The organism is Pleionea mediterranea (assembly GCF_003148745.1).
In the GTDB taxonomy this organism is placed as follows: domain Bacteria; phylum Pseudomonadota; class Gammaproteobacteria; order Enterobacterales; family Kangiellaceae; genus Pleionea; species Pleionea mediterranea.
The window spans coordinates 57,672-288,357 of the sequence record NZ_QGGU01000006.1 but is presented as its reverse complement, the minus strand read 5'-3'; the positions used below and the strand labels follow the sequence as shown (position 1 = coordinate 288,357).

Annotated in this window: 200 protein-coding genes, 3 tRNA genes, 1 pseudogene and 1 riboswitch (2 of these 205 only partly in view); of the genes and pseudogenes, 64 read left to right on the top strand and 140 right to left on the bottom strand. The window is 42.9% G+C overall.

Going from position 1 to position 230,686, the window contains the following annotated elements:
* Both C8D97_RS09885 and C8D97_RS09880 read left to right on the top strand, forming a co-directional pair.
* Nucleotides 1-338, top strand: the 3' portion of a protein-coding gene (locus C8D97_RS09885; RefSeq protein ID WP_109763612.1) for a cytochrome c3 family protein. Its footprint begins 1,069 nt before the window's first position; the window shows 338 of its 1,407 coding nt (coding positions 1,070-1,407); its start codon lies beyond the left edge, outside the window; the stop codon is at nucleotides 336-338.
* 52 nt (nucleotides 339-390) lie between these two features.
* Nucleotides 391-960, top strand: coding sequence for a Tll0287-like domain-containing protein (locus C8D97_RS09880; RefSeq protein ID WP_109763611.1), 570 nt, complete (start codon nucleotides 391-393; stop codon nucleotides 958-960).
* A gap of 196 nt (nucleotides 961-1,156) precedes the next feature.
* On the opposite strand, the gene C8D97_RS09875 is transcribed toward C8D97_RS09880, so the two are convergent.
* Genes C8D97_RS09875 through C8D97_RS09840 form a run of 8 tightly spaced genes read right to left on the bottom strand, consistent with a single transcriptional unit; the run spans nucleotide 1,157 to nucleotide 8,897 of the window.
* On the bottom strand, nucleotides 1,157-1,639 hold the full coding sequence (locus C8D97_RS09875) for a low molecular weight protein-tyrosine-phosphatase (RefSeq protein WP_109763610.1): 483 nt from the start codon (nucleotides 1,637-1,639) through the stop codon (nucleotides 1,157-1,159).
* 34 nt (nucleotides 1,640-1,673) lie between these two features.
* Nucleotides 1,674-2,423 (bottom strand): 3-deoxy-manno-octulosonate cytidylyltransferase, encoded by a 750-nt coding sequence (kdsB, locus tag C8D97_RS09870; RefSeq protein WP_109763609.1) that lies wholly within the window; start codon nucleotides 2,421-2,423, stop codon nucleotides 1,674-1,676.
* Nucleotides 2,423-2,617, bottom strand: coding sequence for a Trm112 family protein (locus C8D97_RS09865; RefSeq protein WP_109763608.1), 195 nt, complete (start codon nucleotides 2,615-2,617; stop codon nucleotides 2,423-2,425). Before C8D97_RS09865 ends, kdsB begins: the two co-directional genes overlap by 1 nt.
* Nucleotides 2,598-3,629, bottom strand: a complete 1,032-nt coding sequence (gene lpxK, locus C8D97_RS09860) for a tetraacyldisaccharide 4'-kinase (protein WP_109763607.1) — start codon at nucleotides 3,627-3,629, stop codon at nucleotides 2,598-2,600. Before lpxK ends, C8D97_RS09865 begins: the two co-directional genes overlap by 20 nt.
* Nucleotides 3,630-3,645: 16 nt before the next feature.
* Entirely contained in the window at nucleotides 3,646-5,382 is a 1,737-nt protein-coding gene (gene msbA, locus C8D97_RS09855) for a lipid A export permease/ATP-binding protein MsbA (RefSeq protein WP_109763606.1), read from the bottom strand.
* 3 nt (nucleotides 5,383-5,385) lie between these two features.
* Nucleotides 5,386-5,802, bottom strand: a complete 417-nt coding sequence (locus C8D97_RS09850; protein ID WP_109763605.1) for an ExbD/TolR family protein — start codon at nucleotides 5,800-5,802, stop codon at nucleotides 5,386-5,388.
* Nucleotides 5,803-5,812: 10 nt separating this feature from the next.
* The gene (locus C8D97_RS09845; protein ID WP_109763604.1) at nucleotides 5,813-6,436 is read right to left on the bottom strand and encodes a MotA/TolQ/ExbB proton channel family protein; all 624 of its coding nucleotides are present in this window, start codon (nucleotides 6,434-6,436) and stop codon (nucleotides 5,813-5,815) included.
* A 49-nt stretch (nucleotides 6,437-6,485) separates the two neighbouring features.
* Complete coding sequence (locus C8D97_RS09840; RefSeq protein ID WP_109763603.1) at nucleotides 6,486-8,897, bottom strand: DNA internalization-related competence protein ComEC/Rec2; 2,412 nt, start codon at nucleotides 8,895-8,897, stop codon at nucleotides 6,486-6,488.
* Nucleotides 8,898-9,107: 210 nt separating this feature from the next.
* Here C8D97_RS09840 and C8D97_RS09835 point away from each other — a divergent pair, with 210 nt between their 5' ends.
* Nucleotides 9,108-9,635 carry a DUF2062 domain-containing protein gene (locus tag C8D97_RS09835; RefSeq protein WP_109763602.1) on the top strand — a complete coding sequence of 176 codons (528 nt, stop codon included), beginning with the start codon at nucleotides 9,108-9,110 and terminating at the stop codon, nucleotides 9,633-9,635.
* Between the two features lie 16 nt (nucleotides 9,636-9,651).
* Here the strand turns inward: C8D97_RS09835 and lolD are convergent, their stop codons facing one another.
* Nucleotides 9,652-10,353: a lipoprotein-releasing ABC transporter ATP-binding protein LolD gene (lolD, locus tag C8D97_RS09830; protein ID WP_109763601.1), complete on the bottom strand. Its 702-nt coding sequence runs from the start codon at nucleotides 10,351-10,353 to the stop codon at nucleotides 9,652-9,654.
* A complete protein-coding gene (locus tag C8D97_RS09825; protein ID WP_109763600.1) occupies nucleotides 10,346-11,596 on the bottom strand; it encodes a lipoprotein-releasing ABC transporter permease subunit in 1,251 nt (416 codons plus the stop codon). The genes lolD and C8D97_RS09825 overlap by 8 nt, the downstream gene beginning before the upstream one ends.
* Nucleotides 11,597-11,821: 225 nt before the next feature.
* Between C8D97_RS09825 and C8D97_RS09820 the strand changes: the two genes are divergently transcribed.
* Entirely contained in the window at nucleotides 11,822-12,394 is a 573-nt protein-coding gene (locus tag C8D97_RS09820) for a PilZ domain-containing protein (RefSeq protein WP_109763599.1), read from the top strand.
* Between the two features lie 10 nt (nucleotides 12,395-12,404).
* Nucleotides 12,405-12,674: a phosphodiesterase gene (locus C8D97_RS09815; RefSeq protein ID WP_109763598.1), complete on the top strand. Its 270-nt coding sequence runs from the start codon at nucleotides 12,405-12,407 to the stop codon at nucleotides 12,672-12,674.
* 128 nt (nucleotides 12,675-12,802) lie between these two features.
* On the opposite strand, the gene C8D97_RS09810 is transcribed toward C8D97_RS09815, so the two are convergent.
* A complete protein-coding gene (locus C8D97_RS09810) occupies nucleotides 12,803-13,972 on the bottom strand; it encodes a mechanosensitive ion channel family protein (protein ID WP_109763597.1) in 1,170 nt (389 codons plus the stop codon).
* 47 nt (nucleotides 13,973-14,019) lie between these two features.
* Nucleotides 14,020-15,078 (bottom strand): beta-N-acetylhexosaminidase, encoded by a 1,059-nt coding sequence (nagZ, locus tag C8D97_RS09805; RefSeq protein ID WP_109763596.1) that lies wholly within the window; start codon nucleotides 15,076-15,078, stop codon nucleotides 14,020-14,022.
* Nucleotides 15,079-15,220: 142 nt separating this feature from the next.
* Between nagZ and C8D97_RS09800 the strand changes: the two genes are divergently transcribed.
* Nucleotides 15,221-17,077 (top strand): M2 family metallopeptidase, encoded by a 1,857-nt coding sequence (locus tag C8D97_RS09800; RefSeq protein ID WP_245411424.1) that lies wholly within the window; start codon nucleotides 15,221-15,223, stop codon nucleotides 17,075-17,077.
* Between the two features lie 512 nt (nucleotides 17,078-17,589).
* On the opposite strand, the gene C8D97_RS09795 is transcribed toward C8D97_RS09800, so the two are convergent.
* The 7 genes and pseudogenes from C8D97_RS09795 to C8D97_RS09765 form a co-directional block, all read right to left on the bottom strand.
* A complete protein-coding gene (locus C8D97_RS09795; RefSeq protein ID WP_109763595.1) occupies nucleotides 17,590-17,805 on the bottom strand; it encodes a hypothetical protein in 216 nt (71 codons plus the stop codon).
* A gap of 11 nt (nucleotides 17,806-17,816) precedes the next feature.
* Nucleotides 17,817-18,272, bottom strand: a pseudogene (locus C8D97_RS09790) (transposase); the annotation flags it as partial.
* Between the two features lie 147 nt (nucleotides 18,273-18,419).
* A complete protein-coding gene (locus C8D97_RS09785; RefSeq protein ID WP_109763593.1) occupies nucleotides 18,420-18,701 on the bottom strand; it encodes a transposase in 282 nt (93 codons plus the stop codon).
* Nucleotides 18,702-18,945: 244 nt separating this feature from the next.
* Nucleotides 18,946-19,257, bottom strand: a complete 312-nt coding sequence (locus C8D97_RS09780; protein ID WP_109763592.1) for an SIR2 family protein — start codon at nucleotides 19,255-19,257, stop codon at nucleotides 18,946-18,948.
* 415 nt (nucleotides 19,258-19,672) lie between these two features.
* Entirely contained in the window at nucleotides 19,673-21,214 is a 1,542-nt protein-coding gene (locus tag C8D97_RS09775; protein WP_109763591.1) for an amidohydrolase family protein, read from the bottom strand.
* A 126-nt stretch (nucleotides 21,215-21,340) separates the two neighbouring features.
* Nucleotides 21,341-22,456: a helix-turn-helix domain-containing protein gene (locus tag C8D97_RS09770; RefSeq protein ID WP_109763590.1), complete on the bottom strand. Its 1,116-nt coding sequence runs from the start codon at nucleotides 22,454-22,456 to the stop codon at nucleotides 21,341-21,343.
* A 140-nt stretch (nucleotides 22,457-22,596) separates the two neighbouring features.
* Nucleotides 22,597-23,217 carry an FMN-binding negative transcriptional regulator gene (locus tag C8D97_RS09765; protein ID WP_109763589.1) on the bottom strand — a complete coding sequence of 207 codons (621 nt, stop codon included), beginning with the start codon at nucleotides 23,215-23,217 and terminating at the stop codon, nucleotides 22,597-22,599.
* Nucleotides 23,218-23,420: 203 nt separating this feature from the next.
* Between C8D97_RS09765 and C8D97_RS09760 the strand changes: the two genes are divergently transcribed.
* Together C8D97_RS09760 and C8D97_RS09755 are read left to right on the top strand one after the other, a co-directional pair.
* Nucleotides 23,421-25,721: an efflux RND transporter permease subunit gene (locus C8D97_RS09760; RefSeq protein ID WP_109763588.1), complete on the top strand. Its 2,301-nt coding sequence runs from the start codon at nucleotides 23,421-23,423 to the stop codon at nucleotides 25,719-25,721.
* Between the two features lie 328 nt (nucleotides 25,722-26,049).
* Nucleotides 26,050-26,826: a ferredoxin--NADP reductase gene (locus C8D97_RS09755; RefSeq protein ID WP_109763587.1), complete on the top strand. Its 777-nt coding sequence runs from the start codon at nucleotides 26,050-26,052 to the stop codon at nucleotides 26,824-26,826.
* Between the two features lie 224 nt (nucleotides 26,827-27,050).
* On the opposite strand, the gene C8D97_RS09750 is transcribed toward C8D97_RS09755, so the two are convergent.
* The 6 genes from C8D97_RS09750 to ppsA all read right to left on the bottom strand — a co-directional run bounded on the left by C8D97_RS09750 (nucleotide 27,051) and on the right by ppsA (nucleotide 36,742).
* A complete protein-coding gene (locus C8D97_RS09750; protein WP_109763586.1) occupies nucleotides 27,051-28,007 on the bottom strand; it encodes an OmpA family protein in 957 nt (318 codons plus the stop codon).
* Nucleotides 28,008-28,112: 105 nt separating this feature from the next.
* Nucleotides 28,113-28,613, bottom strand: coding sequence for a GNAT family N-acetyltransferase (locus C8D97_RS09745; protein ID WP_109763585.1), 501 nt, complete (start codon nucleotides 28,611-28,613; stop codon nucleotides 28,113-28,115).
* 42 nt (nucleotides 28,614-28,655) lie between these two features.
* Nucleotides 28,656-30,077, bottom strand: coding sequence for a M28 family peptidase (locus C8D97_RS09740; RefSeq protein ID WP_109763584.1), 1,422 nt, complete (start codon nucleotides 30,075-30,077; stop codon nucleotides 28,656-28,658).
* A 61-nt stretch (nucleotides 30,078-30,138) separates the two neighbouring features.
* Nucleotides 30,139-32,187, bottom strand: a complete 2,049-nt coding sequence (locus C8D97_RS09735; protein WP_210204904.1) for a S9 family peptidase — start codon at nucleotides 32,185-32,187, stop codon at nucleotides 30,139-30,141.
* Nucleotides 32,188-32,477: 290 nt separating this feature from the next.
* Entirely contained in the window at nucleotides 32,478-34,202 is a 1,725-nt protein-coding gene (locus C8D97_RS09730; RefSeq protein WP_109763583.1) for an AMP-binding protein, read from the bottom strand.
* Nucleotides 34,203-34,366: 164 nt separating this feature from the next.
* Nucleotides 34,367-36,742 carry a phosphoenolpyruvate synthase gene (gene ppsA, locus C8D97_RS09725; protein ID WP_109763582.1) on the bottom strand — a complete coding sequence of 792 codons (2,376 nt, stop codon included), beginning with the start codon at nucleotides 36,740-36,742 and terminating at the stop codon, nucleotides 34,367-34,369.
* Between the two features lie 97 nt (nucleotides 36,743-36,839).
* On the opposite strand from ppsA, the gene ppsR reads away from it, so the two are divergent.
* Nucleotides 36,840-37,658, top strand: coding sequence for a posphoenolpyruvate synthetase regulatory kinase/phosphorylase PpsR (gene ppsR / locus C8D97_RS09720; protein WP_109763581.1), 819 nt, complete (start codon nucleotides 36,840-36,842; stop codon nucleotides 37,656-37,658).
* A 78-nt stretch (nucleotides 37,659-37,736) separates the two neighbouring features.
* On the opposite strand, the gene secF is transcribed toward ppsR, so the two are convergent.
* From secF to C8D97_RS09630, 18 genes are all read right to left on the bottom strand, one after another.
* Complete coding sequence (gene secF, locus C8D97_RS09715; RefSeq protein WP_109763580.1) at nucleotides 37,737-38,663, bottom strand: protein translocase subunit SecF; 927 nt, start codon at nucleotides 38,661-38,663, stop codon at nucleotides 37,737-37,739.
* A gap of 15 nt (nucleotides 38,664-38,678) precedes the next feature.
* A complete protein-coding gene (gene secD, locus C8D97_RS09710) occupies nucleotides 38,679-40,616 on the bottom strand; it encodes a protein translocase subunit SecD (protein WP_109763579.1) in 1,938 nt (645 codons plus the stop codon).
* Nucleotides 40,617-40,661: 45 nt separating this feature from the next.
* The gene (gene yajC, locus C8D97_RS09705) at nucleotides 40,662-40,970 is read right to left on the bottom strand and encodes a preprotein translocase subunit YajC (protein ID WP_109763578.1); all 309 of its coding nucleotides are present in this window, start codon (nucleotides 40,968-40,970) and stop codon (nucleotides 40,662-40,664) included.
* A 48-nt stretch (nucleotides 40,971-41,018) separates the two neighbouring features.
* On the bottom strand, nucleotides 41,019-42,125 hold the full coding sequence (tgt, locus tag C8D97_RS09700) for a tRNA guanosine(34) transglycosylase Tgt (RefSeq protein WP_425348732.1): 1,107 nt from the start codon (nucleotides 42,123-42,125) through the stop codon (nucleotides 41,019-41,021).
* Nucleotides 42,126-42,151: 26 nt separating this feature from the next.
* Nucleotides 42,152-43,216: a tRNA preQ1(34) S-adenosylmethionine ribosyltransferase-isomerase QueA gene (gene queA, locus C8D97_RS09695; protein ID WP_109763576.1), complete on the bottom strand. Its 1,065-nt coding sequence runs from the start codon at nucleotides 43,214-43,216 to the stop codon at nucleotides 42,152-42,154.
* Between the two features lie 121 nt (nucleotides 43,217-43,337).
* The gene (locus C8D97_RS09690) at nucleotides 43,338-43,763 is read right to left on the bottom strand and encodes a type IV pilin protein (RefSeq protein ID WP_245411423.1); all 426 of its coding nucleotides are present in this window, start codon (nucleotides 43,761-43,763) and stop codon (nucleotides 43,338-43,340) included.
* Nucleotides 43,764-43,781: 18 nt separating this feature from the next.
* The gene (locus C8D97_RS09685; protein ID WP_109763574.1) at nucleotides 43,782-47,885 is read right to left on the bottom strand and encodes a PilC/PilY family type IV pilus protein; all 4,104 of its coding nucleotides are present in this window, start codon (nucleotides 47,883-47,885) and stop codon (nucleotides 43,782-43,784) included.
* 38 nt (nucleotides 47,886-47,923) lie between these two features.
* Nucleotides 47,924-48,442, bottom strand: a complete 519-nt coding sequence (locus tag C8D97_RS09680) for a pilus assembly PilX family protein (RefSeq protein ID WP_109763573.1) — start codon at nucleotides 48,440-48,442, stop codon at nucleotides 47,924-47,926.
* Between the two features lie 14 nt (nucleotides 48,443-48,456).
* Nucleotides 48,457-49,182: a PilW family protein gene (locus tag C8D97_RS09675; protein ID WP_109763630.1), complete on the bottom strand. Its 726-nt coding sequence runs from the start codon at nucleotides 49,180-49,182 to the stop codon at nucleotides 48,457-48,459.
* Nucleotides 49,179-49,718, bottom strand: coding sequence for a type IV pilus modification protein PilV (gene pilV / locus C8D97_RS09670; RefSeq protein ID WP_109763572.1), 540 nt, complete (start codon nucleotides 49,716-49,718; stop codon nucleotides 49,179-49,181). The genes C8D97_RS09675 and pilV overlap by 4 nt, the downstream gene beginning before the upstream one ends.
* Nucleotides 49,718-50,203, bottom strand: a complete 486-nt coding sequence (locus tag C8D97_RS09665; protein ID WP_170115206.1) for a GspH/FimT family pseudopilin — start codon at nucleotides 50,201-50,203, stop codon at nucleotides 49,718-49,720. The genes pilV and C8D97_RS09665 overlap by 1 nt, the downstream gene beginning before the upstream one ends.
* 155 nt (nucleotides 50,204-50,358) lie before the next feature.
* A complete protein-coding gene (gene ispH, locus C8D97_RS09660; protein ID WP_109763571.1) occupies nucleotides 50,359-51,288 on the bottom strand; it encodes a 4-hydroxy-3-methylbut-2-enyl diphosphate reductase in 930 nt (309 codons plus the stop codon).
* A 9-nt stretch (nucleotides 51,289-51,297) separates the two neighbouring features.
* Nucleotides 51,298-51,762, bottom strand: coding sequence for an FKBP-type peptidyl-prolyl cis-trans isomerase (fkpB, locus tag C8D97_RS09655; RefSeq protein WP_109763570.1), 465 nt, complete (start codon nucleotides 51,760-51,762; stop codon nucleotides 51,298-51,300).
* Entirely contained in the window at nucleotides 51,759-52,343 is a 585-nt protein-coding gene (gene lspA / locus C8D97_RS09650; RefSeq protein ID WP_109763569.1) for a signal peptidase II, read from the bottom strand. Before lspA ends, fkpB begins: the two co-directional genes overlap by 4 nt.
* 2 nt (nucleotides 52,344-52,345) lie before the next feature.
* On the bottom strand, nucleotides 52,346-55,147 hold the full coding sequence (ileS, locus tag C8D97_RS09645) for an isoleucine--tRNA ligase (protein ID WP_109763568.1): 2,802 nt from the start codon (nucleotides 55,145-55,147) through the stop codon (nucleotides 52,346-52,348).
* A gap of 35 nt (nucleotides 55,148-55,182) precedes the next feature.
* Nucleotides 55,183-56,106, bottom strand: coding sequence for a bifunctional riboflavin kinase/FAD synthetase (ribF, locus tag C8D97_RS09640; RefSeq protein WP_109763567.1), 924 nt, complete (start codon nucleotides 56,104-56,106; stop codon nucleotides 55,183-55,185).
* A 36-nt stretch (nucleotides 56,107-56,142) separates the two neighbouring features.
* Entirely contained in the window at nucleotides 56,143-57,711 is a 1,569-nt protein-coding gene (gene murJ, locus C8D97_RS09635) for a murein biosynthesis integral membrane protein MurJ (protein WP_109763566.1), read from the bottom strand.
* Between the two features lie 312 nt (nucleotides 57,712-58,023).
* On the bottom strand, nucleotides 58,024-59,187 hold the full coding sequence (locus C8D97_RS09630; RefSeq protein WP_170115205.1) for an OmpA family protein: 1,164 nt from the start codon (nucleotides 59,185-59,187) through the stop codon (nucleotides 58,024-58,026).
* Between the two features lie 191 nt (nucleotides 59,188-59,378).
* Between C8D97_RS09630 and rpsT the strand changes: the two genes are divergently transcribed.
* The gene (gene rpsT / locus C8D97_RS09625) at nucleotides 59,379-59,642 is read left to right on the top strand and encodes a 30S ribosomal protein S20 (protein ID WP_109763564.1); all 264 of its coding nucleotides are present in this window, start codon (nucleotides 59,379-59,381) and stop codon (nucleotides 59,640-59,642) included.
* A 142-nt stretch (nucleotides 59,643-59,784) separates the two neighbouring features.
* Here the strand turns inward: rpsT and cgtA are convergent, their stop codons facing one another.
* From cgtA to rplU, 3 genes are all read right to left on the bottom strand, one after another.
* The gene (gene cgtA, locus C8D97_RS09620) at nucleotides 59,785-60,897 is read right to left on the bottom strand and encodes an Obg family GTPase CgtA (RefSeq protein WP_109763563.1); all 1,113 of its coding nucleotides are present in this window, start codon (nucleotides 60,895-60,897) and stop codon (nucleotides 59,785-59,787) included.
* Nucleotides 60,898-61,034: 137 nt separating this feature from the next.
* Nucleotides 61,035-61,292: a 50S ribosomal protein L27 gene (rpmA, locus tag C8D97_RS09615; protein ID WP_109763562.1), complete on the bottom strand. Its 258-nt coding sequence runs from the start codon at nucleotides 61,290-61,292 to the stop codon at nucleotides 61,035-61,037.
* Nucleotides 61,293-61,311: 19 nt separating this feature from the next.
* Nucleotides 61,312-61,623 carry a 50S ribosomal protein L21 gene (rplU, locus tag C8D97_RS09610; protein WP_109763561.1) on the bottom strand — a complete coding sequence of 104 codons (312 nt, stop codon included), beginning with the start codon at nucleotides 61,621-61,623 and terminating at the stop codon, nucleotides 61,312-61,314.
* Nucleotides 61,624-61,906: 283 nt separating this feature from the next.
* On the opposite strand from rplU, the gene C8D97_RS09605 reads away from it, so the two are divergent.
* Nucleotides 61,907-62,887 carry a polyprenyl synthetase family protein gene (locus C8D97_RS09605; RefSeq protein WP_109763560.1) on the top strand — a complete coding sequence of 327 codons (981 nt, stop codon included), beginning with the start codon at nucleotides 61,907-61,909 and terminating at the stop codon, nucleotides 62,885-62,887.
* Nucleotides 62,888-62,936: 49 nt separating this feature from the next.
* Here the strand turns inward: C8D97_RS09605 and C8D97_RS09600 are convergent, their stop codons facing one another.
* Nucleotides 62,937-63,692 carry a 3-hydroxybutyrate dehydrogenase gene (locus C8D97_RS09600; protein ID WP_109763559.1) on the bottom strand — a complete coding sequence of 252 codons (756 nt, stop codon included), beginning with the start codon at nucleotides 63,690-63,692 and terminating at the stop codon, nucleotides 62,937-62,939.
* A gap of 401 nt (nucleotides 63,693-64,093) precedes the next feature.
* Here C8D97_RS09600 and C8D97_RS09595 point away from each other — a divergent pair, with 401 nt between their 5' ends.
* The 4 genes from C8D97_RS09595 (at nucleotide 64,094) to C8D97_RS09580 (ending at nucleotide 71,019) form a co-directional block, all read left to right on the top strand.
* Nucleotides 64,094-66,043, top strand: a complete 1,950-nt coding sequence (locus tag C8D97_RS09595; RefSeq protein WP_170115204.1) for a 3-hydroxybutyrate oligomer hydrolase family protein — start codon at nucleotides 64,094-64,096, stop codon at nucleotides 66,041-66,043.
* A 285-nt stretch (nucleotides 66,044-66,328) separates the two neighbouring features.
* Nucleotides 66,329-68,131, top strand: coding sequence for an FAD-dependent oxidoreductase (locus tag C8D97_RS09590; RefSeq protein WP_109763557.1), 1,803 nt, complete (start codon nucleotides 66,329-66,331; stop codon nucleotides 68,129-68,131).
* Nucleotides 68,119-69,960, top strand: a complete 1,842-nt coding sequence (locus C8D97_RS09585) for a 2-oxoacid:acceptor oxidoreductase subunit alpha (RefSeq protein WP_109763556.1) — start codon at nucleotides 68,119-68,121, stop codon at nucleotides 69,958-69,960. Before C8D97_RS09590 ends, C8D97_RS09585 begins: the two co-directional genes overlap by 13 nt.
* A gap of 6 nt (nucleotides 69,961-69,966) precedes the next feature.
* Nucleotides 69,967-71,019 (top strand): 2-oxoacid:ferredoxin oxidoreductase subunit beta, encoded by a 1,053-nt coding sequence (locus C8D97_RS09580; RefSeq protein ID WP_109763555.1) that lies wholly within the window; start codon nucleotides 69,967-69,969, stop codon nucleotides 71,017-71,019.
* Nucleotides 71,020-71,114: 95 nt separating this feature from the next.
* Here the strand turns inward: C8D97_RS09580 and C8D97_RS09575 are convergent, their stop codons facing one another.
* From C8D97_RS09575 to C8D97_RS09510, 14 genes are all read right to left on the bottom strand, one after another.
* Nucleotides 71,115-71,609, bottom strand: a complete 495-nt coding sequence (locus C8D97_RS09575; protein ID WP_210204903.1) for a hypothetical protein — start codon at nucleotides 71,607-71,609, stop codon at nucleotides 71,115-71,117.
* A 210-nt stretch (nucleotides 71,610-71,819) separates the two neighbouring features.
* A tRNA-Pro gene (locus C8D97_RS09570) sits at nucleotides 71,820-71,896 on the bottom strand.
* Between the two features lie 183 nt (nucleotides 71,897-72,079).
* Nucleotides 72,080-72,442: a MerR family transcriptional regulator gene (locus C8D97_RS09565; protein ID WP_109763554.1), complete on the bottom strand. Its 363-nt coding sequence runs from the start codon at nucleotides 72,440-72,442 to the stop codon at nucleotides 72,080-72,082.
* Nucleotides 72,420-72,722, bottom strand: coding sequence for an integration host factor subunit alpha (gene ihfA, locus C8D97_RS09560; RefSeq protein ID WP_109763553.1), 303 nt, complete (start codon nucleotides 72,720-72,722; stop codon nucleotides 72,420-72,422). Before ihfA ends, C8D97_RS09565 begins: the two co-directional genes overlap by 23 nt.
* A 17-nt stretch (nucleotides 72,723-72,739) precedes the next feature.
* On the bottom strand, nucleotides 72,740-75,118 hold the full coding sequence (pheT, locus tag C8D97_RS09555; RefSeq protein ID WP_109763552.1) for a phenylalanine--tRNA ligase subunit beta: 2,379 nt from the start codon (nucleotides 75,116-75,118) through the stop codon (nucleotides 72,740-72,742).
* Between the two features lie 155 nt (nucleotides 75,119-75,273).
* Nucleotides 75,274-76,290 (bottom strand): phenylalanine--tRNA ligase subunit alpha, encoded by a 1,017-nt coding sequence (gene pheS, locus C8D97_RS09550; protein WP_109763551.1) that lies wholly within the window; start codon nucleotides 76,288-76,290, stop codon nucleotides 75,274-75,276.
* 301 nt (nucleotides 76,291-76,591) lie between these two features.
* Nucleotides 76,592-76,951 carry a 50S ribosomal protein L20 gene (gene rplT, locus C8D97_RS09545; RefSeq protein ID WP_109763550.1) on the bottom strand — a complete coding sequence of 120 codons (360 nt, stop codon included), beginning with the start codon at nucleotides 76,949-76,951 and terminating at the stop codon, nucleotides 76,592-76,594.
* A gap of 15 nt (nucleotides 76,952-76,966) precedes the next feature.
* Nucleotides 76,967-77,164: a 50S ribosomal protein L35 gene (gene rpmI / locus C8D97_RS09540; protein ID WP_109763549.1), complete on the bottom strand. Its 198-nt coding sequence runs from the start codon at nucleotides 77,162-77,164 to the stop codon at nucleotides 76,967-76,969.
* A gap of 288 nt (nucleotides 77,165-77,452) precedes the next feature.
* Nucleotides 77,453-77,998 carry a translation initiation factor IF-3 gene (gene infC / locus C8D97_RS09535; protein ID WP_109763548.1) on the bottom strand — a complete coding sequence of 182 codons (546 nt, stop codon included), beginning with the start codon at nucleotides 77,996-77,998 and terminating at the stop codon, nucleotides 77,453-77,455.
* A 4-nt stretch (nucleotides 77,999-78,002) separates the two neighbouring features.
* Complete coding sequence (thrS, locus tag C8D97_RS09530; protein ID WP_109763547.1) at nucleotides 78,003-79,928, bottom strand: threonine--tRNA ligase; 1,926 nt, start codon at nucleotides 79,926-79,928, stop codon at nucleotides 78,003-78,005.
* Between the two features lie 194 nt (nucleotides 79,929-80,122).
* The gene (locus C8D97_RS09525) at nucleotides 80,123-81,463 is read right to left on the bottom strand and encodes a UDP-glucose dehydrogenase family protein (protein WP_109763546.1); all 1,341 of its coding nucleotides are present in this window, start codon (nucleotides 81,461-81,463) and stop codon (nucleotides 80,123-80,125) included.
* Between the two features lie 50 nt (nucleotides 81,464-81,513).
* Nucleotides 81,514-82,413: a UTP--glucose-1-phosphate uridylyltransferase GalU gene (galU, locus tag C8D97_RS09520; protein WP_109763545.1), complete on the bottom strand. Its 900-nt coding sequence runs from the start codon at nucleotides 82,411-82,413 to the stop codon at nucleotides 81,514-81,516.
* Nucleotides 82,414-82,535: 122 nt separating this feature from the next.
* Nucleotides 82,536-84,302, bottom strand: coding sequence for an SLC13 family permease (locus tag C8D97_RS09515; protein WP_170115203.1), 1,767 nt, complete (start codon nucleotides 84,300-84,302; stop codon nucleotides 82,536-82,538).
* A gap of 145 nt (nucleotides 84,303-84,447) precedes the next feature.
* Nucleotides 84,448-86,157: a bifunctional sulfate adenylyltransferase/adenylylsulfate kinase gene (locus C8D97_RS09510; RefSeq protein ID WP_109763543.1), complete on the bottom strand. Its 1,710-nt coding sequence runs from the start codon at nucleotides 86,155-86,157 to the stop codon at nucleotides 84,448-84,450.
* A gap of 265 nt (nucleotides 86,158-86,422) precedes the next feature.
* On the opposite strand from C8D97_RS09510, the gene C8D97_RS09505 reads away from it, so the two are divergent.
* Nucleotides 86,423-87,532, top strand: coding sequence for an MraY family glycosyltransferase (locus tag C8D97_RS09505; protein WP_109763542.1), 1,110 nt, complete (start codon nucleotides 86,423-86,425; stop codon nucleotides 87,530-87,532).
* A gap of 6 nt (nucleotides 87,533-87,538) precedes the next feature.
* Here the strand turns inward: C8D97_RS09505 and C8D97_RS09500 are convergent, their stop codons facing one another.
* The 16 genes from C8D97_RS09500 to C8D97_RS09425 form a co-directional block, all read right to left on the bottom strand.
* Nucleotides 87,539-88,765 (bottom strand): glycosyltransferase family 4 protein, encoded by a 1,227-nt coding sequence (locus tag C8D97_RS09500; RefSeq protein WP_109763541.1) that lies wholly within the window; start codon nucleotides 88,763-88,765, stop codon nucleotides 87,539-87,541.
* 1 nt (nucleotide 88,766) lies between these two features.
* Entirely contained in the window at nucleotides 88,767-90,398 is a 1,632-nt protein-coding gene (locus C8D97_RS09495; protein WP_109763540.1) for a heparinase II/III family protein, read from the bottom strand.
* A gap of 53 nt (nucleotides 90,399-90,451) precedes the next feature.
* Nucleotides 90,452-92,563, bottom strand: coding sequence for a bi-domain-containing oxidoreductase (locus tag C8D97_RS09490; RefSeq protein ID WP_109763539.1), 2,112 nt, complete (start codon nucleotides 92,561-92,563; stop codon nucleotides 90,452-90,454).
* The gene (locus C8D97_RS09485; RefSeq protein WP_109763538.1) at nucleotides 92,563-93,699 is read right to left on the bottom strand and encodes a Gfo/Idh/MocA family protein; all 1,137 of its coding nucleotides are present in this window, start codon (nucleotides 93,697-93,699) and stop codon (nucleotides 92,563-92,565) included. Before C8D97_RS09485 ends, C8D97_RS09490 begins: the two co-directional genes overlap by 1 nt.
* A gap of 1 nt (nucleotide 93,700) precedes the next feature.
* Complete coding sequence (locus C8D97_RS09480) at nucleotides 93,701-94,810, bottom strand: glycosyltransferase (protein ID WP_109763537.1); 1,110 nt, start codon at nucleotides 94,808-94,810, stop codon at nucleotides 93,701-93,703.
* Nucleotides 94,788-95,930 carry a hypothetical protein gene (locus C8D97_RS09475; RefSeq protein WP_109763536.1) on the bottom strand — a complete coding sequence of 381 codons (1,143 nt, stop codon included), beginning with the start codon at nucleotides 95,928-95,930 and terminating at the stop codon, nucleotides 94,788-94,790. Before C8D97_RS09475 ends, C8D97_RS09480 begins: the two co-directional genes overlap by 23 nt.
* Nucleotides 95,923-97,197: a hypothetical protein gene (locus tag C8D97_RS09470; RefSeq protein WP_109763535.1), complete on the bottom strand. Its 1,275-nt coding sequence runs from the start codon at nucleotides 97,195-97,197 to the stop codon at nucleotides 95,923-95,925. The genes C8D97_RS09475 and C8D97_RS09470 overlap by 8 nt, the downstream gene beginning before the upstream one ends.
* On the bottom strand, nucleotides 97,184-98,935 hold the full coding sequence (locus C8D97_RS09465) for a heparinase II/III domain-containing protein (protein WP_109763534.1): 1,752 nt from the start codon (nucleotides 98,933-98,935) through the stop codon (nucleotides 97,184-97,186). Before C8D97_RS09465 ends, C8D97_RS09470 begins: the two co-directional genes overlap by 14 nt.
* A gap of 12 nt (nucleotides 98,936-98,947) precedes the next feature.
* The gene (gene wecC / locus C8D97_RS09460) at nucleotides 98,948-100,207 is read right to left on the bottom strand and encodes a UDP-N-acetyl-D-mannosamine dehydrogenase (RefSeq protein ID WP_109763533.1); all 1,260 of its coding nucleotides are present in this window, start codon (nucleotides 100,205-100,207) and stop codon (nucleotides 98,948-98,950) included.
* Between the two features lie 34 nt (nucleotides 100,208-100,241).
* Complete coding sequence (wecB, locus tag C8D97_RS09455) at nucleotides 100,242-101,360, bottom strand: non-hydrolyzing UDP-N-acetylglucosamine 2-epimerase (protein ID WP_210204902.1); 1,119 nt, start codon at nucleotides 101,358-101,360, stop codon at nucleotides 100,242-100,244.
* Between the two features lie 3 nt (nucleotides 101,361-101,363).
* Nucleotides 101,364-102,374 carry a Wzz/FepE/Etk N-terminal domain-containing protein gene (locus tag C8D97_RS09450; protein ID WP_109763532.1) on the bottom strand — a complete coding sequence of 337 codons (1,011 nt, stop codon included), beginning with the start codon at nucleotides 102,372-102,374 and terminating at the stop codon, nucleotides 101,364-101,366.
* 181 nt (nucleotides 102,375-102,555) lie between these two features.
* Nucleotides 102,556-104,061, bottom strand: a complete 1,506-nt coding sequence (locus C8D97_RS09445) for a capsule assembly Wzi family protein (RefSeq protein ID WP_109763531.1) — start codon at nucleotides 104,059-104,061, stop codon at nucleotides 102,556-102,558.
* 64 nt (nucleotides 104,062-104,125) lie between these two features.
* Entirely contained in the window at nucleotides 104,126-104,473 is a 348-nt protein-coding gene (locus tag C8D97_RS09440) for a four helix bundle protein (RefSeq protein WP_109763530.1), read from the bottom strand.
* A 96-nt stretch (nucleotides 104,474-104,569) separates the two neighbouring features.
* Nucleotides 104,570-107,182, bottom strand: a complete 2,613-nt coding sequence (locus C8D97_RS09435; RefSeq protein WP_109763529.1) for an SLBB domain-containing protein — start codon at nucleotides 107,180-107,182, stop codon at nucleotides 104,570-104,572.
* Between the two features lie 334 nt (nucleotides 107,183-107,516).
* Nucleotides 107,517-108,023, bottom strand: coding sequence for a transcription/translation regulatory transformer protein RfaH (rfaH, locus tag C8D97_RS09430; RefSeq protein WP_109763528.1), 507 nt, complete (start codon nucleotides 108,021-108,023; stop codon nucleotides 107,517-107,519).
* A 3-nt stretch (nucleotides 108,024-108,026) separates the two neighbouring features.
* Nucleotides 108,027-108,785 (bottom strand): ABC transporter substrate-binding protein, encoded by a 759-nt coding sequence (locus tag C8D97_RS09425; protein ID WP_109763527.1) that lies wholly within the window; start codon nucleotides 108,783-108,785, stop codon nucleotides 108,027-108,029.
* 156 nt (nucleotides 108,786-108,941) lie between these two features.
* On the opposite strand from C8D97_RS09425, the gene C8D97_RS09420 reads away from it, so the two are divergent.
* A tRNA-Val gene (locus C8D97_RS09420) sits at nucleotides 108,942-109,018 on the top strand.
* 254 nt (nucleotides 109,019-109,272) lie between these two features.
* Here the strand turns inward: C8D97_RS09420 and galE are convergent.
* Nucleotides 109,273-110,283 carry a UDP-glucose 4-epimerase GalE gene (gene galE / locus C8D97_RS09415; RefSeq protein WP_109763526.1) on the bottom strand — a complete coding sequence of 337 codons (1,011 nt, stop codon included), beginning with the start codon at nucleotides 110,281-110,283 and terminating at the stop codon, nucleotides 109,273-109,275.
* 144 nt (nucleotides 110,284-110,427) lie between these two features.
* Nucleotides 110,428-112,431, bottom strand: a complete 2,004-nt coding sequence (gene uvrB / locus C8D97_RS09410) for an excinuclease ABC subunit UvrB (RefSeq protein WP_109763525.1) — start codon at nucleotides 112,429-112,431, stop codon at nucleotides 110,428-110,430.
* 390 nt (nucleotides 112,432-112,821) lie between these two features.
* Here uvrB and C8D97_RS09405 point away from each other — a divergent pair.
* A tRNA-Asn gene (locus tag C8D97_RS09405) sits at nucleotides 112,822-112,898 on the top strand.
* Nucleotides 112,899-113,036: 138 nt separating this feature from the next.
* Nucleotides 113,037-113,636 (top strand): rhombosortase, encoded by a 600-nt coding sequence (rrtA, locus tag C8D97_RS09400; RefSeq protein ID WP_109763524.1) that lies wholly within the window; start codon nucleotides 113,037-113,039, stop codon nucleotides 113,634-113,636.
* A gap of 21 nt (nucleotides 113,637-113,657) precedes the next feature.
* On the opposite strand, the gene pgi is transcribed toward rrtA, so the two are convergent.
* From pgi to serC, 11 genes are all read right to left on the bottom strand, one after another.
* On the bottom strand, nucleotides 113,658-115,184 hold the full coding sequence (pgi, locus tag C8D97_RS09395) for a glucose-6-phosphate isomerase (RefSeq protein ID WP_109763523.1): 1,527 nt from the start codon (nucleotides 115,182-115,184) through the stop codon (nucleotides 113,658-113,660).
* 275 nt (nucleotides 115,185-115,459) lie between these two features.
* Nucleotides 115,460-116,578, bottom strand: coding sequence for a non-hydrolyzing UDP-N-acetylglucosamine 2-epimerase (gene wecB / locus C8D97_RS09390; RefSeq protein ID WP_109763522.1), 1,119 nt, complete (start codon nucleotides 116,576-116,578; stop codon nucleotides 115,460-115,462).
* Between the two features lie 90 nt (nucleotides 116,579-116,668).
* Nucleotides 116,669-118,123 (bottom strand): mannose-1-phosphate guanylyltransferase/mannose-6-phosphate isomerase, encoded by a 1,455-nt coding sequence (locus tag C8D97_RS09385; RefSeq protein WP_342587788.1) that lies wholly within the window; start codon nucleotides 118,121-118,123, stop codon nucleotides 116,669-116,671.
* A gap of 140 nt (nucleotides 118,124-118,263) precedes the next feature.
* Nucleotides 118,264-118,566, bottom strand: coding sequence for a ComEA family DNA-binding protein (locus tag C8D97_RS09380; protein ID WP_109763520.1), 303 nt, complete (start codon nucleotides 118,564-118,566; stop codon nucleotides 118,264-118,266).
* A 104-nt stretch (nucleotides 118,567-118,670) separates the two neighbouring features.
* Nucleotides 118,671-119,411, bottom strand: coding sequence for an orotidine-5'-phosphate decarboxylase (pyrF, locus tag C8D97_RS09375; RefSeq protein WP_425348731.1), 741 nt, complete (start codon nucleotides 119,409-119,411; stop codon nucleotides 118,671-118,673).
* A gap of 1 nt (nucleotide 119,412) precedes the next feature.
* On the bottom strand, nucleotides 119,413-120,591 hold the full coding sequence (gene lapB, locus C8D97_RS09370; RefSeq protein ID WP_109763519.1) for a lipopolysaccharide assembly protein LapB: 1,179 nt from the start codon (nucleotides 120,589-120,591) through the stop codon (nucleotides 119,413-119,415).
* Nucleotides 120,592-120,885 (bottom strand): LapA family protein, encoded by a 294-nt coding sequence (locus tag C8D97_RS09365; RefSeq protein ID WP_170115202.1) that lies wholly within the window; start codon nucleotides 120,883-120,885, stop codon nucleotides 120,592-120,594.
* A gap of 94 nt (nucleotides 120,886-120,979) precedes the next feature.
* Nucleotides 120,980-121,273: an integration host factor subunit beta gene (gene ihfB, locus C8D97_RS09360; RefSeq protein ID WP_109763517.1), complete on the bottom strand. Its 294-nt coding sequence runs from the start codon at nucleotides 121,271-121,273 to the stop codon at nucleotides 120,980-120,982.
* Between the two features lie 132 nt (nucleotides 121,274-121,405).
* Nucleotides 121,406-123,088: a 30S ribosomal protein S1 gene (rpsA, locus tag C8D97_RS09355; protein WP_109763516.1), complete on the bottom strand. Its 1,683-nt coding sequence runs from the start codon at nucleotides 123,086-123,088 to the stop codon at nucleotides 121,406-121,408.
* 139 nt (nucleotides 123,089-123,227) lie between these two features.
* Complete coding sequence (gene cmk / locus C8D97_RS09350) at nucleotides 123,228-123,932, bottom strand: (d)CMP kinase (protein WP_109763515.1); 705 nt, start codon at nucleotides 123,930-123,932, stop codon at nucleotides 123,228-123,230.
* A gap of 176 nt (nucleotides 123,933-124,108) precedes the next feature.
* A complete protein-coding gene (gene serC, locus C8D97_RS09345) occupies nucleotides 124,109-125,200 on the bottom strand; it encodes a 3-phosphoserine/phosphohydroxythreonine transaminase (RefSeq protein WP_109763514.1) in 1,092 nt (363 codons plus the stop codon).
* Between the two features lie 54 nt (nucleotides 125,201-125,254).
* Between serC and C8D97_RS18515 the strand changes: the two genes are divergently transcribed.
* On the top strand, nucleotides 125,255-125,386 hold the full coding sequence (locus C8D97_RS18515) for a hypothetical protein (RefSeq protein WP_280951673.1): 132 nt from the start codon (nucleotides 125,255-125,257) through the stop codon (nucleotides 125,384-125,386).
* 114 nt (nucleotides 125,387-125,500) lie between these two features.
* On the opposite strand, the gene gyrA is transcribed toward C8D97_RS18515, so the two are convergent.
* Nucleotides 125,501-128,161 carry a DNA gyrase subunit A gene (gene gyrA, locus C8D97_RS09340; RefSeq protein WP_109763513.1) on the bottom strand — a complete coding sequence of 887 codons (2,661 nt, stop codon included), beginning with the start codon at nucleotides 128,159-128,161 and terminating at the stop codon, nucleotides 125,501-125,503.
* A 266-nt stretch (nucleotides 128,162-128,427) separates the two neighbouring features.
* Here gyrA and C8D97_RS09335 point away from each other — a divergent pair, with 266 nt between their 5' ends.
* From C8D97_RS09335 to C8D97_RS09325, 3 genes are read left to right on the top strand one after another with little or no spacing between them, the layout of a single operon-like run.
* Complete coding sequence (locus C8D97_RS09335) at nucleotides 128,428-129,756, top strand: TRZ/ATZ family hydrolase (RefSeq protein ID WP_109763512.1); 1,329 nt, start codon at nucleotides 128,428-128,430, stop codon at nucleotides 129,754-129,756.
* A 1-nt stretch (nucleotide 129,757) separates the two neighbouring features.
* Nucleotides 129,758-130,468 carry a bifunctional 2-polyprenyl-6-hydroxyphenol methylase/3-demethylubiquinol 3-O-methyltransferase UbiG gene (gene ubiG, locus C8D97_RS09330; protein ID WP_109763511.1) on the top strand — a complete coding sequence of 237 codons (711 nt, stop codon included), beginning with the start codon at nucleotides 129,758-129,760 and terminating at the stop codon, nucleotides 130,466-130,468.
* A 26-nt stretch (nucleotides 130,469-130,494) separates the two neighbouring features.
* A complete protein-coding gene (locus tag C8D97_RS09325; RefSeq protein ID WP_109763510.1) occupies nucleotides 130,495-131,187 on the top strand; it encodes an HAD-IA family hydrolase in 693 nt (230 codons plus the stop codon).
* Between the two features lie 183 nt (nucleotides 131,188-131,370).
* Here the strand turns inward: C8D97_RS09325 and C8D97_RS09320 are convergent, their stop codons facing one another.
* The 3 genes from C8D97_RS09320 to pdsR all read right to left on the bottom strand — a co-directional run bounded on the left by C8D97_RS09320 (nucleotide 131,371) and on the right by pdsR (nucleotide 135,711).
* Nucleotides 131,371-132,564, bottom strand: a complete 1,194-nt coding sequence (locus C8D97_RS09320) for an amino acid aminotransferase (protein ID WP_109763509.1) — start codon at nucleotides 132,562-132,564, stop codon at nucleotides 131,371-131,373.
* Between the two features lie 186 nt (nucleotides 132,565-132,750).
* Nucleotides 132,751-134,904: an ATP-binding protein gene (locus C8D97_RS09315; protein ID WP_109763508.1), complete on the bottom strand. Its 2,154-nt coding sequence runs from the start codon at nucleotides 134,902-134,904 to the stop codon at nucleotides 132,751-132,753.
* 114 nt (nucleotides 134,905-135,018) lie between these two features.
* Nucleotides 135,019-135,711: a proteobacterial dedicated sortase system response regulator gene (gene pdsR, locus C8D97_RS09310; RefSeq protein ID WP_109763507.1), complete on the bottom strand. Its 693-nt coding sequence runs from the start codon at nucleotides 135,709-135,711 to the stop codon at nucleotides 135,019-135,021.
* 305 nt (nucleotides 135,712-136,016) lie between these two features.
* Between pdsR and C8D97_RS09305 the strand changes: the two genes are divergently transcribed.
* From C8D97_RS09305 to C8D97_RS09285, 5 genes are all read left to right on the top strand, one after another.
* Nucleotides 136,017-136,712: an OmpA family protein gene (locus C8D97_RS09305; protein ID WP_109763506.1), complete on the top strand. Its 696-nt coding sequence runs from the start codon at nucleotides 136,017-136,019 to the stop codon at nucleotides 136,710-136,712.
* Between the two features lie 608 nt (nucleotides 136,713-137,320).
* Complete coding sequence (locus tag C8D97_RS09300; RefSeq protein WP_109763505.1) at nucleotides 137,321-138,184, top strand: hypothetical protein; 864 nt, start codon at nucleotides 137,321-137,323, stop codon at nucleotides 138,182-138,184.
* A 215-nt stretch (nucleotides 138,185-138,399) separates the two neighbouring features.
* The gene (locus tag C8D97_RS09295) at nucleotides 138,400-139,137 is read left to right on the top strand and encodes a YciK family oxidoreductase (RefSeq protein ID WP_109763504.1); all 738 of its coding nucleotides are present in this window, start codon (nucleotides 138,400-138,402) and stop codon (nucleotides 139,135-139,137) included.
* Between the two features lie 250 nt (nucleotides 139,138-139,387).
* A complete protein-coding gene (locus tag C8D97_RS09290) occupies nucleotides 139,388-140,296 on the top strand; it encodes a GGDEF domain-containing protein (protein WP_109763503.1) in 909 nt (302 codons plus the stop codon).
* Nucleotides 140,297-140,904: 608 nt separating this feature from the next.
* Nucleotides 140,905-143,397: an efflux RND transporter permease subunit gene (locus C8D97_RS09285; RefSeq protein WP_109763502.1), complete on the top strand. Its 2,493-nt coding sequence runs from the start codon at nucleotides 140,905-140,907 to the stop codon at nucleotides 143,395-143,397.
* Between the two features lie 116 nt (nucleotides 143,398-143,513).
* Here the strand turns inward: C8D97_RS09285 and C8D97_RS09280 are convergent, their stop codons facing one another.
* Nucleotides 143,514-144,083: a hypothetical protein gene (locus C8D97_RS09280; protein ID WP_109763501.1), complete on the bottom strand. Its 570-nt coding sequence runs from the start codon at nucleotides 144,081-144,083 to the stop codon at nucleotides 143,514-143,516.
* A 315-nt stretch (nucleotides 144,084-144,398) separates the two neighbouring features.
* A riboswitch (TPP riboswitch) is annotated at nucleotides 144,399-144,522 on the top strand.
* 113 nt (nucleotides 144,523-144,635) lie between these two features.
* Between C8D97_RS09280 and thiC the strand changes: the two genes are divergently transcribed.
* The 8 genes from thiC (at nucleotide 144,636) to C8D97_RS09240 (ending at nucleotide 154,288) form a co-directional block, all read left to right on the top strand.
* A complete protein-coding gene (gene thiC / locus C8D97_RS09275; protein WP_109763500.1) occupies nucleotides 144,636-146,519 on the top strand; it encodes a phosphomethylpyrimidine synthase ThiC in 1,884 nt (627 codons plus the stop codon).
* 133 nt (nucleotides 146,520-146,652) lie between these two features.
* A complete protein-coding gene (thiO, locus tag C8D97_RS09270) occupies nucleotides 146,653-147,759 on the top strand; it encodes a glycine oxidase ThiO (RefSeq protein ID WP_109763499.1) in 1,107 nt (368 codons plus the stop codon).
* Between the two features lie 125 nt (nucleotides 147,760-147,884).
* Nucleotides 147,885-148,088, top strand: a complete 204-nt coding sequence (gene thiS, locus C8D97_RS09265) for a sulfur carrier protein ThiS (protein WP_109763498.1) — start codon at nucleotides 147,885-147,887, stop codon at nucleotides 148,086-148,088.
* Between the two features lie 35 nt (nucleotides 148,089-148,123).
* Entirely contained in the window at nucleotides 148,124-148,906 is a 783-nt protein-coding gene (locus C8D97_RS09260) for a thiazole synthase (protein ID WP_109763497.1), read from the top strand.
* A 127-nt stretch (nucleotides 148,907-149,033) separates the two neighbouring features.
* On the top strand, nucleotides 149,034-150,599 hold the full coding sequence (thiE, locus tag C8D97_RS09255) for a thiamine phosphate synthase (RefSeq protein ID WP_146196128.1): 1,566 nt from the start codon (nucleotides 149,034-149,036) through the stop codon (nucleotides 150,597-150,599).
* 23 nt (nucleotides 150,600-150,622) lie between these two features.
* Complete coding sequence (moeB, locus tag C8D97_RS09250) at nucleotides 150,623-151,756, top strand: HesA/MoeB/ThiF family protein (RefSeq protein ID WP_109763496.1); 1,134 nt, start codon at nucleotides 150,623-150,625, stop codon at nucleotides 151,754-151,756.
* Between the two features lie 255 nt (nucleotides 151,757-152,011).
* Nucleotides 152,012-153,301 (top strand): hypothetical protein, encoded by a 1,290-nt coding sequence (locus tag C8D97_RS09245; protein ID WP_109763495.1) that lies wholly within the window; start codon nucleotides 152,012-152,014, stop codon nucleotides 153,299-153,301.
* Nucleotides 153,302-153,772: 471 nt separating this feature from the next.
* Nucleotides 153,773-154,288: a hypothetical protein gene (locus tag C8D97_RS09240; protein WP_109763494.1), complete on the top strand. Its 516-nt coding sequence runs from the start codon at nucleotides 153,773-153,775 to the stop codon at nucleotides 154,286-154,288.
* 70 nt (nucleotides 154,289-154,358) lie between these two features.
* Here the strand turns inward: C8D97_RS09240 and C8D97_RS09235 are convergent, their stop codons facing one another.
* Nucleotides 154,359-157,241: a M14 family metallopeptidase gene (locus tag C8D97_RS09235; protein WP_109763493.1), complete on the bottom strand. Its 2,883-nt coding sequence runs from the start codon at nucleotides 157,239-157,241 to the stop codon at nucleotides 154,359-154,361.
* Nucleotides 157,242-157,489: 248 nt separating this feature from the next.
* Between C8D97_RS09235 and C8D97_RS09230 the strand changes: the two genes are divergently transcribed.
* The 4 genes from C8D97_RS09230 (at nucleotide 157,490) to C8D97_RS09215 (ending at nucleotide 160,965) form a co-directional block, all read left to right on the top strand.
* Nucleotides 157,490-158,320, top strand: a complete 831-nt coding sequence (locus C8D97_RS09230) for a mechanosensitive ion channel family protein (RefSeq protein ID WP_109763492.1) — start codon at nucleotides 157,490-157,492, stop codon at nucleotides 158,318-158,320.
* Nucleotides 158,321-158,545: 225 nt separating this feature from the next.
* A complete protein-coding gene (locus C8D97_RS09225; RefSeq protein WP_109763491.1) occupies nucleotides 158,546-159,316 on the top strand; it encodes a 3-deoxy-D-manno-octulosonic acid kinase in 771 nt (256 codons plus the stop codon).
* Nucleotides 159,313-160,215 (top strand): type II secretion system F family protein, encoded by a 903-nt coding sequence (locus tag C8D97_RS09220; protein ID WP_109763490.1) that lies wholly within the window; start codon nucleotides 159,313-159,315, stop codon nucleotides 160,213-160,215. The genes C8D97_RS09225 and C8D97_RS09220 overlap by 4 nt, the downstream gene beginning before the upstream one ends.
* A 180-nt stretch (nucleotides 160,216-160,395) precedes the next feature.
* Nucleotides 160,396-160,965: a class I SAM-dependent methyltransferase gene (locus tag C8D97_RS09215; RefSeq protein WP_109763489.1), complete on the top strand. Its 570-nt coding sequence runs from the start codon at nucleotides 160,396-160,398 to the stop codon at nucleotides 160,963-160,965.
* A 57-nt stretch (nucleotides 160,966-161,022) separates the two neighbouring features.
* On the opposite strand, the gene recQ is transcribed toward C8D97_RS09215, so the two are convergent.
* On the bottom strand, nucleotides 161,023-163,206 hold the full coding sequence (gene recQ, locus C8D97_RS09210; RefSeq protein WP_109763488.1) for a DNA helicase RecQ: 2,184 nt from the start codon (nucleotides 163,204-163,206) through the stop codon (nucleotides 161,023-161,025).
* A 144-nt stretch (nucleotides 163,207-163,350) separates the two neighbouring features.
* Between recQ and C8D97_RS09205 the strand changes: the two genes are divergently transcribed.
* Both C8D97_RS09205 and C8D97_RS09200 read left to right on the top strand, forming a co-directional pair.
* Entirely contained in the window at nucleotides 163,351-164,535 is a 1,185-nt protein-coding gene (locus tag C8D97_RS09205) for a hypothetical protein (protein ID WP_109763487.1), read from the top strand.
* Between the two features lie 430 nt (nucleotides 164,536-164,965).
* Nucleotides 164,966-165,895, top strand: coding sequence for a phage integrase N-terminal SAM-like domain-containing protein (locus C8D97_RS09200; RefSeq protein WP_109763486.1), 930 nt, complete (start codon nucleotides 164,966-164,968; stop codon nucleotides 165,893-165,895).
* 106 nt (nucleotides 165,896-166,001) lie between these two features.
* On the opposite strand, the gene rluB is transcribed toward C8D97_RS09200, so the two are convergent.
* The 6 genes from rluB to C8D97_RS09170 all read right to left on the bottom strand — a co-directional run bounded on the left by rluB (nucleotide 166,002) and on the right by C8D97_RS09170 (nucleotide 172,479).
* Nucleotides 166,002-166,853: a 23S rRNA pseudouridine(2605) synthase RluB gene (gene rluB / locus C8D97_RS09195; protein WP_210204901.1), complete on the bottom strand. Its 852-nt coding sequence runs from the start codon at nucleotides 166,851-166,853 to the stop codon at nucleotides 166,002-166,004.
* A 16-nt stretch (nucleotides 166,854-166,869) separates the two neighbouring features.
* Nucleotides 166,870-168,213, bottom strand: coding sequence for an SMC-Scp complex subunit ScpB (scpB, locus tag C8D97_RS09190; protein ID WP_245411422.1), 1,344 nt, complete (start codon nucleotides 168,211-168,213; stop codon nucleotides 166,870-166,872).
* On the bottom strand, nucleotides 168,210-169,355 hold the full coding sequence (locus C8D97_RS09185) for a segregation and condensation protein A (RefSeq protein WP_170115201.1): 1,146 nt from the start codon (nucleotides 169,353-169,355) through the stop codon (nucleotides 168,210-168,212). The genes scpB and C8D97_RS09185 overlap by 4 nt, the downstream gene beginning before the upstream one ends.
* 132 nt (nucleotides 169,356-169,487) lie before the next feature.
* Complete coding sequence (locus C8D97_RS09180) at nucleotides 169,488-170,705, bottom strand: tryptophan--tRNA ligase (RefSeq protein ID WP_109763484.1); 1,218 nt, start codon at nucleotides 170,703-170,705, stop codon at nucleotides 169,488-169,490.
* A 215-nt stretch (nucleotides 170,706-170,920) separates the two neighbouring features.
* Complete coding sequence (locus C8D97_RS09175) at nucleotides 170,921-171,544, bottom strand: L-threonylcarbamoyladenylate synthase (protein WP_109763483.1); 624 nt, start codon at nucleotides 171,542-171,544, stop codon at nucleotides 170,921-170,923.
* An 89-nt stretch (nucleotides 171,545-171,633) separates the two neighbouring features.
* Nucleotides 171,634-172,479, bottom strand: coding sequence for a PHP domain-containing protein (locus C8D97_RS09170; protein ID WP_109763482.1), 846 nt, complete (start codon nucleotides 172,477-172,479; stop codon nucleotides 171,634-171,636).
* 309 nt (nucleotides 172,480-172,788) lie between these two features.
* Here C8D97_RS09170 and C8D97_RS09165 point away from each other — a divergent pair, with 309 nt between their 5' ends.
* From C8D97_RS09165 to C8D97_RS09140, 6 genes are all read left to right on the top strand, one after another.
* The gene (locus C8D97_RS09165; protein ID WP_146196127.1) at nucleotides 172,789-173,373 is read left to right on the top strand and encodes an inner membrane-spanning protein YciB; all 585 of its coding nucleotides are present in this window, start codon (nucleotides 172,789-172,791) and stop codon (nucleotides 173,371-173,373) included.
* A gap of 2 nt (nucleotides 173,374-173,375) precedes the next feature.
* A complete protein-coding gene (locus tag C8D97_RS09160; protein WP_109763480.1) occupies nucleotides 173,376-173,675 on the top strand; it encodes a YciI family protein in 300 nt (99 codons plus the stop codon).
* Nucleotides 173,675-173,950, top strand: coding sequence for a BolA family protein (locus C8D97_RS09155; protein ID WP_109763479.1), 276 nt, complete (start codon nucleotides 173,675-173,677; stop codon nucleotides 173,948-173,950). The genes C8D97_RS09160 and C8D97_RS09155 overlap by 1 nt, the downstream gene beginning before the upstream one ends.
* 396 nt (nucleotides 173,951-174,346) lie before the next feature.
* Complete coding sequence (locus tag C8D97_RS09150) at nucleotides 174,347-175,324, top strand: lipase family protein (protein WP_109763478.1); 978 nt, start codon at nucleotides 174,347-174,349, stop codon at nucleotides 175,322-175,324.
* A gap of 69 nt (nucleotides 175,325-175,393) precedes the next feature.
* Nucleotides 175,394-176,131 (top strand): hypothetical protein, encoded by a 738-nt coding sequence (locus C8D97_RS09145; RefSeq protein WP_109763477.1) that lies wholly within the window; start codon nucleotides 175,394-175,396, stop codon nucleotides 176,129-176,131.
* Between the two features lie 236 nt (nucleotides 176,132-176,367).
* The gene (locus C8D97_RS09140) at nucleotides 176,368-176,934 is read left to right on the top strand and encodes an opioid growth factor receptor-related protein (protein WP_109763476.1); all 567 of its coding nucleotides are present in this window, start codon (nucleotides 176,368-176,370) and stop codon (nucleotides 176,932-176,934) included.
* Nucleotides 176,935-177,041: 107 nt separating this feature from the next.
* Here C8D97_RS09140 and C8D97_RS09135 read toward each other — a convergent pair whose 3' ends face one another.
* From C8D97_RS09135 to zwf, 5 genes are all read right to left on the bottom strand, one after another.
* Entirely contained in the window at nucleotides 177,042-177,677 is a 636-nt protein-coding gene (locus tag C8D97_RS09135) for a bifunctional 4-hydroxy-2-oxoglutarate aldolase/2-dehydro-3-deoxy-phosphogluconate aldolase (RefSeq protein WP_280951672.1), read from the bottom strand.
* 54 nt (nucleotides 177,678-177,731) lie between these two features.
* Nucleotides 177,732-178,685 (bottom strand): glucokinase, encoded by a 954-nt coding sequence (glk, locus tag C8D97_RS09130; protein WP_109763475.1) that lies wholly within the window; start codon nucleotides 178,683-178,685, stop codon nucleotides 177,732-177,734.
* The gene (gene edd, locus C8D97_RS09125; RefSeq protein ID WP_109763474.1) at nucleotides 178,682-180,580 is read right to left on the bottom strand and encodes a phosphogluconate dehydratase; all 1,899 of its coding nucleotides are present in this window, start codon (nucleotides 180,578-180,580) and stop codon (nucleotides 178,682-178,684) included. Before edd ends, glk begins: the two co-directional genes overlap by 4 nt.
* Nucleotides 180,581-180,644: 64 nt before the next feature.
* Complete coding sequence (gene pgl, locus C8D97_RS09120; protein ID WP_109763473.1) at nucleotides 180,645-181,358, bottom strand: 6-phosphogluconolactonase; 714 nt, start codon at nucleotides 181,356-181,358, stop codon at nucleotides 180,645-180,647.
* Nucleotides 181,359-181,416: 58 nt separating this feature from the next.
* A complete protein-coding gene (gene zwf, locus C8D97_RS09115) occupies nucleotides 181,417-182,910 on the bottom strand; it encodes a glucose-6-phosphate dehydrogenase (RefSeq protein ID WP_109763472.1) in 1,494 nt (497 codons plus the stop codon).
* Nucleotides 182,911-183,160: 250 nt separating this feature from the next.
* On the opposite strand from zwf, the gene hexR reads away from it, so the two are divergent.
* Complete coding sequence (gene hexR, locus C8D97_RS09110) at nucleotides 183,161-184,009, top strand: transcriptional regulator HexR (protein WP_109763471.1); 849 nt, start codon at nucleotides 183,161-183,163, stop codon at nucleotides 184,007-184,009.
* A 49-nt stretch (nucleotides 184,010-184,058) separates the two neighbouring features.
* On the opposite strand, the gene C8D97_RS09105 is transcribed toward hexR, so the two are convergent.
* Nucleotides 184,059-184,862 (bottom strand): SDR family NAD(P)-dependent oxidoreductase, encoded by an 804-nt coding sequence (locus C8D97_RS09105; RefSeq protein WP_109763470.1) that lies wholly within the window; start codon nucleotides 184,860-184,862, stop codon nucleotides 184,059-184,061.
* Between the two features lie 94 nt (nucleotides 184,863-184,956).
* The gene (locus C8D97_RS09100; RefSeq protein ID WP_280951674.1) at nucleotides 184,957-185,934 is read right to left on the bottom strand and encodes a zinc-dependent alcohol dehydrogenase family protein; all 978 of its coding nucleotides are present in this window, start codon (nucleotides 185,932-185,934) and stop codon (nucleotides 184,957-184,959) included.
* A gap of 145 nt (nucleotides 185,935-186,079) precedes the next feature.
* Between C8D97_RS09100 and C8D97_RS09095 the strand changes: the two genes are divergently transcribed.
* From C8D97_RS09095 to gap, 4 genes are all read left to right on the top strand, one after another.
* Complete coding sequence (locus C8D97_RS09095; RefSeq protein WP_109763468.1) at nucleotides 186,080-186,421, top strand: winged helix-turn-helix transcriptional regulator; 342 nt, start codon at nucleotides 186,080-186,082, stop codon at nucleotides 186,419-186,421.
* Between the two features lie 480 nt (nucleotides 186,422-186,901).
* Entirely contained in the window at nucleotides 186,902-187,123 is a 222-nt protein-coding gene (locus C8D97_RS09090) for a helix-turn-helix domain-containing protein (RefSeq protein WP_109763467.1), read from the top strand.
* Nucleotides 187,124-187,154: 31 nt separating this feature from the next.
* Complete coding sequence (locus C8D97_RS09085) at nucleotides 187,155-187,763, top strand: hypothetical protein (RefSeq protein ID WP_146196126.1); 609 nt, start codon at nucleotides 187,155-187,157, stop codon at nucleotides 187,761-187,763.
* 372 nt (nucleotides 187,764-188,135) lie between these two features.
* Complete coding sequence (gap, locus tag C8D97_RS09080) at nucleotides 188,136-189,182, top strand: type I glyceraldehyde-3-phosphate dehydrogenase (RefSeq protein ID WP_109763465.1); 1,047 nt, start codon at nucleotides 188,136-188,138, stop codon at nucleotides 189,180-189,182.
* A gap of 12 nt (nucleotides 189,183-189,194) precedes the next feature.
* Here the strand turns inward: gap and C8D97_RS09075 are convergent, their stop codons facing one another.
* The 6 genes from C8D97_RS09075 to C8D97_RS09050 all read right to left on the bottom strand — a co-directional run bounded on the left by C8D97_RS09075 (nucleotide 189,195) and on the right by C8D97_RS09050 (nucleotide 194,513).
* Nucleotides 189,195-189,824: a gamma-glutamylcyclotransferase family protein gene (locus C8D97_RS09075; RefSeq protein ID WP_280951671.1), complete on the bottom strand. Its 630-nt coding sequence runs from the start codon at nucleotides 189,822-189,824 to the stop codon at nucleotides 189,195-189,197.
* Between the two features lie 22 nt (nucleotides 189,825-189,846).
* A complete protein-coding gene (locus C8D97_RS09070) occupies nucleotides 189,847-191,679 on the bottom strand; it encodes an erythromycin esterase family protein (protein WP_109763463.1) in 1,833 nt (610 codons plus the stop codon).
* A gap of 82 nt (nucleotides 191,680-191,761) precedes the next feature.
* A complete protein-coding gene (locus C8D97_RS09065) occupies nucleotides 191,762-192,568 on the bottom strand; it encodes a helix-turn-helix domain-containing protein (RefSeq protein WP_109763462.1) in 807 nt (268 codons plus the stop codon).
* A gap of 75 nt (nucleotides 192,569-192,643) precedes the next feature.
* Nucleotides 192,644-193,225: a hypothetical protein gene (locus tag C8D97_RS09060; protein WP_109763461.1), complete on the bottom strand. Its 582-nt coding sequence runs from the start codon at nucleotides 193,223-193,225 to the stop codon at nucleotides 192,644-192,646.
* Nucleotides 193,218-193,748, bottom strand: coding sequence for a peptide-methionine (S)-S-oxide reductase MsrA (msrA, locus tag C8D97_RS09055; RefSeq protein ID WP_109763460.1), 531 nt, complete (start codon nucleotides 193,746-193,748; stop codon nucleotides 193,218-193,220). Before msrA ends, C8D97_RS09060 begins: the two co-directional genes overlap by 8 nt.
* 357 nt (nucleotides 193,749-194,105) lie before the next feature.
* Nucleotides 194,106-194,513: a DUF6326 family protein gene (locus C8D97_RS09050; protein WP_109763459.1), complete on the bottom strand. Its 408-nt coding sequence runs from the start codon at nucleotides 194,511-194,513 to the stop codon at nucleotides 194,106-194,108.
* Nucleotides 194,514-194,628: 115 nt separating this feature from the next.
* Here C8D97_RS09050 and C8D97_RS09045 point away from each other — a divergent pair, with 115 nt between their 5' ends.
* Entirely contained in the window at nucleotides 194,629-195,519 is an 891-nt protein-coding gene (locus C8D97_RS09045; RefSeq protein WP_109763458.1) for a LysR family transcriptional regulator, read from the top strand.
* A gap of 50 nt (nucleotides 195,520-195,569) precedes the next feature.
* On the opposite strand, the gene C8D97_RS09040 is transcribed toward C8D97_RS09045, so the two are convergent.
* The 12 genes from C8D97_RS09040 to C8D97_RS08985 form a co-directional block, all read right to left on the bottom strand.
* A complete protein-coding gene (locus C8D97_RS09040; protein ID WP_109763457.1) occupies nucleotides 195,570-196,148 on the bottom strand; it encodes a hypothetical protein in 579 nt (192 codons plus the stop codon).
* 82 nt (nucleotides 196,149-196,230) lie between these two features.
* Entirely contained in the window at nucleotides 196,231-196,557 is a 327-nt protein-coding gene (locus C8D97_RS09035; RefSeq protein ID WP_109763456.1) for a hypothetical protein, read from the bottom strand.
* 62 nt (nucleotides 196,558-196,619) lie between these two features.
* Nucleotides 196,620-197,156 (bottom strand): PH domain-containing protein, encoded by a 537-nt coding sequence (locus C8D97_RS09030; RefSeq protein WP_109763455.1) that lies wholly within the window; start codon nucleotides 197,154-197,156, stop codon nucleotides 196,620-196,622.
* A 56-nt stretch (nucleotides 197,157-197,212) separates the two neighbouring features.
* The gene (locus tag C8D97_RS09025; protein ID WP_109763454.1) at nucleotides 197,213-197,872 is read right to left on the bottom strand and encodes a hypothetical protein; all 660 of its coding nucleotides are present in this window, start codon (nucleotides 197,870-197,872) and stop codon (nucleotides 197,213-197,215) included.
* A 75-nt stretch (nucleotides 197,873-197,947) separates the two neighbouring features.
* The gene (locus tag C8D97_RS09020; protein ID WP_109763453.1) at nucleotides 197,948-198,745 is read right to left on the bottom strand and encodes a trypsin-like serine protease; all 798 of its coding nucleotides are present in this window, start codon (nucleotides 198,743-198,745) and stop codon (nucleotides 197,948-197,950) included.
* 58 nt (nucleotides 198,746-198,803) lie between these two features.
* Nucleotides 198,804-199,313 carry a GNAT family N-acetyltransferase gene (locus C8D97_RS09015; protein WP_109763452.1) on the bottom strand — a complete coding sequence of 170 codons (510 nt, stop codon included), beginning with the start codon at nucleotides 199,311-199,313 and terminating at the stop codon, nucleotides 198,804-198,806.
* 213 nt (nucleotides 199,314-199,526) lie between these two features.
* Nucleotides 199,527-202,049 (bottom strand): Lon protease family protein, encoded by a 2,523-nt coding sequence (locus C8D97_RS09010; protein ID WP_170115200.1) that lies wholly within the window; start codon nucleotides 202,047-202,049, stop codon nucleotides 199,527-199,529.
* Nucleotides 202,050-202,177: 128 nt separating this feature from the next.
* Nucleotides 202,178-203,359 carry a bifunctional chorismate mutase/prephenate dehydrogenase gene (tyrA, locus tag C8D97_RS09005; RefSeq protein WP_109763450.1) on the bottom strand — a complete coding sequence of 394 codons (1,182 nt, stop codon included), beginning with the start codon at nucleotides 203,357-203,359 and terminating at the stop codon, nucleotides 202,178-202,180.
* An 8-nt stretch (nucleotides 203,360-203,367) separates the two neighbouring features.
* Entirely contained in the window at nucleotides 203,368-204,411 is a 1,044-nt protein-coding gene (locus C8D97_RS09000) for a 3-deoxy-7-phosphoheptulonate synthase (RefSeq protein WP_109763449.1), read from the bottom strand.
* A 314-nt stretch (nucleotides 204,412-204,725) separates the two neighbouring features.
* Entirely contained in the window at nucleotides 204,726-205,322 is a 597-nt protein-coding gene (locus C8D97_RS08995; RefSeq protein WP_109763448.1) for an LON peptidase substrate-binding domain-containing protein, read from the bottom strand.
* 80 nt (nucleotides 205,323-205,402) lie between these two features.
* Nucleotides 205,403-206,170, bottom strand: a complete 768-nt coding sequence (locus tag C8D97_RS08990) for an ABC transporter permease (RefSeq protein WP_109763447.1) — start codon at nucleotides 206,168-206,170, stop codon at nucleotides 205,403-205,405.
* A 56-nt stretch (nucleotides 206,171-206,226) separates the two neighbouring features.
* On the bottom strand, nucleotides 206,227-207,156 hold the full coding sequence (locus C8D97_RS08985; RefSeq protein WP_109763446.1) for an ABC transporter ATP-binding protein: 930 nt from the start codon (nucleotides 207,154-207,156) through the stop codon (nucleotides 206,227-206,229).
* A 337-nt stretch (nucleotides 207,157-207,493) separates the two neighbouring features.
* Here C8D97_RS08985 and C8D97_RS08980 point away from each other — a divergent pair, with 337 nt between their 5' ends.
* A complete protein-coding gene (locus tag C8D97_RS08980; RefSeq protein WP_109763445.1) occupies nucleotides 207,494-209,773 on the top strand; it encodes a bifunctional diguanylate cyclase/phosphodiesterase in 2,280 nt (759 codons plus the stop codon).
* Between the two features lie 82 nt (nucleotides 209,774-209,855).
* On the opposite strand, the gene C8D97_RS08975 is transcribed toward C8D97_RS08980, so the two are convergent.
* The 3 genes from C8D97_RS08975 to C8D97_RS08965 all read right to left on the bottom strand — a co-directional run bounded on the left by C8D97_RS08975 (nucleotide 209,856) and on the right by C8D97_RS08965 (nucleotide 213,490).
* Nucleotides 209,856-210,842, bottom strand: coding sequence for a YhdH/YhfP family quinone oxidoreductase (locus tag C8D97_RS08975; RefSeq protein ID WP_109763444.1), 987 nt, complete (start codon nucleotides 210,840-210,842; stop codon nucleotides 209,856-209,858).
* 286 nt (nucleotides 210,843-211,128) lie between these two features.
* Nucleotides 211,129-211,695 carry an alpha-ketoglutarate-dependent dioxygenase AlkB family protein gene (locus tag C8D97_RS08970; protein WP_170115199.1) on the bottom strand — a complete coding sequence of 189 codons (567 nt, stop codon included), beginning with the start codon at nucleotides 211,693-211,695 and terminating at the stop codon, nucleotides 211,129-211,131.
* A 280-nt stretch (nucleotides 211,696-211,975) separates the two neighbouring features.
* Nucleotides 211,976-213,490, bottom strand: coding sequence for a peptide MFS transporter (locus C8D97_RS08965; protein WP_109763442.1), 1,515 nt, complete (start codon nucleotides 213,488-213,490; stop codon nucleotides 211,976-211,978).
* A 575-nt stretch (nucleotides 213,491-214,065) separates the two neighbouring features.
* On the opposite strand from C8D97_RS08965, the gene C8D97_RS08960 reads away from it, so the two are divergent.
* Complete coding sequence (locus C8D97_RS08960) at nucleotides 214,066-214,485, top strand: CBS domain-containing protein (RefSeq protein ID WP_109763441.1); 420 nt, start codon at nucleotides 214,066-214,068, stop codon at nucleotides 214,483-214,485.
* Nucleotides 214,486-214,583: 98 nt separating this feature from the next.
* Here C8D97_RS08960 and C8D97_RS08955 read toward each other — a convergent pair whose 3' ends face one another.
* The 4 genes from C8D97_RS08955 to C8D97_RS08940 form a co-directional block, all read right to left on the bottom strand.
* Nucleotides 214,584-214,958 (bottom strand): hypothetical protein, encoded by a 375-nt coding sequence (locus C8D97_RS08955; RefSeq protein ID WP_109763440.1) that lies wholly within the window; start codon nucleotides 214,956-214,958, stop codon nucleotides 214,584-214,586.
* Nucleotides 214,959-215,021: 63 nt separating this feature from the next.
* A complete protein-coding gene (locus C8D97_RS08950; protein ID WP_109763439.1) occupies nucleotides 215,022-215,369 on the bottom strand; it encodes a PilZ domain-containing protein in 348 nt (115 codons plus the stop codon).
* A gap of 142 nt (nucleotides 215,370-215,511) precedes the next feature.
* A complete protein-coding gene (locus C8D97_RS08945; protein WP_109763438.1) occupies nucleotides 215,512-215,862 on the bottom strand; it encodes a PilZ domain-containing protein in 351 nt (116 codons plus the stop codon).
* 278 nt (nucleotides 215,863-216,140) lie between these two features.
* A complete protein-coding gene (locus tag C8D97_RS08940) occupies nucleotides 216,141-216,887 on the bottom strand; it encodes a type 1 glutamine amidotransferase (protein ID WP_109763437.1) in 747 nt (248 codons plus the stop codon).
* 664 nt (nucleotides 216,888-217,551) lie between these two features.
* Here C8D97_RS08940 and C8D97_RS08935 point away from each other — a divergent pair.
* Together C8D97_RS08935 and slyD are read left to right on the top strand one after the other, a co-directional pair.
* On the top strand, nucleotides 217,552-220,467 hold the full coding sequence (locus C8D97_RS08935) for a DUF748 domain-containing protein (protein ID WP_109763436.1): 2,916 nt from the start codon (nucleotides 217,552-217,554) through the stop codon (nucleotides 220,465-220,467).
* A 207-nt stretch (nucleotides 220,468-220,674) separates the two neighbouring features.
* Nucleotides 220,675-221,157, top strand: a complete 483-nt coding sequence (gene slyD / locus C8D97_RS08930; RefSeq protein WP_109763435.1) for a peptidylprolyl isomerase — start codon at nucleotides 220,675-220,677, stop codon at nucleotides 221,155-221,157.
* A 289-nt stretch (nucleotides 221,158-221,446) separates the two neighbouring features.
* On the opposite strand, the gene C8D97_RS08925 is transcribed toward slyD, so the two are convergent.
* Nucleotides 221,447-222,526 carry a ketoacyl-ACP synthase III gene (locus C8D97_RS08925; RefSeq protein WP_109763434.1) on the bottom strand — a complete coding sequence of 360 codons (1,080 nt, stop codon included), beginning with the start codon at nucleotides 222,524-222,526 and terminating at the stop codon, nucleotides 221,447-221,449.
* Nucleotides 222,527-222,693: 167 nt separating this feature from the next.
* On the opposite strand from C8D97_RS08925, the gene C8D97_RS08920 reads away from it, so the two are divergent.
* Together C8D97_RS08920 and C8D97_RS08915 are read left to right on the top strand one after the other, a co-directional pair.
* Nucleotides 222,694-223,065: a hypothetical protein gene (locus C8D97_RS08920; protein WP_109763433.1), complete on the top strand. Its 372-nt coding sequence runs from the start codon at nucleotides 222,694-222,696 to the stop codon at nucleotides 223,063-223,065.
* 248 nt (nucleotides 223,066-223,313) lie between these two features.
* The gene (locus C8D97_RS08915; RefSeq protein WP_109763432.1) at nucleotides 223,314-223,784 is read left to right on the top strand and encodes a hypothetical protein; all 471 of its coding nucleotides are present in this window, start codon (nucleotides 223,314-223,316) and stop codon (nucleotides 223,782-223,784) included.
* A 25-nt stretch (nucleotides 223,785-223,809) separates the two neighbouring features.
* Here C8D97_RS08915 and trhA read toward each other — a convergent pair whose 3' ends face one another.
* Entirely contained in the window at nucleotides 223,810-224,484 is a 675-nt protein-coding gene (trhA, locus tag C8D97_RS08910) for a PAQR family membrane homeostasis protein TrhA (protein WP_109763431.1), read from the bottom strand.
* A gap of 71 nt (nucleotides 224,485-224,555) precedes the next feature.
* Nucleotides 224,556-224,987 carry a VOC family protein gene (locus C8D97_RS08905; RefSeq protein ID WP_109763430.1) on the bottom strand — a complete coding sequence of 144 codons (432 nt, stop codon included), beginning with the start codon at nucleotides 224,985-224,987 and terminating at the stop codon, nucleotides 224,556-224,558.
* Nucleotides 224,988-225,188: 201 nt separating this feature from the next.
* Here C8D97_RS08905 and C8D97_RS08900 point away from each other — a divergent pair, with 201 nt between their 5' ends.
* The 3 genes from C8D97_RS08900 to C8D97_RS08890 all read left to right on the top strand — a co-directional run bounded on the left by C8D97_RS08900 (nucleotide 225,189) and on the right by C8D97_RS08890 (nucleotide 226,871).
* Entirely contained in the window at nucleotides 225,189-225,638 is a 450-nt protein-coding gene (locus C8D97_RS08900) for a MarR family winged helix-turn-helix transcriptional regulator (protein WP_109763429.1), read from the top strand.
* Nucleotides 225,639-225,676: 38 nt separating this feature from the next.
* Nucleotides 225,677-226,267: a carboxymuconolactone decarboxylase family protein gene (locus C8D97_RS08895; protein ID WP_109763428.1), complete on the top strand. Its 591-nt coding sequence runs from the start codon at nucleotides 225,677-225,679 to the stop codon at nucleotides 226,265-226,267.
* Nucleotides 226,268-226,391: 124 nt separating this feature from the next.
* Entirely contained in the window at nucleotides 226,392-226,871 is a 480-nt protein-coding gene (locus tag C8D97_RS08890; RefSeq protein ID WP_109763427.1) for a PaaI family thioesterase, read from the top strand.
* A gap of 69 nt (nucleotides 226,872-226,940) precedes the next feature.
* On the opposite strand, the gene C8D97_RS08885 is transcribed toward C8D97_RS08890, so the two are convergent.
* The gene (locus C8D97_RS08885; protein WP_109763426.1) at nucleotides 226,941-229,556 is read right to left on the bottom strand and encodes a polyprenyl synthetase family protein; all 2,616 of its coding nucleotides are present in this window, start codon (nucleotides 229,554-229,556) and stop codon (nucleotides 226,941-226,943) included.
* A 418-nt stretch (nucleotides 229,557-229,974) separates the two neighbouring features.
* On the opposite strand from C8D97_RS08885, the gene C8D97_RS08880 reads away from it, so the two are divergent.
* Complete coding sequence (locus tag C8D97_RS08880; protein WP_109763425.1) at nucleotides 229,975-230,394, top strand: DUF3617 domain-containing protein; 420 nt, start codon at nucleotides 229,975-229,977, stop codon at nucleotides 230,392-230,394.
* Nucleotides 230,395-230,495: 101 nt separating this feature from the next.
* Here the strand turns inward: C8D97_RS08880 and C8D97_RS08875 are convergent, their stop codons facing one another.
* Nucleotides 230,496-230,686, bottom strand: the 3' end of a protein-coding gene (locus C8D97_RS08875) for a VOC family protein (protein WP_109763424.1). It continues 598 nt past the right edge of the window; 191 of the gene's 789 nt are visible here — the last part of the coding sequence; its start codon lies beyond the right edge, outside the window; its stop codon occupies nucleotides 230,496-230,498.

Here is a 230,686-nt window from a genome sequence, read left to right as displayed (position 1 = left end):
ACTATAAATCATCGATACATTTTACTCTTTGGCAACAAGAACAAAATGAAGAGCTGGAAGAAGGCTCTGGCGTTACCTGCGCAAGCTGTCATTTGCCACGCATTAAAAAAGGCAAACGGGTACGGGTAATGCACAATCAAAATCACAACTTAAGACCCAATAGCAAAATGCTTAAAACCGTTTGTATGAACTGTCACGGCGTTGAGTTTTCATTAGATGCACTCGCCGACGAAGCCCTGATAGAAAAAAACTTTAGTGGGCAACCAGACAGTGATCTACAAACCTTCAAGCTGATAGAACAAAGAATTAAAAAACGCCAGCAAAGGCGAAATCAATAACCGTGTTTATTCACACTATAATACTAAAAGTGCTATCGCACAGGAGACAGATATGACCATTGGAAAACTTATCAAACCCACGTTAGTTTTAGCAGCATCTTCACTTATTTCTGGTGCCGCTATTGCTTCCGGTATTACGCCACAAAAAATGGCTGACGCTATTTTTTCTGTCATTGAATCGGATCGAACGGTTTATACACGTAATGTTGTTGACCGTTTGCAAAACAAAGAAGAAGTACTTGACGCAAGTGAACACTGGAAAGAAGAATCAGCTCTCCCTCTTCCGGCACAAATGCTCAGAATGGGATCGGAACGTGTTAATGAAAAAGACTCTGGATTTACCTATTCCCTGCTGTCGTTATGGGCTATCAATAAACAAAATAAACCCAAAACCCCACTGGAAGAAAAAGCACTTAAAATAATTGGCAAGGATCCTTCAAAAAACTTCTACGGTGAAGAAACATTAGCCGGAAAAAAATATTTCACAGCGGTATACCCCGATGTGGCCGTTTCTGAAGCTTGTGTTAAGTGTCATAACAAACATATTGATAGTCCAAGAACAGACTTTAAACTGAATGATGTGATGGGTGGTATTGCTATTAGAATCCCTCTTGAAGATTAATTTAGAGGATTAATTCGCCAGAACTAGCAACAGAAAATAATAATGGACAGTAACAGTTGAGTCATAGTGTTTAATTAAGTATTTAATTAACTCTTTAGTTAAGCCTTTGACTCAACTGTTTGCTCTATAACACCCTATAAAACTCTTACAGAACGGGATGAAAAATCACACCTCTTGTTCGATAGCCTATAAATTTTTATTTGGCTTGAGCTTTATTAATGATATCGGCGATGAGACCTTTACTTGCTTGCTCAATTAAATCTATGACATGTCCAAAACCATCATCCCCACCATAATAGGGATCAGGTACTTCTTTTTCAGCGCAACCTTCAGCATAATCCAGAAACAGTTTTATCTTATGATGATACTGTCTATCACTCATGGCTATTAGATTGGAATAGTTTTGTTTATCCATTGCCAAAATAAAATCAAACTTTTCAAAATCACTCATGGCAACTTTACGCGCTTTAATTGAAGATAAATCATAACCTTGCAACTTACCGGCTTGTTGTGCACGAGGATCCGGAGACTCACCAGAGTGATAACCTCCCGTTCCACAGGAATCAATCAATAACTGATCAATAATGCCTGCTGCGGTTGCTTTTGAACGAAAGACAGCTTCAGCAGTGGGCGATCGACATATATTACCCAGGCAAACAAATAATACGTTCGTTTTCATTTTCTACTCTATCGACTCACTTAATAAGAAGTAATTACTTGATGGTTAACCCACGTGCATATTCACAGGCCGCTTGTAAATCATCGGCAGTATCAACGCCTGCGGGTGGAGTTTTAATGGCAACATCAATTTCTATTGAATGACCACTTTCCAAAACTCTCAACTGTTCGAGTTTTTCAATGTTCTCAAGATTGGAAGGCGGTAGCTGAGAAAAAGCCGCAAGAAAATGATATTTAAAGCCATAAATGCCAATATGGCGATAGTAATTAATCTTAGAAAACGCAGCAGAATCCCGATTAAAAGGTATTGGTGAACGGGAAAAATAAATCGCTTTATTATTATGGCTGATAACCACTTTAACCGTATTAGGATCATGCACCTGTTCTTCCGTAACAATAGGAACACACAAAGTGGCCATTTTACTGTCAGGAGACTCTAAAAGCTCAGCCGTTTGCCGAATAACTTCTGGCGGGATAAAGGGTTCATCACCCTGTACATTAACGATAACATCGTTATCGGCAAGCTTCATTTTAGAGCAGGCTTCATAGATGCGGTCGGTGCCAGACTCATGGCTGCTGGATGTCATCACAACCTGTCCGCCAAACAAGTTTACATGGTCAACGATGCGTTGGTCATCAGTGGCAATAGTAACCGATGCAGCACCCGATAACTCGGCTTGTCGATATACCCGCTCGATCATTGAGTGACCGGCAATATCTTTTAATGGCTTACCCGGCAAACGACTCGATTGATATCGTGCTGGAATAACCACATGAAACGCCATCAGCTCAACTCCATATTATCGATATCGTCACTGCTGACTTTTTCCGCAGCATCAATTAGCAAATTAGGAATGCCATCGTTAACACTATAAGCCAACTTATCAAACGTGCAGATGAGTTGCTTTGAATCTTTTGTTAACTTTAGCTTACCGTTACAGGCTGGACAGACTAATATATCAATCAAGGCTTTGTTCATGTTTAATCTCCAATAAACGTGCGCTCAGCTTATTTATGGCTTGAATTAACGCAGCGTTTGGTACGGTATCAATTTTCAAAAACCACCAATTCTCTTTCGCAAAAGACTTACATTTAATTGCATCTTTTTCGGTCATTAAAACGGCTTGCTCAGCAAAGTCTGAGAAGTCCGACTGTTTAAAATGATAATGATCGGGAAAACTGAAAAAGTCAAAGTCGAAATCATTTTGTATCAATGTCTGACGAAACTTATCTGGATTGCCAATACCGCATACCGCATTACAGCTTTTAAATGGCCTAGCAGCTCGATCTAAAGAAACTTGTACTGCTTCATTAGATTTAATATTAACCAGCGAAATCGCTTGAGTAGAAAACTGTGGTTGAGATTCTTTTTCCGGTATATCTTTTGCGGAAGTATTCGTGATAATCAGATCACATTGTTTCAAGCGTGACAATGGTTCTCTTAATGGCCCTGCCGGCATCATAAATTGATTACCAAACTGTCGTAATCCATCAACAATACAGATTTCAAAATTACGAGCCATTTTATAATGTTGCAAACCATCATCACTGACGATTACATCGGGTTGAAACTGTGTGATAGCAAAATCTACCGCACGTGAACGCTCGGGATCAACAATCACAGGAATGTTTAGACTTTGTTGCAGCATCTTTGGTTCATCACCGCATATATTCACATCGACAGAATCAGTAACAGTGAGAGGGAAGTTTTGAGCAGTACCACCGTAACCTCGACTGATGACGACAACCGATAATGATTTATCCTGAAGCGCTCTCACCAGCCAGTTAATAAAAGGTGTTTTACCGGTTCCACCAAGTGTAATGTTACCCACAACAACAACAGGTGTCTTACTGGCTTTTTGTTGAAACAGTTTTGCCCGATATAAAAGCCGGCGCAATCCATACAGTAGGCACATGAATAGATGAACTGGCCAAAGCAACCACTTTAGCAAAGAGTCGCGGTACCAGAATCCTTCGATAATTTTTTGCATACTATTGAACTAGCACTTACTCTGAAAACTGCATCTGATAAAGCTTATGGTACTCACCCTGCTTTTCGAGTAACTCACTGTGAGTACCCTGCTCAGCAATCTGCCCTTCTTTCATCACAATAATTTTATCGGCACTTTCAATGGTCGATAAGCGATGTGCGATTACTATGGTGGTACGGCCCTGCATTAAATAATCCAGTGCTTGCTGAATTTTTTTCTCTGATTCATTATCCAATGCTGATGTAGCTTCATCCATTATTAAAATGGGTGCATTCTTTAATAAGGCTCTGGCAATAGCGATACGTTGACGCTGGCCACCGGATAATCGCGCACCCGCATTACCTACATTGGTGGAAAGACCGTCTTCTAATGAATCAACCACTTCAGATAAATACGCATGTTCAATAGCGTCCGCCAAGTCATCCGTTGGTTTAAACTTTAACTCACCATAGGCAATGTTTGCTTTGACCGAGTCGTTAAATAAAACGATTTGCTGAGACACGTATGCAAATTGTTGTCGCAAAGAATGAACCGTAATGGACTCAATATCTTTACCATCGAGTGAAATACGGCCTGAATCAGGGTGATAAAACTTTAACAGTAGGTTGGTAACAGTAGATTTACCACTGCCAGATGGGCCAACTAGTGCAACTGTTTCACCCGGATTAATCTGCAATGAAAAATCTTTCAGTATGGTTTTGCTTTGATCATAAGAAAAAGTTACAGAATCAAAAGTAATTGCGCCTTTGGCTTTATCCAGAGTAATGGTTCCCTTATCGACTTCTTCCTGTTCATCCAAAATCTGGAATAAACTGTCAGCACCCGCAATACCTCTTTGCAACACACTGTTTACATTCGATAAATCTTTTAACGGCTTCATGATGTACATAATCAACATGAAAAAAGCTACGAATTGCCCAGCTGAAAACTCACCGTTGAGGTATTGCTTAATAGCAATCCAAAATACAAACGCAAGCCCTGCTGCGGCAATAAATTGAACCAGTGCCGAACTAAAGGCTTTGGTTGCTGTCAGCTTAAGCGATTGACGAAAGTTATTTGAAGCGGCATCTGAAAACTGTTCATTTTCGTAATCATGGCCACCGTAGGTCTTTATAACCTTAACACCTTCAACGGCTTCTTGAGACAGTTGAGTAACCTGCCCCATACTGTCCTGAATACGATGGGATATTTTGCGGAACCGTTTGGCTGCGGCATTAACCACCAGAGCAATTACTGGTGCGGCAATCAAATAGAACAGCGTTAAGCTCCAGCTGATCATCATCATTTTTACCAGCGCATAAATAATAATTCCGCCACTGCGTAAAATATTTGAAATAGCTTGTGTTGCTGCCTGAGTAACGGTTTCAGCATTAAAGGTAATTTTTGATACCAGATCACCCGAGTATTCTTTATCAAAATAGGCAATGGGTAACTTTAAATATTTTCTAAATACTTCAACCCGCAACACCTGCACAATTTTTCGACCGATCCATTCAAAACAATACACCGAAAGAAAACTGGCAATGCCTAAAAACAGCACGGCGATAACAATAATAAACGGCAATTGATTTAAAAACTCGATGTCTTTTTCTATAAGAGCATCATCAATAACGTATTGAAAACCGGCAACGAGTTCTGTCTCAATTATGGCGTATAAAATAGTGCTGATCAGTGCAGCCAGATACATCGGCCAAAAACGAGCCGCATAGGACAGCAATCGTTTATAAATTTGCCAACCGGATTGCTGAGCCATAGTTTATTGATTCCCCGGCTTACGAGTGGCCATTGTAAAATTGTAATAGCCGGTTTTTCTCGACGCATCCATAGCAGTTACCACTGCTTGATAAGGCGCTTTAGAATCGGCACTGATCACCACAGGTAAATCTTTATTGCCTTTACTGACAATATTGATGGCCTTCATAAGGGTTTCGAGTTGAGTATTAACGATGGGTTTTGCATTTACAAAATAACGCCCTTCACTGTCGACACTGATTTCGATAAGTTCCGGAGTGGTTTCTAAAGGATCGCCACTTGCTTCTGGCAATTCCAGTTTTATTTGCGTTTCTCGATTAAAACTTGTCGACACCATAAAAAAGATCAACAACAAAAACACCACATCAATCAATGGCGTCAGGTTAACCGAGACTTCTTGTTTACGACGATTATGAAACACTGTTCAGCCCTTATTTATCCAAAGTGTCGCGTTCACCATGCAACACCTCGACCATTTTTAAAGCTTCTTCTTCCATAATGACCACTAACTCATCCACTTTGCGCTCAAAGTAGCGATGAAAAATTAACGCCGGAATAGCTACCGTTAAACCGGCCGCGGTGGTCAATAACGCCTCTGAAATACCGCCGGCTAATGCACTGGCATCACCAACCCCTTGCATGGTGATGACTGTAAAGACTTTGATCATACCGATAACCGTACCCAGCAAACCTAACAGTGGCGTAATAACGGCAATAGTACCGAGTGTATTTAAAAAACGATCAAGGTTAACCACAACCTGGCGGCCAGAATCGCGTATCGCTTCTTTCATGGTTTCACGGCCATGAGAATGGTTAACAATACCAGCGGCCAAAATTTCCCCCAGAGGAGAAGACTCTTTCAGGGATTTTAATTTCTTCTTATCCAGCTGATTATTTTTTATCCAGCCCCAAACCTGAGCAACCAGATGTTTTGGGGTAATGCGAGACTTTCGAAGTGTCCAAAAGCGCTCTATGCAAATAATCAGTGCGATCACCGAGCAAATAACTATCGGCCAAATAACAAAGCCACCATTTTTAATGACATCAAATAACACGGTTTAAACTCCAAATTCTTGAATGCGGCTAATTTATCACATAATCAGGCTAAATTCTGCTGATAGATGAATGGTTCCAGAAGCGTTTGTGAAGCGGTCGATACTGTTTTAAAGTTAATGCGCCTGAGTTATCAATGATCAGGGTTATTAAGCCACTGCGCCAGGTGGTGTAGGTTTTAATCTGTAACGTCTGATAACGCTGCTCGACCTCGTCTGAGGGATGATTAAAGCGATTTAAATAAGCGGCACTGGCGATGGCGTATTCTGCACCGGTTTGCGCAACAAACGACCAGCTGGAAGATGTTTTACTGCCATGATGCGGCATTAATACCACATTCGCTTTAAGCCGCTCTGGACTCTGATCCAACAGTCGCATTTCTGCCACTCGCTCAATATCACCGGTTAATAATATTGAACGATCTTTAACCGTTATTTTAACCAGACAGGAAGCATTGTTTCTAGAAAATATTTTGGACAAATTTTCAGATGTATTAGCAGAAAACCATTCCAATAATACTCCCTTATCCTTAAAAGCAGTTGTATGACAATTACCCACTTGATCCGCTGAATCTTCACCAAGAATTAATTGATTAACCGGCATATGTTGCAACAGATAAGGCAACCCACCTATATGATCGGCATCGTTATGACTCACAATCAACCAGTCGAGTTGCTTAACACCAAGATAGTTTAAAAAAGGTAATAAGCTCGATTTAGCAGCATTCACCGCTTCATTGGCGAATCCGGTATCATACACCAGCCAGCGATCTTGCCAGTTTGCCACCACACTCAATCCTTGGCCTATGTCTAAAAAATACACTTTCAATACAGGCATTTTTATGTTGATAGGATTTAATGCAGACGTGTTTGTATCTAATGTATTGATCAATGACGGTTCGCGACTCACTATCAGAAAACTGACAATAACAAAGCCATTGACCACCAACAGTAAAGCTAAAAATCCTTGACGAAAATAAAACCAGAAAAAACTCATCAACACCAAGATGCCAATTATCATAATCATTAACTGACTCACGGCAACGGCTTTAACTTGTTCGTTTAGAAATGACAACCAATGGGTTAAGCCCGCTATAAAATAATCGTTCAGATGAATAATTAAGCTCGCAAGCGTTGGCGATACAAAAATCGCAACATAAGCGAGTAAGTCCAGCGGCAAAATAATAAAACTCACCAATGGGATCGCAATCAAGTTTGCCAGTACAGCATTAAGACTAAAACTGCCAAATAATACAGCCGATAAAGTAGCCATACCTAAAGATAAAAACAGCTGTAGCTTCACCCAGAACAATAATCCTCGGCTTGATTGCCCTCCCGCAACCCAGTAAATAATACTGATGGCGCTTAATGACAGCCAGAATCCTTCCTGCAATACGCTTAGCGGTTGCCACACTAAAAGCGCCATAATGGTTAAACTTAATAAACTAAGGCTGGACCACTTGACTAAAAATATCCGGCTTAAGACTAAAATTAATAAAGCAATTAACGCACGTTGTGTAGGCAACTCAAAACCGGCAAATAATGAAAAAAACGTGGTGATAACAAGCGCCATAACCATGGCAAAGCTATGGGCAGGTAACCATAAACAAAGCCTGCGACTGCGACGCCAAAGCCAGCTTAGTATCCAAAAGCTCCATAAAAAGACCAACCCAACATGCAACCCCGAAATCGCAATCAAATGCGCGGTGCCGGATTGCTTTAACATATCAAACTGCTGCTCACTCAATAAGGAGCGGTAGCCCACCATCAGTGACAAATGCCACCCGGAATAATCACTGCTCGAAACCACTTGTTGCAGTTGCTCGATCAAGGATACTCTTAAACGATCATAGGAAAACCTGCTATCTATTGACGTTAGTAAACTGGCTTCACCCACATAACCGGTCCCATCAATACCCGAGGTTAACGCCCAGCGTTCAAAATCAAAGGTTCCAGGAACCATATTCGAGTACGGTGACTTTACTTTTAGCGACAGTAACCAGCGCTGTCCTTGTGCAACAGTCTGTTCAGGGTAGTACCAACTTAGCAACAGCTTGCGTGGCATTAACGGTTTAGAATGTAAGCGATCAGATGATTGTTTTTCAGTGAACTCTGGTAATCTGGACGAGGCCGATTCATCCACACAGAATAAAAAGCTGGCGTGGTGTTCGGATATTTCAGGAATAGAACAAACACTGCCGGTCAATTCAACCGAAAGCCGTTCTTTGCTTAATGGTAACCGGTACTGCAGCTGATTACTCGCATGCCAGTTGGCCCATAGCACGCCCGCTAAACAACCTGCCAATCCAATAATACCCATTCGAACACGGCAACAGTATGATGCAGAAAAAAATAATATAATTAAAGCAGTCGCTAATAACAGCTGAACAGTGTTACTAATAAGCTGGGTTTGCAGCCAGAGGCCACAACATCCTGCTAAAAAACTTAAAGCAAAAATTCGCATCACGATTCCATGTTTACGCAAATAATCAATTAAGAGAGTGTTAATCCTTTATGCATTGTCATTGTAATGACAAAAATTCCGTTAAGGATTGCCCGCTCAGCAATTAAAGTCCACAAAGATTAAAATAATTTTCCGCTGATAAGGTAGATATGTCCATTGTGAGCAGGCTACAATGGCTCAATTATTACCTCTTTGTAATTAAGACTTCTTATGGCTCGAAAGCTGATCAAAAAATTTCTGCCCGATCCCGCTTCAGTTAAAAATAATCGCTTTTTAAAAATTTTTGGCAAAGCACTGCACGATCCGCAATTGTGGCATCTGACACGTTATTCGGTCGCACACGCATTTTCACTTGGGCTATTTTGTGCGTTTATCCCGGTTCCTTTTCAAATGGTGATTGCAGCTGGCGGAGCCATTCTGTTTAGAGCCAACCTGTTGCTTTCAGTCGCCCTGGTCTGGATAACAAACCCAATCACCATGCCCGTTATCTTTGGTTTTGCCTATTACGTTGGTAGCCTGTTCTTTCCTCGACCCAAAGAAGAATTCGCCTTTGAACTGAGTTGGCACTGGCTTGAAACAAGCCTGCACGAAATCTGGCAACCGTTTTTACTTGGCTGTCTGGTGTGCGGTTTGATCGCAGCCATATTCGGCCATGCCGCCATTCGAATCTATTGGCGTATACACGTGGCTAACCTGTGGAAACAACGTGCGTTAGATCGCAGTAAATCGAACCATTAATTACTGCTGTACCGCTTTAAGCAATTTCCCGTTGAGGAATGGACTCTATTTGACCATTAACAATAGTTAACTGGCGCGATGCCCGACTCGCCAAAGTACGATCGTGCGTCACCACGATTAAGCTGGTGTTTAACTCCCGATTTAAATCCAACATTAGCTGATAAACTTTTTCAGCGTTTTCTTCATCCAGATTACCGGTTGGCTCATCGGCTAATATACAGGCAGGCCTCGTTACCAAAGCCCGGGCAATAGCAATCCGTTGTCGTTCTCCACCCGAAAGCTCCGAAGGCTTGTGACTGACCCGCTCGCTTAAACCAACCTTGCCTATCATTTCTTTGGCTGCCGTAAGCGCATCAGACTTGCTGATGCCCCGAATCAATAGCGGCATGGCAACATTTTCCAGCGCACTAAACTCTGCCAGCAAATGATGGAACTGATAAATAAAACCGAGATGATGATTACGCCACTTGCCTTGCTCCACTGCGTTCATCTGGTGAATATTCTTTCCCATAATCACTACATCGCCCGAGCTGGCCTGATCCAGACCACCCAGTAAATGCAGTAAGGTACTTTTACCTGAGCCAGAGGCACCAATAATCGACAGACTCTCGCCGGCATCCACTTGCAAATCGATGCCCCGTAAAACCTCAACCTTTCGACCCGCATCCAGGTAATGTTTGGTGAGTTTATGGCATTCCAATACAGTTTGATTATTCATATTTAAGAGCCTCCGCTGGTCGAGTTCTAGATGCCCGCCATGCCGGGTATAGCGTAGCCAGCACACTCATACCTAATGCGGCCAGAGTGATATTAACCACATCAGAAGATTGCAGCTCGCTGGGTAAAAATCCAATAAAGTAAACATCACCGGGCACCATGGCTATGCCAAACTGAGTTTCAACCCAGGCGACGATATCCGGAAGATTGGTTGCCAGTGCAACACCAGAAATTACTCCTAAAATGGTGCCAAATACGCCATTGACACTGCCTTGAACCATAAACACTTTCATTACTGTGGCGGGCGATGCGCCCAACGTTCTCATAATGGCGATATCCGACTGTTTATCGGTCACCACCATCACCATGGTGGAAACAATATTAAATGCAGCGACGGCTATAATCAGAGTTAGCAGAATAAACATCATGTTCTTTTCCATCTGGATCGCTCTGAATAACGGGCCCTGTGTACGATTCCAGTCGCTGACCCAGTAATCGAGCCCCAACATGGCACGTATTCGGGTTGAGGTAACATGCGCCCGCAGTACATCGTCCACTTTAATTCGTAGGGCGCTTACAGTGTCTTGTTTACGTAACAGCTTGGCGGCATCCCCTATATGGATCAGCGCCACTCGTGAATCCAGCTCAGATTTGGTTTCAAATAACCCCTGAATGGTAAAGCGGCGATACCGGGGCGATATTCCCGCTGGGGAAACCGTTGACCCCTCAACCACCAGCACAGTAATTTTATCGCCCTGCCACAAACCAAGATTTTTCGCCATGGCGGTGCCTATGACAACGCCATATTCACCAGCAGCAAGGCTGTCGATGGAACCTGTAACCATATAATCTTCAATCACCGACACCTGTTTTTCCCGATCCGGCATAATCCCTTGTAAAATACCGTATTCGGTGCCGCCATAAGCGCTTTTAAACATGGCTGTGGAGTCAATATAGGGAGAGACAGCAACTACTGTCGGCTCTTCTGTAATGCGTTGTTCAAGGGCTTGCCAGTCTTTAACACCATCACCACGCTCACCCACAATAATATGCGGCACAGTCCCCAAAATGCGTTCTTTCAATTCTCGCTCAAACCCATTCATCACCGACATTACGGTAATCAACACCATGACGCCCAGCGCAATACCCAACATGGATGCCAGAGCAATAAAAGAGATAAAGTGGTTTTTTCGTTTGGCGCGGGTGTATCTAAGACCAATAAACCAGGAAAAGGGAAACTTCATAAGAAATATTTAAAAACTCGCTAATTTTTAGTAAGTTATCACAGTTTTTTAAGCTATTATATTAAATAATTGCTTTCGTGAGCGTTTGATAGAACTGTTTAGTGGGTGTACAACAGTTTCTATGGCCGTCCTGTTTAGTGTGACTGCTTAGTCTGTATCCGCTCAGTGACTAAAGCGCACTATGCTACCGTCCACCCTGACACAGCGCAAAGGTTTTGTTTAAAAATGAGTATTGATCAAGAAAGACGTGACTTCTTTCGCATTGAAGATGAAGTCACCATGCAGTTAACACCGCAGTCAGCGCCAGTGGGCAATGATACGTCGCCGGTTGATCAGCTCGACTCAAGCCTGCCGGAAGAATTTATTATTCTTAATCAGTTGCGAAAACTGGACAATGATAGTGTTCAACTGATGCGCAGCATTCAGGATAAACACCGCGATATTGCACAATACTTTAAAACTCAAAATGATAAATTTGAATTACTGTCACGCTATATTGCGAATCAATTAAAAGATAATTTTAAACTGCATCAAGTTAATATCAGTGGCAGTGGTTTAAAGTTTCATGACAGTAAAGACTACCCGGTGAACTCGAACTGGCACTTAAAACTATTACTCTACCCTGACTGTTATGGTTTTTACTGTCAGACTAAAGTTATTCAGTGCGAACCCAAAGATAAAGGGTTTGATGTAACCCTTGAGTTCACCAATATTAATACTCACGATCAGGATGAACTGGTCAAACACATTACCCGATTACAATCGCAAAAGCTGCGCAAAGAGCGGCTGGGACACTAAGGAGCGTATAATGAAAACCTGGTTAGTTGCAGGCCTGTTATCAGCCTCACTCAATACATTGGCGGCTACCACACCAATGACCATTGGCTCGCAAGGTGCCGAGACAAACAAAACGCCTCGAACCGGTCAAAGTATGATGACAGTGCGTGAAAGCTTTGGCACGCCAATGCAGGAAGCACCAGCAGTTGGTGAGCCACCCATTACGCGTTGGGTGTATAAAAACTTTACCGTGTACTTTGAGCATGACAAAGTTATTCATGCGGTAAAACACAAAAGCTAAGCTTTTAATAAACGCTTAATTGACACAAAAAATTGCACGTCTTTCAATTACCCGGTTAATCACAGTAAGCAACTGTAATTAACCGGCATTGCTGTTATTTATTGCATGCGGTAAAACACATCTGTCGATCAATCTTTACTGCCGCCAGACGACTCGTTATTGTCACTCGTTGAGCTTTCCAAACCTGCAAGTTGAGGATTTTTCATATTCACATGCAGTGTCGATGTTGGGAACGCAATTTCAGCCCCCTCCTGCTCAATAATCTCAGCAACCTTTAACAAAATTTCCTGCTTTAACTCATGAAATTTAATCCAGTCGGTTATATGAGTGTAAGCGTAAACGAAGAAGTCTACGGAAGACGAAGAAAAAGCATTAAAGTTAGTGATCAAAGCCTGATTCTGATCAATTTTGTCATGCTCCTGCAGCATACTTTTAACTTTTTCAGTAATTGGTTTCATCACGCCAACATCGTCATAACGAATGCCCACGGTTTCAAATATACGTCTGTGTGTCATACGCGATGGATTTTGTACTGCAATATTATTAAACACCGCATTGGGTACATACAAAGGCCGTTTATCAAAAGTTCGAATTCTTGTTTGTCGCCAACCTATTTTTTCGACCACACCTTCTATATCTCTATCGGGACTTCTTACCCAGTCACCAACCGCAAAAGGTCTGTCCATATAAATCATCAAACCGCCAAAAAAGTTTGATAATAAATCTTTTGCGGCAAAACCAATGGCGATACCGCCAATTCCACCAAAGGCTAATACCGCACTGATACTGACACCAATGGTTTGTAAAATCACCAGAACTACGGTGATCATAACCGACACGCGTAATAACTTGCTGATGGCCTCTATGGTAGTTTGATCAATCTGATCATTGCGTTCTTTTGAGGGTTGTTTGTCAATAATCTGACGTTCGGACTCATTGATGAATCGATTTAAAAACCAACCAAATAAACCGATTAAGATCACATTGCTAACCTGAACCGATTTTGCTTCACCTTTTAAGTCAATGGTTAACAGCTCAATTAAATAATCTGATTGTGAGGTTTCAATGGCAAATCCAATACCCAGTACCCAAATGGCCCAAGTAACGGGACTCGACAGTGCCTTAAATAACGCATCATCCCAAAAGGTGTTTGACTGTTCCACTTTTTTTGACAATCGAATATGAACTCGACGCCATATAAAATTGATGATTAACGTTACCAATACAATTAAAAAGATCTCCGTCATCCACGCACTTTCGCCCTGAATGGCGTATAACTTTTCTTTTAAAAATTCCATCAGATTCTGTCACTCACTTGTCATAAGTTGTTCGAGTTTGTAATTTATTAGTCAGTAGATTTCCGTGAGTCGCCAAACAAAACAGAATGACTGGTTTGCCATCGGGTATCCTGTTTTAAATCACGATATATACAAAGATTTTTATCCGACGCCTTCATCGACTGTATGCGCGCCGCTGATGTTTTTATTTGAGACTTGCTTGGCGAACTTTGATGATGCTGCATAACATGTTCAAGGGCATCGCCAGCTTCGGTTGGATGATTACACACCAGTACCATGTCGCAACCTGCATCCAGTGCAGCGCTAACCCGGTCATCAAAATCGCCAACCGTTTCGGCACCTTTCATACTGATGTCATCACTGAATACGACGCCATTAAAACTCATTTGTTCGCGCAACACCTTGGCAACCCAAAAAGGTGAAAAGCCCGCTGGTAACTTATCCAACTGCGAATAAATAACATGGGCAGGCATTATACCGCCCAGTTCAGATGATAACTGTGAAAAACTTTTCAAATCTGTATCTTTAATGGTTTGCCAGTCTCGCTCATCCACCGGCAATTCAATATGAGAGTCGGCATCGACACTGCCATGACCAGGAAAATGCTTACCCGTTGCTGCCATGCCACACTCTTTCATACCTTTTATGTAAGCCGACGCCAAAGCAACAATTGAATCCGGCTGCTCATGGAATGCCCGGTCTCCAATCACACGGCTTGATGTTGTAGCAATATCCAGCACCGGACTGAAACTGATATCAAAACCAACGGACAAGGTTTCTAACGCCATCACTCTGGCATGATGATAAGCACGGTGTTCTGCCTGCTCAAAATGACTGGCTTTTGACTCCAGCTCACGTAACGCGGGCAATTCACTAAAGCCCTGTTTCAATCGCTGCACACGACCACCTTCCTGATCCACCGCCCGCAAAAGAGACGGGTTAATGGCAGCAATTTGTTGGTTCAGTGAGGTCACTTGCTCTGGTGTTTCTATGTTTCTGGCAAATAAAATCACACCGCCACAGGCGGGGTGTCGTAGCATTTCCTTCTCTTCGGAGCTGATGGAAGTGCCTTTAAGATCGAGCATGATTGGGCCGGCAGACGACATGGTTAAGCCTATACAGTTTTAAATTGCGCCTATGCTAACCACTGGATGGGCAAACCGCAATAATAACCCGCAGAGCGCTTGATGTTTTGCGTCTGCATCGTTTAATCTTCCACACTGGAACCACAGTCATAACAGGTGCATGATGATCACAAAAACAAAAAAACTGGGTCATTTATTGATTGCAGGAGCAATTTCTGCAGCAATAATGGGATGCCAGCAACCCGAACGACAAACCCTTGAACAACAAGCCAATGAACAGGAAGCTGCCAAGCCACAAAAACCAACCGCAGCGGAAGCCAAACAATTTGTTGAAGACGCTGAAAAACGCATTGCCGATATCTCCGAATACGCCGGTAAAGCGGCATGGATAGCTCAAACCTACATTAACGTCGACAGCCAGTACATCGAGTCCATGGCGAATAAAGACTACAAGTTACTCGGTATTGAACTGGCCAATGGCGCCGCTAAATTTAATGATCTAGAGCTGCCCTATGATGTTGAGCGTAAACTGAAAATGTTGCGACTGGGCTTAACTCTACCTGCGCCAGCAGGCCAGCCAGAAAAAGCCTCGGAACTGGCCAAAATAGAAAGTAAGCTGAGCGCCATGTACGGCTCTGGTAATACTCCGGATGGCGAGCAATACGACTTGATTGCGCTATCTAACGTACTGGTTGACTCCGACGATCCGGAAGCTATGTTAAAAGCTTGGACAGACTGGCGCAAAGTATCGCCACAAATGAAGCAGCCGTATCAACGTCTGGTTGAAATTGCCAACGAAGGGGCAAAAGACCTGGGTTTTGCTGACTTAGGGGCCATGTGGCGCTCCAAATACGACATGGATCCAGACGCGTTTGCGGCAGAAATGGATCGGGTATGGGGTCAGGTTAAACCCTTGTACGAAGCATTGCACTGTCATGTCCGCGCCAGGCTGAATGAAAAATACGGTGATCAGATTGTCGAGAATAAAGGTGAAATTCCTGCGCATTTGCTCGGCAATATGTGGGCCCAGCAATGGGGCAACATCTACGAGCTGGTCGCGCCTGAAGGCGGCAGCGGAATTGATGTGACCAAGCGACTAAAAGCCAAATCTTACGATGCCAAAGGCATGGTTCGACAGGCTGAAGGCTTCTTTTCTTCACTCGGCTTTAAACCTCTGCCAGATACCTTCTGGGAGCGCTCTCAATTTACCAAACCACGCGATCGTGATGTTGTTTGCCACGCCAGTGCCTGGGATATTACGCCAGAAGACTACCGCATCAAAATGTGTATCCAGATCACCGAAGATGAATTCAACACCATTCATCACGAACTTGGGCACAACTTCTACCAGCGCGCTTATAACCTGACACAACCAGTTCTATACCGCGGCAGTGCAAACGACGGTTTCCACGAAGCCATCGGTGATACGGTTGCTCTTTCTATTACGCCAAAATATTTAAAAGAAATTGGTTTAATTGATGAGATCCCGGACGCAACCGGCGATTTGCCCTTTCTGATGCGCATGGCGATGGATAAAGTGGCCTTCCTGCCGTTTGGTTTGATGGTTGATCAGTGGCGCTGGAAAGTCTTCAGCGGTGAACTAACGCCAGACAATTACAATCAGGGCTGGTGGCAGTTGCGTCAAGAATACCAGGGCGTAAAAGCACCGGTAACGCGCAGCGAAAATGACTTTGATCCGGGTGCCAAATACCATATTCCTGGTAACACACCTTATTCTCGTTACTTCCTGGCGCATATTTTACAATTCCAGTTCCATCGTGAATTGTGCAAAATTGCTGGCCACGAAGGCCCATTACATCGTTGTTCTATTTACAACAACAAAGAAGCGGGTGCCAAGTTAAAAGCAATGCTGGAAATGGGACAAAGTCGCCCATGGCAAGAAGCGCTTGAAACCATGACCGGCTCGAAACAAATGGATGCCACAGCGGTTATTGATTACTTTGCGCCATTAAAACAATGGTTGGATAAACAAAATGAAGGTCGTCAGTGCGGCTGGTAATAACTATTTATATTCTTCCATAAGAAAAGGCGGCATCCTGCCGCCTTTACCTCATACCAAATGCTCATCAATCCTTTTTCCCTGAAGCAACGTGCTGTCCCTATATCCAGATATCCTTCTTACTCTTCCATGATATGTTCTCCCTGAACACAATTTCATGTTAAGCGAATGAGTCCAGCAAACAAGGCTCTAAAATTAAGCGTTATAATTGAAGCTTTTAAAGGTGATTGTTTTTTTCTTATTATATCAAGTAGTTATAAAACAGCTGAGTTTAAATAGTCATTATCACTGTACAACTTCGACCGCGATTGCCTAATGGCTTTTGAGATATTGCTTACACGGTTGTCGGGTATGCGCTGACGACTGTCCATACAATGTGTACTAGCTGATACTTAATCTGAGACCTTAGAAAGTAGAACTTGACCTAATAGGGCAATTTACGTTTCTGGATTTGCCAGAAGCGGACATAACCACCGGCTCAAATCATTAGTTCAAATTTCATTACTTAAAACTCACTCGTCTACGCCAAACTTGTGCTTCTCTAATGCTACTCGCTCGTTCACTCGCTTAACCTCAGACTCAATCATATCTTCCAGAAGCTTTGTGTATTGGTGGGCAAATTTAACAACATTAGCATTGTTGTCATTCATCCAAGGACTGATGTCTAAGAGTTTATTTTTGTAAGCATCAGCTATTCCATACTCTCCTCGAACAACTCCAGTGCTCAATAAAGAGCTGTTTGAATCGCCCCGGTAAATTCGGTACTGGTAAATTGAGCGCCTTGATCGGAATTAAAAATGTCCGGTTTGCCATAATGCATTAAGGCTTCTTCCAACGCCTCAACACAAAAATCCGGGTTCATCGTATTGGATAAACACCAGCTCAACACTTTGCGTGAATACCAGTCCATGATAGCCACTAGATACACAAATCCTTTGCGCATGGGAATGTAGGTGATGTCGGTACACCACACCCGGTTCGGTCGCTCGATGGTTAAGTTTCTCAACAAATACGGATACACCTTATGCTCTTTGTTGGGTGTGGATGTTTTCTTTTGTGGCGCAATGGAGCGTATGCCCATCACTCGCATCAAACGCTGTATCGCTTTGCGATTGATGTGAATACTGTGATCGTCCCACAACACATCGCGTAGCGTTCGTGAGCCTTTATGGGGGTATTTCAAATACAAATTCATCCGGCAGGCGCATGACTTTCAGATCGTGCTCAGAGACGCCCTTTGGCTGAAAATAGGCTGTGGAACGTGGGATATTCAATATCTCACAACGACGTGCCTTGCTCAGTTCATGAGGCATATGTATCGATTCTCGTTGCTGTGCCCGGCCTAACGGCCGAGCACCTTCGATAAAAAATCGATTTCTAACGCCTGCTGTCCGATTTTTGCTTCCATATCTTTGGCCCGCTCATCGGTGAAGCGTTTTTCATCCTGAGTACTGCCAAACACACTATCGGCATTTTCCAATAATTGTTTTTTCCATTCACTGATTTGGTTGGGATGCAGCTCGTATTTCTCGGCAAGCTCTGCCAGTGTTTTCTCTTCTTTCAGCGCTTCTATCGCTACTTTGGCTTTGAAGTTCGGTTGAAAATTTCTTCTTTTTCGTCGCATGGCTCTTCTCCTGTTTACTGATAATTTAGTACAGTGAAATCAATTATGCGACTGTCCAAGATCGTGGGTCCACTTCTATGATATTTGTATAAATACTCCTTGATCCTATTTCTCTTTATATTATTTAATGACTCGCCCTCCTCTCTATAGATGACTTTGATATTACCGTTTGCAGCATCATATGTTTTTTCCAGTAAAAGATCGTAGTTAGGAGTAATTACAGAGGAAGTAGGTAGTTACGCAATTAAGCGATGTATTTCCTGTGGTTCAGCGGTACGAAAGATTGAGCATTTTTCATGTTCATTAAAAAGTCAGCTAATGATTTTCCAAGTACCACAAGCTCAGATGTTAAAGCACTAGCGGCTTTTATTAGATCATTTTCTTCTAGAAAAACATTCGCAGCTTCAACATTCCCTTTTAAGTTCTGTGTATAGTCTCTTAACCGCGACACTAATTTCTTCCATGAAGGAAGACCGGCAGGAACAGAAACTCCAGAGCCGATAAATATAATAGTGTCTTGATTAAACTCTTCGGCTAACGAATCGAGGAAACTCATTAACCTACCTCGCTAACATTTAATCTAAAAATACATATACTCTTCATTTTAAACTACTTATTGAAATAACTATACAAGATGCTCTATTTTAATCAATACGTGTTATTGGTAGATTAATTAGCAATGATAGCTAAAAGGTGAATAAAAGCTATCATAGCTCTACTCTAATGACCGCTTTGACATACTACCAGAAGCTTTACTGTCTGATTATCTCAAGCCCTCTCGTTCAAGAATGCAAGATTGTGTTCAGATCAATCCACTTGGGTTTCACATCTTACTAATAAGATACAAATCCAATCATGTCTTTAAAATTAAACTCACAAACAATTGCGGCCTCTTCAACCTTCTTTCTTCAACGACAAGTAGACTTCTATCCGAAACTCTGTATAAACCTTGTGCTATTACGCAAAGCTAATTACAAATACCTATCAATATTCAATTTTCGGCTCTTCTCATTGGCTTGTTTGACTGCGGCCAACATTGCGTCAAGTTTATCACGATCAAGCACACGGCCATTTAGAATAACTGTATCGATTTCTTGAGTATGTTTAATATTTATAAGAGGATTTTTATTCAATAATAATAAATCTGCTCGTTTACCGGTATCGATGGCACCAGCATTACTGCCCATTAATTTAGCAGGATTTATAGTTGCCGCCGCAAGTGCCTGCGCATTACTTAAACCGGCCGATTGAAGCGAGCTCAGTTCGTCATGCATTGAAAAGCCAGGAACGACTAAGTTTCCACCAGAGTCAGTACCTGCGAGAAGTGTTACCCCACGACGAGCCATCGCTTTTAATAAAATATGATGCGCTTTTCCGCGTGCTTGCCAAAAAATTAAAGACTTTTTACGCTCTTCTTCCGAAGCGCCATGCTCAGGTTCAAATTGATTGTAACCTGGCAACCAGCCCACTTTAAATTCATCGGAGTCTTGTGTGCCTTCAACGATACCGGGATTAGCATACTCAATAGGGATAACTTTGAGCGCCGTTTCAAGATCGTTATATTGCTCGGTGACGCTTTCCATAAACCACAATACTGTGTTTACGCTAATTTCGTTTGCTAATAGGTCATCGATAATGGCATCGCTGCGTGCTTCAACATGAGCAAAAAATTCAGCGCTGCCCCGCTCATTAATCGAGCCAAACTCTCGAATTAGCACCCTAATAATTTCTTCGATATGCGCCACTTCTTTTTGCTGAGTTATCGCGAGCTCAGACAACTCCATTGTTAATGGAAAGTGTCCCGTTGTTGGCAAACCCAGCTCAGCAGCCACCTCGTTCACTGCACGATAACTTGGCATATCCAGGTGATATATTTTGATCGCGTCATAACCTTGCTCAGCAAATTCTCTGACCCTGCTCTTGGCATGCTCTACGCTAATCGTGTTTTTATGAAAGGTAATTATCTCCCAAAATGCCCCCTCTAAACGGCCCATTGAATCTATAGGTGGTGATGCGACAAACATCTTCGGACCAATACGGCCCTGCTCTATTTCTTCGCGCAATTCCAAACGTTCCGGGGGACCGCCCAAATCACGAATATGGGTTACACCATTCGCTACATAGAGCAACAAATCATTCGGACTTTTTAACAGATGAGCGTGAGAGTCCACTAAACCCGGAATCATGTACTTTCCGCGACCATTGATAACGGTGGCGCTCGATGGAATGCTTCGGCCAATTGTCTCTCCCTCAGCAGTGACAGAAAGAATTTTTTGTTCGTCTAATACAACCGTGCGATTCGGCAGCATAGACTGGCCATCTGGCGACAGTATATTAACATCCTTAATCACAGTATATTTGACCGAAGTGGCAAATATACTGTGATCTACAACTTTGGTGTGTGCGCCATATATAAAATTAACGCCGTGTTTGAACCAAAGAAAATAACCGATAATTGCAACGATTAAGCAAATTAACAGGCCAGAAAACCATTTCGTAAATGTTTTTAACATGATTAAATTCCATCAGTGATTGATGGCTCAATTTCAACACGCGTCCATGAACAGTGCGTCCAAACTTATAATCTTAGACGTCCAGAATGGCTAACTTAGTGGGTTTCAGCCGATTTTTGGACGGTTTTAAGACTCAGCAAGCTCCTGTCGATAGGCGCTTGGGGTTTTTCCGGTAAGCTTTTTGAATATGGCATTAAAACTGCTTTTTGAAGAAAAGCCGGCATCCAGCGCTAAATCAATTAATTTACGATCGCTATTTTGCTTGAGTTGCTGACAGACCTCTGTGACACGATATTCATTTATAAACCGATTAAAGTTTTTGCCACCATATTGATTGAGTGTTTCTGACAAATGGTGCACGCTCACCCCAACTTGCTCAGCGAGCGCAGCCAATGTCAACTCACTGTCACGATACAAGGCCTGCTTTTCGATTTTATCTTGCACCAAGTTTAAGACACTCGAGCGCATGCTATGATCTAATACCCCATCTGGCGAAAATTCACTTTTTGGCTTCGCCGATTGCGCTAACTGCTCATCCAGTTGTTGGACATGAAATAGAGCAGGATTGCGCCATTGTGTAATGGCAAAAACATAAACCAAAATCACCAATAAACAATCGGCAATAAAATTAACCATAGGACCAGCGAAACTTGTTACGCTCGACAAAGCCTTTAGACTCCATATCAAAACCATGAAAGTCGCCAGCCCCCAATGCCAGCGGAAAGTGCTTCGGTTGTATGATGACAATGTCTGCTTTGCTTTGGTTTGATAACGATAAATCATTCTGATCAAGAGTGCCCCGTAGACAATCGCTTGACCATATAAAACAACAAGCGTCAATTGAATTGACAGCAAGTTGTCGTTGGGTGTGCGCATAAACTGCAACGCCTTTTGTCCAGAAAAAAGAATGTCATAATTTAGCAAGTAACAAATCAGCAGTGGGATTAGATGAATCAAGTCAAAATATTTTAATGCTGAGCCTGTCATCGCCACTCGACAATATAAATAGCTCATAGCGCCAAAGCTCGCAGGTAGAAATACCAACCAGCCAATCAACCAGGACAATGAATTAGCTTCCCCTGATACTAATAACGGAACCATTAGGGTGAGCGCGAGTAGCAGACAATAAATGCCGAGTAATTTGCTGGCGTAGTTAACCCTTTTATCAGTTACAAGAAGAATAAATAATAAAAATCCTTGTAATCCGCCAATGGCTAATATAGTCATCTGAATGTGTGACATTTATAGTTGCAATATATGTCTGAATTAAAGTGGCGTCAGTCTATCGAATAAGTAATTTAATGTCGAACTGTAAAATAGAGTGTATATAATCTTACCTACCCATATGCTTATTAACTTGAACATTTGGCATAGATTTAAAATCAACACTCACCTAAGCCAACATTAATATCCTTCATATATTGATATAAAATTTGATCTTGCAGTCGTGACGACTGCTTTAACTGACTTGCTACCCCTCGTTGATCATCAGGGCTGCGATGCTGTCCTAACTTCTGTTTCCCTACTATTCGCTCAATGATAATTTCAAAGCCAACAATAGCTGTGGCTAATTTATCGCGATACTCATCGGGTATAATGGACTTGTTATGAGTAAGTTCTGGCTCAAAGGTTAATAACATTTGTTCGAGACACGCCAATGTTGCGTCAGAACTTAATAAGTTAAGCCTACCTTCAACATGAACCACAGCGTAATTCCAGGTGGGTACTGCCGGTTTGTTTGCATACCAGGTTGGAGAAATGTAGGCATGAGGCTCGTTAAAAATGGCCAGTACCGGCGATTTATCGGCCTCTTTCCAATGATGATTTGAGCGAGCAAAATGCCCATACAACACCCCTTTTTCACCTTTATCGCTATCAAGTACTAATGGTAAGTGAGAAGCATCAAAGTTTTGACTTACCAAGGTTGCAAAGGGAAACTGCTTGATAAAGTCATAGGGTTGTTCTGGCTGTTTCATTTGCCATTTTTTGGGTACATCAATCATTATGGGTCCATTAGTTCTATTATAAAATATGTGTATATTAAGTGATCAATCACTTTTTAAGACTCTTTGCTATAGTTCTAGTCGGTAGTGTTTTAACCTGTCACTATACTAAACTGTTTAAAAACAATTTGCTGAATGATTTTAAAGTGGTTCAGGGATCCAAAATAAAAAAGCCTTATTTGCATAACATAGAGAATTAAAACTTGACTGAAAAACGGACCAACAATATCAATACCGACAGTGTCGTTGACTTTTGCAGTATCTCAAGACTGCAAAAAATAGCTCTGATTTTGTTTGTTCTGTGCTGTCTGTCATTATCCGGTTTGGCATCGGTGTATTTAAGCAATGATTTCCGTGTTTATTTTAGCGAACAAAACCCGCAGCTCGATGCCTTTGATCAATTTGAAGAGCAGTTTGGATCACACGACAGTATTGCCTTATTGGCAGAGCTTAAACACGGCAGTTGGTTAACCCGAAACAACCTCGATAAGCTTGAACACTATACCCAGGAACTGTGGCAATTAAACACGGTAACCCGTGTTAACTCGCTGACCAATTATCAATACACATACGCCGAACAAGATACATTATATACCCGCGCTTTGAGTGAGTTAGACGCTCAGCCAGAAGCTTTACGTGATGCCATTGCCAGTGATCCACAATTAAATGACAGTTATCTTTCGCCCGATGAAACACTGGCCGTGGTCCACGCCAGTCTTGATTTAGACGGGCAGTCCGGCAAAGACATTAAACAACTGCATCAACAAGCATTAGACTTAATGCAGAGTTTTACAGAACAATCTCCGGACATTAACTTTCATCTTGTGGGCTCCATAGTTTCAAATGTCACTCTTGAAAACGCCGTAAAGAATGATTTGTTAACGCTTGTACCCATCAGTTACCTGGTGATCACCCTTGGATTGCTACTGTTTTTTAGAAGCGTAAAAGCCACAGTGTTTACACTGGTGATCACAACCTTAAGCATTTTGTTTACATTCAGTCTGTTTTCCTTATTTAAACAGGAATTCACGCCTGTGGCGGGTTTTGTTCCATCGGTGGTGCTTACACTGGCAGTAGCCGACTGTGTCCATTACCTCACCAGTTACCGATACTTGATGCGGGTTGATGGCTTATCAGCAGCCAAAGCCAACAGAGAAGCGTTTCGGATTAACTTGGCACCTATTTCTATTACCAGCATCACCACTGCAGTGGGGGTGTTGTTTTTAAACGTCAGTGATTCGCCGCCCTATCAGGATCTCGGCAATATGGTGGCCATTGGCGTCACCCTTGCCTGGGTATTCACCATCTGTTTGCTGCCCGTGGCTTTACATTACTGGCCCATACAATTTAAACAGCAGAAATCCTCATCATCATTGTTAACCTTGTTTTCACATAAGGTCATTCAGCATAGAAAGCTCATCACCCTGACATTAATTTCGGTTATTTTAGTCGCTGGTTGGGGCATAAGCCGCTTAACGATTAGCGAAAACTGGAGCAAATACTTTTCTGACCGTTTTGAGTTAGCCAGAGCGGTAAATTTATTAAAAAACAAATTTGATCGCTTGCACCGCTACGAGTTGGTGATGGACAGCGAACAAGTTTCCGTTAACTCTCCCGATTATTTATCGGTGCTGGATCAATTGCTGAACCACCTCGAAAATCAGCAAACGATTAAGCATATTCAAAGCTATGGCTATACCCTTAAACGACTTAACCAGAACATGCACGCCGATCAAGCGGATTACTTTAAGATGCCAGACTCGCAACCTCTGGCTGCGCAATATTTATTGTTATACGAATTGTCGCTGCCCGAAGGGCTGGGTGTGGATCAATGGGTCATCGATGATCGCTCAGCTTCAAGAACCAGTATTTTATTACAGCCAATGGACTCGGAGCAGTTGATCGAATTTGAACAGTCGTTGATGCAGTTTTTTAATTCAATAACGAAGGATGGCATCACATTAAAATTGTCCGGCATGGATCATATTTTTGCACACATTGCCCACCGTAATATTGTTCAAATGATCCTCGGCAGTGTTATTGCGCTATTAGTGATCAGTGCCTTAATCGGCGTTGTATTAAAGTCCTTCAAATACGGCGCCATAAGCCTGTTGCCAAATTTAATTCCCGGTTTTATCGCTTATGGCCTTTGGGGACTAACCGCAGGCTATATCGATCTGGCGCTGTCTGTGGTGATTTGTATGAGCCTTGGTATTATTGTCGATGATAGCGTACACTTTTTAACCAAATACGCCAGAGCCAGACATCAGCTGAACAAATCCACGCAACAATCCATCGATTATGCATTTCATATTGTTGGTAAAGCCTTAATCACCACCACTGTGATACTGGTCGCCGGCTTTGCGACCCTTATGGCATCTCCTCTTACGCCCACCAGCAGTACTGGCGCCCTGTTGTGTCTGACATTACTGGTGGCCCTGATTATCGACTTTACCTTGCTGCCGATAGCTCTGAAAAAGCTGGATGAACGCTCAAAGTCTTGATCTATGCAGACAAACATATAGATAGCAGTCTCTATCAATAAATTCTGATCAGACTAATTAACTCAATTAAGTCTCGATTATTGAAAATCACGAGCTATTATTGACAAATCAACCCCTTTTAATGATAATGATTATCGTTCGCACAATAAATCCTGCAGTAAATCAATACTTTTACTTTAAAAATTCACGGTTCACTGTGTCTGTACAGCTTTTAGACAGGTATAATGCGGCGCGAATCAATAATGCCCTGCTGTACAGAGTATTAACCGATCGCCCAGGCAATGGGCAGTCGTAATTTTAGAATGATGGCGAGTTACCGATACTTTATATGAAAAACCTGAACGTAGAAAAAGTACTAGATGTCCACCATTGGAGCGATAACTTATTCAGCTTTAAAACCACGCGCAGCCAAAGTTTAAAGTTCCGTAACGGTGAGTTTTTAATGATTGGATTGCCAGAAGAGCAAACCCGCCCCATCATTAGAGCCTACAGTATTGCCAGCCCAAATTATGAAGAGCATCTGGAATTTTTCAGTATTAAAGTGCCCGATGGCGCCCTTACTTCTAAATTACAGCATCTGGTTAAAGGCAGCGAAATTGTTGTCAGTAAAAAGCCAACGGGCACATTGGTTATTGACGATCTAAAACCTGGCAAACGACTGTTTTTATTTGCAACCGGCACCGGTTTAGCCCCCTTTATCAGTATTATTCAAGATCCGGAAACCTACGAAAAGTTTGATCAGATAATTCTATGTCACGGTGTTCGATTTATTCAGGAACTAGCCTACCGAGACTTTATAGAAAACCAACTGCCTCAGCATGAATACATCGGCGAGCTAATCGAGAATCAGCTAGTCTATTACCCAAGCGTCACCCGCGAACCCTTTAAACACCAGGGCCGTATTACCAAGCTGATCAACAGTAAGCAGATGTTTAAAGACTTGGACATTGATGGGCTTAATCCTGAACATGATCGCGCCATGATTTGCGGCAACTCGGAAATGCTGCAAGATATATCAGAGCTACTGGATAACGCTGGCTTCGAAATCAGCCCCAAAATTGGCGTTCAAGGTGATTATGTTATTGAGCGAGCGTTTGTTGATTAAAGCTCGTTTTCGAACTTAAATTCCAAGTACACTGACACATTACCTCTTTAAGCTATTTTTGCTTAACCTTGCACTTCGTTGTTGAATCTGCGAAATCACATAAAAAGGTTATGTCAGAAATGCAAAAACTGAAAATAGATTCAAGTTATGGATAAATGTTTTGAAATATTTAGGCAGCAGAAACAATGTTCTTTATATTGCAACCATAACCTGAATCAATAGTCTTACTGGGCAACCAGCTCCACACGTCGGTTTTCGCTACGGCCTTGCTCAGATTTATTGCTCGCCACTGGAGCAGTATAACCAACGCCCCACGATTTCAATCGGGAAGCCTTTATACCATAATCGTTAACCAAAACATTTTTTACTGATGCCGCACGTTGCTGTGATAGTTTAATATTATAATCAAACCCACCTTGATTATCAGTGTGACCTACAACCAGTAACTTCAAGTCAGAGTTTTTCTTTAATAACTTTCCTATCTCATCTAGCGTCGGCTTTGAGTCATTTTTAATGGTTGCTTTATTGGTATTAAAATACAATCCGTACAAAGCAACTTTCCCATCTTGATCAATTTTCTCTGACATTTCATTGGCTTTAATTAAAACCACCTTGCTTTTCTGGGCTTTTACTTCAATAACATCAACTTGCGCGTAAACACCACGCTCTTCAGCAACATGCAAGGAAACATAAACATCACCCTGCGGACTGGACTTTTTAAGTGCCTGATATCGAGTACTATCACCCTTAGTATTTATGAAGCGTTGCGATAACGTTCGTCCGGGAGAGCGGCGATTAAAGTTATACCCGTTGCCATTACCACACGCACTCTCTCCATTACACTCAAACAAACTTTCAAAACCATTAGCGAACAGTGCATCCTGATAGGCTCTAAAAACAGCAAGTGAGCTTGCCCCTTCAGGTGCTTTATAGGTAATACGATAAAGCTCTCCTTCCAGTCGTTTTGTATTTTGTGCATTTTTTGTTTCTAAGCTGCCATTAGACGTTAAAGGCTTAACAATCAGTCGGTATTCATCGAAATTACTGTGGCTGTATATAATAATTTCAGAGCCTTCGAACCGGCCTGCTAAAGGATGGTCTTTCGAACCTTTGATATCTGCAGCAAATACCATAAGGGTGTTACAGGTTAAGAGGGATATTAATAAAATAAAACGTCTCATATCATTACTCCTTTATTTAAAATACTCACTAATTAATCTTTATGAATTTGCAATCTTCGAACCTTTTAAACCTTGCACAAACGAACGCTGTTACTTGATATTTTCTTAACTGCAACGTTTATAAATATGTTCTTTCACATCTAAATCACGACCACAGGCGTAATTGGTTTCGGATGATTGATAAACAAAGTGATTGGCTTCCAGAATTTTTATCGAGGCAGAATTATCAAACGCAGATCGCGCGTAGAGTGTTGGTTCCTTTAACTCATTTAGAAACAATGAAACAGCCTGCTGACCTACGCCGCAACGCCAAAATTGTTTAATAATCCAGAAGCCGACTTCTCTACCCAGTTCGGAAGGAAATACAACAACATTACCGGCAACTGATTGCTCACCTGTTTCGTTGCTGACCAAAATAGTCCTTAACTTAATATCCGCATCGGTCAAAATGCGGTGCCATTTGTCTTCGAAGGCTGCTTTATCCTCGGGATTTTGTGCGGTAAATGCTGCCATGTGTATGGCATCTTTGTCTTGTTGCATGTCAAAAAATACAGCAAGATCAGCGGGTAATAAACGCCGTAAAGAAACCTTAGCAACAGGCAGCATAAGCTTTATTTCCTTTATTTTTTCAAAGCCTTCTTGGCTCTATCAATCACCAAATGAACCCGCAGGACCAGGGAACACAACCGGGCTTTCAAAGCCGTCTTTACTGACACTGGCGACCCCAAAGTAATAATTATCAATGACCACATTTTTTAACGTGTACTCATTAACATTACCCACAAACCGGCTGAATTGCCACTGGGGCTGATCGGTATAACGCCAATAGATTTTATAACCCGCCAAGTTTGCCTGTTCATTTTTTGCGGCAGGCTGCCATTTTAAGGTTGTGCTGGGTTGAACAGCACCAGATATTTCCACACCCGAGGGCGGTGCCGGCGCCCACGCCATACCCGCCAAAGAAACCGCATTTAACGCCGTCAACTTAGCGGCATAGTCAAAATTAACGCCATCAATAGTGTCTCCATAAGTGACGCCATTTTCAGTGCGTAAATCTTGATGCTGTCGATCATAATGTTCATTGGTTTCCATAATGCGCACACCGGGTATGCCCACGGCATTAAACGGACGATGATGACCACCACGGCCAAACCGATCAAGCCGATAAACCAGCATGGTATCCAGGTTGGGAATATACTCATCGGCCATGCGATCAATGTATCGGGCAAGGTTTCGGCTGGGCGAGTCTACCTCGCCGCCGGTAAACCGTCGTATGCGGGCTTCTTTTTCAGTTTCAACCACGCGCGTCCCTTCGGAAAAAATTCGTGCGGTCGTATTATTGATTACACCATTGATGCCTTCGATATTACCGATCATATCGTTGTTTAATACCGCTTTGATTTTCCAGCCTTGTTTTAATGCGTAATCGGCAACAATTTTACCGCCAAACAAACCCTGCTCTTCGCCCGCTAATGCGGCATAAATGATCGAGCCGTTAAATTTACGTTGCGATAAAACACGAGCGGCTTCAATAGTACCCGCTACACCTGACGCATTATCGTTTGCCCCCGGTGAATCGGAAGTTTCATTTAACGGATCCGTCACTCGGGAATCGATATCCCCAGACATAAGCACAAAGCGATTCGGATCGGTTTCACCTCGTTGAATCGCAAGTACACTGACCACTTCGGTAGGTTCCGGAATTCGTCTCTCGCCCGATATAGTGTCACTCACCATAATGACTTCCAGACAACCGCCACATTGCCTGGAAATTTTTTCAAATTCGGCTTTTATCCATCGACGTGCCGCACCTATACCACGAGTTTCTGACTGGGTTTCCGATAACGTATGGCGAGTGCCAAAGCTCACTAGCTTTTGAATATCCTGTTCAATGCGATTTGCTGAAACTTGTTCAACAATCGAATGCATTTTAGCGGTATCGTTTTCAAAGCCTGCAACTTTACTTTGGTTTGCTGCATTAGTTTGATCGTTATTGGCGCAAGCGGTTGCCCCCCATGCCAGTAACGCAATAGCGGAAGCCTGCTTAATAGAGAATTGTTTAACAAACATTGTTTTACCCCTCGTAAAACAAACATTGCCCGATAAATGTTATTTACCGGGCAATGTATTTTTATTTATCTTCTTTATCGTCTTCTAATTGCTTGGCGTGGTCTAGCTCAAACGGAGGAATTTTATTACCTTTCTTTTTCCCTTTCAGATAAAAATTCATCCAACGCATTAGCCGCTGTGCATAATCAAGCTGCGCGGCGGCGCGACGATTACCATGACCTTCGCCGGGATAGTAAACCAGACGAACCGGAGTTTCTGTACGGGTTTTGATATAACGATACAGTTCCATCGACTGTGCCGGATGTACTCGCGTATCGTTTTTACCGTGCATGATCAGAATTGGCGTTTTCGCTTTACCCGTATGATAAATAGGGCTGCGCTCTAACATCCACTGCCATTTATCCCACGGATAATTTCGCGCGTGTACGTTGTACATTTCAACAGGAATATCGGTGGTACCAAACTTGGACAATTGATTTGATATACCCACAAACATAACACTTGCGGCAAAATGTTCACTTAATGCAGTTGCTGCCCACGCCGAAGCGTAACCACCATAAGAACCACCAGTAATGCCTACTCGCTCTTTATCTATCAGACCTTCATTGGATAAATGCGTGATGGCATCCACCAGGTCATTAAACTCAGCACCGGCATAATCGGCCTGACCTTTTTTACTGAACTCAACACCTTTACCTGTACTGCCACGGTAGTTTGGTAAAAACACGGCAAAACCATTACCGGTTGCGTGTTTAATTGGATAAGAATATCGATCTAACCACTCATTACTGATGTGGCTTTCCGGACCGCCATGAACCATCATAATCAATGGGTAGCGTTTGCCTTTCTTATAGTTCACCGGATAAACAAAAATGCCGTCCAGTGACAAACCATCTCTAGCCTGATAAGTCATGGAAACCTGCTTTGGCATTTTTATATCTTCAAGCCAGGAATTGGAATTTGTTAAACGCTTAAGTTTACCGTCGGATACCGAGTACACCTCTCTTGGGTGTTGTGGCGTTCCCATGGTTGCAACCATATTGTTGCCATTACTGTCCACATCAAAACTGCTAAGCGCAGCTTGTCCGAGCGGTAATAAGTTTTCAACCTTTCCAGAATCCAGATTGATTGTTGCCACTTCACTGGATGTGCCAATATGCCCAAGATAGGTCAGTTGATAATCCGAAGTCCAGGCAATATCTTTTACATGCCCCTGGTAATTCTTTAACACTTCATCTAATTTACCCGTTCGACTGTTGGCAACAAATAAACGCCCCGCTGCCGGATCATTTTTATTTTCAGCACCAATGATAGCAACGTATTGACCATCAGGAGACCAGTGCGCAGCACCAAGCTTTCCTTCCGTCTTGAATGATTGCGTAGCCACACCATTGGTTTTAAACACTTTATATTGAGAGCGAGTGTAATTGTCATCAATATGAGGCGTTGGCGTTACTCGTGCTAAAAATAAATCACGACTGGGATGATGCTCAATAGAAAGCACATTTTCATCAATATTTTTAAGGACTTCTGAGGTTTTCTTGTCTTTGGTTAAGTCCACCCGGTAGACACGCGAGAACTCGGCATCTTCCTCGTATACTTCTGCTTTAAAACCTTTTTTCTTTAATTTTTTTTCGTGCTTATCTTTTTTAGGCTTAGCGATATAAAGCAGTGATTCACCCGTATGATTTAAACTGAATGATGCAATATTATTGGTGTGCTCAAATACTTTTTGAGACTCACCACCATCAACAGGTATACGATAAAGTGATTTAAACTTGTCGTCATTTCGTTTGGCCAAATAGTATACATACTGATTGTTGTGACTCCAAGCAATGCTCGAAACATTCACTTCACCAGTAATGTAAGGGCGTGACTTGCCGTTATTGTCAGTGATATGCAGCTCAACATAATGTCCACCATCATCCGACTGATAAGGTTCTCTTGGGATGACTAAAGTGTAGGCTGTTTTACTGCCATCGGGCGATACTTTCGACGTGCCAACATATTGCGTTGTTACGGTTTCTTTTAATGTCATGACATGCTTTTTTGCGGCAAACGCCGGAGCTAAAAGCAGCAGGCATAACCCCCCTGTTATTAATCGATTCACGTTAACTATCCTCTCTTCGATTTTTAAATGTAAATGGTCTTATTAAGTAAATTTTATTTTTCTGATTAAACGTTATTCAATTGAAACATTATTTTTTCAATCAATACTTTTCAATCAATAACGGCAAGCTTGTATAGTTACTAACCAGTAATTTCATGTAATCTTAGCTAATACTAACGACTATTTTTAACCGAATAAAGACTCTGTAGCTTAATGAATGACTAGTCAACTTGTATATTCAAGTTTAATTTGGTATTCACTACAAATTTGACTGAATTTTATCGCGGCTACTATGTCACATTTAAATGTGAAATATCACGCCAGACAACCGTGTTTTTTGTATCAAAAATTGACGCCAGCTCCTGTTCATAACGCTGCTCTACCTTTTGCCGTCTTAATTTTAATGTCGGCGTGATCAATTCATTCTCAACGGTCCAGTCTTCATTTACGATTAGCATGCCTTTGATTTGCTCATGCTTTTCCAGGGTTTTGTTAAGCGCTTCCAGGCACTGTTTAACGTGTTTTGTGTAAGACTTCTTAAAAGAGTCGCTCCAGGCGGACAAAACCACAGCAACCACAACAGGGTAAGGTAAGTTAGCGCCCAGTACACAAAGATGATCCGCCTCTAACTCACCAGTTAGCTGTTTTTCTAATGGCACAGGTGAGACATATTTACCTTTCGATGTTTTAAAAATATCTTTGACCCGTCCGGTAATGGTTAAATAACCATCTTCATCGATTTCACCCAGATCGCCGGTGCGAAACCAGTCATCCTGAACCGCCTGCGCCGATAATTCTTCTTGCTTGTGGTAGCCGTCCATTAGACTTGGATTACTTAATAGCACTTCACCATTGCTAGCAATGGTGCACAGCGCATCAGGAAACGGTTGGCCTACTGTACCGGCACGCCGCTTTCCCGGTAAATTGATGTGAGAAAAACCGCAGGTCTCGCTTAACCCGTAAGCTTCACAAATTTCTATGCCTATTTTATCAAACCAGTTTAAAGTTGAACGGGGCAAGCTGGCGGCAGCTGACAACGCCAAACGTGTTTCCGACAAGCCCAGTTTTTTTAAAACCGTTTGTTTCAAAAAATTACCGATGTAAGGCATACGAAACAAACAATTAGCGATATAACGACCGCCTAACCTTGCTTCAACTTTTTGTTTTAATTTTAGCCATATGCGTGGCACAGCAAAAAAGATGGTCGGTTTAACCGATTGCAAATTGCTGGCAAACTGATCGAGCGACTGAACAAAACTGACCTGAGCACCAAAATAGACGGCGCACATTTCAACCGCCATTCGCTCAGCCACATGGGCAAGTGGCAAATAAGAAAAAAATCGATCGCTTTGCCTAATTTCAAAGACTTTCTCAACTGAGTTGAGCGCCGAACTGATTGCACGATAAGAGAGACGAACACCTTTGGGATCACCGGTTGTGCCACTGGTATAAACTATGGTTGCCAGCTCTTCAGCATTGGCTTCATACACATGTTCTAAAGGCGAATGTTGTGCAATAAGATCATCGATATAAGGTATTGCCGTTTTTGGCTCCGCCATTTTTCGATCAAACATAGAGATCAATTTGATATTGCTAAAACAATGAGACCTGGCTTGCCAGTCAAATAACTTACCGACAAAAGCGAGTTCAATATCCGCGTGGTTAAGAATATAGGAGATGGTTTTTTCACCCGCCGTCGGATAAATAGGCACACTAATGTGTCCTGCCATCAAGATAGCCAGATCGGCAATAAACCAGTGAGCACAATTTAAAGAATAGATTGCAATATGGCTGCGGGGTGGTAAATCGGATAATGAGTGGGCTATACAAGATGCCTGATGCCATACCGTCTGAAATGAATATTCCTGCCATTGTTTGCCATCCGGCTGGCGTAAAAAGATGGCTTCAGGTGTGTGGTGTTGCCAGTGTTTCAGGCGCTCAACCGGTGAGTGGAACCCGGTAAGTGATTGCGTATTTTGTTGATTATTTTTATCGATAGAATCGCTTGCGCTCATTACGTTTAAAACTCTGTTTTAAATGATTGCAGCAATCTAGCATATTAACCCGACACACACTATTTGCAGCGCAATATTTTGCCTTAAGAATTACTGAAAAAGTAGAGCCCAAAGCATAAAAAAGCCGCTTAAAAGCGGCTTTTTTATCGTTCAATACCCAGTCGTTATTGAGACTGCTCCGCAAGGAACAACCAGGTTTCAATCACGGTATCGGGGTTAAGCGAAACACTGTCGATGCCCTGCTCCATCAGCCACTGGGCTAAATCCGGGTGATCCGAAGGCCCCTGCCCGCATATACCTATGTATTTATCGGCATCATTACAGGCCTTGATAGCTTTACCCAATAAAGCTTTAACGGCTTCATTACGCTCATCAAACAGATGCGAAATAATACCTGAGTCGCGATCCAGCCCTAGTGTTAACTGGGTTAAATCGTTTGAGCCAATTGAAAAACCATCAAAGTGTTGCAAGAATTCTTCGGCCAGAATCGCGTTCGAAGGCAACTCACACATCATAATCACGCGTAAACCGTCTTCACCGCGTTTTAAACCGTTTTCAGCCAGCAGCTCGATCACTTGCCGTGCTTCATCAGTGGTGCGGACAAAGGGGATCATAATTTCTACATTGGTGAATCCCATGGTATTGCGCACCCGCTTAATAGCTTCGCACTCTAACTGGAAGCAGTCGCGAAACTCTTCCGAGATATACCGCGAAGCACCACGAAACCCTAACATGGGGTTTTCTTCTTCAGGTTCAAATAAATGGCCACCCACCAGATTCGCGTATTCGTTTGACTTAAAGTCAGACATACGAACTATCACTTTTTCGGGCGCAAACGCACATGCCAGAGTAGATATACCTTCTACCAACTTGCCTATGTAAAACTCTTTTGGTGACGAGTAACCCGCCATATGCTCTTCGATCTGTTCTTTTAAATCATCATCGTCAAGGTCATCAAAACCGAGCAGTGCTTTTGGATGAACCCCAATCATACGATTGATGATAAACTCCAGTCGAGCCAGTCCAATACCAGCGTGAGGCAGTCGTGCAAAGTCAAAGGCGCGATCAGGATTACCCACATTCATCATAATTTTGAAGGCTAGATCGGGCATGTTATCCACTGCATTTTGACTGATTTCAAAATCAAGCAAGCCCTGATAGATATTGCCGGTATCGCCTTCTGCGCAAGAGACAGTAACTTCCTGCCCTTTGCTGATGTGCTGGGTGGCATCGCCACAACCAACAACCGCAGGAATACCCAGCTCACGGGCAATAATTGCTGCGTGGCAGGTTCGACCGCCTCGATTGGTCACAATCGCTGAGGCACGCTTCATAATCGGCTCCCAGTCCGGATCGGTCATATCCGTTACCAATACATCACCGGGCTTTACACTCGCCATTTCACTGATATCACTGATAACCGCCGCAGGGCCTTTGCCAATTCGTTGACCAATGGCGCGACCTGTCGTTAGCACATCACTGGTTTCTTTTAATAGATAACGTTCAATAACATTGCGGTTATCCCGGCTTTTTACCGTTTCTGGCCGAGCCTGAACAATATAGAGCTTGCCATCGGCACCGTCTTTAGCCCACTCAATATCCATGGGCCGTTGATAATGTTGCTCAATAATTAGAGCCTGACGCGCCAATTCTTCGGTTTCAGCATCGGTAATACAAAATGCCTGTCGTTGTTCCATTGGGACAGCAACCGTATCAACGGACTTACCATGCTCGTCCGAGTCACCGTAAATCATTTTAATCGCTTTACCGCCTAAATTACGACGTACTACGGCGGGTCTGTCTGCTTTTAAGGTGGGTTTATGCACATAGAATTCATCCGGATTCACAGCGCCCTGAACCACGGTCTCACCCAATCCGTAAGCACCGGTGATAAACACAACGTCATCAAAGCCTGACTCGGTATCCATTGTGAACATAACCCCACTGGCGGCTATATCACTGCGGATCATTTTTTGTACACCGGCGGATAAAGCCACCAGCTTATGATCGAAGCCCTGATGAACACGATAGGCAATTGCCCGATCGTTAAATAATGAGGCAAATACTTCTTTTAGCGCCAGCTTTACATTGTCAAAGCCACGAACATTCAGGAAGGTTTCCTGTTGACCAGCAAAAGAGGCATCGGGCAAGTCTTCCGCTGTGGCTGAAGAGCGCACAGCAACCGCAAACTCTTCGTTTGCATCGCCTTTTAGCGTTTTATAGGCTTGCTCAATGGCTTGCTCAAGCTCAGGAAGCAGTGGTGTGTCAATGATCCACTGTCTAATTTTGGCGCCGGTTTCCGCCAATTTATCGACGTCGTCAACGTCTAATGTTTCCAGTTCCTTGTGGATTTTATCGTCAAGGCCACTTTGGCTGAGAAAGGTTCTGAACGCTGAAGCAGTCGTCGCAAAGCCATTGGGTACACTCACACCAACATTTGCCAGATTACTGATCATTTCACCGAGTGATGCATTTTTACCGCCAACCACTTCGACATCGTCCATTCCTAAGCCGTCATACCAGAGGACATAGTCTTGCACTGTTTCTCTCCTGAATTTCTCCTGAGCCAGATGTTGTTTTATGTTGCGAATCTGGCGATACTTTGTGAGGCATTATTGTACTTGATGGACATAAAATATGAAACGTACCGTATTCTTTATTTCAGATCGCACCGGCATAACCGCCGAAATGTTAGGTCAATCGCTGCTCAGTCAGTTTGAAGAGGCAGATTTTGAAAAAATTTCGCTGCCTTTTATTGATAATGAGAAAAAAGCTCTTGAGGCAAAACAAAAAATTGATCGCGCTGCAGAGCAAGGTGAAGCGCAACCCATAGTCTTTGACACCATAGTGACGCCGGAAATTCGCAAGGTCATTATGGAAAGTAAAGGTCTGGTTTTCGATTTTTTCCATACCTTTATCGGTCCACTGGAAGATGCATTAGGTTTAAAGTCGGGCTTTCGTGTGGGAAAAACCCACTCTTACGATGAAAAGGGTCAATACGATTCACGTATTGATGCCGTAAACTTCGCACTGAATAACGATGATGGTGCTACCACGCGCTATTACGATAAAGCCGAATTAATTTTGGTGGGCGTCTCACGCTGCGGCAAAACGCCAACGTCACTTTACATGGCGATGCAGTTTGGTATTCAGGTTGCCAATTACCCGTTTACCGAAGAAGACATGGAAGATTTAAAGTTACCGCCGATGCTGAAAAAATACAAACACAAACTGTTTGGATTAACCATAAAGCCGCACAGGCTACATGAAATACGAACCGAACGCCGCGCAAACAGCCAGTACGCCTCATTAAAACAATGCCAGATTGAAGTGCGTGAAGTTGAAGCCTTAATGCGTAAAGAGAAAATTCCTTATATCAGTACAACCAGTAAATCAATAGAAGAAATTGCCACAAAAATAATGATCAAGTCAGGTTTAAAACGTATTTCATTTTAATTGAATTGAAAGCTGCTTTATCAAAAGATAAAAAAAGGCGGTATTAACCGCCTTTTTAATCACATTACTTAAAATGCTTTACATTAATGGATCTTGATCAGCGCCTTCTTTATCAATTTCCGGTGGCATCAGGTCTTCTTTCTTCACGCCTAAAGCAAGCGCCGCTGCACTGGCAACATAAATCGATGAGTAGGTACCAATAAGTACACCAACGATTAATGCGGTAGCAAATCCGTGGATCAGCTCTCCACCAAATACAAATAACGCGGTTAATACCAACAAAGTTGTTATCGAGGTAATTAATGTTCGAGTTAATGTCTGATTCAGTGAACGGTTCATAATTTCAAGCGAACTGCCGTTACGCATTTTCAGAAAGTTTTCCCTAATTCTGTCGTAAACAACAATAGTATCGTTCAATGAGTAACCGATAACAGCCAGTATTGCTGCTAATACGGTCAAATCAAACTCAACCTGAGTAAAAGAAAAGAAACCAGCAACAATAATTACATCGTGCGCTAATGCCGCAACCGATCCGAGAGCAAACTTCCACTCAAATCGAATAGCAACGTACACCATGATACAAAATAGAGCAGTCATTAAAGCGAGACTGCCGTCTTCTTTAAGCTCGTCACCAACGGCAGCGCTTAAAAAAGCACGTCGGACTTTTTTAACATCCGACCGTTCTGCTTCCAGTGCCGATAAAACAACAAAGTCGAGTTTATCGTTATCAATATCAATGTTATTTGGCAGCTTAATGGTAACGTCCGAAGAAGAGCCAAAGTATTGAACAACAGCGCCTTGAATATTTTTTGCATCCAGGGCTTTATGAATTTCCTGAATTTCAACAGGCTCATCGTACTTTACCTGGATCATGGTTCCGCCAGAAAAATCCAACCCAACGTTTAATCCTTTGGTGGCTAACGATGTGATAGAGCCGATCAATAATAACGCTGAAAATATAACGGCGATATTTTTAAATTTTAAAAAAGGAATATTAAAGTTCATAATTTTTCTCCTCCGTTACACAGCTAACTTTCTTACGGTTTTGCCACCGTAAATCAAGTTGATAAGTGCACGACTTCCGACAATTGCTGTGAACATTGAAGTTAAAATACCGAATAAAAGAGTTATTGCAAATCCGGCAACAGGACCCGTACCAATGGCAAATAAAATCAGTGCGGCAATCGCCGTTGTAATATTTGCATCGGCAATGGTTGAGAATGCTGCATCGTAACCGTTATGGATCGCTTGTGCTGGAGATACGCCATCTTTTAACTCTTCTCGAATACGCTCAAATATAAGCACATTCGCATCAACCGCCATACCAACGGTTAATACAATACCTGCCATGCCCGGCAGAGTTAAGACAGCGCCTATAAGACTCATTACACCAACAATAAGTACCAGATTACACAGCAGTGCCAAATTAGCGACCACACCAAATACTTTATAACGCACCAACATAAACGCCAGCACCATTACAAAACCAATGACAATTGAGAATAAACCTTTCTCAACATTTTCTTGGCCAAGACTTGCACCAATGGTGCCATCTTCAACAATATAGATTGGGGCTTTTAACGAACCTGACTTTAGAATTAGAGCAAGGTCACTAGCGTACTGTTGCGTAAATGAACCGGTAATTCTAAAGCGATCTGGCAGTGTCGATTGTATGGTTGCTACACTGACCGCTTCTTTATTTATTTCTTCATCTATTTTAATTAACTCACCTTGTTCATTTTTAACAAAATCACCGTATTCATTTTTCTTGAAAATAGGAGCGACTTCAGTAAGTACAATTGCCATTCGTTTACCAATATTTTTACTGGATTCTTTAGTCATAATCGAACCACCAACCGAATCCAAACTTATATTGATTTGAGGCAATCCTCTCTCGTCCAAACTGGTTCCCGCACCGGTAACATGCTCACCATCGAGCATCACTTTTTTATAAACCAGTACTGGTCGCCCGTCAGTTTCATACAGTAACTCGGAGTCATACGGTACTCGACCATTTATTGCATCAGCCACACTTCGCCGATCATTCGCCATACGAAACTCTAGTGTTCGGGTGTCACCGATAATGCTACGCGCGCTGGCGGTATCTTGAATACCCGGTAATTGAACCACAATTCGGTCACTGCCCTGTCGCTGTACTAATGGTTCAGCAACACCAATGGCGTTAATACGATTATTTAAAGTGGTGATGTTTTGTTTAATGGCAAAATCTTTGATTTCTCTAACTTTGGCATCGGTTATATGAAACACCAACTGGAACTCACCATTTACTTCACGATCATTGATTGTAAACCCTTGCAATTGATTATTTAATTTAGAGAAGGCTTCTTGCTGCAGTTCTTCCGTTTTAAACTTTGCAATAATGGTTGTTTGATCGGTAGCGGAAACACCTTCGTGATAGATTTTTTCGTCGTACAACTCCGACTTAATCGTGGTGACGGCTTTTTCCTGCTCTTTTTCAAACAAGTTATCCATATCCACTTCTAACAGAAAGTGAACCCCACCCCGAAGATCAAGCCCCAGTTTCATTGGACTTAATCCAATATCAGCCATCCAATCGGGTGTTGCAGCGGCCAAATTTGCGGCAACAATAAGATTATTTTTTATGGACTCTTCGTCGTGCCCTTCAATATATTGAAACGCAATACGTTTGGCTTCATTTTGATCGTCAGAGTTTACTAATCGGATTAAACCACGACTGCCTTCTAGCTCATGGCTTTTAATCTTGATGCCTTCATCTTTAATGGCTTTTTCGATATTTACAATTAACTCTTTAGGAATTTCACTGCCATTTTTATCGGAAATTTGTACCGCGTGATCTTCACCAAATAAATTTGGCAAAGCCAAAAACGCGCCTAAAGCAATAACTATAACAACCATAAAATACTTCCACGCGGGGAAAGTATTTAAAGGCAATTGTCGTGGTTGACCCAAAATCATACTGATTCCTTATTATTTTTTATCGATAGTACTCTTAATTTGAGTTTATTCTTTAATCGACTTTAAAGTGCCTTTCGGTAAAACCGCGTTTACTGCGTGTTTTTGCACACTTATATTAACGTCATCGGCGATGGTAATGATGATGTAGTTGTCAGTTACTTTGTTTACTTTGCCTAGCACTCCACCGGCCGTCGATACTTCATCACCCTTATCGATGGCTTCAATCATTTTTTTATGTTCTTTTTGACGTTTTGATTGAGGACGAATAATCAAAAAGTAAAAAATAACAACAAATAAACCCATCATGATCCAGAAACTGACTGGGCTGCCACCTGGTTGCGCTGCTAATAACATAGTAATCCCCTAAAATTTAAATGTTAAAAAATAAAATATTAATACTGGTTAACTTTCATTCAGCGCAGGGACATCTAGCCCTCTGCGTTGATAAAAGTCGGCCACAAAGTCGGCCAATGTACCTGTTTCAATGGCGTCTCGCAAACTTGCCATTAACCGCTGATAATAACGTAAGTTATGGATAGTGGTTAACCGGGCGCCTAAAATTTCACCACACTTATCGAGATGATGCAGGTACGACCGGCTGTAATTTTTGCAGGTGTAACAATCGCAAGCCTCTTCGATTGGGCCGGTATCCCTTTTATGGGGACTGTTACGCAATCTTACAACGCCATCGGCAGTAAATAAGTGACCATTTCGAGCATTTCGTGTGGGCATAACACAGTCAAACATATCAATACCACGACGAACCGCTTCGACAATATCCTCTGGTTTGCCAACCCCCATTAAATAACGGGGCTTTTGTTCAGGCAATAATGGCACCGTGTAATTCAGTACCTGTTTCATCTCTTCTTTGGTTTCGCCCACAGACAAACCGCCTAGCGCGTAACCATCGAACCCAATTTGCTTTAAACCTTCTGCGGATACTTGCCGTAAATCTTCATACATGCCGCCCTGAACAATGCCAAATAACGCATTAGGATTATCGCCATGGGCTGTTTTAGAGCGCTCGGCCCAACGCAGGGACATCTCCATGGAGCTTTTGGCCTCTTCCCAGGTGGCCGGATAAGGCGTGCACTCATCAAAAATCATAACAATATCAGAGCCCAGATCACGCTGAACCTGCATCGATTCTTCAGGTCCTAAAAATACTTTTGAGCCATTAATCGGTGAACGAAATTCAACCCCTTTCTCGGTTATTTTGCGCAATTCGCCCAGACTAAACACCTGAAAACCACCGGAATCCGTTAATATGGGCCCTTGCCAATGCATAAAATCATGCAAGTCACCGTGTTGTTTTATAATTTCAGTACCCGGACGCAGCATTAAATGGAATGTATTTCCCAAAACGATTTCCGCACCAATGGCTTTAACGTCATCGGGTGACATGGCTTTTACCGTACCGTAAGTACCAACTGGCATAAAAGCAGGTGTTTGCACCTTGCCACGCGAAAAACTCAATTCACCACGGCGAGCAACACCATCGGTTGCCATCAATTTAAATTCCACTGTTTGACCTCTTAAAGTGAATCATCGGCAGTTGACTCCGGTTGCGAGTCTAAAAACTGGGGTTCTAAAAACATTGCGTCGCCATAGCTGAAAAAACGATAGCGATTATCCACCGCGTGTTGGTAGGCTTTCAAGATATTATCTTTACCGCATAAAGCGCTAACCAACATAATCAAGGTCGACTCTGGCAAGTGAAAGTTGGTTATTAATGCATCAATTGTTTTAAACCGATAACCGGGATAAATAAATATATCGGTATCACCCGATGTTGCCTGTAACTCACCATTCAGCGAAGCACTTTCAAGACATCGAACACTGGTAGTCCCTACAGCTATCACTCGGCCGCCTCGCTGGCGGGTAGCTTTCACCAACTCGACTACCGATTCTGGCACCGAAAATCGTTCCGAATGCATCTGATGCTCATCGATTTTATCAACTCTAACCGGAGCAAATGTGCCTGATCCCACGTGTAACGTCACAAAGTCCCAGGCCACACCTTTACGTTTGAGCTGCTCAAATACCTGCCCGGTAAAATGTAATCCGGCGGTTGGCGCAGCCACTGCGCCTGATTCTTTGGCGTAGACCGTCTGATATCGCTCTGCATCAAATGCTGTATCACCCCGATCAATGTAGGGTGGAAGCGGCATGTGACCATGCTGCTCTAATACAGTCATCACCGGCACTGAACGATCTAAAGTGCTCAGCTTAAAAAACTGACCTTCTCGCCCGGTTACTTCAAATTGATAATCAGCAACATTTATCAAAGAGCCTGGCTTAGGCGAATTGCTGGCTTTGACCATTGCAATAAACTCGCACTCATCAAGCACTCGCTCAATCAATATTTCTACTTTGCCGCCGGACTCACGAGAGCCTAATAAACGAGCCGGTATCACTTTTGTATTATTAAAAATTAAACAATCATCAGAACCAACTAAATCCACGATATCCGAAAACTGACGATCACATATTTCCGCAGCCGCATTTAAATGCAGCAGACGGCTGGCATCACGCTGCTCAGCGGGATAACGCGCAATTAGCTCATCAGGCAATTCAAATTTAAAGTCAGATAGTCGCATGGCACTTTGACAGTGTTTAAATGAGGCGCAATTCTACCTGAAATAGTGGTCAATAACGAGAGTCTAATAAACAAGAAAAAGGCCGCAATAGCGGCCTTGGAATGATTGTTAAAGTAAAAAGTTAACAGCTATTACCACTTTCTGGCCAGCAGTTGCTTGTGTTGCCATTTTTATCGGTCCAAGTTTTAACCCCGGCTTGATTGATAGACAATGCACCATCTTTACCGGTCATGGAGTTTTGAGGCGTTGCCCTAATAATGTAAGTCGATGCCGTCACTGTACCCAATGACAGCTCATAATAAGGATTCGCTTCACCAACAGGAATGTCTTTTTCAAATGTAGTATCTGCAGCCGCTCCGGTATAGCGCATATTAACCGCTCGATGCCTTTCCATTGCACTTACTGCGTTTAACATTGCAGCCATACCGTCCGCTCTTTTTGAGCGAACGATATAAGCCTCGTAACTAGGATAAGCAATTGCAGCTACCAAACCAATAATGGCGACAACTATCATCAACTCAACAAGAGTAAAACCTGACTTTTTCATATAAAACATTCTCTTAATTTAATCCTGAATATGACGCCACTTAACCGGAGTCAGCCGTAATGGAGGCTCTTTTAAAACTCCGTCCAATACATTTCGTCCAACTATGACTATTGGCTTTGAATTAGTAGGCAATAGAATTTGCGGTTCGGGTGAAATACCATCGCCAGGCAAATTTAAAAACAAATCATTTTCGTCAATGATATTGTTATTATCAGTGTCGATATAAGGTTGTCCATCAAGTGCAGAAATGGCATAAAATCTTGAGCTTCCAGCAGCAGCTTCACATGCCGATGTTAATGAAGGAGGTAAATAAGTTGTAAATAAAATCTTATTGTTAAATGTAACCGCTTCCCCCATAACCTTTTCGCCGATAGTTGAAAAATCATAGTACCAGCCATACTTTTGATTAACGTCATCATTTATAGCCTCGAGAACCTTACTTTCACCACTTTCAGCATCACCGAAGTTACCATTTAGCTGAACCAAGTCAGAGATGTTAATATCTTTAGTGAATGTGCCACTGAATGCGCCATAATCCCTCAATGAAAATATCATCTCGTTAACTGTTTTATTAAGTGGGTTTGCACGATAACCGGAGCCAATGGTGACGTTCACAAATGTTTTACCGGTTATAGGATCTCGTAAAATAGCCACGTCCGGAGAAACGTAAAAGCGTCGGTTATTGACCAAGCCACCAGCCCCTTGAAGATTTGCAATTCGACCACCAGTGATGTTGCCAGTAGAATTATCAACATCAAATCTGAAAACCTGAGCTTTTAAATCTGATACATAAATATTGTCAATTAAGCCATCATTATCAAAATCTACTGCTTTAATATTCGATGGTACTGCATCCATTGAATTAACAGCAGATACTGAGCCGGAATCCCAGATATGCTCACCTGTTAATGCATCAGCAATATAGACTCTGTCACCTAAAGTGGCATCTACAGAAGCTTGTTCGGTGCTATCATGAGCATCATCATAACCACCACCAAAAATCATCACTAGACGATTCTTTTCTGACTCATTTGTTCCAATATTCATTCGGGTAATGACAGGTCGTGACCAAGTTTCCCCTAACCGGGTAAACTTGGATCCTGCATTTTCTCTATTTAAATGAAACATTAAAGAAGGCGCATCAGGATCTGTAATATCAAAAGCATAGTAGGAGTTTCCACCACGTCGCATACCAGCATACAAATATACAGACTCTCCTTCATCCGCGGCTGAATTGCCATTTGCATCGTCCACATAAACAGCAATTTCGCCATCCATGCCATATTTATGGCTAGTGGTACTGTCATTTTCTTTTGCATGTTTTAATAAGTGCAGCAATTCAGAGGGAATAAATGACCAAACCTCTTTACCGGTTTCTGCTTCAAAGGCATGTAAATAGCCATTGTTAGTGCCAACATAAAAGACCGATCTCTCAATGAAGTCATCTGGATCTGTTGTTGTATTATTGGGTGTATTATAGGCAACCAAAGTAGGTCTTGAATGAAGCGGGTCACCAATAACTCTATGTGGCGTTGAGTCTGAGCTATCTGCTAGATCATAACCAAGTCCCCACTTTATAACCGCTTCCTTATCTTCGTCATCTACTGCATTAAGCATACCTAGTGTTATATTTGCATTGTCAGTAGTTATTGTATTAGCGGCAGAGGTTAATTCAGATGAATTATTTAAGTTTGAGTATAATGTTCTTCCAACTTCTTGTTGTTCTGCAACACCACCTTCCGGCACAACATTTCCATCTTGTTTAGAACTCCACCAACTTTTAGCATAATCTTCAAATTGACCAGTAGTGTCATCCACTGCTAGCTTTGGTTCACCATTTGCATCAAGCGTTCTACTGACCACTTTCCCGCCATCTAATTGATATCGCTTAACGTTGCCTTCCCAAACTGGTTTATCGGTTGGTCTAAATAATGAAAAATAAAGTTGATCATTATGGGTTAAGCGATTGTACTGATTTACAGACAGGCCGGGTGCAATAAAAGTAGAGTTAACTTTACGAATATCACCAACAATTGCTTTAAAAGCTTCCAATAGATCCGCTTGATCATTTGCGGAATAATAACCATCAATCTCTATATCTTTACCATCTTCTTTTAGGCTCATAGTAAGCGCATTAGATTTGTTGTTACCCGCAAGAGCCATTCTTTTAAGAACTTCGGAGTCGATACCAAAACCAATAGTATGAGTACGAACAGTTTGCTTTTTGCTGAGGACGTCATTTAAATCAGTTGAAGCGAGGTGACCAGCAATTTGAATAGCACAATTTCCGCCTCTACCATTAGTAGTATCACTGAAACCATCGTCACAAGATTCTCCTTCCCAGCGATTGTAAAGCGCTGGTGTGTCACTATCCATCCAGGTAGGTTCACCATCGGATAAAAATACAATATGGTTGGTTGCACAGGCTTCCTTAATGGGAGAATCGTACATAGCACCCTGAGTTATATACTCAGACTTACAATCTGCAGATGAAGGGTTAGTATCGGTACAGCCCGACGGCCTGTTTAAAGTACCGAAATATGAGTTTGGATGACTAACTCGAGCATTAGCTCTATGATTATCAAAACTCCCTCTATTCAAACCATACCGGACTTCTTCACCTTTAAAGTATAATCCAGCTTCAGCCATAACATCAGCAATAGGTGTCCAGTTTTGGTGGGTTAACCCTCTAACCGCATTTTTAAGATCTTCACGTGCAGTAATTGTATTAGGCTGATAGCGGCCTTCGTATTCAATGTATAACTTTGGCGCTCTATTGACATTATTGTCACGGGTGGTACCACAACGTTCGTTACCAGTCGATTCAATATAGAAGCCTAAGTCATTACCAGGCAGCCAACCGGTTCGATTTATAACGTGCTGGACACTAGTACTTAGATCAACTGTATTGTAGTTACGACCACTTTGCCATCCACCAGGAGCCCAGGATACCCCGGGTGCTTTGGCCGCATCAGGAAAATCTTTGTTTCTTGACGTAGCAGTATCCATATCCAATGCATAAATAGTGTTAGAAGAACTGGATGTATGAGTGTCACAGGCATAAAACGTAATAAACGCTCTTCGGATGGTTGCTCCTTGAGGAACAAGAATATTTTTAAACCTTAAACCTACATCATTATTGTTTTTCATATTAAGGTAACTGCCATCTCTGGTATGAGTAGGAGTAAACTCAAAGTCATCTTTTGAAGCCGAAACCTGAGAATTGATACTTCCTTTTATACAGCCCGTTGCACCGGTCGGTAATACAGAAGAATACTTTACCCTTAGAACAGGTGCTGTTCCGCCCGGCGTTTCGTAAGTATAGGCGTGTCTTTCATCACCGGACAGATGCTGAACCTTAAAACTCATGGCATTTCTGCCACACCAGCCAGTTCGATCCACAACTTCCTGAACCATTGTTTTCAATTCAGGTGTAGAATAAGAAACATCTTCTTCCCAGTCAGTAGGCTGCCAGTCAACAGAAGCCGTAGTTGATGTTCTTGAACTGACAGAGGTTGGATTTGTTGTAAACTGAGCTGCATCATCAACATTCTCGGCAAAAATTCTATAAGCAGCATCGCCACTGGAAGCTTGTTTGCTTGTAAATGAAATAGAGGCGGAAACTATCAGTGCACCTTGAGGAATTAAAAGATCTTCAAACCGTAATCCAATTGTATTATGAGTATTCAAATCCATGGACGTACCACCAACTAAAGTCTCACTACCATCGGTGTATTCTTCAACATCATTAATCCCCCTATCGATTGGCGCAACAACACTTGGGTCAATCGGTCTGTTAATATTGGTAACAGGGTATAAAATAGGGCCACCGGGCACCGTAAATCGTGACAGCCCTACATTTGATTCTGGCAAAGTCTCAATCAATTGAAGCAAGGTGTTCTGAACGACTTCAAGCCTGTCAGGACCGTCTTCGTCTGAAGTCGCATCTGAACTCATACTTCCAGAGGTGTCAACAATGAATAAAATATTAGGTATTTGTGGATTCCGGTTACTTTCACTGTAAAAAATTTCTGTATCGTCTGCATAGGCCGACGACACGCAAAATGCAGTGTAAATGCTAAAAAAAACTGCCACTTTTAAATACTTTGTCAATTTACCCATTACTTACCTCCCGCAATATGCATTGCGTAATCTTAAACTTAAGAATCTTGTCCACTGCAAAAAGCAGTTAACTGAAAAGCCCATAATTCAACAGAATCTGTCAACTCATAACCAGAGCTGGTTGAGTCAACCTCATAAAGCTGACAGTTCAAGCCACCTTTTCCTTCTCCAGTACTAAATCCGGTACATAGAGTTGGCTTGCAACCTCGTGCCTCAATAGTAAGCTTTGCTTCAATTTCTGAACCATCAAACTTATCAGTTCCACAAGTTCCTTCTTTACCCTGCTCATTGACACAAAACTCAACCGGGCCTCCAGCCACTCGAACCCTATGCAAGATGTGAGTATCTAGTTCATCATCACCATCATTCGCCATTTCAGTAAAAGCATTTACGCCAGACTCAGCAACACTAAATGTCATATTTCCCTGATGCATGTTAGTGGCCATTCGTTCTTGCAAGACACTGTTTCTTACGGCTGTAATCCCTAACACCATTAGAACAGCCAACAAAATTAATGCTACAAACAATGCAGCGCCGTTCTGTTTAGAATTGAACATCAATAAATTCCTCTTTACTCACTTCTTAAAGCTAAAAATGCTTGATTTGGAATCATAATAGTTTTCTGAAAAACCCGTCTTAATCGTAAATCGTTTGTGTCTAGTGACATATCCAATACATCAAATGTTTCTTCTTCTGCTTGGTTTCTAACATTATCGGTTGATCTAAGAAGAAGCCCCACTTGTACAGAAATTACTTCTTTTGCATCCGATAAACCTGCTGCATTAACATACTGATTAACAACACCATCAGTGTCAGAATCGAGACCGTACAGCACCTGGAATGACTGTACATTTTCAACAATAGGTTGTGCGACAGCGCCACCATTACCAAGGCACATTAAACTATCTCCAGAAAGAGAAAATATATTTTTAACGACCGTTCCTGTAACACTGCTTCCGTTACAATCTATACCTGTACCTGCAGGCACTTCTGTTTGAACGGCCAAAGTATCATTACCAGTAGCGCCACCATCTGCTATATCACTAAACGATACTGCTGAATCAATGCTTGGAGCAACATCCTCAAACCAGCCCGCATTCTCTACAAATCGCTCAATAAAAAGCAAAGCGAACCGGCCATCAGTCTGCAAACCACCTAGCTGGTCTTGAGTCCTGTAACTTTGTTTTGTCCCTAACATTAAGGAAATCACACCAGCAAGCAAAATAAGCCCAAGGATCCCAGCAATCATCAACTCGACTAAGCTAAAACCACTGTTTTTATTGAAGGCTACTCTCATGGGATAATCTCCAATACAACACAATCTTTCCCCTGATTATCAGGTACACCTACACTCGAACATTGGTTATTCAAGATAGTTCTCTGCCCAGTATCTTGCCGCGCTTGTGCTACATCCCATGAAACAGCAACTCTACTGCGCAGTCCACTAACGTTTCTCACGTAAATTTCACCGCCAGGCAAATCACGGCTTGCCACCTGGCATAACTGCCATTTATCAAAGTTAACTAGCTCCTCATCGTTACAGTCGCTTCCAATACAAGACTTCACAGCAGAGCAGTCATAGGGTTCACCAGCATAATCCTCAATCACATCTGCAAATGTTGTTATTCCGTCATAAATGGACATTCTTGTTGTTCGCATTCTCGACGCGACTGACTCAGCTATCTCAGTTGCCTGACTTCGGTAATAGCCTTCCTGAGAACTGTTAACGCTGGTTACTTGCATGGCAGCGACACCTAAAAGGCCAATTCCTAGAATCAGCGTTGTTACAAGAACTTCTATTAGGGAAACACCATCTGTCTTAACAAATTTCATTAGCAACTCCCTGAGGCAGCATCGTGATTGCTGACACTACCACCGTTTGAAACGGTAAAAACCTTTCCCGCTCCAACTTCATTACAGGTCAAAAAATTTATAATTCCCTGGCCATCACTGCGAAATCCTGTTGGACCAAAAGCAATATGAGTAACACTATCAGTAACATTGAGTGATATACCTTCACCACTGCACTCGAGTGCTTGTAGTAGATCGTCATTTTCTACTGCATCATTTTCATCAGCATCAGTGCCGACTCTATATTGAAGATTGTCCCCACTTAAAATCTGTACAACAATCGTCTGTTTCGATGAAATAGCTTCTGACTTGGCAAACTGAACCGCAGAAGCCACTTTGTTAGAACAAGATGTAAGCTGATTTCTTTGAATAGTGCTTTGATATGCTGGAATTGCAAATGCAGCTAATATAGCTACCATTGACACAGTCACCAAAAGCTCAATGAGGGTAAAACCTTGATTTCGCATTAACATTCATCTAATTAAAAAACCTTAATCTAATATTAACGCGTTACTTTGAACATACAACTGAGGGGCGACAAGCGCATTTGGCTTGCCGATAAGCGGTTAAGTGACTGATTTCAAATGCGAACTCAATCACATTTAAGGTGAAATATCGCTTGTTAGCGAAGTTCCGTAGGTAATACAAATACGATATCTTCAGGCTTGCCTTCGATTTCTTCGGCTTCAATTCCACCCATAGACTTTAGTTGCTCTATTACTTGTTTGACGAGAATTTCGGGCGCAGATGCACCGGCAGTAACCCCTACTTTAGAAACATCTTTTAGCCACTCACCTTGAATTTCCTCAGCATTATCAATCAGGTAAGCGGTGATCCCTTCTTTTTCGGCAAGTTCACGCAGGCGGTTTGAATTTGAACTGTTTTGAGAGCCTACTACAAGCAAAAGATCAGCTCGAGATGCAAGCTCCCGTACGGCATCCTGACGATTTTGTGTAGCGTAGCAAATGTCGTCTTTCCTGGGTCCCTGGATATTGGGGAATCGTGTTTGTAACGCATCGATAATCTGCTTGGTGTCATCCACGGATAACGTGGTCTGAGTGACAAAATGCAAGTTGTTCTCATCTTTAACTGCCAACTGCTTTACATCTTCAACCGTTTCAACCAGATAAATTCCTGACTCACTGTTGTCGTATTGCCCCATGGTTCCTTCAACTTCCGGATGACCTTTGTGACCAATAAGAATGCATTCCTGCGCTTTTTTACTGGCGCGTGCGACTTCCATATGGACCTTGGTAACTAATGGGCAGGTGGCATCGAATACTTTGAGGTTACGCTCTTTTGCCGCTTGCTTGACCCGTTGTGATACCCCATGCGCACTAAAAATACAGATGCTGTCTGAAGGAATTTCTGAAATATGCTCAACAAACACAGCGCCTTTATCGCGCAACCCATCGACTACAAACTTATTGTGGACCACTTCATGACGCACATAGATGGGAGCGCCAAACACTTCCAACGCACGGTTAACAATTTCAATGGCACGATCGACACCGGCGCAAAAGCCGCGAGGATTGGCTAACAAAATTTCCATAGTGTCACCTTAATGGGTGGTAGGCGGTGTGTTCACCGACAAAATTTCAACGTCGAATGTTATCCGTTGACCGGCCAGAGGATGATTAAAGTCAACTTTTACCGAATGCCCCTGTATCTCACTGATTATACCGGGAACGGAACTGCCGTTAGGCTGCTCAAATGCAACCACCGAACCTTCTTTAAGCTCGATATCCGATGGAAACTGATGCAAATCCATAAATTGAATTAAATTTGGATCCGACTCGCCAAAAGCATCTTCGGCGGATAACGTGAAAGACTTTGACTCTCCTGCCCTCAAGCCTAGCAGCTCACTTTCCATTGCCGGACTGATCGCATCGCCACCCATTTCAATCACCGATGGCTTACCGTTTGCCCGGCTGGAATCGGCAACACTGCCATCGCCAAGCTTAAGCGTCATATGGGTATAAACTAAACTGTCTTGTTCAACAATTTGATCAATCACTTCTGTCATTTGGACTTGCTTTCACTCTTTTTGTTAGGACTGGGCTTTTTATCAGAGCCAGTTCTTTTAACCATTTCACTATCTTTGTCATCATGATTAAAAAACAGGCTTTCGATAATCAACATAACAGCCCCAATGGAAATTGCGGCATCGGCAATATTAAACGCCGGCCAATGGTAGCCAGACTTGGACACATACCAGTCAATAAAATCAATCACATAACCGTAACTGAGACGATCATAAACATTGCCAATGGCGCCACTCAACACCAACGCCAATGCAATACTAAGCCAGCGTTCGGTGTGTTTTAACCGGCTTAACCAGACCAGTAATACGATACTGATAACAATGGCAAAAATGGATAGCGCCCAGGTTTGCCAACCACCGGCATCCGCCAGAAAACTGAATGCCGCTCCATAATTATAAGCCAAGCGGAAATCAAAGTGAGGCATCACCTCAATTATCTGACCACCAGCCAAGGCCTCGTTGGCCCAAAGCTTGGTCCATTGATCAATAATCAAAACCAATACTGTTAGCCAAATCCAGCGCAGCCCACTATTAAACAACTTATTCAAGGATAACTGACTCATGATTAGGCAAACTCTCTCTGCTCACCCTCGCCGTCAACATTATCAACGCACCGGGTACAAAGGGACTCGTGAGCTTTATTACTGCCAACGTCTTCTCGTCTGTGCCAGCAGCGTTCGCACTTGGCATACTTTGAACTAACTATAGATAAACCTATGCCCTCATACTCGGTTGCTTCACCACCCTGCTCATTAACCACTTCGGCACGCGAGGTAATAAGCACAAAACGCATTTCATCTTTGAGTTTTTGTAAGCTTTCAAAATATGGGGATTGCGCATGCACCACCACTTCGGCTTCCAGAGAACCACCGATCACTTTATCACTGCGCATGGCTTCTATGGCTTTATTGACCGCCGCTTTCACCGTGCGAATATTTTCCCAATCGGCTTTGGTCATTGTATTGTCCGTGTACTCGAACAAACCATCAAACCAGGTTTCCGTGAAAATAGTATCGCTGTTGTCACCGGGTAAATGCTGCCAGGCTTCTTCACTGGTAAACGCCATAATAGGCGCCATCCAGCGCACCATTGCCTGAGAAATTAAATACAACGCCGTCTGACAGGAGCGATGGGCTAGCCCGCCACGTTTTGCGGTGTACTGACGATCTTTAATGATATCCAGATAAAAACCGCCCATATCCATGGCGCAGAAGTGATGGATTTGCTGAACGACTTGCCAGAAGGTATAACTCTCATAGGACGCCTTAATCGAAGTTTGCGCCTGCAATGCTGCGTCGACTGCCCAGCGATCAAGGGGCAACATATCGTCTTTTACCACCATGTCAGTGGCTGGATCAAATCCATGCAAATTCGCCAATAAGAAACGATTGGTGTTACGAATGCGTCGATAAGTGTCTGCAGTACGTTTTAAAATTTCATTTGAAACGGCAATTTCACCACGATAATCGGTGGAAGCAACCCAGAGTCGTAACACATCAGCACCCAGCTGATTAATCACTTCTTGGGGTGATACAACATTACCCTTTGATTTCGACATTTTTTCGCCTTTCTCATCCACGGTAAACCCGTGAGTAAGAACGGCTTTATAAGGTGCACGATTATTAATCGCTACACCGGTTAACAGTGAAGACTGGAACCAGCCTCTGTGTTGATCGCTGCCTTCCAGATAAATATCAGCCGGCTCCTGAAGCTCTTCCCGAACTGCAAGTACACAGGCATGGGTCACACCTGAATCAAACCAGACATCCAGAGTATCGTCGATCTTCATATAGCGGTCGTGATCATGAGCGATTAGATCCGTAATATCCAGATCAAACCAGGCCTGAATTCCTTTCTCTTCAATGTGCTTTGCAGCCTGCTCCATAATAGCGACGGATTCAGGATGCGGCTCACCGGTTTCTTTATCAACCAGCAAACATAAAGGCACTCCCCAGGTACGCTGTCGCGAAATACACCAGTCAGGACGGCCATCCACCATGCCTTCAATTCTTGCCTGTCCCCAATCGGGCACCCACTGAACATTTTTAATTTCCTTCATCGCCTGATCGCGAAGGCCATTTTTTTCCATACTGATAAACCATTGCGGTGTGGTACGAAAAATAAGCGGTGTTTTGGTTCGCCAGCAATGAGGATAGCTGTGTGTCAGTTTTGTTTTTCTAACCAGAGCATTCTTCTCAGCTAGAACATCACAAATTTTATCTTCAACTTTATATACATGCTCACCAGCAAACAATGGTGTCGAACCAGAATACACGCCATCGGGTCCAACATAATTTAACAGTTCAAGATTGTAACGTTTGCCTACATTAAAATCGTCAGCGCCATGATCGGGTGCTGTATGCACAAGTCCGGTACCGGCTTCCGTGGTCACATGGTCGCCTAAAATTAACGGCACCTGCTTATCGTAAAAAGGATGTTGAACCTGACACAACTCTAAAGACTCACCCATAGCCGTCGCAACAACTTCGTATTGAGAGATTTCATAGCGTTCCATAATGGCGGCAACCATATCTTTCGCCAGCACCAGCAGTTCATCACCCGATCCCGAATCAAGTTTAACCAGAGCGTATTCGAGTTCCGGGTGAATAGAGATGGCCTGATTAGAAGGTAAAGTCCATGGGGTGGTTGTCCAAATAACAGCGGATGCGTTGAGGTTTTCATCATTGCTGTATTGAAACTTCTGCAAACACTCATCAGACATTTTAAAGCGAACATCAATCGAAGGAGAGGTTTTGTCGTGATATTCAACCTCGGCTTCCGCCAACGCAGAACCACCTACCACACTCCAATAAACCGGTTTTACTCCTTTGTGCAGGTGGCCATTTTTAATCACCTTAGACAGAGCGCGAACTATGTTTGCCTCAAACTGGTAGTTCATGGACAAATAGGGGTTATCCCATTCACCAAACACACCCAACCGAATAAAATCTTTCTTCTGCCCTTCCACCTGTTTTGCCGCATAGTCGCGACATTTTTCACGAAACTTATCAAACGGCACTTTAACGCCAGCCTTACCGATCTTTTTTTCAACCACATGTTCGATTGGCAATCCATGACAATCCCAACCCGGTACATAAGGTGCATCGAAACCACTTAAGCTGCGAGATTTAACCACCACATCTTTTAATATTTTGTTGACCGCATGACCAATATGAATGTTTCCGTTTGCGTAGGGAGGGCCATCATGCAAGACAAACTTAGGGCGGCCTGCACTGGCATCACGAATGGTTTTATAAATATCGTTTTGCTGCCATTTCTTCAGCATTTCAGGTTCACGCTGCGCCAAACTGGCCTTCATCGGAAAGTCTGTTTTCGGTAAGTTCAAAGTGTGCTTATAATCAGCCATAAGTTTTTTCCAAGTGTGACGTCTTATCGAATCTGTTAATTAGAAATCAAATGTTTTGCTTGTTGTATATCTTGAGTAATTTGCTGCTTTAATTCATCGAGCGAAGCAAATTTTTGTTCTTCTCGTAATTTATGTAAAAACGCTACGGTTACATGTGCGCCATAACATTGTTGCTCAAAGTCCAATACATGCACTTCAAGCCGTGAAACCAGCTTATCCAATGTAGGCCTGACACCGACATTAGCAACACCATAACGAGGCGTATCCGATACCCCACTGACCCGAACCAGATACACACCTTTTACCGGCGACACTTTACGTTTCAATGGAATATTTAAAGTGGGAAAACCTAAGGTTCGCCCTACTTTGTCACCGTGGGTCACACGCCCACTGATGGTGAAATTGCGCCCTAATAATAAACGAACATCATCGAGTTGATTGTCCGCTAGCTTTTGTCGAATCAAGGTACTGCTGATGCGCTCACTTCCCTGCATAATGGATGCGGTGCTTTGCACGCTAAAATATTGCTCACCCATTTGCTGCAACAGTGTAAAGTCACCTTGTCTCGATGCGCCAAATCGAAAATCGTCGCCAACAATAAGATGACGCACTTTAAGTCGCCGAATCAGAATATCGTTAATAAAATCTTCTGCCGGCATCTGGGCAAGCTTAAGGTTAAAGCGCAAGCAAAGTACTTTATCAATACCCAACTGCTCCAGTTCCGACCACTTTTCACGAAACCGGGTTAATCGAGCCGGTGCCTTATCGCCTAAAAAATACTCCTGCGGATCGGGTTCGAACAAAATCACCACAGATGGGACATTCATGGCTGTTGCTTTGGCAATTACAGCATCAAGAATTTGCTGGTGACCACAGTGGATCCCATCAAACTTACCAATGGTTGCCACGCACCCATGTGCCTGCTCAGTTAAACTTTGAAGTCCCCGGATCAATTGCATACAGCAAAGACTACTCGATAGGTTAAAAGCGCCGGATTATAACGCATTGCCCTGTGTGGTGACAGAGCTGGCGTAGGATTTCAGTTCTCGAATACGAAACCCCAGCACAAACATACAAACCACATAGGTCAGGCCACCACAGACAATCAACCATGCTAACTCGAACACACGGTCAATAACACTGGCATCACGCCAGCTTGCCATATCCGATTGTAATAACAGAATAACGGCTGTCATGGCGATAACACTCAAAAGAGCCCGTGTAACCCACCATAACCATTGTTTATCCATCACCAGAGATTTATTTTTAATTAAGCCAATCCACAACAAACTGGCATTAATAGTGGCTGAAATGGCGGTTGCTATCGCCAGACCAACATGACCGTATGGTTGAAATAACAATAAGTTAAACGCCATATTAACCACCATGGCAATAATGCCAACTTTTACCGGTGTTTTTGTGTTTTGTTGAGAGAAGTATCCGGTGGCCAACACCTTAATAAACATAAAGCCTAATAAACCCAGAACGTAGGCCTGCAAACTCAAGGATGATTGATAGGCATGTTCAAGGGTGTATTCGCCGTGCTGAAAAACCGCCAACATAACTGGCTCGGCCAGCACAAACAGCCCAACAGCCGCTGGCAGACCAATAAGAAAAACAGAATGCAGCGCCCAGTTAAGTAACTTGCTCATTCCCGCCCGGCTATTGGAAGCATGTTCGCGCGATAAGCTGGGTAAAATAACCGTTGCGATGGCGATACCAAAAATGCCCAGCGGAAACTCCAGCATGCGATCAGACAGATACAACCAGGTAATACTGCCAGTCACCAGAAATGAAGCAATGATGGTGTCCAGCAGCAAATTAATTTGAGACACCGACACCCCAAACATGGCGGGTGCCATCAGTTTTAATATCCGGCGAACACCGCTGTCTCGCCAACCCCAGCTGGGACGCACAAGATACCCTTGCTGCCACAAAAAAGGTAAGTGGATCAGCAGCTGTAACACACCAGCAACAAAAATAGCCCAGGCCAGAGCTTCAACTGGCTCACTTAATAACGGTGAAATCCAGATAGCAGCAAAAATAATACAAACATTAAGTAATACAGGGGCAAATGCTGGTACAGCAAAGCGGCCAAGACTGTTAAGAATACTGCCGGCAAAGGCGGTTAAACTGATAAAGAAGATGTACGGAAAGGTAATTTTAATTAAATCGGAAACCAGATAATACTTATGCAACTGCCCTTCTCTTAAAAAGCCTGCGCCAAACATGGCACCAAGCCCCGAAGAACCTAATACACCAACCAGAGTTACAACTAATAAAATCACACCCAGTGTGCCAGACACCTTGCTCACCAGATGCAGCGCGGCCTGTTTGTCACGTTGTTGTTGATATTCGCTTAGTACTGGGACAAAGGCCTGTGAAAAAGCGCCCTCGGCAAACAGCCGGCGCAAAAAATTAGGTATTTTTTGCGCGACAAGAAACACATCGGTCGCTGCCTGTGCGCCAAGAATATTAGCAATAACAATATCTCTGACCAGGCCCAATACGCGCGACAAAAGAGTCATTACACTGACAACAGCGCCCGACTTAAGTAGGCTCATTTTTCAGTCCAGCCATGATTATTTATCGTTAAACTCAATAGCGTTGTCTCATAATGGATTGACCTGTGATAAATGATCGATGTTTTTAATTAGCTTTTTAACTAAATGAAATTCTAAATATCGAATTTTGATCAATATAATTTTGTTTTACAGCCCAGTTTTACAACAAAAAGCCCCTGAGTGATCAGAGGCCTTTTGATTTTAATGGCAATATATATCGCAGTGACAAATAGCCGCGATGACAAAAGCAAGGGTTGCTTCAATCATCCGCTGCTTTTAATGAACACCGCTTACATTGCAGAATGTCGATAATTATTGCGCTTTTCTCACTGTTGCTTCAATAACCGCTTCTACACGTCTGTTTTTCGCACGACCCGCAGCAACATTGTTATCAGCGATAGGTTTTGACTCACCTAAACCTTTTGAATCAACCCGGTTACCAGCAATGCCATAGGTATTCACCAGCTCGTTAGCAACACTTCTAGCACGTTTTTCTGACAACCATTGGTTGTAACTGTCTTTACCAGTGCTGTCTGTATGGCCTTCGACAACAACCGTGGTATCCGGATACTCGGTCATAAACTTTGCCAGAGAAGCAATATCGGACTTAAACTCCGACTGTAATTTACTGCTATTGGTTTCAAATTTGACATTGAGAGTTCGACGAACGGTTTCTTCAAGCACCAGTCGACATCCCGTGGCATCAACTTTTGCACCGGTTGGCGTAGCAGCACAGGCATCTTTCGAGTTCACAATACCATCGCCGTCACTGTCCAGTTCGCAGCCTCTGGGATCAACCACCACACCCGCGGCGGTTCGAGGGCATTGGTCCAGTTCATCAAACACACCATCGTTATCAGAATCTTGACGGGTATTTTTTTGCACGACAGGCGCAACCACTTCTTGTACTGGCTCTGGCTGAGGATCGGATCCGCCACCAAAATTAGCAGTAAAACCTAATAACAGTTGAGTGTCGTAACGTTTGGTCGTGTCATCACGAATGATGCCAATTTCACCACGGAAACTGAACGCACTGGAAAGCTCGCTTTCAAAACCCAGCCCCATGCGCCCGACATCAGACTCATCCCATCCGCCACCGGCTGTCATATCTTCAAACTCATACTTACCGATACCTAAACGTAAGTAAGGGCCGCCATTGGATTCGGTTTTAAAGTAGTACATATAATCCAGAGTCTTCATCACCAAATCTTCGTTGCCAAAACCAATGGCATCATCCGGATTTAACTTGGTATAACTTAGCTGAAAAGCCGCATGATCCGTTAACATCACACCAAATTCGGCGGCAATGGCATCACTTTCATCCAGTGAATTGCTCATGATTGTACCGTTATTCTCATTGCTGGAATGAAAATCCTGAACACCACCCAGTACAGTAAAATATGCGCTGCGCTCAATATCGGCGGATACGCCCAGACACGCCGCCAGCGATAATGCACCGACTAATTTATTACTCATGATTAAGCTCCTGATTTTGTTTGTTATTCGCAGACTGTTTATGCGACTCATCATACCACCAGTGCCTATATTGTCACCACGGATAAAAACAGTAATTTTTTGATGCTTGCTCTTGACAATAATTATCAAAAGAGGCATGATTCGCGGCCTTAAATTTCTGGATCGCAAACCATTTTTGCAGGAGTATAACCTTGGCTAATATCAAATCCGCCAAAAAAAGAGCACGCCAGGCAGAAGTTCGTCGACAGCACAATGCCAGCCGTCGTTCAATGATGCGCACTCAATTGAAAAATGCAATTGCTGCCATTAGTGGCGGTGATAAAGAAGCAGCTCAGGCTGCGCTAGCGAATGTTTCTGGTGTTTTAGACCGCATGGCAAACAAAGGTCTTATTCACAAGAACAAAGCTTCGCGCCATAAAAGCCGCTTGACTGCCAAAGTTAAAGCAATGGCTTAATTCGATCTCGCTTTAGCGAAAACGAATCCAAAAAAACCGGCATCAGCCGGTTTTTTTATGTCTGCAAAAAATGTATCAATCTCCTGTAATACATCCTTCTTGCAAAATTCTCTTCTGCAATAATCTGTATCGACGAATTAACTCAATCGTCAGAATCTGTTTCTGGCAGCTCCATAAAGGGTGGCGGAGCTATCGGTGCCGACTCGTCCACATTATTTTTAATATCAATTTGCTTTTGCCGCTCCTGATCAACATGCTCCATAATCGACCAGACCAGATTTTCAGTACCATCGCCGGTTACCGCTGAAATACAAAATACCGGCCCCTGCCAGTTCACCGACTCAACAAACGCTTTGCTTAAAGCATCCGCTTCATCCCCCAACAAGTCCATTTTATTTAACACCAACCATCGCGGCTTTGTTGCCAAAGCGGGTTCATTTGACTCGGCAAACTTGGCTACCTCGGCTTCAATGGCGTTAAAGTTTTCAACCGGGTTAGACTCATCAAACGGCATCAGATCAACAATGTGCAATAACAACTCGGTACGAGCCAGATGCTTCAAAAAGCGCACACCCAGACCGGCACCTTCCGACGCACCTTCAATCACTCCGGGGATATCAGCAATTACAAAGCTTCGATGGGCTTCGGGCCTTACCACACCTAGGTTTGGAATTAAGGTTGTAAATGGGTAGTCAGCAACTTTTGGCTTGGCCGCCGACACCTGACGAATAAAGGTGGATTTACCCGCATTGGGTAATCCAAGTAAGCCAACATCCGCCAGTACTTTTAATTCCATTTTCAATTCACGACGCTCGCCATCAGAACCAGGCGAAGTCTGTCTTGGTGCCCGGTTTACACTGCTTTTGTATCGCGTATTGCCCAGTCCATGCCAACCTCCTTTTGCCACTAATAGCTTCTGGCCATCGGTTTTCAGATCACCTATCACTTCATCAGTATTGGCATCAATCACCTGAGTGCCTACAGGAACCCGTAAAATACGATCCGCACCCTTGGCTCCGGTGCAATTACCGCCCCGGCCATTCTCACCTCGTTCGGCCTGATAAAAGCGTTCATAACGATAATCAACCAAGGTATTGAGTTCGTTGTCGGCCAGCAGGTACACGCTGCCGCCGTCACCACCGTCACCGCCATCAGGACCACCCTTAGGTATGTACTTCTCACGGCGAAAGCTCATACAGCCGTTTCCGCCATCGCCAGCGGCTACTTTTATAGTGACTTCATCGACAAATTTCATGGTGCTGTATTCTCGTGATTAATGATTGACTAATAGAATAGCAAGGAACGGTCATAAAATCGTTTTTCAAAACCCTTCAACTTCAACAAAAAAGCCCCGCATATGCGAGGCTTTTTCAAATCGAACAAATCGTTCAGTTACGCAGTAACAATGCTCACTGTACGACGGTTGTTTCGACCTGCCACGGCAAATTTGATTTGGCCGTCGGCTTTGGCAAATAAGGTATGATCTCGGCCAATACCAACATTTTCACCAGGATGGAACTGAGTACCACGTTGACGAACAATGATGCTGCCTGCAGAAACAGTTTCGCCACCAAAGCGTTTCACACCTAATCGTTTCGACTCGGAATCGCGACCGTTACGAGTACTACCACCAGCTTTTTTATGAGCCATTAGATTTCTCCTGCTTTAATTAACCGTTAATTCCAGTGATTTTCACTTCGGTGAACCACTGACGATGCCCCATTTGCTTCATATGGTGCTTACGGCGTTTGAATTTGATAATTTTTATTTTCTTGTGACGACCTTGAGTCACCACTTCGGCAGTAACTTTGGCACCATCAACATAAGGTGCGCCAACTTTTACGTCAGCTCCGCTACCAACCATTAAAACTTTGTCGAAATCAATAGAAGAACCGGTTTCAGCTTCGATTTTCTCAAGCTTGAGCGTTTGGCCTTCTTTTACTCGATGCTGCTTACCACCGCTTTGAAATACCGCGTACATCGCATACGTCTCCAATGTTACCCCAGATATGATTAAAACTTCTAAAACCAGCCTGCGGGAGTGAATTAAAAATCGAATCTCAAATGTGAGACTCGACAGAGGGCGCGAATTTTACGGCATCAGCCCATGTTTAGCAAGCCTAAAACAGGTTTTCGAATGACTTAAAAAGGCTTATTTTCAAGATTCGACAACGACCCGAACCAATTTATCCTTGACCAAACTGAATCATAGCCCTAGCATGCAGAGCCATTCGACAGCACAACCATAGTAACCCACTGATTAAATGCCCACTAATACGCTCACGTTTGATGCCATAAAACAAGTCATAGAACCGGACATTACAGCGACTAACCAGTTGATTTTTAATGAATTAAAATCAGATGTTGCTTTAATTAACCAGCTTGGTTTTTACATAGTAAATAGCGGTGGTAAACGGTTACGTCCCAATCTTGTTTTGCTGTCGGCAAACGCTTTAAATTACACCGGACACCATCACCACACTCTGGCCGCGGTTATCGAGTTCATTCATACCGCCACCCTGTTGCATGATGATGTGGTGGATGATTCGAGCCTTCGCCGTGGCAAAGAAACGGCCAATGCCCTGTTTGGCAATGAAGCCAGCGTGCTTACCGGTGACTTCCTCTACTCTCGCGCATTTCAGATGATGAATCGTGTCCATTCTATGGCCGTGATGGACTTACTGGCTGACACCACCAATTTAATCGCAGAAGGCGAAGTATTGCAGTTAATGAACTGTAACGAGCCGGATATTTCGGAATCCGATTATTACGAGGTTATTCGACGTAAGACCGCCATTTTATTCGCCGCAGCCTGTGAGTTAGGGGCGATTCTTGCTGGCCGAGATGATTTACGAGAACCCATGCATCAATACGGACTTAATCTGGGTATGGCGTTTCAGGTTGTCGACGATCTGCTTGATTATATTTCCAGCGCAGATGCCATGGGCAAAAACGTTGGCGATGATCTGGCAGAAGGCAAACCAACCCTGCCCGTTATGTACGCCATGCAACACGGCAATAGTGAACAATCCGACATAATTAGAAACGCCATAAAACAAGGCGATAACAGCCAGCTTTCTGATGTGTTACTCACCATACAACAAACCGGCGCTTTGGACTATTGTCGAAAACAGGCTGAACGTTTTTCAAATCAGGCTAATCAGGCTCTTGAAGTGCTGCCGGACTCCCATTACAAACAGGCACTGTTGCAACTGACCGAACTCGCTTTGGCTCGCACTCAATAATCAGTAACCGCAACGTCAATCAGCGGTAAATATCCTCAAATCGAAAGCACTATTGAGCCGTCCAGCCACCATCGAGTACTAACGCCTGGGCGGTCATATTAATGGCCGCCGGAGACAATAAAAACTCGCAAGTTCCGGCTATTTCACTGGTTTCAATAAAAGCTTTTTTCGGCATCGGTTTTAGCATAATGGTATCGATGACCTGCTGCTCAGAAATCTGATGTTCTTTCGCCTGCTGCGCAATTTGTTGTTCCACCAGAGGGGTTTTGACATATCCGGGGCAGACCGTATTGATGGTGATATCATGCTGCCCAAGCTCAAGCGCCAGAGACTTGGCAAAGCCGATCAAGCCGTGTTTTGCAGCAATGTAGGCGGTTTTATAAGGTGACGCAACAATCGAATGCAACGAACCTATGTTGATAATACGGCCGTAATTTTGCTGCTTCATATGGGGCAAAAATGCCTGAGTAACACGGGCCACACCGACTAACATGACCTGAATTAAAAAGTCCCACTTTTCCATCGGAAATTCTTCCAGATGCGCGACATATTGAATGCCGGCATTGTTGATCACAACATCCGGTTGCCTCTGTATTTTTTCTACCAGAGTCGTGACCGAACTTGCCTGAGTCACATCCAGCGGCAAAAACTGACAACGATCATTTGGCAAACGATTACGGGCTTGTTGCAATTGCGCTTCGTTAATATCGGTAACAGTGACAAAGTAATCTTTTTTTATGAAGTGCTCCGCGATTGCCAAACCAATACCGCTGCCAGCCCCAGTGATCAAAACCGATGACGTCATAACCTTTTACTCATTTCAATTAACGCTTTAAATAGCTTTCGCTTGCTAGGTCATAACAGTGCTGAATATTTTGTCAAAACGAAACAGTACTATAGTATTAAAGTGGTTTGCCGCATCTGCTTTTAAACTATCACTCTATTAGAACGAAACATTTTTGCGTCAGTGAGACGTTTAGACGGACACCATCAGGAAGCTTATCAGTGGAATATTCAATGTTGTCAATTTCAAAAAAATCATTTAAACACCACAACAGCACCGATTTTTTTAAATCGAAATTTAAAATCCTACTATTGAAACAACCGCTTTTGGCAAGTTTGTTAATGGTTATGTGCTCGCCGCAACTGTCTTTTTCTCAATCTAAACTATCCTTTTCACAACCCAAAAAGATGGCCTCTGCACCTTTGAAATCTTATTTATACGCTGAGCAACCAACCAAACAGAATCAACAAGCACTGGCTACAGAAACGCCACTGCCCATTGAATGGCAAAAGTTTTCCCGTAAGGCAGATAATGACTTATTAACGGCAGGCTTAACACTGGAAGGCTTACAAAGTCACGCCGCCCCCGGTCCAAAACAGTCCCGGCAACTGGCTTACTACACTAATATTCGAGCATTGCTGGATACCACAACAGAGGGTGGCTTTGGCAGACTTTACGGTCCAAAACCAAAACAGATCATCACCGGCGTGGAATACCTTGCCGAAACCACCAAAGACTACCCACTGTCACCGGCAAACTTTTCGGTGCAAATTCCCGACTCTTTCAATGTCAAACAACCTTGTTTGATAGTCGCTCCGTCTTCAGGTTCACGGGGTATCTATGGTGCTGTCGGTGTCAGCGGTTTTTGGGCACTCAATAAAGGCTGTGCCATTGCTTACACGGACAAAGGCACCGGAACCGGCTTTTACTTTGTCGGCCTCGATAAAACCTTTGATCTCACAGGAAAATTGCACACACCCAATACTCCAATTGACTGGGTTAATGCGGATAATAATCCTGACAAAGACCGGCTCTGGGTCGCCACCCGTCATGCGCATTCCGGTAACAATCCAGAAAAAGACTGGGGACAACACACGCTACTGGCGGCAAAAACAGGTCTCTTCGCTTTAACGGATCACTTTAAACAGCCATTCAATGGCGATAATACCCTGGTGATTGCGGCTTCCATTTCAAACGGTGGCTCCGCAGTATTACGCGCAGTGGAGCAGGATACTCATGGCTTGATTGACGCCGTAGTTGCCGGTGAGCCTAATGTATCGGTTGACCTTGATGTCTTTGAGGTGCAGCAATCTAATATTAACCAAACCATTAAGCCGCTTCATGCCCTTGAATCCTTCTTATTGCAAAGTGTCTTTGCCCCTTGCGCCAATCTGGCCGCATTACCGGACACATCTGAAGTTGCCGTTTATCGATTGCAAGCGGAGTTATCCTGCAAACAGCTTTTAAACAGTCATTTACTTGAAACGGAAAACCTTGATGAAGCCGCGCGTCAAGCACAAACCAATCTGCTTAAAGCCGGTCTTTCTGCAGAGTCACTCTGGCTTGGCCCTATTTACACTTCAATGGGATTATGGCCAGCACTAGAAGCCACCTACCCTTCTTCTTACGCCCGGTTAAAACTATTTGATGATCCTTGTGGTGCTGCGTTTGAAGTACCGGCCAGCTCTCCCATTACAACGAATGGCTTAACTCAACTGGCAAAGATCTGGCCACTGAGCAGCGGCATTCCGCCAACAGCCGGCGTGGTTATCAGCCCTTATACTCCGCTGCACCAAACCATTAAACCACTGCAATCGTTTAATCAAAAAATGGCAACATCACTGTGTTACCTTGCCTGGTTAAAGGCCGACCATCAAAAGGTTTTAGGACTGGAAAAGCAGTTAACATCGACGCTTCACAACCAACTGAAACAGGGCATGACTGAAACCTATGCCACGGCTAACTTGCAAGGCAAACCCGCAATCATTGTTCATGGCCGCAGTGATCGCCTGATACAGGTTAATCACAGTTCACGTCCCTACTTCTGGCTGAACAAAACATCGGCGGATAAAAACAGTCAATTACGATATATAGAAATAACCAACGCGCAACATTTTGACGCGTTACTGCCCTACCCACCTTTTAATAGTCAACTGATCCCATTGCATGTCTACTTCGAAAAAGCATTGGAAGCAATCTACCAAAACCAAACAAGCAATACCCCTCTGCCAGATTCAGTTGTAGTAAAAACACAAAAAAGACAGTTTGTTGATGGTACATTAGAGCATCTTACAGAAACTCATTTACCCTCGTTCAGCAACAGCTCAGAAGCAATAAACTGGACCGAAAAAGGCTTAAAACTCGCCCATTGATGGGTTTTAAGCCTGGGCCGTACGCTTTTTAATCAAATATTCACATACTCTTTGCGGTTATTACTGTTTAACCCGATCTAAGCACTGGTCGGAATATTCTTTCCTGTCAAAATATGATACAACGTGCTCAAAGCTGATGATTGCGTCAGCTAGCGTTTATTGAAGTTCTTAGCAAATTAATACCATGGTTGAAAAATCTCGGAATATTCCTACATTTATGGCATTCCGATTCAACACAATTCACCATAGAACAATAGAAATTTCGACGAAAGGAAGAAGGTACGAGTGAAACCAACAGATATCGAAAATCCAGAATATTTTCATAAAGTGGTTGACTGCCAATATGCCTGTCCAGCGCATACTCCAGTGCCCGAATACATACGATTAATAGCTCGTGGTCGTTATTCAGACGCCTATATGCTGAACTGGGAATCCAATGTATTTCCTGGCGTACTGGGCCGAACTTGCGATCGCCCTTGCGAACCTGCTTGCCGTCGCGGTCGTGTTGATGAAGAACCGGTCGCCATTTGCCGCTTAAAACGTGTCGCCGCCGACTTTAAAGAAGACATTAAAGATCGCCTGCCCAGTATCCCGGAAAAGAAAAACGGTAAACGCATCGCGCTTATTGGAGCAGGACCAGCCTCCTTGACGGTTGCCAGAGATCTTGCACCTCTCGGTTATGAAATTGAACTATACGATGCACAAATCAAAGGCGGCGGTTTTATGCGCAGCCAAATCCCTTCATTCCGTTTGCCTGAAACTGTGCTTGATGAAGAAGTAAATTACATACTTGATATGGGTATCTCAACCCACTTCGATCATTATGTTTCCAGCTTAAAAGAGATTCTAGATAAAGACTACGACGCTGTTTTTATTGGCACAGGCGCGCCACAAGGACGCGATCTGAAAAAGCTACCCGGTCGTGAAGCCGGCGACGCCAACATACATGTTGGTATCGAATGGTTAGCCAACGTTGCCTTCGAACACACCAAGTCGATTGGTGAAAAAGTACTGGTATTAGGCGGTGGTAATACCGCTATGGATTGCTGTCGAACCTCGAAGCGTATTGGTGGCAAAGATGTTCGTGTTGTTGTGCGCAGTCCAAAGTCTGAAATGAAAGCGTCTCCCTGGGAAATTGAAGACACCGAACACGAAGACATTCCCATTTATGAAAATCATTCACCGAAAGAATTTGTCACAGAGAACGGCAAACTGGTTGGAATGAATTTCGAAAAAGTCGAAGCGGAATACGACGAAAATGGTAAGCGTAGCTTAAAGCCCACTGGCGAAATCGTTTTTATGGAATGTGACGATGTGTTAATGGCCATTGGCCAGGAAAATGCCTTCCCCTGGATCGAACGAGACATTGGCATCGAGTTTGGTGAATGGGACATGCCGGTTGTTGACGAAACAACATTTCAATCAACCAACGCCAAAGTATTCTTTGGTGGCGATGCAGCCTTTGGTCCGGAGAATGTCATCACGGCGGTGGCCCATGGTCATCAAGCTGCCGTTTCAATCGATTTAATGTGTAACGGTATCGACGTTAAAGAACGCCTTGAGCCAGGAACTAATTTGGTCACTCAAAAAATGGGATTCCATGAGTGGACCTACGACAGTCCTGTGACCGATGACGACCGCTTTGTTGTTCCTTTAGCTGACAAAATCAAATCGCTCAGCGACCGCAAAATGGAAGTGGAACTGGGTTTTGATCTGGAACAAGCTTACAACGAAGCCCAACGCTGCTTAAACTGCGACGTTCAAACCGTATTCACCACCGACAAATGCATTGAGTGTGACGCCTGTATCGATATTTGCCCAACCGATTGCATTAACTTTATTCAAAATGGCGATGAAGACGACCTTCGTAGTCGATTAAAAGCACCGGCGGATAATAAAGAACAAGATCTCTATGTTTCTTCCGATCTAAAAACCGGTCGAGTAATGGTAAAAGATGAAAACGTTTGTTTGCACTGTGGACTTTGCGCAGAGCGCTGCCCCACAACTGCATGGGATATGCAGAAATATTTATACAATGTAACGAAAGCAGGAAAAGGTAAAGAGGCAGGAAAAGCATGCGCAAAATAGAAGCTGTAAACGACTTTGTTATAAAGTTTGCAAACATCAATGGTACTGGATCAGCCAGTGCCAACAATATGTTTGCCAAGTCGATTTTTCGATCCGGTGTGCCTGTTTCACCAAAAAATATTTTTCCGTCAAATATTCAAGGGCTACCCACCTGGTTTGAAGTTCGTATCAACGATAAAGGTTATATGGGGCGTCGTGGTGGTGTTGATTTTATGGTGGCAACCAATGGCCAAACCATGAAACAAGATTATGATGAAGTATTACCCGGCGGGTATTTTCTTTACGACAACACCAAACCATTGCCACCTATTTATCAACGCACCGATATCAACCTTATTGGCATCCCTTTGACGGATATCTGCATCAAAGAATACCGAGATCCCCGTCAGCGCCAGTTATTCAAAAACATAATATATGTGGGCGCTCTGTCTTACTTACTGGATATTGAATTCAATGTTTTTCAGGAACTGGTGCAAGATCAATTTAAAGGTAAAGAAAAACTGATTACGCCAAACATTCATGCATTGGAACTGGGTTATCGCTACGCAAAAGAAAACTACACAGAAACCTGCGCAATAAAAGTTGAAAAACGCGATTTAACCAAAGGGAAAATTTTGGTGGATGGCAATACAGGTTCGGCATTGGGGGCTATTTACGCCGGTGCCACTGTAGCAGGTTGGTACCCTATTACACCATCTACCTCCGTGGTCGATGCATTTGAAAAATATTGCAAACGCTTAAGAATCGATCCCTCAAGCGGTATGAATAATTTTGCCATTATCCAGGCTGAAGATGAACTTGCCGCCATGGGTATGGTACTGGGTGCAAGCTGGAATGGTGCCCGTGCATTTACTGCCACATCGGGTCCGGGTGTCTCTTTAATGGCTGAGTTTCTTGGGCTCGCCTACTTTGCAGAAATACCAGGTGTATTAATTGATGTGCAACGAACTGGCCCATCCACAGGCATGCCAACCCGTACACAACAATCCGATGTGTTACCGGCAGCCTACGCCTCTCACGGCGACACCAAACATATTTGTTTGTATCCGGCCAACCCAAAAGATTGTTTTGAAATGTCACATCAGGCATTTGAACTTACCGAATACTTACAAACACCGATTATTATTTTAAGTGATCTTGATCTGGGCATGAACGATAACATCAGCGATGAGTTTGAGTGGCATGATGATACCTTGATGAATCGCGGCAAAGTGTTGTCCGAAGACGAACTGGAAAACATGAGCGAACGTTGGGGACGCTACCTTGATCTGGATGATGAAGGCATTGGTTACCGAACCATACCCGGCACTCACCCAACCAAAGGCAGCTACTTTACCCGGGGTTCATCACACGACGAATACGCAGCTTATACCGAAAGTTCCGAAGCCTATGTTCGTTCAATGAAACGCCTGGAAAAGAAATGGGAAACAGCAAAGAGCATGGTGCCTGCACCTGTTGGTCATAAAGCAAAAAAGAAAGCCAATATAGGCGCCATTTTTTACGGCACCTCAACCGATGCATCTTTAGAAGCACTGGATCAAGCTGCCAACGATGATGTGCATATTAATGGCTTACAAATAAAAGCCTTTCCTTTTAACAACGACGTTAAACAATTCATCGATGATCATGATTATGTGTTCATGATCGAACAAAATCGTGATGGTCAAATGAAGTCGTTGCTGGTTAATGAATTGCAAATCGATCCAAACAAAATTGTATCCATACTGAATTACGACGGTATGCCCATTACAGCAAGCTTTATTGTGGATCAACTCAATAACGTTTTGGATCAAGCCAAAGTTACACCGCTGCAAGCGGAACAGGGGTAATAGAAAATGAGTTTTATTCGTCCTAACATCCGACACCCTCAGTTACCGGTCAATGACATTGGCTTTACCCGTGCCGATTACGAAGGTGCTTTATCAACCCTTTGTGCAGGTTGCGGTCACGACTCCATCAGCGCTTCAATATTACAGTCTTGTTTTGAGCTGTCGATTGAACCACACAAAATCGCTAAAATGTCCGGAATCGGTTGTTCATCAAAAACTCCGGCCTACTTTTTAGGCAATTCTCACGGTTTTAATTCGGTTCACGGTCGCATGCCTTCGGTTGCCACCGGAGCCAATATGGCCAATCGTGATCTGGTTTATATTGGCGTATCGGGCGATGGCGATACCGCTTCTATCGGCATGGGCCAATTTGCTCACGTTGTGCGTCGTAACCTGAACATGGTTTATATAGTCATGAACAACGGTTGCTACGGCCTTACCAAGGGGCAGGATTCCGCCACAGCAGACAAAGGCTCCGCCAGCAAAAAAGGCGTGCCTAATCCTTATTCGAGCATCGACCTGTGTGAAACCGCCATTCAGCTCGGCGCCGGTTTTGTGGCTCGGTCATTTTCTGGCGACAAAGAACAATTAATTCCATTGATCAAAGCCGCAGTTTCTCACCGAGGCTTTGCACTTATCGATGTGGTCTCGCCCTGTGTTACTTTCAATAACACCCCCAAGTCGACCAAAAGTTACGATCACGTTCGTGAGCATATGAACGCAACAGGAACCTTTGATTTTGTCCCATTAAAAGATGAAATCACCACGCAATACGAACCGGGTAAAACAGAAGAAATTACACTGCACGATGGTTCCGCCATTCGTTTGCACAAAGCTTCAGAAAACCTGGACTTTTCAAGCCCTCGTTCGGCCATGAATGAAATTGAAAAGTACAAAGAAAAAGGTGAAGTGTTAACAGGATTACTCTACCTTAATCCTCAAACACCCGATACTCATGAACTCTTGGGTACCACCAGTAAACCTTTAAACAGTTTGTCGGATAAAGAACTTTGCCCGGGCAGTGATGTGTTGAAGTCGATTAACAGCAGTTTTCAATAAATAAGACTCAACACTCTTTTACATAAAAAACGCGCTTTACAGCGCGTTTTTTTATGTTTAAATTTTGAATATTTTTTATCGCTTTGATGATTGATTTAATCGTCTTTCAAACTCTGCAAGTTTTGCTTCAGTTTATTTAACGCATCGACTGAAAATCCATCATCGTAAAAATAATTTACGGTTCCCGAATCATCCAACAGAATAACTCTGGCATTATTGGGATTTATATTACCGGTAAACTTCTGCAACATTTCGCCATCATCATAAACAGTAATGACTCCCTTCCATAATGATTTTGGGATCCCTTTGCGCATGCCTTCATTAATTTGAGTTTTAAAGAATTTAGGAAACATCCCCTGCATGGTAGGTACTTCATACACGTCGACTTTCGTCTTAGTCATATCCAGACCAATAAGCCAGCGATCGATATCAAACTGAGCGTTTTGTACAAAACCTAATAAAAGAACCGATGGCTCATTCGCCAAATCGGCAGGTAGATTGATATACCTTTTCTCCAGATTCTCACCTTTAACGGAAGGAAACGTTTCACCGACAGGATTTTTATTCGAATAACTTGTGGTACAGCCCATTAAAAGCGCACACAGTATAAGGGAAACGAAATACGGAAGTTTAAACACAAACCTATCAATTGGCATGCTGTTAATCCTTACTGTTTATTTAGTTCATATTTTTACGAAGAATTTAAACGAGTGGATCGACAAATTGTCATTCGTTAAGCAAGGCACTAATTTTTTACAGTAGCTATAAAAAAGCCGACAGAGCGTCGGCTTAAGAGAAATTGGTCGGAGCGAGAGGATTTGAACCTCCGACCACTTGCACCCCATGCAAGTGCGCTACCAGGCTGCGCCACGCTCCGAATGTATATTTATAACAAAGTATTTAGCATCAACGCCATTCTGACTTTGTTAAAGGGAGGCGCAATAATAACGATTTACACAAAAAAAGCAATCCTTTTTCGAGGATTGCTTTTTGCTTTAAATATCTGTGAGTTTGAATAATATCAACTGGTTACAAGGTATACACAATTGGTTGAAGAATGTTACGAACGTAAAATTCTGACCACATCTTCCAGTTCATTAATCAGCAGTTTAACGGTTTCTCCGGATAATCCAGATGAAGCATTACTGCCTTCTTCTTCTGACTCAAGTTGCTGACGAGCGCCGCCAATAGTAAAGCCTTTGTCGTATAGAAGTTCGCGGATCTGACGGATCACCATCACATCTTCGCGTTGGTAATATCGCCGATTACCTCGTCGTTTGACTGGACGCAGCTGAGGAAACTCTTGCTCCCAGTAGCGCAGTACATGAGGCTTAACCTGGCACAGATCACTGACTTCACCAATGGTGAAGTAGCGCTTGGCCGGTATCGGCTTTAATTCGTTATTGTTGCTCGCTTCCAGCATACGCCTCTACCCGGGCCTTAAGTTTTTGTCCTGGTCGGAATGTCACCACACGACGCGCAGAAATTGGAATTTCTTCACCGGTTTTTGGGTTACGACCCGGGCGTTGATTTTTATCCCTGAGATCGAAATTACCAAATCCGGAGAGCTTAACCTGCTCTCCTTTTTCCAGTGCGCCTCGCACCTCTTCAAAAAACGTTTCTACCATTTCTTTGGCTTCACGCTTATTGAGTCCTAACTCCTCGAATAATCGCTCTGCCATGTCCGCTTTGGTCAATGCCATAAACAACCCCTTAAGGTTTAATCTCTCAACACGGCTCCAAGTTGTGTTTCGAGCTGTTTTACGGTTCGATCAATTATCGCGCTGACTTCAGCATCTTTTAGCGTTCGCGTAGCATGCTGCAAAATCATAGCTAGCGCAACACTTTTCCTACCAGAGCCAACACTCTCGCCACGATAGATATCGAATATATTTATATGTTTTAGTAGATTTCCAGCTGTTTGTCTAATTAAATCAATAAGTTGCGCAACATTAACTTGCTCATCAACCACAATAGCCAAATCACGTCTAATCGAAGGATATCGCGACAGTTCGACGAACTTAGGCAATTTTTTCTTGATAATTGCGTTTAAATCTAGTTCAAACAGGTATAAATCTTGCTCTAACCCTAATGATTTTTTCTTATTAGGGTGCAGTTTGCCAATCCAGCCAACTGCTTTTTCACCCTTGTATATGCGCGCCGACTGTCCCGGGTGCAAACTTGGATGAGATTCTAATTTAAACAGATAACTGTCTGAATTTACAGTTAATTTTAATAATGACTCTAAATCGCCCTTTAAATCGTAAAAATCCACCGGTCGATCGGTACCTTCCCAGTTCTCACCTTTATGGGCACCACCAATTACTCCAGAAATTGTCGGGATCTGCTGTAAGCCACTCTCGTGGTTTTCGAAGCGTAATCCAGTCTCAAAAAACTTTACCTGCTCCTGCTGGCGATTAAAGTTGTATTCGGCCGCTTTAATCAGCGCAGGCCATTGCGAGGTTCGCATCACCGATAACTCGGAGGATATCGGGTTTAACAGCTCAATGGCGGGTACATCGGGATTAATCAGCTGTTGCAGCTCTGGCTCCCCAAAACTGTAGGTAATGGCTTCCTGATAACCGCGAGCCACCAGTAACTGACGAATTTGTGATTTGCGAATGCGATGCTCAGGTTGCTTGACCATGGTCATTTCGCTTTTAGGCGCGCGCGATGGCACACGATTGTAACCATAGACTCGAACCAGTTCTTCGATCAGATCTTCTTCAATACTGATATCAAAGCGGTAGCTGGGCACCGTGACTTGCCAGCCAGTATCCGCAGGTTCAAGCTGCATACCCAGTCGCGTCAAAATGTCTTCGACTTGTTGATCAGTCAGTTCAATACCCAATAAGCGACTGATTCGTTGACGGCGCAACTGCACAGGTTGTTTCACCGGCATATGTTGTTTGCTGCACTGATCAATCACAGGCCCGGCTTCACCGCCACAGATGTCCAGTAATAGCTGGGTTGCCCGTTCCATAGCGGCCACTTGCAACTGGTAATCGACACCCCGCTCAAAGCGGTGCGAAGCATCGGTGTGCAGCCCATAACTGCGGGCTTTACCGGCCAGCGCAATGGGCTGGAAGAAAGCCGCTTCCAACAGCACGTCTTTCGTGTCACGGTTAATGCCCGAATGCTCGCCGCCCATAACTCCGGCAATCGCCAATGGTTTCTCATGATCAGCAATCAGCAAGGTGTCGCTGGTTAATTTAACGTCTTTTCCATCAAGCAATGTCAGGGTTTCATTTTCATTGGCGTAACGGACGTTGATGCCGCCTTTAAGCTGATTCAAATCAAACGCATGCATCGGGTGGCCAAGCTCCAGCAGCACATAATTGGTAATATCAACGGAAGGCTCAATGGCCCGGATCCCGGCGTATTCCAGTCGCTGCTTCATCCAATTTGGCGTTTTGGCGTTCAAGTTAATGTTGCGAATCACTCGTCCCACATATCGGGGGCAGGCTTCTGGTGCTTCTAGAGTGATTTCGAAGGTATCATCAATAGATGATTTAACCGCTGTGCAAGCCACTTCTTCAACGTCTACTGCGTTTAATACGCCAACGTCTCTGGCAATCCCGCGCATGCCCAGACAGTCGCCTCGATTAGGTGTTAAGTCCACTTCAATAACGGTGTCCGAAAGCTGAAGATGCTTTACCAGCGATTCACCAATTTTTGCCGAGGCATCCAGCTCCATAATGCCGTCACTCTCTTCAGAGATCTGCAATTCCTTTTCCGAACAAAGCATGCCAAAGGATGCAACGCCACGCAGTTTGGCTTTTTTAATTTTAAAGTCACCGGGTAATACAGCACCAATGGTAGCTACAGCCACTTTAATACCGGCTCTTGCATTGGGTGCGCCACAAATGATCGAGAGATTTTCATCTGCATTCACATTCACTTCACAGACTTGTAACTTATCGGCGTTAGGGTGTTGCTCTACCTTGACGATTTCACCAACCACAACACCGTTCAACTCATCACCAAAGGTTTCAATGGCATCGACTTCTAATCCAGCCATGGTTAGCTGTGCTGCTAATTCATCGGTTGAAATATCCGGGTTTACCCATTCGCGCAACCATTTTTCACTGATTCTCATTACTCTGTTCCGTATTTTTTCGAGGGTAACGTCGCACCCTTTGTTTAATTCTTGATTCAGTTATCGAACACTGACTAAATGCGTTTTATTAACTTTAATGATTGTTATTAACTTTAACGAATTTTATTTTTCTTTAACGATTGTTATATAGCGCTTTAATTAAACTGCTTTAAAAAGCTCAGGTCATTTTCAAAAAATAACCGTAAATCATTAACGCCATATCGCAGCATGGTGAGTCGCTCAACCCCCATACCAAACGCATAACCGGAATATTTTTCGCTGTCGATACCGACCGATTTCAGCACATTAGGATGCACCATACCGCAGCCTAAAATTTCCAACCAACCGGTGTGACTGCAGACACGACAGCCATCGCCATTACACATAACGCATTGAATATCGACTTCGGCCGAAGGCTCTGTGAAAGGGAAATAGGAAGGCCGGAAACGAACATCCAAATCTTTCTCAAAAAAGTTCTTTAAAAACTCATCCAACACACCTTTTAAATCGGCAAAACTGGTGTGTTCATCCACCAGCAAACCTTCGACCTGATGAAACATGGGTGTGTGGGTTAAATCGGAATCGCAGCGGTAAACACGACCCGGGGCAATGATCCGAACAGGCGGTTGTTGTTGTTCCATGGTACGGATTTGTACTGGCGAAGTATGGGTACGCAACAACAGTGATTCACTAAAGTAGAAAGTATCGTGCATGGCTCTTGCCGGATGATGTCCGGGAATATTCAACGCCTCAAAGTTATGATAGTCGTCTTCAATTTCCGGCCCCTCTTCCACACGAAAACCAATTTGCGAGAAATACTCTTCAATACGTTCCAGGGTGCGATTAACCGGATGAATACCACCCAAAGCTGTGTCTCGCCCCGGTAAGGTGACGTCGATGGTTTCTTTTTCAAGCTGTTCGGCAATACGGGCTTGGTCGAGCTGTTCTTTGCGAGCATCCAGTGCCTGTTGCACACTTTGTTTCGCCACATTAATTTTTTGACCAAACTCAGGGCGCTGCTCTTTTGGCAACGAGCCCAACTGTTTCATCTGTGACGTGATCAGGCCTTTTTTGCCCAGATACTCAACCTTAACCTGCTCCAGTGCCTGCAGATCCGTTGCCTGCAACACTGCTTTTTTGCCGTCTTCAACAAGACTTTCTAACGATGACATACCATCTATACCTTTACATCAAACCTAATTTGGATAGAGCCTCACGCCATTCACTGAGTTTGATTTAACACGCAGCAGTTAATCGCTCGACTCTTGATAAAATATTTACCATTAAAACTTTATTAATAAAATACTAAGGGTAAATCTCTTATACCTATTGTATCTATACGTTGTTGTATCTATACGTTGCCGTACCTATTTACTTTTCTATTTATCCGCTTTCTATTGATCAATAAAAAAGGGGAAGGACAAAAGCCCTTCCCCTCGTAAGGATCCCAAAAATTCTGGAATTATGTCTTACTTACGCAGACAGGGCAGCTTTAGCTTTTTCAGCCAGTGCTGCAAAAGCGGCTTTGTCATAAACCGCAATATCCGCAAGGATTTTACGATCCACTTCTACTGACGCTTTTTTCAGGCCGTTAATGAAACGGCTGTAAGACAAACCGCACTCACGGCTGGCAGCGTTAATACGCTGGATCCATAAGGCACGGAATTGACGCTTGCGTTGACGACGGTCGCGGTAAGCGTATTGGCCTGCTTTGATTACGGCTTGCTTTGCAACGCGAAATACACGACTGCGAGCACCGTAATAACCTTTAGCAGATTTTAAAACTTTTTTATGACGTCTGTGTGCGGTGACACCACGTTTTACTCTTGGCATGGTTCAACCCTCCACTTATAAGTACGGTAACTGACGGTTAAGCTGAGCAACATCAGCTGGCGCAATCATTTTCAAATGTCGAAGATGACGCTTACGCTTAGAGCTCTTCTTAGTCAGTATGTGACGTAAGTGAGATTGGCCATGTTTGTAGCCACCTTTGCCGGTTTTTTTAAAGCGCTTGGCTGCGCCGCGATCGGTTTTGATCTTTGGCATGGTAATACTCCGCATTTGTTACCATTGTTTAGTCCGTTTTAAAGGCACTAAACGAATCTGTTGGCCGCAAAACGTAATAAAACGTCTTACTGTTCTACTGCGCGCAACAGCGTTATTGTTTGGAAAACTCTATAAGTTGAGCCTTCCCCATGTTATCCCAGGTCGGTTGCGAATAGACCGCAAGGGATGAAACCAGCTACGAGTTTCGAGTGACGAGGTTTGAACTTTACGCTCGTAACTCGCTGCTCGCGACTCGTAACTGAAAGTAAACCTTCGTAAAACGAAAGTTTACTTTTTCTTTTTGGTAGGCGCGATAACCATAGTCATCTGACGCCCCATCATGGTTGGTCGAGATTCAACCTCACCATATTCTTCCAAATCTTTTTCAACACGTTTTAGCAACTCAATACCCAGTTCTTTATGAGCCATTTCTCGCCCACGAAAACGTACGGTAATCTTTGCTTTATCGCCGTGCTCCAGAAATTTGATGAGATTACGCAATTTAACGTTGTAATCACCAATATCGGTGCCCGGACGAAACTTAATTTCTTTAATCTGTACCTGCACCTGCTTTTTCTTTGCAGCCGCTGCGGCCTTTTTCTTTTCAAATAAAAACTTACCGTAATCCATGATACGGCAAACAGGAGGATTGGCATCAGGAGAAATTTCAACCAGATCAAGTTCGGCCTCTTCCGCCACTTGCAATGCATCTCGACTGCTCATTACGCCAGCTTGTTCGCCATCGGCGTCAATGAGTCGTACTTCTTTTGCTGTAATTTCTTCGTTTAAACGCTGCGACCGTTGTGGACCGCTTTTGCCTTTTGGACCTTTAATAATCCTACTCCTCCAGATTGTTTCTACCTAATAGCGCAATGCTCTTTTCCAGTTCAGTTTCGAACTCTTCAATGGTCAAGCTACCAAGGTCAACCCCGGCTCGTGTACGGACAGCAACTTTTCCTTGCTCCATCTCACGATCACCCACCACTAACAGATAAGGGACACGCGCTAAAGTATGCTCGCGAATTTTAAAGCCGATCTTCTCGTTTCTCAAGTCTACTTTCGCTCTAAATCCTTTATTTTTCAAAGAATTCACTACTTTTTGTGCAAAATCACTCTGATTGTCGGTAATATTCATAACAACCGCCTGAGTTGGCGCCAGCCAAGGCGGGAATTTTCCGGCGTATTCTTCAATCAAAATACCGATAAATCGCTCCAAAGAACCCAAAACGGCACGGTGGATCATCACCGGCGTTTGCTTTGTACCGTCTTCGGCAACAAATTCGGCGCCTAGTCGACCCGGCATGGAGAAATCAAGCTGAACCGTACCGCATTGCCAGACCCGATCCAGACAATCGCGTAATGAAAACTCGATTTTAGGCCCGTAAAAAGCCCCTTCACCGGGTTGCAGTTCATACTGGATTTCTTTCGACTTTAAGGCTTCCGCCAATGCCAGTTCCGCTTTATCCCAGATATCATCGCTGCCAACACGCTTTTCGGGGCGAGTCGAAAGCTTAATTTCGATGTTATCGAACCCAAAATCGGCGTACACCTGATAAATCATATCGATCAATACTGAAACTTCGCTCTGTATTTGATCTTCAGTACAAAAAACATGGGCGTCGTCCTGCGTAAAACCACGGACGCGCATTAAGCCATGCAATGCACCCGATGGCTCGTTGCGGTGGCAAGAACCAAACTCGGCAATTCGCAATGGCAAGTCACGATAGGACTTAAGTCCTTGATTATAGATAAGAATATGACCCGGACAGTTCATTGGCTTTACCGCATATGTGCGGTTTTCCGACTCAGTGGTAAACATATCATCCTGGAATTTTTCCCAATGACCGGATTTTTCCCAAAGACTGCGATCCAGTACTTGCGGTGCTTTCACTTCCTGATAATCGTATTTGTGTAAAACGTCACGAATATAGGCTTCCAGTGTTTTGAAAATCGACCAGCCGTCATTGTGCCAGAACACCATGCCGGGGGATTCTTCCTGAAAGTGAAACAAATGTTGTTGTTTTCCCAGTTTACGATGATCGCGTTTTTCCGCTTCTTCCAGGCGGTGCAAGTATTTCTTTAAATCTTTTTTATTGGCCCAGCAGGTACCGTATATTCGTTGCAACATCTCGTTGTTGGAGTCGCCGCGCCAGTAGGCACCCGATACCCGCATCAGTTTAAATGCCTTTAATTTGCCAGTACTCGGTACATGGGGGCCGCGGCACAAGTCGATAAAATCGCCCTGACGATACAATGAAATATCTTCGTTGGTTGGAATGCTGGCAATAATTTCGGCTTTATATTCTTCGCCCATATCGCGAAAAAACTTCACCGCTTCATCTCGCGGCATTACCGAACGCTCTACCTGAATATCCTGTTTCGACAGCTCGCTCATTTTCTTTTCGATGGCTGCCAAGTCTTCCGGTGTAAACGGACGCTCGTAAGCAAAGTCGTAATAAAAACCGTTATCGATCACCGGCCCAATGGTGACCTGAGCTTCGGGAAACAACTGCTTAACAGCCTGAGCCAATAAATGAGCGCAGGAATGACGTAACACTTCCAGGCCATCATCGTCTCTGTCGGTAATTATGCCCAAATCAACATCATCGGTGATGGTGTAAGAGGTATCCACTTCTTTACCATTCACTTTTCCGGCAAGCGCGGCTTTCGCCAGACCCGGTCCAATGTCATTGGCCACATCAAAAACGCTTACAGGGTGATCAAAACTTCGTTGACTGCCGTCAGGCAATGTAATTACTGGCATAAATAACCTATTAAAAACAATCTCAGATGTAATTTGTAACGGTTGAATGTTCCAGAAACACGCTCTAAGTAGCCTGTAACAAGCGGCAACAGAGGCATTTTGTTCCCAAAACGAAAAATAGCAGGCAATTTTATATCAGAGAGCATCCCTTGGCTAGCAAGGGATTAGAATAAAGACAAACAAAGCGCAGAGTATTAACCGGCATTCACCGAACGTCCACGGCCAATGCCGTAATAAGCAATGCCCTTTTCTTCGACTAATGCCGGATCATATAGATTACGACCATCAATAATGACCGGATTATTGATTAACTGCTTAATCAACTCAAAATCAGGCGCTCTAAACTGTGTCCATTCGGTGCAAATCACCAGCGCATCGGCATTACGCAACGCGGCTTCTTTAGTACCCACCAGTTGCAAGTCGTCTCGATGGCCGTAAATCCGCTGGGCTTCATTCATGGCTTCAGGATCAAACGCCTGTATTTGAGCCCCCGCTTCCCAGGCAAGCTCCATAAAGCGGCGACTTGACGCTTCTCGCATATCATCGGTGTTAGGCTTAAAGCTTAATCCCCATAGGGCTATGGTTTTGCCCGTTAAATCATTATTAAAATGGGAAGTTATGTATTTAAACAGTTTATCTTTTTGCGCCACGTTTGTTGATTCAACAGCTTCCAGAATCGCTGGTTTATGGCCATGATCATTGGCGGTGCGAATAAGGGCCTGAATATCTTTAGGGAAACAAGAGCCACCATAACCACAACCGGCATAAATAAATTGATAACCGATACGTTGATCAGAACCAATTCCATGTCGGACAGCTTCAATATCAGCGCCTAGTTTTTCCGCTAAATTGGACATTTCATTCATAAATGAAATTTTCGTTGCCAACATACAGTTAGCCGCGTATTTGGTCAGCTCTGCAGAGCGAATATCCATAACAATAATTTTCTGGTGATTGCGGTTATATGGCGCGTACAACTCTCGCATTAACTTTTCGGCTTCAGCATTATCGGTTCCAATAATAATGCGATCCGGGCGTGTACAATCGGCAACAGCAGCGCCTTCTTTTAAGAACTCAGGATTCGATACCACCGAAAACTCAATCAGCTGTTTACGTTTAACCAGCCTCGACTGAATGGCGGCCTTTACTTTATCAGCGGTACCAACCGGAACGGTTGACTTATTAATCACAACTTTTTTACTTTGCATATGCAAAGCAATCGTATCCGCTACCTGTAAAACGTACTTTAAGTCCGCCGAGCCATCTTCATCGGGCGGGGTACCAACGGCAATAAAAATCAAATCACCATGTTCAACAGCTGCTTTGGCATCAGTAGTAAAGTCTAACAATTTGGCGTCGTAGTTTTCCTTAACCATGGGTGTTAAACCCGGCTCATAAATTGGAATAATGCCTTTTTTTAAATTATCGACTTTTTGCTGATCGATATCGACACAGACAACATTATGACCAGAGGATGCTAAGACTGCGCCTTGCACCAAACCAACATACCCTGTTCCAAATACGGTCACTTTCATTGTTCAAAATCCCTGCAAACAGTTATTAAAGTTAAGCTTTGTATTAATAATCACTTATTTAAATTTGAAATGATGGATTTAAATCCATCAGCAATTTCTTCATGCTGTAAACCATATTCCACAAAAGCCTGCATATAACCGAGCTTAGAGCCGCAGTCATGGGATTTTCCGGTAATATGAAAAGCTTCAACTTTTTCCAGTGATAATAAACTGGCAATAGCATCGGTTAGCTGAATTTCGTCGCCGGCTCCGGGCTGCGTTTTTTCTAGTAGAGGCCAAATATTTTTCGATAATATATACCGCCCAACAACCGCCAAGTTTGAAGGGGCTTGTTCTTTCTTTGGCTTTTCTACGATTTCTTCGATAACCGAAGATTGTCCTTTTGTAAGATCATAACCATTGCAATTGACAATACCATATTTATCGACACTGTCATCCGGTACAGGCTCTACCATTATTTGGCTGATGCCTTCTTTTTCAAAGCGCTTAACCATCATTGCTAAATTATCTTCAGCCAGATTTGACTGATACTCATCGATAAGCACATCAGGAAGCACAACCGCAAAAGGCTCACTGCCTACTAGCGGCTTAGCCTTCAAGATTGCATGGCCTAACCCTTTAGCATGGCCTTGTCTGATATGCATAATGGTGACATCTCTTGGACAAATCGACTGAATTTCTTCAAGCAGCTGGCGCTTAACACGTTTTTCCAAGGTTGATTCTAATTCGAACGAAGTATCAAAGTGATTCTCAATAGCATTTTTTGATGAATGAGTAACCAGAATAATTTCCGTTATACCTGCGGCGGCACACTCATTCACGATATATTGAATAAGCGGTTTATCCACAATGGGTAACATTTCTTTAGGAATAGCTTTGGTCGCGGGCAACATGCGTGTACCGAGACCTGCAACAGGTATTACCGCCTTGGTAACTTTATTTCCATCCATAGATATTAGCCTTTGTCTTAAATTACAGAATTTAAACGATTATCGCATAAATAATGAAAAAAATAAGTACCCTCATACAAATCGAAAAGAATTATTCACTTTTTGTCAAATCGGCTTTTTGACTATATCGTCAAATCCCAAAACTGAGGAATTAACAAAAGCGCTACACAGCCAACCAGTATACTTAATGGGATGCCTAGTCTTAGATAATCACTAAACCGGTAGCCCCCCGCACTGAACACCATCAAGTTGGTTTGATACCCCATAGGTGAAATAAAGCTGGCTGAAGCGGCTATCATAATAGCGATGGCGTATGGGATTAAATTGTAACCCAAAGCCCCCACTATTCCTGACACAAGAGAGTATGAGATTACCGCAGCTGCATTATTGGTAACCATCTCTGTCAAAATAACCGTTATGATGTAAACAGCCACCAGCAATGCCAAGGGATGATCGCCAAAAGCGTCGAGTATTGAGCCAGCCATTAACTCTGCACCTCCCGACTCATTTAAAACTTTACCGAGTCCAAACGCCATAGCTATGGTGAGTAACACCTGAAGATCGAGGCTTTGTTTTGCACGGCCAAAACTTATACAGCCGAATAAAATCATGGCAGCAGCCGAGCAGATTGCACTAACGACTATGGGAACAACGCCGGTGACCGCCAACCCAATCAATATGGCTATGCTCAGCCAGGCTCTTTTAGCCTTACCTTTTTTAGAAAATGCCAAGTCATCCAAACCACTGACAAGCAAAAAGTCACGAGAATAATAAAACTGTTCAACAAAACTTCTTCTTGCCAGCATCAATAAAGTATCGCCAGGTCGTAAAATGATATCACCTGTTTTCATTTTTACCCGTTGGCCGTTACGAACGACGGCAATAATAACGGCGTTATAACGCTTTCTAAATTGTCCTTGCTTTACTGATTGCCCAGATAATGGGTTGTGTTGTCCGACAACAGCTTCAACTATACGGGCCCGGCCAGTGTTACCGGTTAATTTAAACACCTGTTTTTCTGCTAGCTCGAGCCCATTAATGTCCAGTAAATCGCTGATTGAATCAGCTAAACCGGTAAATATCAACCGATCATTCTCTACGAGTTTAGTTGCAGGCCCAACAGCAGCCATGACTAAATCGCCGCGAATAATTTCAATTAAATAAAGGCCGTGTAAGTTTCTTAACTCTGCTTGTTCGAGTGTTTTGCCAATTAAAGGGCTATCAGGCTTTACAATCATTTCAACACTGTACTCTCTAAGCCTACCAAGTGCTTGTCGAGGCGTGTTTCTGGGTTTGATATATTTATGAAAAACAATCAAGTAACCGATGCCTAAAATTGTAATCGGCAGTCCGATCACACTTATATCAAAAAAGCCCAGCTGATCTTTAAAGCTGGACTGTTGTATAAAGCCATAAATTAATAAATTGGTACTGGTGCCAATTAGCGTGCAAGTACCACCCAGAATGGCAGCATAACTGAGCGGCAATAAAAAGCTGCTATTGCTCCAGCCTTTCTGTTTACACCAACGAGAAACTTCGGGTATTAATGCAGCAACAATGGGCGTGTTATTTAATACAGAACTTAATAATGCGACAGGTGCCGTTAACTTTAACACCCCTTGAGGTTTACTTTTTACACCACTGGTAATTATCGATAGCAGAGGCTTAAGAGCACCACTTTCTCTTACGCCTGCGCCAATAACATACAAACATCCCACTGTGATTAATCCAGGGTTTGAAAAGCCCGATAGGGCTGACTCAACGGACGTGACTTGAGCGAGTAATAATATCAGCAGAGCACCGCCAAAAATCAACTCTGGCTCTAAACGGGTCCACAACAGTAATAAAAAACAAACAGCAATGGCGAACAATACAATATAGGCATCCATACAATGTAACTCACAAATCATTTCAATAGGCTGGCACTGGTTAACTTAAACTATGATCACTGTCTTTAAATTATGCTCATTGCCATAAATCAAAAAAGCCGGACAAGCCGACTTTTTTGTAAACAACCACAGGTGTAAAAACGGACTATTTGATATAACCCAGCCCTTCTAACTTTAATAATATTCGCTGCGCCGCTTCATCGGGAGTGCACGCTATTGTATCGATCACAAGTTCTGGTGCTTCTGGCTCTTCATAAGGATCACTTATACCGGTAAATTCTTTTATAATGCCTTTACGAGCTTTTGCGTATAACCCTTTACGGTCTCTACGTTCACACTCTTCTAGCGACGTGGCGACATGAATTTCAATGAAACCACCTTCTTGTTCGATCATCTGACGTACTTCACGACGAGTTTCTCGATAAGGCGCAATCGGTGCGCATATGGCAAAACCGCCATTTTTAGTAATTTCACTCGCCACATAGCCAATCCGCTGAATATTGATGTTGCGGTGCTCTTTACTAAAACCAAGTTCACTGGATAAATGCTTTCTGACCAAATCACCATCAAGTAGCGTCACTGGCCGATTACCTATTTCCAGTAGTTTAATCATCAATGCATTAGCAATGGTTGATTTGCCAGCGCCAGATAGGCCAGTAAAAAAGATAGTAACCCCTTGTTTATGACGAGGCGGCTTCGTTTTGCGCAGTTCTTCAACCACGTCAGGATAAGAAAACCAGTCGGGGATCTCCAAACCTTCGGCAAGACGACGTCTTACCTCTGTGCCTGATATATTTAAAATGGTTAGGCCTTCATCCACATCGTCTACAGGCATATATTCAGCTTTTTCCTTCACATACACCATCATCTGGAATGGCACCATTTTAATGCCAAGCTCATTTTCATGCTCTTTTAGTAATTCCTGCGCATCATAGGGTCCATAAAAATCGTTACCCTGAGAATCTTTACCGGGCCCGGCATGATCTCGCCCCACGATTAAGTGCGTACAACCATAATTTTTACGAATAATGGCGTGCCAGAGTGCCTCTTTCGGCCCCCCCATACGCATTGCCAATGGCAATAAGCTCAGCATTGTGGTTTGCTCTGGGTATTCCTTTAAAATGTGTTCATAACAACGCACTCGGCTAAAATGATCAATATCACCCGGTTTTGTCATACCAACCACTGGATGTATTAACAGGTTAGCTTCTTCCTGTTTAGCGGCTCGAAAGGTTAGTTCCTGATGAGCTCTATGCATTGGATTGCGTGTTTGAAAAGCAACCACTTTATTCCATCCCCACTTTTCAAACTTCGCTCGCAGTTCAGCAGGCGAATCGCGTAAATGCTTATAATCGTAATGTCGCGGTAATTCCAAGCCCGTAATACGACCTCCCAAATAAACCTCACCGGACTGATTAAATAAATAATCAACCGCTGGGTGTAATCTATCTTCGGTACCATAGACACGATTCGCTTCCAGTGCTTTATCTGGCGTCCATTTATCAGATACTTGCAAAAGCGCCAAAGCGACCCCTTCCTGATCACGCAGCACTACCGAATCATCAATGTCTATGCTTTCAGCAAATTCTTTCGTCACATCCAATGTGATGGGTATAGGCCACAAAGTACCATCCCTTAAACGCATCATTTCCAGTACAGACTCATAGTCTTTTTGAGTCAAAAAACCCGTTAAAGGTGAAAAGCCTCCATTTAATAGCAGTTCCAGATCACAGGTTTGTCGCTGGGTTAAATCCCATGAACGAAGCTCTGAAAGTTTAATTTTTGAGCTTTCATTTATAGCTGGCTCGATTAATTCGACCAGCACTCCACCGTGAGGGCGTAATAAATTTGTCATGTTATTCCTGTAGCTTTTGCTCTTAATTACAAAATGTAGATATCAAGGTGTTTGATATACTAACGAGCTCTAGGTGGAAAATAGAATGATTAAAAATTATATGTCTATAACAGAATCTGCACATGTCAACTTTAACGGCTAAAAGTCGTTAAAGTTGAATCGAATCATAACTATTAATTTAGAATTTATAGATATTTTTTAGACTCTTTACTATAATCTGCACCTTAAAAAGGATAACAGAGTCACAAAATAATTTAGGATTTTCATGGAATCGGCGTCTTTGCTTCAATCAATACAACATTTTGAAACCTTTATGGCATTTTTTATGGTGCTGGCTTTAGTGCCTGTTTTCCGTCGTTTTGCTCCAATGGTGGGACTTGTTGATCATCCTGGTGGACGTAAAAAACACGCAGCCCCTGTGCCTCTAGTGGGTGGTGTAGCCATCTACACAGCATTTATGGCAACGGTGTTATTTAATGGGCTCTACACCGGTTTTGAAGGTCTGATTTTTGGCTCTAGTACGCTATTTTTACTTGGTTTAATTGATGATCGTTTCGATATTAGTGCTGCGTTACGATTTGTTCTTCAAGCTATCATTATATCCATTGCGCTATCTTTAGACAGTATTTGGCTAACAAGCTTAGGTAACTTCTGGGGAGTGGAGTTTTCGTTAGGTATTTTAAGTTATCCTATAACGGTATTAGCTATCTTAGGTGTTATTAATGCTATCAACATGTTAGACGGCTTAGATGGTCTAGTGTCTGGCGTGGTAATGTTGATACTATTTTTCACTCTGGGTACAGCTTCCATTAATAACAATGCTATAGCTCCTTACACTACTACTCTACTAGGAGCCGTCGTTGGCTTCTGGCTTTATAATTATCGCTTCCCCTGGCGAGAAAAGGCCAGTGTTTTTATGGGCGACTCAGGTACTAATTTACTAGGTTTTATACTCCCTTACCTAGCCATTCATCTTACTATTGCTTCAGCTACCAACAATCCAATAAAACCAGCCTATATATTATGGTTATTCGCTTTACCACTTTGGGATATATCAGCCGTTGTTCTTAAGCGAATAAAAGAAGGAAAGTCACCATTAAAGGCCGGAAGAGATCATATCCATCATATTTTACTTAATCACGGTTTAAATGTGAGACAGGCGGTATTATTTATCTATGGGATCACAGCACTATCACTTTCGCTAGGTACTTCTCTTGTTTACTTTCAGTTTGGTGCCGTAGGACTTTATTTAAGCTTTGCTTTTGCGCTGTATATTTATGTAGAGAGATTGTTTAAGTACGATAGGAAAGAATCCATGGCTAAGATCGTCGAAATGAAACCAAATACTGAGAAAAAGTTCAATACAAATGCATAGCTAAAGTTATTCCTTAATTAATTTATTTAAAACCCCCTCCATTTTGACAGCAGAATATTCTCTAGAGAACTCCTGAGAAGCCTTAGCACTTGCAATGGAGTATGATCTCAACGTTTGCTTATTTTCATAAAGATCAAATACTACATTCGTTAGTTCTTCTGGGGTCTCTGGCCTAACAATAACTCCAGCACCTGCTCTCTCAATTATTTCAGTTGCCTCTCCGACTGGAGCAGTAATTATAATAGGAATTCCCATTCCCATAGACTCAAATATTTTTGATGGGATCACCGTTTTAAACAACGGTGTATCTTTCAAGCTAATAAGGGAAATATCACACAAACTCCAAAGTCGTGGCATCATATGTTTTGATTGCCTTGGTATTGAAACCACATTGGTCAAGCCACGAACTTTAATTTCATTGTCCAAGGATTCCTTTGCAGCCCCACCACCTGCAAAAATAAAATGTATTTCCGAATGTTCCATCAATGACTCTGCAGCATCAAGTACTTTGTCTAAAGCATGTGCCAAACCATGAGTACCAACGTAACCGACAACGAACTTATTCTCTAAATTAAATTCTCTACTAAGCTCAGCATCCTTTGCGCTTACTGGACTGTATAGAGATAAGTCCACCCCATTAAGAACTACATCTATTTTACTTATATCGATACCACGTCTTACCAACTCATCTTTAAATGAATGAGTGACCGAGATGATTCGGGTTGCGCGACGATACAAAAACATCTCGAGCTTTTCAAGCAATCGAATAACAATGGTTTTATCCATCGCACCAACAGCTGTAATCGATGCTGGCCATATATCTCGCAATTCAAAAACAAAGGGCTTTCGTCTTATTGCCGATAAAGCCCAGGCACTACAAGCAGTAAAAAACTGAGGTGAAGTACCGACTATCACATCAGGCTTTTTTACAAAAAGACCTGCAAAAAAACTAGTTACCATAAATGATAAAAAATCAAGAGTGCGTTTAACAAAACCTTCGTTTGCAGTAATATAGGTTTTCACTCGGCGAACTTCTATTCCATCAATATTTTCTTTTTGATACCACTCATTTTGGTAACCTTCAAAGACCTTTCCCTCTGGAAAATTTGGTACTCCAGTAATAATAGTTACCTTATGACCATTTTTAACCCACTCTCTCGCATGCTCATAAGTTCGCGTAGCTGGAGCATTACCCTCAGGCGGAAAGTTATCTGTTAAAAAAAGAATATGCATATTACTTAGTAATCCACGAAAACTGTATGATATTTTTGCTGCCTAAAAACTCAAGTTCTATGCATTGATTTTCTTGCATAAGACCAAAGCCAGGGTGCCATGTGCTACGCACAAGATTAGATTTATGAGCCTCTATGTTAGCGCGCATCTCAAAGTGCTGACCAGTAATAATAAGCTCATCGTTCTGCATAAACACATCAAGTCTCGGATGCAAATAAAAGCGAGCTACTGCTATTTTAAACTTACCCGCAAGCGTATCTTCAATTCTCAGAGCATTAGCCTGTAACTTTAAAACACGCTTGTGAATTGGGCCATTAAAGATCTTTTTATACCCATTGTGTTTAGCACTTAAAACTGCAGAAGATCCTAGAATTTCTGCATTTCGTTCGATCACACGAGCTCTCTTTCCGACACGAAACCCGCTCCAAACTTGTGATGAATCAGTACAATCTACTTCGACCGTATTATGCGAAAATGTTTTGCGTTCATTGATACGCTTTTCACCCAAACCATATTGCGATGTACCAGAGTTAACAAAAACACGTTCCTCTCCGATAGAAAACTCAAAAGACAGGGTATCAGCATGAGCATGTCCCGGAATGTAATCGGGCCCGACATTCGCAGCGTCAAAAATTAATTTATTTCCACTGTGGCTTGCAATCATATAACCAGAAGCCTGTGAATCAATAGCCTGAAGCTTATTAGGATCAAATGAAGGAATACTGAAACCAAGCTTATGTGCATAGCGCTCAATTCGCACTTTTTCTGGCGCAATACCATCTACTGAATCATTAAAAAAGGACACCCCACTGTCAGTGTGAGCCATAAGGTTCATAAAGAGCAGCATTTTTTTAATCTTGGCTTTCAGCATATCGATAAGTGCCGTTGGCACTTGTTCAGTGTACGCACTTGCCAAGTTATATATGTCAAGCATATCTACCAGTATCAGAGAGTGATACATTGGCGACAGCTCAAAGTTAGCACCATCGTTTAATGTTTGCTCAGGAATTTCTTTGAATAAGCCATTTACAGCAATATTAAACCAACGCAAGTTGCTAAATACCACACCGGCGAACAACAGTGCTTTCAGATTGACAAAATAATGGTTTCCTAAAAGGTGTTTTTCTAAATCATTGGAAAGATAACTTGCTTGAGCATACAAACTTTCAAAATGACTCTGCTCAAGTGGCAAGCCTGCTTGAAAGGCTTTTAAAATATTAGAAATACGTAAAGAAATTGGATATGGCTCCCAACCATTACCGTGTCCCTCAGCGTTTTGTGATTGCCATTTATCTAAAAGTTCAAGGTGAAATGAATATTTCTCATCTGCCGATGACGCAAGCAAATCTTCAAAGTAATGTAAATTGTATACCCAAAGTTTACTATAAGACTCATCATTCCAGTCACGTGGCAAGTCGAGATATTTACTATAGTTTAAAAACGTAGCTCTAAAGTCAGTCGTTATTTTTTCATCATAAAGTGATACGTTTACAAACCGCTCGTTCCGCCTAGGCAATTTACCTATAAGACGTTCAGTTACCTTAGGCTTGACTAATTTACGATAAATACGAAAGTAAAGCTGAGTCCACTTTAAGTATTTAAGCGTATTAAAAACTAATAAGAGCTTTTTCATTGATAAAACAAAGGGAAGGAACCTCCCTTCCCTTACCTTTGATTAATAATATATTATTTTCGTAACTGCTCAGCAATATCTACTGAAATACGAGCAACTTCGAAAATCTCATCTTGTGGAATTGGACTTTGTGTTCCATGCCTAACAGCTTCCATAAATGCCTCTGAGCAATTAGCCTGTCCTTTATCTTGCGACCATAAGTTCAACTTGTTAAAACCCTTCCAACCAAAGCCAGTTAATTTACGAAAATTATCCAGCTGAAGAACACCGTTGTCACAAAATACTTCTATACGCTCTTTAGGAAAAGACTTACCACCGTTAGAAAAGTAATGAATTGAACCTACAGAGCCATCTTCAAATGCCAATGTAATAATAGCTTTATCTTCAGTGACTTTGACATAATCGTTATTACCCATGCTCACAGCATTGAATGAAGTTATTTTATAGCCTACAAAAAAACGCATTAAGTCTATGTAGTGACAAGCCTCGCCAATGATACGACCACCACCTACAGCAGGATCCTGGGTCCAATGGTCACTAGGTATGTCACCAGCATTCATTGTCATAATAAAGGTTTTCGGTGCAGCCTTTTTATCAAGCAACTGCTTCATTTTTTGTACTTGTGGAGCAAAGCGACGATTGTAACCTACCATAACCATGGTATTGGCTTTTTTCTGTGCCGCTTCAATTGCATCGATTTCTTCGTGATTTAACGCTAAAGGCTTTTCAACAAATACATGTTTACTTTTCTCAAGTGCTGCAATAGCTTGTGATGCATGCAAATTATGTTGGGTCGCTATTACAACTGTATCAGTTCTAGCATCGAGCGCATGCTCTATTTCAGTGGTTGCATTGGAAAAACCATTCTTCTTACCGTGATGTACAGCACTGATACCACCACTGGTTACAATGGTAGTTAAATTTGCTCCTGCCTTTTTAAAGGCCGGAATAAGCACACGAGAGGCATAGTTACCACCTCCAATAAAAGCTACATTCCCCTTCCTTTCTGTAAAGTCCGTAGATTCATTTAGAGAAACGGTAGAGCTCGTTATTTCTACTTTGTTTGATTTGCTATAGTCTAAAAGAATCCCTAGAGATGCTCGGTCATCCAACTTTTCGTAAGCAGCTTTTGCTTCGTCGATTTCAAAACGATGGCTTATCAGAGGCTGAACATCAATCGCGCCTGTTGCCATTAAGTCTAATACAGCCTCAAAATTGCGTTGCTCTGTCCAACGCACAAAAGCAAAAGGATAATCTTTACCTTTATTTTCATATTCTTCATCATAACGACCTGGTCCATATGAACAAGATACTTGAAAAGTTAGCTCCTTCTCGTAAAAGTCAGCTCGACTAAGCTCTAAGCCAACGACACCCACAAGAACAATGCGACCTCGTTTACGACACATTGTTGCAGCCTGATGCATGATATCGTTACTCTTGGAGCTCGCAGTAATCAACACAGCATCCACACCGTGCCCTCTCGAAAAAGCTTCGGCGATAGCGAGAGCATCTTCACCTTTAGATAAATCAACGACTTCTGCTCCAAACTGCTTTGCTAGGTCACATTTCGTAGTATCAAAATCAATCCCAAGGACTCGACATCCATTGGCTTTTAAAATTTGTACCGCAAGCAAACCAATCAAACCAAGTCCAGTCACAACAACTGTTTCACCCAGGGTAGGTTTAACTAACCGAATTCCTTGCATAGCTATTGCACCAAGCACAGTAAAAGAAGCTGATTCGTCATCAACACCTTCTGGAATTGCAGCTACCAAATTCTTAGGTACTCGTACGACCTCTGCATGATTTCCATTTGAAACAACTCTCGTTCCTTTTTCGAAGCCAGTATCACTTCCATCTAGCACAGTGCCGACATTACAATAACCTAGTGGTAAGGGCTGGTCGAGTTTTGACTTAACCGCATCGTAAGTTGCCGCAATACCATCGGTTTTTGCTTTTTCTAGCACCATTTTTACTTTATCTGGCTGTGAGCGGGCTTTTTCTATCCATCCTGCCTTCCCAAAATCTACGAGCATTCGCTCGGTACCAATTGAGACCAGTGTTTTCGTTGTTTTTATATTCACATTACCACATTTTACCTGAGGGTATGGGATCTCTTTAAGCTGCATTTCGCCGTTTTTAAGGTCTTGAAATATCTGTCTCATTACAATTTATTCTCACAAATAATTACTGAATTGGTATCTAAAGCTTCTTTAATTTTCAAAACAAAAAGTGCGCTACCTCTAACATAGTCTAAGGACTCTCCCGATGTATTATTCTTATGGGCATTGTAAGAGTGAGTAATATTCACACAGTGGCCATGATCTCGGTGACGTAACCTTTTTAAATGTTGTTTATCAATTATATCTAGACTAAGGTCTTGGAAGTCTCTTAATGAAGCGAGTAAATCCCCTTTGTGTATATTCAAATACTCACGAACCCCCTCAAAAGTATGTCCTTTTGCAGAGAATGTAAGTGCTGCTTGAGAGCCATCAGCAAACGTGACGGTTACAGCAAAATTTGACTTTGCCTCCGTTGCAATAGCAGGACTAATAGTGCAAGGGAAAGCATTTTCAATACCAACTAGGTGAAGACATAAATCTGACCAATGACATAGGTTTCCCATAACTCGACCGCCTTCAGCCTCAGAGAAGTACCAATGGTCATCGTCTATCTCATGACCAGCAATAAACCAGTTCATCATTATATTGCCCGGCTGCTTTTCTACCTCACCCATCAATATCTTAAACAATTTGCTTTTAGGTCTATTAAAACCGAGAAATACTCTAGAATTTGGGTAAGTAAGCATTGCCTGTTCTAGGCGTACAAGTTGCTCATAATTAACAACATGCGGCTTTTCTATATGCACATCCTTACCACACTCAAGAGCTAAAATGGCATACTCAGCATGGCTAGCGTGGTTTGAAGCTATATAAATCACCTTAACACCAGGATCATTTAATATTTCTTCATAATTCTCTGTTGCTTTATATGCTTTGTACTCTTTCGCTAAAGATAAAGATTTAGAACTATCAGTATCTAATGTATATTTTATTTTGCCTTGCGTTTTTTTCGAAACATAATGGGCAATTGTAGAAAATGCAAAGTTACCACAACCAATAATTGCAACATCACCATCGGTATTACCCTGTTCATTTACCCATTCATTGACAAACGACGTTTTTGATTGCATGTGATACTGAGAGCGAACCTTTTTTAAAGTTCGTTCTAAACCATACATACCTACATATCGGGTGACTTTCTTTATCTTAAATATTAAAGGTTCTTTAGTGTAATCCATTTTAATTCTCAATTTTCTTAAAAACAGCGACTGTACTTTCTTTGACGGATTCCCAACTGTACTCTTCTTCAAAAAGCTCTCGAGCCTTTTTACAAGCACTTATGTACGCATCATAATTAGCAACTAGAGCTAAAATATTCTTGTGTAACTCTCGAACATCCCCATAATCTGTGACTATACCACACGACTTACATTGAACAGGCTTAGATACTAACGCTTCACTATTGATAATTACTGGTCTTGAAACAGCCAATGACTCCGCTAATTTATTTGGCGCAGCATAAATATTGATAGTGCGATGTGGGCTATAGTGAGCGAAAACAAAATCACATTCTCTCGTAAGAGAGAGTACCTGCTCGTGATCTAAGAAGCCATAATATTTACAGTTTCTCTTTGACTCTAATCTTTCTATCAACTCTTTACTGCCTTCGCCGGCAACGTGTAACTCTACTCGCGGTTCCATTTCTGCTAGCTCTAGTAGAGTATCTATACCTCGACCTTCATCGAGCCAACCTGCAAAAACAAGCTTTATCTTATCATCCTCAAAACCCGCGTGCGGAGACGCCCCAGGATCAACAGGTGTGTTTCTAACTACTTGAATTTTCGACCTACAAAACTTAGGTAAGGCATCAGCCCTAAACTGCTCAGGAACCATAGTTGCAGTCGTAAACCTTACAATCAGCCCCTCGAATATATTTAGCAACTGATTCACTAACTTAGGGAGCGGGTATCTTTGACCAAAATTATCATGGATATTATATAGAGTTGATACTTTACTAAAGATTCGATAGAAAAAAACCGCAAAAAATGACTCTACGTCAGAAAAGTGTATAACATCAGGCTTTTTATCTTTGAGTAGCTTAAATGCACCTCGATTATATGAGACCACCCCCTTAAGATAGGTCATCAACCCAACTCCATTGAGCATCGGGTAAAACTTTCCGACTCGTTCAACTTCGAGACCATCCCATACGTCTTTACGTTTTAAATTTCCATCCCTGTAAGCACCAACAAAAAGAGTTTCGTAGCCTAATTCGTTAGCAACGTGAGCGACTCGCTTTACCCGAGGTATCGGCTTACTAGAAGTTCTAAGAAATATGATACGTTTCATTTCTTACCTTTAATGACAGGGTTGAAAACAACAGAATCGATAGCGATGAGACAACAATTGCCATTATGTTTCCTCCCCCTAGAAAAGTAATTAAGTACAACATCGAGATACCTAACAAATAACAATACGCCTCATAAATCGGCTGTTTAAATTTAAAAAAATTAGCGAACAATACCGCTGAAAAAAATAGACAACCGACATTGACCGCGCGAGCAAATGTATTCGCCTCAACTTCATTTAACCCATATACAATACTGTATATGTAAGCTTGGATAGGCGTAGAAAGAAACAGTAAGAGGCAAAGTATCGAAGCTGTTATCAATAGCTTCAGGTATGCTTTCTTAACATCTATTCTAGCAAGGCCAATATACGAAGCAAACAATGTATTTAAAGCTACGCCAAACACTGGCACTAACGAAAAAGCGACAAGGAACTCCTCGCCACCTGGAGTATCAGGTGATACTAGCCACCTAGGAGATAGCAGTAAAAATGCGCAAACACTTGCAGAAATTGAGTATGGGAGTAATGTAACTACTGTCTTCTTGTAGTCAAAACTCCATGGCTGTTTAGAAAGCTGTTTAAGCGAAACAAAAAAGTAAACTATCGAGTAAGCTAGTATTATCGGTGCAGATAAGGAAACCGAACTCTGTAAATCAAAGTCATATATAGCCAAACCCATTATCAAAAAAAGTAAAATTATAGACACTCTAAGTATTGAGCTTTTAAAAAACAAAAAACTACCTTTCGCAAAACCATACTTATAATTTAAAAAGCCAAACAAATAATCAACTATTGCTTCTGACACCTTAAAGCCAATGATCAAAATAGCCAACTCTACCCCTGCACCGACAACTTCAAAGGCCAAGATACAGATTATCGAAGACAGCAACACATTAACACCACGGAACAAAAAGTCATCTTGCTCAGATACAACATGTCCATGAATGTTTATAAATTGCCGCTGGCCCAAATACAAAAAGGAAAAAATTATCGTTGCAATGGCGAAAAAGCGAGACAATCCTGCGGCCAGAGCAAAATCACTAATTGCTGTAAACTGAATAACACCAATAGTTAGAAATGAAGTTAATATCAGCCCCAAGAAAGAATATATTTTAGCCACTTCTCTTCCTTGGAACGAGAACATTGTAGATACCATATAAACACAGTAATAACCCACCATTTAATAAAAACAGATAGAGAGAGTAGCAAAATGGTAAATAACAAAAAACCACGATAAACAATGCTATAGAAAAAGGGTTACTCTTATAAAGTAAAATATCATTTAAATACTTGAGCACCACAAAAACCAAGGCAGGTACGGCGACTAGACCTATATAACCAGCATTTACAAATACATCAACAGGCGCACCCAAAACAGCATTCCCTTGTTTTGACCCCCCTAAATACGAATGGAGCTCATTTGAGAATGCCGCTTGAGTACCAGGTAGCAATATAGATAAGTCAGAGAGCCACAATGAAAAAGCTGGGATATCGAGACTAGATAAGTATGGCAGAACATGCAGGTTTTCTTGTGGTACTGTTGCAAAAACTCTTGTTAAAAGGTTTAGAACCAGATTGAAAAAAGATTCAAAAATCCCTTCACCTTCGCCAGCTCTTCCCAAAAGTACATTAAGACAGAATATGAGAACTAATGGAATGAGAGAAAAGAAAAATATCTTGACTTTAGATATGTAGGCTCCCTCAGCCTTTTTCTTAATGAAAATAGATATAAGAACGGCCAAAAATAAAACTAAAACAGGCATGCGCTGCCCACCAAAGATCATTGCAATCAGAATAAGTCCTGCGACTAATACAAGAGTTAAAGCTCGATATTTTCCATAGTAATAAAGATAGAGCCATACGATTAAAGCAGGGGCAAATATATCTCTGACCTGCTTGATTATTCCGGGATAAAAATAGCCTGCCTCTCCGGATGAAATTGTTTTCCTTATATCCAATAGCGCAAAAGCTCCAGAAAAATGTCCTTTGATGATACGTTCATATACGAAGTAAATAAAAATTAAATTAATAACAATCACAAAAGAAACAGATAAAACAAGAAAAAATTTATTTTTGGTTTGGATATTACGTACCTGTTCTATACTCAGCCCGACCCGCATAGAAAGTCGATTTATTATCCAAAAAAAATAAGACGACAAAAACAAAAATACTGATAAGGAGAGCAAAAAAATCTCATCATCATTGAAGCCATCAATCAAAAGAAAAATGCACCCAACAGTATATATGACTAGACCGGATATATATGCATCATATAAGTGAAGCCCATTACTTTTCGTCTTGTTAAAAATTGCAATGCCGATTGTAAGCGCTGAAAAGAATAGTAGTAGTAGCAAAGCAACTAAAAAATACTCGCTATGAGAACTCAATTTGGTACTCACCTTTAGAATCAAGCTCGAAATATAGTCTCTTAATTTCAGTATATAGAGCACCATACTCTGTAAAAAACTTATCCTTCTTACAACTATCAGAAAGCAAGCCTTTTTGAAACTTTATATCAAATTCAGCAGAGTCTACTGGATAAAATACCGATGCACACTTTTCATCTGAGAACCAAATATCCGTTATTAAAAGACCATTATCAGTTAACATTAACTTTCGTCTATGGACTCCATTTTTTAATTCTACCTTCAAGCCATTCGCAGTTATTTCAGACTCCCCGACCGGTGCTATTGGAAAAACAGAGCCATGTGTCAAGCGGGCTTTTTCTGTTTTTCTTCTAAGTTGATTATGAGAATCATAAGATATTAATTGCTCGCGATAATTAAAATCTGAAGTATAGGGAGCGCAACCGCGCTCAACAATCAAGTCAGCTCCGTTTTTAAAAGTCCAAAAAGACATTACATCATCATGGTCATGAGGTGCTCTGCCAGCTAAACCTGCTCCCCCATACCTGACTATCACTTTGTAAGTATTATTTTCCATAACATAATATGGATATAACGAAAATGAGGTTTCGCTTTTTGTTTGATGAGACTCCACTAGTTGCCAAACGTCAGGGTTTAGACTCCGGACAAGCTCACTCAAAATACTAATAGCTTTGGAACTAGGCACATTTGATGTGTATAAGGTTGCCTCTCTTGATGACTGACCGAAGTTAAACACTTGACCACTATCCGAGTCGCCGAAGATGGGTAATAACGCCTTTGAGCTCGATAACATATTCACGCTATCTATCATGCTCAATAGTTTATCCGAGAGTGGCTTATTTGATGTAACATCTGGAAGCAGTGCACAGGCTATTAATGCAATATCAACACAGAGTCGGTTATAAATAGTGCTGAACTCTAGGTGCATGCCACCATCTGGAAACTGCTGTTCAAATAACGCTAGCAGTCTCTGAGGTTCATAACTTTCCCCAGCCGCATACATTATTGCAGCAACTCCAGCCTCTGTTGCGAGGTAATGATTTCCAGGCACGTCACTAATTTCAGGGTAAAGCTCTAAATAAGCCTTATGGCTTGCTATTAGCTTTAACAAAAGGTCGTTAAGCTGTTTGTGTTGCTCTTTTTCTAATAACAGGAGTATCACTACTAAATTCATAACTCGAATAGCGACCTCCATTGAGCTAATCCAGTTCACACCATAAAGGAATGGATTTTCATTCGACCAATTTGTCAAACGGGTATACACATCCTCTATAGGGAGCCTGTCATGAGCAACTAAGATCGCTATTTCAGTTAACCATTGTAAACGACTCTTTTCCCATGGGACTTTAATATCGCAACAAGTGTCGGCCTTAATGAAATCTATGGCGAAAGAGAGTTCCTTGGTATACCAGTCAAAATTATGCACGCAGTCTTTTGAATACGTTCCTTTTGAATAAATATCGACTAAGCCATAGCCCAAGCAAGGATATCCATGGTCATAGCTTTCAACTCTTTGAGCTAAGTAATCAAGCTTTTCGTTCGACAGGCGCATTACTAAAGGGGCTCTATTATGCTCCTGTAGCCGGTCGTAATATTTACTCACTTTATGCCTAAGTAGCGGACTACTCTGTGAATAGATAAGCTTTTTATTAAGCTCTACCTTTGCTTTGTTTATCAAAAAAGAAGGCGGTGATTCACACAGCCTCTTTAGTATATATTTGACTTTATTAATATTCACAAGGGCGTTCTACTACCAAATTCCTTTTGTGTCTACTACATGTGCAATCGCTGGCTTACCTGACGATTTAAATTCTTTGTGGTCTACCAGCAACACAGCAATATCAGCTTCCTGCTGGGCTTGTTCAAAGGTCGCCAGTTCAAAATTCTGATTAGATACTTTATGAATATTAGGCTCAACCGCCAGCACTTTTCCCTTGTGTAACGAAGCGATTTGCTGAGTGATGTCCATTGCTGGACTCTCTCGAAGATCATCGATATCGGGTTTAAATGCTAAACCAAAACATGCGACCGTCACATCTTCGACTCGCTTTTTGGGATTAGCCTGAAGAAAGTCTGAAATTGCTATTTTTACTTTATCAATAACCCACCTAGGTTTACCATCATTAACCTGGCGAGCAGTATGTATAATTTTAGCTTGCTCTGGTGTGTTACTTACTATGAACCAAGGATCAACGGCAATGCAGTGGCCACCAACACCCGGACCAGGTTGCAAAATATTAATACGAGGGTGACGATTAGCTAGAGAAATTAGCTCCCACACATTAATATCTAATTTGTCGCATATAATTGAAAGTTCATTAGCAAAGGCAATTTGTACATCGCGGCAAGAGTTTTCGGTTAGCTTTGCCATTTCTGCAGTACGCGCATTAGTGACAACACACTCCCCTTCAACAAAAACTTTATATAACTCAATCGCTCGCTTAGAGCACTTTTCTGTCATTCCACCAATAACGCGGTCGTTCTCTACCAGTTCTCGTACCACATGACCAGGCAATACACGTTCTGGGCAGTGCGCCACATTAATGTCGGCCTCAATACCGACTTGTTGTGGAAAACTTAAATCCCTCCGCGCCACGGCCATCCACTTCGCCATTTGCTCAGTTGCCCCTACAGGCGAGGTTGATTCAAGAATGACTAAATCGCCTTTCTTTAACACCGGCGCAATCGCCTTCGCTGCAGCTTCAATATAGCTCAGGTCTGGCTCAGGAATATCGCTGTTACTATCTTTAAAAGGTGTGGGTACCGCAATTAAAAAAGCATCGGCGGGCTCTGGTTGAGTGACCGCTTTTAAATAGCCCTCATTCACTGCAGCGTGCACAATCATATCAAGTTCGGGCTCAACAATATGAATTTCGCCACGATTGATTGTGTCTACCGCATGCTGATTTACATCAACACCAATCACGTTTTTCTTCCGCGAGGCAAACATCGCTGCAGTCGGCAACCCGATGTAACCAAGCCCGACAACTGAAACTGTATTAAATGACATCAAAATTCCCTAAACCCTATACTTTGGTTAAAACTTATTGAGCTAAAATATCACAAATGCGTTTGCACGCTTTACCGTCTCCATAAGGATTGTGTGCAAAGCTCATTTCATCATACGCAACCTGATCAGTGAGTAAGGTATTGAGTGATTCACTGATCACCTTTTTATCTGTACCCACTAACTTTACGGTTCCGGCGCTAACCGCTTCGGGGCGCTCTGTGGTATCTCGCATCACTAGCACGGGTTTACCTAAGCTAGGCGCCTCCTCTTGAATACCGCCTGAGTCAGTTAAAATAATATGCGCTCGGTTCATTAAATATACAAAGGGCAAATATTGTTGTGGCTCAATCAGGCGAATATTCTCAACCCCAGCCAATATGCGATTTACAGGCTCTTGAACATTGGGGTTTAAATGCACCGGGTAAACTATTTGCACATTGGGGTGAGCATTTGCAATCTCAACCAAGGCCTCACAAATACGTTCAAATCCGCCTCCAAAGCTTTCCCGACGGTGTCCTGTAACCAAAATAAGCTTTTTATCCGCATTTAAAAATGGAAACTGAGCATTGAGCGTGGACCGTAAATCAGTATCTGATTCAAGCTTATCTTTTATCATCAACAAGGCATCGATCACTGTATTCCCAGTAATATGAATGTCCTCGGAATGATAATTTTCCGCCAGTAAATTATCTTTACTAGTTTGCGTTGGCGCAAAGTGGTACTTTGTTAATGAACCTGTGAGTTTCCGATTTCCCTCTTCCGGCCACGGGCTATAAATATTACCTGTACGTAAGCCTGCTTCCACATGCCCTACCGCTATTTGTTCATAGTAAGCAGCAAGACTTGCCGCTAAGGTGGTCGCGGTATCACCGTGCACCAGCACCACATCTGGCTTAAATTCTTTCAACACGGGGGTAAGCTCTAATAAAATCCGGCTGGTTACTTCTGGTAGAGTTTGTCCGGCTTTCATCAAATTTAGGTCGTAGTCGGGTTTTATTTCAAATAGCGCTAAGACTTGATCCAACATCTCGCGGTGCTGAGCGGTTACGCAAACTTTTGACTCAAAATGCTCACTGCCAGCCAACGTATGTACCAAAGGCGCCATTTTGATAGCTTCTGGACGAGTGCCAAATACGCTTAATATCTTTTTCAACTTTTATTCCTTTTTGTCAATTCGAAAGTAAGAAATTAGAACAAAAGTCATGGCAAACAAACCACCCAATATTGTACCAAGCACAGAAATCAGTGCTCGTTTAGGCTTCGACTCTTCTTCTGCTACTTTAGCTGGGCTTATTGTTTTAAAAACATACTCATCACTTACTTCGGCTAACATTAATGTTTTTGTTTGCTCCTCAATAAGTTGATAGAAGACCGCTTGCATGCCAGCAATATTAGTTTCGTTGATTTTTTTATTTAAGTACTCAATGCTTTTTTTTGCTTCTGCTTTATCTTGTGTTTGTATATGACCATTAATTGCTAACACTAACTTATCAACCCACTCTTTCGCCATGTAAGGAGAATAGTACTCTACGGATAATTTAACCAAACCTGAATTCTTATCTTGGCTTATTCTTACTCGATCTTTAAATTTCTCGTATAATTCCCAACTGTTTGGCATCGCAGTTTCGCCTTTAGACGAGGCAACCTCCCTTACCCATTTTTTGCTTTCAGTATCATAGATACCTTCATCAAAAATAATTTTATTGGTTTTTCGGTCCCATCCCTTTGCAGCAAAAACTTCTGCTTCAATATTGTTCTCGCGAATATAATCCTCTAAAAACCCCCAGGTTTTTATAATTTCCATAGCAATAACAGACTTATCTTCGCCCCCCGCCCCACTGAGGTTTATTCCGGCCAATGAAGCTAACCCACCAAACTGCCCAGCTAACTTTGCCAATCCACCAGCACTGCTGTTCTGTGATGCAGGGGCTAAAATTGCTGTGGATTTATACTCATTAGGTAAAGTAAAAGCATAAACTACGGAAGCAGCAGTAAATAGAAAAGTCACACCAATTATAATCCACTTACCTTGCCAAATTGCTCGCCACAGCTCACGCAAGTCGATTTCATCACTGTCACCTGTGGACGATGAAGTGGCGAGTTTCGAGTAGCGAGTTTCGAGATCTTTCAACTTTCGTTCTAGGCTTTCATTATTATGTTCAGGCATTAGTTTTAAGTTTTAAGTTTTAAGTTTTAAGTTTTAAGTTTTAAGTTTTAAGTTTTAAGTTTTAAGTTTTAAGTTTTAAGTTTTAAGTTGCGAGTTGCGAGTTGCGAGTTGCGAGTTGCGAGTTGCGAGTTGCGAGTTGCGAGTTGCGAGTTGCGAGTTGCGAGTTGCGAGTTGCTCGACATTAAAACCTAATCGACCAATCAATTCCAAAAGAAGTGGTATCAAACTCACCTAATTTTGTTGTTAACGCTTCATCTCTTGATGTAACACTAAAAATAAAACTACCAAAGTTTTGAGTTAAGTAATTCCACTTAAAAATAACTTCACCAAACTTCACTTGGCTGTCGCTAATACTGTGACCACCGGGTTGGGCATTATTTTCACCGTCAACATTTAACTCTATTTGTGAGCTTAATAAACTAAAACTTCCCCAGTCGGGTATTTGGTAAGTTAATAAAAGAGACGTCATTATTGAGTCATTATCGATTGTTGAACCTATACTGCGACCACGATATCGATAACCATGCTGATATATCCCATGTTCATATAAAACATTATACCCACTAAACTCTTCACCGGGTGTATTGCCGTCACCATCCACTTTGGTATCGGTGTATTCCAACGAAACCATTAGCGGATTATCAAACACTGCTGCATTTAGTGATGCACCATAAAGAAAGGATTTTTTGGACGGGGCATAACCGGCTTCATCTTCACCTACGGTTTGCAGATATAAACGGGAAGGAACAATCCAATTGGGCCGCCAGGTTAAATCGATACCGGCTAACTGATTGCCTGGCTCGTTTGAATTATCGTCACAGGATAAGCCGCCTTCATCGCAATTGTCCAAACCTATCATCATATCCAAAAATGAGTCGAAGGTTTCTGGTCGACCCTCGCCGCCCCATTGTGCGGTTCGGCGTAAACCCACTTCTAAACTGTCTAGTGGTTTAAACGCTACGGACATGCCAACCAATTTAGCGTTATTAATGGTACGCTGATCATCCAGTTGACCAATAAAGCCATTAAACGTCCATGGGCCAATCCAGCTTAACAATGGTGTTTCAAAACTTTCTGCGTAGTTGCGCTTTAAGTAAACCGCAGGTATTGGCTTGGCGTTATTCGATAAAATGATTGAATGTTGAAAACCTGGGCCCCACCACTGCTCTATTTGCCCTAACGAGAATACCCAGTTACCGCCAATGGCAGAGACATAACTGCCATCAAATCGCTTGTCGTCACCATCCACAGAGTCGGGTGCTAAGGTCACTTCCAGATTCCAGGCAAAGTTATTACTCATACCTGACGTTCGTGTTGAAAACTCACGCTTATCGCGCGCGTTATCGCCAAAATAGCGCAATAACTGAGGTTCTTGTGCTGCACTGATGCGAAACTCAGTAAAGGTATTATCATCGCCGGTTTCACGGCGTCCGGTTCTTAACACCCGGAAAAAAGTGCTGTGATACTGTTCTGGTATTGAATTTACATTAGCATTACTTAAGTCTTTAAGAATTGGCCCCCAAGTTAACGGCCAGGTAGTGACTGGTGTTTTGATCACACCCAGATTTGCCAAGGTTTCGATATCCGCACGAAGCCAAAGATTATCGGTTTTAATGAAGGGTTCAGAGTTCGCCAGAACTCCCCACATTATTGAGACTGACAATACTATGTACTTAATATTTTTCATTGTTCGTTTTATTTTTTCCTAAAGGCGAACTTAGTTTTAAGTTTTAAGTTTTAAGTTTTAAGTTTTAAGTAAATTGTCTGCGTTTTTTCATTATCGCTGCAAGTATAGCGGTAATCTCTTTTGATTCTTGAAGCCACCTTTCGGCAACGTCAATATCTAAAAAACCTGCTTTTTTACCAATGAACACCTGAGTATAGAACTCTCCAGCAGAAGCTTTAGCGTATGATAGAAAATTTATTGACTCTTTAATCGATTCTCGCTCAACACCTTCAGCAATATTACTCGGTATTGAAAGAGCCGAACGAGTCAACTGATCTCTAAAGCCATAATCTCTTATTTTTGTAGAGTATTTATACGCTTCAACAGAAAGCTCGACAGCTCTCATCCATACATCCATTCGATCAAACTTCATCAGACCTCCTGTCGATGTTTTTCAAACTTTAAGTTTGAAGTCTTAGGTTTTAGGTCTTAGGTCTTCAAACTTCAGACTTCACTCTTAAGACTTTATCTAAATTCTCGTAATCGCCGCGGCACCCAGTGCTAGCTGATAAACCACCTGACTGACTTTACTCCAGAGATCGAGGCTGTTGGTTGCGTCAACATCTAATGGAACCACTATGGTGTCACCCGGTTCAATTTTTACGCCCATGGCGTTTACCCAGCCAGATTTGTAAGGCAGAGTGACTGAGCCATCAGCTTTAACAATGTAGATGCGTTCATCGTCGGCTTTTTCCGTTTCACCACCGCTGCGCTCGATGTATTCTTCGAACGTTAAATACTGATCAAACAAATGCGAGGTTGGGTATTGTACTTCGCCCACCACACTGACTTCTTGACGGAATGATGGTATTACCAACATGTCACCATTTTTCAAAATAACATCGTCGGTTTTGTTTGCCAGTATGGATTTTAAATCGATAACCAAACGGCCAAGAGCCTCAGTAGTATCCAGTGATTCTGATAGCTGCTCTAAAGAATTTAAGTTTGTGCTTTTACCAACATTGGCTTGCTCTAACTGAGAATTGGCAATATCCGCTTTTAAACGCTCTCGTAATTCTTTTAGTTGCTTGGCTTCGCGCTCTTTTAAATCTTCCCTGGTGAACACTGCGGCTTCAACGTGAGCAAAATCGGTAAAACCGCCCACGCGTTTCATAAGATCTTTTAAGGTTTCGCCTTTTTTAATGCGGTAAGTGCCCGGAAACTTCACTTCGCCATCCACTTCCACTAACGCAAATTCACGATAGTCGGGGCGCTGACGAATATTCACCACATCCCGTGATTGCAATTTAAAGTTATCGGCTGTGACGCCTTCGCCTTCGGTCAGTTTTATACTGTGATGTTCAACCTGTGTATGCTCTGGATTGCGCATGGAAATGCGAGTCACTTCGCCATTAAGCGTGTAGGCCGACTCGGCCAATCCGCCCGCCATGGCAATCAGTTGATCAACCGTCATATTGTTGGCCAGCGGGTATTGACCCGGGAAGCGAACCATCCCTGAGATGGCAACCACTTTAGCAAAGCTTTGTGATGACGCCTGATTTTCCAGCCGTTTAACCAATAGATCCAACTGCTCATTTCGACGTTTAGGCGCTTTGGTTTCACCCAGTATAGTGGTCAGTTCTTCTTTATTGGGTGTTTCATAACCCAGCACAATCAGTTGATCTTGAGGCTTTAATGCAACATTAAATGAAGAATTCGGCTGCGACAGCGCCTGCTTTAAGTTAACCGTGATGACTGACAAGTCACGTAACGGTAAAGACTCGCGGACTAAAATAGCGCTTTCGAGCTGGGGTAATGGTTTTAATGCATTGACCGATGCAACCAGATCGGTGACTTTAAGTCCGGGCTTCCAGGCGATTTTCTTTTCTCGATACACATGACCGGTTAATTTTACCGAACCACGATTCACTTCAACCCGTTCACGAACCTGTAAATGATCCCCTGACTTAAGCGACTGACTGGATGCTTGTGGATTATTAACTTCAATAATCGTGGTAAAGCCCTGCTCATTTACCCGCGTTAACTGCGCTTCTTGCTTATACGCTGTTGGGCCAAGGCCACCGGCCAGTTCGATCAAACGTTCGACACTGTTTTCATTCTTCAGCTCATAAATGGCAGGCCGTTTGACCGCACCATCCACGGAAACCGTTGTGCCTACCGGCGGAATATAAATCACATCGCCCGGTAATAATCGTTGATCGTTTCGTGTGTCGCCTTTAAGCAATAAGTCGTAAAGATCAAGGGTTGTGATTAACTTACCCTGACGTTTTAGCTGAATGTTTCTTAAGGAACCAATATCGGAAATACCACCGCTGACGAATAGAGCATTGGTGATGGTTGAAAGAGATGAGACGGTGTAAGAGCCAGGTTTATAAGCTTCCCCTAGCAGAAAAACTTGAATGGAGCGTAACTCACCTAAGGATATACTGGCGTCCACACCAATCATCTGCTCTTTAATGCGTTTGTGCAGTAACGATTTAGCTTCAGCAAACGATAAACCGGCCAACGATATTGGGCCTAATTCCGGAAAGTTAATCTGACCGTTTCGATTGACCACCAGGGATAACTGCTGGCTCATTTTACCAAACAGCTGTATTTCCAGGGTATCGCCCGGACCGATTACGTAGTTGACAGGTACAGGTATATTATTAGCGGGTGCAAAAGACGTTGGGTCACCGGCAAAAAGTTCATAACCAAAGGCTTTAAGCGGTTCAAGCTCTTCAAGCTCCGCTTTTTCTTCAATATCCTGAAGAATTCTCGCCAGTTGCTCAGGCGTCATGGCTGCGATTTGTTCAGGGGTAAATAACGATAATGGATTTTGCTCCTGCTCATCCTGAAATTCTTTGTCACTTTTGTTTTTTGTGGCTCTCGGATTAACCACAGGAGTATTTCCTGTATCATCCTTCTGACCTGACATAGATGAATTGTTTTGGAGCTGTGAACACAAGGAGTCCAGATTGTACCCCGCCGCTTTAGCCATCTGCTTTTGCTGTGGCGTCGCGTTATTACACATTTGCTTGGCTTGAGACAGATCAACCTGCTGTGCAGCGTAAGCGGGTACAGCGGAAGACAATAGTGCCCAAAAGAATATTAAAAATCCGGTTTTTATAATTTTCATCATAATAGTGATCTAAGTAATCGCATTAAAGTAAGTCGAATGAAAACGGTGATGTGTTCTGTATTAAAGCAAATCTGGTTTAAAACAAATCTGGTTTAAAAATATTGTTTCGAATGTACTGTGAAAAAGTCGTGCCAAAAAAGCCCGCCAATAATAAACGACTCAATGGTAAAATACTGGCTTCAGGCACGCTACCGCCCCTGAATTGTGGCTTCCAGTGTGCCAAAGTATGAAATCCGTCACATTTTGAGTGCCGGTATTGTAATGAAACTGTTACAACAATGAAACGTAAAACTGCCCGGAATGCCGTTTAATTCTGCTTATTGTGCTTATACGTTCAAAGTTTACCCAAATCGCTTAAATTAACCGCCAGCGATTGCTGCTTTCCTAATATTTCGAGCAAAATAATGGCTCTTTCTTCGCCATCCAGCGACTGAAAAATAGCGCTTAAGCCTTTAAACGGACCTTCCTTTATTTCGACCGAATCGCCCTGTTTTGGCAACATGGATAATTTCAGCGGCTTGTCATCCTCGCCAAGAGTGCTTTTTAGATGATTAATGATATCGGGCATTACCATAGCGGGCTTACCGGCAAATCGAATCACATCGCGTATGCCACGGGTAGAACGAATTTTGCTCCAGAACACACTATCCTTGGGTAACGCAACAAACAAATATCCCGGAAACAACGGCTCAATGCGAACACTGCGTTTACCCCGAAGCGATTTTTCCACTTCTATCTCGGGCAAAAAGTATTCGATGAATTGATTACTCAGGTGTTCCGCGGCACGCTGTTCTTGTTTCGGTTTGGTGGCCACCAGATACCACAAAGCTTGCTCCGTCATCAGTTAGTGTTTCAATGCTTGAGAGGTTGGTACAGACTGAATCCCTCGAGACTCAAAGTACTGGGTGTTTTTACTCGATAATTGTTGTGCCAACTGTTTAGCGCCCAATTGTTTTAACATCTTTTGATAAAACCCTCGTTTCATACGCGTGTAACGGATCCCCTGAAACCGAAGATCACGGAACAACCACTGGTTGTCCACTTTGACAATATTAAAATCCACTTTCATATCAGGCATATAATCCAAAACGATACGCAGCGTCAGCCAACCTTTATTCATTGCATGATTGAGTTGAACGTCTTCGAGCACAACCGGTTGACCAGAATAATGCTCGTGCGCTTCCATAAAGTAACGCACCAATGTATTACGCAGTGAATGTCGTAAATCCAACTTTTCTTTTTGACTCAGTTGCTGCCAGTCGGTTCGACCGATTAACGCTAACAAGGTTGCATCCAAATCCCAAAAATCGACAATCTTTTGTTCCGCCAATGACTTTAGTGCCTGAGCGTTTTTATATCGTTCCGGATATGTGCTTAATTGCTGAAACACATAATCAAGACGCTGTTTAAAAAAGCGATGAATGGTTTGATGGCTATCGGACGGACTTTCGTTTGCTTCGGAGGGCGCCGAAGAGTTTTGATTTGATCGATTGTCAGTATCCCCAGCCTTAACAACAGGCTGCAGCAGCACTGCCAGAAAAATGGCAGAGTAGAATCCGTAACGGATGCTCCATCTGGACTGTTTTTGACAAAATAGTGACATGTTTACCGCTCAAATTACCCGAAATCCAACAGCGCGCAATTATAGCAAGGAGTCCTACACGCAACCAGAAGTCAGTCACGAAAGTTGGATAAAACTGCTTGCAAGCTGAAAATGAACTGGGTAAGATACGCGCCTCTTTTGAGAGTCCTTCTCAATAGGCGCGTAGCTCAGTTGGTTAGAGCACCACCTTGACATGGTGGGGGTCGTTGGTTCGAATCCGATCGCGCCTACCATTTTCTCTATCGAATTTCGAAAAAATGATAAAACATCTTAATTCTTTGCTTTAAGATCGAGCTCTAGATTTTGATCTTCTCGCCACCTGCAGCTCACCGCCCTAAACCAGCTTTTTATCTTCTAACTCGAAGCTCGCTACTTTTAAAACTTCAAACTTAACTCTTCAAACTTCTATCTTTTAACCCGCAACTCGCAACTCGCAACGCTCTTTCTATCTCTTAAAACTTCAAACTTAGCTCTTCAAACTTCAAACCTAATACCCATCCGGATTATTCGACTGCCATCGCCAGGCATCTTCGAGCATTTCTTGCAGTCCTTTTTTCGCAGACCAGCCCAACTGTTGTTTCGCTAACGAGGCATCGGCCCAACATTCGGCAATATCACCCGGTCGTCGTTCGGTGATTTGATAGTTGACCGCTTTGCCTGTGACAGACTCAAAGGTATTCACAATATCCAACACGGAATAGCCCTGCCCTGTTCCCAGGTTATAAATGCAGGTACCGGACAGTGCATCCAGTTTTTCTGCAGCACTAACATGGGCCGCCGCCAGATCTTCCACATGAATATAATCACGAACGCCTGTGCCGTCTTTTGTTGGGTAATCATTGCCAAATACCGACAGCTGCTGAAGTTTTCCTACCGCAACCTGTGTGACATAGGGTAATAGATTATTTGGGATATCTTTTGGATCTTCGCCAATAATGCCGCTTTTATGGGCACCGATTGGATTAAAGTAGCGCAGTAATACAACCGTCCACTCGGGATCAGAACTTTGCAGATCCGTTAATATATTTTCCACCATCAACTTGCTGCTGCCATAAGGGTTTGTGGTTGAGGTAGCAAACGACTCGGTAATAGGCACCGTTCCTGGATCGCCATAAACCGTGGCCGACGAACTGAACACAATATTTTTACACCCGGCTTCAGCCATCACTTCGCATAAGGTTACGGTACCAGCAACATTATTATCATAATATTTAAGCGGTAACTGGGTAGATTCGCCAACCGCTTTTAGGCCCGCAAAATGAATCACCGAACTAAACTTATATTGCTGAAACAGCTCACGTAATGCATCAAAATTACGGATATCATAGGCATAAAAATCGGGACGTACACCGGATAACTTTTCAATACGATCCAGCACCAATTCTTTCGAATTGGATAAATTATCGATGATCACCACTTTAAAACCTGCAGCAATAAGCTGAATGACCGTATGACTGCCAATATATCCGGTACCACCGGTCACTAAAACTGTTTGCATAACCTAACTCCATTTTAAAAATTCAAACGATTTGAGTTTCGAGTTTCGAGTTTCGAAACTCTTAAAACTTATCTCTTAAAACTTCTTGCTTTTGCTTCTCGCCACTCGCAACTTTTTATTTTCGCAACTTTCACTTAATCTTGCTTAACCAACATAAGCCTGTTCTCTTAACTGCATAATACGATCGCGAATATTAGCGGCATTTTCAAACTCAAGGTTTTTCGCGTGTTCATGCATTTCCTTTTCCAGTCGTTTAATTTCTTTTTCCGCTTCGGCTGGCGTCAATACTTTATACTTGCCTTTTTTATCGGATACTTTCGCCAGCTTCACTTTGCCCCGTTTGTCGGAACTGCCAATATCCATAACATCAGCTATGGCTCGTTGAACGCTTTTTGGCGTAATGCCATGTTCTTTATTGAAGGCTTCCTGCTTTTCTCGACGACGATCAGTTTCATCAATCGCTTTTCGCATGGAGTTAGTGATCCTGTCACCGTATAAAATCGCTTTACCATTAAGATTTCGCGCGGCGCGACCAATGGTCTGAATAAGCGATCGCTCTGAACGTAAAAAGCCTTCTTTGTCCGCGTCGAGAATGGCCACAAGAGAGACTTCCGGCATATCCAGACCTTCTCTTAACAAGTTGATGCCGACCAACACATCAAACTCACCCAGTCTTAAATCACGGATTATCTCCATGCGTTCAACCGTGTCAATATCAGAATGCAGATAACGCACTCTTACGCCATGCTCCATCAAATAATCGGTCAAATCTTCTGACATGCGTTTGGTTAACGTGGTTACCAGAACCCGTTCGTTAACCGCTGTGCGTAAAGCAATTTCTGACAAGAGATCATCAACCTGGGTGCCCACAGGCCTAACTTCGATGTCAGGATCGGTTAGTCCCGTGGGCCGGACCACCTGCTCAACGATTTGACCCGAATGAGTTTTCTCATAATCGGATGGCGTAGCGGATACAAAAATGGTTTGTGGTGCCAGTCGTTCAAACTCATCAAACTTCAACGGCCGATTATCCAGCGCCGAGGGTAAACGAAATCCATAGTTCACCAATGTTTCTTTACGTGACCGATCGCCTTTGTACATGGCACCAATTTGCGGCACAGTGACGTGCGACTCATCGATGATCATTAACGCATCGTCAGGCAAATAATCAATTAAGGTGGGCGGCGCTTCACCAATTTGTCGGCCCGATAAATAGCGGGAGTAATTTTCGATGCCGGAGCAATAGCCAAGCTCAACCATCATTTCGATATCAAACTTTACCCGCTGCTCAATGCGTTGGGCTTCTATTAATTTATGATCTTTTTCAAATACGGTGAGTCGGTCTTTGAGCTCATCTTTAATCTGCTCAATTGCGTCTAATACGGTTTGTCTTCCAGTCACATAATGACTCTTTGGGAAAATAGTCACCCGCATCATTTTTTTAATGATTTCGCCGGTTAAGGGATCAAACTGACTGATTTGCTCTATTTCATCATCAAACAGTTCAATTCGAATGGCGTCTCGTTCTGACTCTGCCGGAAATACATCGATTACATCGCCGCGCACCCGATAAGTGGCCCGCTGTAAATCCAGATCGTTGCGCGTGTATTGCAGTTCCGCCAATCGCCGTAATACACCGCGTTGATCGATCTCATCGCCTACTTTTAGATGCATCACCATCGAGTGAAACTTTTCTGGATCACCCAGACCGTAAATTGCCGACACAGAAGCGACAATAACGGCATCACGTCGTTCCAGTAATGCTCTGGTGGCAGACAGCCGCATTTGTTCTATGTGATCATTGATCGAGGCATCTTTTTCGATAAACGTATCGGTGGTCGGTACGTAGGCTTCGGGTTGATAGTAGTCGTAATAAGACACAAAATATTCAACGGCATTGTTGGGGAAAAACTCTTTCATTTCGCCATAAAGTTGCGCCGCCAATGTTTTGTTAGGCGCCATAATCAGTGCCGGTCTTCCTGACTGGGCGATCACATTGGCCATGGTATAAGTTTTACCAGAACCGGTAACCCCTAGCAGGGTTTGATGCGCCAAGCCGTCATCAAGCCCTTCCAACAACGAACGGATAGCATTGGGCTGATCACCAGCAGGTTTAAAGGGTGTATTGAGCTTGTATTCGACGGTCATAACAACAACTTATTGAAATTGAGGACGGATTATAACTTAGGATAAGTTTTGGAGCGAGGTTCGGGGGGCGGAAGCCTGAAGTCTGAAGTTTGAAGGGCTAAGAGTGACAAAAAGGATGGTGGCGAGTTTCGAGTGGCGAGTTAAAAGATAGAGGTTTGAAGAGTTAGTTTGAAGTTTTAAGAGTTAAGAGTGGCCAATGCATTATTTTTAAGACAAACACAAAATTTAACCAAAACAGTCACTGTCATTCTGAATAAAGGCCAACAATTCACCAGCTTAGCTGCAAAAACCACCAATTTATAATTTTTTTAATATTTTAAGGCTTTCGGTGTTGACCCTTCACATAGGTTCTTATAATATTGCGCTCCGTTCCGAGAGGGACGGGATTATTCCCCCTTAGCTCAGCTGGTTAGAGCGACGGACTGTTAATCCGCAGGTCCCCCGTTCAAATCGGGGAGGGGGAGCCAAATTAGCCATTATGGCCAACAAAAAAGCCGCGATTTTTCGCGGCTTTTTTGTTTCTGCTGTTCAAACATTGAAATCGCAGCTCTTTTCTAACTATAAATTTGATACATTATTGATAAACCCTATAACTGATTAATGCGATGACAACCCTGCTCTGGCGTTACCTGATACCACTTTCAACAGCACTGCTCTGCCTGATCCCGGCAATTTTTAGCAGTGAGTTATCGGCGATTCTGTCTTATCAACGCTCTCATATTGCCGAGGGGGAACTGTGGCGATTAGTATCCGCCAACGCACTTCATACCAACTGGAACCACTGGGCACTGAATATGGGCGGCCTTTTTTTAATCTGGTTTATATTCTGGGATGTGTGCAATAAAAAATGGCAAGCGGCCTTTTTATTGGGTCCAATACTGTTGAATACCCTGCTGTTGTATTTCCTTTCTCCCCAATTACATGGCTATGTGGGTCTATCTGGTGCATTGCATGGCACTATTGTCGCATTTGGGCTGGCAGACTGGCCGAAAAATAAATGGACATCCACAGCACTGATCATTGGCGTTACTGCCAAGCTTACCTATGAGCAGCTCTATGGCAGCTCTGAATCGGTTAAGCAGTTGATCAATGCCAACGTGGCCGTTGATGCCCATTTATGGGGAGCAGTTTCCGGAGTCCTCGTAGGTGCCGTTTACCTGATCTGGCGATACCGGCGACCGGCGATCCACCTGGTCGAAAAATAAAGACTCCCAACCAAATTTTCTCTAGCGACCGAACCGCTTAATTAACGCACGAGTTGCAGCATCCACCTGAGGATCATCCTGTGATGCTTTGCTTAGCCCCGTTGCAATTTGTTTGCCCAGCTCTACGCCAAACTGATCGAACGCATTAATGTCCCAAAGCACGCTTTGTACAAATACTTTATGTTCGTACAAGGCAATTAACTGCCCCAATGAAAATGCCGATAACTTCTCAAGCACAATAATGGTGGAAGGCCGATCACCTGGGCAGGCTTTTTCTGCAGGGCCGCCATCATCGGTACCATTTATAAGCGCCGATGATTGCGCCAGACAGGAGCGGAAAGCCACATCATCTTCAAAACTAACATTAGCTTCTGGAATGGTTAGCATTTCCAGATAAGTGTTGCGCTGACTTTGATGCACCAGTTGCATAAACGCATGTTGGGCATTCAATCCCGATTGCCCAAAAATATACGGACAAGTGGCAAAAGACACAGGTTCACCGGACGTGGTGACAGACTTGCCATTACTCTCCATTTCAAGCTGTTGTTGATAATCGGGAAATAACTTTAATCCATGTCGGTAAGGTAAGGTAATAAACACCGAGTGTTGTTGATAATTAATGTTCCAGTGTTGAATTAAAGCCAGTAATACAGGCAAGTTCTTGTTCAATTCTGTATTACGAAAATGCTGATCCATGGCTCGACCACCGGCTAAAAAATCATCAAAAACAGCATTACCCAGCGCAATACGAACAATTAATCCAATAGAAGACCAAATGGAGTAGCGTCCACCAACCCAGTCCCAAATAGAGAACTGATAGTCCGGCAAAATCCCAAAGTCCGTCATGGCTTGCTGGTTAACCGCGACACCGGCAAAGTGAGCAGACCAACCTTGCTCGCCCACGACTTTTTTTAACGCACTAATAGCAAGCTGTGCATTGGTTTGCGTTTCCCAGGTAGTAAAGGATTTGGAACAGAGAATAAATAATGTTTGTTCCAGATTAATTGACGAGAGTAATTGCTCGGCAGACTGATGATCCACATCACTCATAAAATAAATATTAAGCCCTACTTGTTGATGCTCTGAAAGTGCGTCAACAAGCAATCTGGGGCCTAAATCTGAGCCACCAATTCCAATATTGACCAGGGTTGAGATTGGCTTACCAGTTGCCCCTAACAGCTCACCCTGCCGAATTTTATCCGCAAAGCGTGCGGCTTTTTGATGCTGCTGTTCAACATCCTTCCATTGCTCTAAATTAGACGATTCAGCTCGGCACAAGGTATGCAGCGCTGGACGCTGTTCCGTTACATTAATGACTTCACCAGCAAACATGGCTTCTATACGTTTGTCCAGCTGCTTACTTTCTGCAAACGCCAATAACGTATTAAACACTTCGTCGGTTATTTTGTTTTTAGAAAAATCGATGGCAACGCCATTGTACTGATAGAAACTGCTTTTAAACTGCTGCGTATCAATAATGTTTCGGATCGAATTTGATGTTAATACTTCAGCTTGTTTTTTTAATTTGTTGTGAAATGAATAATCCATAATGCTCTTTTAATAAAACCTCTTATACAGACGCTTGGTACAGGTCTTTCATCCATTCATATACACCACTCAGTGCAGGCGATGCATAGAAACGTCAAAAATGTATGCAAACGTGACTTATGACCTTTTTAATCAAGCCTAGTAAACGTTGCGCGATATCTGTACTTTGTATGTTTTAGTCATTTATGTTCAACCCTGAACTTATAATTTTAATAATTATCATTATGATATAAATTTGTTTTTAATATTATATCTTACGCTTAATATACCCTAGTTTAAGCTTGGGTTAGTACCTCAATAATACGAGACACCGCTTTTCCATCGCCATAAGGGTTAGCCGCTTGTGACATGGATTCAAAAGTTGCTTTATTATCCAATAATTGATTGGCCTGTTGAAGGATCGTTTCGGCATTAGCACCAACCAACTTTACTGTACCAGCCGCTAAAGCTTCTGGCCGCTCAGTATTATCTCGCATAACCAGTACCGGTTTTCCCAATGACGGCGCTTCTTCCTGTATGCCACCACTGTCGGTAATAATAAAGTAACTCTGCTTCATCAGGTAGACAAACGGAAGATATTCTTGCGGTTCAATTAAAAATACATCGGGACTATTGCCAAGTATGTCATTCACCGGTTTTTGCACATTAGGATTCAAATGGACCGGGTACACCACTTGTACATCGCCACGCTCGGCAAGTTTCTTTAAGCCCTGACAAATCTGCAAAAAACCGTCACCAAAATTTTCACGCCTGTGCCCGGTGACCAAAATTAGTCGTTTGCTTGAATCGAGAAATGAAAATTTTTGCTGCAGCTTATTGTGTAATGATTCATCACGATCGAGTTTTTCAGATACCCAAATTAATGCGTCAATAACCGTGTTACCTGTCACCCAGATGCTCTTTTCATCTTTACCTTCTTGCTGCAAATTATTCCGTGAGGATTCAGTGGGCGCAAAATGATAATGACTTAAAACACCGGTTAATTGACGATTCGCTTCTTCCGGCCAGGGAGAGTAGAGGTTATGGGTTCGTAGTCCAGCTTCTATGTGACCAACCTTTACCTGATGGTAAAATGCGGCTAATGAAGTTGCCATGGTTGTTGTGGTATCACCATGCACCAGCACGACATCCGGACGCCATTGCTGTAATACATCATCAATTCCCCGCAGCACTTTGGTTGTCACATCGGTAAGCGTTTGACCTGATTTCATTAAGTTCAGATCAAAGTCTGGCGTTAATTCGAATAAACTTAAAACCTGATCAAGCATTTCCCGGTGCTGTGCCGTGACACAAATCCGAGTCTCAAGCGTATCGACCTGTAATAATTGTTTGGCCAGCGGCGCCATCTTAATCGCTTCTGGACGCGTGCCAAATACAACGAGCACTTTTTTCATTAATCACCTGTGAGGGATGTTGATGATAAAGGGTATATTTGAAAGTATAACAATCACGGCTTATGAAACATACCCAAAGCCAAGCTTAATCTAACCGATAACGGTATCGCCCTTACGGCCGTAAATATCATCTAGCCGTTCTATATCATCCTCACCCAGATAACTGCCCGACTGTACTTCAATTAACTCCAGCGGCAACTTGCCTGGATTGGACAGACGGTGCTTCGATCCTATGGGGATATAAGTTGACTGATTTTCAGACAATAAAAATGTTTTATCGTCACAACTCACTTCAGCGGCTCCTGTTACGACTATCCAGTGTTCGGCACGTTGGTGGTGCAACTGTAAAGATAAAGAGGCTTCTGGATTAACTTCTATGCGTTTAACTTTATACCCTTCGCCAACGTCAACGATTTCGTAATTGCCCCAGGGTCGATAAACCCGCCTGTGTACCTGATGTTCACTTCGTCCGCTTTTTTTAAGTTGTGCAACAATCTGTTTAACATTTTGCACTTTTGATTTATTGGCAACCAAAACCGCATCGGGTGTTTCAACAACCACCAGATCATTAACACCTAATGTTGCAACCAACCGCTGCTGACTCATAACAAAGGTATTGGTTGACTGCTCTTGAATGACATCACCAATAGCAACATTTCCATTTTCATCAGGCTTTAGTTGATCCGATACACTCGTCCAGGCACCTAAATCGGTCCATTCACAATTAAGCGGAACCATATCAACTGATATATTCAGATTTTTTAAAGAGGGTATCTTTTCAATAACGGCATAATCAATAGACTCTGAAGGTGAAGATTCAAACGCTTCTGCGTCTACTCGTACGAACTCCAGATCCTGAGATGAGTTTTCCATGGCCTTGTGGCAGGCTTTGTGAATATCGACATTTAATTCAACCAATGCTTCAAGCCATAAATAGGATTGAACAATAAACATGCCACTGTTCCAGAAATAATTTCCGGCTGCCAGATAGGCTTCTGCCACTGCACGTTTCGGCTTTTCTGTAAAAGAACTGACCTGATTTATGCCATTATCCTGCTTTTTTCCCATTTCAATGTAACCATAACCTGTATGCGCAAAGTCGGGAGTTACGCCAAAAATACCGATAGATCGATGAGCCTTTAATGCCTGACATAAATGCAGTGTCGATGATACAAACTCTAAGGGTAACTCGATTGCGTGATCCGCAGGCAATACCAACATCAGTGCATTATCGTAATGTTGCTTAATATATTCTGCAGCAAGGGTTAGCGCTGGCGCGGTATTTTTAGTACTGGACTCAAGGATAATGGTTGTTAATGGCTGCCCTACTTCCAGAGCCTGTTGAGCAATTAAAAATCGATACTGCTCGTTGCTAACCACAACCGGTGGTTGAACATCAAAACCAGATTTATTTTTACTAAGTAAGCCACATCGTTGAAGCGTTTGTTGGAATAAACTGACCTTGCCCGTCAATTGCACAAATTGCTTAGGAAAGTATTCTCGAGATAGAGGCCAAAGTCTTGAACCAGAGCCGCCAGAAAGTATTACAGGGAAGAGTTTCAGAGCAGAGCCTTTTGATGTTTTACTCGTTTCGCATATTTTAACTTAAAAAAGAACATTGACCAAAACAGCAAAAAAGGGGCATTAAGCCCCTTTCATCGTCTTTGACACTACAGTCTTAAAAACTACAATTTGATTAACGCTTTGTTTTTCTCAAAGGTTGCCTTACCAATACCTTTCACGTCCATCAACTGCTCTGCGGCTTTAAACTTCCCCAGTTTTTCGCGTAGCGCAACAATCGCTTTGGCTTTTTTAATACCAACGCCTTTTAAAGCTTTCGATAATTGCTCAGCAGTAGCGGTATTAATATTAACCGGCTGCATTACCTGTTGAGTCGTTTTTGCCTCTGCTTTTCCTTTTGCCTCTGCAATTTCAGGTGTTCCCAGCATTAATACACCAGCAATCAATGTCATTATGATAAGTTTCATTTTAATTCTCCTTTTAAGATCCTCGAAAGGTCCTTGAGTTAGTTTATTTTAGTTATTCGCACTCCTTAAGCGAATGGCTGGATTTTATTCAGCCATTTAAAAAGTTACAACTGTGTTTGTATCGAATCAGATATTTCGCACAAAGATTGCAGAGGATTACTCGACTGAGTAATGGGGCGGCCAATAACCAGATAGTCTGAACCGTTTTTTATAGCATTCTGAGGTGTCACAATACGGGTCTGATCATCACTTGACGTATTTTTAGGCCGAATACCCGGTGTGATTAATTGAAACTTTTCACCAAGGTTTTGCTTTAACAGCTGAGCCTCCTGAGCAGAACACACCACACCATCGAGTTCACATTGTTTGGCTAACTGCGCCAATGCCAGAACATGATCCGATAAGCTCCGCTGCACACCAAGGGCATGAAGTTCAGGTTCCGACATGCTGGTTAAAACTGTTACCGCAATTAGTAAAGGCGCGTCTGAGCCCATTGTATCCAATGCCTGACGCGTTTTCGTCATCATTGCTGTGCCGCCTGATGCATGAACATTGATCATCCAGACACCAAGTTCAGCCGCTGCCAAACAAGCCTTTGCCACTGTATTGGGAATATCGTGAAATTTAAGATCAAGAAATACATCAAAATCTCTGTCGATTAATTGTTTAACAAACTCTGGGCCAAAATGAGTGAACATTTCTTTACCGACTTTTAATCGACATAAGGTTGGATCAAGTTGATCCACCAAATGCATTGCCTTGGAGCTTTGATCAAAATCAAGTGCCACTATTATTTTTGGATCGGAAACTTTTTCAGAGGATTTAGACATACTTTGCAACTTCAACTTACTCTCCTTCCAGGCCAAGTATGGGTTTTACGGATCCCCAATGCTTACACCCGGGGCATTGCCAAAATAATGTTTTGCTGCCAAAACCACAATGGCTGCAGCGATAAACCGGTTTCGATTCAAAAGACCGCGAAATGATGCGATATAAAATTTGTAGGCTGGGTTTAGCACTGGACTGCGCATGTTCAATATGCAGCTCGATCAGTTTTAATAAGCCTTTTAATGACGGTTTCTCTTGCAGCTGTTGTGCAATAAAATCTGCCGCTTCCCGATCACTTTTTTCACTGCGCAATAAATCAGCATAGGCTAAAACCGTTGAGGTACTGCCGCCTTGTTGCATCGAGCTGGATAAAAACTGTCGATAGCCTTTTTGATCCCTTAATTGAATAAAGCATTGTTGAATTGAAGGCAGTACTTCAGAGATAAATTCTGGATTTTGTTTTGCCAACTCTTTGTAATACTTTAATGCCTGTTTCGGTTGGCCTTGGGATAATGCCAGTTCACCCCGACTTATATTAGCTCTAACACAAGTGTTATCAATTTGAAGTGCTCGCTTTAAAGACTGATAGGCCGATTTAATCTGGTGTTGACTGATTTGTTGATCCGCAAGCTCACAATAAAAGTTGGCAATTTCTGCAGCGTGATCTTTATGATCCACCGACTGAAGCTGTTCTGCTACGGACACCGCTTTTTGCCAATCTTTGGTTTGCTGATAAATCAACATTAATTGATGCAAACTGGTGGCTTTATGTCGCGGCTCTAAAATTAATTCTTTAAATAAACTTTCTGCTCGGTCAAACAAGCCTGCGGCCATATAATCCAGACCTAACTCAAGCAGCGCCATCTTTCGCGATTCAGGAGCTAATGAGGGACGAGCAATCAAGTTTTGATGCAATCGTATCGCCCTATCCACTTCACCGCGCTTTCGAAATAAATTACCTAAAGCCAGATGGGTTTCAACGGTTTCTGAGTCCACCTCAAGCATTTTAACAAAGGTGTCGATAGCTTTATCGGGCTGCTCATTTAATAAAAAGTTAAGCCCGACAAAATAGCGCTTTGACAAACCACCCTGAGTAGCAGTCTCATGCTTATGTTTAGCCCTGCGGCCAAAACGATAACCGCTAAAAGCAGCCACAGGTAACAGGGCAACCATTAAATAAAACCACAACTCGGTCATTTAATAGTCATCCTTAATCGGCAGTGAGCGCAGGTTCTCGACTTCTTTCGTCTTTTGACCAAGTTTATGCTGTGCTTGCTTTAACTTGACCCGAAGTTTAAACAAACGCCCTGTCAGACTGATAACACCTATAAAATAGCCCACCAGCAAGCTACCAACAATAATAAAGGCTAAGGGTGTATCCAGCTGGCCGATAAAATAACTTAAGACAACATCTTGATCATTCTGGGCAAAAAACAGAATAGAAAGTGTGCAAACCAAAATAAATAGAATAAAGTAGATAATTCCTCGCACACCCAACTCCTAGATAAGATTAATACCTTGATTTTCAGGCATAAAAAAAGGCAGGTCAATGACATGCCTTCGATTATTAACCATTTGTGGTTATTTAATTTTCTTGAATGCTTGCATTCACCCGATCCCGTAATTCTTTGCCCGGCTTAAAATGGGGGACGTATTTGCCAGCCAGTGTAACAGCATCACCAGTTTTAGGATTACGACCTGTCCTCGGTGCACGAAAGTGCAAAGAGAAACTGCCAAACCCTCGAATTTCGATTCGATCGCCACGCGCCAACGCCTGAGCCATATGTTCAAGCAGGCTTTTCACAACCAACTCGACATCTTTAGCCGAAAGTTGCGTTTGATGGGCCGCCAAACGCTCTATTAATTCAGATTTGGTCATAGGGAAAACCCGTTTTCCTTGTTATTCAAAAGCTTATGTCTATTTAAAATAGTACAAAACGGGGTAAGAGATCAAAAAAAAATGCACTTAATCAAAGGATTAAGTGCATTTAATCTCATTTAGAGGTGTTAATTAGGCGTCTTGCTGATCCATTTTCTCTTTCAATAGATCACCTAAGGTTGCCGGACCACTGTCTTCAGTCTGTTCTTTGCTGAACTCTTTAATGGCTTTTTGCTCTTCAGCGTGATCTTTTGCCTTGATAGACAAGTTAATCACACGGTTTTTGCGGTCAACACCAATAAACTTGGCTTCAACATCATCACCAACATTCAGGTGCTTGGAAGCATCTTCAACACGCTCAGCGCTGATTTCAGAAGCTCGTAAGTAACCTTCAATGTTATCGCCTAACTCAATTTTCGCGCCTTTCGCGTCAACTTCAGTCACCTTACCGTTAACAATTGCGCCTTTTGAGTTAGTTGACAGGTAACCTGAGAAAGGATCTTCATCAACTTGCTTGATACCCAATGAAATACGCTCACGCTCTGCATCAACAGCCAGAACAACCGCTTCAACTTCGTCGCCTTTCTTGAAGTCACGCACGGCTTCTTCGCCAGGTAAACTCCATGAAATGTCAGATAGATGAACCAGACCATCAATACCACCGTCAAGACCGATAAAGATACCGAAATCGGTGATGGATTTGATTTTGCCTGAAACGCGATCGTTCTTGTCATTTTTAGAAGCAAATTCATTCCAAGGATTAACTTTACATTGCTTAATACCTAATGAAATACGACGACGCTCTTCATCAATGTCCAGAACCAGCACTTCAACTTCATCACCTAAGCTAACCACTTTGCTTGGGTGGATGTTCTTGTTGGTCCAATCCATTTCAGACACGTGAACCAGACCTTCTACGCCTTCTTCGATTTCAACGAAGCAACCGTAATCCGTCAGGTTAGTGACACGACCGAAGATGCGCGCACCTTCAGGGTAACGACGTGCAATATCGACCCATGGATCTTCGCCTAACTGCTTAAGACCTAAGGATACACGCTGCTTGTCTTTGTCAAACTTAAGTACTTTAACGTTGATTTCGTCACCAACCTGAACAATTTCAGATGGGTGCTTAACACGCTTCCAGGACATATCAGTGATATGCAGAAGTCCATCAACGCCACCCAGGTCAACAAATGCACCGTAATCGGTCAGGTTCTTAACGATACCTTTCACTTCGGCGCCTTCGTTCAACTTGGCTAATAATTCATCGCGCTCTGCACTGTTTTCGTCTTCGATAACACTACGACGAGAAACAACCACGTTGTTACGCTTTTGATCAAGCTTGATAACTTTAAACTCAAGCTCTTTGTTTTCCAGATGAGTTGTGTCACGTAATGGACGAACATCAACCAGAGAACCGGGCAAGAATGCACGAATTTTATTAATTTCGACTGTGAAACCACCTTTAACTTTACCGGTGATAACACCATTAACTTTGTCTCCCGCTTCGTGGGCTTTCTCAAGCTCTTTCCACGTTTCGAAACGCTTGGCACGTTCACGTGATAATCGGGTTTCACCAAAGCCGTCTTCAACAGCATCCAGAGCAACTTCTACTGAATCACCAACTTCTACTTCCAACTCGCCAGCAGAATTAGTGAATTGATCACGTGGGATCACACCTTCTGATTTAAGGCCAGCGTTGACAGTAACCACTTCGCTATCAATAGCGACTACGGTGCCGGTGATTATTGCGCCTGGGCGCATCTCTACTTCTTGAAGACTTTGTTCAAACAGTTCTGCGAAATTCTCGCTCATTACCAGATTCCTAGATTGTTTAGCCAATAATTTATGGCTGTGTTCGTCCAGTTATTCTAATCCTGAAAAACCGGGTCTATTTAAAAACTCACCCTCTTCCCTGCAGTGAGTACCAAAACTTTATTCAGTTTCGACAAAATCAGGAACTTTGTTCCAGCTTTTTCATCGAATATTCATACACTTGAGAAAACACTTCGTCGATAGATAATGTTGAGCTATCAACGACAAAAGCACCCGCCGCAGGGACCAATGGTGCCACGGTTCGGGTACGGTCACGCTCATCGCGCTCTTTTATGCTTTCTAAAAGCGCGCATAGACTAGCACTAATCCCCTTTTGTTTCAACTGATTAAAGCGCCTTTCGGCGCGGGTTTCAGCGCTGGCGGTAAGGAATATTTTGGCGTCTGCATCAGGGAAAACCACGGTGCCCATATCGCGACCATCGGCTATCAGTCCGGGCGGCTGTTGAAAATCTCGTTGTCTTGCCAGTAATGCACTTCTTACTTCAGGTATCACGGCAACTTCACTGGCACGTTGCCCGGCTTCGTCGGTACGTATGGCATCACCAACAGGCTCGCCATCAAGATAGGCCACCACTTCATCGGACGATTGCTCAGTCACAAACGTCAGTGGCAGATCACGGGCAAGTTTTACCAGCTCATTGATATTTGTTGAAGCTATTCCTGCCTGATGGGCCGCCAAACCCAAAACGCGATAAATGGCACCACTGTCGAGAATCGGCCACTCCAGCTTTTGCGCTAGTCGAAAGGCTATGGTGCCTTTGCCTGATCCAGAAGGGCCATCGATGGTAATAACCGGTGAATTGTTGGTAGAAGAATCAGACATAATGTCGCCACTTGTTTTAAAGTGGCGCTATTTTAGACAAATGAGAGAAAAAAGCTAGGGGGCGGTTTGAGTTTCGAGTGGCGAGTGGCGAGTGGCGAGAAAGGATAAAAGAGTAGCGAAGTTTTAAGTTTTAAGTGAAAGATAAAGACAAAACGTTTCTCGTGGCTCGCTGCTGCCTAACCGTGCGTTCGTTCAAACTCGACCATAAATTCAATTAATGCATCCACACCAGCCACAGGCATGGCGTTGTATAAACTAGCCCGCATACCGCCGACGCTGCGATGCCCTTTTAGATAATGTAATCCGGCCATTTCTGCTTGCTCTAAAAAGCGGGCGTTCAAGGATTCATCCGCTAGAGTAAACGGGATATTCATCCTTGATCGGGCACTCGGATGAATCGGATTGGCGTAAAAAGAACGCTTATCGATAAACTGATAGAGTTTTTGAGAACGTTCATTGGCGCGTTGCTCCATAACATCGACGCCTCCCTGTTTAATCAACCAGTCAAACACCAGACCGGCCAGATACCATGAATAAGTCGGTGGTGTATTGTACATACTGCCACTTTCTGCCAAGGTTGAGTATCGCATTAAACTGGGAGCGGATTGAGCAGCGGGTTGCTGGATAATATCGTCGCGGACTATCAAAATGGTTAAGCCTGCAGGCCCTATATTTTTTTGCGCGCCGGCATAAATCACCGCATAGTCTTCAACATTAATTTTGCGCGACAATATATTAGACGACATATCAGCAATTAATTGCCCACGACCCACAACTGGCGCATCGCTAAACTCCACTCCACCAATGGTTTCATTCGGTGTAAAATGAAGGTAATCAAACCCCTGCTCTATACCCCATTCGGACTCCGGCAAGATAGCCTGTAATCCATCTCGCTCAGACAAAGCATTCACCACATCCACCTGACCAAATTGTTTGGCTTCTTTAATGGCTTTACTACCCCAGATACCGGTATCCACATACACCGCCCGGTTTCGTAAACAGTTCATGGGCACCATGGCAAATTGAAAGCTGGCGCCACCGGCCGCGAATAACACACGATAATTTTTGGGGATATTCAATAATTGCCGTAAGTCTGCCTCTGCTTTTTCAGCGATCTCAGTAAAATCAGTACCACGATGACTAAAATCAAGGACAGAAAGTCCCTTGCCACGCCAGTCGGTAAACTCACTTTGGGCTTGCTCCATCACCTGTTTTGGCAACATGGCCGGGCCGGCGCTAAAATTATAAGGAGGCCAATGTTTTTTCATTCTTTAATCCTGCAAAGATTCAGAAAATAATTTATTTTAATGAGAGTTCTTATTATGCAAAGCGATGCACCTGCAATTCAATCATTTATTGGCATAACGCCTAAAGCCGTAACATCATTTACCGGTACTTTTATTTCTAAAACCACTTTTGCAAAAACCTCTATTAATGATTGGTCTATACCATAACAGAGCCGTTTACCTGCCGAAGATTAAATAATGAGAGCACCGGAATACTTAATTGTTTTCATAAAAAAAGAGCCGATGTCGGCTCTTTTTTTATTAGTTTGACAAAATGACTGACTAGTCAGTTTCTCCGTCTGCTTCAGACTCACTGCCGCCTTGTTGCTCAGCGTTATCCTGAGTCGTGTTAGCATCAGCATTGCCTTCGGCCGAATTCTCTGAGGTCTCAATATCCTCGTCTAGCTCATCGGTTTCCAGCTCTTCTATCCGCTCAAGACCAACAAGAGCATCACTTTCATCCAGACGAATTAAGCGAACACCTTGAGTGTTTCGACCCATAACTCGCATTTCGTCGACACGGGTACGAACCAGGGTAGCGTTACTGGTAATTAACATAATTTCATTGCCGTCCTGACAATGTACCGCACTGATCACCTTACCATTTCGATCACTGGCAACAATAGAGATAACCCCTTGGCCACCACGACCACGAACCGGATGATCTTCCATAGCGGTTCGTTTACCGTAACCGTTTTCTGTGGCCGTTAACACTTCACCTTCATCGGAAGCTTTAACCAGTGACACAACCTTTTGACCTTCCTGCAAACGCATGCCTCGGACACCACGTGCGGTTCGACCCATCGCACGCACATCCTGCTCGCTAAAGCGGATCACTTTTCCGGCATCACTGAACAACATCAGTTGATCTTCGCCTTCCGTGATCACAGTCCCTATTAATGCGTCGTCATCATCAATGGACACCGCAATAATGCCGCCTTTACGGGGACGGGAGAATTGCTCTAAAGATGTTTTCTTTACGGTACCGGATGACATGGCCATAAAGACAAATTTATTTTCATCGTAATCTTCTACCGGCAATATGCTGGAAATACGCTCATCCGGATCCAGCGGTAAGACATTTACGATAGGTTTACCACGGGATCCCCGACCGGCCTGTGGTAACTCAAAGGTTCTTAACCAGTAAACTTTACCTTTGCTTGAGAAACACAAAATCACATCGTGCGTACTACAAACCGTTAGTTTTTCGATAAAGTCTTCATCTTTCATTTTGGTAGCCGACTTACCTCGACCGCCTCGACGCTGCGCTTCATAGTCCGCCAATGGTTGGTATTTCACATAACCATGATGAGACAGCGTAACCACCACATCTTCTTCTGTGATTAAATCTTCCATCAACAAGTCGGCACTGCTGTTGGTAATTTCCGTACGGCGCTCATCACCAAATTCATCAAGTATGGCTTGCAACTCTTCACGGATCACTTCAAGCAATCGCTCATTGCTGTTTAATATCGCTAATAATTCGGCGATAGCGGCCAGTAATTCCTGATAATCGCTGATCAGTTTTTCGTGCTCAAGACCGGTCAGTTTGTGTAAACGCAGTTCCAGAATAGCTTGTGCTTGTTCAGGCGATAAATGATAAAAACCATCCACCAAACCGAAGGCTTCATCGAGACCGTCCGGACGACAGGAACCTGTACCGGCACGCTCCAACATATCGACCACTTGCCCGGGTGCCCAGGCTCGTGCCATTAATTCTTTTTTCGCATCAGCCGGATTTGCGGATTGTTTGATCAGCGCAATCACTTCATCAATATTTGCCAATGCAATCGCCAGGCCTTCTAGCACATGGGCTTTTTCACGGGCTTTGCGTAATTCATAAATGGTACGTCGTGTAACCACTTCACGGCGGTGCTTAACGAACGCATCCAGCATATCTTTAAGATTAAAGATGCGTGGCTTATTATTTTCCAGCGCCACCATATTAATGCCGAATACGGTTTGCATCTGGGTTTGAGAATACAGGTTGTTCAATACCACATCGGGTACTTCACCTTTACGCAGCTCAATCACCATACGCATACCGTCTTTGTCCGACTCATCGCGCAGGCCAGTGATCCCTTCCAGCTTTTTATCTTTAACCAGTTCTGCAATTTTTTCGATAAGACGGGCTTTATTCACCTGATACGGCAATTCCGTAACGATGATGCTGTCTTTATTGGATTTTTCATCGGTTTCAATATGATGACGAGAACGAATATGGATACGGCCTCGACCGGTTCGGTAGGCTTCCAAGATCCCAGCGCGACCATTAATGATACCGGCGGTTGGAAAATCTGGCCCGGGAATGTGTTCCATTAACTCGGCCAGCTCAATGTCTGGGTTATCAATTAACGCCAGGCAACCACTGATAACTTCATTTAAATTATGCGGCGCAATATTGGTGGCCATGCCTACCGCAATACCGGATGAACCATTAACCAATAAGTTAGGAATTCGTGTCGGTAAAACGGTTGGCTCAGACTCACTGCCGTCGTAGTTTTCTTCAAAATCGACGGTTTCTTTGTCCAGATCGGCGAGCAATCGATGCGCCATTTTCGCCATTCGAACTTCGGTATAACGCATTGCAGCGGGTGAGTCGCCATCAACCGAACCAAAGTTACCTTGCCCATCCACCAGCATATAACGCAGTGAAAACGGCTGTGCCATACGGACAATGGTGTCGTAAACGGCTGTATCACCATGCGGGTGATATTTACCGATCACATCCCCGACCACACGGGCGGATTTTTTATATGGCTTGTTAAAATCATTGCCTAATTCATTCATGGCGTAGAGCACACGTCGATGAACAGGCTTAAGGCCATCGCGTACATCCGGTAGCGCCCGGCCAACGATGACGCTCATGGCGTAATCAAGATAGGAATTTTTCAGTTCGTCTTCGATGTTAATCGGCAGGACTTCTTTAGCAAACTCACCCATAAATCTAAAAAAACCTTTTATTTCAGTTAGTTATTATTAAACGACTAATCCTTGCACAAGCCGCTGATTGTACCACAATGCAGTGAAATCAGCCTACAAATAATACCAATTTGTCATCAATGCCCCTAGTTTTTATCGCTTTAGTTTGTAACTGATTAAATAACGATCAAATATTCAAGCTTCGACGAAAAATTCCTGTTGTTAGCCGCTCAATAAAAGCAACAGGTGATATACTCCGGCCATCATTCATTGCACAGGATATTTTTGTGACACAAAAGGTCGACAGCATTATTCTTGCCCGTTGGGTGGCTCCGGTGGACGCTCAGGAAAAGGTATTCGATAACTATGGTGTGGCACTGACAGATGGCAATATCGTTGCACTCGATACCCATAAAAATTTAAAGCAGCAATACAGCGCCAACCATTATTACGAGTTACCTGATCACCTGTTAATACCGGGGCTAATCAACGCCCATACCCATGCCGCGATGAATTTACTCAAAGGCTTCGCCGATGATTTGCCGTTAATGACCTGGCTGCAACAACATATCTGGCCCGCCGAATCAAAAATGATGAGCGATAAATTTGTTTATCAGGGCACCCAGCTGGCCATTGCGGAAATGTTGAAAAGTGGTACCACCTGCTTTAATGATATGTACTTTATGCCAGATATGGCCGCCAAAGCAGCGCTTGAATCAGGTATTCGCGCCAATGTCGGGTTAACGGTTATCGACTTTCCTACCGCCTGGGCCAAGGACGCTAACGAGTACATTCAAAAGGGGCTCGCCGTTTTTGACAACTTTAAAGGTGAAGACGCTCTGTCCTTCAGCTTTGCACCCCATGCGCCTTATACGGTCTCAGATGATACGTTAAAGCGGCTCGGCACTCTGTCTCAGGAGCTTGACCTAACGCTTCATATGCATGTGCACGAAACCGCCCATGAAGTCAGCGAGTCGATAAAACAATTTGATTGTCGCCCACTGACACGTTTGCATAATCTGGGGCTGCTTTCGCCCGCTTTTCAGGCCGTGCATATGACTCAGGTGATCGATGACGACGTAACTCTGTTACAACAAACCGGCAGTCATGTGATGCACTGCCCGGAATCGAATATGAAGCTGGCCAGCGGAATTTGTCCGGTAGGTAAATTAACATCAGCAGCAATAAATTTGGCGATGGGTACCGATGGCAGTGCCAGCAATAATGATCTCGATATGCTGGGAGAAATGCGCAGCGCATCGCTGCTGGCAAAAGTCGGTTCCGGCGATGCCAGCAGTTTTTCAGCCCGACAAGCGTTAAATGCTGCAACTCTGGGCGGCGCTAAAGCGCTTGGGATAGACAATAAATGCGGCAGCATAGAAGTTGGAAAGCAAGCCGATCTCTGCGCCATCAATTTAAATCATATTGCCACCTCACCGGTATTTGATGCTGTTGCAACACTGGTTTACTCTGCTACGCGTGATCAGGTAAGTCATGTATGGACCCGTGGCACACTACAACTTGAAGACGGCGACTTAACCCGCATCAATGAAAATGACTGTTTTGCGATGGCCAGCCACTGGCACGATCGTTTACTGAAAGAGCTAAGAGATTAAAATGAATACTCAAAATGTCGATTTTGGCGAAATAAAAAAATTTGAACAACTGGCCGAACGTTGGTGGGATAAAACCAGCGAGTTCAAGCCACTGCATGATATTAATCCGTTAAGGGTTGAGTTTATTGCCAATCACAGTGATGGATTGGCAGGCAAACGCATTCTTGATGTGGGGTGTGGTGGCGGTATTCTGGCTGACGCCATGAGCCAACTGGGCGCCGACGTAACCGGAATCGACATGGGCGAAGCGCCCTTATCCGTTGCTAAACTGCATCAACTGGAATCTGAGCAATCTGTTGACTATCAAAAAATTACCGCGGAAGAACTGGCCGAACAGAAACCTGGCCACTTTGATATTGTCACTTGTCTGGAAATGCTCGAGCATGTGCCCGATCCATCGTCCGTCATTGCCGCCTGCGAAAAGCTGGTAAAACCGGGCGGTGATGTATTTTTTTCCACCATCAACCGCAATCCGAAAAGTTTTATGATGGCAATAGTGGGCGCAGAATATGTGTTAAAAATGTTGCCCAAAGGTACTCATGAATACGCAAAATTTATTCGACCCTCAGAGCTGGATCGCTGGGCCAGAGACTGTCAATTAACCTTGAGTACTATGACCGGAATGCACTACAACCCGTTAACCAAACATTACTGGCTGTCCGATCGAAACGTTGATGTTAATTACCTTTGTCATTATAAAAAACAGCAATAACGCTCTAACATATTCAGGATTGTCCTATGTCAGAACATCAAGGTTCATCTTCCGCTGCTGTAGCAAAACCGAAAGCCGTGTTGTTTGATCTCGACGGCACCTTTGCCGATACCGCACCGGATCTGGCCTATGCATTAAATACGCTATTGCAACAACAGGGATTGCAAAAACTGGATTACGACAGCATACGTCCCTATGTATCAAAAGGCGCACCCGGATTAATCCGCTTAGGGTTTGGCCTTACTTCAAGCGATGAAAACTACGACACGCTAAGACAACAACTGCTCGATATTTACGCTGAAAATCTTTGCCAACACACGCAATTGTTTGATGGCATCAGCAGCGTTATTGAATATTGTGAATCCAATGCCCTGCCCTGGGGGATCATTACCAATAAACCCGAGTTTTTAACCACGCCTTTAGTTGAGCAACTGGGGCTCAGCGATCGCGCCGCTACCGTGATCAGTGGTGATACCTTCGCCGAACGTAAACCTCACCCAATGCCTTTATTAGAAGCCAGCAAAGCAATCAATATTGACCCTTATGACTGTTGGTACATTGGCGATGATAAGCGAGATATAGATGCGGCCAAAGCAGCGAACATGACATCCATTGCGGCCTTATGGGGTTATTTTCTCGACAGCGATGATCCTCAAAACTGGCGAGCGGATCATTACTTTAAAACGGCAAAGGATCTGGCAAAAGCATTAACCGCTTAATAAACGGAATATTAAACGAAGAGCGCTCTTTCCACTGACTCATTAAAACCGTTACCAGAAAAAATTTTCCATAGAACATTTCCTAAATATATCTCCTTAACGCATTTCTTTCGCGCACAAAAAAAGCGGTCATTAGAAGACCGCTTTTTTAAACGAGTCAGAAACCTGTTGCCCAGAGTTCAGTTATCCGCAGACCTTTTTCAACGCATCGGCCACATAACCCAGACATTGGGTATTTAATCCGGCCACATTGATTCGGCTTGAGTCTGCCATATAAATACTGTAATCCCTGCGCAGCTCACTGACTTGCTCAGGGGTAATACCCAAATAAGTGAACATGCCTTTTTGCTGAGTGATAAAGCTGAAGTCTTTAGCAATATCTCGCTTATTGATCTCTTCCAGTAATCCGGCACGCAATGATTTAACGCGCGTTGCCATGGCATTCAGTTCATCTTGCCACTCACGGCGTAACTCATCGTTGTGCAGCACTTTATCAACCAGATGACCACCATAAGCCGGTGACATAGAGTAGTTGGCTCGCGCAACGTCCTGAATTTGTGTTTGAATAGCAGCCGCTTCTGTCGCAGATTTAGTCTGGATCATTAACGCACCTGTGCGTTCACGATACAGACCAAAGTTTTTCGAACAGGAAGTCGCAATAACCATTTCCTGAATATTTTCTGATAGATAACGCACGCCTTTGACGTCTTCTTCCAGGCCATCACCCAACCCTTGATAAGCAATGTCCACGTAAGGGATAAATCCCTGTTTATTGGCACGTTCTGCAATTCGTTGCCAATGTTCAAAGCTTAAATCAGCTCCGGTTGGGTTATGACAGCAACCATGCAACAACACCACATCATTTGGACCCAGCTTAGCCAGTTGCTCATCCATGGCTTCAAAGTTAACCATTCCGGTGGAAGCATCAAAATAAGGGTAAGACTGAATTGGCAGACCGGCCGACTGGATCAAAGGCACATGATTTGCCCAGGTAGGATCACTGACCCAGACGGTCAATTCATCGCCCAGACGACGTATCAGCTCAGAACCAACGCGCAATGCACCACAACCGCCAGGGGTTTGAATGGCCGCCAGATGACCTTGCTGAATCGCACTGGACTGTTCACCCAATACCAGCTTTTTAATGCCTTCAACAAAACCAACCACACCAACCGGTCCAATATAGGTTTTACTGTCTTCGGTTTCCATGTGCTCACGAGAGGCTTTTTGTATAGCGCTCATGATGGCCGTATGGCCAGCTTCATCGCGGTATACACCCACGCCAAGATCAACCTTCTGAGGGTTACTGTCTTCTCGAAACAGTGCAATTAAGCCCAACAAAGAATCGGCAGGAAGTGCCTCTAAACGCTCAAACATTAAAGTGCTCCAACTATCATAAATAAGGGATCAAACGAATGCCGACATTGTACTCTTCGAGCAGAAGTGTTGCCAGTGGCAGGCTGTCTGTTTTACCAACAAACGGTTATGAGTCATGTGAATAGTTGATAATTAAAAGGAATGATAATTAAAGAGGACATCCAAACGGCATATCAAAGAGAGTTTTCAAAGAGGTACGTCAATGCCTATCATCACACCCTGATTGCCTTCAAGGTTACGAGCAAAATAATTTCCGTTATGGTACTCGGCAATCAACCGCACGATATAAAGCCCCAGGCCAAGATGACTCTGTTCACTTGATCGATGTTTTTCGCGCCGGTTCGACACCATGGATGAAAATAATTGTTCAGGATCACCTTGCGGTAGCGGCTCCCCCAGATTACACACACTTAATTGCAATCGCCGGTTTTGAAAGTTTAACTCAACAGTAATTGCCGTTTTACTGATTGAGAAGTCGCGCGCATTCGACAATAACTTATCCAGTAACTGAGCCATTAATTCTTCTGAGCTAGTTATACTTTTAGGCTGTCCTGTGACGGACAATAATAATTCATTATCCGGATACAATGACGCACAAGCCTTCAGATAATTCTCAACAAAAGTGACCAAATCCAGTTCTCTCGATGTTGCTGACAAGATACTTTGCTCAAGTCGCGACGCTTCCTGCATACGGGCAATCATCTGGCTCAGTCGATCAACGCCCTGCTGCGCATTAATTATGGTTGTTCGCGCTTGTTGTTTATCCGTCATATCCTGATGCTCGAGCTGCATAAGAATGTTATCAATGGAAGAGCGCACTACCGCTATTGGCGTTCTTAATTCATGAGTTAACCGGGCCGACAGTTTTTCCATATACTCATTGTATTCTTTTAAACGCCGACTCATGGTGGAAAAGTTTTGACTCAAAGCGCCAAGCTCATCATTCGATGGATCCGCTTTTATGGTACTGACGACGCGGCCATGCACATCAACCGACTCAGTCGTCTGTTGGCTCAATCGCATAATGCGCCTTGTTAATCTTGAGGCTAAAATAATTAAGGTAACGATCACCACCAATAAAATCATCAAGCTGGTATTGACGTAAATATTCATGGCACGGCGTTGTATCATTTGTATTGCTGCAACGGTTTGCTCAACGACCACCACACCGACAACAGAATCTTTATCCATAATCGGATAAGCCACCAGTGCAATGGCTGTTTCTGCGCCCGGTACCGATTCTAGCGTACTGCCAACTTTGCCATTTAATGCTTGCTTGACTTCGGGTAATGTTAATTCTATTGCCCGTAATCGGGGATCAATAAAATCACTCACTGGCGGTGCAAATAAGAAATGGATGATTGGGTTGACACCAACCAGATCGACATTTGTACTCAAGCTGCCTTTTCGTGCCTGCACCTGTCCTTTGGCATTTAATAACCAAACACGTTTACCATCGCCTAACGCCAAACCTTCGAGCGTTTTTTCCAACGCTTTATTCGGCCAGATCAATGGATTAAAACCGGAGTTTGTACTCGACAGTCGCTCCGTCTGATTGGTTTTACTGTTTACATTATGCACATCAACGCTTATCCCCTGCCAGTCAGACAGCAGTGGTAACTTAACTTCCAACTGATAACCGTTTGCACTTTCCTGCCATACTGCTTCCGAGATCCAGACATTTAAACCAGAACGACTGTTAATAAAGGGTTGAATTCTACCGGCACCGACCGGAGAAAAAGTTAACGAAACACTTTGCTGTGAGGAATTTTGCAGCGACACTATAATCTGATCATTTAAAGAAAAGTGATCAACCACTTCGCGATAGACAATATCGGGATCATCCACCTGAATATTTATAAAAAGATAATGTTCATCACTGGCCACGTTTGCACGAAACTCGGTACCTTTTTGCTCAAACTGACGCGAAAAACCATCCAATGGCAGCCAGTCATCAATAAAGCCATCGATGGTTAACCCTTGATCAGTGGACGACACATAAAAATAAGGCGTTTTGCTATTGTCCTGTTCTGATGCCTTGGCTGATGAGTGTGCTGTTGATAACGATTCTTTTGGTAACGATTCTGTTGATAACGATTCTGTTGATAGCGGCTGTGTCGATTTTTTTGATTGGTGACTGTATAAGTCAGATGAGTTTAGTTGCCCTGATGATGACACGGTAAAAGCAATGGCTGAGGCAAAACTGGATAAGTTATCGGTTAAATTATCAACCAGAATATCTTCCAGCTGTTTTAAAAAACCAACACTAATAAATGGGATCGACAACAAGGCTATTGAAAATAACAATAACTTTTGTTTTAGCGTCCAGAAGCGTTTCATACCCGTCAAAAACAGCTCTCACCATTATCTATATTGTGTGTTATTTAAAAGCATACACTCATTATTAGAGTGTGTTTATCTTGCCGTTGTTATCAGCAGGTTCAATTAACCGCTTTATTCACTCTTCCAGCGATAGCCCATGCCATAAACCGTATCAATGCAGTCGAAATCAGGATCGAGTTGACTGAACTTTTTTCGAATGCGTTTTATATGAGATGTAATGGTAGAGTCATCAACAATCACATTTGCTGTTTCCATTAATTGCTCTCTTGAACGGACATGCCCCGGATTTTTAACCAGCGCATGAACCATCCAGAACTCGGTAAGAGTTAAGTCAACCATGTTTGACTTCCAGAAAACTTTAACCCGATCAAGATCCAGCAGTAACGAACCGACTTCTAACTGTTCACACTGTTCTGCTTTTAAGTTCATGGCTGAAATGCGACGAAACAGTGCAGACACTCGAGCCATAAAGTGCGGCAAACTGATGTCTTTGGTGATGTAATCATCGGCGCCCAGTCGTAAACCGGAAATAATATCAAAATCCGAATCCATCGCGGTTAAAAAAACAATCGGCAGACTATCGGATTGACTTCGTAACCAACGGCACAATTTAAAGCCACCTTCTGGCTCATCACCCAGGCTCACATCAAGTATGGCCAGGTCAGGCAACGGTGCGGTCAACTGACGTTCGGCTTCGGCCACCGAAGCATAAGCGTCAACCTGATAGCCATATTTTTCTAACGCTTGCGTATAGTTCTCTCGGATAACCGCTTCGTCTTCAACCAGTGCGATTCGCTTTGGCACCTTTTACATCTCCAGTTTTGACCAATGTTTGATTCATTATGCCATGTATTCACTGTTCCAACAGTGCCTCATCTTACATTGCCATATTGTTGCCACATTTCAGCAAGGCTTCATCAGAATTCAACCATCAGAATGTCAGTTCAATTGGTTTTAATAAACCTGTGCCAAGCAAATAGCACACAAGCAACCCGTCACACGGACAGCAATCATCATTCGATGAATTGGCATAAGCCAGGGACGGCACTTTAAAACAGCTAAACCTTAATAACAGACACATTTTTAACAGATTGAAAGAGGAAAAGACAATGAAAAAAGCAATCGTAATTAGCGCTATGGTAATGACCGCTCTGTCACACACATCATCGGTTGAAGCGAAAAATGCAAGCACTGAAGAAAATGTAGGTGTTGCGAGCGGTGCACTTGTTGGTGCAGCAGCGGGCGGTCCTGTTGGCTTCATCATCGGTGCTGCCATTGGTGGGCTGGTTGGATCGGAAGTAGAAAAAGCCGATCAGGTTGATGGATTAAAACATCAATTGTCGGAAGCCAGCACTAAACAGTCTCGCTTGCAACAAGAAGTCAATGCGTTAAAGCAACAAGTCGCCATGAGCGAAACCAGTAAAACACTGGATGGCTCAGAAATGTTGCAAATGGATTTATTATTTCACACCAATGCCACAGGATTAGATGATGTGGATCATAAACGAATTGAGCAACTGGCCAGTTTTTTAAAACGCTACCCATCATTAGCGGTTCAACTGGATGGCTTTGCCGATCCTCGTGGAAAGCAACAAAAGAACCAGGCGTTATCGGAACAACGAATAGAAACCGTCAAACAACAATTGATCCATCATGGTATCAATGAAGAAAGAATTATTGCCCGTGCATTTGGTGAAAGTCGCTCAGTAGCAACAAGGGGTGATCTTGACGCCTACGCATTGGAGCGACGGGTCAGCATCAGTTTTCATCCACAACAGGATCAATCATTTGCTTCGAATCAATAAGTTTATTGATAATCATTAATGAGCAATACCTGACAAGATCATTCTTTACAGGGCATTGCGTGACAGAACAACGAATACATTTTTGCAACCCGGTTATTTTATAAACTTACTACTTTATAGACTTATTAGAGCGTGTTTATCTTTCATTATTTGAGATGCAGGAGGTTATTTTATGTCACAACAAGGCAGAGGGAGTGATGAATAGTTATTCTATTTGAATGACCGATAACGCAGTTGTGACATAAAAGACCCCCTGCCCGAAGGGTTGAGGCCAAAATTAAGCCATTCTTTGTTGAGAATTTCTTATTTAGAATAACTAAACTTCAAAATTCACGCCGCGATTGGCTTAATTTTAGCACTCAACATCTCAAATAATGAAAGATAAACACGCTCTAGTTTACAAACCTTTTATGCGATGAATTCAATAATCCATCGTGACTTGTCTCCAACCCTTGGGCAAAGTGTCCACCGATTATGTTTCACCGGTGGTATCTGCGCCCTTTTTTCGTTAGGCTTGCCATCATCTTCACCTTAACTGTAAAGACTAGCAGCATACTGCTTTGTCAAATACGATTATCGTAGTTTAAATTAAAAATACAGAGTCACTTATGGATGTTGTACAGTTTTGTCTTAAAGAACATATCAAACCAGGTGATGATCTCTATTACGCATTACTTTATTCAAGAACCAAGAATCCCCATCAACTGGTTGCTTGTACGTTATTTCAAAGCATTTTACACACCGCCATGACTATCGAAGATGGTAGCGTGCGAGTGGCAAAGCTTGGCTGGTGGTCAAATGAGCTTCAAAATGCGGATTCAGATCATCCGCTGATCCAGTTTATGTATCAACAGAATCATAAAAGCTGGTTAACTCAGGCCATGTTGCCGGTGACAAATCGGCTGCTTAAGCACCCTTCTCTGCTAGCACTCAATAATCATAGCTTTGTTGAAACCGTGGCAGGACTAGCACTAATGTCGGCGATGGGAACAAGGGTCGATGTCGAGGTTTTACAGAATGATTTTATTGAAGATAATCCTAGTATTGAAAATAACTGTTCTATTGACAATCATGCATCTACCGAAAAGACTTTCTCCAACCAACGTCTACAGCAGTACGCAAAGGCTGTTTTTCGTTTCTGGATGTTAAAGTCAAGTTTTGCCTTGTCGGCAAACAACGCATTGAGTATTCCGCCAACAGCCGAAATGATTAACAGCACCCTGCAACGATTGAAAAGCGAAATTGATGGATTATCAATAAAAGACTCTCGTTCGAATTTATCGCCTGCCTGTTATAATTATTTGCATTTGATCAAACAATGGTTATCACTTAATCAATACGATAAACCGCTTGAAAATCATTTCAATCACCAATCTGACAAACCGTCAGCACAAAACACCCCACTTTATGAGCCGGGCCCATTACGGAAACTTTTCAAGGTATGGCTTGTTCACCACTTTACTTTTATCTAGACCGTGTCTGGTTCGCATTTATGATCAATATCATCCAGCTTTCATTGAGTAAAATCTCATTGATCCAACTATCATTAAACCAATGATCATTGAGCAAAACCTAGAATGAGTGCTATACCAAATTGAGTGTTATAGATAGAAAGCGTTTCTAATGCATAAGTGATAGAATTTGTATTTATTGGTATTTCTGTTAATCACAAAATTTGAGTGTGTATATGAGTCACGACTTTAAACCCCAGGCAAACAGCTTAAGCAATAAAATTATCATGGTTACCGGTGCTGGCGATGGCATTGGTCGTGAAGCGGCTTTGCAATACGCCAAGTTGGGTGCAACCGTTATATTACTTGGGCGAACCACTGAAAAGCTGGAAAATGTTTACGACGAAATTGAAGCGCTGGGAGCTCCTCAGCCAGCGATAATTCCGGTGAACCTGTTACATATGTCGCCTGAGCAAGCGCAACAGATCGCAGAAACCATTGAAACCGAGTTCGGCAGACTGGATGGGCTACTGCACAATGCCAGCCAACTGGGCGATTTGTCTCCCATCGAAACCTACGACATTGAAACCTGGCAAAATGTTATGCAGGTGAACGTTAACGCAACCTTTTTATTAACCCGCTTTTTAATCCCCATGTTACGGGTTGCACCAGCAGCATCAGTAATATTCACCAGCTCCGGTGTGGGCAATAAGGGTCGAGCTTACTGGGGCGCCTATTCGGTATCCAAATTTGCTACCGAAGGTCTGGCGGAAGTACTGGCCGATGAACTGGAAAATACATCCGTACGGGTCAATATCATCAATCCGGGCGCCACCCGCACCAATATGCGCGCCAAAGCCTATCCCGCTGAAAATGCTAACAACCTAAAAACACCCGAAGCCCTGATGCCGCTTTACAGTTATCTGATGGACGATGCCAGCCAATCCGTCACCGGTCAGCGGTTTAACGGATAAAACTTTTTGATTTATGGGCGGCAGAACTCTGCCGCTCTTTTATATGGCTCAGGTGTCAAAACTGATACTGATCAAGTTTCAACCATTTAATCAAAGGCTTTATAAGTCAATTTTTTGACTTTATTCAATACCCACCAAATCAAACCACCTCTATCACTTTGTTTTTATTGATATTTTTAACATAAAATAACTTTTGGCACGGAAATAGCTTTAATCCTTGGTATATTTTTTTATCAAGACGATTAAGTTTATGAATGTAGCGCACCGAAAAACAATCAGTTCCGAAGCCACCAAGCTGGCGTATCTGGCTCCGCACATGGATACTCCAACAGAAGATCTGTTGGCCGCCGGACAATCATTGTCGTTCAAGCTACAGCAAACCCTGGATGTTGAAGCCTTACTGGCGTTATTTTGTGAACAGGCCAGTCATATTATTCCTTGCAGCAGCGTTGCCTTTCGAAACGATGAACAATCATTATTTATCTACCATGGCGATAAACACGACTTTACCTGCCAATACACATTAGAGCTTGAAAGCGAGCTACTGGGACAGGTGGAATGCTCCTCACATAAAGCCTTTAGCGAAACCGACTTAATGCGTCTTGAACACCTGTTAACGTTATTATTGTTCCCTTTACGTAATGCCCTGCTTTATCATCAGGCGGTGCAAATGTCGCAACAGGATCCGCTGACGTTACTGCCAAACCGTGCAGCTTTTAATAAAGCCATTGACACCGAAATAAGCCGGGCATACCGACATAAGCATGGAATGTGCATGCTTGTAGTAGACATTGATCATTTTAAATCCATAAATGATACCTATGGTCACCTGGCAGGCGATCAAGTGCTGCAACAAGTAGCGCGTTCGCTTGAATCGTCAGTAAGAAAAGAAGATATGGTGTTTCGATATGGCGGAGAAGAATTCGTAATATTACTCAATGCAACCAATTTACCTAACGCCCGATTAACCGCAGAACGCATTCGTATGGAACTTGAAGCCAAGTCAATGAAGGGCCTCGAAGTCAATCTATCGGTAACCGCTAGTGTTGGTGTTTCCGAATGGCAGGACGGCGAGCAGGCTAACACCTTGTTTCATCGAGCGGATCAGGCACTCTATTCTGCTAAGCAAAGCGGCCGTAATCAGGTAAAAGTGGCTTAATGTCTGCAGAATCAACATTGATACAATCAATCATGCTTAGCCTGTGTAACCGAATCAATTAAATCTAATGATTCATAATTACTCGTTTACCTTTCGTATGCTTAAAACCTGTATACAATTTATCCGTAGGCTTGCTGCAATGAATCAATCGATATTCGTTGCTCTTATTCTTATAAGCTGTCTGCAACTATTATTATTGTTAACGCAATACTCGCATCTGTCTTTATTTTCCATGCATTCCCATTTGCCCCTGATCGCACTGACACTGGTTCCTCAAGTCAGCGCAATCTTGTTGCTATGCATCTGGCGCGAGACTCACCTGTTAAAGCGAAGTTTTCACCAATCACAACATTTACCCATTCCGACTGCTCCAAAATAAATCTATTTAACGGTTAAATACGTAGATCATTATGTAGCTGATAAATCAAACACCTGTTGGCTTATAACTATATTCAGCTAATGTTCAGTAAGAATTTACAAGAATCGACCCTAACGCTTAGAATACACGTTTTATAAAATGAACCATTAAGACTGTATAACGGTTTAAAACCTGTTTAATGGTTTAGGTTCTTCATCACACTCAGACTTTCCTGACTTGGGGATAATTAATGGAATTTCGCTCAAAAATCGGCCACTGGATTGCTGATTTAGCCATTCGTAAGACACCACTGGTTCTGTCCATTTTAGTGATCATTATTGTGGCACTGGGCTATAAACTGGATAATTTTCGTCTCGATGCCTCTGCTGACTCATTATTACTGGAAAATGATCCGGCATTGACCGCCTATCGTAAAACTTACCTTGAATACGGCAGCGATGATTACTTATTCCTGTTGTTTGATCCGGAGGATGAGTTATTTACCGAAAAGAATCTGAAAAACCTGGCAGATCTACAAGAAAAAGTCGTCAAACTTTCATCGGTACGATCGGTCACCTCTATTCTCGACATTCCACTGTTTGATCCTCAGGAAACCGACATATTTACTGTCGAACAACAAACAACCACATTGCGAGAAGGCAAGTTCGAGCTCGACAAAGCAAAAGCCATATTAACCAGTAATCCCATTTATAAAGATTTAATCATCTCAAAAGACGGATCACTGACTGCCTTGCAAGTTAATCTGGAAATTCCTGATCAATTAAAAAACAGTATTCGGCAACTGACCGAATTTCAGGTAGCCAATGCAGAAGGCGAACTTTCTCCTCAGCAAATTGAACAGAAAAATCAACTGAAAACCAAAGTCAGAACTCAGAACGAGCAATACAGCAAAGTTACCCAAAAAACCATTGATGACATTCGCGCCATTATTGCCGAAGGCCCTAAAGATACCCGACTGTTTTTAGGCGGCGTTCCCATGATCGCGAATGATTTGATGGAATACGTTCAAAGCGATCTCACCATTTTTGGTGGTCTAATTTTTATTATTCTTATTTTGATCCTGACCCTTATTTTTCGACAGCTGCACTGGATAATTTTACCTCTGAGCATTTGTACTCTGGCCGTATTAAGTATGGTTGGCGTTCTGGGCTGGCTAGACTGGCCAGCAACGGTTATATCGTCAAACTTTATTGCCCTACTGCTGATCATGACCATGTCATTGACCATTCATCTTATTGTTCGATTTAGAGAATTAAGCTTAAGAAACGATCAACCCTCTGTTGCTGAACGATTAAAACATACCCTAAGTACCATGTTTATGCCCTGCTTGTTCACCGCACTAACCACTATGGTGGCCTTTGGCTCGCTGGTTGTGAGTGACATTCGTCCGGTTAAAGACTTTGGCCTTATGATGTCTATGGGGCTTGCCATTGCCTTTGTGATTGCCTTTATTACCTTTCCTTTATTTGTACACTTAACCTATAAATCTCGCAAAGAAACGGCTTTGGAGTCGAAATTAACCGAGTTTACTTCTGCACTGGGTCGATGGACGCTAAACAACAACCGCTTTATTATGCTGACAGCATTGGCCATTGCAACCTTCTCGATCACTGGTTTGTTCCGTTTAAGCGTTGATAATAAGTTTATTGATTATTTCCGCAGCAGTACTGAAATATATCAGGGCATGAAAACCATTGATGAGCAACTTGGTGGTACTACGCCACTAGATATTGTCATTAAAACCAAACCCTTGATTAAAACTCCCGAATACAATGAGTTTGACGATGGCTTTGACGAGTTTGAGTCGGACGAAAAAGAAGTACCAAAAGTGTTCACTCAGAATGGTGTAGAAACCATTGCTGAGGTTCACAGTTATATCGAACAGTATTCGGTCACAGGCAAAGTATTATCCCTTACCTCAAGTTTTCGACTGCTTAACAATTTAAATGGCGGCGAACCACTGGATGACTTTTTGTTGGGTTTGTTTTACAAACGCATGTCAGCGGACATTAGCCGCCAATTAATCGATCCCTACCTAAAAGAAGATGGTTCCGAAATTCACCTGAATGTTCGAATGATAGATTCACACCCTGAATTAAAACGCAGTGAATTTTTAAATGATTTACACAGCTACTTTCAAAACAATCTTGAATTGAGTAAAGAAGACTACGCCATAACCGGCATGTTTGTACTCTACAACAATATGCTTTCGAGTCTGTTTGACTCACAAATCAAAACCATTGCGACGGTGTTTCTTGCCATACTCATTATGTTTATTTTTATATTTCGCTCTCTAACTTTGGCGGTTCTTGGTTTGATCCCGAATGCATTGGCCGCCACCATGGTTTTAGGTGCAATGGGCTGGTTTGGTATTCCACTTGATATGATGACCATTATGATTGCGGCCATTGCCATAGGGATTGGCGTCGATAATACCATTCATTATATTTTCCGTTTTCGACGTGAATACGCTAAAAATGATAATTATGAAAACTGTGTTCAGGCGTGTCATGACTCCATTGGTAAAGCCTTATATTATACTTCGCTTACGGTAATAGCCGGATTTTCTGTGTTGGTGTTTTCAAACTTTATACCAACCATTTACTTTGGCGTATTAACCAGTATCGCCATGGCAACGGCACTGCTTGCAAACTTAACCTTACTGCCCAGACTAATCCTTTGGTTTAAACCCAATATCCCTGCATTAAACAACGATAAATAAAGTCTTTGGTTTCGTAAGAGACCACTCTCAAAAAGTAAAAAAAGAAGGCCGGTTGGCCTTCTTTTTTGATTTTGATAAATCGACTTTGATCTTGATAAATCAATAACCTTTAGTCATTAACGACCCGATGTAAAGCGCACACCCAATAACAATCTGTCTTGCTCAAACCATCGCTCGCTTTCCAGAGTAATTGCAAAAGTAGGAGTCGCATAAAAATGAAGGCCCGCAACATAGCCTCCTCTATCAATATCCGAATCAGCAAAATCCGTTTGATTGTATTCCAATGTTAATTCAAAACTTTGACTTAACCGACCGCGCCACCCCAGGGAATATTTGGTCAGGTTATCAGACTCCCCTGCGGCAGGCTCAAAATCAACTTTATGATAAGCCAGATACATGGAGGCATCCGGCGATGTTTGCCAATGAAAACCGCCACCGAGCTCACGTCTTGAATAACTGGTATCAAACAAACTAGCAGTATCAGCGTCTTGATCCATTTCCGTTTTACTGCCGCTCAAAAACACACCTTGTTTGATCGGTAGTTGTATGCGAAAAGTTTCACCGTTAAGTTCAGACTCATCATCTTCGGAATACGCCAGATCAATCAATGCCTGATGCGGTTGTGTCGAGCTTGCAGCAGTGGATATTAAACCTGCTGCGAAAATCATGGTTAATTTATTGTTCACAAATACTGCCTCACAAGATAGGACGGATAAAATCAGCCGTCTTTAATTTATTTTATTATACGCCGTAAGCAACTTTTGCGGAATATACTGCTTTTGCGAAACATACTGCTTATTCGGAACATTATTCCATATTCAGAAAATACTGCTAAATGACGCTTATTATTGCCATAACACCCACTGCTATCAAGGTATTCTGAGCTTAATTTTAATTAAGTTGAACAGCCATTCAGCTTAACAGAACACGGATGAAAAAAACTCAATTACAACCTACCAATACAACGGTTTCTTATTGTTGTTTTATCCCCTATAATGCCTGCATTGCTCTCGGGGTGCCCCGGTTTAATGGCAACATTAGATTGGAAGCTGAGATGTGTTTTAACACAAACCCGTAGAACCTGATCCGGTTAGTATCGGCGTAGGGATGAGTAAGGCTTATTCAGCCCGATGATGTCCATTCAGAACTCTTTATCACTGTGAATAGTTCATCACTGAATCAAGCACCTCTGAAACACCTCCCTTCGCCTCGCAAGCCCATTACTGTGAGGACAAGACATGAACAGCAAAGCCAATCTAGATAAGACTAATCTCAACCAACAGCAACCGCATTTGATTACACGGGATCCTTTACCGGCGAGTCAAAAAGTTTACGTCGCATCCGACAGCCACGACGACGTTTCGGTTCCTATGCGAAAAATACAATTAACCGATGGCTCATCGGTCACTTTATACGATACATCAGGCCCTTATACCGATCCTGACGCAGCCATTGATGTGCACAAGGGTTTGCCTGATGTGCGCAGTCACTGGATAGAATCAAGAGACGACACTGAACATTATGATGGCCGACCTTTAAAGCCGATTGATAACGGCCATGTGAGTGAAGAAAAAGCCTTCCAGTATTTTAATGAAGCCCTGCAACGCCAACCGAGACGTGCAAAGCAAGGACAAAATGTTACTCAATTGCATTACGCTCGCAAAGGCATAATCACACCAGAAATGGAATACATCGCCCTGCGTGAAAATCAAACACGTGAAGCGCTAAACAATGAGTTTACAACGAAAGAGCGTAATCAACGCCTGTCAGGCAATCCGATGGGTGCCAATATTAAACCCGGCTCGCTGGAGCCAATAACCGCAGAATTTGTTCGCCAGGAAGTGGCCGCTGGTCGCGCCATTATTCCCGCCAATATTAATCACACCGAGTTAGAGCCCATGATTATCGGCCGTAACTTTTTGGTAAAAATTAACGCCAATATTGGCAACTCGGCACTCACCTCAAGCATTGAAGAAGAAGTTGAAAAGCTGGTTTGGTCGATCCGTTGGGGCGGCGATACGGTTATGGATTTATCCACGGGCAAACATATTCACGCCACCCGCGATTATATTGTTCGTAACTCTCCCGTTCCCATAGGTACGGTACCCATTTATCAAGCGCTTGAAAAAGTAAATGGCGTTGCCGAAGACTTAACCTGGGAAGTTTTTCGGGATACGTTAATTGAACAGGCCGAACAAGGCGTCGATTATTTTACCATTCACGCCGGGGTGTTATTACGTTATGTGCCTTTAACCGCCGATCGGGTAACCGGTATCGTCTCTCGTGGCGGTTCGATTATGGCAAAGTGGTGCATTGCTCACCACAAAGAAAACTTCCTGTATACGCATTTTGAAGATATATGCGAAATAATGAAAACCTACGATGTAAGCTTTTCATTAGGCGATGGTTTACGCCCGGGCTCTTTGGCTGACGCTAATGATGCTGCACAATTTGGCGAGTTGGAAACACTCGGTGAGCTAACCAAAATAGCCTGGGAACATGATGTTCAAGTTATGGTGGAAGGTCCGGGTCATGTGCCAATGCACATGATTAAAGAAAACATGGATAAACAACTGGAACATTGCCATGAAGCGCCATTTTATACGTTGGGTCCATTAACCACCGACATTGCTCCCGGTTACGATCATTTTACCAGCGGTATTGGCGCCGCCATGATTGGCTGGTTTGGTTGCGCCATGCTGTGTTATGTAACGCCAAAAGAACATTTAGGACTGCCGAATCGTGATGACGTAAAAGAAGGCATCATCACCTACAAGATTGCTGCGCACGCGGCGGATATTGCCAAGGGACATCCCGGCGCACGTTACCGTGATGACTTATTGTCAAAAGCCCGCTTTGAGTTTCGTTGGGAAGATCAGTTTAATCTTGGACTGGATCCTGATCGCGCCCGAGAGTTTCACGATGAAACGCTGCCAAAAGACTCCGCCAAAGTGGCCCACTTTTGCTCCATGTGTGGTCCCAAATTTTGCTCCATGAAAATCAGCCAGGAAGTACGGGATTATTCTAACGAGCAAAAACAATACATCGAACAGGGCATGCAACAAAAGTCCGATGAATTTAAAGCCAAAGGCGGCGATATTTATGTCAAACAATCATCATAATAAATCGCTTCTAAACCATTTGGTTTTGTAAGCACTTGTTTTTAGAAAACAGTTATATTTGAAAGCAGTTCTATTTGAGAGCAGTTATTTAAAAATATCTGTGAGTAAACAATACAGTGATTAAAATTAAACAATGAATAAATCCAAAACGGAGCATTACAAGATTGCCATTGTTGGCGCTGGCATTATGGGCCGGCTGCTGGCATGGCGGTTGTTGTGTGATGGTCATAAGATTACTTTGTTTGATAAAGATCCTGTAGAACAAGGCGACGCGGCTGCGTTTACCGCAGCTGGCATGTTAACGCCCTTCTCAGAAATAGAAACGGCCGAGTCCTTAATTTTTGAGATGGGCATGCAATCATTAACACTTTGGCCAGACTACATTAAACAATGGCAAGCCAATGTTGGTTATCAAAATACCGGCAGCCTGATAGTTGCCCATGGATCGGATCGTGCTGATTTACGACGATTTAATCAACGGTTATTCAGCCAGCAAAACCTTAAACCTCTGATTCAGCACTACCAATGTGTATCGTTAAATGCTCAGCAGTTACAACAGAAAGATCCCGAGCTCGCTGAGCGATTTGACTCCGCGACTTTCCTGGCTAATGAAGCCTGGTTATCACCAACAAAAGTAATGGCGGTGTTAGCGGAAAAGCTACAACAACAGAACATTCAATGGCACAGTAATTGTTTTATCCAGTCATTATCCGGCAATAAAGTGAACACATCCAGTCAGAGTTATTCTTTTGATAAGGTGTTTGATTGCCGAGGCATTGGTGCAAAATCTGACTGGTCGACACTTAGAGCAGTTAGAGGCGAAATCATTAAGCTTTACGCACCGGAAGTCTCAATTAAACATCTTGTTCGACTGATGCACCCAAGGTATCGATTGTATCTGGTTCCGCAACCTGAACATCACTATCTGATTGGTGCAACACAGTTAGAAACAGAAAGCTGCGCGGCTATTACGGTACGCTCCTGTCTTGAATTGCTGTCTGCAGCCTACAGCTTACACAGTGGTTTTGCCGAAGCGAACTTGATTGATAGCCGGGTTAATGTAAGGCCGGCGTTAAACGATAACTTGCCTAAAGTTTTAACCAAAAATTCACTTATAAGAATTAACGGATTATTCCGTCATGGTTTTTTACTGGCACCAGCCATTGCAGAAGAAATCAGTTATTGGTTACAACACAATAAGACTAATAAATTTGCAACGCTTTTCTGTGAAGACAAATGATGATTTTTAATGCCAATAACAAATCAACTATTTTACGATTGTTTTTTATACTTTTTTTACAACAGTAATTTAAATGACTAGAAGCAATTAACTCAATAAGATAAACATCAGATAGATTAAACATTATGAGTATTTCAATCATCTATAACGGAAAACAAACATCCCTGAACAACTCACAGTTGTTAGAGGCTTTGCGTGAACTTAATATTAAAAACGAGCAATTTGCATTGGCCATAAACGAAACCTTTGTTCCCAAAAGTGAGTATTCTACTATCACTCTTAAACACAATGATGCACTTGAAATACTGACCCCGATGCAAGGTGGTTAAACAATCTATTAAATACAAATTATTTTGGAAAGACTATGTGGCAACTTGCTGACAAACATTTGAACTCACGATTGCTGATTGGTACTGCTTTGTACCCATCACCGGAAATAATGATGCAGTCGATTCAAGCCTCCGGTGCCGAGGTAGTGACGGTTTCTTTGCGTCGACAAAACCCTGAACAACAAGGTGGTCATGACTTCTGGTCTCTGATCAAAAAGTTAAACGTTAATTTACTGCCCAACACAGCAGGCTGTCATTCAGTAAAAGAAGCCATTACAACCGCACAAATGGCACGAGAGCTTTTTGCCACAAACTGGATCAAACTAGAAGTTATTGGCGACGATTATAATTTACAACCGGATCCCTTTGCCCTTCTGGAAGCCACCAGAGAATTGATCGCTCAAGGATTTGAAGTATTCCCTTATTGCACCGACGATCTGGTATTGTGCGAAAAACTGGTTGAAGCAGGTTGTCGTATTTTAATGCCCTGGGGCGCGCCCATAGGTACCGGAAAAGGGTTGATGAACCCTTACGCCTTACGAACCTTGCGTCATCGATTGCCAGATACCACACTTATTGTTGACGCAGGTATTGGCTCACCTTCCCATGCGGTACAGGCACTTGAACTTGGTTATGATGGTGTTCTGTTAAATACAGCCGTGGCCCAGGCGACGGATCCGGTTAGAATGGCAACCGCCTTCTCGCACGCTATACAGGCAGGTGAATGCGCGCAACAGGCCGGAATTATGCCAGAGCGTGATTTAGCACAGCCGAGCACACCAACGCTGGGTACCCCATTCTGGCATCAGGCTCCGTAAATTAAACTATTGAAGAAAACGATTAACGATAGAAATTAACGTTTAAGTTTAAACGCAAGCGAAAAAGTTTAGACCGGCACATCACAGACTCAGCACCGGCCATTACCAGTAATTTAAAAGGTTCATAATGATCAAAGTGAAAATAAAATCTCCGGTTCGCCCCGTTGTTTTAACGCTCGCTGGTAACGACTGTTCTGGTATGGCGGGTCTTGCCATGGACATAAGAACGCAAACCGCTTTAGGTATTCACACTGCTCCAGTTACCACGGCAAACACCGCACAATCCCACACGGGCGTTGACGCGGTAAATGCTGTCGACAACAGGGTTCTGGAGTCGCAATTAAAAGCCGCTTCTGCCCTGCCCTTTGCGGTGATCAAATCGGGTTTAATCGCAAACCTGCAACAAATCACTCAAATAAAAGCCTTTGTGGAAAAACAGCCGGTACCCTGGGTATGCGATCCTGTATTAAAAGCCTCCAGTGGCGAACAGCTGCATGACAGCGCATCAGCTAATGACAATACGTTTAATAAAAGCGTTCTTAATAACCGTCAGCCGAATGACGACTATTTATCCCGCTTTAAAACGGAATTGCTCCCTCATATCAGTGTCATCACACCGAATCGTGACGAAGCGGTGGCCCTCACTGGCCAACCGATAAAAAACCATCAGGATGTTGAACACGCGGCAGAAAAGCTACTTGCCATGGGCGCACAGTCCGTCGTTATTAAAGGCGGTCATCGTTTATCACAATCGCCGCAATTTAATAACTGGTGTCAGGACTACTTTAGCGATGGTAATAAATCCTTCTGGCTTTCATCAAAGCGTCTCGATACGGTTAATTCAAGAGGCACAGGTTGTGCTTTTGCCTCGGCACTGGCCTCGGCACTGGCACTGGAATACCCAATTTATGACGCGGTCGTGATTGCTAAAATGGCAGTGCATCAGGGGCTTCGACTGGGTTATGGTCACGATCTGGCACAAGGTCCCGTATCCATACAGGCTTTTCCTGACAAACAAATCGATTTGCCCTGCTTAACGTCACAGGGTGACTTTGCTCTGGAATCGTTCAAATTTACCGACTGCAACTCACCTGCAATGGGACTTTATCCGGTGGTTGATCGCGCCAGCTGGATCCCACGTCTGGCACCACTTGGTGTGAGCACTATTCAGCTTCGTGTAAAAGATCTGGCCGATGAGCCGTTAATTGATGAAATTAAATCCGCCATCAAACTGGCCAAACAACACAACTGCCGATTATTTATCAATGATTACTGGCAACTGGCGATCAAGCTAGGCGCCTATGGCGTACATCTGGGGCAGGAAGATCTCGACACCGCCGATATCGAAGCAATCCAGAAAGCCGGACTTGCGCTTGGCATAAGCACCCACTGTCATTATGAAGTGGCTCGCGCACACAGTTACCAGCCCTCTTATATTGCTTGCGGTCCTGTGTACCCTACCGATTCAAAAGTCATGCCCTGGATCCCTCACGATCTTCAGGGGCTCAGTTACTGGCGCCGCGTATTGAATTACCCACTGACCGCCATAGGCGGCATTAATCGTTCGCGAATTGCCGATGTGGCAAAAACCGGTGTTGACGCAATAGCCATGATCAGCGCCATCACACAGGCAGATGATCCTGAGCAAGTCGCCGCTGATTTTGTTAAGCTGATAAACACCAATAAAGCGTGAGCACACACTGAAGAATCACTCTTATGACAGCCAACGGCAAAAATAACAAACCGGAACAACAAGCGTTTTCTGGCTCGGAATGGCTGCGCTATACACGCCATATTCAACTGCCGCAAATTGGCGCGCAAGGCCAGCAAGCATTAAAACAGTCCCATGTTGTGGTGATTGGATGTGGCGGACTCGGCTCGCCAGTACTGCTTTATCTTGCCGCAGCCGGAATCGGTCACATCACACTGGTGGACGGCGATACCGTTGACTTAACTAATTTACAACGGCAAATCCTGTTTGGTATGGATGATATTGCCCAACCCAAAGCCACTGCCGCCAAACAACGATTGAGCCAGCTAAATCCAGAAATCACACTGGATGCCGTCAACGAGCCTTTGTCACTCAATAATGCTGAGTCATTAATTGCTCCCGCCGATCTGGTACTGGACTGTACCGACAATTTTGCCACCCGTTATTTGATCAATGATGTTTGCGCGACACTTAAAAAGCCCTGGGTATTCGCCAGCATTCATCAGTTTTCAGGTCAATGTTCTTTATTTACTCCCGGCGACGGCCATGCATGTTTCCGTTGTTTATTTCCAGAAATGCCAACCGGTGTTGCTGACTGCAATACCGCAGGTGTACTGGGCGTATTGCCCGGTATGTTGGGAATGTTTCAGGCCAATGAAGCGATCAAGTTTTTGGCCGGTTTACCTACGCCATTAAACAATAAACTGCTGTTGGTTGAAGCCATCGATCTGACATTTCGACAAATCCAGTTAACCCAAAGCAGCGACTGTATTGTTTGTCAGCAACATAAGTCAGCCGATGAATTAGACGACTTTTATAGTGCAGCCTGTGCCAGTAATGAATCCGATCCACTTGAAGTTTCAGCTGGTTATTTTGAATCAATAAAAAACAATGAGGAGGTTCTGTTACTCGACGTTCGCACTCACGCAGAGCGTAGCGCATTTCATATGAACGGTATACATATTCCACTGTCTGATCTGGAGGGTACAATATCCAAGCTAAGCAAAAACAAAACCATTGTTTGTTATTGCCAATCTGGTACCCGCAGTTTAAAAGCAGCGAAACAGTTAAAACGTTTGGGATTTACCTGTCACAGTTTAAAAGGTGGTCTTGCGACCTGGTTGAAGTCCGTTCGTTAACTTACAGCGGCAATATAGTTTTGTAGTCAATCATCACTTACGAAAGTAAGCCAAATCTTAAAAACCTGTAATTAGCATTGCAGTCTGAGTTATATCTCTTTTCTACTATTGCAACTTTTTCTAGCTGGCGCAGAATGATCATGACCGAATTGCCAAGGAACAGGCAGTCTTTCTAATCAAGGCCATTTGTATTTGTAATTTGAATTAGATTGGCTTCCTCGGTATGGATTAAACAACTAAAGCAAGGAGCTAACCATGAAACATGACAAAGCCTGCTGTCCAGAGCTCATAGATGGCAAACAATGTGATTATTTGGACTTTGTTTATCGACTCAAACATTACACCGATGTTAATTCTAATAATCGAGGACGTCGTATTGCCGTAGAAGTCGCAATGCACATTCGCGTTGAACGTTGCACAGGTCCATTTCAACTCGGTAATTTAATCTACAGCACTACGCTACTTCCCGGTGAAAAAGTTCGCCTCTATACACAAGATCGAAAAACTCGCTGGTCTTACGATGCCGAATCGCAACTTTCCTATCGCCATGAGCAAAAAGCAGAAGAGCAGTACTACATGGACTCTTTTGAAAAGTTCATGTCGGATCTGGAGAGCCGCGAAACCGTTCACGACAGTTCCAGCAGCAGTGGAGAAGCATCAAGCAAAGGCAGCACCAGCGGCCCCTTCGATACTCTCTTTAATGGTCCTAGCGTTTCAGTCAGTGGTAGCTACAACGCGCAATCAACCCGTGACTTCATGCGTGAGCTAAACGTTCATGCTGAATCATCGCATAATCGATCGGTGCAGATGACTCGCGAAGCAACAGCAACACAAATTGGTGAAGTGCAGACTCGACAACATGCCGAAGGTGAAAGTGAGAGTCACTTTGAGAGTAGCAGTAGAACCTTCGAAAATAAAAACCAATGTCACTCGGTGAGTTACCTGTTCTATCAGGTTGATAAAGTACAAACGACTAAAGTAACCATTCAGGCTGTGCGTACACGCGTTATTGATCCTGCCGCTGACTCCAGTGTTGTCAACCGACCTGTTGTTGCGGACAGAAAACTCAGTGTCATTCCTACCGCGATATTGGCAACATCAGAAAAAGCCAAGCCGAAAGTAATGCAACCCGTTTCTGCCGTTAGAATGAATGCCGTTAATCTAAGCCACGTTGCTTATGCCAGTATCAATGTAAATACTCAACCGATATCCGACGAAGAACGTACCGAAGCACTGAATCAAGTCCATCAAGACTTAGTTCGTAACAAAATCATCGACAAAAATGGGAAAGTGACCGACGAGCTTACCGCCGAAATGAACTTTTCTTTTAAAACATCGATACCTACTCCCGGCATTGTCGTGAAAGGTTGTCTGGATGATTGCAATACCTGCGAAGAAGCACAGCAAGAAAAAATAAAGCTCGAACTGGAACATAAAAAACTTAAAAACAAATTACTGGCACGACAAATTGAGTTGCTGGAAAACGCTCAGGAGTATCGTTGCTGCCCCGTTGGTATGGAAGAGTTAGAACCGGAAGAAGCTTAATTCAGCGAGCTTTGAAGCAGAGCAAGGACCTTTACTGACTTGCTCTGCTTTTTATAATGAGCCTGACATTCGTTTTCTAGCAGCTTTAAAACTTTGTAGCCTCTTCATCATGCAAGCTCTGCATTATATGTTGAACAAAACATTAACTTTTATTTTTAGTGAGTCTTTCATTCAACATATTTTACATCCATCTAAATACAATACCTTATAGCAGAGCTCTATATTCACGAAAGCTAAAAGCAAACTCATATGTGATTAATTGCCATACACAAGATGGACGTTTTCCCTGGCTAATGAGAAACCTTCTGAATTAATCTGTTGATTTCAAAATAATGTAGTGACGCAACATTCATTCTAAACGTTTTAATCTACACACTGGTAATATTGCCATAATGCAATCGACTCAGATTAATCTGTTATTCAGGCTAGCTTGCCATACTGAACTCATCAACAACAAAAAAGGTGAGTGATATGATTCGTTTAATCTTAACTATACTAGTTATTCCACTATCAAGTCTGGCTCTTGCCGGCAGTCAATCCACAGATAATAAAAGCATCCACCACTTCGATCAGCAATGGCAGAACGTCAACTACCACCGAAAGCCTTATAAAAAATCATTTACATGCTGGAATGCCTGGGGTGAAACGATACGAGGAAAGTTTAGTAAGAACGCTAAAAATTTAATTGAGCTGGCAGGAGGCCAATGCATTAAATCGCGTTACGGCAGAGCTTTTTACGATCGTAAAGCAGATTTAAGTGCAATCAGAGATACCTTCTTTCCAGTTAACAATGTGTATCGAGCGGCACGTCAAACTCGAAAAGAATTTGGCTTAAAGCACTCTCGTTTGTTAAAAGTGAAGAGAGTAAAAGACAGCTATAAATGGTTTAAATACACCTTGGTATTCGAAACACCTTATGGCGTTCGTCATTTTCGGGTGAAACATAAACATTGGAACGCAGAAATTACAGATATTAAAGAAGTGTAAACCTTAAAAAAGAACTCCCCTTTTAGGGAGTTCTTTTTTTGTAGAAAATTATTAAGTTTTTTTATATCACTTAAAGCTCAATTTTATTTTCAGTACCCAAGCCAGGGCCGTAAACTATCGCATTCAATAACATCCGGTTAGTGGCTCGCGTCGCCCCTCTAAAATTAGCTGACGTTGCAAATAATATTACCTGCCCTTGTCCCACCGACTCTCGAGTTAAATGAGCCGCGTTTGCCATACGTTGAGCGGCTTCTGGCCACACCAAACCACTTAAGCGGACCACAAGATTTTTATCTTCAGGTATTGTTGACCAGCCAATGGCTTTGCGATCGGTCATCACCGACTTGGCGAGTTTGGAAACCACATTTGAAGAAGCCTCTTCAAACACACCAATTCGGGTAACCGCTTCGGTAGACTCATCGGACATAAACAATGGGTTATTGGCAAACAATAACGGCATTTCTGCAGCGCTACCAAAACTCAACCAATGCTTTTGATCCACCCTTGCGGCAACAAATGCGCCTGATGGCATAAACTCACGTTGCCACTTATCCAGCTTTTTCAGCTTTTCCTCGGGTAGCCGTTTCACTTCATCACTCATGGGAAACGCCAGGTCATTACCTAACTGGTGTGCATTAATTTGCTCCATATCCAGCTCAACATTTTTAGCCAACCACTCCCGTTGCAGAGCAATATCAAAGGCTTCGGCATCTTCAAAAGAATCTTCCAATAATGTCACCCGGGAAATATCATGCTTAATCACCTGACGGGCTGAGCCATCCATCGCGATTAGAGTGCCACCATTTTTTACCCAGTTATCAATCGCTTTATAGGCAGATTCCGATAAAGCTTCGCCGTATTGATTCGGTAAAATGAGAACATTGTAGCGTCGCAAATCAGCGTAATTAAAATTCAGGCTGTTGAGCAACGAATGTCGGATCGCCAGATTATCATCGAGCGAGAACCAGGTAGCTCCCACGTCATAGGATGAAAATCCACCACGAGCCAACATGGCCACCTGCGGCTTTTGCAGTATTGGAAAGTGTTGTCCGCCCCAGTCTGGCAGCTGACCTTCACCCATACCACTTGCTAAAGGCAGTAATTCTAATCCTAAGGTTTCTGCGGTGGATGTGATCACTGGCAACAGTGTCTGCCAATCAGGGTTATCGGTTTCAGTTACCACCACCGAACCGCGTGATAAGGCATTATTACTCAGTACCGTCGCTTTATTAGTGACTCTTACCTGTACACCCTGCTCCATTAGTCTTGCCGCAAAGCCTACCGAATTGTCGTCAGCACCATTAACAGCCAGTGCAATGGGCGCATCAGCTAACTTAACTTTTTCAACCGTTTTCGTTTTCCAGGGTTCAAGATTATTGCTTATATTTCGCTGTACCGTATAAGCTTCAAGGCCGTACATCATGGTGATGTTCCAGGCGGTAGTGTCGTACATCAATGAAGAGCCATCACGCAATGTTCGTTGCCGCTCTTCTACCAATACTGATGGTTTAATAGTGGCGTCAAACTCCATCATAGTGGCCAGAAGACGCGCTTCCGGCTGCCGGTTCGGGATCACAAGAGTGCCCACGGGCAAGGTAACCGTTTTGCCGGTTGCACCAAACTGATCATCGGCAGACACTTTGCTGGATTTGGTTAAGCGATAAAATTCAATTCCCTGAACTGAAAGCGCGTCTATCAGTTTATCCATTCGGGTGGCATTATCGGTAGGCAGTACAACAAAGGTTCGATCGGCATAGGGACCACTGCTGGCAATGTTCTGACGACGCTCACGAACAAAATCCTTGTACATGTCTTTGCTGTGCTTCACCAAGGTTTTAAGGTTGGCAAAGGTACTGATCACCTGATGATGCACCGATTCTTTATAGGTCAATATTGTGCCTTCTGGTCGACGAACACCATCTTCAGCCATTCGCGCCTGTTCGTACAAAATATGAACTGCACCACGATATTCGGCGTAATTTGAATAACCCGGATATAAGTTTTCAAACCATTCTCCGGTGTAATAACGCCAGCCTTTTTCATCAAACGCACGACTTTGATCTTCGGCAAAAATCCATCCCCACTTTTTGCGTGATTTTGGCAAGTGTGGATTGACTGGCTCACGGGCCGGAGCAAACAAATAAGTGTCCTGAGCACCCATTTCATGACCATCAATCATTAACTGTGGAAACCACTCATTGATCATTTTTATTCGACCACGGGTTTCCGGTTGTGTCGAAAAGATAAAGTCACGGTTAAGATCAAAATAATAATGATTGGTGCGACCATAAGGCCAGGAGCCGGTATGCAATAAGGATTGATCGTCGACGTTGGGGGCAATGCCTCTGTTTTCTTGCAGCTCTTTGGCAAAACGGGCACGGCCATCAGGATTCATCATGGGATCAACAATAATTATCGCCTGCTGTAACAGCTTTTTAACGTCATCACTTTCAGACGCCGCTAAATGATAAATTGCAATTAAAGCAGCATCGGCACCAGAGGATTCGTTGCCATGTATCGAATAAGCCATCCAGGCAACTGCCGGTAACTGTTCAATAATCTTATCGGCTTCAGCATCCGACAGGTCTTCGGGATCGGCCAATTTGGAAAGCTGCTGTTTAACCTTATCAGCATTCGCCAGATTTTCTGGCGAAGAAATTATCACATAATAAAGTGGCCGACCTTCGTGACTGGTCGCGTACTGAAAGCTTTGCACCCTATCACTCTGCTCACCCCATAAGGTCACCGCTTTCGATATCTGCAACGGTGTCGCCACACGCTGACCAACCGGAAAACCTAGTATATCCTGTGGTGCAGTAATGTCCGTTTGGTAGGTGTCAGGCAGTAAGCTTGCCTGATAATCCAGCTCTTTTAATGGTGTTGGTTTAAGTTTCACCCCTGCTATGCCTTGCACAGTGATGCCAAGAAGCAGAATAAGTATTATTTTTTTCATTATTGATAACTCTATTCATCGAAAGACTGTCAGCACTATACAATTGCCTATAGTCCCGCACAAGTAGTACAGCAATAGCAAAGAGCTGTCTCTAAAGTGACATTTACTCAAATCTGCACAACTCACCAGACAAGCCTAATCGCTTGATCTAAAGCAGCTTTTTCTTCGTACTGTTAAACCGTTACTTTTATTTTTTTTCGAGAATGTCGTACCATATCGGCAGGCTCATAAATCAAATAGGAACTTTAATGGATAAGTTAATGCAATTTGTACAAGGCATGGCCGATGTTGCGATCAACTGGGCGCAACAAAACTACCTGTCTTTAATTATGGCCGCTGTTATTTTCATTGTTGGTAAATGGGTTGCTAACTTACTGACAAAAGCCACCATCGGCATTTTAAATCGTGCAAGTTTTGAAGATACTCTGGTTAACTTTTTAGCCCGTATTGTCAAAACCATTTTAATTTTATTTGTTGTGGTTGCCGCCCTAACCCAGCTGGGAGTGCAAACCACGTCTCTGGTTGCATTAATTGGTGCTGCAGGTTTAGCCGTTGGTCTGGCTTTAAAAGACTCACTGCAAAATTTTGCCTCAGGGGTCATGCTGATTATGTTTCGACCTTTCAAGGCGGGCGACTACATAGAAGCAGCTGGCACAGCCGGTACCGTGGAAAGCATTGCAATCTTTTCAACATTGCTTAAAACCCCCGACAACAAAGAAGTGACCATCCCTAATGGCAATATTTATGGCGGTACTATTACCAATTATTCTGCAAAACCAACACGCCGTGTGGATATGATATTTGGTATTGGCTACGATGATGACATCAAAAAAGCCAAAGATATTATGCTTAAAATATTGCAGGACGATGAACGAGTATTAAAAGATCCTGAGCCTTTGGTTGCCGTTAAAGAACTGGCCGACAGCTCGGTTAATTTTGTTGTTCGCCCATGGGTTAATGCTGCCGATTACTGGAGTGTGTTTTACGACACCCATGAGAATATTAAATTAGCGTTTGATGAACAGGGTATATCCATTCCTTTCCCACAAATGGATGTACACCTCGATAAAAGCGAGTGATTTAAAAACTCGATCATACGGCTAAACTAACAGCTTCGGTGAGTAAGCTCCTTATTAAAGGAGCTCTTACTGAAGTAACACTTCTCTATACTAACAGCGGCCTATTGCCATCTCTGTTATTCTGTCAAATTGCTCTTTTGTTACACCCTCAAACTGTTTCTATGAAAATATAATGGCTTTGCGTTATGATAGAAACCTCCTAAGTATTTCCAACGGGCAAAGCGATTGGCAACTGTAACAGCAGCACTTAAGACAAAAAACAATAGTAGTTACTTAAATAATTACTTGATAAGCGCTGACTCATTCAATCAAGACATTTCTTCTGACTGGTTTGAGCCTGATTACTGGCGCTCTTTAAACGCTATTATCGGTCAGTCGAGCGGCCGCAATACAACTCATTTTGTTCAGCATAATAATGTTGCCATGGTGTTAAGACATTATTACCGGGGTGGGTTGTTCGGTAAACTGATTAAAGATCACTACTGGTTTTCCGGCATAGAATCAACTCGAGCTTACCGGGAATTATCATTACTCGAAAAACTGGATGCTCTTAATTTGCCGGCACCAAAACCCATTGCCGCCCGGGTACAGCAACAAGGTAAGCTTTATCGCGCGGATATTTTAATTGAAAAAATTGCTAACGCTGAAGATGTTTTCCATAGACTTCGCCGTACCTCTTTAAATGCCGATGTCTGGCAATCCATCGGCAAGACCATTCGTTTATTTCATGATCATAATGTTTATCACTCCGATCTTAATATTCACAACATCATGTGTGATACCCAAGATCAAATATTTCTGATTGATTTTGACAAGTGCGACATTAAACCCCATGACGCAATCAACTCAGGTGAACCACCTTCGGGCTGGCGAGAAAAAAATTTACAACGATTACTGCGTTCATTAACCAAAGAAAAAAATAAATACGATGAGTTTTTCTGGAGCGACAATGACTGGCAATCGCTAATGACAGGCTACAAAGCAGCAACAAAATGAAACCATCCAAGGACGCTAACTTTTTAAGGGAATTGGCCACACTAGTTGAAGCAGGACTGCCCCCTGCAACCGCCATGCAAAAATTAAAAAGTCATGGTCGTAACTGGATAAAAGTAGAGGCCGAACTCAACAAAGGCAGTAAACTTGGACGTTCACTATACAAGTATGGATTTATAAGTCGTTATGAACAGGAAGTTGTCAGCATTGCCGAAGACGCCGGTCGACTGCCCGATGGATTACGAACTATTGCAGAAAGCAGTGAGAAAAGAGCGGCACGCATACGCCATTTAAAATCGAAACTGTTTTATCCATTTTCAATTTTAATGGTCGCCATTGGTGTTAATACACTTGTATTACTGATTGGTCAAAGTGGCCGTTCAACACTGGATATCCTTATTAACGCAGCGCTGCAATTTATCGTCGCTTTTTTCATTACAAGACAACTGCTAAAACAACTGGATAAAGACGCTTGCACTCTATTATCACAAGCTTGGTCCATGCGCTCACAAACCTGGTATCAATTACTCACTGAAACCACTGTGTTTGGTGTGCTTTACTGGCAACAACAATCAGGTATTAGTTTTCAGGAAGGCTTTAAACGCACAGCCCGCTTAATCGATCACAAGGCATTTAAAAAACAATTGTCCCTGTTGTCTAATAAATGCGCACAAGGTCATTCGGTAAGCGACAGTTTAAATCAATCCGAATTACCCGTAACCGATCAGTTCAAACAAATTTTACTGACCGCGGAACAAAGTGGTAACTGGAGTATTGCCCTATCCAGGCAGTTATCTTTATCAGAAGAAGAACTCCATCGGACAGTCGATGTCCTTTTTGCCTGGCTGCCTCGTATTTTTTATTTGTTTGTTGTTATCATTGCAGCAAATGTGATTTTGTAAAATAAAACAGATAAAAATAATCTTTAAACGGATCTCTTTGCTAACCAACAAGTCAATTGACTATACAAGTTAGCTCAAAACCCATTCTTCTAAAAAACAAATTGATACATCAAATAAAAGTATCGGTTAACCATCTCAATACGTTAAACTGCGCCAAGTTTTAAGCGAAGAGAACATTTTATGAGCCAGCCATTTATAATGGCCTTTTTGCGCAATCCAAGACAAATTGGTGCGTTGATCCCCAGTAGCGAACGTTTGGCCCAGGCGATGATTGCCGATGTCGATCCAGAAACCGACTCAGTGCTTGAGCTTGGTCCGGGTACCGGTGTGATAACTCAGGCTTTGCTGGAGAAAGGTTTGCCGCCAGAAAAGCTGTGGCTGGTGGAAAAAGAAAAATCGCTGGCCGAAAGGCTTAATCGTCAGTTTCCCTCGGTGACCACACTTTGTCAGGACGCTTCCCGATTGATCCTAGATGACGCATTGATCAACCAGCCCATTAGCTGCGTTATCTCGAGTCTGCCGCTTCTTAATATACGACCATTTAACCGACTTAAAATTTTGCAGCAGGTGTTTCAGTTACTCGGAGACAGTGGACGACTTATCCAGTTCACCTACTCTATCAAGCCGCCAATCAGTCAGGTCATGGCCGACAATCTTGGCATTCGCGGAGAACGTAAAGCAACTGTGTTGCGCAATTTACCGCCAGCTTCCGTGTGGCAATATCGACGGGTCAGTACATTAATTGATTAACCGTCAGCCTGCTGTTGTTTGATGATGTCTGTTTGACGATGCCGAACGGTTTGTGCGTCACTCCAGTAAAAAGTGCGCTTTAATACACTGAAGTTCACCGTAACTGAACTTACCGTCTAACGCCTCAAACACCGGCTTCATTCTGACTTTCTCTCCTTCCTGCTCCAGGAACAATTGATGCACCAGATTTAAGTCCAGATCATTTATGTCAAGAATGTCATCAATCAACAACTGCCCCTGTTGGATCGCCGTTGCTAGATGACTGAATACAGTACTTTCGGCCAGGCCTCTTTGATGGGCAATTTCAGCCACCGTTTTGTCCTGTTGGAACAATTTAAGGGATTCTTCGGCGGTTGGCCTTGTGGACTCGGCATTATCCGCGATCACCTGCAAAAATAACTCACCATAAAGCTCCAGTTTTCGCTCACCAACCCCGGAAATCATGGCCATTTGTGATAAGGACGTAGGCTTAGATTCCACCATAGCCATTAAGGTTGCGTCATTGAACACCATGTATGGCGCCAGCTTATTGTCTTTCGCTACAGTCATTCGTGCTTCTCGCAAAGCTTCCCAAAGATTAAAGTCCGATTGCTTAATCTGCTCCGGACGGCCTCGAGCTTTTTTCTTTTGCGTGACTGCCGTAACATCCTTTCTTAAATACAGCTCCGACTCACCTTTTAACACCGGACGGCAGGCTTCGGTTAATTGCACGCCGCCATAACCTTCAAGATCAACTTTCAACAGATTACGAGAAATAAGCTGCCGGAAAACACTGCGCCACTGGCTGACGTCAAGCTCCTGACCAATGCCATAAACACTCAGTTCATCGTGTTTAAAATTTTTAACTTTTACGTTTTCTTTACCGAGTAAAACGTCGATTAAATGATTAACGCCAAAGCGCTGGCCGGTGCGATACACCGTTGATAACGCTTTTTGTGCCACCTCCGTTGCGTTCCATGTTTCAACCGGGGTCAGGCAGGTATCACAATTACCACAGGGCTGCGCTAATGCCTCTCCAAAATATCCCAGCAGCGATTGCCGGCGACAATCGGTTATTTCGGCAAACCCCAACACAGCGTCCAGTTTATGACGTTCCACTCGTTTGTGTTGCTCCGGAGCATCGGAAGTTTCCAGCATCTGCCGTAAGGTAATAACATCATTCAAGCCATAACTCATCCAGGCTGTTGCCGGTAAGCCGTCACGACCTGCACGCCCGGTTTCCTGATAATAAGCTTCGATACTTTTCGGCAAGTTCAGATGCGCCACAAAACGAACATCGGGTTTGTCGATCCCCATACCAAAGGCAATGGTTGCGACAATTATCACGCCTTCTTGCTGCAAGAATCGTTGTTGATGTTGCCGCCGCATGTCAGATGACAGACCCGCATGATACGGCAGTGCCGTTAAGCCCTTGCTGGTCAGCCAGTCCGCGGTTTGCTCAACTTTTTTGCGTGACAGACAGTAAACAATCCCGGCATCGTCAGGATGCTCTTGTTGTATAAAATCCAGCAAGGCTTGCTTGGCATTTTTTGAACCTTGCTGTACCCGATATTGAATATTCGGCCTGTCAAAGCCGCAAATAAATGCATTTGAGTGATCGAGTGATAACTTATCTATGATTTCTTTGCGGGTGGTGTCATCGGCAGTCGCGGTCAAGGCAATACGAGGCACATTGGGGAACAATTCGGCCAACGCACTCAACTGAATATATTCTGGTCGAAAATCATGTCCCCACTGTGACACACAGTGGGCTTCATCGATGGCAAAAAGCGCTATTCTGGTGCGACTTAACAAATTGATAAATCGATCCATCATTAGCCGTTCTGGTGCCACATACAATAAATCCAGCTGTTGTTGCAGCAACATTTGTTCAACTTCCTGCACTTGCGCCATGTTCATGGTTGAATTTAAGTACGCCGCTCGAACGCCATTCTGCTTTAGTGCTGTCACCTGATCATCCATCAACGCAATCAATGGGGATACCACAATACCCGTGCCCTCGAGTGCTATAGCCGGTATTTGATAACAAAGCGATTTTCCACCACCGGTTGGCATAATAACCGTTGTATCACGCCCCTCTATAACCGACTCAATAATCGCCTGTTGAGGATCACGAAACGCCGAGTAACCAAATTGTGTTTGTAAAATGGTGAGTGGACTCAGGGAGGAGCTGGATTGTGGTGTCGGATTTATCTGTGACGACGATTTATTTTGTGACGATGATTTTATTAGAGACGACATAGCAACTCACTCGAATAGCAGGTCAGGTAAAATAGCAAGTTACTGCAAAAACTCAATCCCTGAAGCGCGTTTAATTTTGGTTTAGTTGATTCGCAAAGCATTATGATTTCATATTGCGATATCCTATACAACTGAGTATGATCAGTGGCCTTTTTATCTTCTGAGAATACTGTATTGGCCAGTTTGAACGAACGTGTGGAGAAAAACCTCTCTGTAAAAATTAAACGTCATGTGCAACAGGCCATTGCTAACGACACATTGATTCAATCTGATGACTTTCTTGCCCTGGCGAATCTGTATCATGCTCGCCAAAAGTACACACAAGAACTGTCAGTACTCAACGCTTTCCTGACTCATGGTCGAGCCTCCGAAGATGATATACCCCGTGTAAAACAACGATACCTTGCCACCAAAACATTGGTGCATGAGCAACGACTCAGTAAAGCAGACGAGCCTCAGGCGCCTTCATTCAGCCTGGACAATGATACGACAATATCTTCTGAACCAGCACAGAAATCAAAATCAGAGCAATCAAGTCAGACGAGTACACCCACAGAACTTTCCTTGGTTGAAATGGATACCGGTGAATTCACGGGTTTAGAACGAGTATTTAAATCCAGAGCAAAATCCTTTGAGAAAGAAAAAAGCTCAAAAACACCTAAGCTCACCAATATCTTTAACAAATCATTAACACAGCCAGTTGATAAAATAAAAGTGGTTGCCTTATGTGCGGCTTACACCGGTACTGCCAGTGACGATGAAATCTATGAGCTGGCCATGGTTTCTTTTGATTATTGCAATAATAACGACGCCATTTTAAGCATCACCGGAGAATATCAGGATACGCGAGAGCCTTTAAAACCAATTAACCACCTTAAACTAACCACCGACCGTAATCGTCGTAATGCCAAAGACTTAGGCCATTTCGATGCACATGCTATCGTCCAGTTTATGGAAGGGGTTGATTGTGTCGTTAGCCATAATAATCCTGTTTGGGAGCGGCAATTATTCTTCTGTCATTTTCCGGCTTTAACCCATCTTTCATGGCGCAGTTCGCAACTGGATATTCCCTGGCGAGCGTTAGGTTATCAATCTTCAGCACTTTCAAAGTTATTGCTCTCACATCAATTAAGCACGACAACACAAACGTCTCGCGATCGGGCTAAAGGCATTGTCAGACTGCTTGCACAAGTCGAATCAGGCAATCATTCATCGTACGCCAGCCGTTTGTTTCAATGTCAGGCCATGAGTCATTTTGTGTGGGATAAAACGTTGCGAGCGCAATCGAAACGATTAAATAAGCGTGGATTAAGTCGGTTGTTTGGCTAGATAGTGATTGTGATAAGTTATTTGGTACGCTTTATATTCCCTGAATAAAAAAATGGGCAGCAATAATGCTGCCCATTAACACACCCTTCTCACATGTTTACCGTTTCCGGCAAATAGGGTCAAAACACAAAGTACAAGACCAGTCATCGCACAAATGTGACTACCAATCACTGTGCAACAACAGCAATGTAGTTATATTACATTTTAACACCATCTTTCAAGCCTTAATTAGAAATTTATTTGATTTTATGTAACTTTATTACGTCAAATACCTACACAAACCTATTTTCAACCGCCTATCAAAGCAAGTTTAATCAGATTCAATAAAACCACCATGGACAAAGGCTTACAACTCCCCGTGAACATCTCTCATTGTGAACTTGATCACATTTGACAATAATGGATTGATACAATGATGGAGACCTAGTACATGGAAGATCGGCAGCAGCTGTTCAAAAAAGTTATCGAAGCGTTTAAACGCCATCGATTCAACCGCCACGACGCGCAGGAATACCTAAACTGGATTAAGGTTTTTTTAAACCATAACCAACATAGAAACCCTGCAGAGCTTGACGCTGCTTCAGTAAAAGAGTTTCTACGTTACCTGTGTGATGATAAAGGCCTTATGCCTTCTCGGCAAAAACAGGCTTATCTCGCCGTTAACTTCTTTTACAATCAAGTACTTAGACGAAACCTATGGTCATCGGTTAAATTTGATGATGTCGAAATCGATGAGTCTGTACTTACCGGTTCACCATTAAGTATTGGCTCAGAATTAACCAATCAAGATATGAATAACAGGTCATCAGGGTATCCTGTTGATCCAGCGACCATTTACAATTCAGCCATGGCCAGCAACCCTGTTGATCACGGTTGTCCAGTCTGGACTCGCTACCTACAGGAGCCTTACCGTCTTATCGCCCACGTTACCTACCAATGCGGGTTAACGCTGGAAGAAGTATTAAACCTTAGAGTGGAAGATATCGAACTCAGCAAACGGCACATTCGTATTCGTGACGCTTTTGGCGGTTTTAGTGATCTGGATATTTCTGACGAGTTATTTCAGCCGCTTTCGCTGCAACTAAAAAAAGCCCTAAATACATTTCAACAAGATGAGCGACAGGGCAACATTTACTTTAAGAATCCTAATGCTTTAAAACGCAACCAGTTAACCAATAACGCTCGCTGGTACTTTTTATTTCCTGGCACTTTGCAATTCAATCTGCACACTCAGAAGAGAATTCGTGACTCACTCAATCTTAAGCTGGTTGAACAAGCTTTTACTCAAGCCAGAACACAAAAAAGCGAGCCAGTCACCACCATCGACAAAGCGTTTCAAACAAAACGAGCTTCACTTTAAAATACGACACTTTGAAAGTAGTGGCGTAATATTGTCATCAGCTATAAAAAAACCTGCCGAAGCAGGTTTTTTCTTAAATACAGCATTCGATTATTGAGTTAACACATTACTGCCTGCGACGTGCGCGAGACGACTTAGGTTTTTTCGCTTTGTATTTAAACTTTTTATTTCTCTTTTGCACTTCCATACTGCGCTTAAAACTTTTAGCCGATGGTGTTAAACCCACTGACTTTTCGATGTCACGAACTTCTTCTTGCTCCAGTTCTTTCCAGGCACCACGTCGTAAACCTCGCTCCAATCCGACAATGCCATACCTGACCCGTATCAACCGTGACACCTGACAACCAACCGCTTCCCAGAGACGTCTTACTTCACGGTTACGACCTTCTTTTAAAGTGACGTGGTACCACTGATTAAACCCTTCTCCGCCAGAAAACACGATGCGATCAAAATTCGCCATGCCATCTTCAAGGGCAATACCCGACTTTAATTGCTCTATGGTTTCTTTGGATATCTCACCGTTTACACGGGCTGCGTATTCTCGTTCTAATTCGTAACTGGGGTGCATCAACCGGTTTGCCAGTTCACCATCGTTGGTAAACAGCAATAAACCTGCCGTGTTTAAATCAAGACGGCCAATGGCGATCCAACGTCCTTTACCGGGACTCGGTAGTGCATCAAAAACCGTTGAGCGACCTTCTGGATCTTTTCGCGTACACACTTCACCTTCTGGTTTGTTGTAGGCAATAACCCGACGGATCAAAGACTCCTGTTTTGGTACCGATATAATACGGCCATCCACACGAATTTTGTCGGTCTCAGTAGCGCGGGCACCCAGCTCAATGATACTACCGTTCACCGATACCCGACCCTGAGCAATTATCGATTCCATTTCTCGGCGGGATCCCATTCCGGATCGCGCCAGCAGTTTTTGAACTTTTTCAGTTGGTTCTGACAATGTGTTTACCTGCTAATTAAGATCGTTCAAAGGACGATTTATTTTCGTCTTCGTAAGGTTCCGAATCATCAGAAGATGAGGATTCGGTTGATTTTTCAGCGGTCTCTTCGTCAATATTTCCTGACGCTGGAGCCTGTGTTTCATTCGGTTCTGATTCATCCAGATCTGTCTCATTCGATTCTGATTCAACTGAATTGGAATCAACGGTTTCAGAGTCAACACGATCGGAATCAACAACATCCGACTCCAGCTCTTCAGACTGATAGGCATCGTTAAATACCGCTTCGTCCGCTTGCAGATTATCAGACTTGGCCAGATCAGCTTCTTCCATCAGCTCTTCATCGGATATATCACGCTTAACGTAATGCTCATTAATACTGGCTTCTTCCGCCAGTTGTTGAACAGTTTTATTGCTGGTGGAATCTGAAATATTTTGCTCGTCATCATTGGATACATCATCTGTTGATGCTTCAACGGGGTCTGTTTCGGGGTCTGTTTCAGAATCTGTTTCGAAATCTATCGCTTCGGATTCTGAAGTATCTGGATCTGAAGTATCGGAACCCATTGAATCTGAAACCGTCAGGTCTGGCTTTTGCTGGCCTGAATCAGGTTGCTCAGAAACAGGTTGCTCAGACTCAGATTGCTCAACGTCAATACTGTCAGAGTCAGAGTCAGTTGCATTCAGTTCCGATGGTTCTGAACCAGTATTACTGTCTGTTTCATGCTCCGCCGTATCAGACTGTTTTAACTCTTCTGTATTTGACTCACTGGCCTTTTCGTCACCCGACTGAGATTCATCAAAATCCAGCTCGGCATTGATTTTATCGAGATCGCGTATTTCCGATAAGGTCGGCAACTCTTCAAGACTTTTTAAATTAAAGTAATCAAGGAAGTCTTTGGTTGTGGCGTACAAGGCTGGTCGCCCCGGCACATCACGATGCCCAACCACTCGCACCCACTCTCGTTCCAACAAGGTTTTAACAATGTGCGAGCTGACACTGACACCACGAACGTCTTCAATTTCAGAACGGGTGATCGGCTGGCGATAAGCAATCAACGCCATGGTTTCGAGTAACGCACGAGAATAACGCGGCGCTCTTTCTTCCCACAAACGTGCTATCCAGCTGGCGTATTCCTGTTTTGCCTGAAAGCGATAACCACTGGCCACTTCTTTCAGTTCAACGCCTCGGGACTCATAAGATTCATTCAAAGCACTGATCGCCTCCCGTAACTCACTGGTGGAAGGCCGTTGTTCTTCTTCAAACAGCTGCATCAGTTTGTCTATGGACATGGGCTTGCCATAAACCATTAATGCGGCTTCAATCAGGTTTTGAAGTTTTTCTGGCGTCATACTACTCATGATAAAAGCTCATCGGTTTCTATTTGTGCTCTGGCACGAACATGAATCGGCCCGTAGGGTTCATTTTGTACCAACTCAATCAGTTTTTCCTTTGATAACTCCATTACCGAAAGAAAGGTCACGACAACGCCGACACGCCCTTCTTCTACAGTAAATAAAGTCACAAAATCAGTAAAAGTATCGGCGGACAAAATGGCCAGTACGTTGGTCATTTTTTCCCGTACCGATAATGTTTCTCGTTCAATATGGTGATGGGTAAACATATCGGCTCGTTGCAATACATCCTTTAACGCCAATAACAACTCTTTTAAATCAACTTCGGGTTTCGGACGAACCAGATTCAACTCTGGCGTTTCCACTTCAACAGGAAATACTTCCCGTGACATGCGAGGCATTTCATCAATATCTTCAGCGGCTTTTTTAAAGCGCTCATACTCTTGCAGCCGTCGAATTAAATCCATTCTTGGATCGACTTCTTCCTCGTCTTCAACCTTTGGTCTCGGCAATAACACGCGACTTTTGATCTCACACAAGACTGACGCCATCACCAGATACTCGGCCGCCAACTCGAGGTTCATATTTTTCATTAGCTCAACGTATTCCATATATTGCTCGGTGATGTGCGCAATGGGAATGTTGGTAATATCCAGATTTTGCCGTCGAATTAAATACAGCAATAAGTCCAGAGGGCCTTCAAAGGCTTCCAGAAATACTTCAAGTGCATCCGGTGGAATATAGAGATCTTTAGGCATCTCTTTAACCGGCTCGCCATTCAGTAACGCAAACGCCATTTCTTCCTGAACCGGCTGAGCGGGCTGTTCCTGACTGGACGATTCAGTTTGTTCGGCAGATTGAGCTGGACTATCTTGAGCTGTGCTATCTTGAGCTGAATTGTCTTGAGCAGGAGTATCTTGAGGTGAACTGTCTTTAGGTGAACTGTCTTGAGAAGCGTTTTCCTGGTGAGGCGTATCAGTTAAAGAGTCTGCATTCTTTTCAACAGAATCAACAGATTCCGATGAAGCTTCATTTTGGCTGCTCGCATTTACTTGCGCATCAGTGTCTGATGCAACAGAGGATGACTCACCCTGTTCATTAGGCTGAGCGTCAGACACTGCTTGTTCGTTTGTCTCTTGCTGACTCATTGGTTTACCTGATATCGGTTCTCACCGAGATTAAACATTTCATTATTTTAAACTGGCGGTCATCACAACCGCCGAATTTACATTAAAACTTTATTTAAACTAACCGCATACAAAACAATTTCTAATAATAATCTAACGATAATTTAGCCCCATCGCCTGACGAACATCTTCCATGGTTTCTCGCGCAACATCCCGTGCATGTTCGCTGCCTTCATTAACAATGTTTTTCACCAGCTCAGGGTTTTCAATATATTCCTGTGCGTTATCACGAAACACTTTCTGCTCCTTAATAACACATTCAATCACCGGCTGCTTGCACTCAAGACAGCCAATTCCGGCTGAGGTACACCCCTCTTTAACCCAGTTTTGAACTTCTTCATTGGAATATATCTTATGAAATTCCCACACAGGACAATTGTCGGGATCGCCCGGATCATTGCGGCGAACACGCGCCGGATCCGTCGGCATGGTACGAATTTTCTTTTCAACCGATTCAGGCTCTTCACGCAAGGTAATGGTGTTGCCATAAGACTTCGACATTTTTTGCCCGTCGAGCCCCGGCATTTTAGACACGGGAGTTAACATCGACTGAGGCTCCGGCAAAATAACTTTACCGCCGCCTTCAAGGTAACCGTACAAACGCTCTTTATCACCCCGACTGATCGACGCATGGCCTTCGAGTAACGCTCTTGCGGTGGCCAAGGCTTCGTCATCGCCTTCTTCCTGATAACGTTTGCGCAACGTGCTGTAAAGCTTGCCATTTTTCTTGCCAAGCTTTTTCACGGCCACAGCCGCTTTTTCTTCAAAGCCCGGCTCTTTGCCATAAATGTGGTTAAAGCGTCGGGCAATTTCTCTGGCCAGCTCAATGTGCGGTACCTGATCGGCACCCACTGGCACCTGCCCTGATTTATAAATCAAGATGTCGGCAGTTTGCAGCAGCGGATAACCTAAAAAGCCATAGGTTGACAGATCTTTCTCTTTCAACTTTTCCTGCTGCTCTTTGTAGGTTGGCTGTCGCTCTAACCAGCCAATTGGCGTAATCATCGACAGCAGCAAATGCAGCTCGGCGTGCTCTGGCACTTTTGACTGAATAAAAATGGTCGAGTTACCCGGGTTTACCCCGGCTGCCAACCAATCAATGACCATGTCCCAGACGCTGGGCTCAATAATCGAGGGGTCATCGTAATGAGTCGTCAGTGCATGCCAGTCTACCGCGCAGAAAAAGCACTCGTATTCGTGCTGTAACTGAACCCAGTTTTTTAAAACCCCGTGGTAGTGTCCTAAATGCAATTTTCCTGACGGCCGCATACCCGACAGGATACGCTGATGCTGAATAGCCACCGAACTCAAAGTACTTCCCCTTTCATTTTATAATAGGATTGCTCAATCGAACCGAGCATTATACAGACTGCAACCTGTTTGAGTAAGTGATTTGATTGCTCGAAATTTAACCAGTCGTAAAGTTTAATCAATCAGTGATTTAGCGGCTCTGGCGTAAGTCATTATGTCAGAATTTAACCCGTTCAGATTACTACCTGTTTCGATCTAGAGCAGCAGCTTTAGTTCTATATCAGCAATAACTCGGGCTGACCAGCACCCTCACGAAGAATTTCCGGCGTACCTTCGGTTAAATCCACCACGGTGGTCGGCTGATCGCCGCAGAAGCCGCCATTAATCACCAGATCAAGCTGGTTTCCATAAGCGTCGAAAATATCTTGCGGATCATACAGCTGCTGTTCCCGATCAGGAAAAATCAGGCTCGATGACATAATTGGCTCACCCAGCGCTTCTAGCAGTGCCAGAGCAATGGGATTATCAGGTACTCGAATGCCAATTGATTTGCGCTTCGGGTGCATGAGTCGCCGCGGGACTTCGCCAGTGGCTTTCAAAATAAAGGTGTAAGGACCCGGAGTAAAGTTTTTCAATAACCGGAAACAGGCGTTATCGACTCTGGCATAGGTCGCCAGTTCTGACAGGTCGCGGCAAACTAAAGTAAAATTATGATGCTTATCTAACTGCCTGAGTTTTCGAATCCTGTCCAGTGCCGATTTATCACCGATGTGGCAGCCCAGGGCATAGCCAGAGTCGGTGGGATACACCATCAACCCGCCCTTTTGCACCAATGAAACGGCTTGATTAATCAATCTCTGTTGTGGGTTTTCGGGATGAATTTCTAAATATTGTGCCATCGACTGCTTAAACTCCAAGTTAAAATAACCATCGATACGATGTCAGATTTAATTAACCCTTGCTTTTAACACCATAACAAATCGTCACACTATTGCCACAACGACCAAACCGGTTCAACGGAATTAGGTAATGGTGGAAAATGACCAGGCTTTACCCACTGCCACTCAGGATTATGAAAGTCGGCGCCCTGAGAAGCGCACAAGTCCAACGACAGCGCCTGTTCGGTTAACCAACGAATTAACGCCTTATCGGCGTTTGGGTAGCTTAGTTCGATGCCCTGCCCACCAGCATCGGCAAACTCCGTCATTAATGCCAACAGCTGTTTTCTCGATAATTGATATCGACCGGGATGGGCAATAACCGCGACACCGCCAGCGGCAGTGATCATGGCAACGGTTTCGGCGAGGCTTGGCCATTCGGCTTTCACATGGGCGCGGCCTTTTCGGCCCAGATAACGCTTAAACGCCCGGGCATTATCGGGCACGTAACCTTTTGACACCAGAATCTGTGCCAGATGCGCCCGTGTAACCGACTCAGCGGTTAACCCACCGACCGCCTCAACAATACCTTCAAGCCCCAGCGACTCTAGTTTTTCCGCGTATAACTGTAACCGCTCACGTCGTTTGTGTTGCTGTTGTGCCACAAAAGACACCAATTGTGGATGATGAATATCAACATTAAGTCCAACCACATGGATTTCACGATTACCGTACTGGCAAGACACTTCAAGGCCAGGAATAACCTTGATTGCCTGGTTATTTAATCCTGCTTGCTCAATTTCCAGATGCGCTGCAACCGAATCATGATCGGTAATTGCCAACGTTGTCACACCGTATTTCTGCGCATGCGCTAATAGCTCGGTAACGGACAATCGTCCATCCGAGTAAGCGGTATGGCTGTGCAAATCAATGTTGTGTGCAACGGCTGGGTTCATAAATCTCTTCGCAAACAAAAACAGGTGATGGTGTACGCCAACTACCAAAACTTACGGTCTAACCGTGAAGTTAGGGCAACAGGGCCAAGCTATGGGTTAATTAGCTCTATCCGTTAATCAACACCATCGACTGATTAACCATGAGCTAACCCAGTATAACCTGTTTCGAACAAAAGATAGAGGGCAATACATTTAGGCAGGTAAAAGAAGTCTCGCTTGCCTCTATCGCAAATAAATAGGGTTGGCGAATGCGCTGCTGCAAAGTATGATGATCGACACAAATTCGAAACTTTTGATGATGCAACTGCAATGAAATTTTTATTAGACTTTTTCCCGGTACTGGCTTTTTTCATCTCGTTTAAACTTTACGATGTTTATATTGCAACCGCTGTATTAATTTTAGCCAGCTTTATCCAAACACTGGGTCACTGGATCATTAAAAAGCGTTTCGAGAAACTTCATCTATTTACCTTTTTTGCGTCATTAATTATGGGCAGCTTAACCTTATTTTTTAGAGACGACAGTTTTATCAAATGGAAAGTGTCGGTTATCTACTGGATCCTGAGTGCCACAATTATTGTCTATCTTTTATTCCGACGAAAAATTGCCATCAAAGATCTTTTTGAAGGATTATTCAAACAGTCGCTTGGGATTAGCGATTCCATCTGGCATAAATTAAACATGGCCTGGATGCTCTATCTTGTTGGCATTGGTATTTTAAATATCTGGATTGCCTACCAATTTGATCTGGATACCTGGGTTAATTTTAAAGTCTGGGGCATTATGGCCATCCAACTGGTTATGATGATCGCGACTTTCGTCATTATCTTTAAGTACATGCCAGAAGAGAATCGACAGGCACTGGACAAGCAGCCAGGTAAATCTGAGGACTGATAATGTGGTATGCAATCATTGCACAAGATAATGCAAACAGTTTAAAAAAACGCCTGGCCGCCCGAGGCGATCATCTGGCCAGACTGCAACAATTAAAACAGCAAGGTCGACTTTTAGTGGCCGGTCCTCACCCGGCTGTCGACAGTGAAGATCCCGCTGAGGCAGGCTTTACTGGCAGCTTGATCATCGCTGAATTTGCATCGCTTAAAGAAGCACAAGATTGGGCTGATAACGACCCTTATATAAAAGCCGGTGTTTATCAGCAAGTTTCCGTAAAGCCATTTAAAAAGGTACTTCCCTGATGACAGAACAAACCATTGATAACTCAACTCGCATTAAAGACATGGAGTTACGACTCAATAGAGAACTCTCACCAAGCCGCCTTGAAATTATTGACGATAGCCATTTACATGCCGGACACGCCGGCGCAAAAAGTGGCAAAGGTCATTTTACTGTGATTATTAACAGCGAACATTTTAATGGCAAACGCCCTCTGCAATGCCATCAGATGATTTACACGGCATTAGGCGATATGATGGATACAGATATTCATGCCTTGAGTATTAAAATCCCATGATAAACACGCTCTAGCTCGCCAATGATTCACGCCTGAATCTCATAAAAATATATAACAATTACTTTTCTTCAATAACGCTTGAGTTATTAAACCAGACTTCATAAAGTGGGTGATTCAAGGAATGAGCACCCGGCTACACCACTGCTGCTCAATTGCTGAAAAACAGAAAAAACATCAGCTTGAAAAATACAGTCGCTGCCTGGTAAAAAGTTAACCGCTTAAAATAACCACTTAAAAGAACCACTTAAAAATTCGACTATTATTTTTAAGTTAAACATTCATAGTTTTTAAGTTTAGATATTTTGTATCACTCGCTTAAAAAATTTAGCAATAATTGATCTGTGACGATCAAGTGCATGAGCTTCAAGTGAATAACTATCAAGGATTAAGATAACCATGAGCGCGCATTATATAACCACAATAAATGAAACCAATAAGCACTATGTAACACTACTCATTAACGCCAGCTTACAAGCCTATAACGCTTTCGACACATCGCACCCCATGGAGTGCCAAACATCAAAAATAACTGCGCCCGATGGCTATGAGTTTGTGGATTACTGGACTGGAGTCGATTCCATTTTCAGTCATGACAAGCAAGGTGAAGTGTACGGCGTTATATTCAGAACCACTCAGGCACCTTATGAGTATATTTTTTCATTTCGTGGGACAACTTCCTTGCTCGATATGATTGATGACTTAGGTGTCGAAAGCTGTAAATTCAGTGCTTTTAAAAGCGCTACAGTAATACCCCAAAAAGTAACCGTGGAATCAGGGTTTTATGATGTTTACACCTCTTGCAGTTCTCAAATACCGTCCATGCAATCTCAGTTATTTGAGTTTATTGAGCGCTTTCAAAAATCCGACAAACCGATTCATCGATTACTTATAACCGGACACAGTCTTGGCGCCGCTTTAAGTGAACTGTTTACGCTCGATATAGCTTTATCAGACTCAGCAATTATCGCTCAAACCATTAACTTTGCTTCGCCTCGTGTGGGTAACCAACACTTTGTTGACTTTTACATGCAACAACCGGCGCAAAAAAATCACGACACCCAAACGTTAAGAGTTCAAAATACTTACGATATCGTCCCTTGCTTGCCACCAAAAGAGTTTGGTTATCAACACATACCTCAAGCTTATTTGATTGCGTTTTACAAAGATTGCTGGAGCGGAAAACTGGATTTCATCGACAGTCATTCCGCGCTCAATTACCAGGCGGTTGTTAAGTGCGCCTCAAGAAATGAACAAGGTATTTGTACTAAAAGTAAATTACCCGTACCCATGAATCACTACAACATTAATTCTTTTGTACCGGATACCTCAACGGTTTGCCACTTCACTACGCTTAACAGGCAAAGCAAACGCTAATCCATATTTCTTTTTACACTCACTACAATAACAACGAATAAATTAACGGATAAAAATAGAGATCAAACTATGAGCATAATAAATGACCTATTAACAGCGGTAGAAAATGACGCGGTAAAAGACCATAAAGCGCCCGCAGATTACGATGAAAGTAAACTGAAAACATTAACAGAACTTGCTGCAACCATTCCTTGTGGTTCAGCTTTGTTATGCAGTGGAACGGCAGCAGAAAGCCGAATGATTGAACAGGTTGATGGAACAGATTTCAGTCACTCCGCAATGATTGTTCGCTTTCATCACGATCAACAAGGACTTGATGATCATCAGTTGTACGTCTGGACCGCCGATACCGTAGATAAGCTGGATGATCAAATTGATAAACTATCGGACAAAAAACACCCCGGCACTCACTTATTAAAGCTGGAGGACTATTTAACATCACTCGATAAGCTTTACCCATCACCTGACGGCTCAAAATATCGCTTTGCCGTGGCACGGCTATCCGGTGTCAAGATTGATGAAAAACAACTTTGGTCGGTGATGTATCAATACGATGGTACGCCTTTCCCGCCAACCAAACAGGAGTTCATGCACTGGATTGAAGGCCAACTGAATATCAACGCTGGTATGCTGAATGCCTTTTGCGCGCAAATGTTAGCCAATACCTATCAAAAAATGGGCTGGTTAAGTAAAAAACACCCACCTAACCACTATAATCCTGGCTCTTTTGCTAAAACAGAGCGGATCAATAAACAATTGATGGCAGGCGCTCAACTGGCTAAGCCCGAGTACTTCAAATTGGCTTAAACTGTTTTGTTGCGCTCTTTGCCTGGATATCTCTGTTCAAGGGTTTATCGCAGAAGTGTTTCTTGTTTGTAACAACTTTTTGTTGTTGCAAACAGACAAAGAGTGCAGCTTATCGGCAAAATATACCGCCAGTCACTGCAAGGTTCGATTTCACGGCTTAATTCCATTAATTTAAATGACTCAACGTAATGTCATTTTTGCGTTGCCATCGTTAATTAATTTGCAGGTTCAGGTTTATGACGCAAACTGGCGAGCAGTGGTTAAGTTTTTATCAGCAACAAGGCACCGATCATAAGAATCGGGCGCTGATCGATATTTGGACCATGACCTTTGATGAACTGGAACATACTCACGACTTTATTCAGTGGTTATTTCCATTGCCAGAACCCAGTCGAATTAATCCTGAAGCGCCGTTGCTGACACCAGAAGTGATTGTTAACGCACGACAGTCCTCGACTATTCAAGCCAACCTGGAGCGTTCATTCGATACCCTGTCTGCATTTTGGGGATTCAGTCATAATCATCAAAACGAAATCGTACGCACTGGCCAGTTTGAAACACAATCTCAGAAATGGTGCTGCCTGTCGAATCACAACCAGTTACGCATCACACGAATGCTTAGATGCCTCACTTTACTTGGGCAAAATTCATTGGCCAATAAAGCCTGCGAATTTTTACTTTCTGAAGTGAATAAGGCCGGTTTAAGTTTAACGCAATTGCCATCCATTCCCTTCTGGATGGACGCCATAGCAGCAGAAGAAAACATAGAGCTAACACTAGAAGATTTTGAAGAGGCTGGCTGAGGACGTATTAAATCACGTTAATTCAGTTTTGCTTTCTATTAATATCAAAATAAAAAGCTCATTAACCTCTTTACTTTATAAAACTTCAAAAGGTTTGGCAGTTCTTATTACTGACTATCGACTACCGCGGCTTTCGCCAGGCGCTCAATCTCACCCCAGTTGTTAGCCTCAATCAAATCATCAGGGGCAACCCAGGTACCACCGACACACTCTACGTTCGGTAGGTCAAGATACTGTTTAAAATTACTTGGTGATATGCCTCCGGTTGGGCAGAATCTAAGTGAGTTGAAGGGGCCGTAAAATGATTTTAATGCCGCTATTCCACCAGAAGCTTCGGCAGGAAAAAACTTAAAGTTTTCATACCCGTATTCCATACCCATCATTATTTGAGACGCGTTGGCGACACCGGGCAACAAAGCAACCTTATAACTCTCGGCAGACGACAGTAATTTTGGCGTTAATCCCGGACTCACCGCAAAGGCAACATTTCGTTTATCCAGCTCTGCTAACTGCTGTTCATTAGTCACCGTACCGGCCCCAACAATGGCATTAGGTACGTCAGCTTGAATACGCTCAATAGCCTCCAGTGCAACGTCACTGCGTAAGGTAATTTCCAGTACGTTTAAACCACCATTGACCAACGCTTTTGCCAGAGGCACAGCTTTTTCCAAGTCGCGAATAACCAAAACAGGAACCACCGGTGCCTGCTGCATAATATGACGTATGGGATGATGTTGAACCACGTTTAATCTCTCTGGTTAAAAAATAAAATGATTAACGAATCAGTCGAAAAATATTTATAAACGAACATTAATTAAATAAGCAGCGGCCCCAAGCAATCCGGGTTGTGGGTGCATAACAATTGCCGTCGGTATTTTCTTTAAATACTTTTGATAATTAAGTTTATTTTCAAAACGTTGTCTAAAATCACTGGCTAATAACAACTCAGAAAACCGAGGGGCAATCCCTCCGCCTATATACACGCCGCCAGTTGCGCCTAAAGATAAAGCAAAGTCTCCGGCAATGCTGCCCAGTGTGGAAAAAAACTGATTCAAAGAAACAAGCGCTATTTCATCATCATTTAATGCCGCATTGCCAATTTCTTCGGCATCAGAATAATGCACTGGCTTATTGTGATAACTGCATATAGCCCGATAAATATTGACCAAACCACGACCGGATAAGAGTTCTTCGCATGAAACAATGCCCAGCTCGTTGCGCAAAAACTGCAGAATATAATCTTCTATATCATTTTCTGGAGAAAAACTTCGGTGGCCACCTTCGGTACTCAACACATGTGTGCGTTGCTTTTCAGGAAGCATAGCGGCAACACCAAGTCCGGTACCCGGGCCAACAATGCAGCGTTGCAATTGAGCGTTAAACACCGAGCCACTTTTTAAATGACATAAATCGGTTTCTTGCAGTACGGTGGTTGCCATAGCAGCTGCGGTAAAATCATTAATAGCAATTAACCGACTCACTCCTAGACTTTGCGCCAGTTGCTTTTGTGAAAACTGCCAGTGATTATTGGTGAGTTTAACGGCATCATTGGCAACCGGGCATGCCAGCGCCAAACAGGCCTGTTCAATATTTACCGAAATTTGTGACAGATAATGATTAATCGCCTGCAACGGTGAACCAAAGTTTTCACATTGAAAGGTTTGAATATGCTGAAGTTCGGTTGTCCCCGGCTCTACCACCGAAAACCGGGCGTTGGTGCCACCAATATCAGCCAGCAAATGAAAACTCATCGTGTTTTACTTGATATTGTTGAGGCTTGTTGAGACGCTTTTTCAGTTGTGTCATTAAACTGAAAAATAGTGGCACCCTGCTCTGCACCTGAAACATTTTGCCGCATGAGTTGATACATTTCTCGCCCCATTCCAAAATGATGCTGCTCGATATTTTCGGTTGCCAAAGGTCGCTTCGCTAATTCCTCTTCGGAGACCATTAAGGTTAGCTCACCGGTTTCGGCGTTCATTAAAATACGATCACCATTTTGAACCTTTGCAATTAATCCGCCGTCAACGGCCTCTGGTGTCAAATGAATCGCCGCAGGTACTTTGCCCGAAGCGCCCGACATTCGACCATCGGTCACCAAGGCAACGTTCAATCCTTTATCTTGCACATTGGCAAGATAAGGCGTTAACTTATGCAGCTCCGGCATACCAATGGCTTTAGGTCCTTGAAAACGCACAACCGCAACCGTATCACTATTAATTTCATTATTTTGACACGCCGCCGCCAGATCGTGTTGGCTATGAAACACTTTGGCCTCTGCTTCTATGATTCTATGCTCTGGTTTTACAGCAGAGGTTTTAATCACACTTCGACCAAGGTTACCTTTTAAAATTTGCAGGCCGCCTTCTAATTGAAACGGCTCTAACACGGGCCTTAATACATCTTTATCCTTTGAGTGATGCTCACCCTTTTTAAACACCAGTTTATCGGCTTCAATAAAAGGCTCATCGATATAATCACTGATGCTGTCGCCATACACCGCTTTCGCATCACCGTGTAATAACCCGGCAGCCAATAACTCGGAAATAATAAACGCCATGCCACCGGCGGCATGAAAATGATTCACATCGGCCTGACCATTCGGATAAACGCGAGCCAGTAACGGAACAACTTTTGACAGCTCCGAAAAATCATCCCAATTAATCTGTATGCCTGCTGCCTTTGCAATGGCAATAATATGAAGGGTATGGTTGGTAGAGCCACCAGTAGCCAACAATCCAGCAATGCCATTAACAATAGAGCGCTCATCGATAACATCGCAAATGGGTCGATAATTTTTTCCAAGCGCGGTTAATTGTGTAACGCGAACAGAAGCGTATTCGGTTAACTTTTGTCGAATGGGTGCATCTGGATTAACAAAAGAACTACCCGGTAAATGCAGCCCCATAATTTCCATTAACATTTGATTGGTATTGGCGGTGCCATAAAATGTGCAGGTGCCAGCCGAATGGTAAGATTGACTTTCCGCCTCTAGCAATTTATCGCGACCAACTTTACCCTCAGCAAATAATTTTCTAACACGCGCTTTTTCGTCGTTTGGAATACCGGAGTGCATGGGGCCTGCCGGCACAAAAATGCAAGGTAGCTGACCAAATCGTAACGCAGACATTACCAACCCAGGAACAATCTTGTCGCATATACCTAAAAATAACGCGCCATCAAACATATTATGCGATAAAGCAATGGCCGATGCCTGTGCAATTAAGTCCCTGCTGAACAAACTTAACTCCATGCCATCCTGCCCCTGAGTGACACCGTCGCACATGGCAGGTACGCCACCGGCAAATTGTGCCGTTGCACCGGTAGACTGCACAGCCGCTTTAATAATGTCAGGGTATTCTTTATAGGGCTGGTGCGCCGATAACATATCATTGTAAGCCGAAACGATGGCAATATTGGGCGACTCCATCCCTTTTAAAACCTGTTTCTCTTGCATGCCACAAGCGGCGTAACCATGAGCCAAGTTACCACAGGACAAGGCCGAGCGATTCGGCTTATCGGTTTTGGCTTTTGCCATTTGCTTTAAATAGTCGGCTCGTGAATGTTTACTGCGCTCAATAATTCGCTGCGTCACTTGATGCACGGTTTTATTTAATGCAATGTTTTGATTACCACTGGTACTCATATCAACTCTTTAAATAATGTATTGGTGTATTTTTAACGTTAATCTTTAACACATTTGCTTATAATCATGGCGCCCAATATATTTGTAACGCAGGTGATGTATTGCGTAAAAAATAACGGATCGGCATTAATAATTCATCACCCTGCTGCTCTGCCTTGTTTAAGGTTTTCAGTTTGTCTTCGCCAAACAACAACAAGTAAATATTACGAGACGCCAACAACCTGTTTAATGTTAAGGTTAAGCGTGGATGCGGCGCCATTTCAGGATGAGTCACTGCTGTATAATCTGAGTTTTCCCTGGCAACCGCTTGTTGGGTGTCTTTTGCGCATGGAAATAAGGATGCGGTATGACCGTCATTACCCATTCCCAAAATAACCACATCCAGCGGTCCGGTTACAGCATGTTTTAATTCGACTTCCAACTGTTTTTGATTGTCTTCCGGTGACGGCGTTACCTGAAAAAAAGGAACAAAAGATGCCTGCTCGACATTTCCGGTCAATAAGTTTTGTTTTATTAACCGCTCATTACTGGCTTCATCCGTTGGCGGTACCCAACGCTCATCCACTAACGATATTAAAACATTTTCCCACGCCACTTGATTGGAACGTGCGAGCGTTTGGTACAATGCGGTTGGTGTAGAACCTCCGCTGCACCATAAAGAGGCTAACCCTTTTGATTCAATACCAAGAGTTAATTGCTCGGCAATTTGTTTTGCCAATGCCTCATTCGCTTCTTCTCGGCTATCAAAATAATGTAAACCAGAAATTTCGACTGTCATACTCACTGCCTGTATTAATTCGCTATTTGCTAATAGCCTAATCGCTTATATAGTAAATTTATTCCTGTTCATGCTCATTATTGTTAAACCATTTACGGCCGTCTTTTGCCAATAACTGTTCAGCGGCATCAGGACCCATCGAGCCTGCGGGATAATAAAGTACTGGCACATCAAACTCTTCCCAACCGGCTAATATGGTGTCGGTCCAGCGCCAGGCTTCTTCCACTTCATAGCGCGACATAAATAATGTGGGATCACCAATAATACAATCGTACAATAATCGCTCGTAACCTTTAGGAATATCCGCAGGATCATACTGATCGGTAAAACTTAAATTTAATGGATCCGAGACCAGATTTACCGCACCGGACAAATTAGGTTCCTGATTCATCAACATTAATTGAATACTGTCTTTCGGCTGTAACCGAATAATAAGACGGTTGGCTTTGGTGGGTAATTTAAAAATCGAGTGATGTATTTCTTTAAATTGAATATCAATTTCTGCATAACGGCTCGACAATCGTTTGCCCGTGCGCAAATAAAAAGGCACACCAGACCAGCGCCAGTTATCTATATCCACTTTTAAAGCAACAAAGGATTCTGTATTACTCGGCTTAGGGTTATCCCCTTCCTGATTATAAGCTGGCAATGATTCGCCATCGAGTTCACCGGCACTGTACTGCCCACGCACAGTATTGTATTTGGTTCGCTTGCCCTCAATCGGTCGCAATGATCGAAAGACTTTTATTTTTTCATGCTTTAACGCTTCCGGATTAAGGTGCGTTGGCGGCTCCATGGCAATAAGTGCAAGCAATTGCAATAAATGGTTTTGCACCATATCCCGCAATGCCCCTACATTGTCATAAAAACTTTTTCGATTGCCGACACCGACAGATTCAGACACGGTGATCTGCACATGATCAATGTAATTTTGATTCCACAGGGGTTCAAACATGACATTAGCAAATCGCAGCGCCAACAGATTTTGAACCGCACTCTTCCCCATATAATGATCGATGCGATAGATATTATCTTCCGCGAAGACTGCCGCAACCTGATCGTTTATTTCAATGGAAGAGTCAAGGTTATAACCAATAGGCTTTTCAATGATCAGTCGCGATTTATCATTCACCAAACCGACAGCTTCGAGGTGCTGGCAAATAGGCACAAATAAACCCGGAGGCGTTGCCAGATAATAAATATGACAGCCATTGCCTTTTAATGAAGATAGATGCTGCTTTAATTGCTGAAAATCATTGGTATCACTGGCATCCACCGATAAAAACGACAGTCGATTTAAAAAGCGTTGTGTGATTTCCGGGGACTCGTCCGGATTAGACGTGGCGTTTTCTTTGAGTCCTTCAAGCGCTTCACTTTGAAACACCTCATCCGACAGTTCGGTTCTGGAGCAACCAATAATATTAAGATCATCGTGCAGCATCTCTTTGCGCTCGAGATTAAACAAGGCAGGCAGCAGCTTTCGATAGGATAAATCGCCATTACCGCCAAATAAAATCAGATTGCACGCTTTCTCATTGATCGAAAATGTCATATTTTGAAATTTTATTACATAAAATAAAGGACTGTGCCTACCATTATACGAACATACTGTATAATAACAACGACTTTAACCGGAAAAATCCAATAAATACGTTTGCATTAACCCTATTAAAGCTTTCAACATGTAATTTAATTACATTTGCAGTGCAGTTATGGTAAAAAATTACAAAAAAATGAAACTCTCTTTCGATAAACCGTTAAAATTGCTATAGTTTTGCCACAAAATCAGGTCAGGTTACGCCATGAAACTCATTAATCGCATTGAAGAAGCTCTACAAACGCTCAGCAAATCAGAAAAAAAGGTCGCACAGGAAGTGCTGGTGGATCCTCAAAAAGCCTATCAGTCGAGCATTGCCGCTCTGGCAAAAGCCGCCGCCGTTAGTGAGCCTACCGTTAACCGGTTTTGCCGCTCCATGAATTGTAAGGGCTTTCCTGATTTTAAACTGCAACTGGCGCAAAGCCTGGCCACAGGAACCCCTTACTTTACGGGTAATGTTTCATTGGACGACAGCACCGAAGAGTTCACCAATAAGCTGTTTGATGCCACCATGATGTCCTTAAGTGAAGCCCGTAAAATGGTTGATACCACCGCGGTCAGCCGAGTTGTTGACGCTCTGGCTCAGGCCAAACGGATTCTGTTTTACGGACTGGGCAGCTCCGGTGCCGTTGCATTAGATGCAGAAAACCGCTTCTTTCGTCTGGGCACACCAACCATCGCTTACGACGATGTTTTAAAACAACGCATGGCAGCAGCCGCTTCACAAACCGGCGATGTTCTTGTTCTTTATTCCTACACAGGACGAACCATTCCACTGATAGAAGCCGCGCAAATGGCCTCACAATCTGGCGCACAGGTGATCGGCATCACCAGCGCAGATTCGCCACTGGCTAATATTTGTCACCTGGTCGTTGAAGTTCCGGGCGATCAGGAAGATACCGATATTTACACGCCCATGACGTCACGAATTATTCACCTAACCATTACCGACATTCTTGCCACAGGCGTCATGTTAAGACGAGGCCCTGTGTTTCAGGAACACCTTAAGCGGATCAAAGAGTCGTTAAAAGAAACCCGACTGCCAAAAGAGTAAAGTTTATTTCCATGTGCACGTCTTATTGAGTCGCTTGTTTGTAAACTACTCAAGCTTTGCTTGCTACAAAGTTAATGGCGGATAGCATCGCTAAACGCTGCTCGGGGTTCTCCGCCTCAGGGTGTGGACTGGCGTAATCACCAACGTCATTGTCAAAATATTGCCCGGATCGGATTGCTCCGGCTTCAACAGCAAGGTGCTGAAGAATTCGCACGCCAATGCCAATATCTTTGCCTTCTGTACCAAACCCCTCCTTAACCATTTTACTGCCCAACATGGATCCCGGGTTAACCGCAACAATCGACTGATGGGACGACAGCTCGATGGCTGCCGGCTCCATCGACCACATTGTGAGCGCTAATTTACTTTGTGCATAAGCTTCAAGATCATCCGATATAGATTCTTCCCCCCGTATAGCCGCAAGATTTGGCGTGGCCTGAGCGGCGGAGGACAAATTGATGATTCTTGCGTCTGTGGAAAGCAGATCCATCAACGCTCGCGTTAAAACCCACGGAGCAATTGTATTAACCATAAAGCGGACATCGATGCCGTTGGATACCACTTTATTATCTGTCTTAAATATGCCTGCGTTGTTTATCAAAACGTCCAGGCTACCAACGCGCTGCTTAATATCTTCTGCTAGTTGATTAACTTCAGACAATATCGACAAATCAGCGGTGAAAAGCTCGATTTGCTCAGCCGAAGCTAGAGCTTCCAGTTCTTTTCCCACCCTTCTGGTTTTTTCCGGATTGCGTCCGTGCACGAGCACCCGGTGCCCTTGCTTGAGTAGCGACTTTGCGGTTTCTAGCCCGATTCCATCGGTGGAACCTGTAATCAGTATGGTCTTGCTCATAAATAATGTCCTTGTCTCGCATCACTTGGCCGACACTACTTCATCAGCTCGTTGCTTGCTTTTGGTCTATTGAATCTCAATAGTTTTGAGACGCTTAATGATTGATAACCACCTTGCCCATGGCTTGACCGCTCTCTAACCGAGCATGCGCGTCACCTGCTTGAACTAAAGAAAATTGTTTGTCATCTAGAACAGGTTTCAACTTTCCAGACTCAGCAATTTTTGCAATTTCAGCCAAAATTTCACCGTGGGTTTCGCGCTTAACATTGTGCAACATGGGGATCAGCATAAACACAACATGCAGAGACAAGCCTTTAAAATGGGCAGGACTTAAATCCAGCTCACACATAGATACGGTTGTTGCAACATGCCCATTTAATGCCGCAGCCTCAAACGACTTAGTGAGATTTTCTCCCCCAACGGAATCAAACACAACATCAAATCCTTCACCCTGGGTATGTGCTGCAACATAGTCAGCGACGGACTCCGTTTTGTAATTGATCGGCGTAGCACCTAACTGCTGAATCAATTTTGTTTGCTTCTCACCCCCGCCCGTTGAGTAGACATTGGCACCAAAATACTTAGCAAGCTGAATGGCAATGTGGCCCACGCCACCAGAGCCACCATGTACCAATACGGTTTGATCTTGTTTAACCCCGGCACGCACCAAACCTTCATAAGCTGTGATTGCCACCAATGGTAACGCTGCAGCTTCTGCCATAGATAGGTTGCCGGGCTTGTGAGCGACAAGTTTGGCGTCTGCTGCAATATACTCAGTTAGCGTACCAGGTAGATCCGCCAGTCCCCCAGCACAACCGTACACTTCATCACCTATGGAGAAGCCCTCTACACCCTCGCCAACGGCTTCGACCGTTCCGGCAAAGTCCATCCCCAAAAGTGCAGGCGTATCCGGTGACAAGGGTAAGTCGTTACCCATTTTACGAATCATGGTATCGACAGTGTTGACACTGGATGCTGCAATTTTGACAAGTACTTGACCACTATCCGCAATCGGAGTGTCAATTTCGGAAGTTTCAAATTTAGCGTTCTCGCCGAAGGCGTTGATAAGCATTGCTTTCATATTCCATATCCTCAGTTTAAGTATTTTCCGCCTATAACAGGTGGATTAACAAACAGAATACGACATACAATACATGTATGTAAGTACGCACAAAAAAGACATGTAGTATACAAAAGTATACTAAAGGAGAGAAAACATGAGCCATACTGTTTATGACTGCAGTGAAGGCTGCCCAGTAGAAGCAACACTTGCTTTAATCGGCGGCAAGTGGAAAGGCGTTATTCTTTTCCACTTGCTCTCGGACACCATCCGTTTCAATGAACTCCGGCGGCTGATGCCGGGCGTTACGCAGAGAATGCTAACCAAGCAACTCCGGGAATTAGAGGCTGATCAGTTGATAGTAAGGAAGGTATATCCCGAAGTGCCACCACGAGTGGAATATTCAATGGCTGATTACGGCTTGACGCTAGCGCCAATTATTACGGCTCTGCAAAAGTGGGGCACCGAGCATTTGAAGAAGGTGAAGCAAGAGGCCTAATGCTAGTTTAATTTTTGAATGAAGCTTGCAAAACGATTAAAACTCAAACACTGGTTAGAATTTTTAACTTCTTACTTCTCATATTGCTTTATTTCACTTTGCTATTTCTTACCGTTAGAGTCGAGCCATTCCATGGGCTAATGACTCTTCGAGTCATACGTTATTCACATTAACTTTCTTTTTCAAAACACCCTTTCTAAATCCGGCCCTTTCTAGATCCATCGCTTCGTACGAAACCTTTTTATTATTATTTCTCTTTCACTAGGCACTGAAAACGTCCTTGCAGACAGCACCCGGTGTTTACTTTATAAAACCGCCCTACACACGGCCCTTACTGGCATAAAGGAACATGCACGATATTATTATCGAGCAGAAACCTGTATAGAACAAATAAAACACACAATGAAAAACAATCATTATTTTATGTTAATCGTAAATTATTAATTGACAATCATTATCTAGCGCGACTATATTATTAGCATGAATATACAAATAAATCTCGATGTTGAGCTGGCAAAGAAAAAAATGTCGCTCACAGAATTATCCCAAAGTATTGGCATTTCCATGACCAATCTGTCGCTTTTGAAAACCGGCAAGGTAAAAGCAATTCGCTTCAGTACTCTGGAAGCGATTTGTCATACCCTGCAATGTCAGCCGGGCGACATATTGCAATACGTGAATAACGAAAATGCCACTGAATAACCCTTTAATTTTAGATAATCAAGGAGCCACCATGTCCTCAAGTCACTACCTGAAACCCGGTATCGCAGCCATTGTTCTCGCCTTATTATTTCCGGTTTACTGGACGTATATACTGGTTACCCTTGGTGGCGATATTATCGAATCCATTCGACATAACATTATGACGCTGCATTGGAGTGATGCCTTATTTGTGTTGATTGGCGCGTTAGAAGTGTATCTGCTATTGAGCCTTGCGAAAGTATTTGCCGATATTATCGATTCAAAAGCCATTCGTATTTTACTGCTGATAATGGCCGCCAGCAGCTTTGTGTTTCATTTTTTAGTGGTGGTTGATCTGGTACTGGCCACCTCGCAAATCAGCGGCTCATCGGCAGATACCATTGTAAATATAAGCCTTGGGATCGCATTAGCGGTGGATACCTTGTTTGTACTGGCAGGGCTGGTACTGGCTATTTTATTACTCGCGAATAAATCCGAAAACAGTAACCTGATCAGAGCCTTCGCGATTATTTTATTATTGATATGTTTGTTTGATTTAACATTCTTTTTATCGCTACTTAATCTAGCACTTTATCCTGTAGCCCTTATTGTACTGGCGGTGTATTTCTTGAAAGAACCTCAAACGGTTGAGGTGGTGTAATTGCATCATCTTTAATCATTGACCCGTCGCCCTGTTAGCATTGAACCCTAACAGGGCTGACTCTTGATAGCCGAACATATAGCCGCCAACCTTGTTCCACTGCCTGCTCTTCTTTTTTAAATTAACGTATTTCCTTTAAAACCCGCCTCAAATCACAGCCTTCAAATCACACCCTTTGGAGCAGACGCTTTAATTAAACGCCCTTCATTACACGTCCGATTAGCCTTAAAACGCTTTCAACGCGATATGGCGTTATATTTTTACATTTAAATAATAAAAGCTGTGCATACTGTTTATTTTTGCGGCAAAACGATCTATATTGGCACAATATTACGTAATTTTATTACATTTAAAATAATAAAGGACCCTATCATGACCATACGAGCTGCGATTAACGGTTATGGCCGCATTGGCCGAAATGTACTGCGCGCCCTGTTTGAAGCGCCAGAGTTTAACCACATAGAAATAGTTGCCATTAATGACCTGGCTCCAATCGAAGTAAACGCTCATTTAACCGAGTTTGATTCGGTACACGGCCGATTTAATGGGCAAGTCAGTCACCAAGATCAGCAATTGATCATTAATGGGCAGAGCATCCACTACTCTCAGGAAAAGCAATTATCCAATCTACCCTGGCAATCGCTTAAAGTCGATTTGGTGTTTGAGTGCACAGGAGTGTTTACCGATGGCGAACAGGCCAAAGGTCACCTGGAGGCAGGTGCCAGTAAAGTGGTGATTTCTGCGCCCGGTAAAAATGTTGATGCCACCATTGTTTACGGCGTTAACCATCAGCAATTAACCGATGATCACCGCATTGTGTCAAACGCCAGTTGCACCACCAATTGCTTATCGCCCATGGCCAAAGTATTGAACGATGCCCTCGGCATAGAACAGGGATTAATGACCACCATTCACGCTTACACCGGCGATCAAAACTTAACCGACACTTATCATTCTGATCTGCGACGCGCCCGTGCGGCCGATCTCTCCATGATCCCGACAAAAACAGGCGCTGCCGCAGCGGTTGGAAAAGTATTACCGGAACTTGAAGGTAAGTTAGACGGATTGGCCATTCGCGTACCAACGGCGAATGTATCCTTGGTGGATTTAACCTTAACCTTTAAACAAGCCACCAGTGTGGAAGCAGTTAACCAGTTATTAAAGCAAGCAGCCGAGGAAGACTATAAAGGTATTATCGAGTACAACGATCGTCCTCTGGTTTCCATCGACTTTAATCACAATAAACATTCCTGTGTGTTTGATGCCAGTCAAACTCGGGTCGATGGCAAAATGGCAAAAGTATTCGCCTGGTACGACAATGAATGGGGTTATTCGAATCGTATGCTCGATACCGCTGTGGCACTCATGGGGCAAAGTGAGTCAATCAAAAATAGCCACGGGTTAAAAAAAGCCAGTTAAAATAAACATGCTCTAATTATAAATTGCCATCTCCAATGCGGCGCGTTGAGTGTCTGGATCTTCCTGACAAGGCAGCTGACTGATTTGCTCTCTGTAGGACTCAGGCAGTTTCGCCTGCGCTGCGCCAAACTCGATATGATGTTTGTACCAACAAAAAGGCAACAAACAGTCATTAATATTGGTGGCCGCATAAAGATAAGCGATTTTCTCTTGTTGACTGTTTGTTGTTTCTGCCGAAGATTTTACGTTTGATGATTTTAGGTTAGATGCTCTTAAGTTTGATAATTTTAAACTCGCATGTGTCGATTCACTATCACTTGTATAAGCTCTTGTATAAGCACTTGTGTCAGCATTTGAGTAATCATAAACCGTCACTTTACGGCATTCATAACCTTTTCCAACGCCTTCAATGGTATCGAGTAGTGTTTTATCGGTATCGCTTAACGCATAAAGCACCCCATAAATACGGCTTTCATCCCCGGTATAAAAAGCGTTGCCTTTTGCCGAACCATCAAGCCCCACTTTATGGCATTTAAATTGATACTGAGGTAAATAATAAACGCCTAATGATTCGCACTGACTAACCCGAGCTGCAATGCGTTGGTATGACATATTCGAGCCGTAAGCAAAATAATAGATCACTGTCTCTATCCAATCTTTAAAATTACTTCAATTTTTGAGTATGTGCCGAGTGCCTTAAAAATAATACGGCATCAAAATGTTGACGAATATTAATTTTAGCAAACTGAGTTACTTCTTGAGGACGGGAGCCTATCATCCGAAAGCCACTGACCTTTTTTAGCTCATAAATACCGCTAGCCTGCTGAAAACTGAGTATAAAATTATCGTACTGGCTTTTACTTAAAAAATACTCATAAGTCCCTACATAAGGTTCATGTACCTCATAATAGGGTTTATCGCCATAGGCCGAATAGGTCCCTGACTGGAAAGTGATCCCTATAGTAAAGTAATCATTATCAAACTGATTACTTAAGTACCCACCCATACTACCTGTTACCCGAGAAACATGGGTATTGTCGCCAGAAATAACTATGCGGCCTTGTTTCAACTTATCAGTCATAAACTGAATATTCTCGGCCATATATTGATCTCGAACAGCAGAAGAATAATTACTTGCTTTAAAATGCAGGCTTTGTTGCAGCACCATAACATAGCGTTCCAGATCACGCCCTGTTTGAATATAGGGTCTGTTTGCTTTGTATTCGATTGAATTAGAGCTTTTTATACCGGAACTTTTTATATCTAAGTTTTTGCTAGCGAAATCACTGTCATCTATCGGGCTCTTACTCGAGTGGTGTTGAATAAATAAGGCCAGTGATTGTAAAAATGATTTGTGCTTATTCAGCAATACCGAAAAATCACCACCTTTTTGTTCTGCTGTCTTAATGTCCTGTTTTAATGTTAAAAGCTTTACAGAAAGTTCTTTATTGTTTGCTTTTAAAAATGGATAAATAGCATTCAGTGCAGACATGCCATTTTGCATATCGAAACCTCTAAACTCGACGAATTGTTGGGCTGTTTTATTATACTGTTTAATCCAGTCGATAATGCTTAGCATTTCTTCTGTTTGCCAACTGGGATAGCTCAATTTGCTCACAACATCCACAGAAGAGTTAGATCTGGAAAGCACATAATCGTTAATATCATCCGCCTCGACCAAAGGCATTTCCAACGCAAACACTCGAACATTTTTATGTTTTACCAAATATTTTACCAATTGCAATTTGTATTGATAAATGGTTGCCGAACCATGTGAGTTTTCACCTAGCCCGATAATTTTAGCATCGCCTATTATGGCTGACATAGGGTGGTACTGAGTCAGCTTTTCATCGCTAAGTGATACAGGCAATGCCCATTTATTTAATTTTTGCACATCCTCTTTTGAAGGTTCAGAAAAATCCGGCTCTGCCTGACCAAAAATTTGATTGTTCACCAGCACAGATAAATCATCTATCCATAAATCACCTGTGCCTTCGATATGAAACGCCAATAAATAAGTACCCTTATTCAAACTTGCATCGGCACGGGTATTTAACTCAATAGCTTGCCAAGGGGCGTCTAACTTTGCTGGCTCAGAAACATCAACCACTTTCTTGCTGCCAGGATCAAACAGCATTAATCTTACGGTTAAATTAACGCCAGACAACAACTTTATAAAGCCTTTTGCTTTAAGCACTTTATCTGCCAGCAAGTCTTTTTCTACAGAGATGTATATATAAGTACTTGCTTTGTTGAGAGAAAGGTAAAGACTTTGTTTGCCCGAATGTTTGGTTTTTTTATCCGTATAAGAGATGAATGAATCACCCTCTCCTTCAATAGTCCAGACTCTTGGCTGTTTATTCACACTGTATTCAAAACCTGTATTCCAGAATTCATCGGCAATGGCGTTGTTTGTGATGCTTATGATCACTATCAACACAATTACTAACTGTTTTAACAAAACCGCTACCTGAGCTGTATAACCCAATAAAAACATATCGATAAACTCTCTTTATAACCCTTGTGCCAGTTTACTCGAAACGAATCTGGATGAAATAGAATGAAATTAAGGTGTTCGACTAAACTCGCCGATATCGGGCAGGTAAAAAACCGGTTTTTGACTTAAATACACGTGTAAAGTGACTTTGATCGGAAAAGCCACATTCAAGAGCTATCTCTGTTAACGGTTTTTCACAATTTTGAATCATCTGTATTGCATGTTCTACTTTCAAAATGCGTAAAAAGTCACTGATAGTCACATGGTAATAATGGTTAAACAATGAAGAAATTGTGACCGGATGGACATTAACACTATCGGATAGTTGAGCCAACGAGGGCCATTCACTCCATTGGTTTTCCAATAAAGATTTAACTTGCTTCAGCCAGTTAGGCGGTGCTTTTGACAAAGTTTGTAACGGTTGAACAATACTCAAAAACAACGATTGAATAACTGAATCGGTATAGCGATCGTGTTGAATGGCTTCATTAAGAATATTCAGTAATATAAATTTACTCTTAGGATTATTGATCATGGCACTGGCCAAACGCACTTCGGTCAAGCAATGATCATCCAAAAAGCTTTGATCCACTTCTAAACTTAAATGTTTGGATGGAAATACTTTGTATATATTTTGATGCGGTTCACCAGCATGATAAAAATTCAAACTACCAGGCAGTCGCTCCAAATGTGTTTGCCAACGGCTTTCTACATTTCCGCCCTGCATAACAAAGCTCACCATGGCATTCTTATGATGATGCCAGTCACCGGTTTTTTGATAATGCGGATACTCCGTTAGACAAACCTGAATCTTGTTGTAATCAAACCGATGACATTTTGGGGCTAAATACTGCCCCGGCATTAATGAAATAAAATCGCTCTGCGTCACTTTGCTTCCTTGGTATTTTTAGCAACTGTATTAATAACAAGTCTATTCATTATAAGTGTACTCGTAACTAACTCATCAATGAACTCTTACTGATTCCACCCAAATTAATTCACAGGCGCCGTCGCCGGTATCGTTTCGGCTTAATGAACTGTTCCATTGCCAACCGTCTTGCCCTTTAACATTAACCAGTTTACCCGAGAGGGTTATCACATCGCCCTGCTTCACTTGTTTTAATGCGCTGGCCACCGAGTCATTGGATGGGATCATATGCATGTTGGCACTGCTGTTTTCAATGGCTTTACGGGAAATAATCCACTCATCGGTTTTCCAGTAATACCAGCGATTGCGCTGCGAAATGGAAATATGAGACAAAACATCTTGATCCGACATGGGTCCCCAGCCGAGCACAAAGTCCACCGGAGATAAGTCGGCCTCTCGACCAAAGTAATAGTTTTCTCTATCCAATACTTTCGCTTTAATGTAAAAGCTGGCCACCGGGGTAATTTGATAATCTTTTTGCTTAAAGGAGGATAAAGATAAATTTTGTTGCAACGGAGCCAAAGATGCGACCACTCCTGCGCCATAATCTTTCGGTGCTGTGGGCCAGAATATAAGCAGCGCAATACCCGCGGCAATTCCCCAAAGCAGTTTATTCATCAACCATCTTATCGGAAAAATACTGTTTTAACTTGGCCACTTTACTGCCCACCACAATTTGGCAATAGGGTTGGTTGGCGTTGTTATTATAATAATTATCGTGCGCGGTTTCGGCTGGCCAAAACTTTTCCAGTGGTTTGACTTCCGTCACTATCGGTGATGAAAAATCCTTGGTTTTGTCTTGCATCACCTGCTCAATTACTTGCTTGTCGTTATCCGACTCATACAAGGCAATTGAACGGTATTGGGTTCCGCGATCGTTGCCCTGCTGATTTAACGTTGTGGGATCATGAATGGTAAAAAAGATATCGAGCAACTCAGCCAAACTAATTTCAGAATCCTTATACTTTACTTCCACTACTTCAGCATGACCGGTTGATTCGGAACACACCGAACGGTAGTCAGGATTATCCACATGACCACTGCTGTAACCGGACTGTACCGACTCAACGCCTCTCACCCGCTGATAAACGGCTTCAAGACACCAGAAGCAGCCGCCGCCAAGAACAATTGATTTCATCATTATTTACCTCAAGCATATTCGGTTTATTGCACTCACTGTACCAGGTATAAATTATCAGGCATAAATTGACTTAATACGTGAGCCGATAGAATGTTGTGTGAGCTAAGTGATTCACAAAACAGCATGCTTAGTTATGATTCAAGCCTTTGGCAAAAGTTACAGATATTTTAAGATAACCGCAATCCTAGTGTTGGTTAGCAGCGACGGATCGTAACGTCGACTGACACCACTGATTTATATGATTGAGCATTTGATAATCGCCGTTATGTTTTTATACCGCAGACAATCGCTCCGATAATCCTTAAAGCGGTAAATTTTTAAATGGTGTTTCGATATTGTTTGCCAGCCGTTAGCATGTTAAGTCCATCGTAAAGCGAGCTTAATGATAAGTGCGAGAGCGACAAGTTGAAAACAGACGACCATCTTATAAAATATCGGCGAGCCTATCAGGGTTAACAATGCGATTATTGCGTACACTATTCCTAACGTCAGATTGAGTATCCGGCTGGTTCGGGGCGCCACAATCGACGATAGAAAAACCATGCTGGCCGGAATAGCGAGTATAAGTGCCACCCCAATCATCTTGGTGTCTGTGTAGTTGCCGAGTGGGCCCATTGAGCCTGCCGCCATTCCATCAATTGTGCCAGGCACAAACAGTACAAAATAGTCATTGTAAATGTACAGCGACATCAGCGATGCCCACAATAAAGACAATTTAATCCTGGTTGGTATGGGTGAGTCTTCTAGTCGTTTTCTGGCATTCATCTTGTTGCTCTCTTGGTTATTGCATGGGGGTTATTGCATGAGAATTGCAATATTCAACCACATGCAATAGTGAATAACAATTGACAATATCCGCATGCTATGTATTCATATATGAATGAAATGGGATGCAACAAAATACAACTGGAATCATCTTCGAGCGTTTATTGCCACGGTTGAAGAAGGATCGCTATCGGCTGCGGCGCGGGCGTTACGTGTCTCTCAGCCGACACTGGGGCGGCAGGTTTCTGCTCTGGAGCAGGAAATCGGTGTCGCGCTTTTTGAACGTACCGGCACCGGGCGCAGTTTAACGAAAAGTGGGCAAGAGCTGGTTCACTACGCCCGAAATATGGCGGATGCAGCTCTGGAATTTTCGCTGGCAGCCTCGGGGCAGTCGCAACTGGTAGAAGGTACGGTTTGTATTTCTACTGGCGAGTTATTTGCTGCTCACATTATGCCGCCGTTAATCGATCGCTTGCTCAAACAAGAACCCGGCATCGAAATCGAACTGGTTGCATCAAATGAATCGAGCGACCTTAAACGACGTGAAGCCGATATCGCTGTTAGAGCCAATCACGCCAACCAGCCGGATCTTATTTCTATTGATGTAGGACGATTAAGCAGTCGGCTTTATGCATCGACGGCCTACCTTGATAAAGCTGGACGCCCCAAGAATGCAAAAAATATTGGAAACTGCCGTTTTATAGGCTTTGATGATGCCGGTATTTATAAGCAGTTTTTAAATGGACTTGGCTTTGAACTTGAAGAACGTCACTTCCCTGTTCGGGCACAAAGTCATCTTGTTCAATGGGCAATGGCCAAACAAGGATTAGGAATTGTGACAGCACTAGAATCGATTGCCGATTCAGACGCAGATATGGAAAGACTCTTTCCAGAAATCGAACCGATTGTTACACCAATGTATTTAGTGGCACACAAAGAAGTGATTACCAGTCACCGCGTTAGCGTTGTTTTCGATTTTTTGAAAACGGAACTTATGGATGTGTAGTTGTTTTAATACTACTTATATCTTGTTACTTATTAATCATTCTGAGTTTTTTATTTGTTACCTTTCAATTTAACCAACTTTTTAACAGGCCAGTTTTGACTTGTCTTATATTTAGGGCTCAGATCTTCAATAGCCTCGTACCCACTCTTCAAATTACCCTTTAATACTTCCCAGCCGCCGGTAATATTTCCATTAATATCGATCCAAATACCATAGTCTCTGGTACGAGCGCAGTCTATCCAAAAATAGCCGGGCGCTTCACATAATCTACTGTGGTAATCACTGGATATAGCAATGTAAGAATCGACTACTTTGTAACTTATTTCCCAAACATCTGTTTTCTTTATTAAAGGCAAATTATATTTAGTTTTATAAGGTTCCGGTGGAGCAATGTCTTCACTAAAGCTAAATTTTGGGTATTGCTCAGGGTTAACTTTGAACCACTTCTTCTTTACTAAAACATGTTTTCCATCAATACTTAATAGTCCCTGTGAATTTACTACATAAGCTTCCTGACGTATTCCACCACAGCCAATTAAAATAAATACAGATAAAAATAGAATATAAAAGCACTTCATAATATTAACTTGACCACTACAAAAGATAAGTATTGATACAAAGTATTTCATTTAGATTCCTTATGAAGGTCAACGTTTTAAGCAGAGGAAAGTGACCTCTAGTAGTTATTATTTTTTCTTCTAATTTTACTTACTAAGGTACAAATACAATAAATATTATGAGTATTAATATTAGCATCAAACCTGACAACACTGCTCCAATGTATGCATAAAACTTCACCTGATTTTTTAAGAACAACCCAGCGACTCCCAAGCCAAAAGAAATCAAAAAACCAGATGCACACAGCATTCCAATAAGTCCAATGAGAGCCGTTATAAAAAAGTAGGAATCTGGATTATTTTGTATATAGTGTTCTGACCATTGCAAAACAAAAAACAAAAAAATTAATAGTACAAGACTAACAAAACTCAACAGCATTGAGTACTTTCCATATCTTGGATAACTTTTTTTATCATTCATAATATTTTTTTCACCTTAACGCTTAAAGCAGGCATGATATTGCACTTTGTTACTTTTCTGCTTTACTGAGAAAAATGTAAGTTTTGACCTGGAGGCCAACAAACAAACCTTAACTTTCGAAAAATATCAACCCTGCCATTAAAAAAAGCTTTAGTATCAAAAAGCTCATTATCTAGCAAGCTAGTAACCGTAAAGCTTTCTTTAGAGTGTAAATAAATAACTGCATATAAAAAACTGTCTGTCGCAAGATATCGTATTCCACTAAAATAAGTAGGAAATGTTAGCTTTATTTCTATATGCTCTATTTCATTCAACTTCACTATTCTTTTCTTTCCATTTAGTAACAGTTCTATGTCATTGCTCTTATACGCTATTTCTAGAGAGTTATTTACAATGGCATATCGAAAAAATAAAACCATAGGCGGAACACAAAGCAATACAAAAAAAATCACCGATAGTCGAATAGTGAAGTCAAAGATATCCTTTTCTTCATAGATATACTCAAAAACAAAGGGTAGGCTTATACATAGCCCTAAATAGAGCAGCATTTCCCAGAGATGTCTATAATAATCTTTATTTGAAACTCTAAGTTTCGTCATTGGCTCATTTCTTCATGTAACGCCAAGCTTTGCTGCATCCTTACTTGAGCGCTTTGTTAGCCCTTGCTGATCCATTTTGTAGTGAAAATAGAATAAGTTTTCATTGGCTCTTCGAAACAAGGTTTTGTCGTGGTTTCTAACTGATTCTGAGTTTGAGCTAGTTGTTTTCTAATTTCATCATCATCGTTATAACGATCCCAGAATATACCTTCATGCTTATGCATTTCATCCAAGTGCTTCTGGAATTCGTCTTCTTCCATTTTAACTCGGCCTTGTCGCTGCCAATAATGCGTCGCAAGCATGTTGGCTGAAGTAAATATTGAGTTTAATGTTTGATTAGTATCTTTGAATATAGACTCTGTGTCTGTTCCGAATACAGCCATAAATTTATATTTGAGAGTGTTGAACCGAACAAACACTTCTTGTTTCGACTCATAGCGTTCAAACACAATATAGCCACGATCCAGAAGCTGTTTTTCTGCCTCAGTTTCATGTTCCGATCGCTTCCTGGTACTTCCTTCTGTTCCGCTAGACCAAGGGCTGCGAATGAATGCAATTGCGTCCTTTATCTCGAAAAAAGCTGTCAACGTTTCCTCGGCAAGCTCTATCTTTCGCTTCCCGATAAACTCCCTTTTCCATGCTCCAACACCGGAAATAATAGCCCAGCACGCTGCGACTACAGCCACTGCTTGAGCTATTGTTGCTAATTCAATCATCCGACTTCCTTTTTGGAGCTAACGCCAAGTTCTTCAGAGAGGAGTCTTTTTCTCCGAATCTGAAGCAACGTCTGGTTAGTTGCTTTTAATGACAGTATTAATCCATTTAAAATAACTTGAAATTCTAACTTGATAAGCATTAGTTTCATACAAGCCCCCTTTAAATAAAGAAAGATCTCCATTCCAGGATTGCCAACTTGATAGTCCAACTAAATATGATCTATTGTTCTCTATAATAACAGACGAACCACCACTATCACCGGAACCATGCATTCCTTCCAAATTAAGTGCGTTTGAAGGACTATCAAATTTAAACGATAACCAATTACCATCTGCTACTTCAATGACATTTTGAAATATATTCATAGTTCTAAGTTTTTTGGTTTCGGCTACTTCACCAATAAGTCCATTGCCAGTAGCCCCTCTACCATGAACCGTAATTGTCTTTCCTTGCTCATTGTCACCTTCGTATAGTTTTATTGGCATTATATCATCAACATTTGATGATAATTTAACAAGAGCAATATCATCTCTTTTTTTGAAAAAATTCATTAAAGGTTTAGAATCACCTTTAAATAAAGACTCATCTGGTTTTGTGTAACCAGAATGAATTACTACTTTGGCTATTTCGTAATTTTCATTTCCGACTTTGATAGTCTTGCCGGTGTAATCATAAAAAATAGTATGTGCAACGGTAACAATCCATTGTGGTGCAATTAGAACACCATGACCTTCATGCGGCATATCCACTAGATATTCTGGAGGCTTGGCAACTTCATAATTTTTTGCTGGAATATCATGTCGTTTGATCACAGCAAAACTGTATTGTGATGAAGTGAGCAATACGAAGATCAAATATATTAAAATTTTCATTTGTTCTCGATGTTATCGATTATTGGCAACTAACTCCGCGCTCAGCCGCAGCGCATTGTTAGGGCCTCTGCTTGTAAAAGTACGTGGTGCCCTTCAACTCCCCGGACGGAGAAAGAGCGTATCCGGGTATTACCCCTACTTTTACCCAGTCCAATTTTGTATACAATTTTTCAGCATTACTTCCTGATTCAGTATCAAGCACCAAAGTGCTAATTCCAATTGAAAATGCATACTCTTCAGCTAGTTTTACAAGTTTTGAGGCTATACCTCTGCCTCTGAAGGCTGGATCTACAAATAATTTTTGTATCTCTCCACGAACGCTTCCATTTTTCTTTGTTGGCCTTTCAAATTGTATGGTGCCAACAATTTTCCCCTCGGTTTTTACCACCCAGAGGTGTAAGTTATCACTGAGATTAGAGCAAACAGAATGCCAGTAAGACTCAGCCTCAGAAAGTGTGAAGCCTGAAAGAAAACCGATTGACGCTCCGTTTGCAACAGTGGCTATAAGCCCAGAACTTAATTCCGAAATCTCATTCTCTGAAATTTCAGATAACTTATGTGGTTCCATATTTCTCAATTGCCCTAACAGCTGATTGTATTCAGTAAACCACAACTAAATTCAAATATTTATTTATATTTTACTGAGTTGTTTATTGACTTCAGATACTTACCCAACTCCATTGAGAAGTCAATGCCGTAACTACGTAGTTTTACTGCATATAAATCCTGACTCACTTTTTAAAGCTTTTTAATCGAGGATGTCTCATGACATAAAACCCAATTAATGCGACTCACCAAGTTCACTATCCGCACTTTTCAGCTCTTTGTCTGCCGATTCTTTTTCATGAGCTTCTAACTCTTTCTCCGGATGTTTTTTATGTTTTTCTTGCTCAATTTGTTTGGCGTGTTCGAGTTTTTTGATTTCTTCCTCGTGCTCAGCGTCTTCGTCGTCATCGACGTCTTCGCAAACATCGTGCAGTTGTTTTAAATTAACAGAAATCTGTTTGTGCAGTTCCGCCAGTGAATCACCGGGATTTAAACACAATAACTCCAACGCCTGTTCAACATTTTGTACGGCGTAAATGGTAAACATACCCTGTTCTACCGCTTCTATCACTTCACGCTTTAGCATTAGATGAGACTGATTGGCTTTAGGAATAATTACGCCCTGTTTGCCGGTTAATCCGCGTGCTTTGCACAAACCAAAAAAGCCTTCTATTTTTTCATTCACGCCGCCAATCGCCTGCACTTCACCAAACTGATTGATTGAACCGGTGACTGCCATAGATTGCTTAATCGGCTTTTCGGTAATGGCCGAAATTAACGCGCAGAGTTCGGCGAGTGATGCACTGTCGCCATCTATCAACCCGTAAGACTGCTCCATAACAATATTGGCCGATAGGGTTAACGCAAATTCACGAGCGTAGCGATTGGCTAAAAAGCCCGATAAAATCAACACGCCTTTTGAGTGAATGGATAAGCCCAGTTCACTTTCGCGTTCAATATCAACAATGCCTTTATTGCCGGGAAAAACCGTCGCCGTAATGCGTGCCGGTGTACCAAAATCGGTGGAACCAATTTCCCACACGGTTAAGCCATTAATGCTGCCCACCACGTCGCCATCGGTGTGAATAATAATTTGATTTTCCAGCACCTCCTGCAACATTTCACCGCGAATACGCGAATGACGAAACTCCCTCTGCTGCAAGGCTTCAACTATGTGATCACTATTGATGGTGGGCATATGCTGTTGCAATCGCACCACATCGGCTTCACCCAGTAACTCAAATACTTCACCAAATCGCGTGGACAACTGTTGCTGATGCCCGCACAATCGCGAGCTAAACTTCACCAGCTCAATAAAACCATCGTTGGTGATTTCAGCAAAACCTTCGCGCTCGCTGTGGGTTTTAACCAGCTGCGCCATGTGCATGATGTTGTCATCGTTTTTATCCAGATGCTCATCAAAATCCACCAACACTCTGAACAGTTCGCTGAACTCGTCGTCTTGCTCCTGCAACATATAATAATAATCGCGCGTGCCCACCAAAATGATTTTCACATTCAGCGGCACACCGTGTGGACTTAAACCAATAGTCACTGCGCTCTGTCCTTCCATGGTGGGCGGATCAAGCTTAAGCTCCTGGGTTTGCAACGCCTGTTTCAGTTGCCCCCAAATGTAGGGATCGTCAAATATTTTATCCGCTTCTAACACCAGATAACCGCCATTGGCTCTGTGCAAGGCGCCGCTTCGAATATGCTGATAACCGGTGATCACCGCGCCGCCTTCATTCCAGTATTCAACGCGACCGAATAAATTAGAAAACGTTGGGTGCTCTTCGTGCACCACGGGCGCGCCCATTGCCGGATTATTGTGTACCAATAAATTTGGTACAATGGTTTGTTGCAACATTTCTCTTAGATGACGATCATTTTTTAATTCCGGTGACTCCACCAGATTGAAGTTTTCCTGAATAATTTTCACCAGAAACTTTTTCAACTCTTTAAAATAAATTTGCAGGCCGGTGAGCCCACGATATTTTTCTTCCAGCTCGGAAATGATCGGCGTTGACGCCAACGAAATGGTTAAGGCATTTAAATCCTGAACGGCGTCGTAGGACTCCCGTGTCCATTGCGGCATTTCCAGCAAGGCTTCGGTTAATTTATCTTCCAGCTCATCAATCACCAGATTAATTGAATCACGTTTTTCTTGTGGTAATCCGGAAAACGTTAATTCATCCACTGGCTTACCATCAATAAGCGGCGAAAAAGAAATATTGGAGGCGTCCTGAAATAGCGCAAAACCTTTTTCGTTGGCTTCTTTTTCTAATGATTCTATGGCCGACTCAAACTTTTGATTAAAGGTTTTATCAATCGCAGATTTTTTTCGTTGGTAACTTGGGTTTTCAAAAGCCGCAGGTATGGTGACCAGTAGTCGGCCGACCATTTTTTGACAATCGCTCACCAGCTCACGGCCATAGCCAGTGGGCATTTGCACCGCCCAGGGTTCGCGCGGCTCATCAAAATTATTCACATAAATCCAGTCGGGCTGAGCTTTTTGCAACTGGGCTTTCGCTTCCAGATGTTTCATCACCATGGAAATACGGCCGGTACCGCTGTTGCCCATGGCAAATAAATTATAGCCGCGACGTTTGGTTTCAAGTCCAAAAGACAGTGCCAGCTTGGCCCGGTGCTGACCTAGAAAGTCGACATTGGAAGCCACCTCAGAGACGGATTTAAACGGCAGTTCATCGCTTTGTAAACGAATCGATAATTGTTGATGAGTTAACGCATTTATTGGCATAGGCATCTCATGCTGAGTGATCATACGGTTGATCGAATTATTTTGTGCTTGAAAAAATTGCTGGCCGAATCAAAGGCTGGCTCTGAGTTCTCGACACTTATGGAAACATTATCTGCCCTAAAATCGCATCAGCTGGATTGAATGCGCTCTCGAAAGGCTTCGAGTAGTGTATCACTTTGTTGAAAAAAGTCTGCGTTGCTGTGAGAAAAGTAATCGGCTATTTGTTTAAACTGATTAATCAGTTGCGTCCGTTCGCCTTTATTGATCCAGCCTTCTGCTTGCTTAAAACAGTCGCCAAAGGCACTGATCACCGACGGTGCCTGTTCGCTTTTTAGCCAGATATCCACATAGAGTTCCGGTTGCTGGGCAAATAACCGGCCGATCAGCGATAACTCAAGCCGATAAATGGGCGAGCTCACCCGCAGCAATTCATCCAGCGACTGGCCATTGGCCATCAATTGCCAACCGGTTACAAAGGTCACAAAATGCCTTAGCGCCTGAACCGTGCCCATAAGGGTATCGTGCGCCTCTGCGTCAATGCTTTCGGTGTAACAGCCCCACTGCCTGAACTGCTGCAATAACCAATCGGATGCTTCTGGCTGCCGCCCTTGAGTGTAGAGCAGTAACTGCCTTGCCATATGGGATTGCCCTGGGCCAAACATGGGATGCAAGCCAATCACCGGACCGGAATGAACCTTTAGCATGTGTTGCAATGGCTGATGTTTAACCGAGGTAATATCGGCCAGTAACGTGTGATCCGACAGGCCCGATAATTGTTCGATGGTGGTTTCCGTTTCTGCCATAGGCACCGCTATTAGCACCAGATCCTTATTCGCCAATAACTGGTCGGCATTCGGCCAGTCATTGCGATCCAGCACACAAACCGAGTGACCGCTTAACCGAAACTGCTCGACAAAAAAGCCGCCTAGCTGGCCCTTGCCGCCAATAACACATATGGATTTAGCGGATTGCGGCTGTTGATGCGGTTGAGTAGCTGGTTGATGATCTTGGTTTTGAGGTGAAATATGCCGTTGAATTCGCGCCTGACGCGCGTAAGAATCGCGCATTATGCGCTGCAGAATATCGCGCACCAGTTCAAAGTCCAGCCCATAAAAATCGGCACGGTCGGTTAATCTCTGAAAAATCGCCTGTTCCCGCTCCGGAACAAACACCGCATCACCCGCCGCCTGTTTATGAGCAACCAGTTGCTCGACAAAACCCTGACGCTTTTTTAACAGGGCCAGCAGCGCTTCATCGCATTCGTCTATGGATTGTCTGAGTTGTTCAAGTTGCTGCCGGTCATTCTTCATTAAAAACTTTACGCAAGTTGCTGATAACTGTGTGCCAGCAATTCTTCCGTAGTTTGCCAGTTAATACAAGCGTCAGTTATGGAGACTCCGTATTCGAGATCCGCCGGATCGGCACTTTTTTTCTGTTGCCCTTCGTTTAAATGGCTTTCCAGCATTACTCCGAGTATTGAACGATTGCCCTGCCGGATCTGTTCAATCACATTGCGAAACACCAGAGGTTGCAAACGATAATCTTTCTGCGAATTGCCATGACTGCAATCAATCACAAAACGCGGTTCTAGCTTTGCCTGCTTTAACTGTTGCTCGAGCATGGCGATATGAACCGAGTCGTAATTCGGGTGCTTACCGCCGCGCAATATAATATGGCTGTGCGGGTTTCCACGGGTTTCAATCAGCGCCACCTGCCCTTGCTGATTAATACCAATAAAATGATGCGGCGAACTGGCCGACTGCATGGCATTGATCGCCACCTCAATATTACCGTCGGTGCCATTTTTAAAACCAACCGGCATGGATAAGCCCGACGCCATTTCACGATGGGTTTGTGACTCGGTGGTTCGGGCACCTATGGCGGCCCAGCTGAACAGCTCGGCCATGTATTGCGGCGAAATAGGATCCAGCACTTCGGTACCGGCGGGCAACCCAAGTTCGGCTATCCAGGTGAGTAATTCCCGCGCTTGTCTTAAACCATACTCCACATCAAAGGTGTCGTTTAAATGGGGATCATTAATCAAGCCTTTCCAGCCAATGGTGGTGCGTGGTTTTTCAAAATAAACCCGCATCACTATCAATAACCTGTCCTGAAACTTATCGTGCAATACTTTTAAACGGCGGGCGTATTCTTTTGCGGCATCGATATCGTGAATGGAACAGGGCCCTGCAACCACTATCACCCGCTTATCGTTACCGTCGAGTATGTCACCAATTTCCTGTCGATAACGTAACACTGTGGCACGGCCTGCATCCGACAAAGGTGTTTCATCCTTTAATACATGGGGTGCGGTTAACACCTGTTCGCGTTCAATGTTAATGTTATTCAGTTGCGGCTTCATAGCGCTCTCCGGGCAACGGTTATTCAATATAAATTCAAATTAATGATATTTAAGTTAATGATGTTCACGTTAATACTATTCAAATGTGTAATCTTGGTGTTAATCATAAAAAAACAGGCAAGAATAGCGTGGAGGATAAAATAAGATGATTGACGACCTGCTTGGTATCTTGTTTGTATCTTTGTCTTAACCACTCAGACAGGGTTGAAAACTTTCTTCAGTTTATCCTCAAATGAATAGCTCTTTTGTATCAAAATTATCAGGCGGGTAACAATTACTTTTGGTTATCGAGTAAGACGTAATGGCCAGAGTGGTTACTCGTCATACATGGAATCGGTCAGCAATTGCTCGTAAAGCTCCAGGCATTTTTCAAAGCTATCGCTTTCTTCCAGCAGATATTGTTTGAAATCTGTTTCTAATGGCAGTATTTGCGCCAGTTGATTTACCACAAACTCGGCACTGTCGAGTTGTTCGGGATCTACCTCAATGCCGATATCCGGCAATTTCGCCAGCTTAAGCAATAATTCTTTTAAGGGTGCGGTTTCTGGTGGAATTAAACTGTCTTCAACATCCGGCAATACCCGATAATCCTGAGTCAGGGTTAACTGATCCTGATTAACCGTGTGCTCCAATACACAAACCCGACTGCCGCCGACCACGGTGATCATCAACACGCCTTCTTCGCCCTGATCAAAATCAACAATGTGCGCAAAAGTACCGATGGCTTCAAAAGGCGCGGCTTTTCCGACTTCCTGCCCGGAAGTTAACTGACAGATAATAAACGGCTGTTGAGTCGATAAGCAGTGGCTCACCATATCAAGATAGCGAGGTTCAAATATCATCAACTGTAAGGTTGCACCGGGAAAAAGAACGGAGCTTAATGGAAACACCGCTCTTTGTTCATCCGCCATACTTTATTCCTTCTCTAATACGATAGCCTTTGTAAAAACGCCTTTTTAAAGCGCTTAAACGTCTTAAGACACTGGCTGCTTTAGCTTTTAAGGCCTTTGCCTGTATTGAGTAAATATAGCGCAAATAAAAACATGGCAACAATAAAAAGTCCAATGATGCTAAAGGCAACCGTTAAAGAAATATCAGAATAACCCAAAAAGCCATAACGAAACGCATTAACCATATACAAAATAGGATTGGCGAGGGATATTTTTTGCCATACATCGGGTAATAACGTAATGGTGTAAAACACCCCGCCCAGATAGGTTAAAGGCGTTAATATAAATGTCGGCACAATGGAAATATCATCAAACTTTTTTGCAAACACCGCATTGATAAATCCACCCAGTGCAAACAGGGTTGAGGTAAGCAAAATAACAATACACACAACCGCTACATTATGAATTTGTAAGTCCACAAAGAACAGACTTACCAAAGTTACGATGGCGCCTGTGAGCAGCCCTCGTGATACTCCGCCACCAATGTAACCCAGTAAAATATAAATATTAGGTACTGGCGCAACCAATAACTCCTCAATATGACGTTGAAACTTGGCGCTGAAAAACGAGGACACCACATTGGAATATGAGTTGGTGATCACCGACATCATAATAATACCCGGCGTAATGTAGGCCATATAACTGACGCCGCCCATTTCACCGACGCGCGAGCCAATCAGATTACCAAAAATAACAAAATACAGTGTCATGGTAATGGCTGGCGGTAAAAGGGTTTGTACCCATATTCTAAAATACCGTGTAATTTCTTTACTTAAAATACTTTGTAAAGCGACTAAATTCTCTCGCATATGTATAAACCTGATAACTGTTTTAAACCGGTTAAAAGAATGATTGAAAAAGTGCGTTATTGTTTCTGTTTCTTGTTTTCAACAATGCGCACAAACAACTCTTCAAGTCGATTGGCCTTATTACGCATGCTGAGAACTTTAATGCCAGCATCGTTAAGTTTTAAAAATAAATTATTAACGTTATGAGTGCGCGACACATCCACCTCCAGGGTATGATCATCGCGTTTACGCAAGGCCATATCGGTCAACTCGGGTAACTCACCATCCCAGGTTTCAATATCCAGCACAAAGGTTTCCATATCCAGCTTCGACAATAAATCTTTTTTGCTGGTGTTTTCTATGATTTGACCGTCATCGATAATGGCAATATTGCGGCACAGACTTTCTGCCTCTTCCAGATAGTGAGTGGTTAACACAATGGTGGTGCCCTGCTCGTTCAGCTCGGTTAAAAACTCCCACATGGAACGTCTAAGTTCGATATCCACACCGGCCGTTGGCTCATCAAGGATCAACAACCTGGGTTTGTGCATCAACGCCCGGGCAATCATTAAACGACGTTTCATTCCACCCGATAAATTGCGCGAAGGCTGACTGCGTTTGTCCCACAGGCCAAGTTGTTTCAGCACTTCTTCGGCCCGTACCGTAGCCTGTTTACGGGGTATGCCGTAATAACCAGCCTGATTAATCACAATTTGTTCCGGCGACTCAAACTGCGAAAAATTAAATTCTTGCGGCACTAAACCCAAACAACGCTTGGCTTGTGATAATTGCGTTTCTAAATCGTAACCAAACACCGACACCTTGCCCGAGGTTTTATTCACCAAGGACGTAATGATACCAATGGTGGTGGATTTACCGGCACCATTGGGGCCCAGTAAGGCAAAAAAATCCCCTTCCGGAACCGTTAAATCTATGCTTTTTAGTGCCTGAAAACCGTTTTGATAGGTTTTCTCAAGTTTCGAAATAGATAATGCTGTTGCTGCCATATAAGATGCCGTTTATTACCTTTGTCCGTTACTATGATTAACGTTGTTATGTATTGTCGTTCTCAATGTTTACGTCTTTACTTACGCTATTGTTTACGATATTGGTATTGCTTTGGATAATCATTCGTGTCGATACTGCTGTCGGTAACCGACCTATTTAATACTCTACTAATGACACAAATACTTTCAAGGACTGGTCTGTTCAGCCTGTAATTGTATTATTTACATACAATCCAACTGCGATTCATTATAAATTAACGGTTAAGTTGCATTAGTTGTTAAATTTAGTCAGCAGTTTGGTTATATTTAAAGCCGCAGATTATAACAGAGAATAAACATGAGCACTGCATCGCGCTTTATAACAAACAACAACATAAGTCTGTGCTTTTTATTGGCCGCATTGACCAGCCCCCAACCGGTTCTGGCCTACTCATCCGACGGCTCTGTTCTGAATAACTCCTATTTCTTATATTTATCCTTATTAATTTTGGTCGGTGTGATCAGCATTGTGGCGCTTTATCGTCACCGGGCACACCGTCAGTCTGAAGAAAAGTTGCAACAGTCAGAAGAGCAGCTGCACTGGGCACTTTGGGGCAGTGGCGATGGCTTATGGGATTGGGATATCAGCTCCGGACTGGTTAATCGCAAAGGCATTCCGGAAATGCTCGGTTATCAACCGGAAGACTTTGATAACACCACCGTGCAATTGCTTAAGCTGATGCATCCCGATGACACGGCAAAAGTTTCTGCCGAAGTCAAAAAACACCTAAAAGGCGACAGCTCGCACTTTGAAGCCGAATACCGCGCCTTATCGAAAGATGGCGGATGGCGCTGGATCCTTGATAAAGGCAAAGTAGTATCCCGAGACAGCTTGGGTAACCCACTAAGGGCTGCCGGCACACAAACCGACATTACCGAACGCAAACGCGCCGAAGAAGAGTTACGACTGGCCGCAGAAGTGATCCAGAGCATGAATGAAGTGGTGGTGCTCACCGATAAGGACCTCCGTATCCAGCTGGTAAACCATGCGTTTATTCGGCTTATGGGCCAATCAGAAGGCGATGTATTAGGCAAACCTCTGCATTCTTCTTTTTCCGATCGACACGGCTCAGCCTTTTATTCAAAATTAATGAAATCGCTTCGCGCCGATCACTACTGGCAGGGAGAGCTTTGGCAAAAAGCATCGGCGCAACAAGAAATTTTAACCCGCATCGAAATTAAACGGGTTGAGCAGTTTCAATCCGATAAAGAATACTATGTGGTTATTTTTTCCGACATTACCGATCAAAAACGTCGTGAAGATAAACTGCTCTATCTGGCCAATTACGACACCTTAACCGGACTGCCCAATCGAGCCTTATTTCATCAACGTCTGTCCAACACCATTGAACGCGCCAGTGATCCCAACAACAAGAGCAAAGGCTTTAGTTTGATGTGTGTGGATGTGGATCACTTTAAGCACATCAATGACTCACTTGGGCATGGTATTGGCGATCAGTTGTTGCAACGGGTGGCGTTAACATTAAAACAGCAAATTCCCAACACCAGTGGCACCGTAGCCCGGCTTGGCGGTGACGAGTTTACCCTGTTGCTGCCAGAATTTATCGATATCAAAAACCTGGAAGATCTGGCGCAACAGATATTAACCACCTTTGAGCATTCGCTAACCGTTGAACACCATGAAATTATTATTAGCCCCAGCATTGGCATAAGCCGCTATCCACAAGATGGTAACGATTCCATTACGCTATTAAAAAATACCGAAAGCGCACTTCATTTTGCCAAAAGTAAAGGCCGAAGAAACTTTCAGTTTTACAACGAAGACATTCAAACCAAAACCTTGCGTAAACTGACCGTTGGAAACCAGTTACGCCGGGCACTTAACAATAATGAGCTGGAATTGGTGTATCAGCCAAAACTTGACTTAACCAGCAACAAGATCATCGGCATGGAGGCGTTATTGCGCTGGCACAATGCCAATATAGGCGCCATAGAACCGGACGAATTTATCGCCATTGCCGAAGAAACCGGTCAGGTGAATGAAATTGGTAACTGGGTATTGCGTGAAGCCTGCGAACAGGCAAAAAAATGGCAAGTCAGAAACTTTAACTTGCCGGTATCGGTGAATATTTCTGCGCGACAGTTTCAACAACAAAGTTTGTACAAAACCGTCGCCAGTCTGTTGGCCGAAAGCCATATGCCACCGGAACTGCTGGAGCTGGAAATTACCGAAACCATGTTAATGGAAGATCCCGACTCGGCCATCACCACACTGACACAACTAAAAGAAATGGGTGTGCGCATAGCAGTAGACGATTTTGGCACCGGCTACTCGTCGCTCAGTTATTTAAAAAAATTACCCATCGACACGTTAAAAATCGACAAGGCTTTTGTGCAAGATTTAGGAAAAGACAAAGACGATGAAGCCATCACCAACGCCATCATTTCATTGGCCAAAAATTTAAAATTAAATGTGATTGCCGAAGGCGTTGAAAACAGTGAACAATTGTACTTTCTAAAAAATGCCGGCTGTCAGCAGGTACAGGGGTTTTTAATTGCGCACCCTATGACCGCTCAAGCCAGCACGCTGTTCTGTGATGAAAAGCTGTTGCGATGAAAAACTAATGTGATGAAAAGCTGTTGCGATGAAAAGCTAACGTAATAAAAAATTATCGCGGTAAAAATTATAAAACTTAAAGCTACTGACAGTTAATCACAACGCGTCCATAGCGTTTACGATCAAGAATATCCGTAAACACACTCGATACATCTTTCAAGGCAACATCGTCGGTAATAATACTATCGAGAGCGTCCGGTTTTAAATCACTGCCCAACCGCTGCCAGATATCTTTTCTTAAGGACATTGGGCAATTGGTTGAACTAACGCCTAATAAACTGACGCCGCGTAAAATAAATGGAAACACAGTCGCCGAAAGTTTTGCACTGTCGGCCAAACCAATACTGGCCACATTGCCCCACAAATTTACGTGCGCCAATAACTGTGACAATAACTCGCCGCCTACATTATCAATCACACCGCCAAAACGGCCACCTTCCAGTGGTTTTGAACCCAGTTTTAAATCGTCAATACTGACCACCTGGTTGGCACCCAGTTGTTTTAAAAATGAATGATATTGCTCTCGTCCTGACACAGCTATCACCTCATAACCCTGCGACGATAAAATATTAACCGCAACACTGCCGACACCACCGGAAGCGCCCGTTACCACAATCGGCCCTTTCTCCCTGGTTTGATCATTTTGTTGCATGCGGTGAAGCGCCAATGCCGCAGTGAAACCTGCGGTTCCTAACGCCATCGCCGACTTTGCATCCAGTCCGTCTGGCATGGGGATCACAAATTCACTTTTAACCCGTGCAACTTGCGCCAGCCCACCATCAAACTGTTCGCCAAGACCACAGCCATTCACCAACACTTTATCGCCTTGCTTAAATTCGTCTGACTCACTGCTGATAACCTCACCCGCCAGATCGATACCTGCGTTTAATGGAAACTGCTTTAATATTTTTCCGCGCCCTGTGGCCGCCAGCGCATCTTTGTAATTAACGCTTGAATAATGAACCTTGATCACCACATCGCCAGCAGAGAGTTCATCAACGGACATTTCGGTTAATTGATGCGAAACTTCGCCAGACTGATTAAATACACGGCAAGCTAAAAAATTCATGGCTAAAGTCCTTTATCGGAAGGTTAAGAGGTTAATAAAACAATGAATCAATAATGACAATAATTTAAACACAGTTCGGATACGACTTGCTACCGTTCTAAAGCAGCAATTTAATCCGTAAATTTAATGCTCTCAATTAATGCAAATAGATAGTACATAAGAGCTATACAGTGCAAAGGCATAATTGTAATCAAAGTATTGTGATCAAAGAATGGTGATCAAACAATAGTGACCAACCTATGATTCCATTAAATCTGTTTGGTTTTGTCAACGCTTGAACCATTGATTAAGGATAAACATAGCGAAAGGTCAAATTGATTCGTGGGTCTGTAATTCGTTTTTGTCGTGGCACCTGATGCTGCCAAAGGGCCTGAAACTGCCCGCGCATGATTAATAAGCTGCCGCTATTCAGTTGTATTCGATGTTTAATACTGTGATCGCTTTTACGGCGATAATCAAAAAATCGTGTCGCGCCAAGCGACAATGAAAAAATACTCGGCTCTGAGCCCAGCTCGGCTTCATTATCACTGTGCCACCCCATTGCATCGTGCCCGTTTCGATACAAATTACACAGCACACTGTTAATCCGCGTATCAAAAGACTGCTCCAGCATCTGTTTTATGCTCAGCAACAGTGGCGTCCAGTTCGTTGGTTGATGCCAAACGCCCGAATATCGATAGCGAGCGTTTTCATCACCATAATAGGCAACCAATCTGGGTACCTGCACTTGTTTGCCATACATCATGAGTGACTCCTGATGCCATTGCAGTTGTTGCTCCAATAGCTGAAACCTGTGCTCACTTTGTTCGGCGGTTTGCCAGTGGGGTATAAACTGTAAGTCTTGCTCGGTCATTGACTGCCTGTATTTATTACTCATCTGTGTTGAAGGCCAATTATTATCCTAAATAGATAAACTAGTAATGCAAGAGCACTTCAGCTGGTACAGAATGGGACTAAAGTTTGATCGAGCTGGAAAGTTATTCTTGCAGACGGTATTTGTTGGTTGGCAGTTACGAGTAATAGTTTATAACTTGATACCAAGGCGTTGATTAACTTTAGATAGTTAAATACAAAATAAAAAGCCAGCTTTACAGCTGGCTTTTTAACAACTCAATTACGTGTTCTCGTAACTGTTAGGCTACGTTAACTTGAGACTTTGCTTTTTCAGCCTCTAGCTCCCAAGCTTTTGACTTAAAGCCAATAATCCATACAAAGATACCGATACCGATACTGAACAAACTAATTTGCAAGTACAGGTTGGGTAGTTGCTCAACGTTTTCAGGGTCGAAGCCACCGGCTAGTAAGCCAGCAATGATGTTACCAATGGAGTAAGTCAATACAAACACACCCATCATTTGACCAGCAAAACGACGTGGAGACAATTTACTAACGGCACTAAGTGCAACCGGGCTAAGGCATAGCTCACCCACGGTGTGTAAGAAGTAAGTTGCGACCAACCAATAAGGAGCGACTTTCAAGCCAGCTGCAGCGTATTGTGAAGCGAAGAACATCACAATGAAGCCACTTGCCATGATGATCAAACCAACAGCACACTTGGCAACATAGGTTGGTTGAATCATACGTTTACCAAGATTGATCCATAGAGCAGCAAAGAATGGAGATAGGATAATAATGAACATTGGGTTGATGTTCTGGAACCAGGAAACTGGCACCTCAAAATCACCCAGCATCCGGTCAGTGTAGTCACGACCAAACAAGCTCAAAGAAGAACCCGCTTGCTCAAAGCCAGACCAGAAACACGCCGATGCCACACAGACCAGAAAAAGAGCCCACATGCCTTTCTTCTCGCCATTACTCAGTTTTCCTGCGAAATAGATATAACCAAAATAAAGGAAAAAAGTAACTGTAAATACAACGGCTACGTATTTCGCCAGCTCAACAGCATTGATAGTGATAGAGCCCGTTAGTGTAAGTGCCGTAATCACTACCACCGCAACAACGGTAGCCGCGATGATTTGCCAAGCGCGTTTGCTGCCTGCTGGTGTCATGGGGTTTTCTGGCTCAAGACTGGCGTTGCCAAGATTGCCGATTGTTTTTTTGTATTGAATCAAGCCAATAGCCATACCAACGGCCGCAGCACCAAAGCCCCAGTGCCAGCCAACTTGCTCACCAAAGTACCCACAAACGGTGTAACCAAGTACGGAACCGATGTTGATGCCCATGTAATACAAGGCATAACCGGAATCACGACGCACATCATCGGGTGTGTATAAATGACCCACCAGGGCACTAATGTTTGGTTTTAGGAGACCAGTACCGGTTGCGACAAGGATGAGACCGATAAAAAAGGTGGTCGTATTAGGAATTGCCAGCACAATGTGGCCACACATAATAATTAAACCACCGTAATATACGGCTCTTTGACCACCAATCAGTCTATCGGCAATCCAGCCACCCGGTAGACCTAAAAAATAAACTGCCCCTGTGTAAAGACCGTATATGGCTGTTGCGATTGCAACAGTGAAGGCCAACCCTTCTTCCTGCAGTGTGGCAGTCATAAAGATAACCAACAATGCGCGCATACCGTAGTAGCTCATGCGCTCCCACATTTCTGTGAAAAACAGCGTAGATAGCCCTTTTGGATGACCAAAGAAGCCATCACTGTTTTGATAAGAGTTTAACGACATAACCTGTGTTCCCAAACTTTATAGTTTTAATAATATTGCCCAAAACAAACCATTAGGCATGTTAAATAAGTGGGCTACTTTATCTAAATCTGACCAGAATAGGAATGATTTACCGATTTAAAATGCAACAACGACCATTTACCTGGTTAATATTTGTCCTTTTTTTGCCTTTGCTAATTGCTAATGGTTAAAAAACAGCCAGCTTTAATGCATAGGGTTGACGACTTTACAAAGCTCTACCTCTAGCGAATAAAGGTCGTGAGGGGATTCGCTAAGATAATGAACTCTATTAATTTGGCTATGTGGTTATTGAACATTTGTTGTCCGCTACGGCTCTGTAACGGCATGTGCGGCATTCCCTACGTCAGGTGGTTTAAGCTTATTGGGCCATTGATACTGAAATAATGCTTGCAGGCTCATTATCATTCGTTATTGCTGTACTGACTGGTTATCAATAGCCTCTAATATCAAACCTTTTTCTGCTTTGAAAGCCTGCATTTTGCAGGCTTTTTTATTGTCAGCTTTTCAGAATGCAACTATAAATAATAAGAGCGTATTAATAAAACGAGAATATTATGTACCGAGTTGCTGACTTTATGACGATTGATCCCATTTGTTTGCAGGATACCAATAGCTTATTTAAGGGCCGAACCACCATGAAAAAATACGCGGTTCGTCACTTACCGGTACTGAATAATGATAATGGTAATTTTGCCGGTATCTTAACGCAAAAAGCGGTACTGTCGAATGCGATAGCGATTATCAACGAAAAAGGACTGGATCAACTCGAAGAACAGGAAAAAGGTCAGTCGGTTGCGGAGGTAATGGATACGGATGTGATAACCGTAGCGCCAGAAACACCATTAATTGATGCCGCAAAATTTTTTAAAGAAAACCGGCACGGCTGCATTGCGGTAGTCGACGAATTGAAAGTGGTGGGCGTATTAACCTCTGGGGATTTTGTTAAATTTGCTATCAAAGTGCTGGATCAGTAATCTAAATACGACAGCTGAATAACTGATCCTTACTTTTGAACTGTTACTTGAATTGTAAATAAATAGTTTCTTAAATTATAAATAATTACTTGAGTCGATTATTGTTCGGTGCCCAATACCCGACGTTTCTCTTCATCAGTTAAAGATTCTTCCACCTGATAATTCAGATCGCCGAGTCGTATTTCCTGCACATTTTTAACGCCAACCGGCTTTTGATAACTCATATGACTTTCACCACGATCGTCCACCCATTTATAGACAATACGATTCATTTCCTGAACAGACATGGGCACACGTTTTAATTTTTCACCACGGAATACAGCAACCACTTCTTTGGCAAACTTCATTTCAGATTCCGTATCCTGATAATTTTTCCAGGCAATAGACCACTGATCAGGGCTGTTTTTCTCAATCCAGACCGCACGACCAATAATTAAGATTAAGATAACTAAAATGGCTAATGACTTTTTCATAAAATGTCTCTTTTGAATATCGAAAGATGCTTAAGCAAAGGTCAACTGAGTCAACCAAGCGCTTTAGTTGTCAAACAACTCTCGCCAAAGTTTAATATCCGAATGTTCCGCATCAACCAGTTCAAAGCCACAGTTATAAGTGGGTTCATCGTTCAATTGATTGCACCATTTAACTTCGCCGGTCAGCAAGTACTTCAAACTGCCCTGCTTAAAATCAATCAATAGTTCAAGAAAGGCGCCTTCCGTTATCGGGTAGTGCGACCGGACTTTAATACCACTGGGTGAAATATCGTCTGTAGAACATTCAACCACCAACCCTTTATCATTTTTTGATGAGGATGTGAGCACTTCAATATACACAGACTCTTGTTTCGGCACACGGTGCTCTTTACGCAACTCATTATTTTCCATAGAACGTCTTATTATAATGGTGGTACAACTTTTAATCTTGCCGAATAATCACTTTTCATCGCAGCCAGATAACTTAATAACCGGATTATAACGACTCATTTGCTCGTTCAACTAAAGAAAGTCAACCAAAAAGGAAGCAGGCCTAAGCTGCGCATACCTCTAGCCAACTTTTAAAGTCTGAACTGGCGTTATCTAAAAAGCATATCCCTGCATGATAAGTGGGTATTTCATCAACTTCAAGACACCATTTGATTTGCCCGGTGAGGTCATAAGAGTCCGGCTTACCTTTCAGGCCAATGGTTAATTGTAAAATTTGACCTATGGGCAGTGGTTCATAACAGACAACTTTAAGCCCGGAGCAGGAGTAGTCGAATAGAGTACTGGCATGAACGCGCGGTTTCCCATCAATTTCCACCACCTTATACTGGATAAACATACCTTTATCGGCGCTGATCCGTTGCTCGGCCCGTTCATCTGAAAATTGCAGCGACATGAGTAAAACCTCTATAAATAAGCCTGCTTTTAAGTATAGTCCAAGCAGAAAAAGAGGCTAGCAAGGCGATTTTCACTAATAAAAACGGACAGTTAGGTCATTCCTCAGCATCTGTACTATAAGCTCTCGAAAAAATAATCACTCATACAGCGAAAGCTCGACGATGGGAAATAAGGCCCTTAGCCGTGTAATAGGGAAAGCTCTTAGCGATGTGGAAAGCCCTTAGCGTTGTGAAAAGCCATTAGCGATGTGGACAGCCCTTAGCGACTTGAAAAACCTTATCGGTGAGCAAAGTAATGCAGTTGGTTAACCTTGGGCAGTTGATCCAGAAAGCTGGAAAAAACCTGTCGACTCAGGTGAATGGAATCATCAATGTTGTACAGAGTATCTTTCCAGATGCTTTCTATCTTCTGTGTCGCCGCTTCATCACCCAACTCTTCTTGATGTTGAGGAAGATGGAGCCAGCGCTTAATCAGGCTTAAGCTTGCCTCCAGATGATATTGAAAACCATAAATAGCGTCATCAATACGAAATGCCTGATTCTGGCATACAGTCCCTGTAGCCAGAGCCGTCGATTGTTTTGGAAAGTCGAAGGTGAATCCGTGCCACTGAAAAACCTTGCTGTCTGAAGCAAGATGATGCAAAACAGGATCCTTCTCACCCTGCGGCGTCAAATGCAGTGGATACCAACCTATTTCAGCGGTTTCTGCCTTGCCCACAGAAGCGCCAAATGCAGATGCTATCAATTGAGCGCCCAGGCAAATGCCCAAAACGGGGATCCCCATTTGATGGGCCTGTAATATAAGCGCTTTTTCCTCATTTAAATGGGGATAAACCGCCTCTTGCCCAATATTCATCGGGCCGCCCAGCAAAATAAGTGCATCGTAGCCTGCAATCGACGGTTTCGCTAAAGGTGTCCGACCAAAATTCACGTAACGAATACGATGCTTTTGCGCACGCAATAAGGGATCGAGCGTTCCCAGAGGCTCATAGGGAACATGCTGACAGACCATTATTTTTGCCAAACCTTACCTCCAATTGCCATATGGGTATCTTTATAACCCAAGAAATAATTATTATTTACAGACGTTTAAGTCTCAAACGCTCTGTTCTCTGACTTTTCTGTATCAAACCGGCAAATCTGTAACCAATGTTTTATTTTATACCAGTATCGCTCAATGAATTAAAAGTGAACAATAAAGGATGGCTATATTAAACTGTTGTTTTTTATATAAGGCCTGACTTTATTCTGTAGTATCTTATTAGAGTCTCTTTTTAGAACCTCATTTTAGAGTATAGTTTTAGTGACCTTCCTAAGAGCTTCCAAAGACAATTCAGAGACATTCACTTAACTTTGCTGCACCCATCGTCTATGGTAACTGTTAGTTTTGAATAAGTCTGTCTTGAGTAAGTTTGGCTTTAGTAAAAACCAGCTTTTAAACTAGGGTATCTGAAGCAGGATCGTTTATAATCTCGTGTCAGATATGTTTAAATGATAGCAATGCAATTACAGAAGTTTATCCGTTAACGAAAATTGTCATTAAGAAAGTACACTTTTAGCATAGCCTTATTAAACAAAGCACAATTATCAGTTAAAGCACAACATTCAACACAGAGTCATAACGTTTATATAAAACGAGATAACTCTTAGAGCAGCTTAAATTCACAGTCAAGCAAGGATTGGTACCGGTGAAACTTTCGATTTTTAATCCGATTAAAAAGCATCCTTTTAGAAGTCTCTTACTATTCTTTCTGATTTTAATAGTGACGGTCATTGCTTTATCATCTTATCTAACCAAGCTGGGTATGCTTTATTGGTTTGAACGTCAGGGAGCAACAGTTTCCATCGATGATTTAGAATTGTCACTGTGGGACTCTAATATTTCGATCAGCGGTTTTAATTCTCAACAAAATGACTATCCTCTAAACTTTCAGCAGCTAACCATTGATTGGCAATGGTCCCCGTTGATGGACAATCAAATTATACTGGACCAATTTAAGCTGGAAAAACTTGAGGCATCACTAGGCTATACCGATGGCACCTTAAGTCATATAGGTTCCATCGATTTAACCAAATTAGCCGGCGATGCAAATAATGACAATACAAACCGTGATAACAATTATGAAGAAAATACATCCACCAAAGCCGAACAAGAAGCCAGGCCCTGGACGCTTAATTTGAATCAATGGGTCATTGATATTGCCAGTGTGTGTTATGTAAATCCGGAGCAATTAAATCAGCTGTTAGTCAATACTTTTCCGCAAAAGCCAAGTGAGTCCGCTGATAACAGCGCCAAAACACTATCCCCACAACAACTTTGTCTTAGCACTGAAATACAATGGCAAGGTCCAATAAATGCAACACTGGCGGCCACTACGCCAGATAAAAGCCCTTCAAAAAATTCAAACAGCTCAGCAACCGAAGTGGATTCAGCGGAAGCGAGTTCAACTGAATTAAGTACAAGCGAAACGGCTTCAACGGAAGCGGCTTCAACTCAAAGAAGTGCTCAGTCTTCTTCACAAACGGAAACTCAGTCTCAACCAAAAACACTTTATCAGGCAAACGGTAAGCTATCGCTTAATAAGGTTAAACTTAAGCTGGATCAGCAAAGTCTTTATCAACATGAATCGCTGATTCTGGAGCAACTGTCGATTAATCAACAACAAATATCCACCGAAGCATTAAACTGGACAAGCATTCGATTAGGCCCAGAAGATTTATCCGATGAGACTATCGATTTGCCAGCCATCAATACCACCATTGAGACTGTTTACGCTAAAGCGCTTTCCTTTCAGTTAACCACACAATCCTTAGCCTTGAATGAATGGGGATTATCAAAGTTAATCGCCTCAGCAGCTAAACCGGAAAAAGTAGTCACAGTGGCACAAGTTAAAAACGTTGATTTAAAAAACTTAAGTTACCTGTCGGATCAGGTTGCGTTTGAATCATTTATTGTCAGTGAACTGCACGGATTTGAAAAACAACAGCTTCCATCAGACAATAATTCCGAAGAGAAAAAGCCTGATACAGATACTGAACCTTCAGAGGCTGAGAATTCAGAAACTGGTGAGTCTAAAACAGAGGATTCTGAAACTGCAAGCACTCAAGCCGGAAGCTCTAAAAATAAAAGCTCTAAAACTAAAATTGCAGAAAATAATTTATCCAACAAGTTTTTAACGGGTTTCAATGAACTATCGGTTAATCAGTTCAGTTTATTCAACAATAAACTGGCGATTCATAATATTACCCAGTCAGGCTTTTATTCTGATTACAAACAAATAACACCCGCCAGCAATAACTTTGCTGTATGGGCTAATGAGTTGACGGCTTCAGCTTATCTCGGATTAAACTCGGCAAACAGCAACGCAGAAAAGCCAGCAGCTGCTGGTGAGCCGAATACAAGTCAATCTAATGAGAGCGCTCAATCTCAAAGTCAATCTGAAAATCAATCTAAAAGCCAATCCCCAAATAATGCTCAACAATCCAGTGATAACATTAAGTCAGATGACGTTAAACCAGATGATGAAACAGAAAATAATAACGGACTAACCATTACCATTGACTCTGTCAAAATTAACGACAGCGGAGAATTGATTTACACCGATCATACGGTCACGCCATCAGCGACCATGAGTTTAAATCACTTCTCGCTATTGCTGGAACAATTTAATACTGATAGAAAACCAATGACCTTAACCGGACAAAGTGAAATTAATAACTCCGGTCGTATGTCGTTTGAAGGCACGGTAACTTTGCAACCTAAAGTTCCCAATATTAATTTAACGGCAAAAATATCCTCTCTCGATCTGGTGCCTCTGTCGCCCTACTCAACCCGCTATATTGGCTATCGCATCGATCAAGGCCAATTATCGGCTGACAGCACGGTAGAAATTAAATCCAATAATTTAAACAGTAAAATAGTTTTAACCTTTAATAAGTTTGAATTGGGAAGCCTGCAAAAAAATGAAAAAAGTGAGTTAAATGCCAAGCTCGGCGTTCCCTTACCCGCTGCACTAAAACTACTAAAAGACGGTGACAATCAAATTAAACTAGAGATCCCGATTACCGGAGATGCTACTGCGCCCAACTTTTCGATTAAAGATGTGGTTTCTACGGTTACGGTTAAGGCCATTAAAACCGCTATTATTTATCAATACTCACCGTTTGGCTTGCTGACCCTGGCTAATGGATTAATCGATTTGGCAACCGGCTTATCGTTTGATCCTGTTGAATTTGATGCTGGAAGCTATGCGCTGAATGACGCACAAATGAAACAATTAGAAGACATCGCAACATTAACAAAGCAAAAGCCACAAGTGTCTTTGGTGCTATGTGCACAAACCTCTCTGCAAGATCTACCAGAGAATCTGGCGGTGGATGAAGAGCTGACGGACAATAAGAAAAAAATTAGCGATAAAAAATTTAAAGCAGAATTAAATCAGCAGCAAGAAAGCTTTTTATTAAAACTGGCCGAGCAAAGACGCAAAGTGGTTCTGTCGGCACTTAAGTCCACTTATGAGGTCAATCCCGATCAACTGCTTACCTGTAATATAAAAGTCAGTGAATTAAATACCAGACACAGTCGGGTAACCATTTCGATTTAACAGCCTGATACACAAGATATTGCAAATATACCCTTAGATTAATCCCCCTTTAACTCAGTAGACATTGCATTAAAGGGGCTCGTTTGATAGCAGCGATCTGACTATCAGTTTCAATCGTGAAAATGTGCGGGGGTTTAAATTTTTGCTCAAATAACGCATAATTACACGTGAACCCTCCTTTTTAACTCTCAATCTAGAAGATTTCATATGAATATTACTAAAGACAAAGTTGTCTCGATGCATTACACCGTGAAAAATAACGAAGGCGCACTTATTGATACGTCTGACGGCAAAGAGCCATTACTTTACATGCAAGGTCATAAGAACATTATTCCTGGCCTTGAAAGCGAAATGGAAGGCAAAACCGTTGGTGATAAAGTTGAAGCGACAATTGAACCAACTAATGCCTACGGTGAAGTTATCGAAGAACTGATCCAGGATGTGCCACGTTCAGCGTTTGAAGGTGTGGACAAGCTTGAAGTGGGTATGAACTTCCAGGCTCAATCTGAACAAGGTCCTGTTAACGTTGTGATCACCAATGTTTCCGATGAAACCGTCACCGTTGATGGAAACCATCCTCTTGCCGGTCAAACCCTTAACTTTAATGTTGAAGTGGTTGAAGTTCGTGATGCAACGGAAGAAGAATTGTCTCACGGCCACGCCCATGGCGCAGGCGGTCACCAGCATTAATGGCGACAACAGATACAGCATGTTTCATGCTGTATCTGACTTTTGATCTCTAACATCTGCTTTCTAACTTCTCGTTTCTTCCAAATCCTGACTGTAATATCCCGTCTTTAATTACAAACTACGTAAACCTTTCACACTTTTAAAACAACGCTTTTGCTTCAACCCTGCTTATAAAAATAGAGTTTAATCACTTTGCTTATTTTTGGCTGAACTAAAAAACAAGATCCAAGTTTAAAATCAGCAGCACCAATGCCATTGTTATAAAGCGATATTTTTTTGTTGTAATAAATTATTTTTGATGCTTTTCCGCTATATCAAGATACGGCTTAATTAACTCCAGTGCCGACTTATCGTTTGCTGGCAATTCAACGGAACTACTTGATACAGGTGTCACGCGTTGCCCCCATTTTACAAATGCAGCGCCCCAGGTCAGGCCAGCACCAAATGCCGGAATGGCCACATTGGCTCCGGGTGTAATCATCCCTCGCTCTAACGCTTCACACAATGCCACGGGTATGGTTGCTGCCGATGTATTGGCGTAGCGCTCCACATTCACCATAACTTTTTCCATAGGTGTATTTAATCGTTTGGCAACCGCTTCTATAATGCGAAGGTTTGCCTGATGTGGCACTACCACATCAATATCTTCTGCCGTCATATTGGCTTTTGCCAATACATCTTCGGTGGCCAAAACCATGCCGCGAGTGGCGCGCTTAAAAATTTCCTGGCCATCAAAATTCCAGGTAACGTGTGAATAAGTATTGGCTGTGCGATCAAATCCAGAACCAAAATTATCGATTGCCAGTGACTCTCTTACATCGCCATAACAGCCCATTTTAGACGACAGTACCCCTACTGGCTCATCGGTTGCTTCAACAACCACTGCACCGGCACCATCACCAAACAATACCGCCACATTACGATTTGACCAGTCCACCGCCCAGGAAAGCTTCTCGGCACCTATCACCAGCACTTTTTTCATGACCTGATTTTTGATTAACGCGGTTGCATTGCTCAGTGCAAATAGAAAACTGCAACAGGCACTGTTTAAATCCATGGCGGCGGCGTTTTTATTACCCAGCTTTTTTTGCACATAAGAAGCGCAGTTGGGCGCTAATGTGGTGGGCGTGGTGGTTCCAAAAATGATGCCATCAATATCGTTGGCTTCTAAGCCTGCACAAGCGATCGCACGCTCGGCCGCCACATAGGCCAACTCATCCACATCCACATGAGATATACGTCTTTCTCGCATGCCGGTACGTGAAAAAATCCATTCATCACTGGTGTCCATAAAGGTGGCCAAATCATTATTGGTCATGATGGCGGGCGGCAGGCATTTGCCCCAACCAGTAATTTCTGCGTATGGCATAAGGTCTCTTTTTCGATAAACAAAATTTGCGAGCTAGTGTAATGAATATATTCCGATTAACTGCTCCAACCTGATGCCGCTATCGACAAAATGATCGCCCGCAACTGCGCAATTTGATCGGCCAGTTTGTTATACTGTCGGCAAATTAATTGAAACAAGGTAACAATATGAGCAACGAGTCACTACCAGAAATGAAAATGGACGCCGATAATCTTTATAAAGAAGAGGTTTATACCGATCAAAAAGTAGGTTCCATTCGAGTAATGACCCCTATTACCGCTGACGGCGAGCCAGATACAGCCCGAGCAACACAGTATCTGGGACAAACTCAGGTTATGACACCGGGCGGCGCCCTTCCCCTGCACTTTGAACTGGAAGCCGATAATCTAAAAGCGGCCATTGAAAAGTTTGCCGAAGGCGCTAAAGATTCTCTCGAGCGTACCATGGAAGAGTTAAAAGAAATGCGACGACAGCAGGCGTCTTCAATAGTGGTACCGGGCCAGGAAGGCATGGGCAACAATAAAATCCAGATGCCTTAATATTACTGCACTGGTTCGATAATTAAGCGTTTATTATTTTAATCGAGCAAATAAAGGTTATCGGTGAAGCATTTAAAGTTTTTCCGGTAACCTGTTTTCAACACCAACTACAGACAACCTTTCAGATTTCCTTCCTTCTGCATGCTTGTGCAATAGACGTTAGTTCCAGTCATATCCCTTTCAAGTTCAGCTAATATTCAGCTGTGACCGTTAAAATGAAGCTATTATCACTCAACCTGTGCAACATCATGACATTAAAAAAACTGTTTCAAATTTCAATTCTGCTGGCCTGTTTTGTAGCATTGAGTGGCTGTGCGTTCCATGGTCGTCATCATGGTCATTACAAGCATGGGCATCATCATTCAAGAATTCATTTGCATGGGCATATGCACGGTAAACCATCCCATGTGGTGGGCGCCTTAATTGCAGGAGCAGTAATTGGCCATGCCATAGAGTCAGCAGCTCATCGGGCACATGAGCGACAACATGATAAAGATGTTGATTCAAATACCCCAGATTTAAACAGTTCTTCAACACAGAACCAAAACGACATTAATAACCCGGAAATGAGCCAACCGAACAACTCATCCAGTGTCGGCAGCTCATTTTATATGACCACACCCAATGGTGAATGTCTGCTGGTTGAGAAGTACCCCGATGGCAAAGAGTCACGATCTCTGGTGAATAAGAAACTCTGCAACAAGCCACAGCCAGATTAAACGACCCGATGAAGCCAGCTTTCGACTAAATCACGTAAAGATAGATAGACAAAAAGTGGCAAGCGCAACCGGCAATAACAAACAGGTGCCAGATGGCGTGGGTATAAGGAATTTTCTTTGCGGCATAAAAGGCTGCGCCAACACTAAAACAAATGCCGCCGGAAAATAGCAACCAGAGCCCACCTATTGGCACCGACTGATAAAGCGGGTAAATCATTACTATCACCAGCCAGCCCATAATCAGATACAGTGCCAGCGACACCCGGGCAAACTTTTCACGCACAAACCATTTAAATAGCAAACCAGCCACTGCCAGCGCCCAGATGGTGATAATGCCCGCGGTACCAACCCAGTTGTCCAGCGAGAGCAACATAAATGGCGTATAAGTGCCGGCAATTAACAAATAAATAGCGGAATGATCCAATAGTTTAAGCTGCTGCCTTAATCCCGGATTTCGGCTGCCATGATACAGTGTGGATGACAAAAACATTAATACCAACGATGCGCCATAAACAGTGACACTGACCACTGCCAGAGCACCTTCGGCACGATAGATCATGGTGATCAATCCAACCAATGCCACCACAAAGCCAATTGCGTGAGAGATCACATTCAAGAATTCTTCACGGTTTGAGTATTGGCTGGTTTTCGAATGTTGCGCGGTTAAATTTGGCGGACTAATCTGGGAATTTGCGTGCATATAAACAACTCTCTTTCTAAATTACAGTAGGAGTTTAATATTTCAGCGTACACATGTACACTGAAATTAGCTTATTTGGCAAATATTTGTGAAAAGTCGGCAAAAGCTTTGAATTCCAGAGCGTTTCCGGCCGGATCCATAAAAAACATGGTCGCCTGCTCACCCGGTTGCCCTTCAAATCGAATATAAGGTTCGATAATAAAGTCGATTTTGTGCTGTCTTAAATGTTCCGCCAGAGATTTCCAGTGTTCAAGCGTCAATATAACCCCATAATGCGGTACGGGAACCTGCTTTCCATTGACCGGATTACAGTGTTGCTTAACGGTTTTCGGATCCAGTGATGGATCCAGATGCAGCACAAATTGATGCCCCATTAAATCCAGATCAATCCAGTGATCCGACTCACGCCCCACTTTACAGTCCAATAATTCGGTATAGAAGGTTTTACATTCGGCCAGATCATGCACCGGAACAGCAACATGAAACGGATTAACCTGTGACATAAGCAATAAACCTTGTGTTAAAAATTTTAGTCTTATTTTAGTCTTAATGTATCGTTAAAAAATTGTTCAAAGGATGATTGTTCCATCAATCGACAACAGGCTCAAGTCGCTTATGGTCTGTAACCACCTTTCTTAAAACCTTTATTTTAATTTCATATTCAATTATATTAAAAATCACCACTGTCTAGGCGCTATGTTTTTATGAGTCTTAAATTATCCGAACACCTGCCATTTCGTATCGCTGTATTATCAAACCTGATGAAACAGGGCTCCAGTGACTTTTTTGTCAAAGACACCAAAATGACTGGTCGGGACTGGCGGGTTCTGGCAATTATAGGTCTGCAGGACTCGATCACCCCAGCAGAAGTGTCCACCATAACCGGTATGGACAGAGCAACCGTTACCCGCTCGATACAGCACCTTGAAAAGCTGCAATTGGTGAGTAAGAAAAAGCACCTGTCCGATGGCCGCAGTCGCTTGATCGCCATCACCGAAAAAGGTCAGCAAACTTATCAGGCACTGATCCCACAGATGTCACGCAATGGCGATGCCTTTCAACAGGTGCTCAGCGATGGCGAATTTCGACTGTTTCTTGAGTTGATCGACAAACTTCAATCCAAAGCAATAGACATTATTAAGCACAACCCTTAAAGTAATTACATATAAAATTATATTTGCAGGAGTACCCTATGCCACTTGTCACCCCATTACCTTCCGATCACAATGCTGAAGTCGCCGAATTAGCAAAATTCTTCAACGAAACACTGGGCTTTTGTCCCAACAGTGTGTTGACCATGCAGCGACGACCGGCGATTGCTCAGGCGTTTATTCAACTGAATAAAGCCGTTATGGAAAATCAAGGGCGTGTGACCAGCGAACAAAAACGCTTGATTGGATACCTCACCAGTGCCAACACCGGCTGCCGCTACTGTGAAGCACACACCATACTGGCTGCCCAGCGCTATGGCGGCACCGATGAACGACTGGAAAATATCTGGGAGTTTCGCAGCAGTGATTTATACAGCGATGCAGAAAAAGCCGCTTTTGAGTTTGCTCTGGCTGCTTCTGCGGTTCCCAACGCAGTGGATGAGTCCATTGAACAAGCGTTACATCAACATTGGGACGAAGGTGAAATTGTCGAAATGTTAGGGGTTATTGCATTATTTGGCTATTTAAACCGCTGGAATGACTCCATGGGTACAACTATGGAAGATGGCGCCGTTGAAGCCGGTAAAACACTTTTAAAACACACAGATTGGGAACGTGGTAAACACGTTTAATTGTGAGTTATATTCTACAAACCTGCTGAGTCAAAGATTTAAACTGCCTCAGCAGGCTTTTTCGATTCTTTATCCATAGGCTATACTTGTTACGTCCCATTCATTGAGTATCCGGGAGGTAGCCATGTCCACTGATTCTACGTCAGCTAAAGATCGGTCAGATAATCATCATTCGCTAAAAAGCAGCATTGAGCAGGCTATTCCATTTGTGGAGCGAGCCAAACTTAGAGTGATTCATCTTGAGCGCGGTAAAGCCACCTGCGAAATTCCACTGGAGCCGAATAAAAATCACATGGGTAGCATGTACGCGGGCGCGCAATTTACATTGGCGGATATTACCGGAGGCGCATTATTTTTAGCTTCTTTTGACAGTGAAACCACGGTTCCAACTCTGAAAAATTTAACCATGGAATTCGTAAAACCGGCAACCAGCGATTTGCATTTAAGCTTACAGATCAGTGAGCAGCAAATCCTCGATATGACACAACAAGCGCAAGCCAAGGGCAAAGCGCACTGTGAACTTGAAGGACAACTGTGTGATCGCGCCAGTGAAGTTGTGGCCCATATGAAAGGTGACTTTTTTATTGTTGCGCGAACAAAATAATCGGCACGAGCAAAACCATTTCTAATAACTGTGATTTTATGAAGCGGTTAATTGTTCCTATGAATCATCCTATGAATCACGGTAAATCACATAATTCGAAACCTGAGACATAAACGCACGCATCTCCGGAAATGAATCGAGTAAATCTAATGCCCGATAATAGTGATGAAACATGCGTGTGCTCGCCCCCTCTACACCTAAACAGGTTACAAAGGTTGCTTTGTTTTGTTGCGAATCCTGATTAAGTGGCTTACCCAATTGTTGCTCATTGCCGGTTGCATCCAATAAATCATCTTTTATCTGAAAAGCCAGGCCAAGATGTCGGGCAAATTCTTTTAACTTAGACTTTTGAATATCATTTTCACCCGCCAAAATGGCTGGAATCAATAAAGATGCTTCAATAGCCAACCCGGTTTTAAGAAAGCATAGGGTTTCCAATTGTTCAATAGATGCTGTTGAAGGATCGCACTTTAAATCCATCAATTGTCCGTCACAGATCGCCTGAGTCACACGAGCAGAATACTGCAACGACTGTAATATATTGCTCTGTGGCACATCAGGGATACTGCTTTGCACTTCAACCGCTTTCATCATTAAAGAAATACCGGTTAACTCCGCCGAAGCTTCGCATTGCAAATGTTTATGCAGCGAAGCACTGCCACGTCGTAAATCTGAATTATCCTGCGAAGGTTTGTCATCAAAAATAATCGATGCCGTATGCATATATTCGATCAATCGAAACACCGGTTTTATTTGTTCAAACTCGAGACCGTAGCGATACACGCCCGTCACATAAGCAAGCACACCACGTAACCGCTTGCCACCAGCCGATAAACTGTAATTTGCCGCGCGTGTTAAAGAATAGCCATTATGTAACGACTTTGTGCGCTGCTGAAAGCTCGATAAAGTAACACCAAGATGTTTATTAATGGTGTTTTGTATCGATTGGTACTCATGCTTAAAATCAGCAGACGCTTGTTGACTTTGTTGAAAATAATTTGTCACCTGTGTGCTAACAAATTTATCAAACCAGGCAACGTTTTCCGACTCAACCACCAGCTGATGAAACATTTGATCAAACGCAAAATCACCCGTAGATAATAACTGTTGTCTTAAATGATCATAAGACTGCTCGCCAATGGACTGGCGCAAACTTCGATGAGCGTTGATACTGCGCTCAAGCAATAGCGACTTAGCTTGTGGTTCATTGCCATAGACTTCATGGATCAAATAAAACACCACCGACCAATAGATCCGATAAGGATTTGCACTATTATCGCTTATTGAATGATTCTGTTTATGGAGATGATAACTGTAGGGAGTCACCGCCTTTTCTTTTATATCATCAAAAATATCTTTAATGTCGTCATTAAACTGATTGTAAATACCAAAACAAAAAGTGCGAAAAGAAAAATCACTATCGTTACTGTCAGATACAATATCTTTTGCTACCTGACGACATCCCGATGATTTTAAAATAATGGGCATAAATAGATCTGAAGCGCTAATATTTTCATCGGACAGTTGACGAGCTCTATCAATATTTTGCGCCTCAAAAAATATGTAGGCCTGCTGAAAAAACCGCGTTGATTGTGAGTCTGGCAAGTGTTGCTTAATTAATTCAAAAGCCTGCTTAAGTTCCGTATATACAAATTGCATGGTGGCTTTATTTTTTTCACTGAACTCAGGGCAGTCAACCACTGTCCCTGACAGTAAACTTTCGCGAATTGCATTGTTAAACAAGGTCTGCTCATTACTTGATAATGTCATGGCCGAGTCTTGCAGATCATCTATAAAAGGATAAGTTAAGCCATAGCAATAACCCAGTTGTATGGCTCGCTCTACCTTTTGTGATTTTTCTTTGTCGGTTAGCTGTTCAGGCATAGCCATCAGTTGATGCAATACCACTCCTGCAATAATCTTAACCAACTTACGGCTACCTTGAGTGGCGTTAACACCCTCAGGCATATTTTGCTGCACAAGTGCCAGTTTAGCCATTAACCAACAGTAGCTTTGCTCAACCCCGTACTGTCTGGCTTTCTCATACAACAGTTTATCGGAAAAATCGACGCCAGAATCTGGCTCAGAACCTGAGCCAGAGCTGTTGCTAACATTATTTTTAATCCATCCATTTAATTTTGTTACCAATTGCTCAATATTTTTTTGCGTTGTTTTATCGGCTAATGACAAGCCCAAGTCACGCATGAAAATGTAGCGAATGGATTTGGTTAAATAATGTTTAAGATTTCTTTCGGCGTGTAACTTTTTAAGAAATGACCAGGAGTTTACATCAACTGAATAAGTATCAAGGGAGCTCGAATCTTCCAGAGTCTCATTATTCCCCCTGATTATTTGATGCGATAGACTATTGTGTTTAATCGATGTTCTATTGTGCTTTTTCCATTGTTGATAATCCTGTGATAATTTCGCTAAGAAATCATTTTTATTGGCAATATCTTCAAGAGTTTCAAAATATTCTCTGGCCTGACTTTCGGCCTGAAAATAACACTGAGGATCCACCAGCTGTGAAGATGAAACAGATGAATTCATAGCCGGAGAGCGAATTTTGTCTGAATCTAAATCAGTTTTATTTACTGGCGCTAAGTTACCCATAGAATCACTTGCTGAAGCTCGCTTAAATATGCTGTACACGTCTTCTGAAACATCATTCGCATTCTCTGACAATGGAATACCCTCTTAAAATAAATTCAACCTAAGCATTAGCGATTATTCATAACAATTGGTCATTGCATTAACTCTTTGCAATAACTCTTTGCAATTTTGATTACAGCAGCAATTACTGTACCACTCCTCCAGTCACCGCAAGACGCGATTTTATTACAGTTAGGAGGTTACGTATTGGTATAAAGTGGCACAAATCATAGTTTCTCAAGCAATCTCAACCAATTTTTAACAAAATTGACCAAATGCCAAACCGTCACTTGAATATTTGTAATAAGCTGTTTTATGGTAGACAAACTGTCTAAAACTCAATCAAACTATATCGAGTGAAAGTCAGCATTAATGAATAAAAGCGTTTATTATTTATAACAAACCATTCAAAAGTAGTTATTAAAATTCATCCAAAACAAAGGAGTGTTCCATGCGTTATTTATCCATTGCAATTATTGTCTCATCTGTATTGATTAATTCATCGGCATTTTCCGCAGAATTGCCAATCAACCCGGGCTTGTGGGAAACCACTATGACACGGACTGATCCCATCAGCGGCACTCCGATTACTGAAACAAGCCAGGAATGTGTAAAGCAAACAAGCTTTGACCCTGCTGATCTGGTGAAAGAAATGAAAGAATGCAAAACCATCACCAATGAGCTGAATGGTAATACCTTAACCTTTAATATGAAGTGCGATATGGCGGGCGCTAGTGCTTCCGTTGAAGGTCAGTTTCAGTCCAGCAGCACAGCAGGCAGTGGCAATATGGCCATTAATATGAATATGGCCGGAATGGTTATGGCAATGAATATGGACTGGACAACCAAGCGAATTGGTGACTGTAACTAAAGATGTGTATTTAGTTTAACCAAACCTATTTAGCTGAGCATACGAGTGAAACTTAATTCTCCTCGTATGCTCATGTTAGAAATTAATTTAAATCACCCAGCTTATGGATCGGGCGCATCTAATTTGATAATTGAAAATGTTGCACCTTGAGGATCATTAATAACCGCCAGCTTGCCAACTTCGGGTACATAAAAAGGTTCAACACAAACCGATCCTCCGAGAGACTTAATTTTTTCACACTCAGCATCGGTATCGGCCACTGAAAAATAGGTCATCCAGTGCGGCGGTATAT

Excerpts from the sequence above, each read along its gene's own strand:
- thrS (WP_109763547.1), bottom strand. The coding sequence starts at position 79,928 with ATGCCAGTAATTACATTGCCTGACGGCAGTCAACGAAGTTTTGATCAC.
- C8D97_RS08925 (WP_109763434.1), bottom strand. The coding sequence starts at position 222,526 with ATGCCATACGCAGAAATTACTGGTTGGGGCAAATGCCTGCCGCCCGCC.
- rrtA (WP_109763524.1), top strand. The coding sequence starts at position 113,037 with ATGACAACCCTGCTCTGGCGTTACCTGATACCACTTTCAACAGCACTG.
- C8D97_RS09010 (WP_170115200.1), bottom strand. The coding sequence starts at position 202,049 with ATGCCAATAAATGCGTTAACTCATCAACAATTATCGATTCGTTTACAA.
- murJ (WP_109763566.1), bottom strand. The coding sequence starts at position 57,711 with ATGAGCCTACTTAAGTCGGGCGCTGTTGTCAGTGTAATGACTCTTTTG.
- ubiG (WP_109763511.1), top strand. The coding sequence starts at position 129,758 with ATGAATACTCAAAATGTCGATTTTGGCGAAATAAAAAAATTTGAACAA.
- C8D97_RS09840 (WP_109763603.1), bottom strand. The coding sequence starts at position 8,897 with ATGCGAATTTTTGCTTTAAGTTTTTTAGCAGGATGTTGTGGCCTCTGG.
- C8D97_RS09770 (WP_109763590.1), bottom strand. The coding sequence starts at position 22,456 with ATGTCACACATTCAGATGACTATATTAGCCATTGGCGGATTACAAGGA.
- C8D97_RS09030 (WP_109763455.1), bottom strand. The coding sequence starts at position 197,156 with ATGACGAAACTTAGAGTTTCAAATAAAGATTATTATAGACATCTCTGG.
- cgtA (WP_109763563.1), bottom strand. The coding sequence starts at position 60,897 with ATGAAATTTGTCGATGAAGTCACTATAAAAGTAGCCGCTGGCGATGGC.
- C8D97_RS08880 (WP_109763425.1), top strand. The coding sequence starts at position 229,975 with ATGCGTTATTTATCCATTGCAATTATTGTCTCATCTGTATTGATTAAT.
- C8D97_RS09155 (WP_109763479.1), top strand. The coding sequence starts at position 173,675 with ATGACAGAACAAACCATTGATAACTCAACTCGCATTAAAGACATGGAG.
- tgt (WP_425348732.1), bottom strand. The coding sequence starts at position 42,125 with ATGGCAACCGATGGTGTTGCTCGCCGTGGTGAATTGAGTTTTTCGCGT.
- C8D97_RS09605 (WP_109763560.1), top strand. The coding sequence starts at position 61,907 with ATGCCCACTAATACGCTCACGTTTGATGCCATAAAACAAGTCATAGAA.
- ribF (WP_109763567.1), bottom strand. The coding sequence starts at position 56,106 with ATGCAATTGATCCGGGGACTTCAAAGTTTAACTGAGCAGGCACATGGG.
- pgl (WP_109763473.1), bottom strand. The coding sequence starts at position 181,358 with ATGACAGTCGAAATTTCTGGTTTACATTATTTTGATAGCCGAGAAGAA.
- C8D97_RS09565 (WP_109763554.1), bottom strand. The coding sequence starts at position 72,442 with ATGCTGGAAGCGAGCAACAATAACGAATTAAAGCCGATACCGGCCAAG.
- C8D97_RS09685 (WP_109763574.1), bottom strand. The coding sequence starts at position 47,885 with ATGGGTAAATTGACAAAGTATTTAAAAGTGGCAGTTTTTTTTAGCATT.
- C8D97_RS08895 (WP_109763428.1), top strand. The coding sequence starts at position 225,677 with ATGCCACTTGTCACCCCATTACCTTCCGATCACAATGCTGAAGTCGCC.
- rfaH (WP_109763528.1), bottom strand. The coding sequence starts at position 108,023 with ATGACGGAGCAAGCTTTGTGGTATCTGGTGGCCACCAAACCGAAACAA.
- C8D97_RS08985 (WP_109763446.1), bottom strand. The coding sequence starts at position 207,156 with ATGGCAGCAACAGCATTATCTATTTCGAAACTTGAGAAAACCTATCAA.
- C8D97_RS08965 (WP_109763442.1), bottom strand. The coding sequence starts at position 213,490 with ATGTCGTTAAACTCTTATCAAAACAGTGATGGCTTCTTTGGTCATCCA.
- C8D97_RS09085 (WP_146196126.1), top strand. The coding sequence starts at position 187,155 with ATGTCCTCAAGTCACTACCTGAAACCCGGTATCGCAGCCATTGTTCTC.
- C8D97_RS09145 (WP_109763477.1), top strand. The coding sequence starts at position 175,394 with ATGAGCATAATAAATGACCTATTAACAGCGGTAGAAAATGACGCGGTA.
- secF (WP_109763580.1), bottom strand. The coding sequence starts at position 38,663 with ATGAACTTTAATATTCCTTTTTTAAAATTTAAAAATATCGCCGTTATA.
- C8D97_RS08975 (WP_109763444.1), bottom strand. The coding sequence starts at position 210,842 with ATGAATTTTTTAGCTTGCCGTGTATTTAATCAGTCTGGCGAAGTTTCG.
- C8D97_RS09690 (WP_245411423.1), bottom strand. The coding sequence starts at position 43,763 with ATGAAAAAGTCAGGTTTTACTCTTGTTGAGTTGATGATAGTTGTCGCC.
- uvrB (WP_109763525.1), bottom strand. The coding sequence starts at position 112,431 with ATGACCGTCGAATACAAGCTCAATACACCCTTTAAACCTGCTGGTGAT.
- C8D97_RS09835 (WP_109763602.1), top strand. The coding sequence starts at position 9,108 with ATGGCTCGAAAGCTGATCAAAAAATTTCTGCCCGATCCCGCTTCAGTT.
- ppsR (WP_109763581.1), top strand. The coding sequence starts at position 36,840 with ATGAAACGTACCGTATTCTTTATTTCAGATCGCACCGGCATAACCGCC.
- C8D97_RS09245 (WP_109763495.1), top strand. The coding sequence starts at position 152,012 with ATGAAACATGACAAAGCCTGCTGTCCAGAGCTCATAGATGGCAAACAA.
- C8D97_RS09050 (WP_109763459.1), bottom strand. The coding sequence starts at position 194,513 with ATGAATGCCAGAAAACGACTAGAAGACTCACCCATACCAACCAGGATT.
- C8D97_RS09170 (WP_109763482.1), bottom strand. The coding sequence starts at position 172,479 with ATGAACCCAGCCGTTGCACACAACATTGATTTGCACAGCCATACCGCT.
- C8D97_RS09200 (WP_109763486.1), top strand. The coding sequence starts at position 164,966 with ATGGAAGATCGGCAGCAGCTGTTCAAAAAAGTTATCGAAGCGTTTAAA.
- galU (WP_109763545.1), bottom strand. The coding sequence starts at position 82,413 with ATGGATGGAAATAAAGTTACCAAGGCGGTAATACCTGTTGCAGGTCTC.
- msbA (WP_109763606.1), bottom strand. The coding sequence starts at position 5,382 with ATGGCTCAGCAATCCGGTTGGCAAATTTATAAACGATTGCTGTCCTAT.
- thiC (WP_109763500.1), top strand. The coding sequence starts at position 144,636 with ATGAACAGCAAAGCCAATCTAGATAAGACTAATCTCAACCAACAGCAA.
- C8D97_RS09800 (WP_245411424.1), top strand. The coding sequence starts at position 15,221 with ATGATCACAAAAACAAAAAAACTGGGTCATTTATTGATTGCAGGAGCA.
- edd (WP_109763474.1), bottom strand. The coding sequence starts at position 180,580 with ATGAGTACCAGTGGTAATCAAAACATTGCATTAAATAAAACCGTGCAT.
- C8D97_RS09095 (WP_109763468.1), top strand. The coding sequence starts at position 186,080 with ATGAGCCATACTGTTTATGACTGCAGTGAAGGCTGCCCAGTAGAAGCA.
- C8D97_RS09665 (WP_170115206.1), bottom strand. The coding sequence starts at position 50,203 with ATGCGAAATCAAGGTTTTACCCTCATTGAGCTTTTGGTGACTGTGTCA.
- moeB (WP_109763496.1), top strand. The coding sequence starts at position 150,623 with ATGACAGCCAACGGCAAAAATAACAAACCGGAACAACAAGCGTTTTCT.
- C8D97_RS09325 (WP_109763510.1), top strand. The coding sequence starts at position 130,495 with ATGTCAGAACATCAAGGTTCATCTTCCGCTGCTGTAGCAAAACCGAAA.
- C8D97_RS09510 (WP_109763543.1), bottom strand. The coding sequence starts at position 86,157 with ATGACAAATTTATTACGCCCTCACGGTGGAGTGCTGGTCGAATTAATC.
- C8D97_RS08990 (WP_109763447.1), bottom strand. The coding sequence starts at position 206,170 with ATGCGAGAGAATTTAGTCGCTTTACAAAGTATTTTAAGTAAAGAAATT.
- C8D97_RS09040 (WP_109763457.1), bottom strand. The coding sequence starts at position 196,148 with ATGAAATACTTTGTATCAATACTTATCTTTTGTAGTGGTCAAGTTAAT.
- C8D97_RS09440 (WP_109763530.1), bottom strand. The coding sequence starts at position 104,473 with ATGAAGTTTGATCGAATGGATGTATGGATGAGAGCTGTCGAGCTTTCT.
- C8D97_RS09105 (WP_109763470.1), bottom strand. The coding sequence starts at position 184,862 with ATGAGCAAGACCATACTGATTACAGGTTCCACCGATGGAATCGGGCTA.
- recQ (WP_109763488.1), bottom strand. The coding sequence starts at position 163,206 with ATGTCGTCTCTAATAAAATCATCGTCACAAAATAAATCGTCGTCACAG.
- C8D97_RS09425 (WP_109763527.1), bottom strand. The coding sequence starts at position 108,785 with ATGTCACTATTTTGTCAAAAACAGTCCAGATGGAGCATCCGTTACGGA.
- C8D97_RS09780 (WP_109763592.1), bottom strand. The coding sequence starts at position 19,257 with ATGAGTTTCCTCGATTCGTTAGCCGAAGAGTTTAATCAAGACACTATT.
- C8D97_RS09450 (WP_109763532.1), bottom strand. The coding sequence starts at position 102,374 with ATGCCTGAACATAATAATGAAAGCCTAGAACGAAAGTTGAAAGATCTC.
- rpsA (WP_109763516.1), bottom strand. The coding sequence starts at position 123,088 with ATGAGCGAGAATTTCGCAGAACTGTTTGAACAAAGTCTTCAAGAAGTA.
- queA (WP_109763576.1), bottom strand. The coding sequence starts at position 43,216 with ATGCGACTATCTGACTTTAAATTTGAATTGCCTGATGAGCTAATTGCG.
- C8D97_RS09185 (WP_170115201.1), bottom strand. The coding sequence starts at position 169,355 with ATGAGTCAGCAAGAGACAAACGAACAAGCAGTGTCTGACGCTCAGCCT.
- C8D97_RS09175 (WP_109763483.1), bottom strand. The coding sequence starts at position 171,544 with ATGGCACAATATTTAGAAATTCATCCCGAAAACCCACAACAGAGATTG.
- C8D97_RS09060 (WP_109763461.1), bottom strand. The coding sequence starts at position 193,225 with ATGAATAAACTGCTTTGGGGAATTGCCGCGGGTATTGCGCTGCTTATA.
- C8D97_RS09775 (WP_109763591.1), bottom strand. The coding sequence starts at position 21,214 with ATGTTAAAAACATTTACGAAATGGTTTTCTGGCCTGTTAATTTGCTTA.
- C8D97_RS09675 (WP_109763630.1), bottom strand. The coding sequence starts at position 49,182 with ATGAGAGTAGCCTTCAATAAAAACAGTGGTTTTAGCTTAGTCGAGTTG.
- C8D97_RS08920 (WP_109763433.1), top strand. The coding sequence starts at position 222,694 with ATGAGCAACGAGTCACTACCAGAAATGAAAATGGACGCCGATAATCTT.
- C8D97_RS09295 (WP_109763504.1), top strand. The coding sequence starts at position 138,400 with ATGAGTCACGACTTTAAACCCCAGGCAAACAGCTTAAGCAATAAAATT.
- lspA (WP_109763569.1), bottom strand. The coding sequence starts at position 52,343 with ATGAGTCAGTTATCCTTGAATAAGTTGTTTAATAGTGGGCTGCGCTGG.
- C8D97_RS09165 (WP_146196127.1), top strand. The coding sequence starts at position 172,789 with ATGAAATTTTTATTAGACTTTTTCCCGGTACTGGCTTTTTTCATCTCG.
- C8D97_RS09305 (WP_109763506.1), top strand. The coding sequence starts at position 136,017 with ATGAAAAAAGCAATCGTAATTAGCGCTATGGTAATGACCGCTCTGTCA.
- rplU (WP_109763561.1), bottom strand. The coding sequence starts at position 61,623 with ATGTACGCGGTATTTCAAAGCGGTGGTAAGCAGCATCGAGTAAAAGAA.
- fkpB (WP_109763570.1), bottom strand. The coding sequence starts at position 51,762 with ATGACAGAAGTGATTGATCAAATTGTTGAACAAGACAGTTTAGTTTAT.
- C8D97_RS09260 (WP_109763497.1), top strand. The coding sequence starts at position 148,124 with ATGTGGCAACTTGCTGACAAACATTTGAACTCACGATTGCTGATTGGT.
- C8D97_RS09240 (WP_109763494.1), top strand. The coding sequence starts at position 153,773 with ATGATTCGTTTAATCTTAACTATACTAGTTATTCCACTATCAAGTCTG.
- thiO (WP_109763499.1), top strand. The coding sequence starts at position 146,653 with ATGAATAAATCCAAAACGGAGCATTACAAGATTGCCATTGTTGGCGCT.
- rplT (WP_109763550.1), bottom strand. The coding sequence starts at position 76,951 with ATGCCAAGAGTAAAACGTGGTGTCACCGCACACAGACGTCATAAAAAA.
- hexR (WP_109763471.1), top strand. The coding sequence starts at position 183,161 with ATGAAACTCATTAATCGCATTGAAGAAGCTCTACAAACGCTCAGCAAA.
- C8D97_RS08995 (WP_109763448.1), bottom strand. The coding sequence starts at position 205,322 with ATGGCGGATGAACAAAGAGCGGTGTTTCCATTAAGCTCCGTTCTTTTT.
- gyrA (WP_109763513.1), bottom strand. The coding sequence starts at position 128,161 with ATGGGTGAGTTTGCTAAAGAAGTCCTGCCGATTAACATCGAAGACGAA.
- C8D97_RS09580 (WP_109763555.1), top strand. The coding sequence starts at position 69,967 with ATGAGTTTTATTCGTCCTAACATCCGACACCCTCAGTTACCGGTCAAT.
- secD (WP_109763579.1), bottom strand. The coding sequence starts at position 40,616 with ATGATTTTGGGTCAACCACGACAATTGCCTTTAAATACTTTCCCCGCG.
- C8D97_RS09525 (WP_109763546.1), bottom strand. The coding sequence starts at position 81,463 with ATGAAAGTGACCGTATTTGGAACAGGGTATGTTGGTTTGGTGCAAGGC.
- C8D97_RS09490 (WP_109763539.1), bottom strand. The coding sequence starts at position 92,563 with ATGAGACAGATATTTCAAGACCTTAAAAACGGCGAAATGCAGCTTAAA.
- zwf (WP_109763472.1), bottom strand. The coding sequence starts at position 182,910 with ATGACATTTTCGATCAATGAGAAAGCGTGCAATCTGATTTTATTTGGC.
- C8D97_RS08905 (WP_109763430.1), bottom strand. The coding sequence starts at position 224,987 with ATGTCACAGGTTAATCCGTTTCATGTTGCTGTTCCGGTGCATGATCTG.
- C8D97_RS08945 (WP_109763438.1), bottom strand. The coding sequence starts at position 215,862 with ATGTCGCTGCAATTTTCAGATGAACGGGCCGAGCAACGGATCAGCGCC.
- C8D97_RS09090 (WP_109763467.1), top strand. The coding sequence starts at position 186,902 with ATGAATATACAAATAAATCTCGATGTTGAGCTGGCAAAGAAAAAAATG.
- C8D97_RS09300 (WP_109763505.1), top strand. The coding sequence starts at position 137,321 with ATGGATGTTGTACAGTTTTGTCTTAAAGAACATATCAAACCAGGTGAT.
- C8D97_RS09320 (WP_109763509.1), bottom strand. The coding sequence starts at position 132,564 with ATGTTTGAGCGTTTAGAGGCACTTCCTGCCGATTCTTTGTTGGGCTTA.
- C8D97_RS09500 (WP_109763541.1), bottom strand. The coding sequence starts at position 88,765 with ATGCATATTCTTTTTTTAACAGATAACTTTCCGCCTGAGGGTAATGCT.
- C8D97_RS09150 (WP_109763478.1), top strand. The coding sequence starts at position 174,347 with ATGAGCGCGCATTATATAACCACAATAAATGAAACCAATAAGCACTAT.
- C8D97_RS09810 (WP_109763597.1), bottom strand. The coding sequence starts at position 13,972 with ATGGAATTTTTAAAAGAAAAGTTATACGCCATTCAGGGCGAAAGTGCG.
- C8D97_RS09290 (WP_109763503.1), top strand. The coding sequence starts at position 139,388 with ATGAATGTAGCGCACCGAAAAACAATCAGTTCCGAAGCCACCAAGCTG.
- scpB (WP_245411422.1), bottom strand. The coding sequence starts at position 168,213 with ATGAGTAGTATGACGCCAGAAAAACTTCAAAACCTGATTGAAGCCGCA.
- lapB (WP_109763519.1), bottom strand. The coding sequence starts at position 120,591 with ATGACCGAGTTGTGGTTTTATTTAATGGTTGCCCTGTTACCTGTGGCT.
- ihfB (WP_109763517.1), bottom strand. The coding sequence starts at position 121,273 with ATGACCAAATCTGAATTAATAGAGCGTTTGGCGGCCCATCAAACGCAA.
- C8D97_RS18515 (WP_280951673.1), top strand. The coding sequence starts at position 125,255 with ATGCAAAGCGATGCACCTGCAATTCAATCATTTATTGGCATAACGCCT.
- C8D97_RS09285 (WP_109763502.1), top strand. The coding sequence starts at position 140,905 with ATGGAATTTCGCTCAAAAATCGGCCACTGGATTGCTGATTTAGCCATT.
- C8D97_RS09750 (WP_109763586.1), bottom strand. The coding sequence starts at position 28,007 with ATGAGACGTTTTATTTTATTAATATCCCTCTTAACCTGTAACACCCTT.
- C8D97_RS09755 (WP_109763587.1), top strand. The coding sequence starts at position 26,050 with ATGAAAAACCTGAACGTAGAAAAAGTACTAGATGTCCACCATTGGAGC.
- C8D97_RS09160 (WP_109763480.1), top strand. The coding sequence starts at position 173,376 with ATGTGGTATGCAATCATTGCACAAGATAATGCAAACAGTTTAAAAAAA.
- serC (WP_109763514.1), bottom strand. The coding sequence starts at position 125,200 with ATGAAAAAACATTGGCCTCCTTATAATTTTAGCGCCGGCCCGGCCATG.
- trhA (WP_109763431.1), bottom strand. The coding sequence starts at position 224,484 with ATGCACGCAAATTCCCAGATTAGTCCGCCAAATTTAACCGCGCAACAT.
- C8D97_RS09765 (WP_109763589.1), bottom strand. The coding sequence starts at position 23,217 with ATGATTGATGTACCCAAAAAATGGCAAATGAAACAGCCAGAACAACCC.
- nagZ (WP_109763596.1), bottom strand. The coding sequence starts at position 15,078 with ATGTCGTCTGCCGGCCCAATCATGCTCGATCTTAAAGGCACTTCCATC.
- C8D97_RS09865 (WP_109763608.1), bottom strand. The coding sequence starts at position 2,617 with ATGAACAAAGCCTTGATTGATATATTAGTCTGTCCAGCCTGTAACGGT.
- C8D97_RS09015 (WP_109763452.1), bottom strand. The coding sequence starts at position 199,313 with ATGGAACCACATAAGTTATCTGAAATTTCAGAGAATGAGATTTCGGAA.
- C8D97_RS09785 (WP_109763593.1), bottom strand. The coding sequence starts at position 18,701 with ATGCGACGAAAAAGAAGAAATTTTCAACCGAACTTCAAAGCCAAAGTA.
- msrA (WP_109763460.1), bottom strand. The coding sequence starts at position 193,748 with ATGATGAAATCAATTGTTCTTGGCGGCGGCTGCTTCTGGTGTCTTGAA.
- lolD (WP_109763601.1), bottom strand. The coding sequence starts at position 10,353 with ATGAATAATCAAACTGTATTGGAATGCCATAAACTCACCAAACATTAC.
- C8D97_RS09230 (WP_109763492.1), top strand. The coding sequence starts at position 157,490 with ATGGATAAGTTAATGCAATTTGTACAAGGCATGGCCGATGTTGCGATC.
- C8D97_RS09220 (WP_109763490.1), top strand. The coding sequence starts at position 159,313 with ATGAAACCATCCAAGGACGCTAACTTTTTAAGGGAATTGGCCACACTA.
- C8D97_RS09020 (WP_109763453.1), bottom strand. The coding sequence starts at position 198,745 with ATGAAAATTTTAATATATTTGATCTTCGTATTGCTCACTTCATCACAA.
- rpmA (WP_109763562.1), bottom strand. The coding sequence starts at position 61,292 with ATGGCTCATAAAAAAGCTGGTGGTAGTACTCGTAACGGTCGCGATTCC.
- C8D97_RS09875 (WP_109763610.1), bottom strand. The coding sequence starts at position 1,639 with ATGAAAACGAACGTATTATTTGTTTGCCTGGGTAATATATGTCGATCG.
- rpmI (WP_109763549.1), bottom strand. The coding sequence starts at position 77,164 with ATGCCAAAGATCAAAACCGATCGCGGCGCAGCCAAGCGCTTTAAAAAA.
- C8D97_RS09435 (WP_109763529.1), bottom strand. The coding sequence starts at position 107,182 with ATGATGAAAATTATAAAAACCGGATTTTTAATATTCTTTTGGGCACTA.
- C8D97_RS09480 (WP_109763537.1), bottom strand. The coding sequence starts at position 94,810 with ATGAAACGTATCATATTTCTTAGAACTTCTAGTAAGCCGATACCTCGG.
- C8D97_RS09515 (WP_170115203.1), bottom strand. The coding sequence starts at position 84,302 with ATGGATGCCTATATTGTATTGTTCGCCATTGCTGTTTGTTTTTTATTA.
- C8D97_RS09485 (WP_109763538.1), bottom strand. The coding sequence starts at position 93,699 with ATGGATTACACTAAAGAACCTTTAATATTTAAGATAAAGAAAGTCACC.
- ispH (WP_109763571.1), bottom strand. The coding sequence starts at position 51,288 with ATGGAAATTTTGTTAGCCAATCCTCGCGGCTTTTGCGCCGGTGTCGAT.
- galE (WP_109763526.1), bottom strand. The coding sequence starts at position 110,283 with ATGCAAACAGTTTTAGTGACCGGTGGTACCGGATATATTGGCAGTCAT.
- C8D97_RS09815 (WP_109763598.1), top strand. The coding sequence starts at position 12,405 with ATGAAAACCTGGTTAGTTGCAGGCCTGTTATCAGCCTCACTCAATACA.
- C8D97_RS09235 (WP_109763493.1), bottom strand. The coding sequence starts at position 157,241 with ATGAAAAAAATAATACTTATTCTGCTTCTTGGCATCACTGTGCAAGGC.
- pheS (WP_109763551.1), bottom strand. The coding sequence starts at position 76,290 with ATGTCATCGTTAGAAAGTCTTGTTGAAGACGGCAAAAAAGCAGTGTTG.
- C8D97_RS08960 (WP_109763441.1), top strand. The coding sequence starts at position 214,066 with ATGTACCGAGTTGCTGACTTTATGACGATTGATCCCATTTGTTTGCAG.
- C8D97_RS09825 (WP_109763600.1), bottom strand. The coding sequence starts at position 11,596 with ATGAAGTTTCCCTTTTCCTGGTTTATTGGTCTTAGATACACCCGCGCC.
- thiS (WP_109763498.1), top strand. The coding sequence starts at position 147,885 with ATGAGTATTTCAATCATCTATAACGGAAAACAAACATCCCTGAACAAC.
- C8D97_RS09575 (WP_210204903.1), bottom strand. The coding sequence starts at position 71,609 with ATGGGCTGTACCACAAGTTATTCGAATAAAAATCCTGTCGGTGAAACG.
- gap (WP_109763465.1), top strand. The coding sequence starts at position 188,136 with ATGACCATACGAGCTGCGATTAACGGTTATGGCCGCATTGGCCGAAAT.
- C8D97_RS09600 (WP_109763559.1), bottom strand. The coding sequence starts at position 63,692 with ATGACGTCATCGGTTTTGATCACTGGGGCTGGCAGCGGTATTGGTTTG.
- C8D97_RS09445 (WP_109763531.1), bottom strand. The coding sequence starts at position 104,061 with ATGAAAAATATTAAGTACATAGTATTGTCAGTCTCAATAATGTGGGGA.
- wecB (WP_109763522.1), bottom strand. The coding sequence starts at position 116,578 with ATGAAAAAAGTGCTCGTTGTATTTGGCACGCGTCCAGAAGCGATTAAG.
- C8D97_RS08890 (WP_109763427.1), top strand. The coding sequence starts at position 226,392 with ATGTCCACTGATTCTACGTCAGCTAAAGATCGGTCAGATAATCATCAT.
- pilV (WP_109763572.1), bottom strand. The coding sequence starts at position 49,718 with ATGAAATTTGTTAAGACAGATGGTGTTTCCCTAATAGAAGTTCTTGTA.
- cmk (WP_109763515.1), bottom strand. The coding sequence starts at position 123,932 with ATGTCTGATTCTTCTACCAACAATTCACCGGTTATTACCATCGATGGC.
- C8D97_RS09505 (WP_109763542.1), top strand. The coding sequence starts at position 86,423 with ATGGAATCGGCGTCTTTGCTTCAATCAATACAACATTTTGAAACCTTT.
- C8D97_RS09070 (WP_109763463.1), bottom strand. The coding sequence starts at position 191,679 with ATGTTTTTATTGGGTTATACAGCTCAGGTAGCGGTTTTGTTAAAACAG.
- C8D97_RS08915 (WP_109763432.1), top strand. The coding sequence starts at position 223,314 with ATGACATTAAAAAAACTGTTTCAAATTTCAATTCTGCTGGCCTGTTTT.
- C8D97_RS09380 (WP_109763520.1), bottom strand. The coding sequence starts at position 118,566 with ATGAAACTTATCATAATGACATTGATTGCTGGTGTATTAATGCTGGGA.
- C8D97_RS08900 (WP_109763429.1), top strand. The coding sequence starts at position 225,189 with ATGAGTCTTAAATTATCCGAACACCTGCCATTTCGTATCGCTGTATTA.
- C8D97_RS09680 (WP_109763573.1), bottom strand. The coding sequence starts at position 48,442 with ATGTTCAATTCTAAACAGAACGGCGCTGCATTGTTTGTAGCATTAATT.
- pheT (WP_109763552.1), bottom strand. The coding sequence starts at position 75,118 with ATGAGAATCAGTGAAAAATGGTTGCGCGAATGGGTAAACCCGGATATT.
- slyD (WP_109763435.1), top strand. The coding sequence starts at position 220,675 with ATGAATATTACTAAAGACAAAGTTGTCTCGATGCATTACACCGTGAAA.
- C8D97_RS09880 (WP_109763611.1), top strand. The coding sequence starts at position 391 with ATGACCATTGGAAAACTTATCAAACCCACGTTAGTTTTAGCAGCATCT.
- ileS (WP_109763568.1), bottom strand. The coding sequence starts at position 55,147 with ATGGCTGATTATAAGCACACTTTGAACTTACCGAAAACAGACTTTCCG.
- C8D97_RS09745 (WP_109763585.1), bottom strand. The coding sequence starts at position 28,613 with ATGCTGCCTGTTGCTAAGGTTTCTTTACGGCGTTTATTACCCGCTGAT.
- C8D97_RS08970 (WP_170115199.1), bottom strand. The coding sequence starts at position 211,695 with ATGACCGAGCAAGACTTACAGTTTATACCCCACTGGCAAACCGCCGAA.
- C8D97_RS08955 (WP_109763440.1), bottom strand. The coding sequence starts at position 214,958 with ATGAAAAAGTCATTAGCCATTTTAGTTATCTTAATCTTAATTATTGGT.
- C8D97_RS09025 (WP_109763454.1), bottom strand. The coding sequence starts at position 197,872 with ATGATTGAATTAGCAACAATAGCTCAAGCAGTGGCTGTAGTCGCAGCG.
- C8D97_RS09215 (WP_109763489.1), top strand. The coding sequence starts at position 160,396 with ATGAGCCAGCCATTTATAATGGCCTTTTTGCGCAATCCAAGACAAATT.
- pgi (WP_109763523.1), bottom strand. The coding sequence starts at position 115,184 with ATGGATTATTCATTTCACAACAAATTAAAAAAACAAGCTGAAGTATTA.
- C8D97_RS09740 (WP_109763584.1), bottom strand. The coding sequence starts at position 30,077 with ATGTTTGTTAAACAATTCTCTATTAAGCAGGCTTCCGCTATTGCGTTA.
- ihfA (WP_109763553.1), bottom strand. The coding sequence starts at position 72,722 with ATGGCATTGACCAAAGCGGACATGGCAGAGCGATTATTCGAGGAGTTA.
- C8D97_RS09820 (WP_109763599.1), top strand. The coding sequence starts at position 11,822 with ATGAGTATTGATCAAGAAAGACGTGACTTCTTTCGCATTGAAGATGAA.
- tyrA (WP_109763450.1), bottom strand. The coding sequence starts at position 203,359 with ATGAAGAATGACCGGCAGCAACTTGAACAACTCAGACAATCCATAGAC.
- wecC (WP_109763533.1), bottom strand. The coding sequence starts at position 100,207 with ATGTCATTTAATACAGTTTCAGTTGTCGGGCTTGGTTACATCGGGTTG.
- C8D97_RS09000 (WP_109763449.1), bottom strand. The coding sequence starts at position 204,411 with ATGAAGCCGCAACTGAATAACATTAACATTGAACGCGAACAGGTGTTA.
- C8D97_RS09315 (WP_109763508.1), bottom strand. The coding sequence starts at position 134,904 with ATGAAACGCTTCTGGACGCTAAAACAAAAGTTATTGTTATTTTCAATA.
- thiE (WP_146196128.1), top strand. The coding sequence starts at position 149,034 with ATGATCAAAGTGAAAATAAAATCTCCGGTTCGCCCCGTTGTTTTAACG.
- C8D97_RS09495 (WP_109763540.1), bottom strand. The coding sequence starts at position 90,398 with ATGAAAAAGCTCTTATTAGTTTTTAATACGCTTAAATACTTAAAGTGG.
- glk (WP_109763475.1), bottom strand. The coding sequence starts at position 178,685 with ATGAGTTTTCATTTGCTGGCTGATATTGGTGGCACCAACGCCCGGTTT.
- C8D97_RS08980 (WP_109763445.1), top strand. The coding sequence starts at position 207,494 with ATGAGCACTGCATCGCGCTTTATAACAAACAACAACATAAGTCTGTGC.
- C8D97_RS09585 (WP_109763556.1), top strand. The coding sequence starts at position 68,119 with ATGCGCAAAATAGAAGCTGTAAACGACTTTGTTATAAAGTTTGCAAAC.
- C8D97_RS08950 (WP_109763439.1), bottom strand. The coding sequence starts at position 215,369 with ATGGAAAATAATGAGTTGCGTAAAGAGCACCGTGTGCCGAAACAAGAG.
- C8D97_RS09100 (WP_280951674.1), bottom strand. The coding sequence starts at position 185,934 with ATGCTTATCAACGCCTTCGGCGAGAACGCTAAATTTGAAACTTCCGAA.
- C8D97_RS09035 (WP_109763456.1), bottom strand. The coding sequence starts at position 196,557 with ATGAATGATAAAAAAAGTTATCCAAGATATGGAAAGTACTCAATGCTG.
- C8D97_RS09045 (WP_109763458.1), top strand. The coding sequence starts at position 194,629 with ATGAAATGGGATGCAACAAAATACAACTGGAATCATCTTCGAGCGTTT.
- kdsB (WP_109763609.1), bottom strand. The coding sequence starts at position 2,423 with ATGGCGTTTCATGTGGTTATTCCAGCACGATATCAATCGAGTCGTTTG.
- yajC (WP_109763578.1), bottom strand. The coding sequence starts at position 40,970 with ATGTTATTAGCAGCGCAACCAGGTGGCAGCCCAGTCAGTTTCTGGATC.
- C8D97_RS09140 (WP_109763476.1), top strand. The coding sequence starts at position 176,368 with ATGACGCAAACTGGCGAGCAGTGGTTAAGTTTTTATCAGCAACAAGGC.
- lpxK (WP_109763607.1), bottom strand. The coding sequence starts at position 3,629 with ATGCAAAAAATTATCGAAGGATTCTGGTACCGCGACTCTTTGCTAAAG.
- C8D97_RS09630 (WP_170115205.1), bottom strand. The coding sequence starts at position 59,187 with ATGAGTAATAAATTAGTCGGTGCATTATCGCTGGCGGCGTGTCTGGGC.
- C8D97_RS09730 (WP_109763583.1), bottom strand. The coding sequence starts at position 34,202 with ATGAGCGCAAGCGATTCTATCGATAAAAATAATCAACAAAATACGCAA.